The following is a 203,259-nucleotide window of genomic DNA, read 5'->3' as shown; positions in this document are numbered from 1 at the left end:
ACCAACGGCGGTGCTGTTCCTGGTTATCACATCGACCAGAACACCTTCATGACCACACCAGCGCCTTACAATGGCGGCGCAGCCACGGCAACAATCAAGAGCAACAAGCGGCAGCAGGTCTTCCGGGCCTTCAACGTCCTGAGCTCCGCCCAGAGTGGCACCAACTATCCGAACCTGGCCCCGGCCACCTTTGCCGGTCTCTGCCTCGAATGCCACAACCAGACGACCCTGACCGGCAGCGCCTCCAGGCCGACTGCAGCTTCTGCCTGGAAGAGCAAAGAGCGGGTGCACCAGTCAGTAGCCGGCTGGTCGGCAACCGCCAGCGGCACCACCAACCTCAACAACGCTGTCCACGCTTACAGCTGCGCCAAGTGCCATGCGCCGCACGTCTCGCGTCTGCCGCGGCTCGCAGTCACCAACTGCCTTGATGCACGGCACTTCGGGCAGCAACAGGCGGCAGTCATTGTTTCCACCGGGGCAACATCAGCAACGCCGGGTAACATCATCCAGAGCACCTTGACTTCCTCGGCTCTGGGGGCCGGCCGCTTCCCTGGCGGCGGATCGCGCTACTCCAATACCCCTGGTTCCGCCCAGAACTCCGGTGGCTGGTGGTTCCAGACCAACCGGGCCACAGGCACGTCCCAAGGTACCCAGCCTACGGCTGCCTCCTACGGTTCCAACTGCCACAACGCCACGAACGCCGGAGGCACGACTTACAGCCCGGTCAACCAGAGATGGAACAAGCTGACACCATGGTAGTAATTAATGTCTCATGGGGCATCTTCGGGTGCCCCATGGATAAGACCTTTACACAAATTAGCTGTGATTATTGAGAAAGGAGGTGCCGACTATGAAAAAGAGCTACGTAACTCCGAAGATTGTAGGTAGCGCAGTTGTTCATCCCTGCTGATCTGCAATGAAGCGTAAAGAAAAAAGGTGAGGTCGCTGCTGCGGCCTCACCTTTTTTGTGACTGCGAAATAAATTCAGATCTTGATCAACTCGTACTGTCTGGAACCGATGCCGATTTTTTCGGCGTGGGCCAACTGCATCTCCCAATCAATCTGGGGATAGACGCCTCTGAACTTGTCGCCACCCGGTTCATGACCGCTTTGCAAGGCAGTGTTGGCATTACCTTGCGCATTGTTTACCAGGTCGGCACATGCCTGGTCAACCGCAACCGGATCGGTCGATGCACATATGCCGATATCGTTGACTATCGGGGCATCGGCGTGACCATAGCAGTCGCAGGCGGGTGAAACCTGGGTGATGAAGTTAATGTAAACAGTCTTCTCTCTTTTTCCGTTTACCGCACCCATGGCATGTTCGGCAAGCTTCATCATCACCAGGTCTGAAGCCTCGTTCCACTGGATGCTGATCGCCTTTTGCTGGCAGGCTGTGATGCACCGGCTGCAGCCGACGCACTTTTCGGGATCGATCTGCGCTTTGCCTTCGATTATGGCGATGGCGTCGTGAGCGCACGACTTCAGGCAAGCCCCGCAGCTGTTGCAGAATTTTTCCGCAACCTTTGGCGCCACCGTTGAGTGCTGGACCATCTTGCCGCTTCTGCTTGAGCATCCCATGCCGAGATTTTTGAGGGCGCCGCCGAATCCGGTCAATTCATGGCATTTGAAGTGGGTAACTGCTACCAGGGCATCTGCTTCCGCTATCTCGGTGCCGATGCTGACCGATTTGAGGAGTTCGCCGTCAATCGGAACATTAACAGCGGTCCCCCCTTTGAGGCCGTCGCACATGATGAGCGGCGCGCCGACAACAGCGTAGGCAAAACCGTTTTCAATGGCGCAGGTAAGGGCTGAAACAGCTTCTTTGCGCTCCCCGGGGTAGAGTGTCGATGAGTCGGTAAGAAACGGCAATCCGCCGCACTTTTTGATCTCTTCAACTACTCTGCGGACAAATATCGGCCGGACAAAGGTATGGTTGCCGCGCTCCCCGAAATGAACCTTGACCGCAACCAGATCACCCTTGTGCACCCGGTTGGCAATGCCGGCCTGGACCAGCAGTCGCCCGATCTTGCCCATCAGGTTTTCCTTATGGCTGGTACGCATATCCGCGAAATAAACCGTGCTTGTCATCTCCCCACCTCCTTGTGAAATCTACCAAACGCTATCACAGCAACTGCTAATTTACAATGGTTCACCTCATGGTTAAAGTATGGTGGCAGTCGGGCGATAAATATGGTATGTATGGGCTGTTTTTATCGGTCTGGCTTGGTTTTTTCGGGTAACTGACATCTTAATTCAACAGGAGCGGGCTATGACACAGGAGAACGATCGACGAGAGCTCTGGATCATGGGGTTGGGGAAAAGGCCAGAGCGTGGAGCAATCGTCAGTGAGTACCTTGAATCCGCAGGCTATACTCCCCGGATCGCAGCACCTGGAGATCTTGTCTCGTCAAAGCCGCTGGGAATAGTGCTGGACCTCTCTCCTTCATCGGATGACGGCTGGGGGATACTGCTCAATCTGAAGTCAGACGTAGCAACCAGGGATATCCCGGTATTACCGATATTTCTCAGCGAACTCGGCAAGGTCGGCGGGGTGTTTCCGGTGGCAGGCTTTTTCACACTGCCGATAGACGAGGAGTATATCGCTTCAAAGCTGGCAGTGCTCGGCTTGACCGAAGATGTTATGGATTATGATCTGCATTCCCTTGTAGTTACGCGCAAAGGTGACGAAAAGCTGTCAAAACTGCTTGAAGGGCTTGGCTTCGGGGTGGAGAACGCCTATACCGGCAAGGAAGCGCTGGCGTTGGTGACCATCGGGCATCCGTACCTCATCATCTCCTCTTTGATGCATCCTGACATGGGGTCCTTTGAACTGCTTGAGCGGCTGCGGCTCTATCCCCAGACCCGAAATATCCCTTTTTTCATCCTGATTAAAGATGCCATGAAAGATGGCGAGCGCTGTGCCATGAGCCGCGAAATCGACCACCTGGTAAGGAAAAAGAGCCTGAGCAAGGACGAATTCCTTGCCTTTCTTCGCAAACGTTCCTGAAAACAGCATCCAATATTTGCTTTACAGGCCATTGGGGTTCCGATGGCCTTTGATTTTTGCATAAAGGTGAGCCAAACATGCTTGATATGACCAATAACAAATACGAACTTATCCAGAAGATCCTGGCCTTGGTTTTCTTCTCGGCCCTGTTTTATTCGTTGACCGTCCCGGTTTCCGACCCGGATTTCTGGTGGCACCTCGCTTCGGGAAAATGGATGTGGACCAACGGCGCCTTGATTCACGGCGACCCGTTTACCATTGATTCAAATTTAAAAGAGGTGTCGCTCAGCCGGGATTTCATCCTCAAGCAGTACTGGCTGGCCCAGCTGGTGTTTTACGGGGCCTACCTGCTTGCCGGTTTCAAGGGGATCATCCTCCTCTCTTCCCTAGTTTTCACCCTGATGTTTTACACCTGCTACCGCTTGATGATCAATGAAGGGGTCAACAGGACCCTGGCCCTGATACTGGTTTATATCTCTGTCATGGTGGTGGTCGGGGAATTCAACTATATCGGTACCAAGCCACAGATGTGGTCGAGCCTCTTTTCCGTTGTCATTATCATGCTGCTTGAGGCGCTCAAGAAAGGGAAACGCTGGTCATGCTATGCAACCCCTTTGCTGATGCTGGTCTGGGCCAACCTGCACGGTGGTTTTGTCCTCGGGGACGTCATGATCATCCTCTATTGCATTGGCAGCCTGGTGTCCCGAACCGGTTCCCGGCAGTTCTATCTCGTTTCGATTGCTGCGGTTCTGGTGAGCGGGGTGAACCCCAACGGCTTCAAGGCGGTAGTCAGCGTCCCCTTTGTGGCGACCCTGGTTTCCTACCTGAATATCGAGAGCCTGCAGAGCATCAAGAGCGTTGCCGAATCGATTAACGAACTGCAGTCGATTTTCCAGCATGCCAGCATCCCCGGCATTGTCCGGGGGCTCCCGTATTTCACCACGATTTTTGTGCTGTCACTGCTGTCATTTGCTCTGAACTTCAGCAATCTGCGCCGCTTCAAGGCGGAACACTATCTGCTGTATGTCATGGTGTTTCTGATGGGGCTGAGTTCCATTCGCTTCATCATTTTTTTCACCCTGATTGCCTCGTTCATTGCCACCTTGAACCTGAAAGGATTCTGGGAAAGGTTTGGCCGGGATAAGCTCCGCATTCCGATGCCTGCTGTCACCGCCCTGTTGCTGGTTGTCGTTGCCCTGTCGTCCGTCAAATTTGCCGCTGCCGGCATGAAAAACAGTGCCCTCGATTCCGACCAGCTGTTCCTGAGCCCGTTCGAGAAGGCCGCGGATTTCATGCTGGTCAATCACCTCAAAGGCAACCTTTTTAACGATTACAATGCCGGTGGTTATCTCATCTGGCGGGTTTCTCCGGAGATCAAGGTCTTTGTTGACGGCAGAGGGCTGTACGGTAAGCTCTTCGATTCCTACCGGGTTATTGTCGATAACCCCTTTGAGGCGAAAAACTACCTGCTGGGGCTGCACTATTTCAACATCGACATGGTCATGATCCCCGGTTGCGACAAGGTCTCCGGGACATTGATCAAGCTAGCCGCCGCCTTGCTGGAAGATGAGCAGTGGGCCTTGATCTATGAAGACCCTGAAGCGCTGATCTTTATCCGGGATATCCCGAAGAACGCCGACCTGATCAAGCGCCTGGGGATTCCCAAGTTCCGGGGATACCGGAACATCTACGCCCTTGCCACTATTTCCCGAGAAGGTCATGCGGCCAAGATGCCCAACTGGAAGCTTGCCGTTGCCGTGGCCTATGAGGGTATTGGCAATCTGGATGAGGCAGCGCGCTGGATTGACGACTACCTGAAGATGTCGCCGAATGATGATTATGCCAAAACGATCAAGGCAAGGATTGCCGGGAAGCGGCTGAAAGCGCGGTAATCGTCAAAATCTTGTCATGGCTTTTTGAGCATAACGTATTGAAATCTCGTAGTTGTCCACATATGGATAATGTGTATCATGCTGACATTTAACGATTATTTTATTGGTGATTTTGGTTTTGCACAGACGGCTGTTGAAAACTTATTGATAAAATTGTTGACGGTCAATCATTGAATCATCGTTTCAACTAGTTGTGCAAATTGCCCATAAAATGGGCCGTAAAATGAAGGCTCATTAATAGGCGGATAATTGACAACCATTTGATTTGCAGAGGATATTAGAGAAAGTGTATGCAAATTCTCCCGTCTAAAAGTAGGGGTGTCAGGGTGATATCTTTCGGGTAATTCTTGCCAGTTTCTGCGCTGCATAATTTTCGGGCAGTTTTGCTCTCGGTAAGATTTCAAAGGCCTAAAACTTTTGATTGCAAGTTGCCGAGGGACTAGCCGTCTAGCTCAAATCTTCACTGTCTTATAGAGAAAATTCTTGAATTTGAACAGTTTGCGCTTTTCTTCGTCGCTCATGGCGCTGTCACCGCTGATCGCTTTCAGGTGGCGGGCGATCTGGGGCATTTGCTTGCCGGCGATGTTGCGGCTTCGTTCGATTACCAGTCTGACGACATCGCGGGAAATCAGGCTTTTTGAGTAAGGCTCGTAGACCGCCTCCCAGAAATTCTTGCCTTTTTCGATCTCAGCCAGCAGTTCGTCCGCTACCTGCTCGTTCAGGGTTTGGCTGGCGGTGACGGTTATTTCGTGCATGCCGTCACGGATGGCGCGGCGGATGTCGTCACCGGTGACGCTGTTGCCGGTGCGGAAGAACAGCGCTCGCAGCAGGATGCTTCTCAATTCCCTGATGTTCCCCTTGTAGGTGTGCCCCATGAGCAGCTGCTTGGCCTCGGTGGAGAGGGTCGGCGGATGGAGTTCCGGGTCGCTCCGGTCGCGGTAGGTCCGGTACAGTTTGCCGAGGAAGTGAATGGACAGGTCGGGGATGTCCTCGCGTCGTTCATTGAGCGACGGCACCCTAACCGAGAGCTCTGACAGCCGATGGTACAGGTCTTCACGGAAGTTCCCCTTTTCAATCTCCTCCATCAGGTTGCGGTTGGTGGCAGCAACCAGCAGGACCCGGCTGTAGCGTTCCTGGCTTTCGCCGAGCCGGAAAAAACCGCCGTTGTCGAGGAACCGCAACAACTGCACCTGGGTTTTGGGGTCGGCGTCGCCGATTTCATCGAGAAAGACGATTCCCCCCTGGGCCTCTTCGAGGATGCCGCGCCGGTCACTGTATGCCCCGGTAAATGCCCCTTTCTTGTGACCAAACAGCTCGGAGTAGGTCAGTTCGCCGCTGTAGGCCGCGATATTGGTCTTTTTTACGACGAGTTCGCCATTGGAGTTGATCTCACGGCGGTACATCTCGTTGAGCTTGTTGTAGAGGTTGTTGAAGAAGAACTCCTTGCCGGCGCCGGTCTGGCCGGTAACCAGGATTGACGGAAGGCCGATGGTCGCTTCCTGCAGCACATTTTTGCTCCACAGGGAGATCCGGTTGAAGATCGGCTCAGACACGGTGTTGATGAAATCTACAATCTCCTGGGCCTTGCGGCTGATGCCGATGATGTTACCGAGGCGGTAGGACGATATCTGCGGGTCTTTGTAGGCAACATCGGTCTGAAGCCGCTGCACCTCACTCTGCAGCGATTCAATCCGCTGGATGTCGGCGATGTGGCGCGCCGTAAGGCGGTCGATCAACTGGAGAATTCTTTTGTGTTCTTCGGAGAAGTAGCCGGGTGACATCGAGTTGAGGCAGATTACGGCAATGACCTCGTCGTCGGTGATGATCGGCACGGCGATCTCGCTCTTGATCAGGTCGCTCATAGAGCGGTGGAAACCATCGGATTGCAGTTCGTCAGTGACATTGGCGATGATCTTCGGTTCCTTGGCCCAGGCAACATAGCCGGTAAGGCTTCTCTCTTCGGCGGCAAGCTCATGTCCTCCGATTCTGAAGGGCGGGATCTGCTTCTTCAGCCACTCCCTGCTCTTGGCACCGATAACTGCGCCGTTTCCGTCTTCCACCACCAGCCACTTTTCCCCCTCGATTTCCTTGACCATGGCGATGCTGCCGGTGTCGGCGCCGATCAGCTCGGTGGCCTTGGAGAGGACCTTGGAGAGAAACGGGTGCAGCTCTTCATTCCGCTCCTGCAGCAGTTCCGATATCTCGGCCAGGACCCGGATTTCCAGATGCTCGCCGCCGATTTCATGGATGACCCGCTCCACCATCTCGGCGTGGGTCTGCAGCAGTCCCATCTCGAACTCGGAAAAGCGGTACAGGTCCTTGGCAAAGTAGTTGACCAGGCAGATGACCTCGCGGGTCTGGAGATTGTATCTGGGGACGACATAGAGCGACCTGAGGGCCATTTCTTCGGTCAGGGCGCGTTTCTGCAGCGCCTGTCCGGCCAGGTCCGGAATGAACAGCGGATGCAGCAGGCGCTCATCGGAAATAACGGCCCGGTCATCTATGTATCTTGAAATCAGGGACTTACCCCGTTCCAGGGCTATGGCGCCTAGCTGGTCGTATTTTGACTTCAGATCGCTGTCTTCCGAGTAACTGGCAAGGACTTCGAGCATCTTGGCGCCGCCCGGCTGTTCAACCGGCACCAGCACTGATGCCAGCGTGAGGCGGTCGAGCAGCCGGACTGCGGATTTGACCATGAAGGCCGCTGCTTCGCGGCGCTTGACCTCTTCGACCTTTCGCGCCAGCAGCAGCTGTTGGTGATAAATTCGGGCATGATCGATGTTGTCGGCCACGGCAGCGATAAATTCAGAGAGCATATCCCTGGCCGCTGTGGCGACCGGGTGGCTCGGAGCGTCATGGTCGATGCAGACTACGCCGATCGATTTGTTGTTGCTGGTAATCGGCAACAGGGTGGAGGAGACGATTTCGCACTTGATTGCCAGTTCGTGGTCAAGGGGAAGATCGTTTTGTCCGCCTCGGCGAAATTCGGCTGGGTAGCGGGAAACGAATACCGATGAAACCACGGCATCTGCGGAGATGATCGGGAACGGGTTTTTCCGGATATCTTCAGCGAATGGGCCTGATGCGTGGAAGCAGGTAAGGGCGCCGCGGGTCAGGTCTTCGAGGTAGACCCTGACTCTCTGTTTGCCGGAAATAAGGCTGACCCCATCGGACAGGGCATGGAGGATCTCTTCAAGGTTCTCCTTGCCGAACCTGAGGATTTTGTCTCTGATAGCGTTAAGGCGGGTTCTACTGGAAGGCATCAGCTGCTCCTGAGTAGTTATTGTACACAGTGAGCAGTTTATGCGGGAAGGGGGGAGGTGTCAAGCAGGAAGGCTAGTTGAGGCCTTTCCTGATCTGGTACAGGTCATCCATGTCCAGTTCGTTCAGCTCAAAATATTCCCGCTCCATCTCTTCGACATAGAACCGGTCGAGGCCTGAGTTTTCCAGGAAATCCTCTCGCAAGGCAATATCTCTGTTGGTGATGATGTCGGGAAGCAGCGAGTGCAGGTAAACCGCTTCTTTCTTGATGGTGAGGATGGTTTCGATAAAGAGGTGCTCGGGGATCTCTCCGCCAAGAACTTTTTTGTGGTGCAGTTCTTGGGTGATTTCGGATTTTAACAGCTCCTGATCGGTTTTGGTCGAAAACTTGGAATAGAAGTTTCTGATCCGTTCCCGCACATGTTCCAACACGGTCAGATAGGTCCGCTCTTCTTCGTCGAGCGCAAGCAGCATCGCAAGCAGTTGGGGTGTGGTCATCTGTTTCTCTTCGATCTGCTTCAACCCTGATAACAGGGTATCGAGCTTTTTCCTGCCATATTTTCCCAGATATTTGTTGTCATTGATGCCGGTAATGAACAGCTCCTCAAACAGGCCCGGCTTCAGGCGGTCGAACTCCTGTTTGTTCCCCAGGAGGCTGCGCAGCATCTCCTCGCTTACCTTGACATTCTCCATGAAGGCGAGTTGGTTTACTATGGACGAGGTCGAGTCGTAGCGATCGAAAAAGGTTATCATGTAGGAGAAGCCGTCCAGCAGGGAGGCGTCGGCACCATCGCGGATCTTCTCGTCACAGAGCTTGCTGGCATCAAGCAGCACCTCTTCGAAGGCATGGTCCCGGTTTTCAGCCGCTTTTTTCTTGGCAAAGAGCAGCTTCAGCATGTCTTCACGATTGATGCTGTTGTCGATCTGACGTTCGGTGAGAAACAACCCCTCCATGATCTGGCGCGTTTCGGAGATATACTCGCTTTCCTCCAGGACGACGATCTTCTTGTCCTTCTTCAGCATCTCGTCTAGTGTGTAAAACAGTGCGCCTGGAATCTTGTTCCTGACTGAAAGGGTCTTCAGCCTTGTGAGACGCGCGTTTTCCAGCTTGTTGATCTCCCCTTTACGATTGCAGGAGATCAGGATGTTCTTGTATTCATCGACAATCCTTTTATTGTCGGGGTGCTTGTACATGACGTCGATCCGGATCCGTTCCTGCTGGTAACGGTCGATGCCGTGTCGGGAAGCTATTGCGGACAGTACCGCGAAGTCCTCATCAGCGATTTTTTTGCTCTTCAGGTATAAGGACTCGAATAGTTTGTGGTATTCCTGATGCTTGCGGTTAATCAGTTTAAAAAGGAACAGTTGAGCGTGCGGATCATCCAGGAGTTGCAGGATCTCGTCAATGATGACGTTGTCAAGGCCGTGCCCGACAGCTGGTGACCGTTTTATCGCCTTGCCGAGCAGTCTGAGGAGCTCCTCCTGCTGTACTTGAGAGGTGCCGCTGACCCTCGCCGAGTTGACGAAAAAGAAATAATTGCAGATGGCGTTGCCGTCGAAAAAAATCTTTTCAAAGGAAAGCGACCCTTCGGTGCGATCGCTGAAGATAAGACCGCCGCTGGTCTTGTCGTAAATTGCCCCGTACATGACGAGCCGGTTGATCACTTCGCTTTTTGCCTGGTCGGCCAGCGGCTGATCGACACCGAACATGTACTCGCAAAACGATCCGCCGTTGCCGCGGTGCTTGATCCCGTCCGGTGAGAGAACCAGTTCGTTGGCCGGGGAAAAGACCCTGATGGTGCCGTCTCCGGATTCGTCAACATTGAAAAAGAATCGACGATGAATCTCTGCGCCGGCGGCAATCAGGAAATACTCGATCTGGTTGTTGGTTACGCCGTGCAGACGTATGTCTCTGGGCATTGCAGCATTCCTCTGTGAATTCGACTCAATAATACTTCACGCAAGCCGTAATGCAAGATTGCCTGGCTGATTACAGTTCGAAAGTCAACCCGTCATAGGCGAATTCAGAGCCGGCAGGAAGTTTTGTTGAGTCGCTGTGGCTTACCTCATGGGTAAGATGGGTGAGCACAGCCCGTTTTGGGCCGATTGCCGCAATCACCTTCAAAGCTTCATCTATGTTGAAATGGTTTTCGTGCGGGGTATAGCGGAGGGCATCTATGATCAGCAGTTCCAGTCCTTCGAGGAGCTGGAGCGAGCTGTCGGGAATCTCGCTGCAGTCGGTAAGGTAGGCGGCGTTGTTGAAGCGGTAGCCGGTTGCAGACAGGTGGCCGTGTTTGAGTGGCACCGGAGTGATCCTGCAGCCGAACAGCTCGAATGGGCCATCGATGGTGTGTGCCTCCATGAGCGGGGCATAGCCTTCAACTTCAAGTCCCTTGAAGATATAGGGGAACCTGGCGACAATGGCCGATACTGTTGCATCATCACCGTAGCATGGCACAATAGTGCGGTGGATAAAATGAAAGCCGCGCAGATCATCGATGCCGTTGACGTGGTCTGAATGGGCATGGGTGAACAGTACGGCATCGATCCGCTCGATACCTTCACGCAGGGCCTGCTGGCGAAGGTCGGTGGATGTGTCCACAATGATGGTTCTGCCGCCGGTCTCGACCATGAGAGACGTCCTGCTGCGCTTGTCATGCTGATCTGAAGAGCTGCAGACCGGGCAGCGGCAGCCGACCATGGGAATCCCGGTGGATGTGCCACTCCCCAGAATTACCAGTTTCATGGACTGACTCCCGGAAAGAATACCCGGAGAATACCATGAAACTACCCAGTCAACAAGGAGATTGCCCTTTCCCGGTCTCGGCGATGCCCCTGTTACCGGCTTTGGAGGATAATTAAAATGCGGGTTGCCCTGATAACCCCATACTGGCGAGATGCGGTGCGCGGCAATGCCGTAACTGTAGTGCGCCTGGCAAAGCAGTTGCGGCAACTGGGGTGCGACCTGCACATCTTCTCGCTCGACGATATGCCCGGAGATCAGGTTGTTGCCTCTGTGCTCAACGGCAATTTTGACCTGTGTCACGCCTTTCACGGCTATCTGGGGGGGAGCGTTGCCCGGATAATCAGGGCGCAGGGCAGGGTGCCATTCATTGTTACTCTTACCGGCTCAGATATCTATGAAACCCTGGCCGATGACCGACGTGATGAAACCCTGGCAAGTCTGGAATCGGCAGCGGTGGTGGTGGCGTTTCACGAACTCGTTGCGCTTCGTCTTGGCTCAGAGGCGCGCTCACTTACGGCGCGAATCACGGTCATACCCCAAGGGGTCGAGCTTCCTGCCTTGGACAAAGGGCTCGCAACAGTGCGGCAGGGGGATGACTTTATTTTTCTTCTTCCGGCAGGGATCCGGCCGGTCAAGGATCTGATCTCGCCGTTACCGCCAGTGGCGGAACTTCACAGCCGTCACCCCACAGTTCGGTTGCAACTGGTGGGGCCGGTTCTGGATCAGTCGTATGCCGAGCGCTTGTTTGCCATGATGACGGATTTTCCGTTTGTCGAATACCTGGGGGTGGTTGAGCATCGCAACATGGGAGCGTTGTATCGCACTGCCGATGTGGTGGTGAACAGTTCCAGTTTTGAGGGGGGAATGGCCAATTCTCTTCTGGAGGGGATGGCGTGGGGAAAACCGCTGCTGGCCTCGGATGTCGAAGGGAACCGGTCGCTGGTGATCGACGGCGTTAACGGCCTGTTATACCGTGATGCTGAGGAATTTGCTGCCAAGGCGGAACTGTTGCTGGCAGACCCTGGACTCTGTTGTCACCTGGGGATGGAAGGGCGCAGGATGGCTGAAACGAGCCATTCGCCGGAACAAGAGGCTGCAGGGTATCTGCGGTTGTACGAAAAGGTCGCCGGAAGGGCTAATTCTTGCTCACCGCACCTTTGACAGGAACTCCCGGACCTGGGGGGTGAAGGTCTCATGTTCCAGGAGAAAGGCGTCATGGCCGTAGGGGGAATTGATGAGGTGGTACTCCACCGGTTTGTTCAGCGATTTCAGGGCAGTGACCATCTCTTCGGTCTGGGCCGGCGGATAGAGCCAGTCAGAGGTGAAGGCAAAAAACTGGATCGGCGCCTGCACCGGTTCAAAGGCCTCTTCCAGTGACTCGCACCCCCAGGCAACGTCGTAGAGGTCCAGCGCCTTGGCGAGATACAGAAACGAGTTGGTGTCGAATCGGTCCACAAAGCCGTAGCCGTTGTAGTTGAGGTAGCGTTCCACCTCGAACTGGCCGAAAAAGTCGAACAGGCCGTCTTTGGCCGAGAAGCGCCTGCCGAACTTGGCGGTCATCGACTCATCGGAGAGGAAAGTGATGTGGCCGATGCCGCGGGCCAGCGCCAGGCCGTCCTTGGGGTTTTTCTTGTACTCCCCCTTTTTCCAGGTAGGGTCGTTGAATATGGCCCACCGGGCCACGGCATTAAGGGAGATCGCCTGTGCCGAAGGGCGGGGGGAGGTGGCCAGCACCACGGCCGATGCTATCCGGTCCGGGTATTGGGTTGCCCATTCCAGGGCCTGCATGCCGCCCATGCTGCCGCCGAGCACGGTCACCAGGCGTTTGATCCCCAGGTGGTCGATCAACAACTGCTGGGCCCGGACCATGTCGCGCACCGTGATGACCGGGAATGACAGGTTGTACCGCTTGCCGGTCTTTGGGTTGATTGAGGTGGGGCCAGTGGAGCCGTAGCAGGAGCCGATGACATTGGAGCAGATGACGCAGTAGCGGTCGGTGTCCAGCAGGCAGCCGGGACCGACGATGGCGTCCCACCAGCCGGGTTTCGGCTCTTCATCCGAATAGCGTCCCGCCAGATGGGCGTTGCCGGTCCAGGCGTGAGCAACGAGAATGGCATTGGAGCGGTCGGCATTCAGTTCGCCGTACGTCTCATAGGCAAGCGTAATCGGCCCGAGGATTCGACCGCTTTCCAGGCGGATATCGGTGTCGAAGGTTATTGATTGTTCTGTAACGATTCCGTACGGCATAAAAAAGCCCCTGCAAGATGAGCAGGGGCTTTGAGTGTATCGTTTGTCAGCACCCGGCTCATCTCTAGGAATTAGCACCTGGCGCCCGTTTCCGGACCGGTTGCTGTGGTTTCGCAGGGCCTGTCCCTCCACCACTCTTGATAAGCTGGCAGCCAAAGTCTTATTCGTACTTTTGAATCCGACTCCGGCAAGTTATTAAATTGTCAGGGTAGAATAGGTGATGACGCTCCTTTTGTCAATGCAAAATCAGGCGGACCAGAGGCCGGAATGGGCTACTTTTTCTTGCGCTTTGCGTTGATCGCTTCCAGCACCGCTACTCCCATCTTGGTCGGACTGGTGGCAACAGTTACCCCGCACTCCTGCAAGGTGCGGATCTTGTCTTCCGCCTTGCCCTTGCCGCCGGTGATAATGGCTCCGGCGTGACCCATCCTTTTGCCCGGAGGAGCGGTGACCCCGGCGATGAAGGCCGCCACCGGCTTCTTCATATTTTCTTTGATCCAATTGGCTGCATCCTCTTCGGCGCCGCCGCCGATCTCGCCGATCATCATGACCGCTTCGGTATCCGGGTCTTCATTGAACAGTTTTAGGACATCGATGAAATTCATGCCGATGATCGGGTCGCCGCCGATACCGACACAGGTGGATTGCCCCAGGCCGGCGTCGGTGACCTGCTTCACTGCCTCGTAGGTGAGGGTGCCGCTGCGCGAGACAATACCGATCTTGCCCGGCTTGTGGATGTAGCCCGGCATGATGCCCAGTTTGCACTGGCCGGGGGTGATGATACCCGGGCAGTTCGGGCCGATGAGCCTGGTCTTGCTTTCGCGCTGGATACGGCGCGCCAGTACCATGTCACGCACCGGTATTCCTTCCGTAATGCATACTGCCAGCTCCAGCCCGGCTTCGCATGCCTCCAGGATCGCATCTGCCGCTCCCGGCGGCGGCACGAAGATCATGGAAACCGTGGCGCCGGTATAATGGACCGCTTCGGCAACGGTATTGAAGACCGGAATTCCTTCGATATGGATGCCGCCTCTCCCCGGAGTGACCCCGGCTACTATGTGCGTGCCGTAGTCGCGGCACTGCTGGGTGTGAAAGAGGCCGCTTCTGCCGGTTATCCCCTGAACAAGAACTTTTGAGTCTTTATTGATCAGAATTGCCATGTCTGATTCCTTTTATGGTGGTGTGGTTAAATTAGCCAAGCATTGACACGATCCGCTGTGCCCCGTCGCCGAGCGTGTCGGCAGTCTGGACATTGAGACCAGATTCGGCCAGGAGCTGTTTTCCCTCTTCAACCTTGCTGCCGTCCATCCGGACGACAATCGGCAGGGTGCATTTCACTTCCGAGGCGGCCTCGATAATCCCCTGGGCAATGACGTCGCAGCGCATGATGCCGCCGAAGATGTTGACGAACACCCCTTTGACGTCACTGTCTTCAAGGATGATCTTGAACGCTTCGGCAACTTTCTCGCGGGTTGACCCGCCCCCAACGTCCAGGAAGTTTGCCGGTTCGCCGCCGAACTCCTTGAGCACGTCGAGGGTGGCCATGGCAAGCCCGGCGCCATTAACCATGCAGCCGATGTTGCCGGAGAGCTTGATGTACGAAAGGTCGTACTTGCCGGCGTTTATTTCCAAGGGGTCCAGCTGTGAATAGTCCATCATATCCGGGTATTCGCGGTGACGGAACATGGCGTTGTCGTCAAAGTTGATCTTGGCGTCCATGGCGAGCAGCCAGCCGGCCTTGGTCACCGTCAACGGGTTTATCTCCACCAGGGAGCAGTCTTTTTCCAGGCAGCAGCGATAGAGGTTCTGGATCAGCTCCACGCAATCTTCACACACGGTTCCGGTGAGACCCAGTGCCAGGGCGATCTTGCGAGCCTGATAGGGGCGCAGTCCGGTGAACGGGTCGATCGGCAGCACATGAATCTTTTCTGGACTCTTTTTGGCAACTTCCTCGATTTCAACCCCGCCTTCGGCTGAGGCGATGAGGCTGTAGCGCGAGGTATTGCGGTCCAGGGTAATGGAAAGGTAGAACTCACGGGCGATCTCAACCGCCTCCTCCACCAGGATCCTGCGGACCTTCAACCCTTCCGGCCCGGTCTGCGGAGTAATGAGCCGTTTGCCGAACAGCTCTTTACCGAACTCCTGCGCCTGCTCGGGATGATGTACCAGCTTGACTCCGCCGGCCTTGCCACGTCCCCCGGCGTAGATCTGGGCCTTGATGACGCAACGGCCGCCGAACTCCTTGGCCGCACGTTCGACCTGGTCGGACGTCAACGCCACCCGGCCCCTGGGAACCGGGATGCCAAATCCGTTCAGGATCTCCTTGGCTTGGTATTCGTGAATATTCACTGAGTCCCCCTTCTTTTTAGTTTAAGTAAATTATTTTACTTATACTGTAATTTATGCGAAATACCAGAAAAAATAGCCTGAACTTGAAGCTGGCAGGCGAAAAAAGTCTATCGGACTTGACACTTCTGTCAATCGACCCAACTAATAATCTCTCTTGACAGTCGCAGGCGGACTAATTATAGTAACTGAAATTAAAGGGGAGTAGTTATCGGTCGGAGAAATGACCGACCCGGTTTCCGTCAAGACGGTCGCAAGACCCGGAACCGGGGCATACACATGCCAACAAGACCTTTATCCAGGCAATCAGCCGAGGGTAAAGGTCTTTTTTATTGCCCCCGGCAACAACCAAAATGTTGGAGGTAAAAACGATGAACCGGCTCAAGACAACCTTTCTCCTGTCACTTCTCACTGTGCTGATGGTGCTCATGGGGAGCGCTATCGGCGGCAAGACCGGAATGGTCTTTGCTTTTTTCATGGCCGCTGCCATGAACTTCTTTTCCTACTGGTTTTCCGACAAGATCGTCCTGAAAATGTACGGCGCCCAGGAAATCGGCGAGCACGAGAACCCGGCATTCTTCGGCATGGTGCGGAAATTGGCCATCCAGGCGGGACTGCCGATGCCGAAGGTGTACATCATCCCTTCCGAAAGCCCAAATGCCTTTGCCACCGGCCGCAACCCTGAGCATGCCGCTGTTGCCGCAACTGACGGGATTCTGCGCATCCTTTCTCCTGAAGAGTTGGAAGGGGTAATGGCCCATGAGCTTGCACACGTGGGGAACCGCGATATCCTCATCAGCACCATTGCCGCCACATTTGCCGGAGCCATTTCCATGCTCGGCAACATGCTCCAGTGGGGGGCGATGTTCGGCGCCGGCCGCAGCGACGACGATGACGGTGGGGGGAGCCTGGTCGGGTCCCTGGCCATGGCGATTATCGCTCCCATCGCGGCAATGCTGATCCAGATGGCGGTCTCCCGCTCGCGTGAGTACCTGGCCGACGAGGCCGGCGCCAAGATCTGCGGCCGACCGCTGGCCCTGGCCAATGCCCTGCGCAAGCTGCACAACGCCAGCCAGATGATCCCGATGCAGGAGGCGAGCCCTGCTTCGGCCCATATGTTTATCGTCAATCCGCTTGCCGGCGGCTCGCTGTTGAAGCTGTTCTCAACTCACCCTCCGATGGAGGAGCGGATCGCCCGGCTGGAAAATATGGCTTACCGCGGGGGCAACTAACGAATGGCATGGTTAACTGACCCACAGGCATGGCTGGCACTGGTCACCCTGACTGCCCTGGAGATTGTCCTCGGCATCGATAACATCATTTTTATCTCGATCCAGGCCGGTAAACTTCCGGTTGCGCAACAGGAGAAGGCCAGGCTGGTCGGCCTCGGCCTGGCAATGTTTATCCGCATTGCGCTGCTGTTCTCGCTCACCTGGCTGATGGGACTCACGTCACCGCTGTTCACGGTGCTTGGCAATGAGATCTCCGGCCGCGACCTGATCCTGTTGTCCGGCGGGCTGTTCCTGATCTGGAAAAGCACCATGGAGATCCATGAAAAGCTCGAAGGCGAGCAAGAGATTGCCTCGGCTCGGGTAGGGGCAACCTTTGGTGCGGTAATCGTGCAGATCCTGCTGCTGGATATCGTGTTTTCCCTCGACTCCATTATCACCGCGCTGGGAATGGCCAATCAACTGCTTGTCATGGTTAGCGCGGTGGTCATAGCGGTTGGCTTCATGATGCTTTTTTCGGGGAAGATCAGCGCCTTTGTCGAGAAGCATCCCACCATCAAGATGCTGGCATTGAGCTTTTTGCTGCTGATCGGCGTGGCGCTGATCGGCGATGGGCTCGACATGCATATCCCCAAGGGTTACATCTATTTTGCCATGGCTTTCTCGGTAGTGGTGGAGATGCTTAACCTGCGGATGCGCCGCGGCACGCCAGTCAAGCTCCATCAACCGCATCTGGAACATTCCACCGAAAGGTGACAACCCCGGCTCTGCCGGAGAAGCTACATTCAGGAGTAAGGAAATGAAGAGATACTTTGTTAAAGCATTCGCAGTGCTAGCCGCCGTTATGTTTCTGAGCATCACTGTGCTGGAGTTCAACGCCGAAGCCAGAGCCGGTGGCAGCCGCTCCATGGGTAGTCGTGGCTCGCGCAGTTATGCAAGGCCTGCCAGCTCTTACTCGCAACCGAACCAGCCGCGGCAGCAGTACGCGCCTGCGTCAAGCCCCTTTCAGCAGCAGGCAGGGGGCGGTTTCATGCGGAGTATGGCCGGCGGGATGATGGGAGGACTTCTGGGCGGGATGTTGTTCAGTAGCCTCGGCTTTGCCGGAACCGGCGCCATGGGCGGCGGGGGCATCGGCCTGTTTGAAATTGTTCTCCTGGCTGGGATCGGCTACCTTATTTACCGCTACATCAAGAAAAAGAGGTTGGAGAGCGTTTCAATCCCCTATGACCGGCGATGAATGGGCGAAAGTTGGAGTAGTGTGAAGCTGGTGACGCAGGGGCAGTAAATATTGAGTGGGGAGCCGGAATGGAAAGCGCGATTTTTTTCAGTACCTTTGGTTTGATTTTTCTGGCAGAGCTGGGTGACAAAACCCAGCTGGCTGCCATGGCGCTGGCGCTACGTTATCCGTGGCAACGGATTTTCGTGGGGATAGCGGCAGCCTTTGTCGTGCTGAACCTGGCTGCGGTTGTGGTCGGCAAGGTGCTGTTCCTGCTGTTGCCGATCTTCTGGGTAACGCTGGTTTCCGGGTTGCTCTTTCTCTATTTCGGTTACAGCACCTTGCGCCATGCCTGCGACAGCGAAGATGACGATGCCGGCACACCGCCAACTGCCGCCACCGCCGCTCGCACCGCCTTCATCATGATCTTTATGGCCGAACTTGGCGACAAGACCCAGCTGGTGACGGCCAGCCAGGCTGCCCAGCATTCGGGAAGTCTGGCTGGCATGAGTCTGGTCTTTGCCGGATCTACTCTGGCATTATGGCTGGTGTCACTCTTGGGGATATTTGCCGGCAAGCAGCTGGTCCGCTTTGTCCCGCTCTGCTGGATTCATCGTACCGCAGGGGCCATGTTCCTGCTGTTTGGGGTGATGGCGCTGTGGAAGCTGAAGGGGATGTAATCACGCTGCTCAGCAGATGAGACTATCGTATTTCAAAGGCTTGGTGGCGTTGTTTCGTCACGGCCCGGGGAGTGGCAGCATAATAATTTGTCCGACCTTGTCTCCCTGGTATCTCTGGCTGGATACTCCCGGCATGATGAAGCAACCATAGACATTGCCTTCGAAGGTGTTGCTCATGGAGCCACTGCCGATCATGCTTGAACTGAGGTCCTTCATGAAATTGTTGTCCCTGCAGCCGTCTCCGAAAGTGACATCTCTGACATTGCCGTGAAATTTGTTGCCATAGCAGTTTTGCCCGAATGTCACATTATCCATACCCGCATAAACTACGCCGTCTGAACAGTCTTTGATGGTAATATCGGTTACTTCGGCCGGGCTCAGGAAAATCCATGGGTCGGTACCGCCTCCCATGGTTATCTTCATTGCTTTGCCCCTGAATACCACTTTGGTGGTCATTTTGCTGGTTCCATCTCCGGCCCAGTTCTGGTCGCCGATGTGAATATGGTTGTATCCTCCTCGAGCGAGCCAGTCAGGGTGGAACATGGGAAAGTCCTGGTAGGCAAATCCTCCTCTGGGCGAGTCAAAGACTCCGGAACCTTCTGTTGTTTCCCACCACCGGGAGACCCAATTCCTCCAATCCTGGTGAGCCCAGATGTCCAGGTCGGGATTTTCCCGGTAAAAAATATGCCCTGTTTCCGAACCGTAGAGGTCTGGAATGTTTTCTATTGAATAGTAGATGATGTCGTGAGGATAGCTCTCGCTCAAAGCTTCGTAGTATAGATGGTTTATGGTGCTTGCCGTGACAATGAGCGGTTCGGTGGGGCCATAGTGGTACTCAGTGGTATCGGCAATCAAGTGTACTGTGCGAAAATCAATGATGCGGTATCTCTGCTCTGGTACGAGTCTGTTGGAGTTCGCAGCTGCCACCAGTGAAGCATAGGTGACGTCAATGACCTTGCTCATTATTTCGTTGTCTTTGGCGATCCGTGCGGCCCGCTCTGCGGGTAATCCACCTTTCATGGAGCTTGCCGCAGCATCTTTTGGCACCCCCAGGATTGCTTCAGTCCAGTACCCAACCGAGAGTATCATTAATAAAAACATTAGTGCTGTTAGAAGGTTGCGCATCAAGAACATAAAAGCACCTCCTGCACAATTAGCGAAATATTAATACTGGCTAATTTTACCTCGTGGGTTCTTCTTGTCAATCAAAGGTTGATGAAACCCCGGGAAGTGACAGCATAATAATTTGTCCGACCTTGTCTCCCTGGTATATCTGGTTGGATAACCCCGGCATGATGAAGCACCCATTGACATTGCCTTCGAAGGTGTTGCCCATGGAGCCGCTGCCAATCATGCTTGAACTAAGATCCTTCATAAAGTTATTGTCCCTGCAACCGTCTCCGAAGGTGACATCTCTGACATTGCCGTGAAATTTGTTGCCATAACAGTTTTGCCCGAATGTCACATTATCCATTCCCGCATAAACCACGCCGTCTGAACAGTCTTTGATGGTAATATTGGTTACTTCGGCCGGACTCAGGAAAATCCACGGGTCGGTACCGCCTCCCATGGTTACCTTCATTGCTTTCCCCCTGAATACCACTTTGGTGGTCATTTTGCTGGTTCCATCCCCTGCCCAGTTCTGGTCACCAATGTGAATATGGTTGTATCCTCCCCGAACGAGCCAGTCAGGGTTGAACATGGGAAAGTCCTGGTAAGCGAATCCTCCAATGGGCGAGTCAAAGACTCCGGAACCTTCTGTTGTTTCCCACCACCGGGAGACCCAATTCCTCCAATCCTGGTGAGCCCAGATGTCCAGGTCGGGATCTTCCCGGTAAAAGATATGTCCTGTTTCCGAGCCGTAGAGGTCTGGAATGTTATCAATTGAATAATGGATGATGTCGTGAGGATAGCTCTCGCTCAATGCTTCGTAGTATAGATGATTTATGGTGCTTGCCGTGACGATGAGCGGTTCGATGGGGCCACGGTGGTACTCCGTAGTATCGGCAATCAAGTGTACCGTGCGAAAATTAATGATGCGGTATCTCTGCCCCGGTACGAGTCTGTTGGAGTTCGCAGCTGCCACCAGTGAAGCATAGGTGATATCAATGACCTTGCTCTTTATTTCGTGGTCTTTTGTTGTACGTGCGGCTCGCTCTGCTGGTGATCCGTCTTTCGGTGAACTTGCCGTAGTATCTTTCACCCCCAGGATTGCTTCTGCACAGTGCCCTGCCGGGAGTATCATTAATAAAAACATTAGTGCCATTAGCGAGTTGCGCGCCGGAAGCATGAAACGTCTCCTATGTGATTAGAGTTAGGTTACGATTTAGTAATTTAACCCCACGGGCTTTTCTTGTCAACCAACGGAGAGTAAAATGTCATCGCTGTTTTTAGTTACGACCTTAAAGGTAACACTGATCTTGCCCGGCATCGACAGGCACTCTGTTAAGCGAGGACGCTCTCTGGCAGAGGTGAAGCGGACCATAATCGCAACCGTTATCACAGCTGCCAATGGCTGTATTCGTCGGGAAGCATGAGGCTCGACAAGCTGCTTAACAGCTTGTCCGCTCTTGTCTGGTAGGTTCTTCAATGATAAATCGTTTCGCTAGCACAGATGCTCGTGCATATGCTAAAAATGCAAATCAGCTTTTCATAATTTTATTTCTGCGGCCCTCGATTACAGTGCCAATAAGCTGTTGGATATAACTTCTGGTTAATATGGTAGTTTTTTGAGGAGTTCACCTTGAGGATTCTGCTAGCAAACCCCTCATGCAAACAAAGTATTGATAATAAGTACGAAAAATATTTTATTCGTGCGGGCTCCCGCTGGCCCCACTCAGGAGTTAAAAGAAAAGGAACAATACCCCATTATCTGCCGTTTCCTTTTTACCTCGCATGTAGTGCCGCGAAGTTGCAAGAGAGCGGTTTTGATGTGCATACTCTTGATGCAATTGCTTTGGATTTGTCTGAAAGATCTTTTCTCGAGATGGCGGCCAAGATCAAGCCTGATCTGCTGTTTTTTGAAGTTACCACTCCCACCATAAACTATGACCTGAAACTGCTCGTAAAAATACGTGAAGTCATTCCTGATGCAATAATTTCTATTGGCGGTGCCCATGCAACTACCTTTGCCGAGCAGATATTAGCTGATAACCCTGTGATTGATGTCATTTTTCAGGGTGAATATGAACTGGCCCTGAACGATCTGGCCCTATCGTACAGTGATTCACAGAATAGGCCGAGACGTTGCGTAATTCCACGGCGTGCGATCGGTGATAACAATGTGACGTCACTGTCCGGCGTGCCATTCCCCGCATATGATATGTTTCCAATTCGGGATAAGTCTGATCCGACAGTCTACTGGGATGGTTTCTGTCAGTTATACCCTGCAATCCAGATGCAGACTTCACGGGGATGCCCAAACCAATGCTATTTTTGCCTCTGGAATTCTGTGATCTACGACCATGGTGCCTATCGGGTTTATGATCCTGAACTCGTTGTGGCGAAGATGGCAGATCTCGTCACGGTCTATAAAGCTAAAGAGATTTATTTCGACGATGACAGCTTTACCGTCAAGAAGAGCCATGTGGTGGCAATCTGCAATGCCCTGACAAGACAGAATATTAATGTTAAATGGAGTTGTATGGCTGACGTTGCTCACCTGGATGAACAGTTACTGCAGACAATGTCTCTTGCAGGGTGTATCGGGATAAAATTCGGGGTTGAGAGTGGCAGCAACAAGGTACTGAAACACGTCGGGAAGCCGGTTGACCTAACAATGGTCCAGAATATTGTTAGGTGTTGCAGAAAATTCAACATCAAGAGCCATGCAACTTTTACAATCGGCCTTCTTGAAGAATCAGAACATGACGTGCAACAGACGCTGGCGTATGCAGCAGCGCTGGGTGCAGACTCGATACAAATAAGTATTGCTACACCGTTTCCCGGAACTCGATTTTACGATACGTTACAGAAGCAGGGTTTGGTGAGCGAAAGAGGTTGGGAAGAATTTGACGGTAAATGTTCGGCAATAAATCTCTCCCCATTGCTTGACCGAGGCCGAGTTGAAGAACTCCGGAAAAGAGCAATGCTTAGATGGCTGCTGAAAACTGTGTTTATCCCCACAAATTTGTTACGCCACCGGAGGATCATTATCCGGACAATCCAGGGTCTCGGAATCCGTAAATTCATGCACAAACTTTCGGCCACTCTCATCGATGGGTACAAAAATAAATAAAATACCATGAACATAATTGTCACAACACACGACTCCATTCACCCGATCAAGGGAGGTGGCGCACTCAGGACGTTGAAAACTGCCGAAGAGTTTAGGCGGCGGGGGCACAATGTCATTATTATTGCCCCTACCGACGGCGCGGCGGAGGTCAACGGTATTAAAATTGAGTGGCTAAGAGGCCCTAGCAAGCAACGTTCTCAGATATTAAGTTCTATAAAATTCAACGTGAGACTATTAATAAAGTACCTGAAGTTCATTAGGTGGGCTGATCTGATCTTTGTACATAACACCATTGCAGCTGCTGTGATGTTGTTTCTGAAACCGGTTTTTCGCTGCAGGTTTGCCCTTGATATCACAGATATTCATGCGGAGTATCTGTCAATAGGTAGACGCACGATTATGGAGACATTGGCAACTCCGCTGCTGCTGTTCATCGAATACCGTATTATACGGATTGCCGAGAGTATAACCGCTGCATCGCTGGCAATGAAGCGAGTGCTAGTCGAACACGGTGTCAGGCCTGATCGCATAGAGGTAGTATATGATGGTGCCGAGATTGACAGGCTGTCAGCTGAGAAATCTGATGATTTTTATTTTAATCTTATCCATCTAGGGCTTATAGACAAACAGCATGGGGTTGACGTACTTATCAAGGCTTTGCCTGAAGTACTCAAAGAGTTCCCACTGGTAAAGTGCTTTATCGTAGGTGACGGTAGAGAACTGACAAAGATCAAGTCCCTGGCACTGGAATTGGGAGTGTTCGACAACTGCGTATTTACTGGGCAGCTACCGTGTCAGGAGGCAAGGGCATATCTGCAAAAAGCTAATATCGGGATAATACCCAGACGGGACAACCTTCCGAATCGAATCGTTACAACTCTCAAGTTGCTGGAGTACTGGGCATCTGGAACCGGTGTCATTTCATCCAGGTTGGAAGCCATTACAGAAGTTGGCATGGAGGGTCTAAATATAACTTATTTTGAGCCAGGGAGTCCATCCGCTCTGGCTTTACAGATAAAGCGACTGCTTTCTGCACCTGAAAAACTTGACCTCTTAAGAGCAAATGGCATCAAAGCAGCCCACCACTATTGTTGGGATTTGCTGGCACCACAAATAGCAGACAAGGCTGTCGAATTATAAAATGAAGCTACTTGATGCGATAACAAATTTTTTTGAATCTCACCGGTACCGCAGGGTTCTTTTTTCCTGCCTTGTCGTTGCAGCTGTTTTTGCCTATCTACTGATGGCTAGCTGGCATAAGTGGGGGGATCTTATAGTTGATTCCTCAAGAGAGATGTGGGTACCGCTGCAGATTATGAGAGGTAAAGTATTATATAAGGATATTTATTATTTTCACGGTCCTTTGCCGGCATATATTATATCACTGTGTTACAAGATATTTGGTGCCAGTATAAATACATTAATAGGTTGTGGCATTGCAACAACAATAGTCATGTGCGTATTTATGTATATGTTGGCTAACACATTTATGAATTGGTTTGTGTCAGTAATATTAGTTGTAAATTATTGTCTGGTTTTTGCATTTGGTGTCGGTACCTATGATGTTATATTCAATTACATCTTCCCATACAGTTTTGCCTCGACTTTTTGTTTGTTATTCATAGCAGGATCTCTGTTATGTTTCTTGCAATATATCGAATTTGAAAAGACTGCCCATTTAATTGGTTGGAATCTGCTGCTGACCCTTGCTTTTCTCTCGCGGCCAGAAACTGCGCTGCCAGTCTGGTGCGCCTTCGTGTTTTCCGGACTACTTATTAAAAGCAAAAGACGTTATTTTAGGCTTTTGATGCTTATAACTCCTGTTTTTTTGAGTGCTATGATTTATTGCATAGGGCTTTATTGGTTGAACGCCTTTGATGGTTTCAAAGAAACGCTGTTGGGGAGTTTACTCTTCGCCTCAAAAGGAAAAGATGCTTTTGTCATTTCGACGGCAGGCTTTAAGGAAGTGACCGGGAATATACTGCTTGTTATCCAATCGTTTCTATATCACCTAATAGTTGTTGTAGTTCTCTGTGCCGGGTCAATTCTTGTTCACAAGGCTTCAGCCAATAACAAGATGAAACTACTCAAAACTATCTCCGGTTGTACTCTCATAGTAGTGGCTATTGTTTTTGCTTGTAACTATCTCGAAAATACTGATGACTTGCTCCAGTACCGATGTATTCCATTGATCTTATTATTTTCCATAATCCTATCTCTATTGAAAATGTTTCATGGAGTAGATTACAAATACAACCATAAGTTCTTTACCTTGTCATTCATTGCGCTACTTCTAACCGCAAAAATTATATTGAATGCTACGCCGATACTATCAGGGTTTTATCTCCTTACCATTGGACTTGTTGTTTATTATGTGTACTTCATAAAGCTGACAACAGGTATTTGCAAAAAAATATCACCGTTCAGTGTTGGTATCTGTCAGTCCCTTCCTATACTGATAGTCTTTGTAGCGCTTGCCATTAAGTCATGGGGAATGTCAGCGGATATATATTCAGGGAAAAATCTCAGGGTTGACTCAGGTAAGGGGATTCTTTATTGCTGGGGTGATTTAAAAACAAAATCATACTGGGATGCGGTTCACTACCTGCAAAATCATACCAGTAAGAATGATAGTCTCGTGGTTATCCCAGAGGGGGCGAGTATTAACTTTTATGCTGAGAGAAGTAATCCTTTGAAATATTTTTTGTTTCTTCCTGGAGATATCATAAAAATCGGCGAGCAAACAATTATAAACCAACTCCATGATAGTAAAATTGACTACATTGCCATAGTCCACAGACCCTCACATGAATATGAGTTTGATGCGTTTGGTGTCGACTACGGATTGCAGCTTTCATCTTGGATAGCAGGTAACTATGAAAAGGTAAATCAATTCGGGGCTAAACCATTTTCATCTGACAACTTTGGAATAGAAATTTTAAAGAGAAAATAGGTCTACGTATAGTTGGGCTATATAGGGGAGGCATCACAACCCCGAAAGTTCAAGCCAATGAGGGTTTTTTTCTGCATGATTCGCAATTTCTTCAAGAATTTGCTCCATGTTAGTTTCCGGTCTCCACCCCCAAACATCCCCGGCAAGGGTTGAATCCATAACAAGCCAGGGGACATCGAACCGGCGTATGGTTGGATTACTGCCAACCATATGGTCACCAAATCTTCTCTTGCACCAAGAACTAAGTTCCGCAAGTGACATAGCATTGTCCATGCCGCCTCCAAGGTTCACAATTTTTACGGGGGTTGATGTGCCGGGAGCTGTCTGCATTTGGAGCAACGGTATCAGGTCGCGAGGGTGCATGGCGTCGCGAACCTGACAGCCATTACCACCGAAACCGATGTAGACAAGTGGCCTGCGTCGAAGCCAGGAATTGATCCAGAAGGTGAAAATTCCCTGGTCAGGCCTACCAAACTGCCCTGCCCCTGCAAACACTCCGCACCTGTTTATCCAAACCGGAAAATCGAATGCCTCCCCGTACTCAAGAGCCAAAGCCTCAGAAGCCAGTTTTGAGCTGCCATAAAGAGATATTGGAGGGGCTGTGCTGAACAGCTCACTAACACCAGCATCGCTCAAGCCCGCAGGAAGAGCCTGGTGTGAGGCAAGCCGGAACGCTTTACCGACAGGCTCGACGATAATATCGCTAAGACGAGAGATCGAATACACCCTGCTGGTGCTTATGAGAATAAATCCGGCGTTACACCGCTTGCAGTATTCGAGTATATTTACTGTTCCAAGGAGGTTGTGCTCGACAAGTTGGCGGCTGCTGGTCTGGCCGTCAACGCCTGCCAGGACGCTCGGGTTTGCTGCCGCGTCAATCACCCAATCAACTTTTGGAAGCAATTCGAAATCTGATGCGGAGCGGATATCCCCATGTAAAAGTTTTATGCCGAGTTTCTGCAGTTCGATCCGGTTGTGTTCGCTCCCTGGACGGATAAAGTTGTCGATTCCGTATAGTTCAAGACCAGGCTCAGCCACAAGCCATGACTTTGCCAAAGTGCTACCAACAAAGCCGCAGATGCCGGTGATAAGGACTTTTTTCACAATAACCGCTCCTGCCAAGATTCGACAATCTCCTTGACCGTCTGCCTAAGTGATTTGGTTATGCACCATTTCGGGTAATGCTTTTTCATCTTGGTAAGATCGTTGTAGTAACAGATGTGGTCACCGATACGGTTCTGATCGACATATTTGTAGAGCTGCTTTCTGCCGCTGAACTCCTCGGTGATGCTGAAAGCCTCTAGAATGGAGCAGGAGTTACCCTTGCCGCCGCCGAGGTTGTATACCTCGCCACAGCGGGGAGTCTCGTAGAAGGCATGTATAAAGTGTGCGACGTCCTCGGCATGGATGTTATCGCGCACCTGCTTCCCCTTGTACCCAAAGACGCTGTACTCTTTCCTTTCGAGGTTGCATTTGACAAGATAGCTCAGGAAACCGTGCAGTTCAACTCCGGAGTGATTCGGGCCGGTGAGGCAGCCGCAGCGAAGGCAGCAAGTGGGCATGTCGAAGTAGCGGCCGTACTCTTGCACCATGATGTCAGCAGCAACCTTTGACGCGCCAAACAGGGAATGTGTGGACTGGTCGATGGAAAAACTTTCGGCAATGCCATTGGCGTAGGTGGGATCGGCAAAATCCCAGCGTGTTTCTAGTTCAGCAAGCGGAATACTGTTAGGTAAATCGCCATATACTTTGTTGGTTGACATATGAATAAATGGGGATTCGGGGCAGGCCTGGCGGGCCGCTTCGAGAAGATTTAGAGTGCCGACGGCGTTCGTTTCGAAATCGTCAAAAGGTATGGCGGCAGCCCGATCGTGTGAAGGCTGCGCAGCGGTATGGATAATGCCGGACGGTTTCAGCTCTTTTACGAGATCAAGGACTCCTTGGCGGTTGCGGATATCCAGTTCGTGATGACTAAAGTTGGGCAGATTTTCTACAAGTCGCTGCAGGCTCCAGCGGGTGTCTCCCTGAACGCCGAAAAATACTGCGCGCTGGTTGTTGTCTATGCCGTGAACCTTGAACCCGAGATTGTGAAAATAGGTAACTACTTCTGAGCCGATGAGGCCTGATGAGCCGGTGACAAGGACTGAATTCAATGCGCTGGCCTTTCTCGACAAATATTGGCGTAGTTCTAATAGCGGCAATTCAAGGTGAAATATGATTTTATTGATAAATTCTATACTGCTCTGAGCGTGTTAACGCAATACAATTTCGGAGTGGATCTTTAGCTTTTCTCTTTGGCTTGCCAATAGGGTGTCCTGGGCTAAATGGCTTACCTTTGGGTTGTGCGAATCTAGCTATGTCCGAGAACCTTGGTCACTTCGTAAATTATGCGCCCATGGTTGACCATGTTGCTTGCCATGCTGTGCCGCAGATCGTGTAAGTGGACGTCTGCAAGGGACATATATTAAATTCAGTAAGTTCGCACGTTGAACTATGGGAATTTGCACATATACTCTACCCAAATGGGTAGGGTAAAGAAAAGACTGGATACGTGATGAACCTGAACATCTCAACTAAAATTCTCTGCGTCGTTCTGGCGGTTTCCTTGCTCGTCATGTCGGGTTGGGGAGTTGTCAATTTCCTTAACGACAAAAAAGATCTTTCAATGGATCTCCAGCAGCAGACAGAAGCGGCTGCAAAACGACTTGGGCAGGCACTTGTCAATCCCGTTTGGAATCTGGATGACGATGAAATCGGCAGGATTATTAGGTATGAGGTTAAGAGTGACAACATTCGGGCGATCATACTGCGAGGCGATAATGGTCGCCTGCTTGCAGGGAGCAGCAAATCTGGAGGTTCAATTTACAACCTATCACAGGACAATAGCGGAAAGGATACAGCTGGCCTGCTGAAAAGCACTATTTCGGCAGACGCGCAGGTTCGAAAGGAGTCAGCTATCCTCGCCTCGGTAACTGTGTATGCCGAGGACACTCCGCTGAAGTCGAAGCTCCGCAAGAGGCTCTTTTTGTCAGCATTCGGGATATTACTTCTCTGCGCCGGTCTTACTACCGTACTTTACATGGCTTTGCGAAGAACCATAGTTCGCCCCCTCAAAGAACTTGAGAGAGCGGTGGATCAGATATCGATAGAAAATCTTGCCATTCCGATCCCCGTAAACGGGACTGACGAAATAGGGAAGCTTGCTGATCGTTTCCGGGAGATGACCACCGAACTTCAGGCCAGTCTTGACCTGCAGCGGCAGAAGGAGGTGCAACTGCTGCAGGCCCAGAAAATGGAGGCAGTGGGGATGCTGGTTGGCGGGATATCCCATGATTTCAACAATATCCTGTGCGCGATATCGGGATCGGCAGAGCTGTTGTCGTTTCGTCTTCAAGCTGAACATCTTGTCGAGATGGATAACATCAAGAAGCATCTCTCGAATATAAGTGACGCGACAAACCGTGCAACCGCACTGATTCGCCAACTTCTTACTCTTTCAATGAAGAAGGAGGTACTGCTAACTGCTGTTGATTTGAAGGATTCGGTCCGGCATGTTCATAAACTGCTGCAGAGCAGTTTGGACAAATCGATAACTGTGAAACTTGATTTGCCGGAGATGCAAGCAATGGTGAACTCAGATCCTATTCAGATGGAACAGCTGCTGCTGAATCTCTGTATCAACGCCAGTCATGCAATGACTATTATGAGACCGGAAGGTGATCCGTGGGGAGGAGACCTGGGTATTTCACTCAAGTTATTAAGTGGTGACGGCTCTATCCTCAAGGCAGATGATGAGGCGGATGCGGATGCGTGCTGGCTCCTGTCGGTTACTGATACGGGGGTGGGGATGGAGCCCTCGGTCATGGAAAATATTTTTACCCCCTTCTTTACCACCAAACAAAAAGGAGTGGGGAGCGGTCTGGGGCTCTCCATGGCCTACTCGATAATAACGCAACACCATGGCGATCTTACGCTACATTCGGTTCCCGGCAAAGGGAGCTCTTTCCATATTAAACTGCCGATATTGTGCCAGCCGGATGACAACCGCCAGAGTGCAAAGGATACAAAAGACACAACTCTTCCCTCTGGTTCAGGAATGATCCTGGTTGTTGATGATGATGATGCTGTCCGGGAGAACGCTTCCCAGATTCTCACCCAGTGCGGGTACCGCGTGGTTCTGGCGGTCAATGGTGCCGAAGGAGTCCGCCTTGCAATAACGCATGGCGCAGAAATCAGGCTGATATTGCTCGACATGATTATGCCGGTAATGTCAGGCATAGATGCCCTGCCGAAGATCAGGGAGTCTGCGCCAACCGCCAAACTTTTGCTTACCTCTGGTTTCAAACAGGACCCCAGAGTTCTTTCCCTTCTGGCGAAGGGCGCAGTGGACGATTTCATACTTAAACCATATCCGCTGCAACAGCTGGCTTGGAGAATACAGGCACTTCTTGCATCCGATGAGCGCGTCAGTAAGATGGTTGCTGGCCAGGCAGCAACTTTTCGCGGAGAATCAATATGAACAAAGCATTGGTGCAATACTCCCGAATTATCCTGACATTACTGACACTCGGGGGGATCTGGCTCCTTTCTGCAACTGCGCCTGCTGCGGCTGCAACCTATCGAATGGTGACCCTTGAGTACCCCCCCTATGAATACTCCGAGGACGGAGTCATCAAGGGGGCTGCCGTCGAGATAGTGAGAGAGGCATTTAAACTTATGGGGCATGAAGTCATTATTGAAATCTTGCCTTTTGCACGATCCATTGAAATGCTCAAGAATGGTGACGCTGATGGAATATTTACCTTTTTCAGGACGCCTGAAAGGGAGAGTTTTGCGTTCTTCTCACAAGAAGCGGTTGTACAGCAGCGAATTTCACTATGGGTGAGGAAAGACTCAAAAATAACCTTTGACGGCAATCTGACAAGCCTCAAGGATTACCGGTTCGGGGTGGTAAGAAAAACCAGTTACGGAGAGAGATTTGACGGTGCAGTAAAAAAGGGGACGTTGAAAATTGCGGAGTCCTACACCATTGAAGAGGCCATAAAATTACTGGTGAACGGAAGGGTTGACATCTGGGTGAGCAATCATGACGGTGCAGTATTTGAACTAAAGAAAATCGGTCAATCCAAGGAAGTGAAAGAACTGTTGCCTTCGCTTCAGAATATACCGGCCTATGTCGGTTTTTCCAGGAAGCGAAATCTCGAAGGATTGAGAAACGACTTTGATGCTGCCCTGCGCACATTGAAGAAGAGCGGCAAATACGCTATTATATTAAAAGGTTACTCTCATTGATCAGAAGGAGGGATGCCAATGGGGTTCGTTCAGCGATTCATTGGGGCCTGCCAGTCACTATGGATTGACGGCAGTAAATTGTATGCAAGGTCTTTAGCATGCGCTTCCGGCTTACTGGGTCTGGTGTCTGCCTTGCCACAAACTGTTCTGGCTGAACCTCTGAAGATGGCCTTTCGTGACAAACCACCCTATTCTTACCTGGAAAACGGTGTACAGAAGGGCTTTCTGCTGGAACGAACCCAAAGAATTCTTTCACGCGCCAAAATTGAATCAAAATTCATAATACTTCCTCCCAAGCGGATCTTCCAGGATATCCAAAACAATGTGGAGCCGGTTTGTTCCTTTGGCTGGTACAAAATTCCGGAACGTGAGAAGTATGCCCGCTTTTCCATCCCCATGCATCAGGATCGACCGCATGTCATTCTTGCGAGCCCCAACTCTGCCCAGAAGTTGCTTCGCCACAAGACCCTGAAGAATGTGATGGCTGATTCAACTCTCCTGCTTGCAGTTGCCGACGGTGTTTCTTATGGCCCTGAGCTTGATACCATGATAGCTGCATTTCCGGGCAAGGTTGACAAGGCGTTACAGTCACCGTTGCAAGTCGCAAAAAAATTGGCGATCAACCGGGCTGATCTCATGTTTATTGACCAGGATGATTACGATTACTTGATGGAAACTAACGCTGAGTTCAAGAGCACTGGCACGGTGCGTATTACATACCCTGATCTGCCTGCTGGATTAAAACGTTATATACTCTGCAGTCAGAAAGTAGACGAGGGTGTTATGCGAAAGATTAACGCAGCAATTGCTGCAGAGGGAACACGTTGATTCATCAAAGGAAACGTCCGCAAGTTTCCAGAGTAGCACCACTCACGCGTTTGATGCCTTGCTGTCCCGCAACTGTAAACGGTGATGAAAACATCCTCAGGTAATGGACTTGTTAACACAACGTATGGGCATTCGAAATTGAAGCTCACGTTTCTCACATTCCTTTTGACTTTTCTCAGGGCACTCTGCTACAAACACTCCACAACTGCTTGCCAGACGGATTGGTGCCGTGCCCCACAAAGGCGCGGATAATAGGGAAGAGGGTGGAAATCCCTCGCTGTCCCGCAACTGTAACAGGTGATGAAAGCCGTTCTATGCCACTGGGTTAAACCTGGGAAGGCGCGGCGAGTAAGATGACCCTGGAGCCAGGAGACCTGCCAAACCGATGCTTCAATGGAACTTCCGTGGAAAGAGGGGCCGAAGCCCGGTATTTCCATCTGCGGCATTTCGAGCCCCTGTACTCCAGGGGCTTTTTCGTTTTCGAAAACTCTCCATTCGGCTTAATCCTGGCCTGCGGTTTAATTACAAGGCTGAAAGGAGATTGGAATGCTTACCCAGATTGAGGCAGCACGCAAGGGGATCGTTACCCCGCAGATGGCAAATGTCGCGAGTGATGAACAACTTTCACCTGAGTACATCAGGCAGATGGTGGCTGAAGGAAAGATCGTCATCCCCTGGAACCACACGCGCAAGCCGAAGCCGGTGGGGATCGGTAAGGGGCTGCGGACCAAGGTCAATGCCTCTATCGGCACCTCGTCGGATATTATCGACTATGAGGCAGAGGTCAGGAAGGCCAGGGCTGCCGCGGAATCCGGCGCCGATACTCTGATGGAACTCTCTGTCGGCGGCGATCTGGACCGGGTTCGCCAGGAGGTGATTGCCAGCGTTGACCTGCCGGTAGGGAACGTGCCGCTCTATCAGGCCTTTTGCGAGGCAGCGCGGAAATACGGCGATCCCAACCGGCTGGACGAAGAGCTGCTGTTTGACCTGATCGAAAGACAGTGCAGCGACGGCATGGCTTTCATGGCGGTGCATTGCGGCATCAATCTCTACACCATCGAGCGGCTCAGGAAACAGGGCTATCGGTATGGCGGGCTGGTCTCCAAGGGTGGCGTAAGCATGGTCGCCTGGATGCTGGCCAATGGCCGGGAAAACCCGCTGTACGAGAAGTTCGACCGGGTAGTGGCAATCCTCAAGAAATATGACACCGTATTGTCGCTCGGTAATGGGCTACGGGCCGGGGCGATCCACGATTCCAGCGATCGGGCGCAGATCCAGGAGCTGCTCATCAACTGCGAGCTGGCCGAAATCGGCCGGGAGATGGGGTGCCAGATGCTGGTGGAAGGTCCGGGGCATGTGCCGCTGGACGAGGTGGAGGGGAATATCCAGCTGCAGAAGCGGATGAGCGGCGGCGCGCCTTACTACATGCTGGGGCCGATCTCAACCGATGTCGCCCCCGGCTTCGACCATATCACCGCGGCCATCGGCGCAGCCCAGTCGAGCCGCTATGGGGCCGACCTGATCTGTTACATCACTCCGGCGGAACACCTGGCCCTGCCCAATGAAGACGATGTGCGCCAAGGGGTGAAGGCCGCAAAAATAGCGGCCTACATCGGCGACATGAACAAATACCCGGAAAAAGGGAGGATGCGGGATAAGGAGATGTCCAAGGCGCGGCGTAACCTGGACTGGGAGAAACAGTTCGAGCTGGCCCTCTACCCTGATGACGCCAGGGCCATTCGCGCCAGTCGGGTGCCTGATGATGAGGCCACCTGCACCATGTGCGGAGATTTTTGCGCCTCTCGCGGCGCAACAAAATTATTTGCGGATGACCTAAAGGGCGATAAGATTTAAAGGCTCTGCTCTGGTCCACAGCTGCTGCTGGTGACAGGAGCCTGGGCAATGACAGCAGTTGATGGGGGATTTAGCTTGGAAAAGACCATTTATGTCATCGGTCACCGCAATCCTGACACCGATTCGGTGGCCTCGGCCATTGCCTATGCCGAACTGAAAAAGAGGCTTGGTGCGCCGCAGGTCATTGCGGCCATGGCCGGAGAGCCGAATCCCCAGACCCGTTACATTCTCGACCGGCTCGGGATCTCTGAGCCGCTCTTGCTGGCGGATGTCCACCCCAAGGTGCGGGATGTGGTCAACCGGCGGCCGGTCACTCTCAGCAAGGATGCAACGGCCTATGATGCGCTGGAGCGGTTTCATGCCAGTGGTGTCCGGGTCATGCCGGTCCTGGACGAAGCAGGGAATCCTAGCGGTTCGCTGTCACTGCTGCGTCTTTCCGAGACCTATCTGCTGCCGTGTCCAGAGCTGCAGCGTGAGATCAGAACCAGCGTTGCGGCTTTGGCCCGGACCCTTGCGGCCGATTGCATCGTGTTACCCGGGGATGAGACGGTTGAAAAATTTCATCTCTTCATCGGCGCCATGCGGGAAGAGTCTTTTTCCGGGCGCATTGCCGATTATGAGCCATCCTCATTGCTGATCATGACCGGCAACCGGCGGACAATCCAGCAGGCAGCCATTGAGAGAGGGGTCGGCCTCCTGGTCGTGACCGGCGGCCATCCTCCTGATCAGGATATCACAGCCATGGCAGAGGCAAACGGAGTCAGGATCCTGCTGACCCACCACGATACTGCAACTGCGGCCTGGCTCGCCCGGCTTTCGACGCCGGTATCCCAGGTTGCCGATCACGCCTTCACCACTATCGGCATCGGCGAGCCGCTGTCCCAGCTGCGTCAAAAGCTGCTACAGACCGGCGATGCCGCCCTGTTCGTGACCGAGGAGGATGGCTCTCTTGCCGGGGTGGCGACCAAATCGTCGTTGCTGGCAGAGATCCCCTACGGCCTGATCCTGGTGGATCACAATGAAACGGGGCAGGCGGTTCCTGGGGCCGACGCGGTGGAGGTGCTGGAGGTGATTGACCACCACAAGCTCGGCAACAGCCCGACAATTGCCCCCATTACCTTCATTACCTCTCCGGTCGGCAGCACCTGCACCCTGGTTGCTGCACGCTATCGAGAAGCGGGCCTTGCCCCAGAACAGCGGATTGCTGCGCTGCTCCTCGCCGGAATCCTCTCGGACACGGTTATTCTCAAATCCCCGACCACAACGGACGTTGATCGCTCTACCGCACAATGGCTGGCTACGATTGCCGCTATGGATGCTGAAGATTTCGGCAAAGAGATCTTTGCCGCCTGCAGCTCGCTGAAGCATTACGGATCGCCGCTCAAGGTGGTCGAGGCGGATTTCAAGCATTTTACCCAGGGAGAAAAGACCATTGGCGTCGGCCAGGTGGAGGTCGTTGGTTTCGACGAGTTTGACGGGGTCAAGGGGGAGCTGCTGGCTTGCCTGGCCCAGATAAAACAGCGGGGCAATCTCTTTATTGCCGGGCTGATGGTCACTGACATCGTTTCGGGAACGACCCTGTTCCTGGTGGAGGGGCATACACGGATCGCCCATGTCATGGGTTATCCCCAGCTGGAACCCCATCTTTATGAGATGAAGGGGGTCATGTCCCGAAAGAAGCAGTTGCTGCCGCATCTTTTGAAGATTCTGGAAAAACTGTAACCGTCCTCTATTTGTCTTTTCTCGGCACCACCACAATCCCGGACTCGGTGATTGTGTACCCCATGGCCAGGTCTGCCTCACGGTCATAGCCGATGGTCGAGTTGTCCGGGATCACGACATTCTTGTCGATGATCGCCCTTTTGATCTTGGTGTGACGGCCTACCGTAACATTCTCGAAAAGGATGGAATCCTCGACCAGGCTGTAGCTGTTGACCTTGCACAGCGGTCCCATGATGGAGCGCCTGACGATGCTGCCGCTGGTGATGCAACCGGCGCAGACATAGGAGTCGATATTGACCCCGCGGCGGTCGTCATCGTCGAATACGGTCTTGGCCGGCGGCAGGTTCCCCTGGTTGGTCAGGATCGGCCATTTGTAGTTGTACAGGTTTAGCTGCGGCGAGACATGGATCAGGTCCATGTTGGCCTCGTAGTAGGAATCCAGGGTGCCGACGTCTTTCCAGTACCCCCGTTCTTCGGTCCTCATCCCCGGGATCACATTGTCGTTGAAGTTGTAGGCAAAGATCCGGTCGCCACTTTCCAGCATCATCGGGATCACATGCTTGCCGAAATCGAGATCCTCGTGCATCTTCTTCCCTTCCTGCAGCACCTCGATCAGCTTCTTGGTGGAAAAGATGTAGTTCCCCATTGAGGCGAAACAGGTCTCCCTGCCGGGGATGGTCTCCGGATTCTCCGGTTTCTCGGTAAAACCGGTTACTTTGGAGTCGTCATCCACGGAAAAGACTCCGAAGCGGCTGGCCTCGCTCTTCGGCACTTCCAGCGCGGCAATGGTGATATCGGCCCGGTTCATCCGGTGGTAGTTGATCATCTGGGTGATATCCATCTTGTAGATATGGTCGCCGCCAAAGATCGCCACGTAGTCGGCGTCAGAGGTCTCGACGAAGCGGAGGTACTGCAGGATTGCGTCGGCAGTCCCCTTGAACCACTCCTCCCGCTCGCTCTTGGTCTCCGGAGAGATGGCGACAAAGAACTCCCCGAGCCCGGTCCATTTACCCCATGATTCGCGGATATGCTTGTTGAGCGAGAACGCCCGGTACTGGGTCAGGATATAGACCTTCTTGATCCCCGAATTGAACAGGTTGGAGAGCACAAAATCAATGATCTTGTATTTGCCGCCAAAGGCAACGCTCGGCTTGGCCCGACGCAGGGTCAACGGGCTGAGCCGTTCCCCTTTCCCTCCGGCCAGCACCATGGCGATGGTGTTTCTCCCCACATTGTCCAGTGCATACATAAAAGTCTCCCTCCCGAGAGAATATAGATTCTTGCGGCACAGCCTGCCGGTTAAAACGGTTCACTACAGGTTGAATGATTTAAAACGCCAAGGAATAAGCTCATGAAGAGTGTAGTCAAGATTTCTGATAATGCAATATCGGGGCAACGATTCTTTAACCGGTTTTTTTTCTCGGCAGGCGCTTGTCTCCGGCTCTGATGGTGAGTTTCTGCTCGTCAAAGTACTCCAGCAGGGGGATCATGTATTTACGGGACAGCCCGGTCATGTCCCGGAAATCGGCAGGGGTCATTTCACCCTTCTGCTCCAGAAGCGTGACTACTTTGTCCCGGATGGCGGCCAGCGGAGCCGGCGCATAGAAGAGGTCGCTCTTTACCTTGACTGCCTTAGCGTCACGCGCCAGTTGATTGAGGCATTCCAGCAGGGATTTTTCCGGCAGGCTAAAGGTGCTGCAGAGCTCCTTGATCGACGGCGGTTCTGAGCCATGGCTTGCAAGGTGTGCGGCGATTTTGTCATGGATGCCATGCTTGCCTGGATCGGCGGCCGCAGGACTGGCAACCGGCTTGACCAGGTCGCGTTCTGCCGTCAGCATCCCGGCCTTTTCCAGCGCGGCAATGCAGGGCGAGAAGAAGCGGGGGTCACTCCGCGCCGGGATGCGCGACTTCAGTTCCTCTTTGCTCATCCCCCCCCGGAGCGGGTTTTTGGCAGTGAATGCGGCGACCTCGTCGCTCAGCAGTTGGCACAGGGAAGCGAATCCAGCCCGGCTAAGGTAGATTTTCGGCTCCCTGACAACCTGGATAATCCCGCCTGATGTCAGAATGGGGGCAAGTGCCGATTCCAGGCGCTTTGGCGGGTAACCGGTGCGGAGTGCAAGCTCTGCAAAAGAGATCCCGGTGAGCAGGCTGCTCTCTATCATGCCGGCAACGGATTCCGTTTCCTGCCCTGCGGCAACCGTTGCCAGCAGTTGCAAGGCTTCGCCGGTTCTGCGGCGCCTCGGCGGCGGGAACGGATCCAGCACAGTGCCGCCGCCTACTGTGGTAGCCGGGGAAGACGAACGCAACACAAACGAATCGCCGCTCATCAGCAGCACCGGCCGGGACAGCCGGAGCTGGGCATAATCGGCTTCGCCGGGATTGAGCAGGTCGCGGTTGAACAGGATCACTGTTGCCGAGATTTCATAGGTGGCGGAATGGAAGCGGAGCTGCGCCCGGTGCTTCAGCTTGCCCGGCGCAGATCTGAGGTATTCCAGCCGGACATCAACCAGCCCGGTGGTGCGGAACGCGCCGCGCGGCACCACCACATCGCCGCGCCTGATCTCATCATGGTCAACCCCTTGGAGATTGATGGCCAGCCGCTCGCCCGCCGCACCCTGGTCGCATTTGACCCCATGGACCTGGAGCCCGCGAACCCTGGCCGGCAGCTCCCGAGGGAGAAGCTCAACATCGTCGTTGACCGCAACCTTGCCGGAGAGCAGGGTGCCGGTAACCACCGTGCCGAAACCGGGGACCGTGATCACCCGGTCAACCGGGAGACGGTACGGCCCGTCCGTCCTTTTCTGGTCAGTGACGTTGGCAAGCTTGCCGAGTTCGGCAAGCAGTTCATGCAGGCCGGTGCCGGTGCGGGCTGACACCGGAAGTATCGGCGCTGCTTCGAGAAAGCTCCCGGCAAGGAATTCCCGCACTTCTTCCGTTGCCAGGGAGAGCAGGTCAGCATCTACGAGATCGCACTTGGTCAGCGCCACCAGCCCGTTCTTGACCCCGAGCAGCTGGCAGATCTCCAGGTGTTCCCGGGTCTGCGGCATGACTCCTTCATCGGCTGCGATAACCAGCATCACCAGGTCAATGCCACCGACACCGGCGACCATGGTGCGGACGAACCGTTCGTGGCCAGGGACATCGATAATGCCCAGATGGTAGCCTCCGGGGATATCAAGGTCGGCAAAACCGAGCTCAATGGTGATCCCCCGTGCCTTTTCTTCCGGCAGGCGGTCGGTGTCGATGCCGGTCAGCGCCTTCACCAGGGAGGTCTTGCCGTGGTCTATATGTCCGGCTGTGCCGAGAATGAGATGTTTCATGGGATAATCAGGATACCTGAAGAAATGACGCTACTATGCCATAAGTCTATAGTTAAAGCTCCTGTTCTTTTTTGAATGGCACCGTAACGGTAAACTCGGAACCCTTGCCCAGGTGAGTTGCAAAGGTCAGGTTTCCTCCAAGTAGCTCGACAAGCTTTTGAGCCAGTGGCAGGCCGATGCCAACCCCGTCGTAGAGCCGCGTCAACGAACAGTCTCCCTGGCGGAACTCGTCGAAGATGGCAGGGAGTTTGTCATCGGGGATGCCGATGCCGGTATCCTGCACCGCAATACTGATTGCAAAGCAGTTGTCCCCTTTATCCGCACCTTGCGCCGTTACCGTAATACCTCCGAAATTGGTAAATTTGACGGCGTTATCCACAATTATTTCCAGGATCTGCCCAAAACTCAGGTCATCACCATAGAGAATATCCGGGAGCCGATCCGCATATTCAACCATGAAAGCCAGTCTTTTTTGCGTTGCCTTTCCTTCAAAGGGATGAACAATGGTCGATATGGTTTCTCTGGGGGAAAAGCTGCGGCAGATCGAGCCATGGGTATTACTCTTTACCGCCACATATGCCAGGATATTGTCCACTACCGAGTTCAACCGCCGGGCAGAGAGTTCGGCCGCGTCGAGCAGTTCGGCCTGTTCCTGGTCGTGCCGGTAATCCTTCAGCAATGAAATGCAGCCGATGATGCCGTTAAGGGGAGTGCGCAATTCATGGCTGATGGCCGACATGAATGCTGATTTGGCAACGGATGCCGAATGGGCGGCGTTGCGGGCGACCTCGAGTTCATACAAGGCATTGCGCAGTTCTGCAGTCTTGCGCAAGACCTCATCCTCAAGCTGTTTATGGTATTCCCTTTCCAGGGCTGCGCCTCTTGTCACTGCCAGGGCTTTTTTGATAGAGGCGACAAGAAGTTCGAAGTCAAGCGGCTTCACTGCAAAATCGAAGGCCCCGTTTTTTATCGCGAGCAGGGCAGTGTCAAGGTCTGCCTGTCCGGTCATGATGATAAAAGGCGTTTCCGGTGCCAGCTTTTTGGTAATGTTGAGTATTTCAACGCCGGACATTGCCGGCATCAGGTAATCGCTGATGATTACGTCATACCGGTTCAGCGAGATACTGTCGAGCGCGAGCAGGGGATCGTTGCAGCTGGTTATGTTGCAAGGCAACATCTTGTTCAGATAGAGCTGAATCAGTTCCAGCAGACTCTTGTCGTCATCAATTAGCAGTATGGCAATAGGGTGTTGCTGCATCGAATAGTCCATAGGTTCTCCTACCTAATCTCAAGTCACTACATTAAGATCGTTGGCGCTGCAGCTTTTTCCGATCAATGATTTCCCGGATCTTACTCAACAATGCCGACGGCTGAACCGGCTTCATGATAAGGTCGGCATCTTCTTCAAGATCGCCCCGACTGCGAATGAAATCGGCAGTATATCCACTGGTGTAAAGCACCTTGATGTCAGGGCGAATGCTCCTGATCTCTTCGAAGGCATCTTTTCCCGTTTTTATCGGCATGATCATATCCAGTAGAATCAGATCGATCCGGCTCTGATTGGCAATGAACTTTTCGATGCAATCCTGGCCATCGACTGCCAAGATGACATTATAGCCGTATCCTTTCAGCAGAGATTCGACAAGATTGCGGACGTTGGTGTCATCTTCGGCCACGAGAATTGTTTCGCTCCCTCTTACTGGCGGCTCTGAGACTGCTGGTTTTACCGCCTGCTGCGGGGCCTTGTCGGCAATGGGCAAATAGATCCGGAACGTCGTCCCTCTGCCCAGCTCACTGTAGACATTGATAAACCCTTTGTGCTGCTTGACGATTCCGTGGACAATGGCCATTCCCAGGCCGGTCCCTTTTCCGGTGGCCTTTGTGGTAAAGAACGGATCGAAAATTCTGTCACAGATCTCTTTGGTCATGCCGTCGCCGGTATCCGATACCGCCATGCAGGCGTAACTGCCGGCAGTGTCAATTTCATGGGGATTGGCGGCGTTCGGTTCAATTCCCTGGAGGGAGGTTTCAATGGTCAGCAGCCCCCCCTTGGGCATGGCGTCGCGGGCATTGGTGGCCAGATTCATCAGGACCTGTTCGATCTGGCTGTTGTCCGCATATATGTTTAGGGCCGCTTCATGGTGCACGAACTGCAGTTTGACATCTTCGCCGATAATCCTCTCCAGAAAGACCTGCACCTTGGTGACGATATCATTCAGATTGACTATGTCAGGAGTCATCACCTGTTTGCGACTGAAAGCAAGCAGTCCGCGGGTCACTCTTGAGGCTTTTTCCGCGGCATCAATAATCTGTTCGATCTCCTGCCTGTGTTCAGCGGCCAGTTTGTCATCCAGCAGCAACATATTGCTGTAGCCCATAATGACGGTGAGAATATTGTTGAAGTCATGGGCGATGCCACCTGCCAGCTGTCCTACAGCTTCAATCTTTTGCGACTGCCGCAACTGTTCCTCAAGGCGTCTGTGCTCGGTCTGGTCCCTGATGACACCGGCCAGTCGCATGGCCCTACCGGCATCGGCAATGGGCAGGTAGGAAATGTCAAGCGTCAGCAATCCTTTGCCGGCATATTGCTGTTGCATCTCAAAGTTTACCGGTTTTCCGGTAAAACACTCATCCAGGTAAGGCTTCAGCTTGGCAAAAAGGTCATGCCCCAATATCTCTTCTGCTGTATGACCTATTACCTGGTTGAGCTGCTTGTCTCTCAATTGCAGAAAGGCGCTATTGGCCAGGCAATAACGATAGTCACGGTCAATGACGAATATCATATCCTGTGAGTATTCGATTACTTGGCGATATTCGATCAATTGCTGTTCGGCATGTTTTCTGTCGGTGATGTCGCGGACTATCGAACAGATATACTCCCGACCATCGTAGCTGCAGAAGGTAGCGGCAACTTCGACCGGGATTTCCCGGCCATCGCATGTCTTATGCACGGTTTCATACTGCAGATTGCCATCTGCTTTTATCTTTTCCCAGTAAGAGTGCCAGTTATTTTCAGAGTAGCCGGGATTGATATCCAGTGCCGTTTTCGTTAACAACTCTTCGTTGGTATAGCCGAGCATTTTTGCGGCGCTGTTGTTGATTTCCCAGATCCTGCCATCAGGTAAAATCCAGTAAACGGCATCCCTGATGTTCTCGACCGTGAAGTTGATTATCTTCAGCACCTCCAGGTGGCTCATTGCCTCAAGCTCCTGGGAGGCACGGGTGGCGGCGATTCTGATGATCGTTTCCAGAAATGGTTTGTTGCCCAACGGTCGCCGGCTGACAACCCCAATCAGGCCGATGCCGTTCCCTTGAGAGTCCCATAATGGCGTTGCGGCATACCCTTCAGCCTGCATCTCCTGCAGCAGCAGGTCATCGGGGAACAGTTTGACCACGTTATTCTGGTAGACGCACAACTTCTTGCCAACTACATTCTCGCACGGGGTTCCCTTCAGGTCGTATTCAATGTCTGGGGCTATGCTCCCTGTGGTAAACAGTCCTCTGGTCCTTACCCGTTCCTTGCCCGGAAGCATTTGTCCGGTAAAGGCATACTCAACGTCGAGGCATTCGGCCAGATAGGCGGTTATCCTTTTGAGCAGCTCGTCGCCTCGATGCAACATGCCACTTTCATTGATGAAGAACAGTGTCTGCTCGATCTTGGCGCGCTCCGCCGCCTGGGCCGTGATCTCTTCTGTCTTGCGCCGTACCTGCACTCGCAGCAGTATGATGAAAATGGTGGCGATCCCTGTAAAGCCGACAAGGACAATCAACGAAGTGGTAATCCACTTGGGCACCTGAAAATGAAACGAGGCGGTTTCGCCATGTGACCAGCGCTCACGAGCCTGGTGAAAGGGGGAGTCACTCTTGTTGCGCCAATCAGCCAGGTATTTGTCGAGGGTGGCGATTATTTCCCGGTTCTTCCCTTTGGCAGTGGCAAAGAAAATATCAAAGGGATTGAAGATGATGCCGGAAGATTTTAGGTTATACTCGTGCTGCTTTGCCGCCCCGAAGGTGTTGTTGGCAACTCCGGCGTCAACCAGGCCTGAATTGACGGCTTTGAATACATCCTCAAAGTTGCCGAATTCGACGAATTGGTGTCTGATGCCGAACTTGTCCACCATATTCCGAAAACTGGCAGCATTGAAATCTCCCTTCATGCCGCCGATTTTTTTCCCCTGCATATCCTTGATGCTGTCGATAGTAGAGTGTTCCGGGACATACAACTCCCCCCAAACCGTCAGCAGCGGTACTTTACCGTAATCCAGATATTTGGCGCGTTCCTCGGTCCAGGCAACACTGGGGTAAAGGTCTACTTCGCCATTTTTGGTCCGGGCCAGCCCCTCTGCCCAGTTCCCGTAGACATATTCGATCTGCCACCCTTCCATTCGGGCGATTTCTGCAAGGAAATCGACATAAAAACCCTTCACGCTGCCGTCTTGCGCCTGGAAGATCCCCGGATAGTAGTTGAAAGCGCCAATCCGCACGGTCTTGGCGTTTCCAAAAGCAAAACAATGCGAGCCGGTCATGAAAATTAAGGACAGTGTCAGCAGTATGAGCAACCATCGCTGCGGCAGTTTTTTCGACAGCATTTCTTGCGATAAGGTAATCATGCCCAAACCCTCTAAAAACAAGTTACTGTTTTAGGTATCGGCGGCAATCAGTTGCGGTCAACCTGACCTCCGGATCAACCCCGACCTGAACAGCAGGTCACTCTTCAAATTTGTCTTTTGCTTCAGCAAAGCACTCCGGGCAAATCCCGTGACTGAAGAGTGCTTCGGAATGGCGGCTGATATATGCTTCCAGCTGGTGCCAGCTATCTTTATCATCACATATCTTCTTGCAGTAGCCGCAGATGGTTATGATCCCTTCCAGGCTCTTGACCCGGGCCAGTGTCGCCTCCAGTTGGGCGACTTTTTCTTCCAGCTCGACAGTCCTGGCCTGGACCTGGGCGACAAGCCCGTCCTTTTCGGCACGCAGATTATGCGACAGCTCATTGAAGGACCGGATGAGGTCGTTCACCTCTGCGGAATGAGATTCCTGTGCGATTTTTTCCCCCAGCCTGCTTTCATCGCTGATTATCGTCATCACCTGGTTGCGAATTGAGGTTATCGGCTTCAGATAGAGGCGATAGGTGACGAAATATTGGGCAGCAAAGGTGAGCCCAAGGATGGCAAGCAGGATTATCGAGAACTTTACCGAGAAGTTGTTTGCCGCCTCATAGGCTTCTGCCAGGGGAATTCTGATGGAAATCGCCGAAACCAGTTCGCCGTCGGTGCGATTGAAACTGCGCACCTTGCCATACCTGTCAACCATTTCGCTTGGCGCTGCTGCCGGAACTGAATGGCACCTCAGGCAGTTCTGCTCCATGCTTTCGCCACGACGAATAAGGACAAAATAAGGTTTGCCGTCTATTGTCCTGATAACCGAGCGCTGAGTAAGCGCCTGATCGCGTTTCAGCTCATCGAGGAATTTCTTTTCATAGGCATCGGCCTCGTTCTCCGGGCTCCGGGCATTGACCGCGCATTCTTTGTAGTAGTATTGGATGCGGGAGATTTTTCGGTGATATTTGTCAATTTCTCTGACAGCATAGGTGGATGACATCCAGGTCGGGTCGAAATAACTGCTGCTGCGCGTTGCGTCGGTGAGAGCGAAAACTTTCGGTTTGAGCTGTTTGGAGAAATAGGTGTGGATGGCGAGGTTATGTTCCAGCAGGATAAGGGTTTTTTCTTCGGCGTAGTGCAACGCGCGTTGTCGTTGATGCAGGTTGACCGTAATAATAATAATGATCGCGACAATAATGAATGTTATGGCATAGAAGGCATTGAACAGCTTTCTGGCATTGACTTCTTTCATCGCTTCCTCATGAGATATCCAATGGCATTGACATTCTCGCAGTTCGACGGGCAAACAGGCCCCGTAGCGACTGGCATGTCTATCTCTAAAGCGAAAAGTATAATTCTAAAAAAGTATTAGTCAAAGCTGGTGTGTAGATTCGGTGATACTTAATAGTTATGGACAATTATCTCAAGTGGCGCGTTCAGTGTTATGCTGATATGCTATCAGTATGAAAAACCGACAAAAATCTACAGACAGTGGCATTGAACGAGATAATTCTTCTCCCAAAGAGACCATGTCACGGCAAGAGGGACTGCTTTTTCCCATCGTCGGCATCGGCGCTTCAGCCGGAGGGCTGGAGGCGCTGGAGCAGTTCCTGCGGCATGTGCCGCAAGGAAACGGCATGGCTTTTGTCATTGTCCAGCACCTTGACCCGACCCACAAGGGGATCATGGCCGAACTGCTGCAACGCACCACCGCTATGGAGGTTTTACAGGTAAAAGACCGGATGCGGGTCAAGCCGGACTGCGTCTATGTGATCCCACCCAACAAGGACATGTCCATTCTGCACGGCGTCCTGCATCTTTTTGCGCCAACTGAGCCGCGCGGACTTCGCCTTCCCATAGATTTTTTCCTCCGTTCGCTGGCCGAGGACCGGCAAGAGGCAGCTATCGGCGTTATCCTCTCCGGCATGGGCTCTGACGGCACCATAGGTTTAAGGGCAATCAAGGAAAAGGCTGGCTTGGTGCTGGTCCAGGAGCCCTCCTCAGCCAAGTTCGACAGCATGCCGAGGAGCGCCATTGATGCCGGGTTGGCAGACCTGGTGGCCCCGGTGGAGGATCTGCCCGGCAAGATCATCGACTATCTCCGGCATACCCTCAGCATTGCCAAGGTAGATCTCTCTCTGGAGAAGGATCAGAGTGGCCTGGAGAAAGTGCTCATCCTGCTGCGGTCCAAGACCGGCCACGACTTCTCGCTGTACAAAAAAACCACTGTCTACCGCCGGATCGAGCGGCGCATGGGGATTCACCAGATCGTCCGGATCAGCTCTTATGTCCGCTATCTGCAGGAGAATCCCCAGGAAGTGGAACTCCTCTTCAAGGAGTTGCTGATCGGCGTGACCAGCTTTTTCCGCGACCCGCAAGCATGGGAACTGATCCGGGGTGAGGCGATCCCGGCGATTCTGGCAGCTCGTCCGGACGGCGGAGGGCTGCGGGCCTGGTCTGCAGGCTGCTCCACCGGTGAGGAGGCCTATTCACTGGCCATCGTCTTCAAAGAGGCATTGGAGCAGGTCAAGCCTTCGGTGACGTTCTCGCTGCAGATTTTTGCCACCGACCTGGACCAGGACGCCATCGACAAGGCCCGCCAGGGGATCTACCCGGTCAACATCGCTGCGGACGTATCTCCTGAGCGCCTGCACCGTTATTTTATCAAGGAAGAGAATGGCTATCGGGTCGGCAAGGAGATCCGGGAGATGGTGACTTTTGCCACGCAGAACGTTATCATGGATCCCCCTTTTACCAAGCTCGATATCATTATCTGCCGCAACCTGCTGATTTACCTGACGCCGGAACTGCAGAAGAAGCTGCTGCCGCTCTTTCACTATAGCCTTAAGCCCGGCGGCGTCCTGTTTTTGGGGAGTGCAGAGACTCTCAGCACCTTCACCGATCTCTTTGCTCCGCTGAACATAAAGTCGAGACTCTTCCTGCGGCGCGAATCCCTTCTTTCTGCCGAGCCGATAGCATTCCCTTCCTCATTTGTCCCTGCCATGCCGGGAGTTTCCAAGGAGTTGACGATGATGAAGCCTGCAGCCAATCTCCAATCAATTGCCGATCAGCTGCTTCTGCAGCATTTTTCACCCCCTGCCGTGCTGACCAGCGACAAGGGGGATATCCTCTATATCAGCGGCCGGACCGGTAAATACCTGGAGCCCGCGGCCGGCAAGGCTAACTGGAATATCTTTGCCATGGCTCGCGAAGGGCTCCGCTTTGATCTGGGGAACGCCTTCCAGAAGGCGATCCGCCAACAGGAGACGATCACTGTCAGGGGGCTCAAGGTCGGGGAGGGGGAAGGCGCTCAGACCGTTGATGTCACGGTGCAGGCGATCACTGAGCCGGAGGAGTTGCGGGGGATGGTGATGATTGTCTTCACCGATGTGGCGACGCCTTTGGGAAAGAAGGCACCAGGACGTGCCAGGTCTGCATCTGCCGGCAACGCCCGGGTTCTTGAACTGGAGCAGGAACTACAGCAGCTCCGCGAATCACTGCAGACCACCCGCGAGGAGATGCAATCCTCTCAGGAAGAACTCAAGTCCACCAATGAGGAGCTGCAATCGACCAACGAAGAGCTGCAGTCAACCAATGAGGAATTGACTACCTCAAGGGAAGAGATGCAATCTTTAAACGAAGAGCTGCAGACGGTCAATGCCGAGCAACAGTCAAAGATGGACGAGTTGAGCCGGACGAACAACGACATGAGGAACCTGCTCAACAGTACGGAAATAGTCACGGTGTTTCTGGACAACGACCTCCACGTCCGGCGCTTTACTACCGGGGCAAACAAGCTGTTCAAGCTGATTCCGGGCGATGTGGGGCGGCCGCTGTCCGACATTGCCAGCGACCTGCTGTATCCCGAGTTGTGTGAAGAGGCACGGGATGTCTTGCAAACCCTGGTTTTTTCCGAAAAGCAGATCACTGCTACCGATGGCCGCTGGTTCACGGTGCGCATCATGCCCTACCGCACCATGGCGGATGTCATCGGCGGAGTGGTGATCACCTTTTCCGACATCACCGGCGCCAAGAAGCTGGAAGCGGAGCTGCGCGATGAGAATGCCCGGCTCAAGGGGCTGCTTGAAACCGGGGGGTAGCAATGGGTAACGACAAAGACAAGAGGAACTCAGCCAGTGCAAAGCTGCGCCGCCGTGCTTCAGACCGGCTGATGCCACATGCTCCGGAAGAGAGAGCTCCCTTGGCAGAGCATGAGAGACAGCGTCTCGTCCATGAACTGCATATCCACCAGATCGAACTGGAGATGCAGAATGATGAACTGCGCCGAACCCAGCTGGAGCTTCAGGACCTCAACAAGATGTTGGATGCTCGCATATCTCAGGCCGTAGACGAACTGCGCCTAAAGGACCAGATGCTGATTCTGCAGGACCGTTTGGCGGTCATGGGGGATATGATCAACAATATTGCCCATCAATGGCGCCAGCCGTTGAACACCATGGCGCTCCTGGTCCAACAGTTGCCGCTCTTTCATGATTCCGGCAAACTCAGCAAGGCGCTTCTGGACGAAAATACCGCAAAGACCATGAAGCTGATCGAGCACATGTCGCAAACCATTAATGACTTCAGGGATTTTTTCAGATCAGACAAGGAAGCCGATGACTTCAGGGTTCACCAGGTGATCGATCATACCTTGTCGCTCATTGGTGAGAGCTTCAAGGAACTCAATATCAGCATAGTTGTCGAGAGGGATGGTGAGCCGGCAATTTTCGGCTATGCCAACGAATATGCCCAGGTCATCCTGAATCTGCTGATAAACGCTCGTGATGCGCTGGTTGCAAGCAAAGCAGACCCTGCCTGGATTTCGCTCCGGCTCTTTACGCAAGGCGGTAAAGCGATCGTTACTGTTACCGATAACGGCGGTGGCATTGCCGAAGAGATCATGCCCAGGCTGTTCGATCCCTATTTTACGACCAAGGGCCCGGACAAAGGGACCGGCATCGGCCTGTTCATGTCAAAAACCATCATCGAGAAAAATATGGATGGGCGGCTGACGGTGCGCAATACTGACAGTGGCGCGGAGTTCAGGATCGAGGTCTGACTGCGGTGGCAAGCTGCAGAATCTCGTCCACCCGGGCGCTATCCAGGGTCTCTTCTTCCTGAAGGGCCGCTGCCAGCACATCAAGACGATCCCTGTTATCTCTCAGTAGCTCATCGGCTGCCTCTTCTTCATGCAGGATAATGGCGGTAATCTCCTGGTCGATCCTCCAGGCCATCTCTTCAGAAAATCCCTTTTCTTCTGCCAGTTTGCGCCCGAGAAACGGGTGCTCTTCACCGCGGCTGAAGGTGACCGGCCCGACCTTTTCGCTCATGCCCCACTGGCAGACCATTTTCTCGGCCAGGTCGGTAACCATTTTCAGGTCGCTCTGGGCGCCGGTGGAGACTTCGCCGAAGACCAGCCGCTCGGCAGAGCGACCGCCAAGGGCCACGCAGATCCGTTTTTCGAGATAGCTCCGCGGGTAATGGTAGCGGTCGTCCTCCGGGAGTTGCTGGGTGATGCCCAGTGCCATGCCGTGGGGGATGATGGTGACCTTGTGGATCGGGTCGGTGCCCGGCAGCAGCCTGGCAATCAGGGTGTGTCCAGCCTCATGGTAGGCGGTGATCCGTTTCTCATTGTCGGAAATGACCATTTTCCGCTCGCCCCCCATCAGCAGCTTGTCCTTGGCCTGCTCCAGGTGGGCCATGGTGACGGTTGCGGCATTCTCCCGTGACGCCAGGATGGCTGCCTCGTTTACCAGGTTCTCCAGGTCGGCGCCGGTCATGCCGGGAGTTCCCTTGGCAATGGTTATGTAATCGATCTCTTCAGCCATGGTGATCTTACGGGTATGAACCCTTAAGATCTTTTCCCGGTCTCGCCAGTCGGGACGCTCGATCACCACATGCCGGTCGAAGCGGCCGGGGCGGAGCAGCGCCGGATCAAGCACGTCAGGGCGGTTGGTGGCTGCCAGCACAATGACCTCCTCGTGCTGGTCAAAACCGTCCATCTCCGAGAGGAGCTGGTTAAGCGTCTGCTCCCGCTCGTCATGGCCGCCGCCGAACCCTGTACCGCGGCTGCGCCCTACGGCATCGATCTCGTCGATAAAGATGATGCTTGGCGACCCTTTTTTGGCGCTGCTGAAAAGGTCTCTGACCCGGCTGGCACCGACGCCAACGAACATCTCGATAAACTGGGAGGCAGAGATGGTGAAAAAGTTGACCCCGGCCTCTCCGGCCACTGCCCGGGCCAGCAGCGTTTTGCCGGTTCCAGGAGGGCCGACCAGCAGTACCCCCTTCGGCACCTTGCCGCCAATGCGGCGAAAATGTGCCGGTTCCTTCAGATAATCGACAATCTCCTTCAGCTCCTGCTTGCTGTTCTCCATGCCAGCGACATCTTCAAAGCTAACATTGACCTTCTCCCCGGTGCCGTACATCTTGGCTCCGGATTTGGCAAAGTTGCCAAACATCCCTGCCGGCCCCTGGTTGCGGGCATTGCGCGATAAGTACCACCAGGCGCCAATGATCAGCAGCAAGGGGAGCATGGCGATCAGAATGGAAAAAAAAGGCGATGCTTCGGGAGATACGGCCGTGATCTCCACCTTTTTATCGGCCAGTTCGGCAAGCAGCCCTGGGTCTGCTATTGCCGGCATCGTTGTGGTAAAGGCGCCTACTTCCCTGGTGACCTCTTTACCTTGCACCATCCCCGGCAGCTGGACCTTTTTCAGGAATTCACCGCTGGTCGCTGTCCCCTTGAACCTGACTTTTTTCAGGTTATTGGCGGCAAGTTCACTGCGGAAGCGGCTGTAGCTGATCTCAGCACTCTGGTTGATATTGCTCTGGAAATAGCTGTAACCGAGATTAAAAAGGATCGCGATTACCATCATCAGCATAAAGGTGCGCCAGGTAGACGGGTTCATGGGTTGGTCCTTGCCTGAAAGATCGTTGCTATTTTACAAGTGTAGCATTTAACTGGTGCTTTGCTTTTTATCTTATTGTTGGGCAGCTTCTGCGGAAGATACAAGAAAGCCCTCGCAATGCTCAAAACAAGCATCGAGGGCCAGTTGAGGATTAGTCTTCTCTCTCCCGCCTTAATGAGCTATGTCACACCACCGATGATGCATGGCTTCATAACCAACGGTGAAATTAAATGCCTCATAAAGGCCACACAGCCCGACTAATGCATAGACGACCCGCGTAATTGCAGTTGCTTCACCAAAAAGCGCTCCTACCAGATTAAAGCCGAAGAACCCTACCAGCCCCCAGTTCAGAGCACCAATAATGAGTAAACTGGTAACAATGATATCCAGCACTTTCATAAACTCACCTTCTTTCCTTTTTCCGAGAGTTGTCACTCACCGGATTGCCTGCTTCTTCTGTTATTATTATACGCCTCACAGGGTAAAAGTTAAATAAATCAGTGTGTTAAATTATGTTATGGTGCTCGACCAGTGACTTCAAACTCCGGTGGGCAGCCAGGTAGCGGGTATCCTCAGCATAGGTGGCCGGATAGATTTGCGGCACCGGTTGGTGTGCCAGTGCGCTATCCACATTAGCGAATGTGAAGTAGCAGGAGTTGGAAAGCGCCTTGGTGGTACGGTCGCGGCTGGTTCGCTCGATGCTGGCCTCAACACAGATAAAGCTATCGCGGGTGTAGATCACCCGCGAGGTAAAGTGGAGCGTATCGCCGATTCGCACCGGCTGAAAGAAGTTGATCCTGGTAACAGCCGCAATTATCGAGCGATCAGGGGCCACTTGGTCGGAGCAGATGGCTGAGATCTCAAATGCTTTCCTGATAAGATAGCCGCCGAAGATGGAGCGAGGAACATTCTCCTTTTCCGGATACATCCGTTCCCAGGAATCGGTGACCAGGCGACCGGCCTTGTACCCCCTGAAGCATGCCTCATCCTGGACTCGTCGCCCAGCTGATAAATCCGGTTCATCCAAGGCCTGGTGAAGCTTGACGAGCATTTCGAACTCCTCGCGCGAGGGAGGCTCTGACAGCAATGTTTGCTGCCGCTGGTACTCTTCACGACTGGCCACGGCCTTGGCGGCCCGTTTCTGTTCCGTTGCGTCCAGATACTCCAGCGGCGGCAAGGCAACGCTGGTCGCGTTGTCGCCAGTGCCGGAGCGGGCAACCATGGTGAAATGGCAAGAGGCGATATGGTTGACCGGGTCGCCCGGTTGCTCTACCCGGATGCCGACCACGAGGGACGAGCGCCCCACATGGTTGATGCGGGCATGGAAGGCGATGTCACGGGTCAGGTCAGCCGCGTGACGGACATAAATGTCGTCGATGGCAGCCGTTACCACTCGTGCCTCGGGATGATAGCGGTTCACATAGTTAAGCGCCGTCTCTTCGGCGATTTTATCCAGTACCTCCAGCAGGAGGCCGAAGCGGAGGTTCCCCTGAATCGGCTCATCCAGCACCATGAAACGGCGGCGCAGTTCCGGAGAACTCCCAAGTGCCAGTGTCTGATGAAAGGTTGTATCGTTGGGTCTGGGCATGGTTTGGTTCCTGTGTTCCATGATGGACTTAATAAATGAGGACGTCTGAATCAAGGCAGACTTTGACAACATGCGGATCAAAGTGTGTACCTGATAGTGATCGGAGGTGTTCACGTACCTTTTCTACCGACCAGGAGGAGCGGTAGCGGCGGTCTGATCTCAGGGCATCCCAGACGTCAACCACGGCAAAGATGCGCGCAGCAAGGGGGATCTGGTCGCCTTTCAAGCCGAGCGGGTAACCGGTGCCGTCCCACTTTTCATGATGGGAGTAGGGGATGTCGAGTGCCGAGCGCAGGTAGCGGATGGGGGAGAGCATTTCAAAGGCAAAAGCGGTGTGATTCCTCATTACAACCCATTCTGCTTCGGTCAGCGAATCGTGTTTTAACAAAATCGCGTCCGGAATAGCCATCTTGCCGATGTCGTGCAGCAGTGCGCCCCAGCGGACCTGCACCAGCTCTTCATCGCTCAATCCGAACAGGCGCGCCAGTTTTACGGTCAACACCGCAACCCGCTGGGTGTGCCCTTCAGTCTCATTGTCGCGCAGTTCCAGCGCCCGCGACCAACCTTCGATGGTGGCGTTATAGGCCTGGGCCAGTTCGATGTTAGAGCGCTGCAGGTTGTCGAACAGGGTGACATTATCGATAGCAATTGCGGCCTGGGCCGCCAGTGCTTTGAGGAAATCGAGCCAGTTTTCATCGTGTGACTGGGGAGAACGATGAAAAACTTCCAGCACCCCCATGAGCTGGCCTTTCGCTATCAATGGCACACCGAAGTAACTGACAAATTCTTCACCAGCTAACAGGATTTCACCCAGAAAGCTGTCGTGTTCTTTTGTCAGATCAGGGACATGGACCATGCTCCGTTCCTGTGCTGCGCCACCGGCATACCCTTCGCCCAGCGGCTGACGTACATGTTCAATGGTTTTGGTGTTAAAACCGCGGCCAGCGACAAATTCCAGCGTCCGTGATTGGGGGTTGAACAGCAGGACGTCAGCAGCGTCAACCTCCAACTGGACAATGACATGGGTAAGGAGTGTGGTCATGCTGAGATTCAAATCAAAGCTGAAATTGATGGCGCGGTCTATTTCAACCAAAGCGGTCAGATGTTCCAGGTGCCGTTGTATCCGTTCCTCCGCACACTTGATATTGCTGATGTCCGCTAAGGTGACCACAACCTGCCGCAACTGCTCGTCACTGCCAAACTCGGGATAGGCATTCACCAGCACCCATGATTCTTCGTCAGTGCCGCGGATGATCCCCATGACAAAATTCTTAAGCAGATGTCCCGAGGCAACTACCTGATTGACCGGTAACTCCTCTTCTGTCAGCCGAGTGCCGTCCTCGTGGACGAAGTGCCAGTACGGATCGCCAGCGCCTTTGCCCAGCATCTGATCCGGTGACTTGCCGAGTAGTTGCGAGGCTTCGGGGTTACACATGACGATCCGGGTATCAGGGGCATGGACAACAACACCGATGGGAAGATGTTTGATCAGCAGCCAGTGATCTTCAAGATTTTCGATCAGCGACCAGTTCGCTTCGTCCTTCGCCCGTAAGGCGGCTTCGGCCCGCTTGCGGTCGCTGATGTCACGGATGTTGCACTGGATGACCTTTTCCTCGCCGACCAGATAGACGTTGCTGACGAATTCAACCGGCACCAGACGACCGCCTTTGGTTTTGAGCGGCAGGTTTTCGTAGCGGATATACTTGTTCTTCTGCAGTGCCAGGAAGGAATTTCTGCTGGCCTCGACATCCTTGAACGCGCCGACTTCCCAGAGTTTCTTTTCCACAAACTCTTCCCGCGAGTACCCCAGCATCTCGATCAGATAGGGGTTGACGTCACTGATCAATCCCGTCTCGGCATTGAGGATCAAAATACCGTCCTGGGCGGTTTCGAAGAGGCGGCGATAACGCAGTTCCGAATTTATGAGCGACTGATCTATCCCGGACAGGTCTGAGAAGGGCGTTCTTGCTGGTGCTTTTATCATTGTTCCATGGTGTTTCATGGGTATCGTCCCTTGATCTACGATTCCTTCTGTAACGATTTGTCCTGATACATCCGTTCATCCCCGAGTTTTAACGCCTTGGCGAGCTGTTCTTTGTTTTCTGCGGACGCAATGCCGAAGGCGATGCTAACCTGGCCATTGATGATTTCAGGGGAGTTCTTGACCCTCATGACCGCTTCTTCTGCAACCTTTTCGTCTGTTCCCGGAAGAAGCACGGCAAACTCGTCTCCGCCGATACGGGCAACGATGTCCTCCCCCCTGAAGGCATGCAGGATAATCCGCGCCGCTGAACGGATCAGATTATCCCCTGCGGCATGTCCCAAGGTATCGTTAACTGCTTTGAGGTCGTTGACATCTGCCATGACGATACTCAGGGGAAACATCCTGCCATGGGCAAGCCGCTCTAGTTCTTCATCGAAAAACGCCCGGTTATAGAGACCGGTCAAGCTATCGTGAGTGCTGACGTGACGGAGCGCCTCTTCTATTTCTTTACGGTCGGTAATATCTTCCATGGCCAGCAGGATAATATGCGAGCCGATATTTTCCCGGAAAATCTGCCGGGCGTTGAGCAGAATGATCTTGCGACCGATCCCCTGGAAATCATGCTCGACTTCATAGCCATTGAATACGGTATCGTGGGGAAGGATTTCCTCAAAGAGTATTCGCAGTTTGGGGATGTCCCATTGCCGGTTACCGAGGTCATAGATGAAATTGCCGATGGTTGCTTCCGGCGTTACCTTGAAGGTTTCATAGAAGCTTTGGTTGGCAGTGAGAATCTTCAGGTCGGCATCCAGCACTACCAGCGGCTCACGCACGGTTTCGACAATATCCTCGGCATATTCCCTGGCATCCTGGATTTCCGTTTCCAACCGTTTGCGGTCGGTAATATCTTCCATGGCCAGCAGAATTATATGGGAGCCGATATTTTCCCGGAAAATCTGCCGGGCATTGAGCAGAATGGTCTTGCGACCGATCCCCTGGAAATCATGCTCGACCTCATAGTCATTGAATACGGTATCGTGGGGGAGGATCTCCTCAAAGAGAACCCTCAGTTTGGGGATGTCCCATTGCCGGTTGCCGAGGTCATAGATGAAATTGCCAATGGTTGCTTCCGGCGTTACCTTGAAGGTGGCATAGAAGCTTTGGTTGGCGGTGAGAATCTTCAGGTCGGCATCCAGCACTACAAGCGGCTCGCGCACGGTTTCGACGATATTTTCGGCATATTCCTGGGCTTGCCGCAGCTCGGCATTCTGCCTCTCCATCTCGATCCGGTAGACCTCAAGTTCATGGATGAGCCTTTGATACTCTTCCTTTGCCCGGTGGTGGCGCTCAGTCGCAGTTTCCGTCGGCAAACACTCTTCAGCCTGGCGACGCAGTTTTGCTTCCGGCGCTCCCTTGTCCTTATCGATATCCATACCGGTCCTTTTACTTGTGTATTTCAGGCTGCTGCGTGATCGTCGTCAGCGCCGGCCACGGTCGCGGCGCCATGTTTTGATGGCAATGATGATTGCCCATAAAACCCCGGCGATAATCATCGCTTGCCCTGCATCGTGGTGCCACCCGGCGTCCTGGGGTGCGGCAATCATCAGCCCGCCGGCGATCATGAGCGCCGCAGAGATGATGGCGCCGGTGAGTCGTTCGAGATTGCGGCTGATGCGGCCTCCCAGCGCTTCCACCGCCGGAGCCTGCAACCGGCCCAGATTTCCTTCAGCGATACGTCGCAACACCCGGCGTGTGTCGCCCGGGGCATCGATTATCAGGCGCTCCATTTCACGCGCCAGCTTGCCGGTCTTTTCCTTTACCCGCTCCAGAGAGAAGTGTTGCGCCGTCAGGCGTGAGATCTCTTCTCGAAACGAAGCCAGATAGTCATGGTCCGGGTCGAGTTCCCTGATCATTGATTCCAGGATGACAAAGGTACGCGTCAGCAGGAAAAACTCGCCGGGGTTGTGGACTCCGTGACGGCTGCCGGCACGCAGCAGCGAATCGAAGGCATCACCGATGGACACATCTGCCAGGTCGTTCCGGTGGATTTCATGGAGCACAGATTTTATGTCCACCATCAGTGCCGCACGGTTGACCTTTTCGCTCCCCTGTGGTGCCATTTCAAGGTAGGCTTCGGTGGCGCCTCGCGCATCACCTTTGACGACCGCTTCAAGTAGCAGCGTCAGAGAGTTGCGCATCGGCTCGTCCAGTTCGCCGGTCATGCCGAAATCGAGCAGGGAGAGCCGGCCATCAGGAAGAACCAGCACGTTGCCGGGATGGGGATCGGCGTGAAACAACCCCTCTTCGAAGATCGTTTGCAGGGTCAGCCGCACCAGGGTATTGATCAAACGAGGCATCTCTTCCGGATGCTCACTGGCGTAGAGATCCACCCGTTCGCCGGGCGAAAACTCCATGGTTAGTATGTTTCCGGTCGAATACTTCGCTATTACGTCCGGTATCCAGAGATCGGGAATGTCTGCCAAAGCGGTGCGAAAGAGCATTATTGAACGCGCTTCGAGGCTGAAATCGGTTTCCCGGTTCAGGCTGTCGGCAAACTCTCTGACCAGAACCGGGAGATCAAGGGCAAGCAGACGCGGGAACAGTTTTTCCACCAGCGCTACCAGGTAGGTCAACGCCGCAATATCCGTGGCAATCATCGCTTCTAGGCCGGGCCGCTGCACCTTGACAGCCACGTGACGGCCGTCGATCAGTGTTGCCTCATGGACCTGGGCGATGGTAGCGGCGGCGAGCGGCGCTTCACTGAACGATGCAAACAGTTTTGCCAGCCCGGCACCCAGTTCGCTTTCTACTGTGGCGCGCACCGCTTCAATGCCCAGGGCCGGCAGTTGATCGTGCAACTGCTCCAACTCATTGATATAGGCGTCCGGTAGCAAGTCACGCCGCAATGCGAGCACTTGGCCGAATTTGAGAAAAGTTAGGCCCAACTCTTCGAAGGTTTCCCGGACCTCATGCGGTGGAGGCCAATGGTTTTTGCCGCGTAACGCCCCCAGGAACTGGTGTCGGACAAGGACCCGCACGATTTGCATCAGTCGCGGCGCTGCTCGTAGCAGGCTGCTCTTTTCCGGGTCTATCATTACCGCCATGCGTTTCTCCCTGTTACCATCTTGTGATTCACTGTTTCACTCATCTCTGGCCCAGAAAAATATGATCTGTGGGGTAGTGGAGCTGTGCTCATTGATCAGTTGCTGGGTGCTGACCAGCTCCCAGCCAGACTTGCCCATTTGGTCCAGATGGGCCTCCAGATCAAGGGCTAACAGGTCATTTACCGGATAATGCTTGATTGTGAATGAATAAGCCTTTGTCATGGTTGCCTCCGGTCAGTCTCTTTCCCAGAAGAAATGGTAATAGCCGCTCTCTTTGACGACCGTAACCATTTTCCACCCTTCCTGGGCCACCTGGTTCAGATGCTGAACCATCCCTTCACGGATGATCTGGGTGGTCGGTGGTTCGTGCAGAGTAATGGTGTACTCTTTGGCCATGTGGCTGCTCTCCTTAATAGCTGGAATGATTGTTTGCGCTACTGATTCAGCATCAATCGTGCCCTTTTGCTGATTGGGAATTAGTGTACAAATTTGAATAGTTATAAAGTATTTCCCCTGGGTTCTCCCCGGCATGCTGCGGCACTATGATCCTCAATCCTGCGCTGGCAGAGGATAACCTGCTGATATTACGTTTTTTATTCTCGGTGTTCGTGATGTGTCTACTGCAATAAATGTTGCAGGTTTGATTGTTGTTTGTTTCGTGTGTTAAATTTGTTTCCCTTGTATAATCAGGATATTGCCTGCTTGGTTTCAGTAACTGTTTACTGGCACGTTAGTTGCCGGTTAATCTGAAGATGGCGAGTGCCGTCTTGTCTTTGTCTGTCCAGAGAGTGACAGACTGTAAAGGAGATTGTTATGAGCAATAGAGACGAATACATCCGCAAGATGCAGGTCAAACTGGATGAGTGGAATCGGGAAATCGACTTGTTGACTGTCAAGGCAGGCGGTGTAGCGACAGATGTCAAGAAGGAGTACCTCCAGCAGATTGAAGCCCTTAAGGTGAAGCAGGCAGCTGCTAGGCAGAAAATCGAAGAGCTTCAGCAGGCAGGGGAAAGCGCCTGGGAAGACCTGAAGTCTGGCATAGAGCTGGCCTGGACCGCCATGGGTGAGGCCATCAACTCGGCCAGGTCCCGCTTCAAGTAACGCGACACTCTTTGTGAGGTAATGGCCTATGAAAATTCTGATGATACTGACGTCACACGATGAACTTGGAGCCACTGGCAAAAAGACCGGATTCTGGTTGGAGGAGTTTGCTGCTCCATACTATGTTTTCAAAGATTTTGGAGCTGAAATCACCATTGCAACTCCAAAAGGGGGACAACCTCCCCTTGATCCGAAAAGTGAGGAAAAGGATTTTCAGACCACGGCAACATTGCGATTCAGAGCGGATAAGGAAGCCCAGGCAGCTCTAGCCAATACCGCAATGCTGCAGGATATTTCACCGGATGACTACGATGCGCTGTTTTATCCCGGTGGTCACGGACTGTTATGGGATCTTTCCGAGGATAAGTATTCCATTGCTCTGATCGAAACCATGTACGCTCAAGGCAAACCTGTTGCTGCAGTGTGTCACGCGCCAGGGGTATTGCGCCACGCCAAGTCGCTGGATGGTTCGCCACTGGTGCAGGGGAAATCGGTAACCGGGTTTTCTAACTCGGAGGAAGCTGCCGTTGGTCTGACTGATGTTGTGCCGTTTCTTGTAGAAGATGAATTGAAGAAAAATGGCGGGAATTATTATAAAGGTGCTGACTGGCAATCATACATTGTTCGCGACGGTAATCTGTTCACTGGTCAGAATCCTGCGTCTTCAGAGGCATTGGCAAATACGGTACTGGCACAACTTTGATCACTTTCCCATCTAACTAGAGCAGGAGTGGAGACAACAATGAGCATTCTTTTTTCACCGTTGCAGCTGCAAACCATTACCTTTCGCAATCGAATCTTCGTTTCTCCCATGTGCCAGTACTCCAGCCGCGACGGATTTCCCAATGACTGGCATCTGGTTCATCTCGGCAGTCGTGCCGTGGGTGGTGCGGGATTGGTTATGGTTGAGGCAACGGCGGTGAGTCCGGAGGGGCGCATCAGTCCTGATGACAGCGGCATCTGGAGTGACGCCCATGCTGTGGCCTTTGCTCCCATCACCGACTTTATCAAGAGGCAAGGTGCCGTTCCGGGGATTCAACTCGCTCATGCCGGCCGCAAGGGGTCATGTTCTCTCCCCTGGCTGGGGGGCGGTCCCTTGGGTATGGACGCATGCGGCTGGCAGCCTGTTGCGCCAAGCGCCGTTCCTTTTGACCTGGGCCATCCTGTTCCCCGTGCCTTGTCTCTGGAGGAGATGGACGAGGTGGAAGGCCAGTTCCGCGCAGGCACCAGGCGGGCATATGCCGCAGGGTTCCAGGTGGTTGAGCTGCACATGGCTCATGGTTACCTGCTCCATGAGTTTCTCTCGCCATTGGTCAACCGTCGGGATGACAACTATGGCGGCTCTTTGGCAAACAGGCTGCGTTTTCCGCTGCGGGTGGCCCGGGCGGTGCGGGATGAGTGGCCGGCGGAGCTGCCGCTGTTTGTGCGGATTTCCGCCGCCGATTGGGTGGAGGGTGGCTGGGACATTGACCAGTCGGTGGTGCTGGCCAGAGAGCTGAAGCAGATCGGTGTGGATCTGATTGACTGTTCCTCCGGGTTTGCCGTGCCCAATGAGCCGGTGCCTTTCGGCCCCGGTTTCCAGGTTCCTTTTGCTTCGCGGGTCAGGGCTGAAGTCGGCATTGCCACTGGCGCAGTCGGCTACATTACCGAACCGGTTCAGGCGGAACAGATTGTCGCCACCGGCCAGGCTGATGCTGTTTTGCTGGCGCGACAGATGCTGCGCGATCCTTACTGGCCGCTCCATGCGGCCAAGGTGCTGCATGCCGAGGCGCCCTGGCCGAACCAGTACTTGCGGGCCAAATAGTCGGTCTCCGCTTGAAAACCATGCTGCCCCAATTTTTACATATCATTTACATTGATCGCGATGACAGCCGGGCAAACAGGTTTATAATTTACAGACAGATCTCCTCTCATTAAGCTGATGGGGGTTGTCAAATGAAGATCCTCCTGGTGTACCCTTACTATCCGGACACTTTCTGGAGTTTCCGGCATGCCTTGAAATTCATCAACAGAAAGGCCAGCTTTCCGCCTCTGGGGCTGCTGACCGTGGCTGCCATGCTCCCGATCTCCTGGGACAAGAAGCTGGTCGATATGAACGTCAGGCCGCTTGCCGACGAGGAGCTGCTCTGGGCGGATTACGTCTTTATCAGCGCCATGACCATTCAACGGGAATCGGTGCGAGAGGTGCTCTCACGTTGCCGTCACCTCGGGGTAAAGACCGTTGCCGGCGGCCCGCTTTTTACCTCCTGTTACGACGATTTCCCGGACGTGGACCATCTGGTGCTGGGCGAAGCCGAACTCACCCTCTCTCCGTTCCTGGAGGATCTGCAGAGAGGGGAGCCACGGCATCTCTACGCCGACGAACGGCGGGCCGAGATGAGGACAACCCCGATCCCGCTTTGGGAACTGGTCGATGTCCGGAAGTATGCCGCCATGAATATCCAGTATTCGCGGGGGTGCCCGTTTGATTGCGAATTCTGCGACATTACCCAGCTCTTTGGCCGCAAGCCCCGCAGTAAAACCGGCGAGCAGATCATCGCCGAGCTGGCAAGCCTCCATGCCCTGAACTGGCGCGGCGCCGTATTTTTTGTCGATGACAACTTCATCGGCGACCGGGCCAAGCTGAAAGGGGAGATCCTGCCCGCCATTACCGCCTGGATGGAAGAGCACGGGCGGCCGTTCTATTTTTACACCGAGGCCTCCATCGACCTGGCAGACGATGACCGACTTATGGCGCAGATGGTCAGGTCAGGATTCGAGGAGGTCTTTATCGGCATCGAGACACCCCATGATGACGGCCTTGCCGAGAGCGGCAAGTCGCAAAACCGGAACCGCGACCTGCTGGCGTCGGTCAAACGTATCCAGCGGGCCGGTCTGCAGGTGCATGGAGGGTTCATTGTCGGTTTCGACAGCGACCTGCCGACGATCTTTGAGCGGCAGATCCGTTTCATCCAGGAGAGCGGCATCGTCACCGCCATGGTCGGCATTCTCACCGCCCTGCGCGGCACCAGGCTCCACCAGCGTCTGCAGCGGGAGGGCCGGCTGTTGGGGACCGCCACCGGCAACAACACGGCGATCACCCTCAATTTCACCCCGCGCATGGAGCCGGAAGCTCTCATCGATGGCTACCGAACCGTCCTTGACAGCATCTACCTCCCTAAAAACTATTATCACCGGGTGATCAAGCTGCTCAGGGAGTACCGGCCGCAGCATCTGGCAAAGTTTCGCCTGCAGCAAGGATACCTGGGGGCGCTGTTCAAATCGGTGCTGTTCTTAGGGGTTATCGGCCGGGAACGTTTTCATTTCTGGAAACTCTTCTTCTGGTCGCTGGCACGGCGGCCGCGGCTCTTCCCGCTAGCCATAACCTATGCCGTCTACGGGTTCCACTTTAGAAAGGTCGCGGAAAAGATCCGGGAGAGCGGAGTGTTCGCTGCCGCGGGGTATGGGGTAGAAAGTGCCACGGTCCCTGGCAGCGTGAAGTGACATCTCCTGTTGCTCGCAATGGACAAAGGCAGGTCTAGCGTTTAATCTGCAATAGAAGCAAGGCTTACAGGACTGTCGATAAAGGGAGCGATGACAATGGAAACGCGCGCGACAAAAACCATAATTCTGCATGAAGGGGATCCGGAGCAGAAGCGGGCCGAAATCCTCGACTATTTCCACAAAACTTTCGATATCGACGAAAAACTCTACGACACCCTCAAATACGATGACACCTTTTATCTGCGGGCTGACCGGCTGCGCCACCCGCTGATCTTCTATTTCGGCCACACCGCCACCTTTTTCATCAACAAGCTGACCATTGCCCGGGTCATCGAACAGCGGATCAATCCCAAGTACGAGTCGATGTTTGCCGTGGGAGTTGACGAGATGTCTTGGGACGACCTGGACGAGCGGCACTATGACTGGCCGACCCGCCAGCAGGTGAAGGCTTACCGTGACCAGGCCCGCGAGCTGGTGGACGGGCTGATCCGGAAGCTGCCGCTCTCCCTTCCCATAAACTGGGAATCCCCCTGGTGGGGGATCATGATGGGGATCGAGCATGAACGGATCCACCTGGAGACCTCATCGGTGCTGATCCGCCAGCTCCCTATCGATCAGGTAGTGCAGCTGCCGGAGTGGGAGATCTGCCGCGAAGCCGGGGAGCCGCCGGCCAACCGGTTGTTGCCGGTGGCCGGAGGCAAGGTGGTGCTGGGCAAGCAGAGGAATCACCCGCTCTACGGCTGGGACAACGAGTACGGTCTCCACGAAGCCGAGGTTGCCGGGTTCAAGGCTGCTGAATACCTGGTGTCTAACCGGGAATTCCTGGCATTTGTCGAGGCCGGCGGCTACCTGGAAAGGCAATGGTGGACCGAGGAAGGATGGCACTGGCGGGAATTCAAGCAGGCCGAGCAGCCGCTGTTCTGGATAAGGAACGGGGCTGGTTGGCAGTTGCGCACCATGGCGTCGGTGATTGATCTGCCCTGGAACTGGCCGGTTGAGGTCAATTATCTGGAGGCCAAGGCGTTCTGCAACTGGAAATCGGCGCAAACGGGATTGCCGGTCCGGCTTCCCACCGAGGATGAGTGGAACCGGCTGCGCGATCTCTGTGCTATTCCGGATCAGCCCTACTGGCAGCAGGCGCCGGGCAATATCAACCTGGAACAGTGGGCGTCATCCTGTCCGATCGATCGTTTCAAAACCGGTGATTTTTATGACGTGCTGGGGAATGTCTGGCAGTGGACCGAAACCCCGATCTACCCGTTTCATGGCTTTGAGATCCACCCCTGGTACGATGATTTCTCCACCCCCACTTTTGACACCAGGCACAACCTGATCAAGGGGGGATCGTGGATCTCCACCGGCAACGAGGCGACCCGGGACTCGCGTTACGCCTTCCGCCGCCACTTCTTCCAGCATGCCGGATTCCGCTACGTCGAGAGCGCAGCGCCGATCGAGATCCATCAGGACCAGTACGAAACCGATACCCTGGCGGCCCAGTATTGTGACGCCCACTACGGACCGGAGCATTTCGGCGTCCCCAATTTCCCGGCAACCGTTGCCGCGATCTGCCTGGAGCTGCTGGCCGATCGTCCCAAAGCTCATGCCCTGGATCTGGGGTGCGCGGTGGGGCGGGCGTCCTTTGAACTGGCCCGGGGCGGCTTTAGCCGGGTGACAGGGCTGGATTTTTCCACCCGCTTCTTCCGGCTGGCAGCGCGGATGCAGGAAGAGGGGTATCTGCGCTATGAACTTCCTGAAGAAGGGGACGTGGTCTCATTCCACGAGATTGATCTGGCGGCGCTGGGGCTGGCAGGTATTCGCGAGCAGGTCGATTTCTATCAGGCCGATGCCTGCAACCTGCCGGAAAAATTCACCGGCTACGACCTGGTGCTGGCAGCCAACCTGATCGACCGGCTCTATTCGCCACGCAAGTTTCTGGCGACTATCCATGAGCGGTTGAACCCCGGTGGGCTGCTGGTGATCACCTCACCCTGTACCTGGCTGGAGGAGTATACCAAGAAGGAAGAGTGGCTGGGAGGCTATCGCGATAGCGGTGAGCCGGTCTGGACCCTGGATGGCCTGAAAGAGGCGTTGGCGCCACATTTTAGCCTGCTCGGAGCGCCGCGCGACGTCCCGTTTGTCATTCGGGAAACCCGGCGCAAGTTCCAGCACAGCATTGCCGAACTGACAGCGTGGCAGCTGAGATAGAACTTGAATGCAGGACCGCAGATACAATGCTATTATTGGTCCAATATGACGACACTTTCAGCGGCGTGGCACGAAACCTTAGCTCTTCCGCCATTCTGGCACCTGTGCGGCATTGTCTTCGTTTTCCTGTTGATGGTTGCCAGACGGCTCGTGCTTCGGAGCGGTGTTTTCCTGATCTTCTTTTGGTCGTTTCTGCCGACTCTGGCGCATGAGTGTTCTCATTACCTCATGGGGCGGCTCTGCCGGGCACGGCTGCAGGGCTTTACCCTGTTGCCCCGGTCAGATAATGGGAAACTGGTCCTTGGGTCGGTAAGTTTTCACAACCTGAACCCGCTGACAGCCCCGTTGGTGGCCCTCTCTCCGTTGCTGCTGCTCGGTGTTGCCTATTTCCTGTTTTGCTACTGGACGACGTTGTTCCGGGCAAGTGTATCCTCGACCATCGGCTTATATGCGATGATGTACCTGCTTGTCTATGGAGCTATTCCGTCAACGACCGACCTGAAGGTGGCGTTCAATTGGAAAAGTGTGCTGCTTTATGGTAGTGTCGGATACCTTGTCTACCTCGCCTGCCATGGGATTGCCCGTTGACCTGCAGAGGCTAGTGGATACTCTGGCAGCTATGTTGATTTGAGATATGGAGTTTGCGATGAAGAGAAAATTTTTTGGCGCTATTTTTTGTCTGCTGCTGGCGGCCCTTTCAGGGTGTGCCTTTGTTAACGTGCCTCTGGTACAAAAGCCCAGCCCATTGGAAGAGCAGGTCCTTGAAGGGGACGGCACCAAGAAAATCCTGCTGCTTGAAATCAACGGCACCATCTCCGAACAGGAAAAATCAGGAGGGCTGATCGGCAAGCCGGCGCCGTCAATGGTGTCCTATATCCGCGAATCCCTGCTCAAGGCCGAACAGGACAAGAACCTTGCCGCTATCATCCTGCGGATAAACTCACCGGGCGGGACCATCACTGCCAGCGATATCATTCACCATGACCTCACTGAGTTCAAAAAACGGAAAAAGGTCCCGGTCATCGCCTGTATCATGAGTGTTGGCGCCTCGGGCGCCTATTATATTGCCTCTGCTGCCGACGAAATCATTGCCCATCCCACAGCTATTACCGGCAGCATCGGTGTCATCCTGGTAAAGTTCAACGTTGAAGGGTTGATGGCAAAGATCGGCGTTGCAGAGCAGACCATCAAGTCGGGGGACAAGAAAGATATCATGTCCATCTTTCGCAAAGCCACTCCTGAAGAGGTTCGCCTTGGCCAGGAGATAATTGACCAGTTCTACGGGCGGTTTCTCGACGTTATCATGGCTCGTCCCGGCAATGCTCTGACTCGCGATGGACTGCGCCAGCTTGCTGATGGCAGAATTTACACCGCAGACCAGGCGCTACAAGCCAAGTTGATTGATAAAATCCGGTATCTTGACGAGGCAATAAAAGATTTGCGGGGTAAAGTTGGCGAGGAAGACGCGCGAGTTGTTACCTATTACCGTTCCGATAATTTCAAAGGGAGCATTTATTCCGGCGCAGCTGAGAAAGACGGCTTGGTAGAGTTGCTTGGAGGCAGTATGGGGGCTGTTTCGGGTGGTGGATACATGTACCTGTGGAGTCCCTGAAAATAGGCCCCGAAGGTATTGTTTGTAATTGATACGGGTTTTAAAATGAAGTTGCTTGTTGTGACACCAGCAATTCCTTTTCTGGCCGATTCATTGATTTGATCTGGGTCTCCCTCCTGGCGGCAGAAGATCGGCTGTGGCCCCTTTCCAGATAAACCACCTGAAGTGGCTGCCTGCCTCGAAAATACTTGGCTCCTCCCCCTGCCGCATGTTGCTGGAACCTTCTCTCCATGTCTGTAGTAATTCCCGTGTAAAGGGTGTCGTCAGAACAGAGGATGATATAGACCTGCCAGTTCATTGTGGCGCCATCGTGAATACTATCTTTCTGTCGCCGTGCACTCTCAAAGCCGGTCACTTTGACCCATGGCTCAGGAGGGCGTTATTTTCGATTGGGCATATCAACGGATTTATAAACTATTTCCGATACTGCCCTGATGATATCCGCCTGCTTCTCGCCATCATGCCCCTGGGTCAGGATTCCCAATATATATGGCCCTTTGGGGTGGTATACGATCCCAAACTCATGCAGTTGGTAAAGATTAGGATTTTCCTTGGTCCAATATTCGCCGAATTTCGACGCGAGTTTCACCCCTGGCGGAATCCCGGCAGCCATGCCTTGGGGAAAATCCTGAGAACTCATCATTTGCAGAGCCAATTCCGACATTTCCTTATTCAGGAAAGATGCATTATAGAGAATACGCAAAAATCCTGAATAGGTTCGGACCGTGATGGAATTGTGGTCGTAATCAGGATCGCTGGTAATGTCCATATTATCGAGGACATACTCGAACTCCTCCTGAGACATGACAGACCCGAGCAGCTTTAGCGCTTTATTGTCGGAGAACTGCATCATGTGTAGCAGCAGTTCTTCAATTGTATAGCTATGTCCCGACTGCAGTGTTTGCTCTGGTTTCAATTTCTGCGGTGGGCCGGTATAAATTTTTTCATCAAACGTAAGCTTGCTTTTGAGAACAGACGGGTCTTTCTCGGCACGCTTGAGCCAGGCAATCATGACCGGTACTTTCATCATGCTGGCCGGATGGTATTTCGCCCGTTCATTGATGCCGAACCAAGGGCCGTCCGACAAGTCCCGGTAGTAAACCGACATATTGCGGACGGCTCCGGATTTGATCTGTTGGTCTACGAACTTTGCCACCTTCTGCTTGAATGGTATCGGTTCCCGGTTCACCTCATATCCCTCGGGGAGTTCAACATCCAGTAACGGAGATATGTATTTAAAGCCGCTAAGCCTGGCGCGGCGCTCGGGCATGTTTGAGGAGCTGCGGTCATGCCAGTCGTGGGCATACCAGCCGGCGCCGAAGAGCAGAGCGGGAAAAACCAAGCAGATCACGATTCTTTTTACAGTTTGTCTAGTCATGACGACCGTAAATCCTAATGTCCCGCACTCTTTGCCGCTGCTATCAGTTTTCTCCCGAGTTCCCGTTGTTCGTCAGTCAGAGTTTCCTCCACTGCACCAGATACCGCAGCCTTGTCCTTGGCTGGGGGCGGATAGCCCTTTAGTTGTGCTAACTGTTGTGCATTGGCTTCTGCCCGTTTTTTTTGCTCCTTCAGCATTTGGTCAACAGCTTTCCGGTCCTCGTGGGCACTGTACATGATCAGCCCCTGAGCAATTGGGTAACTTATGCAGAAAAATGCTGCCAAGGCCATAAAACCTTCGACAACCACTTCGCTCGTCATGAAAAACAGTATGTAGCTCGCCGCTTCTAACAATTTTTGTACCTTGCAGTAATTTGTTGCAACAATTGTAAGCGTCTATCGGCAATATTCAACAGGATTTTTCTACGGTTTTTTTGAGCTCAAACAAAGGGGGGCTGCAAGCCATCTGTCTCAGCCGGTTGCTGATTTACTGTCCAAAGCTTCACGCACCTTGGCTGCCAGATCCGATAAGGAGAACGGTTTGGAGATAAAGTACACATGTTCATCAAGCACGCCATGGTGGGCAATGACGTCGGCTGTATATCCCGACATGAAAAGGCATTTGACCTTTGGGCAGAAAAACATCAGATTTTTGAAGAGATCCCTGCCATTCATCTCCGGCATGACCACATCGGTCATGAGCAGCTGAATTTCGTCAGCGTGTTCTTTTGCCAGCACAATTGCCTCATTCGGACTGTTTGCCGCCAATACTCGGTAGCCCTGCTTTTCGAGTAACTTCGTGGTCAACACCAGGATGCTCGGCTCGTCCTCTACCAGCAAGATGGTCTCTTGTCCCCTGGACAGCGGGCTCGCAGCATTCGCGGTACTTGCCTGCTGTTCATCGCTTTCATTACGGGGCAGATATACCCTGAATGTTGTCCCTTGACCCAGCTCGCTGTACACGGTGATAAAGCCGTTGTTTTGCCTGACAATGCCATACACCATTGCCAGGCCGAGACCGGTTCCCTCACCGACCCCTTTCGTGGTAAAGAACGGTTCAAAGATGTGTGCCATCGTTCCCTGGTCGATGCCGCGACCATTGTCGCTCACGGCAAGCAGCACATACTCTCCGGGATTGAATCCGACGTTGTTGGCACAATAGTCGGCGTCAAACGTGCAGTTTCCCGTCTCAATGGTGATTTTGCCGACATCGTCGATTGCATCGCGGGCATTGACGCATAAATTTGCCAGGATCTGGTCGATTTGCGACGGATCGACCTTGAGCTGCCACAGGTTGTTTGCCGGGAGCCAGGCAAGCCGAATGTTCTCGCCGATGAGCCGTTGCAGCATCTTGAGCATTCCCGCTACGGTTTCATTCAAGTCAAGCACTTTGGGCGCAATGGTTTGTTTGCGGGCAAAAGCCAGGAGCTGCCGCGTCAGGTCAGCAGACCGTTCGGCAGCGTTGCGGATTTCAGTAAGGTCACCGATTAACGGTGATGCCGGGTCCGTCTTCAGCAGGGCCAGTTCCGCATGCCCGAGGATGACGGTCAGCAGATTGTTGAAGTCATGGGCCACGCCGCCGGCCAGACGGCCGATTGATTCCAGCTTCTGTGCCTGCTGCAGTTGCGATTCGAGCTGTTTCTTTTCAGAAATATCGGAATGCGTGCCGGTCATGCGAAGCGGAGCGCCGGTCGGGTCCCGCTCAACTACTTTCCCTCTGGTAAGGATCCATTTCCAGCTACCTGATTTTGTCCGAAGTCGTTGTTCAACTTCAAAAATCTCGGCTTGACCTTTTATATGGGCCTGTAGTCGCTCCTCAGTAATAGGCATGTCATCGGGATGAACCAGGTCGGACCAGACTTGCAACAGATCGTCAATCTCGTCTGCTGGATACCCCAGGATCTCGCAACCGCGAGGACTTAAATATGTCCTTCCATCCTGCAACTGCACATCCCACAGCCCATCATTGGTACCTTCCAGCGCATAGCGCAGCCTGTTTTCGCTCTCCAGCAGCTCGATATTTTTCTGGTGAAGTTCCTGCGTCCGTTCCTTTACTCGGTTTTCCAGTTCCTGAGACTGTTGTTCGATCTGGGAATAGGCAAGCGAGTTCTTAAGGGCAAGGGCAATGGGCGGTGCCAGAAGAGTGATGATCTGATTGGTGTCGGCAATTCGCTCAAGCTCTGGAAGGTCAAACAACAGCAGCAGGCCGACCGGTTCGCCTCCGGCACATAACTCGAACCGGGCAACGGATTGGATGCCCACCCGGTGTAACAAGGTTCTTAAGGGATGATGGTCGGGAAGCTCATCTGGCGAATAAGGCAGCGCGCCAGGTGTCTTTTCGAGGCAAAACAGGTCGAGTTCTGCCACTGAAAAAAGATCTGCCCTGCGCAACGGGCTGACATGCAGCAATTCGTTCGGCGCCGGCTCGGGGCGGTGCGCCAGGACCATTACGGTTTTGGCGCCGCTCAATTCCCGCAGCTGTTCTGTCAGGACCTCTCCCAGTTTCTGTGGCGAGGTGGAAACCAGCAGTCCCGAGATGAGCTCAATTGCCATCAACTGCGATGCTGCATGGGATTCACGGCTGGTTTTCACAACGCTCATGCCGATTCCTCTTTAAGCGCTTCCGTCCGGGCCGACATTAATGCTGCAAGCATAGTGTCCAGGGATACTGCTTCAACGCGCCAGGGGAGTCCGGTGTATGTTGAAAACTCCTGTAGTTGCTGTTCCGGCACTGAAGCCAGGCCGGTATCCAGATAGACCAGCACTCCGCGATTCTCGCCCATCAGGTCATGTGCTGTCGCCTTGTTAAGGCCCAGTTCATCCTTCATGATCTGTTCCCAGCGGCTTGCCCATTCAGGCAGTACCAGAAAGGCTTCTTCGCGCATCAGCTGACGATAGCGTTCGCGTCCGACAAGCAACTGGGCACAGTTGATGGCGCTGACCCTACCCACATGGAAGCGGCGCACCAAATCTAGCATGTGAGCGGAACAATCACCATAGACCATTACCAGGCAGCCGTTACCAGCCTTTTGTTGTTCTAGGGTTGCCGTCAGCCTGGTTTCAAGCTGAGGGGGATCCATATGCAGCATTGAATCGAGAAAAAGCAGTTCACCGTCAATAAGCCCGCGGCGGTGCAGTTCCTCCATCTCGGCACGTACTACACCGCAACTGATCCAGATGGTATGAGGGTTCATCGGTTGCCGGAAATTTCTGCCGAATAGTCGGCAGCAGCTGAAAGCATGGCTCGCAGGTTTTCGGGTGGTGTGGTCAGTGGAATGTCTGCCCCGGCATTGGACAGGATATAGTGGCCGGATGGTGCGGCAGCATCCAGGCAAGAGCGGCTCATCTCCGAGATTTGACCGGCTGATAGCGCCGGAAGGCTCAGATTGTCCAGGTTGCCGATCAGGTTCATGTCAGGGCCAATCAGCCGCCGGGCTTCGGAAAGGTCATCCCTGGAGCCGACGGCGACACCGACCAGCCCGGCCAGGCCCGAAAACAGGTCCAGGTTATGGGTTATGCGGCCTCCGGTTTGATGCAGCACCTTGGGGCCGCTGATCTGGGTAAAAGTCGTTGTCAAATATGGAAGGAACCGCTCGGCAAACAGCGATCGTGGCGCGATTTCGGCCGCTGCCGTCCCTTCGGTAACCACCAGGCAGTCGGCTCCCGCCGCCAATAAGGCATTGGCCCATGACACAAAAAACGGCGCAGTATGGTCAAGGAGTCTTCCGGCCAGTTCTTCTTCAAACATGACGGTCTCGATCCACTGTTCCAAACCGATTATCAGCGAAGGCATGATCCCTGGGCCTGGCAACACGGCAATGATCGGCACCTGTTCCTTATAGCGGTCAGCCAGCCGCCGTGTCGCTTCCAGGACAACTGACAGGCCGGCGGTCTGTTCCGGATTCGGCAACGGATGCAACAGCGCTGCTGCGGCAGTTTTGATCCCGGGGCGTTTCATGTTGGGGGCTTGAGATTCACTCCAGGCGGTCTCCCCGCCAAAGGCTTCCGAGATAGCGGTGTAGATGAACGGTGTCATTACCAGGTCGAAGCCGAATGTCTGCAGCACCGCCTCCTGACCGGCTGAATATGCAGCTGCGTCGCTGTATAAGGTCCGCAGGTTCACGCCTGTGAGTTTTGCCCCATATGCCCCCAATACGGCAAAAACCGGCAGGCGGTCCACCGGTTGGCCCATTAATGTTGCCATTACTCTCTGATAGGAGTTCATGGTGTGCCCTGCCTGTTCATCACCTCTGCCTGTAACCGCATGAAGAGCTCATCTGCGCCGACGGCATTGTTGGCCGTACCGTCACCGCCAACTTCGCTTACCAGTTCTGGACGCCAATTGAAAACAGCGCCGCCTACCGCCAGTTTGATCCGGTCAGTCAGGCCGCGTTCATCAATGAGTTGACGCAGTTTGCGGATGTTCAACGCCGTTGTCTGCATCATGGCCGAGGCGCCAATAGCGCAGGCATTGACTTCAATGGCCTTTTCCAGAAGTTCCTCAGCAGGCACGTCATTGCCAAGATCATAAACATCCCATCCGGCGGCGGAGAGGAAAAGCCCCACGGCTTTGCGACCGAGACTGTGGAAGTCGTCCTCGATGTTGCCTAAGACTATTGCACCTTTGGTGCAGAGGCTGTCTGTTTTATCAGGAACACAGCGCAGCAGGGTATCTTCGGCTATTTTTGAGGCAACAAAGTTTTGCGCCAGCGACATGGTTTCCTTTTCCCATAAATGGCCAAGTCGGACTATGGCAGGGTCAAGGACCTCTGCAATCACTTGCTGCGGCTCGATACCGTTCGCAAGAGCATTGCCGATCAGCTCCGCAGCACCGGAGCGGTCGGCATTGATCATGGCGTCCAACAACTGTTCACTCCATTCATGAGGTTTCATGGTAAGCCCTTTTGCGCTTGGGAACTTTGCACGTTCTTATACTTTACCATTAAAAATCATGTTTTCACCTTGTCGGAAAGATGATGGCGCATGTTTTCCCCTGGCGCAAGGTTTGGTAGGCATAAGCTTTCCCCTTTGCAGGGGTGGCAAAATGTGTAGTAGAGGGAATGAGAGGTGAATTACCAGATCAACCCGTTACCATTATTTATTCAGGAAGTTGCAGAATTATTGAAAATTGTCGATATAATTGCCACATGAAAATATATCAATCATCTTAACGCCTACGAATCTGCGTTCCTGAACAGCGGACGAGGTTGAGCTTGAACGAATCTTCTAACCCTACAACGACTTCCAATAAGCCTTTGCACGCTACACTTACTTCCTCTGAGCGTAGAAATGTCCCTCTATGGGTAGGTGTTCTGGTCATTATTTTAGTTGTCGGTACTTGGACAGCTTGGAATGCGTATGTCAGCTACAGCAACGTCATGCAGCAGGAATACCGCTTACTGGAAGTGCGTGCCAGAGAGCGCGAAGCACGTATTTCTGGGGCTTTGCGTAGTGTAAACCTGATGATGGGGAGCATCATTGTTGATTTACATGACCATCCAGGCATGTCAGTCGAGGACCAGACAGATTTATTGAAGGGCTACTTACGGCAACTGCCTGAGATTCGCAGTCTGCTGATAACTGATGCCAACGGTCGAATTCGAGTTCACACAAAAGACGAGAAAGCTGTTGGTTTCGATGCTGCCGACCGGGAATACTTCACAGTTCACAAAAATGCGCCTGAGAAAGATGATTACCATATCTCAATTCCCTTTAAAACGCGCAGTGGCATTATCGCAACTACCCAATCACGGGCTATTCGTGACAGCAATGGCCGCTTTATTGGGGTAGTTGCCGCCACGCTGGAATCCTCCTTTTTCGATGATGCTCTCAAACTGAACGTGTTTGAGCCTGGAGTCCAGTCTCTGCTTATCAACCTTAACGGCGATATTCTCAATATAGTGCCTTCCTCTAGCTTGATAGGGAAGAATCTTAAGGGAGGCATAGCCTATACCGAACACATTCAATCCGGCCAGCCTACGACCCGTCATCGCAACAAGGTCAAGCTCGAACAGGTCGTCAAAATGTCCATATTCCACAACGTACCAAAATCACCACTGGCGGTAATTGTTTCCCGTGATTACGACAGTGTCATTGCCGAGTGGCGCCAGAGCATCTATGCACACATAGCCGGTTTTCTGCTGCTCACAGCAACAACAATCTTCTTCTTCAGGTTGTCAGGTCGCCGACAGAGTGCTTTAGTTCAGGTGCAACAGCAGATTGCCGAGCGTGAAGCAGAACTGCGCACTATCATCGAGACCGAACCCGAATGTGTAAAGCAGTTGGCAGAAGACGGGACCCTCCTGAATATGAACCGTGCCGGGTTGGATATGATAGAGGCAGATTCGCTGGAGCAGGTTCGGGGTCAAAATGTTAGCCAACTCATCTTGCCCGCATATCGTGACGACTTCATGGCACTCACCCGAAAAGTCTTTACCGGAGAATCAGGTAGTCTGGCATTTGAAGTACAAGGTCTTAAAGGTGGCCACTGCTGGCTGGAAACTCATGCCGTACCCCTTAGAAATTCGCAGAATCAGATTGTTTCACTGCTGAGTATAACCCGTGACATCACTGAGCATAAGAAGGCGGAAGAGAATCGCCTCAGGCTCGAAAAACAACTGCTTCATGCCCAGAAAATGGAGAGTCTTGGGGTGCTTGCTGGTGGCATAGCCCACGACTTCAACAATATCCTTACTTCGGTGCTCGGCAATACGGAACTCGCCTTGATGCGACTCGATTCCGACTCCCCTGTCACAGAGCATCTGCGCAGAATTGAAAAATCTTCCCTTCGTGCAGCCGAGCTTGCCAAACAGATGTTGGCATATTCAGGTAAAGGCAGGTTTGTCGTCGATTCGCTCGACATCAATCATCTGGTGGAGGAAACAGTTAAATCGCTGGAAGGGTCCTTATCTGGGAGTGCCATTCGGCTTAACCTTACCCGGCCACTTAAGCCTGTACTCGCCGATGCAAACCAGATTCGACAGGTTATCGTAAATCTTACCATCAATGCCGCAGAGGCAATCAGCGATACGCAAGGTGTAATTACCATAACGACCGCTCAGGCTATGTATGATTCCGGATTCTTACAGGATTTATGGATAAATACGGGATTGCCAGCAAATACCTACGTCAGCATCGAAGTCAGTGATACCGGCTGCGGTATGGACACGGAAACTCTTGCCAAGATATTCGACCCGTTCTTTACGACAAAATTCACCGGACGTGGATTGGGGATGGCTGCTGTACTAGGTATTGTTCGAGGCCATAAGGGGACTATCAATGTAAAAAGTGAGGTGGGCAAGGGAACGACGTTTACGGTACTGCTGCCAGCAAGCACTGAAACGGCCATAATTGTTGAGAGTGTAGAGGCACCGGTTGCAGCCACCAATGAAACAAAAACAGTGCTGCTGGTTGATGACGAAGAATCAGTACGGGACCTTGGCACTCAGATGCTTAAAATGCTCGGTTATGAGACTATCACTGCAAGCAACGGCCTTGAGGCGGTGGAACTCTATAAACGACATAGCAATACTATCGACTTTGTCATCCTCGACCTTACCATGCCGATAATGGGTGGCGAACAGGCGTATTCTCAGCTTCAAGCAATAAACCCCGCAGTAAAGGTCATAATCAGCAGCGGTTATAGTGAGCATGATGTTGCCAATCTCTTTACTGGCAAAGAGATAGCAGGGGTACTCCAGAAACCGTTTAGCTCGACGAATTTGAGAGCAGCCATAAAGTTGCTAACGTAACTTTTAATATTTCTTATATTGAGGCGCTTGCGGAACAAAATGTGAAAAGCCACCCCGATTCGGGGTGGCTTTTCTTTATGAAGCACCTGAAGTCTGTAAATATCTGTCCACAATTAAACTGGAAGTATAACGTGTCAAAGGGAGGTGGAAGTATAAACTGTCCAAAACGGACAGATTATGGTTCAAGTTACAGATTTGTAACTTGAACCATAAAGTGACAACAATTGGAAGCATATATTGACAACATTCATGGGATTTTTCTACGTTTTTACACCCCTCAAAGAGAGGTGTGGAAGCATTTAGTGACAGCAAGTGCAAAATGGAAGCATAAAGTGACAATTAGTGCTGTATGTTGACCTTTGTGAATCGGCATCCAACTTTGCCCCCTGATCGGCGTTGAACAACCCCTTACATCGTTAACATTCTAATTTTTGATTGAAACCAATCTTGGGCGGGTTAACCTTGGGTGCCAATGGTGGGTCGAAGTCCAAATCACCGCTTCCACATATTAAGCATCGCGACAATGGGAAGCATGGCACGAGCCCCCAAAACGACAGCTTCTAGGGGATTGTAAACTGGCGCTACTGAAATCTTCGTCTCCGACTGGATTATTCCTCGCATACCAGCTAGCAGAGCGCCTCCGCCAGTTAAATGGATTCCGTTGTCAATTATTTCACTACCGAGGGAATGCGGCACATCCTTGAAAAATGTTTTTATCATGTTGGTAATTGTCTCGACTGCCGGCCAAACAACTTGCCGCGCTTCTTCTCGGCTGATTAATGACACTACTGAAGAGGCTGTGTTTTCAGAGACAGGATGAGCCTTCCCTGCGTAATAGTTCTGATCAGCCAGCCCAATACGCAAAATTTCCTCTGCATGATGTTTGAGGATTCGGAAATTCCGCCGTCGATATACCTCTGCCTGTACTGCCTTTCGTAAGTCACTGCACCCTCCTCTAACGGCTGCGGCGCCAATAATTTTACCAGACCTGATAATAGCACAGTCGGTTACCCCTTCGCCGATATCAACAACCATCTGCGCATATGGTGACGCAATATCGACTTTACCGCCAACTGCTGCGGCAAGTGGTTCCGGTACGACAACGACTGACGCTGCGCCAGCTTTGGAAACGCTCTCGATAATAGCCTCTCGCTCGCTGATGCTGGCATCGGTTGGTGCACACACCACTGCACGTGGGCGGAGGATCCCCATTGATCTTGTTTTTGACACAATAGGCTCAAGAATCGCCACCACTGCTTCTATGTTAACAACTACACCTGAACAGAGTGCAGAGATGGCACCTGTTTCAGATGAGCAAACTATTGGCCCATGCAATTTGGAAGCAACCCTGATTGTCGCTGTGCCCAGGTCTATGGCGATATCGGGTCGCCAGACCGGGCGACCCCACAAATGTGCCATATCACTCCTCCACTTGTGTCACTAAATTCTTTCAACCAAAAGATTCGAATCTCCCTGTGCAGGGAAATATCCTTTATCAAGAACTATAAATGAAAGTCCCCAGCTGCCTCTGGCTGGTAAAGGATTTCTTCGATTTTGAACTTTTTTGCTGCTGAACGAATGTTCCATTCTATGGTGTCGCCAACCGAATAACCAAGAGTTGCTGTGCCGATAGGAGAAACCGCGGAGATCTTTCCTTCCTCAACATTTGCATCCTTGGGGAATACCAGAGTTAAGACCATCTCCTTGTCTGTATTCAAGTCGCGCAGCCTGAATTTGGAGTTCATTGTCACAATGTTCGGAGGAATTTCTTGCGAGTCAACAATCTTGGCTACTGATAACTCCTCTTCCAGTTTTTTGAGATCTTCACGGTCTCGGTAGTTGAACTCCTTCGCTAATTCCAGTAGATCTTCGAGCCTCGATACGTCGTATTCAGTTATGTATATTGTCCTTGCGTCCATAATATAAGTGTCCTTTCAATAATAATCCTGCAATCATGCTGTGCTATTGAACTAAAACATCAGCGGGCAGTCTAAAAATCCGCGCAACCGGCCCACGCCATGTGATCATTTGAGACCCGTGCGTTTAACCATTCCTCCATCAACGTCACCCAAAGGGTGAGTCAGGATAAATGCCGATTCATCTATCTCCTGGGCGACAAGCTTTACGCTGCCGATCTCAAGCCGGGTGACCACACAGTGCAAAATATCCTGCTCCGATCCTGACAAGCCGCGACGACCGGTGTAGATAGTAACGCCATGATGCAATCGGTTAACGATGGCATGCCGTATCGCATCGCTCTGCCTTGATATGATGATAACAGCGGTGTACTCCTCGATGCCGTGGATCAGAAAATCAATGGTTTTCGAAGCAGCCAGGTAAGTGAGAATCGAATAGAGCGCTGACTCGATCCCGAGGATAAATGCTGCTGCCGAAAAGATGAAAACATTCAGGATCAGTATGACATCGCCGACTTTCAACAGATGCGAACTCTTGCTGATCAGAACTGCGGCGATCTCAGTGCCATCGAGGACAGCACCACCCCTTATCGCGAGCCCGATGCCCGCCCCGATAAAGAAACCTCCAAATACGGCTGTCAATAGCTTGTCAGGGGTAATATCAGGGAACTTGACCAACGCGATACATCCGGCTAGTCCGGCTATCGCCAACGTACTTTTAAATGCGAACCTGCCACCAATCTGGCGATAGCCGAGAGCTATGAACGGGAGATTGATAAGCAGAATGAGGATCGGCAACGGGACTCCCAGCACCTTTGACAACAGCATGGAGATGCCGGTAACTCCGCCATCGATAAAGTGACTGGACATCAAAAATCCCTTCAATCCCATGCCTGCCGAAAAGATCCCGAGGACAATCAGTGTGACGTTAATTATTTCCCGCTTCAGAGATTTCATATTGAAAGTCCCTCAATAACCATAAAAAGTGTAAGTTGTTTCACAGCCTGCATGTTTATTGACTCCCAACTTCTGTCTGTTGCGTTTCCACTGGAGATTCTTTCAACCTAATGGGACTTCCCCGTCGGCTTTCTAATTCCGCCACAATCGGACTCGCGATGAATATCGATGAGTAGGTGGCAATGACTACTCCGGCAACCAGAGCCAGGGCAAAATCGTGGATGACTTCGCCACCGAACAGATACAGCGATATTGCCGCCAGAAAGGTGGTCAGTGAGGTGATCACTGTTCGTGACAGCACTTCATTGATGCTTGTATTGAACAGATGCTCCATTGGCTCGTTCAGACACTTGTTGAGGTTTTCCCGTATCCGGTCGAAGACCACCACCGTGTCGGTAAGGGAGTAGCCGGCAATCGTCAGGACAGCGGTAACGAACAGCAGGTTGATCTCCTTGTTCATGACGTAAAACAAGGCAACCATTGCCAGCACGTCATGAAGTGTGGCAACTATGGCGCCAACACCGAATTTGAAATCAAAACGCCAGGCAATATAGAAAATAATCCCAACCATGGAGAGCCCCACCGCTATCAAGGTGTCCGTCTTGAGTTTGTCGCCAATCGAAGGACCGATCTCCGTGGAACTTTCTACGACAAAGTCATTGCCGGGAAACTCTTTCTTGAAGGCATCATTGATGACCTCAGCAACATTCCCTGTCGCCATGCTGGTCTTGCCGACCTTGATCAGCAGTCGGTTACCCTCTTTGATCTCCTGCAACTGTGCCTCTTTGAGGCTGTTCCGGGCAAGAAGTGTCCTGGCCGTTTCCAGAGAAACAGGCTGGCTGAATTTGAGCTGTACCGATGTCCCCCCTGAAAAATCGATCCCCATATTGGCGGCATTTCTGGATATCTGTACAATGCCGATGATCCCCACAATGGCGATAATAGCCGAAATGACGAAGGTGATCTTTCTCATGCCTATAAAGTCGATCTTGGTATTTTTGATAAATTGCATTGTTTTCTCCTATATGCTGAGCCGCTTGACCTGAAAGCGCTTGAGTATGCTGTCAAAGACCACCTTTGTTGTGACTGTAAGATAGATAAACGATATCAGCGCGAAAATCAGAATGAGACTCACGCACCATGAATGATTGGTCATGGGTGATGTTCCTTTTGATTATGAATGCCGACGGCTACCCTGGATTCCAGCATAGGAGCAGACCGGCACACGAACCAAAGGCTGATTGAAGTCTTTGCTTTAATGCCCAACTGGGCAAAAAATAAGAATTCATCGCCTATGGCAATGCCTATGGCACCACAAAGGTTATGATAATTAACGGGTTATCAAGTTTTGAGGAAACTACAGGGTTTAAGCGGGTGGAGCTCTCGCGGGAATAGATGCAATTACAGCAGAAATAAAGGTCTGAGATTCATTCTGTGGCGGAGAAATGTGGTCAACAAGATTCTTAAAATCATACGAATTGCCGGAAAGAGCTAAAAAAGAGGCAGTTTTTACGGTCTTGTATTGGGAGTGTTTTGACTGCGTATTGACAACAGCGCTGTTGGATGTTTTGGCTTTTTGTGTACTTGATAGCTTGGGTTCCTGCGGATTGGGGAAATTAGGTACACTTATCCCTTGGGAAATAAATAGAACTGCCGCCAGCATGACGAACGGCAAAAAGTATTTCATGTTTGTGAGATAAACTCCTAACAATTTCATAGCACAAACCTATACGAAACCATTATCAGGTGCAAGCAGTATTAAGTATTAGTGTATTATCAGACGGTTGTTGACTCACTTCCCATATACCGAACAACATTGGTAATAACAACGATCCAAATCGGATTAGGCCCAAGGTAACCTAGCAAGATTGGACACACATGTCCCATGGTCGCTGAACTTATTGGCTAACAGGACTCGAACTCGATTTTCAAGGACGGAGAGCTGATTGTGTAATACAACAAACCATTTGATTTTATTAGAGAAACAAACAAGCAATATGCAGTAAAAATGGCCGTTTCTCCTGAGAAAAACGGCCATTGTCCAATTTGACTTCCTCTATTGGACCATTTGACGCAAAGCTGTGATGTCCCGTAAGGGTGGCGCTCCAAACATGCGGTTGTATTCACGGTTGAACTGGGATGGGCTCTCGTAGCCAACCTGAAATGCAGCGTTAGCCGCATCCATGCGTTCTGCTAGCATAAGGCGCCTGGCTTCTTGTAAGCGCAGCTGCTTCTGGTACTGTAACGGGCTGAGCGCAGTCAATGACCGGAAGTGATGATGAAAGGTCGACGTACTCATATTTGCCTGCGCCGCAAGTTCGTCCATGCTGATGGCCTTGGAATAGTTGCTTTTCAGCCAACCGATTGCTTTGGCGATCTGCTGGCTCTGACTCCCTGCCGTTGCTATCTGGCGCAACCGCTCCCCCTGATCGCCCACCAATAAGCGATAGATGATTTCACGCTGGATAACAGGTGCCAGGATCGGAATATCCATTTTATCATCAAGCAGATCGATTAAGCGTATGAATGCGTTGACTAACGCTAGCGTCACTTCGCCAGTTGCCATGCCACGGCTGGATTGTGATGAGCGTGGTTGGGGCAGATTACTGTCCACCATCAATTGCGAAACCTCGCGCAGATCGAATTTCAGCCTGAGCCCTAGATACGGCTTTTCAGGTGATGCCTCGATGATCTGTACAATGATCGGTAGATGTACCGACGTGAGCAGGTAATGCTGCGCATCATACACAAAGGTATCCTCACCCAGAAGAACCCGCTTTGATCCTTGAACTGCCAGACAGATACTTGGCTCATACACACCACTAATCGGCTCTGTGGGCTCATCCCGACGAAAGAGTGACAAACCCGGGACGGCCGTCGTATGCAATTCTCCATGTTCGGTCCATCGTGCAATAGATGTACGCAGTGTGTCAATTGATGCAACAGAACTACCATTCTCAATATTCCGCATATCTGCTGTATTTTCCATAACTGCCTCCTGATTAAATACTACTCAACCCCTTTCGGCGTTACAACCTATTTTCGATGTTTGGCAGGATCAGGCAATAATTCGACAGGATCAGTCTACCGGTCCTCCATCTTTCGGGAGTAGATTGAAATCATCAACAAGGCTGAATCGGACAGACGAAAGGAGACTCAAATGAAAAATGATGTTGTTGTTGTGATCGGAGCTGGAGGAATTGGGCTCGCTATTGCCCGCAGACAGGGTTTCGGAAAGACCGTCCTGCTTGCGGATTTCAACGACAAGACGCTGTCTTCCGCCGCAAAGGCTTTGGACGAAGCCAGCTATGCCGTCGCCACGCAATCCGTTGATGTATCGTCGCGGGAGTCGGTGCGGGCTCTGGTCGATGCGGCAGCGGCGCTGGGGAATGTGGTCAGCGTCGTCAACACAGCTGGCCTGTCGCCTAACATGGCACCAGTAGATCGGGTGCTGGCGGTTGATCTTTACGGCTCTGCTGTCGTGTTCGAGGAGTTCGAGCGCGTCATCGCACCTGGTGGTGCTGGCCTCATCATCTCCAGCATGGCCGGACACATGATGCCAGCGCTACCGCCCGAACAGGAGCACGCACTGGCCTTTACGCCCGCGGACGAACTACTCGCCCTGCCGTTCCTGCAACCCGATGCCGTTCCCAACTCGATGATTGGTTACATGATATCCAAACGTGCCAACAACCTTCGCGTCCAGGCCGCTGCCATCAGCTGGGGTGCACGTGGTGCCCGTGTCAACTCGATCAGTCCTGGGATCATCGCAACACCACTCGCGCAGCATGAGCTGAATTCGTCAATCGGCGACGGATACCGCGCGATGATCGCTGCCTCACCTGCCGGTCGTATGGCGCCACCGGAGGAAATCGCCATAGCGGCCAGCTATCTGTTAGGACCTGACGCAGGATTTGTAACCGGCAGCGACCTGTTGATCGACGGTGGCGTCATTGCGGCGATGCGCGCTGGCAAGCTGCCGACCCCGGCTTGATGACTGCACAGGTTCGTAACTCAAAATTGAAGGTTAAGGAACAAAGGGTAACCAATAGGAGATTAAGCATGAACAACTTTATTTTCACGATTCCAACGACTGCCTATTTCGGCAAGGGGCAAATTAATATCCTTGGCAATACCATCAAGTCACATGGCGGCAGCAAGGTTTTACTGGCCTACGGCGGAGGGAGTATCAAAGCAAATGGTATTTATGACGCAACTGTTTCACAACTGAATGGAGCAGGTATCTCGTTTGTGGAATTGAACGGTATTCAGCCAAACCCGCGAATTGAAAGCGTGGAAGAAGGTATCAGGATTTATCGTGACAACAACTGTGATTTCATTCTTGGCGTTGGTGGGGGATCAACCCTCGATGCTTGCAAAGCCATTGCCGCTGGGGTGAAATATGATGGACCGGTCACCGATCTCTTTGTCGATGAGTCAGGTATTTCGTCCAGGATTACCGCAGTTGCTCCGCTGGCAACAATTCTGACAATGGCGGGGACCGGTTCTGAGCTGGATATGGGCGGCGTTATCACCGTTGGTGAGGATCATAAGAAAAAAGTCGTTCTTCACCCCTTGCTCAATCCCAAATTCTCCATTCTTGACCCGGAGTACACCTATACGGTGCCGGAACATCATTCCATGGCCGGCGTCGCGGATATCCTTTGCCATCTCATGGAGCAGTATTTCACACCTGATGTGGCCGCCACGGTTCAGGACCGCATGAACGAGGGGGTTATGAAGGCAGTGCTGGAGGAGGCCCCGAAGATCCTGGCCGATCCGCAGGATTATGACGCCCGGGCCAACATCATGTGGGCCAGTTCCATGGCTTTGGCTGGGTTCCAGTTTGTGCTCGGCAAGCCCGGCTTTCCATTCCCGCTGCACGGCATGGGGCACGAACTCTCAAGCATGTATGACATGACCCATGGCGTCACCCTGGCGCTCCTCACACCATCCTGGATGCGTCATACCATAAGTACCGCTCCGCAACAGCTGCCTATATTTGCGCAATTCGCCCGCAATGTCATGGGGGTTTCTGAAAAGGATGATACCATTGCCGCAGAGGCAGGTATCGAGGCATTAGAGGCATTCTATGCAGCCATCAAGATGCCGGCGAACCTACGTGAGGCTGGAGTCAAAGAAGAAGACCTGGAGGTCATGGCAGAGAAAGCTGTGGAAAACGGAAACCTGGGCATCCTCACGTCCATTGGCAAGGATGAGGCGCTTCAGATCATGCGAATGGCCTTCTGATTCAACAGTTGACCAGCCGTTAAGGAGAATTACCCATGAAAGACGTAATGATTCTGGTAGGTGCCGGGCAGATCGGCATGGCCATCGCTCGCAGGGTCGGTTTCGGTATGAAGATCATTGTGGGCGACTACAAGATGGCGAACGCTGAAGCGGTGGCTCTGACCATGACCAATGCCGGGTTCGATGTGATTCCCATGGAGATGGACCTTTCGTCACGGGACTCCATCCTGAGCATGATTGCCAAGGCAAAAATACATGGCGAGATCTCCATGCTAATCAACTCGGCGGGGCTCTCCCCCAGCCAGGCTCCCATTGAAGCCATCCTGAAGGTGGATCTTTATGGCACCGCCGTCTTGCTGGAAGAGGTCGGCAAGGTCATCAAGCGGGGCGGAGTGGGCGTTACGATTTCAAGCCAGTCAGGCTACCGCATGCCAGCACTTAGCGCCGAGATCGATGAACAGCTGGCAACGACCCCCACGGAAGAGTTGTTCGCCCTCGAAGTCCTGCAACCGGAAAACATTCACAGCACCCTGCATGCCTATCAGATGGCGAAGCGCTGCAACGTGAAGCGGGTGATGGCAGAGGCTGTCAAGTGGGGAGAGAGAGGCGCCCGCATCAACTCCATCTCCCCGGGCATCGTGGTCACCCCGCTGGCCATCGATGAGTTCAACGGTCCGCGAGGTGATTTTTACAAGAACATGTTCGCGAATTGCCCAGCGGGTCGCCCCGGCACGGCGGATGAAATTGCCAATGTCGCAGAACTGCTCATGAGCCATCAGGGCGCCTTCATCACCGGCGCGGATTTTCTTATCGACGGCGGTGCCACCGCATCGTTTTTCTATGGTCCGCTGAAATCGAAAGAATAAAAGAGGTTTATGTTTTTATGTCCGGATTATCACACGCAGAAGCAGAGGGAGAGATTGACGTTTTGACGCCAGTTGCCCCCGGTTGGTATTTCCTCGCAGTGCTCAGTCTATTGATGGGATTTGCCTCCATTTCTACCGACCTGTACCTGCCGGCTATGCCGGTCATGAGTAATGCCTTGCATGCCAGTGCCGGGATGCTCGAATGGACGATCTCAGGCTATCTGATTGGTTTCAGTTCGGGTCAGTTGCTCTGGGGGCCGATCAGTGACCGCTACGGCCGCCGACTGGCTATCGGCAGCGGGCTGATCCTGTTCGTCATCGGCTCGGCCGGTTGTGCACTGTCGAGCAGTGCAATGACACTGATCGGCTGGAGGATCGTGCAGGCACTTGGTGCTTGCGCAAGTGTTGCCCTGTCGCGGGCGATGGTGCGTGACCTTTACCAAGGAACAAAGGCAGCACAGATGCTGTCGACCCTGATCACGGTCATGGCGATCATGCCATTGGCCGGGCCGCTGGTCGGTGGTCAGATCGTTACCATGTTTGGGTGGCGGGCTATCTTCTGGCTTCTGGTCGTGGTCGGGCTGGTGACCTTGGGCGCGCTTTACACCATTCCCGAAACTTTGCCTGAGCACAATCGTAATCCGGAATCTCTCGGCAAAGCTTTGCTGCGTTATCTGGAGCTTCTGAAGAATCGACGTCTGCTGGGATATCTTGGCGCCGGTGGCTTCCTGTATGCTGGTATGTTTGCCTACGTTGCTGGAACTCCCTTTGTCTATATCAGCTTCTATCATGTCCCGGCCCAACTCTACGGCTTTCTGTTCGGGCTCGGCATCATCGGCATTATGCTGGCCAACATCATGAACCGATGGTTGGTGGGCCGTTTCGGCTATGACCGGATTCTGCTGTTTGGAACCATAGCGGCCATGGCCACCGGCATCTGGGCCGGCTTCGTCGCCCATAGCGGCCTGGGTGGGCTGTGGGGGCTGGTTGTGCCGCTGTTTCTGTTTGCTTCAACTACCGGCCTCATCGTCGCCAACTCGATTACCGGGGCTATGGCCGACTTTCCGCAGCGGGCCGGAGCCGTCTCTGCCCTGACCGGGGCTGTTCAGTATGGTAGCGGCATCGTCGGTTCCGGGCTTGTCGGACTCTGGTCGAACGGAACACCCTGGCCGCTGGGACTGGTGGTTGCCATGTGTGGCATAGGCTGCCTACTTTCCATGTTGCTACTCAGGCCGGTACCCAGGCGTGCTGATGATTAACGGCATCCCGATATCCTTTGAGTTCACGGAATGAACTGATGAAGCGAGTCCTTTTCCTTACCCTGATTTTGGGAGTTCTTATCCTTATGGCAACCACGATACTCGCGAACAACAGCAGCGCCGCCCACACCCGCTCAGCGCTGTCCCTGGAGAGTGACCTGAAAAATCCCGTCAAGGTGACCAAAGGCGGGCAGCTAGAGCATGCCCGCATCCTCTGGGATTTCTTTTTTAACAAACCGGCGAATACCCGCCCCTCCGGACAGATCCCGGTCCAGCGAGTGACCCGAGAGCAGTTGCTGAATGCGCCGAACAGCACGGTCTATCGCCTTGGGCACTCGACCGTCCTTATGAAACTGGCTGATGCTTTCTGGATTACTGACCCGATGTTCTCCGAGCGGGCCTCCCCAATCCAGTTCTTCGGGCCGGAGCGGTTTCACGCTCCCCCCATCAGCATTGCCGAGCTCCCCCCGATCAAGGGCGTGATCATCTCTCACGACCATTACGACCACCTGGATCAGGATTCCATCAGGCAACTGGCCGGCAAAGCCGACTGGTTCCTGACGCCGCTGGGAGTAGGGGACATTCTGGTTGACTGGGGTGTGCCCGCGGCAAAGGTGAGACAACTCGATTGGTGGCAGGAGACGGAAGTCGCCGGCATCCGCCTGGTTGCTACCCCGGCGCAGCACTTTTCCGGTCGGGGGCTCTTCAATAAGAACCGCACCCAGTGGGCGTCATGGGTTATCCTGGCCGCCGACCGGCGCTTCTTCTTCAGCGGCGACTCCGGCTATTTTGACGGCTTCAAGAAGATCGGCGAAAAATACGGCCCCTTTGATCTGACGCTGCTCGAAACGGGTGCTTATGATGCCAACTGGCCGGGGGTGCATATGCATCCGGAAGAGAGCATCCAGGCGAATATTGACCTGAAGGGCCGAAGTATGCTGCCGATCCACAACGGCACCTTTGATCTGTCCATGCACTCCTGGCACAACCCGCTTGACCGCGCGGTCGCATTGGGTGAGGCACAGCAGATTACGGTTCTGACGCCCGAGATGGGGGAACCGGTCAGCCTGCAAAGCACCGGCCGTGGTCGACACTGGTGGGGATCGGTGGATCGGGTTAAAGAACCCGGCAGGTACAGGTCAAGAGGCAGCCAGCTGTCGAAAGAATATGAACTGAGTAAAGATTAAGATGGAAAGGAATATGAAATGGCAAAGCAAAAGTGCCTGAGTGTATATTATTCACGCAGAGGCAACAACTACGTGAGCGGCAGTATTGTCAATCTGCCGGTTGGCAATACTGAACTGATTGCTAAGAAAATCCAGGGATTGACCGGTAGCGACCTGTTTCAGATCGAGACCGTAAACCAGTATCCGGAAGACTATACGGAAACAACCGAAGTCTCAAAGGATGAACTGAGACAAAACGCCCGACCAGAACTTACGGCAACAGTTGCCGATATGGATTCGTATGAGGTCATTTATCTCGGTTATCCCAACTGGTGGGGGACGATGCCAATGGCGGTATTTACGTTTCTGGAATCATACGATTTCTCGGGAAAGACCATCGTTCCCTACTGCACCCACGAGGGGAGTGGCTTGGGCAGCAGTGAACGCGATATCAAGAAGCTTTGTCCAACGACAAAGGTCTTATCCGGTTTGGCGATAAAAGGCAGCACTGTTGGCAGGGCGGATAATGATGTGGCGAACTGGTTGAAGAAGCACGATTTAATCTAATAACAAAGTATTTCCTGCTTTGAGTAATTCCGTTTGCGGCTATGCAATTGCCGTCTTGACAGACCACGGGTAAATAAGTATCTGAACCAGGTTAAGTCAAATAATTTTGCAGAGGTGATGCTGAATGCCAGGCATTATTTCCATGAAAAGCGCGGCTGTTAACCGTGAAGCGGTGCTTGCCCGGGAGATTGAACACCTGAAGCGGCGGGTCATCTGGTGTGAACGGGCCGGAGCAGATTCATCGCGCCAGGTTTCGTTTCTGTACCGGGCAGCGGACCGGTTTGGCCGCAAGATCATCACCCATTCGTTCTGCCGGGGAGAAATCGGTTCACATGGCTGTGCGACCGGCTGTTGCTGCCGCTGCCGTCCCGATGTGTTTGCCGCCGAGAGTCAGCTGCTGGATCTATTGCCACAACGGAACGACGATTCCGGCTATTGCCCCTTTTTCAACCTGGCCAGGAAAAACTGCGGCATCTACGGCGTCCGGCCGTTTGCCTGCCGCGTCTATTTCAATCTCGGCGCCACGGCCCATTACTGCCGGAATCCGAATGACACCACTCTGCAATTGTTTGACAGCCTCAAACCGCATCTGGCGAGGGTTCTGGGGTCATATCAAGGGGGCTACGGCGTTGCGGCAGCGAATTCGGTTCAGTCAGGGATGGATACAGATGTTTGACGGAATCTTCTGGGATAATGACGGCGTGCTGATGGAAACGGGTTGATCGGAGACAATCAAAAGGTGGCCAATCGGCCGCCTTTGCTGTTTCAGCATACCCTAGACGCTCTAGCAGCCCATCTTGCAAAGACCACTGTGCTGACGTCTATTTGTCATCTCATCGGGCAATCCCTGCTTCCTAAATCCTGAGTGCAATCTTCATGCTGTAAATCCAGGATCTACCGTATAACTGCTTCATTCCCAATCTATAGATTCGCTAACATCCCAAACAGCCCTGCTACTCCTTACACGCCAATAATTTAAAACCTCGCACTATCAGGCAATAATTCAACAGGATCGGTCTATCTACCTTTGCTCATTCTTCGTTACAGTGAAATCATCAACGAGGTTATCAGCATCAGGTGAAAGGAGATGATATGAAAGCTGTAGCGATAAACGGAAGCCCGAGGCCGGGCGGTAACACGGAAATCTTGCTCAAAAAGGTGCTCGAACCTCTGGAAGCCGCCGGATGGGACACTGAGGTTTTGCGGATTGGGGGGAAAGCGGTTCGGGGTTGCATGGCCTGCATGAAGTGCGTCGAGAAGCGCAATGGTCGCTGCATTATCGAGAACGATCCTATTAACGAGTACCTGGAAAAGATGTACGCAGCGGATGCGATAATCCTTGGTTCTCCGACCTATTTTGCTGATGTGACCTCGGAATTAAAGGCTCTGATTGATCGAGCCGGCTTTGTTGCGCTGGCCAACGGCGGAGCATTCAGCGGCAAGATCGGCGCAGCAGTCGTGGCGGTCCGACGTGGCGGTGCGACCCATGTGTTCAATACCATCAACAACATGTTCCTCATATCTTCCATGATTGTTCCCGGCTCATTGTACTGGAATCTTGGAATGGGAACGGATAAAGGCGAGGTCAATGGCGACGAGGAGGCCATGCGGAATATGAGCCATCTCGGGCAGACAATTGCCTGGCTTGGAACGGCCTTGGCCGCTGTCTCCGTAACCTCCCCATTTCCTAAGTTTGCTGTAGAGTTACATTAGTTGGGATGTTGTGCACCATGCCCAGGTTAATCTGCACGAGGAAACCTATTCGGTGGAGGTAAAGATGAACAGGGAAAATAAGGAAACTGACGGCTCTCTTAGATGTACAACCTTCACCCGCCGGGAATTCATCAAGGGGGTCGGGATTGGGGGTGGCGCCGTTATTCTGCTTGGCCAATTTGGCGTCCGTGCTGCGGCCTGGGCGCTCACCGGAGGCGAAGAGCTAAAAATGGTGCTGGTGGACTACACCAAATGCACCGGCTGTCGGACCTGCGAAACGGCCTGTTCGGCACAAAACTGGCCAGTGTCCATTGCCGGGCGAAAACTACCGGGTCTCGGGAATCCACGGTTCGCCAATATCCGGGTCCACAGCTTCAACCCCGACGTGGATGTGCCGAATGTCTGCGCCATGTGTGCTGATACCCCCTGCGTGAAAGCATGTCCGGTTGAGCCGGACGCCAAGTCCGGCAGGCGCGCCCTTTATCGTGACCAGGCGACTCACACCATTCATAACGATACCGCCAGGTGCATCGGCTGCCAAAGTTGCGCCAAGGCCTGCGCAAAGGAGCGGACCGGGGTCATTACCCCGAACCCCTTAACGGGCAAGCCGGAACGGATGTGCACCCTCTGCGGCGGTGATCCGCAGTGCGTCAAGCGCTGCCCCTTTGGGGCGATCTCCTATGTCGAAGTGCGGCGTGACCGGAAATTTTACGGCTTCGGCCCGGATAAAATTGCGGCGGAACTGGCCAAAGGTTGGTACGGAACGGCTGAGTTCGGAGGGATGAAATGAGCAAGAACCCTGGATACCATGGCGTACTTCTACACATCGACCTTACCACCAGCAAAAGTGAAAAAGTGGCCATCGCCCCGGCTGATCTGGACAAATTTGTTGGCGGGCAGGGGCTCGGCATGAAGATTCTCTGGGACCGGCTGAAGAAGCCGGGAATCAATCCGCTTTCGCCCGAAAACCCGCTGATCTTCATGCCCGGTCCGTTTTCGGGACTGCCGGTCCCTTCCTCCTCCAGGACCTGTGTGGTGACGAAATCTCCCATCACCTCACCGATGAAATCCGATTATGACCATGCCTCGACCGTTTCCTACTCGAACATGGGAGGCTTTTTCGGCCCGGAGATCCGGTTTGCGGGGTATGACGGTCTTGTCATTACCGGCAAGGCGCCGGAGCTCAGCTATGTCGTCATAGATGACGACAAGGTGGAGATTCGCGAGGGGAAGAGGTTCAAGGGGATGCGCACGGATGTCTTCGACAAGGTATTCCTGGATGCGCTCGGTGACCGGCGATTCAAGACGGTCTACATCGGACCGGCCGGAGAGAATCTCGTGCCGTATGCCAGCATTCTCCATACGGCGGGGCGGGCAGCGGGCCGGGGTGGTATGGGGTGCGTCATGGGATCCAAGAACCTGAAGGCTATCGCGGTCAAGGGATCGGGACAACCAGGTGTTGCCGATCACCAGCGGTTCCTGGCCGCCCTAGATAAGGCACGGTCCGCACTCTACGGTACCGCTTATGCCAAAAATTGGGCGGAACAAGGGACGGCCCGGGCCATCGTTGCCAACAGCAATGCAGGGACCGAGGCGGTCCGGAACTATCGCGAGGGGACTTTCCCGGAGGCTGACAAAATTGGTGGTGACGCCGCCCGGCGCGATGTCTGGGTGAAAGACATCGCCTGCTACTGCTGCCCGCTGGCCTGCAAGAAGAGCGGCATCACGAAAGGCAAATATGGCGGCATTGTCCACGACGGTCCCGAGTACGAAACCGGCGTAATGCTCGGCTCGAACCTCCTGATCTCGGACATGCCCGGCTTATTGAAAGCGATCACCACCCTTGACGATCTCGGTCTCGACCAGATTTCCACCGGCAACGTCATCGGCTTTCTCATGGAGGCCTACGAAAAGGGCCTAATCAATCTGGGATTTCTGGATGGCATCGATCTCAAATGGGGCAGTGTCGACGCTACACTGGCGATGATCGAGAAGATCGCTGCGAAGGATGGCGTGGGTGCCCTGGCCGCCGAAGGAGTGCGGGCATTGTCCTGGCACATCGGCAAGGGGAGTGAAAAGTTTGCCATCCAGGTAAAAGGGCTTGAACTGGCGGCACACAACATCCAGGCAAACCAGCCCAGGGGGCTCTCCTATGTCACAGCCTCCCGCGGGGCCTGTCACATGAGCGGCGACAACATCGCCATGCAGAACCGGCGGGCCATGCTGGATTCGACAGGCATGTGTTTTTTCCCTACCTTTGAGCCGGCATTGGAAGAACCGATGCTCGCCATGCTCAGCGCCATTACCGGCCATGAATACGACAAGGCCGAGTTCGAGAAAGCCGGTGAACGGATTTTCAACCTGGAGAAGCTGTTCAATTACCGCGAGGGGTTCCGCCGGGCCGACGACCGGCTGCCTGATCGTTTTTTCGAGGACGCCTTCACCGTTGGCCCCAAGAAAGGAGCGGTGCTCGACCGGAACCAGTTCGACGCCATGCTCACCCAGTACTACAAAGATCGGGGTTGGGATCCTGAAACTACCAGGCCGGAGAAGGAAAAGTTGCATGAACTTGGGCTGGATTCTATATAAGCCATGGAGGTAATAAAATGACTGCCAAAACCTTGATACAATCATTTACGCTACTCGCCGCAGCAGGTGTTGTTACGGGCCAGGCGCTGGCCGCAGATCCCCCTCAATCAGCGCAAACCATAACCAGGGCCGGTACCCAGGCTTCCATCAAAGGATCTGTCGAATACTTTACCGGCTCTGTCCGTGTCGATCCCTTGTTTTCGGCCAACGACGTGGCCCCATTTTCTGGAGCATATGTCACCTTCGAGCCGGGGGCCAGATCGGCTTGGCATATCCATCCGACTGGACAGCGACTGTTGGTGACTGCCGGCGTGGGCCGGACCGGGGAATGGGGTGGCCCGGTCGAAGAGATCAAGGCCGGTGATGTGATATGGTGCCCGCCGAAGATAAAGCACTGGCACGGCGCCTCACCAACTACTGCCATGACGCACATCGCCATCACCGGGACACTCAACGGCAAGAACGTTGAATGGCTGGAAAAGGTTAGTGATGAGCAATACAACGGCAAACCGGGAGGCAAGCATGAATAGACTTATCACCGCTTTCCTGGCTGTCATGCTTGTCATGATGTATCTCATTGTGGCCATAGCGGAGGCGCAAACCATGAACAAAAATCAGAAACTGAGTGCAAAACAACAAGGCATTATCCCCATCGCAGCTTTTACGGCCAAGGGTGATCTGGAAAGACTGAAAGTCTCACTGAAGGAAGGGCTGGATGCCGGCCTGACTATCAACGAGATCAAGGAAGTTCTGGTGCAACTGTATGCCTACGCCGGATTCCCGCGCAGCCTGAACGCAATCGGCACCTTCATGACTGTTTTGGAAGAGCGGCAGAAGAAGGGGGTCAAGGAAGAGGCTGGCAGGGAAGCTAGCCCCTTGCCGGCAAATAAGAGCAGTATCGAACTGGGTACGGACATTCAGACGCGACTGCTCGGTAAGCCGGTCACCGGGGCAATATATTCTTTCGCCCCCGCCATTGACCAATTTTTGAAAGGCCACCTGTTCGGTGATATCTTTGGGCGAGACAACCTGGACTTTCAGAACAGGGAGATCGCTACCATTTCAGCACTTGCCAGTATGGATGGCGTTAACCCTCAACTTCAGGCCCATTTCAATGTTGGGCTGAATACCGGCCTGACTGAGGAACAATTAAAGATCCTGATTTATGCACTCAGTGCCAAGGTTGGCAAGAAAGAAGCTGATAATGCCAGTGAAGTTTTCGGCAAAGTTTTGAGCGACAGAAAACAATCTTCCGACCGGCAAACTTCCTGAAAGATGTTTGGACCAAAGCGGCAAAAGCTAGCGGCATCACTGACAAAGTTCCCTATTCCCTTCGGCATACCTCGTTAACTGTGAATCGGCTTGCAACATTGACCCTTTTCGGCGCTCTCCTTGACCCACCAGACACATTTTAACTTACAGATATAACATAAACTGGCGGGTCACATCTGGACGCCGATCCGGGTCAAACCTGGAAGCCGATTCACAATCTGGTCATTGCTGTCACGATGGAAGGAGTAAAAGAGTTTCTCGGCATGTGGGCTGCTGAAACAGAAGGGGCGGAATTTTGGCTTTCCATCTTGACCGAATTGAAGAATAGGGAGTTAAGGATATACTAATAACCTGCGTAGATGGTCTAAAAGGATTTCCCGAAGCCATCTAGGCTGTTTTCCCACAGGTGCAGGTGCAACTCTGCATCGTCCATCTGGTGCGGCCCAGCCTGAACGTATCGTGGAAGCAGCTCAAGGAAATGGCAAATGATGCCATTGAATAACTGAACATGCCACTGCGGAAAGTGACCAAGAACCTGTACAGCCGACTGGATTGCTAAAGAAGGTGCTGGAAACGCCGGACTCATAGAATTAAATTGCCGGAAATGCCATTCCAAAAATTATTGCAGGCCCTACTCAGAAGAAGGAAATATGAGTAACACCCCGAAACATCCATTTATTAAACAACTAATTACAGGAGTTATGCTCCTTAATCTTGTTGTTGCCGTGATTATTCTTTTTTCTTTGGCTCAGAGCAAGCATCGTTATGACGAAAGGGCTGCGGTCACAACACAGAACTTGACTCAAGTGCTTGATGAAGCGCTGTCCGGTATAATTGCACATGTTGATGTAGCAATATTGGCGGTTGTCGATGAAGCGGAACGACAACTGGCTTCCGGAGCCATAGATGAAATTCAGTTCAACAACTTTATAATTCGTGAAAAATCGCGCCTTCCAGAACTTATAGCATTTAGAGCTACCGATGCTTCAGGGGATGCTATCTATGGCCCAAAGGCAAGTCCCGTCAAAACGACCAGCCTTGCTCAAAGGGACTACTTTGCGTATCTTCGTGACAACCCAAAAGCTGGCCTGGTAATTTCAAAACCTTTGGTGGGGGGCATTTCCGGAAAATGGATGGTTGTATTTTCCCGCAGGGTCAATCGTCCAGACGGTGCTTTCGCAGGGTTGGTTTACGCTGGCGTTCCTCTCGATCATCTTACGAAGACATTTTCAAAATTGAATGTCGGCAAAAATGGCGTCATATCTTTGATTGACTCTGAATTCAGCTTAGTAGCGCGGTATCCAGACTTAAAGAACGTAGAACGTGGGACTGGGCAAAAAGTTGCGTCTAAACAATTCATAGAGTTGATAGAAGCAGGCAAAACGATTGGAACCTACACTGCCAAGAGCAGTATTGATTCTTTGGTACGTATATATTCTTTCCGCACCATAGCATTATCACACCCCTTTTATATCTTTGTTGGGCTTGCAACTTCAGATTATCTGGCCGAATGGCATACTGAAATTTGGGTAATGTCTCTATTCATGTCAATCTTCCTGTTCATCTCCGTCATCGCAACAAGGTTGGTCCTCCGGCAATGGAAAGCAAACAAAAAGTCCAAGGATGAGATTGCAGAACATAAGACAATGCTTGAGCAGATACTGGATACTGCGAGCGTGGCGATTTTTCTTGTAGATTTGAAAGGAAAAATCATTCACGCCAATAAGCAGATGGCAGAGATGTTTGCCTGCTCAATTACGGATTTGTATGGAATGGAATACGTCGATCTTGTCCACCCTTCTGAACGGGTAATTGGCCGAAAGAGAATGCTCGACCTGTTGGAGAGTAAAGTCCAGTCCGTTGATCTTGAGCGATATTATTTGCGTATGGATGGAAAGGAATTTTGGGGGCACCTCTCTGGCAGACGCTTTTATGACATTCAGGGCAACGAATTAGGGCTTATTGGCGTAATTGCAGACATAAATGAACGTAAAGTGGCGGAAGAGGCGTTAAAGAAAAGTGAAAATCAATTATCAATGGTTCTGCAAGGAAGCCAGTTGGGTTTCTGGGATTGGAACATCATATCCGGTGAAGTGAAGCGTAACAGTCGCTGGGCTGAAATGATTGGCTTCACCTTGGAGGAGATCGAATTTACCGTCGGAAACTGGGATACTCTTATACACGAAGACGACCGTGCACTTGCATGGCAATCTATCAATGATCATCTTGCAGGCATAACACCTATGCATGCAGTTGAATATCGTATGCGCTGTAAGGACGGCCAATGGAAATGGATCCGTGACAGAGCAATGGTGGTTGAATATAGCTTAGATGGACAACCAACTCGAATGTGCGGCACTCACGAGGACATTACTCAGCAAAAAATGGCCGAGGAGGAGCGTAACAACCTCGAAAAACAACTTCTGCATGCCCAAAAACTGGAGAGTTTGGGTGTGCTGGCCGGCGGCATTGCTCACGACTTCAACAATATCCTCATGGCTATCCTCGGCAATGCTGATCTGGCACTTATGAGAATCAACAAGGAATCACCGGCCACCGAGAACCTGCACAAGATCGAGCAGGCGGCAGCCCGCGCAGCGGACTTGGCCAAACAGATGCTGGCATACTCCGGTAAGGGTAAATTCGTTGTAGAGAACATCGATTTGAATCTCATTTTAGAAGGCATGCTGCACATGTTGGAAGTCTCAATATCAAAAAAAGCCGTACTGCGATTCAACCTGCATCATGATCTCCCCGCTGTAGAGGCAGACGCCACCCAAATACGTCAAATAGTAATGAATCTTGTCATAAACGCTTCTGAAGCTATTGGTGATAAGAGTGGTGTTATATCCATATCCACTGGCTGTATAGATTGCGACAAGGATTACCTGAAATCAGCTTGGCTTAACACCGATATCCCTGAAGGCCGATATGTCTACTTTGAGGTTTCCGACAGTGGCTGCGGTATGGATAAGGAGACACAGTCAAAGCTGTTCGATCCGTTCTTCACCACCAAATTTACCGGCAGAGGATTGGGGATGGCGGCTGTTCAGGGAATCGTCCGGGGACACAAAGGTGCTATTAAAGTCTACAGCGAACCGAACAACGGGAGCAGTTTCAAGGTGTTACTGCCTGTCTGTACAGAGGTTGCAAGGCAACAGGTTGTTGACGCTGGTACCGTTGAATTCAAGGGTGAAGGGACGATCCTGCTGGTAGATGACGAAGAGACCATCCTGGATGTCGGTTCGCAGATGATCAAGGAACTCGGTTTTTCGGCCATCACGGCCATAGACGGCCGGGATGCGATCGAAAGATTCAAGTCGCAGCAGGGGTTATTCTGCGTCATACTTGATCTGACCATGCCTCATATGGACGGAGAACAGACATTTAGGGAGTTAAGAATAATCGACCCGAGCGTGAAGGTAGTCATATCGAGCGGTTACAGTGAGTATGAGGTGACCCAGAAATTTGCCGGAAAGGGGTTAGCGGGGTTCATCCAAAAACCGTTCAAGTTGTCAACTTTAAAGGAGGTGCTCCAACGTATCTGAATCAAATCATATGACCGGAAAAACATTTACACAAAATTCTAGACACACCCATTTGAGATGGCTTCAACTGGAACCTGACGAGTATCTATTAAACTGAAGGAAGTCCAAGCCTTTTACGAGCTAAGTGTCCTACAAGCCTTCCTCTTCAAATACCCTTTCCACTATTTCCTGACGCTTTTTACTCCTACCGCCAAATCTTTTGTATATTTCGTTCTTAATAGGCAGCATTTCGAGGGATTGGCATTCTCGTAGGTACTGTCGGATTTGAGCTACAAATATTTCCTCCTCCTGTGCCTGCCGCTGGTGCTCCTGATCCTTGTAGCGGCGTGTAACCGCCTTGCAGAGGCGAGAGTCGAACTGGTAAAGAGCCGATACATGGCAGTTACAGCTCCTGGCAATATCGATAACTTTCCTGGGAGGTTCTTCTCCAGAGGCTATTCGCTGCATTGTCTGATGAATCATGGGCCAGTCGATGGGGCTTTGCGAGGTCACGTTAAGACCTGTGGATGTCTCGCAGGCAGGTTCATATGCAGTACTCTCTTCAAAAAAATCCCCATTAGCGATTTCCACCAAGGTTACGTTAAATACCTGGCATATCCACAGCAGGTTGCCGAGCATGGGGACGTAGGCACCGTTCAGCCAGTCAAGAACATACGAGTGATTGATTTTCAGCAGGCGGGCAAGCGCCCGGGCACTTTTGTCCTTCATGCGCGTCCTGATAAGGAAAGCGATGAAATCCGCTATCCGCTCACGCTTGGGTTGCTCCCGCAGAGTAGGGCCAACAGCAAGAAGATCTCCCACTAAATTGGCTACTCGTAAATATGACTCTTCTGATGGTGATACCTGCGGAGCATTGCCGGCGCCAAGCCATTCTCCGCAGGATGTGCAATACCCTGGGACGATTCGAGGCGCCAACACAGGAGATTTTGACTGGCAGCAAGGGCAACGGTCGACGAGCCAACATCCATGCCGCGGGCAGGCCTTCACCTCTGCGACATTGAAAAGCAGGGGTTCGTAAACACGATTCTGCTCACGCAACTCGTTGAGGCATACTGGGCACCATGACCGGTCCCTATTTAGCAACTTCTTGTCAGGAATAATATTTCTGAACATCAGGAAATTTGTGTGGATGAGATCCTGGCAATGCGAAAGCATCCCCAGGACTCTCACCCACTCAGCACTTGTTCCACAGCGGCCGTTCATTGCAGCAATTGCACTAAATGAACTCTCCGTTACCCTGGCAGGTGTCAGGTACTGGTGGCTGAGCAACGGTGAGATCACGTGACAGAGAACATCCTTCACTGTCAGATCGATGTGGTCTGCACACCTTGAAAGATAACTGCTTAAGCTTTCGACTAAGGGAGTGTTAAGACCTTGGACGTTCAGGTTGACAAGAGGAGTCGGCAACCGCTTTTCATGGAATTCCGGCAGCCATTCACAAGTATTTTGCTGTTTATTCGACATCCTGATCTCTCCCATTCTTGAGGCGCTGAGGTTTCCTTTCACCGGGCTTGAGCTTCTTGCCCGGTGAATTATTACGCGCAGGTTTCTGTTTTTTGGCCTTTTCTGCCGCTGAGGTTTCAATTTTGAGCAGCTCTTTCATCTTCGTAAGCGGCTGCGCCGAAGTGGTGAGCTTCTTCTCGCCCTCGACCAGTTCTTTCCAGATGGTTTTGAGCTGTTCGTCGGACATCACTGTCCTCATCAGGTGGTCATGCGTGAACATATTTCCCCCTTCGATCGCCACAAGCCTGACGGTCCTGTCGAGCCAGCTCTTGAGGATGCCGACGCAGCCCAGTGAACCTGCGTACAGATCTTCGATCATGCTGACCAGTGGGGGGGCGCAGGTGAAGGGGATCTTCTCCTGGAACGTTGCGAGCACGTTGGTGAATTCCTGGCACTCATCCAGGTTGTTGGGCATGTAGCGTGGGAAGTGGATATCAATACTCCGACGGCTCAACTGTCCACTCAGGTTCCGGAAGTTGATGAGGTCGTAGACGCCGGCAAGCACGATGATGGTCTCGGTCAGATTGGCAATGGACTTCAAATGATCCAGTTGTGCATGAATGCCGCCGGGACCGCTGCCAATACCGATATGCTGCGCCTCATCGATTATAAGCACCTTCACGTTCCTCCTGATTATCGCTTCCTGCAACGAGAAGAGGAGTTCATATCCGACGGTTTTCTGCCATTTCGGGGGCTTGTGCGTACGCAATTCCAGCGGGCACTTTTTGATCGGTAGCGGTTCCATCATTACATTCAATGTTGAGCGATACAGTTCCTTCCAGGAGAATTTTGGGCTGTCCGGAGCCCGGGCTTCGACAACCAGAACCGGCAGGTCGCCTTTGGAAGAAATGCCGGAGGAAAACATTTCATCGGTAAACTTTTCCCGGAAGCTTTCAATGAGGGTCGTTTTGCCAACCCCAGTTGGGCCGAAAAGGAAAATGAGCGTGCCTTCGACGGCATTGTTCACCTCGAAAAACAGCTTTTCACGAGCCGTCACGAGATGAGCATGGGTAATGCGGCCGTTCTGAAAAGCTTCGACATCTTGGTTGCCTGGAAAAATCTTCATGCTATGTCCTTTCTGTTTGCGGTTAGTGCGCATATACATCTCAGGTTCGAGGAACCTTGGAGGAGGTCGACCTCGCGATTGATGGCCGGATACATGTTGCTGGGTGTGAAAGTCATAAATATCCTTGTCCTGAACAGTGCATCGATTACAGATCATCCAGTATCTTAATGGCCGAAGTGTCGTACACGAGAGTTGTCTTGCCCTGCTCGCCGATAGAGCCCTCAACTGCATTTGCAGGCTCAGTATGCCCATCCTCCTCGGCATATTCGTAGGAGCGGCCTTCGGCATCCCGTTTGCGCATGACCAGAAGCACCTCCTCGTTGCTAGTCTCCCTGAGGAAGTCCCGTAACAGCTTTGGGGTCATTTGGTATTTTTGGTTCGTCAGACGGCACCTTTTCTTGATTTCTGTCGATATCCGTATCATTTCGCACTCAGTGAGCCCGTTTAGATAATGGAAAAACTCCGGGGAACGACATATCTGCCAGGTACCATTGACATACGCGTAGGCAATCCCAATATTGAACGGTTCGTAGCGAACCGGAACCCGAGTCTTTTCGATCACCCGGGAACGAAATGCGTCACACCAGTAAAAGATGTTGTTGATCTTCACCCCCTTTGACGGGACTACCAAGGCTGTCCCTTTGGGGGGTGTGGGACGGGTCATCATCATGAACGAATCATCGTAGGCAACGCAGCGGCCCGTGCGCAGACCATGCTCGATTATTCCTCGTTCAAAGGCGGCCCGGGGGGATTCGAACAGCGCCGGGTGATCAATCTGGTCGTAGATTTCATACAGGAATTCCTCGAGACGGGGTTTGAGCGCGTCAAAGGTCCAGACGGCGTTGTTGGCCGGAAGATGACTTGAACTAACCGATCGGGGGTTCTTCATCCCCTGGGTATTGCCCAGCAGTGTGTTGACAAATACCGTATTCGTGGTGCCGAAAATCCGCTCCACCACACTGCCGAACCGCGCCTGTGACGGAGGTCGGTATTTGATGTTGATCATGTAATAGGCGCACACACGTGCGAGGTAACGCGAATGGAACTCCTTACCGTTATCGAGGACGAGAGTTTGCGGTAGTCGCTGGAACCGCCTAACGCACTCCCGCAGAATCATCATCACGGGCCGGTAGCTCGGAGGCTCAAAAGAAATATAGATGGCCAAAACTCTGCGGGTGAAAGCGTCAATCATGATGGTGAGCCAAAGGTGAGTGAGTGATTTGCCGGTTTTCGAATCGAAGAGCACTATGTCGAGCCGTGTGTGATCGATGTGTACAACCTCAAATGGTCGATCGCCGTGACGGGGAGTGTCAATCTCCAGCTGCCAGTAGGATATCTCGACCTGGTAGGCGGCTTTTTTCCCCTTACGCTTTCTGGTTACCTCAACGCGACTTATTTTTGAGCTCACACCGCAAAAAGTACGTTGCGACGCAGGGGTAATGCCCTCCTCCTCACACCGCTGTACATATTCAGCGTACGCTCGCTTAAGCGTAGGTTGGCTTTTGGTCAGGTAAACTTGGTGCAGCACGTCGTTAATCAATGCTGCGGCACGTTTTGGCATCTTTGCTTGTCGGTTCCCTCTCGCCTTGCAATCGTCAAATAGGCCCAAAAAACCGCACCCATAGGTCATTTCGGCGTCACGATACCGTCTAAGCCACTTCCAGGCGGTGGAAGGGGTTTGACGGCCGGCCTTGTTAAGCCACGGCAGGACGAAATCCCGCATCCGTTGCCTGGCGCGCTCAAATTCATCGTCGCTTTTTGAGTTCAGGATTGCCTGGATATCCGCGTTTCGTGCGCTGGCATCGCCGGTTGAGGTGATTTTCCCTATCTTTATCAACTGCTCGAAAGTTTCCAGAGAAAATGTGGTGACTTTCCCGTCCTGATTTCTCAGCCAGACATCATTGCTGATCTGGATGATTTCAAACGGCCGACCGTCGAAGGAGATTATCGATCCTTCTGCCAGGCGAACCGAACCAGCTGCCGGTGACCAACCTCCCGCCAACGGTAAATCAAGAAAGCTGTCAGACATCGCCCTGTTGGTAAACACCGGTACTGACTGATGGCGGGCCAGAACATGCTGATTGAGATCCACATACAGCTCTTCGTAGGCAATCAGTTTCAGCACGTCGGAGCGCGAGTAATCCCCTTCGTGCGAGAATATTTCGCCCAGTGTGATCCCTTCGTGGGTAGCTACCAGTTGGAGGATGCTTCGCTTTGCCGATGGAGCTATGTTACCGGATTCATGCAGGAAATCGAGGATGTACTCGATATTGCGCTGAAGGATTGCGTTGAATTCTGCCGTCGAGCAAATGTGGTAGAACAGTCCGAGTCTTTCCGCAAATTCCTCGCCGCTGGGGCATGACCAGGAACCGTCATCATGTCGTAAATAACGATTCGAGTGAGCCGAAGATGTCAATAATACCGACTCAGGCTTGACCTCAACCCATCCTGCGCTGCCGTCCTGACGAAGTAAAAAGAAATCGGCCGTTGACCAGATCCCCTGGTTCAGTCCGTGCTCGTTGGTCCATGAGATTTTGATCTGTTCAGGAGGCTGATCATAAAACTCCAGCACCTCGTCCGACACCTCGCATTCTCTGATGAAGCACCACTCGCCCATGTTGCTTTCGGATTTGATCTCGCATCCCATTTTTTGGCTCTGAAACACGCCGGTCATATTGGAGTAATTCCCTCTGACATTGCGTCCAGGAGGTTTCAGCCGGATAGAGTCGATAATTGCATCGCCTGCTGGTGGGCGGGGCACCATTGCCTTCCATTCGGCATACTGATCATCGTTCATGCGCATTGACTGATCCACCTCCGGTAGTCTTAGGGTTGCTTCCGCACTTCGGGAGATTTTGTGCAGGCCAGAAAGCAGGAAAAGCTGGGTCAGAGAGTTTAGCTGGCCTCTAATCCTTTAAATGTTCGGCAATTTATTTCAGTAATTTAGGTAAAAGTGTAATGATGCCGATATGTTATGTACCAAATATGGTATAGGCAATAATAAGTATTGACTGTCTCCAGGGGTAGAGGTATTAGAATTATTTTTATGAAACTAAATGACAACTCAAGGACTGACAAATTTCCTGAGGTGATTTCTCGGCTTTACAACATCCTTTTCGAGAGACTTCAGGAGATGAAAGATGAGAACGCTCTGTCCTTGCTGGAATTGTCAAACCTCACCCCAAAAATGGTCAAAGGGGCGGATTACCTTTACTTTCAGGGGCGCTTGCTGAATGGGAGGCAGAAACAGGTTTACCTTGGGGCTCGCAAGGCATCTGTCCTGGATATTGAAGAAAAGTTCGCTAAAGCTCAGGAGGTAAAACAGAAGTATCTTGATACAATCGAGAAGTCGTTAGGCGCGCTCAGGGCACTTGGCGTGGGAGCCTTTCCCGCCAGACCGGGGAGAGTTATTGCCGCACTTGCCGAGGCGGGCATATTCGATTTGTATGGTGGGGTGCTTCTTGAAGATGCCGCTTTTTATTGTCTCGCCCAATTGCACGGGCTGATGCTGCCCAAAGCCCTTGATGATGAAACTGATATTGTCGTGGGAGTTTCTGCCAGCCCCAAAGTTCCTCAAAACCCCTTGGGCCTTCTGGATAAAGGGTATTCTCCCGTGAATCGCTTCGACCCGGTTGCGATGCCCTATTACTCACGCGAAGTAACGGGCAGTTGTGGGATCAGCTTCCTCTGTCTATGGAACGAAGCGGGGGAGAATGGGGCTTTGCTGCAATTTCTGATTAAAGAGCCAATACAAGTGATTGCCTTTTGCAAACGACCCGTCATCGTAACTGTCCCGGACCCGGTTCGATACTTCTTGTTCAAGATTATACGTTCGCAGCTTGCGGAAAATAGCTCTTCGATTGCCAACAGGGATCTGTTTCAGGCAAAAGCTTTATTCAAGGGAGTTCGTGAAAAGTTGACGTATTCTGAAATATACAGAGAAGCACGGGCATTAAATTGGGAATGGGGGCCACTCATAGCGAGGGGGCTTGAAAATCTCAAGCGGACCATGGGGTAGACACCATATGTCATGGCAGGGGCAGGAAATTTCCCACTCTTAGCCGGTTTTAATGGCTTTTTTGCACTGGTTCTGGTACATGAATGCTGTTAATCTTCTGTTAGGGATGCTCCATGCCGCCAACCCCCGAGGAAAAAGCCCGCGAAGAGATTGACCGGCTCCTGATACAGGCCGGATGGCTGGTCTGCGACCTGAAAGAGGCAAACATCCATGCCGGCCGTGGCGTCGCTATCCGCGAGTTTCCGCTCAAGCCCGGTCATGGGGAGGCCGACTACCTTCTCTACGTCGATGGCCAGGCTGCCGGAGTGGTGGAGGCGAAACCTGCCGGCTACACACTCACCGGCGTCGAGATCCAGTCAGACAAATACAAGCATGGCCTTCCCGATACCCTCCCTGCCTGGTCACGACCGCTGCCGTTCTGCTACCAGTCCACCGGCGTGGAGACCCGCTTCACCAACGAACTCGATCCCAACCCCCGGTCGCGACCGGTCTTTTCGTTCCATCGTCCCGAGACCCTTGCCGCATGGCTTACTGATGAGGGCGACAGGGAAATCGGCATCGCCTCTGAGCCTTCCTCCATTTACCGCTCAACCTATCGCGCCCGCTTGCGGCAGATGCCGACACTCCACGAAGAGGGGCTCTGGCCGGCGCAGATCACGGCCATCGCCAACCTGGAAAAGTCTCTGGCAGACAACCGGCCACGGTCTCTGGTGCAGATGGCCACTGGCTCGGGCAAGACCTTCACTGCCGTCTCCTTTATCTACCGTCAGCTGAAGTTCGCCAACGCCAAACGGGTACTGTTCCTGGTGGACCGAGCCAACCTGGGGCGCCAGACCTTCAAGGAGTTCCAGCAGTACGACTCCCCGGTCAATACCTTCAAGTTCACCGACGAGTACATCGTCCAGCACCTTCAAGGGACCACGATCGACACCACCGCCAGGGTCTGCATCTGCACCATCCAGCGCCTCTATTCCATCCTTCGGGGCGAAGAACTGCCTGAAGAGCTGGATGAGCAATCGGCAGAAGGAGTCGAATCGCTCTTCAAGGAACCGCAGCCGGTGGTCTACAATCCGGCCGTACCGCCAGAGACCTTCGACCTGATCATCACCGACGAATGCCACCGCTCCATCTACAACCTCTGGCGCCAGGTGCTCGAATACTTCGATTCGTTCCTGGTAGGCCTCACCGCCACCCCCAGCAAGCAGACATTCGGGTTCTTCAACCAGAACCTGGTCATGGAGTATCCGCACGAACAGGCGGTTGCCGACGGGGTCAACGTCAACTACGATGTCTACCGCATCCGCACGAGGATCACCCAGGGTGGTTCGACCGTCGAGGCAGGCCATTACGTGGACCGCCGGGAGCGGGAGACGCGGGCGGTACGCTGGGAGCGGCTGGATGAAGACCTCGCCTACGAGGCGAAGCAGCTCGACCGGGACGTGGTTGCCGTGGACCAGATCCGTACCGTCATCAAAACCTTCCGCGACAAGGTGCTGACCGAGATCTTCCCCCAGCGTCAGTGGGTTCCCAAGACCCTGATCTTCGCCAAGGACGATTCCCATGCCGAGGATATCGTCAAGATCGTTCGCGAGGAGTTCGGCAAGGGGAACGACTTCTGCCAGAAGATCACCTATCGCACCACCGGCGCCAAGCCGGAAGACCTGATCGCGGCCTTCCGCACCAGCCCGATGCCGCGCATCGCCGTAACCGTGGACATGATCGCCACCGGTACCGACATCAAGCCGCTGGAGATCGTCTTTTTCATGCGCACGGTCAAATCCCGCTCCTTCTTCGAGCAGATGAAAGGTCGCGGGGTGCGGGTCATCAACAAAGACGACCTGCTGGCCGTCACGCCGGATGCCATCGCTAAAGACCACTTTGTCATTGTCGATGCCGTCGGTGTCTGTGAAGAGGACAAGACCGACTCCCGGCCGCTGGAGAAGAAACCGACCGTTTCCCTGGAAAAGCTCCTTCAGGCAGTGGCGCTGGGGAATGCCGAGAGCGAGACCATCTCCTCCCTTGCCGGCCGCTTCGCCCGTCTGGAGAAGAAGCTTCCGCCCGAGGCAACAGCAGAGATCGCGAAGCTTGCCGGCAAGGGGCTGAAGGAGATCACCGCTGATCTGATCGCCGCCATCGACCCGGAGCAACAGATCGAGCAGGCACGGCGCCAGTTCGCGACAGATGATCCGACGGTGGAGCAGGTCAAACAGGCCGCCACCCAGTTGGTCCGCGAGGCGGTCAAGCCGCTCTGCAATCCCAGGGTGCGGGAGAAGATCCTGGAGCTGCATGCCCGGGCTGACCAACTCATCGACACCGTGAGTGCAGATGAGGTGATCGAGGCAGGGTTTGATGCCGAGGCGCTGGAAAAGGCCAAGGGGCTGGTGCAGAGCTTCGAGCAGTTCATCGAGGAGCACAAGGACGAGATAACCGCCCTCCAGATCCTTTACAGCCGTCCGTACCACCAGCGGCTCAGGTATGACGAGATCAAGTCCCTGGCGGAAATGATCGAGAAGCCGCCCTATCTCTGGCGCATTGATCGCCTGTGGGATGCCTACGCAGCCCTGGAGACCTCCAGGGTTAAAGGTGCGGGGACGAGACGGCTCTGGACCGACATCGTCTCGCTGGTCCGTTTTGCCCTGCATCAGGATCCGGTGCTGGAGCCTTTCGCGGAGCATGTGCACGAGCGGTTCGCGGTGTGGCTGGCCAAGCAGGAAGAGGGCGGGATGACATTTTCTGACGAGCAGCGGCGCTGGCTGGAGATGATCCGGGATCATGTCGTTGCCAACCTCTCCATCGAGCGGGATGATTTTGCTTATGTGCCGTTCAGCCAGGAAGGCGGGATCGGGAAGGTGTATCAACTGTTCGGGGAAGAGCTCTGGCCGATGCTGGAGGAGTTGAATGAGGTGCTGGCGGCGTGAGCAATTGGCAATTGGTTAAACTTGGATCAGTTACGACGAAGGTTGGGAGCGGCGCCACTCCGCGAGGTGGGAAGGTTTCATATAAATCAGCTGGTATCTCACTGATCAGGTCCCAGAATGTCCATTTTGATGGTTTCCGGGATGAAGGACTCGCGTTCTTAGATGACGATCAGGCTGAGGCGCTTAAGTCGGTGGAAGTCCGTGCTGATGATGTACTGCTCAATATTACCGGGGCCTCAATAGGGCGTGTGACGACTGCGCCGTATCGAATGTCTGGTGCGAGAGTTAATCAGCATGTGTGCATTATAAGGCCTAAGCCGGAGCTTAGTCCCTCCTATCTACGCTGGTATCTTGCCTCTCCTCATGTTCAGCACTTTATCTTCGATATTCAGACCGGAGTTACACGGCAGGCGCTTACAAAAGATCAAATTTTGGCTTTTAGTGTTCCTCTTCCACCGTTAGAAATTCAAGAGAGGGTCGTCTCCGAAATCGAAAAACAGTTCTCCCGCCTCGACGAGGCCGTGTCAGCGCTGAAGCGGATTCAGGCGAACCTCAAGCGGTACAAGGCGGCGGTGCTGAAGGCTGCTGTGGAAGGGAAGCTCACCGAGCAGTGGCGGAAGGGGCATCCCGACGTCGAGCCTGCCGATCAGCTCCTCAAACACATCCTCGCCGAGCGCCGTGCCAAGTGGGAAGCCGAAGAGCTGGCGAAGATGAAAGCGAAGGGGATCAAGCCGAAGGATGATTCGTGGAAGAAGAAATACAAGGAGCCTGCCGGGCCGGATACGGCCAATCTGCCGGAGCTGCCTGAGGGGTGGGTGTGGGTTCGTCTTGGTGCACTTCCCGTTGATGTCTTTGATGGACCTTTCGGGTCTAATCTGAAAAGCACTGACTATGTTTCGTCTGGTGTCCGAGTAATTCGCCTAGAAAATATAGGCTCGCTTGAGTTTATTGACGGGAAAGTATCATTTGTCACTGAGCAAAAATATGAGCAACTGAAGAAGCATACGGTAGGACATGGGGACATTATTTTTTCTTCCTTCGTAGCAAACGAAACACGGGTTGTCATATTGCCAGGTCATATCAAAAAGGCAATCAATAAGGCGGACTGCTTCTGTGTACGAATAAACGACGTGGCAATTAATAAGCGCTACATCGAAACCTTCCTAGCGACTCGTACTGCCTATGAACAATTGGTTGGGGACGTTCATGGCGCCACACGTCCAAGGATCAACACAACTCAACTGAAGGATTGTCACATATCCATGCCGTCTATTGCTGAACAGAATGAAATTGTCTCTGAAATCGACCGCCGCCTCTCCGTCACTGAAGAACTCGAAACCACCATCGAGACAAACCTCAAACGCGCCGAGCGCCTGCGGCAGACGATTCTTTCAAAGCAATTTCATATCACAAAATAAGATAACGGGTCGATCATGCTCCCAGATTTTGTAGTTTTAAAAAGAGAGATTAATGAAGTTCTAAACCTATTTATGAGGCGGAGATTTCAATATTACTGTACCGGCATACAAGATATTCCAAAAGAACAGTTGTTTGAAGGTACTGGTATGTCAATTCATCGTGCCTCAGGAGATGTTGACAAGAGTTCATTTATTCAAAATTCAACGGAATTCTCTATTTCTTATGACGAGGTTCCAGGTTTATCTCTTAACGATGTATTAGATAAATTAGATAAAGCCGCTAAAAACATGTCTGATCAAGTCCAAAAAACCTTCTATCTAAAAATGAACGAAGATCTTGATCGAATGGGTAGAACTGTAGATCAGAAGGGTAAACCATTTACGGCAGATACTATCTTGGAAGCACTTAAAAGCATCCACATAGACTTTGATAAAGATGGAAAACATCATGGTTTGGAGTTGCACACTGCTCCGCAATTACAGGACGCTGTCAGGAAGGCCTTTGCTGACCTTGAGGCTGATCCTGACCTTAAGAGGCGACACGAAGAATTGATGATTCAGAAGCGGGAGGAGTACCGTGCTAGAGAGGCTTCTCGAAGGCTGGTTGGATAGCGCAAGTGAAAGGAGTTATCAAGGCCCCTTCTGTCAAATATTGTCAGCAAAAGGGTACAAGATTCTCCACAGCACACGTCATAGCGCACTTGAGTTCGGAAAGGATATCATAGCAATCGGACCTGATGGCAAGACGTGTGCGTTCCAATTAAAAGGTAATCCGGGTGCCCGGTTATCCTTATCTGAATTCAGAGACATTCAAAACCAGTTAGTTCAACTTGTAACCCAGCCTGTCATTTATCCAGGCTTAGGAATAGCACCGCATAGGTCTTTTTTGGTTACAAACGGAATTGTTGAAGAGGAGGTCCATCGTGCGCTAGACGACCTAAATCGTGGTTGGGCTGCGCAATGTGCCATTGGTCATACGGTCGAACTGATTTCGCGAGGTCAGCTACTAGCTGACATTCAACTGTATGGCGCGAACTTGTGGCCTTCCGAGCTAGAGAATGTGAATAATCTGCTGAGTTTGCTAGTAAAAGACGGGAAAGAGAGTTACTCATTTGAGCTTGCGTCAGAGTTGTTAAAAGAAGTTCTTCTGCTGGAAGAAACTATCCCGAATAAAGTATCTGCCAATGAAATTAAACGTAGAATTACAAGTGCTGCTCTTCTTACCGCGGCTACTCTGCGGAACTTCTATCGAGAAAATAACCATTACAGCATAATTTGTGGATGGTGCATGTATGCAACCCATGCAGTAGCTTGTATAGAGAGACATGGTAAGTCGTATAAGCAAAATGCTAAGGAAGCTGTTGATATTGCCATGGCTTCAATCCTTGCAGCATTGTCTGACTTGTGTGATGAAATCAAGGACAAAGGCCATCTCGTAGAAGGTGATCCTTTGGCAGATGCTGTTACATATCGAGGTAGGTATACGCTTGTCGTCGCATTGATGTCAGTTTACTGGTTTTGGGGCCAAGAAGCTGGATTCTTAAAAGAAGGCCATGATGGCTTTTTACAAAAGTTTTTACCAAGAGACTTCACCCATCATTATTTGTGGGGCGAGGGGGCTGTTCCGCAATTTCTGATATATATCTGGTATCTACGAGCAACAGAGGCCGGGATTCGGCCCGACTTCATGTTAGGAGAACTTCTTAAGCAAATTGTTGGTGCCAATACGCAAAAAAACGAGGTTGGCTTAAGCAGCCCGTATTACGGGTTTGAGGACAAGATACGCTTTCTTATGAAAGAATTTCTCGGAATAAAAGAGGACCCATACCACGATACAAAATTTCAGAATTCATCGTATTTTGCAAAACCACTCCTGAATTTGCTAGTCCGGACAAATTTTAAAGTTACATCCAAATCAGTGTGGCCGAGCTATTCTAAAATGCTTCACAAGCATTTTGAGCCAGAAGAGAAATGGATGTATTGTCTTTATAAATCAGCCAAAGGCACAAATGTTGATGATCAACCCCCGCTGACAAAAGAATGGCAAGAGTTGCAGCAGGAGGCCCGAGAATGTCGATGCCTTGAAGTGCCGGAATCTCTTGTTGAAAACAAATATTTGATCATGCTTTTTTGTATAGTTTTACCCTATCGAGCTATTCCATCAGTAATAAGTAAGCTCGATAGATATTTCAACGGTTCTTGGTTTATACGTGAACCTCCTGTCGTATAAACAGTGCAAACAAAGAAATAAGGAGGATTGATATGAACACTGGAAATAATGCTAATAGATGGTGGGAAGGATATCTTGTCCGTTACCTAATGCCATCTATAGCTGGCATGGTAATAGTTAGTAACTTGTCAAACATATCTGGGCCTGAGATGAGGTCAGTTCTATTTATCCCAAGCGAGGTTCGAGACCTAGATGCTGCTAGATTGATCCTGCTCTTTTTGTATGGAAACCTGTTTTGTTACATTGCCTCGTATCCAATCCTTACTTTCCATGCAACTCGGGTTATTGATTTTGGTAAAGAAGGGAATAAATGGCCAGCAAAAATACATCTTGATGGATACTTAGCCACATTTTTTGCTGGGGCATTGGTGATTGTGTTGTCGACCTTATACTCTGATCTGCTAGCCGTAATTTCTGCCTTTGCAGTTGCTGTTGGGTTTTCATCACTTCAGATTGCTCGCATGTATACGGCTTTTACTAACAAAATTGAATGCTGGGGACTTAAAAATAAAGTTACCCCCTTATATGGGCTTGCCTATTCACTGTCACGCAGGCGTGGCATAATTACCGAAAATCAAAAAAACTGGACTAACAAAGAGCTAGTCGATACATATAGGCATTTAAGGGAGCATGGCAATACTGCATTTATATTCTTTCTTGAGCTGATATTGGCTGGGCTATGTTTTTTGATTATTTCAAATACTAGCTCTTCGCATCATCTTCTTTTGCTAGGTATATTATTTGGGATTTGGGCAATTCCCTCCGTTCTTATCCACTTGGTTGGGCAACATCTAGAACGCCGTTTTTCGCTATATGACAGGCGTCTCACAGCAGGATCGGACGAAGAAATCCGTGAGGAAGAAGCTGAGGGCTCATTATGAATCCAGACTCAATGCAAGCTCATTGTTACTTCTGCAACGGACTCTCGTTAGAAGGAATATATAAGTAAAGTGAGGTAGTCCATGCCCGTATATGAAATAACTACCGATGCAATTCATCCGCTGGAGGAGACATCCTTCATTTCCGCCGGCATCCGTGAGCGGGCTGATCTCCAGCGACTTCTGCTTGATTCTATCAGCGTCATTGACCGTGACGTTATGGTGATTACCGAAGAGTTTGGCGAATGGGAAGATAGTCGTCGCCGTATCGATCTGCTTGGGCTTGACCGGACCGGAAACCTCGTGGTTATTGAATTGAAGCGCACTGAGGACGGCGGCCACATGGAGTTGCAGGCCATCCGTTATGCCGCGATGGTATCGACAATGACGTTTGCCAAGGTCGTATCCGTGCATGCCGATTATCTAAAGGTCCACGGTAAGGATGGGGACGCCGAGGCGGCAATTCTTGATTTTCTGGGTTGGGATGAGCCGAACCAGGAGGAGTTTGCGCAGGATGTCCGCATCATTCTGGCCTCGGCTGAATTTTCAAAAGAGTTGACCACCTCGGTAATGTGGCTGAATCAACGTGACATGGATATCCGCTGCATTCGGCTAAAGCCGTACCGACTGGGGGAGCGTATCCTCCTCGACGTTCAGCAGATCGTTCCCCTGCCTGAGGCCACCGATTATCAGGTGCGAATCAGGGAAAAAGCGGTAGAACAGCGCCAGGCAAGGCAGCAGCAGACTAACCGCGATCTTACCCGCTTTAATCTTAGAATCGAAGGTGCTGAGTATCAGAACCTTCCGAAGAGGCGCATGATCTATCAAGTCGTCAAAGCGATGATAGGCAGAGGAAAGACGCCAGAGGAGTTGCTGCCGCTGCTGCCCGGCAGTGAACGCTGGCTGATTGTCGAAGGTGAGTGCTCTGAGGAGGAGTTCCATCAGAGGGCAGAAAAGGTTCGCGGCCAGCGTGGCGCACTTTATGAACCCCGACGCTATTTCAATGAGGACGGGGAACTGTTCCGCATAAACGGGAAAACCTATGCTCTGACTAAGATGTGGGGCACAGGGACAATCCCCGCGATGGAAGCGATCAAGGAGAAATACCCTGAAGTGAAGATTGAATATGTGGAAGCAGTTTAGTTGTTGAATTTAACGGATAGTGAACGGAGAGCGAATGTCAAAGGCTAAGATATTTCTCGTTGGAGAAACAGATAAAGTGCTCGTTCCAATGGAGGAGACGCCATATGCCGCGGAAGATATTCTCCAAGGTCTTTTGGAGGACTACCCCGACCTCGTTCCCGGCGATCAAATCAATCCCGATTATCCGCGCAAATGGTTACTCATAAAACGAGAGGCTGGCGTCCCATCTTGTCAGGACGGAAGCGACAACTGGAGTCTCGATCATCTGTTTGTAGATCAGGATGGGATTCCAACGTTCATAGAGTGCAAACGGGCGACTGATACCCGCATCCGCCGGGAAGTTGTCGCCCAGATGCTCGACTACGCTGCCAATGGCACTATCTATTGGTCTGTCGACCGTCTCAGGCAAGATGCTGCTGAAACGGCGCGCCTGCAACAAAAAGACCTCGACGAGTTGGTTGCAGACTTGGTCGGTTCCCGTGAAGAGGATGCGCTGGATCAATACTGGAAAACTGTCGAAAAAAATCTCAAGGAAGGCAAAATCCGCCTTGTCTTTGTTGCCGATGAAATCCCACGAGAATTGCAGCGGCTGATTGAGTTCATGAATGACAAAATGTCTGACATTGAGGTAATCGGCGTCGAGGTGAAGCAGTACCTTGGCGGCGAGAGAAGGGCCGTTGTCCCGCGATTGATCGGTTTGACCGAAAGGGCCAGGCAGAAGAAAGAAGGTGGCTCCACGACACCAACCAATCAGACCAAGTTTCTTGCCAGCCTTCCTTCGGAAAGTCGTGAGTATTTTGACAAACTATTCGGCATTGCACAGCAGCGTAACCTGATTGTTTCGTGGGGCAAGCAGGGCTTCTCGCTCCGCATCAAGTTTGCCAGCAACAGTAAAGTTACGTCGTTCGCCTATGGATGGCCTAATGGGCATTTTAACTTCTATTTCGAATATCTCGATGTTTCTCAGGAAGAGTTGGCAGCACTTCGTAAGGAGTTGATGAGCTTCGGCGTTTTTAACGAGTCTGGCAAATATACACTTGATGTGTTTATCGATCAGGCCAATCTGGACAAGGCTCTGGAGATGTTTGTGTTTATTGCCGACAGGATGGAGCAGTTGGCGGCAATTGAAGCTTAAGATTTCAATAAACGGGCTTGGAGAGCGGAATGGCAAAGATCCAAATTGACATGTTCGAAGTTCAGCTAGGCTCCAGTCTCCTGCTCCAATTTAAAGACAAGGCAGGCAAACAAATTCGCATCCTCGCCGACGCCGGCATTAGTGTAAACAAGAGCAAGGGCTATCTTCAGGACCATGTGCTCAAGAAGCTTCGGCAGATGTTCGGCGACGGGAAAATCCGGCTGGACCTGCTGATAGGCACTCATTACGACGAAGATCATCTATATGGTCTGATCCCAATAATTAAAGACCCTGGTATCGAAATCGGCGAAGCCTGGCTACCCCCGGTTGCGAATGACACGGAGTACCAGCCTGCCGGCATCAGGGTGCGAAGCGAGCAACTTTTGGCTCACCAATTTGCCAAGAAATACGGCGCGGAAACATTGGAGCGCTACTTAGGAGTCAAACTGGCAGCGTGCGAAGAGTTACGAACACTGGAAAGGGCTGCGGACGAACCACGGAAAGCATCCTTTCCGAGGCAGAATTTCAAGCGTGAATTTTCAGAGGAAGCGTTTACCTGGAATGGGGAGACGGATTCTGCTGTAGGACTGTTTCAAAGACATCTTAAAGATGCGGATTCAACAATCGGCAATTTTTTAAGTGATGAGGATCTTATGGATTTTTCATCGTTTTCATTGCACAAGGAGGCAGTTGGAAAACCAATACTCGCTCAGGAACCTCTTTTCGACCGTTATATCAGAATTAATCCTGAAAGCCGCTTTGATTATTTCAAGGGGCGTTGGAGTAGAGGATCTACCCACGCTGAGCCGGATGCCGTTCATTTTGCCCAGATCCGTAAGTCACAGGCAAAGGACGCCATTACCGCGTCCCATCTATTCAAGGTCGTAGAAGCACTGAAAGCCAAAAGCGTTCCCATTGCCTGTCAGACGATCGAGGCTGGCAAGCCGATACGTTACATATGGCAGAGCGCGCAGGCCCGTTTCATCCCGGGTGCGAACCTCGTATCGGATGGCCCAGTTCTTACCCTCCTTGGTCCTTCACAGAGGCTGGTCAAAAGCCTGCGCGACAAGCTCCCTGTCGGTGACTACCTAGCAATGTTCACCTATACACCGGTGAAGAAACGATCAATAACGCCAAGCAATCAGCTCAGCTACATCATGCGTCTTGAAGCTGAGAAACAGGGGATTCTGGTGTCCGGTGATGCGGGGTGCGTGGATTTTGCAGCCGGGAAAAGCGGGTTCTATCCTGCTCTGTTGGCACCTCTCCTGCCGTTACACGTGATCCAGATCGCCCACCATGCAGGCTACAACTGGGACTTTTACAATGTGCTGCTGGAAGCGAACTATCACAAGCAAACTGAAGGCTCTTTCCTGCTTATTTCCCACGCGACTACCGATAAAACAAGACCATCCAAAGAATTTGCCGAGTTCATCGGCCAGGTACGTAAGTCCGGCGATGATATGCAACTGCTATTCACTTCGCGTCCGTCTGCTGACAAGGTTCAAGACTACAAGACGATTATTCATAAATCCGTTGACGGGAGCGGAGATGTGGGTGATGTCCGGCTTAGCTTTGATGGAAAAGCATGGATGGTGGATTCACATGCAATATCAATTGCTGATGAAATGCCTAAGTTTACCGCAGATGCAGATAAACTAATGACTGCGTCGCCAAAGAAAGCTCGGCGCACCAGAAAGAGTATTAGATGACCCCAGCCGCAATTGTCAGCAAACTATGGAATTACTGCAACGTTCTCCGCGACGATGGCATGAGCTACGGCGACTACGTCGAGCAACTCACCTTCCTCCTCTTCCTCAAGATGGCTTACGAGAGGACGAAAAAACCTTTTGATCAGAAGAGCCCCGTTCCATCCGGCTACGACTGGCCGAGCCTCCTGAAGAAGGACGGCGACGAACTGTTCGACCACTACCGTCACACGTTGGAAAAACTCGGCCAAGAGAAGGGGCTTCTGGGGCTCATCTTTGGCCGGGCGCAGAACAAGTTCCAGGACCCAGCCAAATTGCGCCGCCTGATCGTTGACCTGATCGACAAGGAAAACTGGTCGATGCTGAGTGCCGACGTGAAGGGGGATGCCTACGAGGGGTTGCTGGAGAAAAACGCCCAAGATACCAAGAGCGGGGCAGGTCAATACTTCACCCCCCGTCCGCTGATTCAGGCGATGGTAGACGTGACCGCTCCGGGACCCGCCGATACGGTCTGCGACCCGGCCTGCGGCACCGGTGGCTTCCTGTTGGCTGCCCATGATTACATCTCCAAACACCACCGCCTCGACCGGGACCAGAAGAAGAACCTGAACGAGAAAGCCCTGCGGGGCTGGGAACTCGTGCACGCTACTGCCCGGCTCTGCGCCATGAACCTGATGCTCCACGGGATCGGCAGCGACACGCTGCCACTTACCGTCGGCGACGCGTTGGCTGCCGATCCCGGCGACCGCTTCTCACTTGTCCTTACCAATCCTCCCTTCGGCAAGAAGAGTTCCACCACCATCATCGGCGAGGACGGCAAGGCTTACAACGAGAAGGAGACCATCGAGCGGGAAGACTTCTGGGCCACCACCTCCAACAAACAGCTGAACTTCGTCCAGCACATCAAGACCCTGCTGAAGCAGCACGGGCGGGCTGCGGTAGTCGTGCCGGATAATGTGTTGTTCGAGGGCGGTGCCGGGGAGACGATCCGCAAGAAGCTCCTCCACGAGTGCGACGTCCATACCCTGCTGCGCCTCCCCACTGGGCTCTTCTACGCCCAGGGGGTAAAGGCGAATGTCATCTTCTTCGACAAGAAGCCGGCCTCCGAGACGCCATGGACAAAGAAGCTATGGATCTACGATCTGCGCACCAACATGCACTTCACCCTGAAGACGAACCCACTCCAGCGCAGGGACCTGGACGAGTTCGTCACATGCTACAACCCTGTTAACCGGCACGAACGCACCGCCACCTGGAACGAGGAAACCCCGGCTGGTCGCTGGCGCGCCTATAGCTACGACGAGATTATTGCCAGAGACAAGGCGAGCTTGGACATCTTCTGGCTGAAGGATGAAAGTCTTGAGGACTCAGCCAACCTTCCTGCACCTGATGTTATATTGAGGGATATGATTGAAGATCTCGAGGGAGCGCTGGAGCAGCTTAGGCTTATTGCTGAAGATGTAGGAGCGGACGTCACTTCTCCCTGAAATAGACAGGCTGCTCAGGATAATTTGATTAAAAAATTGCCGCCTCCATCGGAGACGGCAATTTTTTTGGGAAACGGTCAAACGGTCGCCAGTGTATTCTTGTTGCAAAAATGAAGCATAAATTGGCAACAAATATTATGAAGCATAAAGTGGCAACCGTTGCTACATTATGCTTCAAGGGACATTTAAGCACCTTATGTCTATTGGCGGAGGTACATGGGAATCGAACCCACCAGGGAAGTTTCTCACCCCCCTCAACGGTTTTGAAGACCGCGCGGCCCACCAGCGACCGTCGTACCTCCGGAAGGATTACAGCTTGATCACAGAACCGGCAGCCATTAGGGCTTCAGCGCTGTTGTACATGTTTGTGACACTTCCAACTTTGAGTTTCTCTTTTTTGTGGAAAAAGTCAAGGCAGAGGCCGCAGGAAAGGACCTCTACTCCCATGTTGGCCAGTTTCTGCAGGGGTTCGACCACTTCCGACCCTTCGGTGGTGAGGTGGACGGCAGTGTTGAGAAAGATCATCCGTGACGGGAGATCAGGGAGTTCCAGCAGGGTGATGACGAAGTTTTTCATCAGCAGTTTACCGAGTTCTTCCGGTCCGTCCCCCAATCTGTCGGATGTCAGGAGGATGACAGTCTCCCCGCTTTTGTGTGCCGCTTGGGTCCTGGGGGGGGCCGCAGCAGTCGTGTCGATCCTGAGAGCGAAGCCCTGCTCCAGCTCGGTTTCGGCAACCTGGTAACCGCGGTTTTGCAGGAAACGGGTGACGTTTTCCCGTGCCGCTCCTGCGTCAACCAGCAGTTCAAGCTTTTCGGCGCCCGATTCTTCAAGCGCTTTTTTGGTCGTCACCACCGGGGCCGGGCAGGCCATGTTTCTGCAGTCAATAGTCTTCATGCGTTCTCCAATGGCATATAAATGAAAGAATAGAGCCTCGGGCAGATGTCTGTGGTATTATTGATCCGCATTGTGCGGGTCACAGGGCCTGAAGGCGGTGTATTCTAGCACATCGGCCGGTCGTAATGGCAATTTTTTCAGGAGTGAATTATGGCAAAAGAGCTGAGCCGAATCCCCAAGGTAGACAAGCTGCTGACCTGGCCGCCGATTATTTCCCTGTTGGTGGACCATCCCCGACCACTGGTGATGCAGGCAATCAGGGGAACCCTTGATCGGCTCCGGCTGGATTCGGTAAACGGGGTATTGCCTCACAACATCAACGAAGAGCAGCTGGCCTCGCTGGTGCAGGAGGAGCTCGGCCGGCTATCGGCAAGCAGCCTCAGGCCGGTTATCAACGGCACCGGGGTGGTCATTCACACCAACCTGGGACGATCCCTGCTCAGCCGGTCTGCCTGCGAGCAGATAGCCGCTGTTGCCGGGCGTTACAGCAATCTTGAAATCGATATCGAGACCGGTGAGCGGGGGGAGCGTTACAGCCATGTGGAGTCCCTGCTGTGCGAGCTGACCGGCGCCGAGGCCGCCATCGTGGTCAATAACAACGCGGCTGCGGTGCTGCTGGCTCTTTCGGGGATGGCTGCGGGACGGGAGGTCGTTGTCTCCAGAGGCGAACTGGTTGAGATCGGCGGGGCGTTCCGGATTCCTGATGTCATGCGTCAGAGTGGCGGCATCCTGCGCGAGGTCGGCGCCACTAATCGCACTCATTTGAAAGATTACCAGGCGGCACTGTCCGCCGAGACTGCGCTGCTGCTTAAAGTCCATACCAGCAACTTCGCGGTGGTCGGTTTTACCGCAGAAGTCACTGTTGCCGGATTGGTTGATCTCGGCCGCCGACACGGCATTCCGGTCATGGCCGATATCGGCAGCGGCTCACTGCTCGACCTGGCGCCGTACGGCGTTTTAGGCGAGACCACCATCAGCGACTACGTGAGCAGCGGCGCCGACATCATTACCTGCAGCGGCGATAAGATGCTCGGCGGGCCGCAGGCAGGGATCATCCTGGGGAAGAAGCCGATTATGGACAAACTGCGCCGTCATCCGCTGCTTCGGGCAATTCGCATCGATAAGCTCACCCTGGCGGGGCTGGAGGCCACGCTCAGGCTTTATCGCGATGAACGGCAAGCGCTGGCCGAGATCCCAACCTTGCGGATGCTGACGTCTCAACCTGCTGAACTCAGGAAAAGGGGCCAAAGTTGGCTGCGTCGGCTCCGGGGGAAGATACCCTCCTCTGTTGCGCTTTCGCTGCACGAAGGTAGTTCCCAGGTCGGTGGCGGCGCGTTGCCGCTGCTCAACCTGCCGACCTGGCTGATTGCAGTGACTGCTGAGCACTTGTCCGCCCAACAGATCGATCAGTCATTGCGCAAGGGGAGGGTGCCGGTGCTGGGGCGAATCTACCGTGACCGCTACCTGCTTGATCTGCGCACCTTGCAGGACGAAGACTTTCCGCACCTGATTGAGGCATTGCAGCTGCTGGTCGAGCCTCCAAACGGTCAAAGGTGAACCGTATACCGGATTGACAGGACCGGCCATCGTGCTATGGTATTCAGGAATTTGAATATTGAAACGTTTATCCGGGGTACGGTTCTGTGCAGATTTCACCGATAACAATGAAGCGGCTCGCTTTCCTACTACTGGCAACTGCCTGTGCCTTGCCGCAGGTTGGCACTGCTGCGGCACTGCTGGCCGGGATCGCTTTCAGCCTCGCTTTTGCCAACCCCTGGCCGGCCGAGTCCTCTGCCTGGAGCCGGAAGCTGCTGCAGATTTCGGTGGTAGGGCTCGGGTTTGGCCTGAGCCTGCCGGAAATATGGCAGGTCGGCAAGAGTTCCATCGGCTATACCATCATCGGCATCCTGTTGACCATCCTGATTGGATCGCTGCTCGGCAGGGTCCTGGGAGTGAGGAATAACACCTCGCTGCTGGTCTCATTTGGCACCGCTATCTGCGGTGGCAGCGCCATAGCGGCCATGGCACCGGTTCTGAAGGCGGAGAGCGAGGACACCGCGGTTTCCCTGGCAACGGTCTTCATGCTCAACTCAGTTGCCTTGCTCGCCTTTCCTCCGGTCGGCAGTTTCTTCGGAATAAGCCAGCATGCCTTTGGGCTCTGGGCAGGGCTGGCCATCCATGATACCAGCAGCGTTGTCGGGGCTGCTGCCGCTTACGGACCGGCAGCGCTTGCAACTGCCACGACGGTCAAGCTGGCCAGGGCGCTCTGGATAACCCCTTGTGTCATGGTTGCGGCAGTGATGAAAAAGACCTCGCAGAAAGGGGTTGTGCCGCTGTTCATCATCGGCTTTCTTGTGGCTGCGACGATCCGCTCGCTGGTGCCGTCGCTGAACGCTATATGGGGAGACCTGGCGGCGATTGCCCGCCAGCTCCTGGTCGTGACTCTGTTCCTGATCGGCAGCGGCTTGAGCCGCGGAGTGTTGAGAAAAGTAGGGTTAAGACCACTGCTGCAAGGCTGTGCCCTTTGGCTGCTGGTGAGCAGTGTGACGCTGCTTGCCGTTATCCGCGGATGGATCGCCTGAAAAGACAACCACATATTTACAAGAGGAGAAAAATTATGAAGCGCATCATTGCCGTTGTCAGCACCATCATCGCCCTTGCCCTGCCGGTTATCGCCTCTGCTTCGACCTGGAACATAGACCCCGAACACTCCAATGTCGGCTTTAAGGTAAAACATCTGATGGTGTCAAATGTCAAAGGGGTATTTGAAAAGCACTCCGGCACGGTCGATATCGATGACAAGGATATCACCAAGTCCAAAGTTACAGTACGGATCGATACCAACTCGATCAACACCAACGTCCAGAAGCGTGACGAGCATCTGCGGAGCCCTGATTTTTTTGATGTCGCCAAATATCCGGCCATGACATTTGTCTCGAAAAAGGTTGCCAAGGCAGGCGAGGGTAACCTCAAGGTCACCGGCGATCTGACTATTCACGGCATAACCCGGCAGGTGGTGCTTGATGTTGAGGGGCCGACAGCAGAGAGCAAGGATCCCTGGGGCAATATTCGCAGAGGGGCCTCGGCTAGCACCAAGATCAACCGCAAGGATTTCGGCCTGACCTGGAACAAGGCGCTGGAAACCGGCGGTGTGGTTGTTGGCGAAGAGGTGGCAATCACCCTGGAGATCGAGATGATCAAGGCGCAGCCGAAGTAAGGCTGGTAGCGGGATTGTCGGCAAAGGCAAGCGGAAGGGGACCAGACGGCCCCTTCCGCTTTTTTCGTGTGCGTGCTACTTGACCGGGTACCAGAACCTGACGCTACGGGTCTTGCCGTCTTTCAGCAGAAACCTGGACATTACACCGTATTTCCCTTTTTTTGACATGACAAAGTCGGCGCCGAAATGCCCCTGCATCCCTATAAGATCCTTTGTCTGGTCACTCTTGTCAGGGCTCTGCAGTTTTATTTTTACCACCCCTTCGGTCAAAGGCGTGCCGCTCTTTACATCCTTGAGTGACACGGAAATATGGTGCGTCTCCTTGACCCCCTTGGGCATCTCCATCCCCATCCCCTTCATCGCGTCAGCCATGGTCTGGATCGTGAACGTTGCTTTCACTCCGTCCACAACCTCTTCATGGGCCGGACTATGTTCTGCGTGCATGTCGTGAGGTGAAGCTGCAAAGACGGTCATCGGCACGGCCAGGGCCAAACAGGTTGCTGCTACGACTAGTGACAGTTTTTTCATTGATGGTCTCCTTTTCATTGTTCCTTCCTAGTGCTTCATTCCGCTGTATTTCAAAGTACCTTTTTTCAACTCCCGCTTTTTCATCAACACAAAGATCACTGGGGTCATGATCAGCACATGAACTGCCGAGGAGATCATGCCGCCGATCATCGGCGCGGCGATCGGTTTCATCACGTCGGCGCCGGTACCGGTGGACCACATGATCGGCACCAGCCCCAGCAGCGCCACGGCCACGGTCATCAGCTTGGGCCGCAATCGGAGCACTGCCCCCTCGAAGGTGGCGTCATAGATGTCCTGCTCCGTGCAGGGGCCATTGATAAGTTTTTTGTCCAGCGCCTCATGCAGGTAGATGACCATCACCACCCCGGTCTCCACGGCAATGCCGTAGAGGGCGATGAAGCCGACCCAGACCGCCACCGACATGTTGTAGCCAAGCGCCGAGACCAGGTAGACCCCGCCCACCAGGGCGAACGGGACCGAGAGCATGACCATGCTCGCCTCCAGGGCCGAGTGGAAGGTGAAGTAGAGCAGGATGAAGATGATGATCATTCCGGCTGGTACCAGCAGTTGCAACCTGGCCTTGGCCCGGATCTGGTTCTCCCACTGGCCCGACCAGGCCACGTAGTAGCCGGGAGGCAGCTTGAGGTTCTTCTCCAGCACTTGCTTGGCCTCGGTGACGAAGCCTCCCATGTCGCGGCCGCGCACGTTGAGGAAGACCAGCGAGCGCAAGAGCCCCCCCTCGCTGTTGATCTCGGGCGCGCCGGTGGAGATCTTCAGCTTGGTCACCAGCGACAGCGGCACCTGGGCACCGTCCATGCCAGCGACCAGGATGCGACGGATCGCCGGGATATTGTCGCGATAGTCGCGCAGGTAGCGGATCCGGATCGGGAAGCGGTTGCGCCCCTCTACGGTGGTGGAGAGCATCTCGCCGCCAAGGGCGGTTTCGATGACATCCTGAATGTCGCCGACGCTGACCCCGTAGCGGGCAGCGGCCTCGCGGTCGATGTCAATGTCGAGGTAATTGCCGCCGGTGACCCGCTCGGCCACCACATCGGCAGCGCCGTTGATCGGTTTGAGGATTGCCTCGGCCTGGATCGCCAGATCCCGCAACACGTTCAGGTCGGAGCCGAAGATCTTGACCCCCAGGTCGGTCCGGACGCCGGTGGAGAGCATGTTGATCCGGTTGATGATCGGTTGGGTCCAGCCGTTTCTCACCCCGATCTGCTGCAGCTTGGAGTCCAGCTCAGCCACGATGTCGGCCTTCTTGAGCCCCGGCCGCCACTGCTCCTTCGGCTTCAGGATGATGATAGACTCGAACATCGAGACCGGCGCCGGGTCAGTGGAGGTCTCGGCCCGACCGACCTTGCCCAGGACGTGCTCAACCTCAGGTACACTCATTATTATTTTATCCTGCACCTGGATCAGACGCTTGGCCTCGGTGATGGAGACGTTGGGGAGGGTCACCGGCATGTAGAGCAGCGACCCCTCGTCCAGCGGCGGCATGAATTCGGAGCCGAGCTGCATAAACAGCGGCACGGCAATGGCCAGGGCCACGATGTTGAGGGCGATGGTGGTCTTCTTCCAGACCAGGACCCAGCGGATAACAGGCGAGTAGAGCCTGATAAAGAAGGTGGAGACCGGGTTGGCGCTTTCCGGCGGCATCTTGCCCCGCATGAAGAAGTACATCAGCACCGGCACCAGGGTGATGGCGATCAGGGCCGACCCCATCATGGAGAAGGTCTTGGTAAAGGCCAGCGGGTGGAACAGTTTCCCTTCCTGGCCTTCCAGCATGAACACCGGCACAAAGGAGAGTACGATGATGGCGAGTGAAAAGAAGATGGCCCGGCCGACCTGTTTGGCTGAGGTAATGACGGTTTCCAGCCTTTTCCCGGCGCGCTCCTCGGGTGGCATCTCGGAGAGGTGGCGGTAGCAGTTTTCCACCATGATGACCCCGGCATCCACCAGTACGCCAATGGCGATGGCGATGCCGCCGAGGGACATGATGTTGGAGGTGACCCCCATCAGCTTCATGGTAATAAAGGCGATCAGCACTGAGATCGGCAGGGTCAGCACGATCACCAGGGCGCTCTGGAAATGGAGCAGGAAGATCAGGATCACCAGCGAGACAACAACCGATTCCTCCAGCAGGTTCTTCTTCAGGGTGTCGATGGCCCGGCTGATCAGGTCGGAGCGATCATAGGAGACCATGACCTTCACCCCTGGCGGCAGACCCTTTTCCAGCTCCTTGATCTTCAGCTTGACCCGGTCGATGACATCCTTGGCGTTTTCGCCGTAGCGCATGACCACGATGCCGCCGACCGCCTCACCTGCGCCGTTCATGTCAAGCAGTCCTCGGCGGATAGCGCCACCCAACTGCACCGTCCCCAGGTTCTTCAGATAGATCGGGGTGCCACGCATGTCGGCACCGACCACGATGTTCTCCAGGTCGGCCTTGGATTTCACATAGCCGCTGCCCCGGATCAGGTACTCGGCATCGGCCTGCTCGATCAGCTTGCCCCCCACATCCTTGTTGGAGACCTTGACCGCGTCCATTATCTTGTTGACTTTGATGTTGTAGGCAAACAGCTTGGCCGGGTCGAGATCGATCTGGTACTCCCGCACCAGACCGCCGATGGAGGCAACCTCAGCAACCCCCTGGACAGTGTTGAGCTGATAGCGGACAAACCAGTCCTGCAGCGTCCTCAGTTGCTCCAGGTCGTATCCCTTGCCCTCGATGGTGTACCAGAAGACATGGCCGACCCCGGTGCCGTCCGGCCCAAGGGTCGGGACCACCCCCGGCGGCAGCAGCGACGCGGCATAGTTGAGCCGTTCCAGCACGCGGGTCCTGGCCCAGTAGATGTCGGCCTTGTCCTCGAAGATCACGTAGATCATGGAAAAGCCGAAGGCCGAAGAGGCGCGCACGGCGCGGACCTGCGGCAACCCCTGCAGATTGACCGCTAGCGGATAGGTGACCTGGTCCTCCACCACCTGCGGCGAGCGGCCCGGATAATCGGTAAAGACGATCACCTGGTTGTCGGAGAGGTCCGGAATGGCGTCCACCGGGGTCTTATAGACCGACCAGCCCCCCCAGGCGATGATCAGCCCGAAGAGCAGCAGCACGATGACCCGGTTGCGGGCGCTATATTCGATGATTTTTTCGATCATGTGAGACCTTTTCTTGGGACGCAGAGATTGCGGAAAAGCCGCGTCCCTGTCACATCTTCATGTCATCCATGTTCAGCGATTTCTTCGCCGGGGCCGGTGCTGTTGGTTGCTTGGTCCCTTTCGGCTCATCCATCTTCATGCCGGGCATGTTTTCGTGGCCGCTGCCACCTTTCAGCTGCGCTTCGGAGTCGATCAGGTAGCCGCCGGAGACCGCCACCTTGTCGCCAGGCTTGATCCCGGAGAGGACCTGGACCTTGTCGTCGGTCTGCTGGCCGGTCTGGACGTCACGCGGCTCAAACATGCCGGGGGAGGTCTCGATCCAGACCACCTTGCGCTTGCCGGTATCCATGACCGCAGTGACCGGCAGTACAATGGTCGAGCCGAGCGGCACTTTTATGATGGCATTGACGAACATGTCCGGCTTCAGCTTCTGGCCGGGGTTGGCCATCTCGACCCTGGCCTTCACGGTCCTGGTCTTGGGGTCGAGGAACGGGTAGATGAAGGCGATGCGACCGGTGAATGGCCGACCCGGGAACGACTGGGAACGGATCTCGACCTGCTGGCCGATATGGATGTTGGGGAATTCGTTCTCGTAGACCTCCACCTCCACCCAGACCGTTGACAGGTCGGCGATGCTGAACAGCGGGTCGCCGGTATTGACGTACTGCCCCTGCTGCACCATCTTTTCGATGACGATGCCGGAGAGCGGGGTGTAGATCGGCAGCCGGATGTTCGGCTTGCCCGCTTTTTCCAGCTCAAGGATCTGACTCTCTTTGACCCCGAACAGCATCAGCCGCTGTTTGGCCGATGCCACCAGGCCGTCGCCGTTCTGGGCGATGGCAGCCACCGGTGAGTTCTTCAGCTGGTCGCGGCTCCTGATCGCCAGGAGGTACTCCTGCTGGGTCGCCAGCAGGTCGGGCGAATAGACCTCGGCCACCGGCTTATCTTTGGAAACAAAGGCTCCGACGGTGTTGACATGGAGCTTGTCGATCCGGCCGGCGATCCAGGCGGTAACCTTTCCCTGGCGCGACTGGTCGTACTGGACAATGCCGACGGCATTGATCTCCTTGTTCAATGTGGTCTGTTTCGCCGCGATGGTAGCCACATTGGCCATGACCCGCTGGGTGGGCGACACCGAGACATGGCCGAGCATCTCGGCCTGCTGCTTCTGTTCCGGGGTCTGGTTGCCGCTGGCGGCAGTATCATCCACCTTTTTGATCAGCTCCATGCCGCAGATCGGGCAGGTGCCCGGTTTGTCCTTGACGATGAACGGGTGCATGGAGCAGGTGTAGAGCTGCTTGGCAGCGTGCTCCAGCTTGCTGTGGCCGTCTTTGTCCTTATTGAACCCACCGGTCTTGTACAGCCAGCCACCGGCGGCAACAGCCGCCAGGGCTACCAGCAGCAGGGGGATGACGATCTTTTTCTTCAGGTTCATATTCGGCCTCTTCGATTCCTGTTCAATGGTGTGGCTTATCGCTTGCCGGCGTGGGCAGTGGCTGTTGCTCGGCCGGATCGACGCCGATTACTGCTTCGAGCTGCGCCAGCTTCATCATGTACTCGGCCAGGGCGTGGCAATAACCGAGCTCGTAGTTGTAAAGACTAATCCGGCTGTCGAGCAGGGTCAGGAAATCGACCTTGTTCACCTTGTAACTGATCACTGCCGATTCCAGTGATTGCTCGGCCTGGGGGATGGTGCCGGTTTGGTACAGTTCCGCCAGCTTCTGCAGCCGCTCCATCTGCGCCAGGGTATCGCTGATCGCGTAACCGATGCTGTTTCTCAGGCCGTTCAGCTCCTCCTGCGCCATGTTCTTCTCGGACGAGGCCTCGGCCGCCATTGCCTGGCGCCGTTCTCTCTGCACCGGCAGGTTGAAGGTCACACCGACGGTAAACATGTTGTATCCCGGATCTTTGGTCATCTCATTGTTGACCGCTTCCCGGAACATGTATTCAAAGGAGAGGTTGAAGTCCGGCCACTGCTCTTTCTGCGCCAGCCGGTGCGCTGCAGACCCTTTGTTGGCCAGGCTGGACAGCTCTTTCACCCGGGGGCGCTGGGCAAAGGCGAGGTCATTGAGCTGCTGGGCCGTCATGGCAAACCTGGGGAGGCCGAAATCCGGGATTTTGGCCACCGGCGTCGTATCGGGCCGGGCAAGGAGGTAGTTGAGGTTGGCCTCCAGACTCCGGCGCTGCTGCCTGAGGGTGATCTGCATGTCGAGCATCTTGGACTTTTCCAGCCCGGCCTTGTAGATGTCCTGCTGTGCCCCCTGACCGACCGAGTATTTCGACTCGGCAATGGCCATGAAATCGGTAAGAATCTGGAGATTTTTGTCAGCCAGCGCTATTGATCGATCCACGGCATAGATCTGGTACCAGGTCTCCTTGACCATCCGGACCAGTTCCAGCTTACGTTCTTCCAGCGACCAGCGGTACGATTCCGCTTCGTACTGGGCAATTTCCTCCCTGATGGCCCGCTTTCCCCAGAAGGGGAGCTGCTGGGAGATGCCGATCACCTTGGCGGTCTGGGGATCGCTGCCGCCGAAGGAGAATGGCTCCCTGGCCACCAGGTTCTGCAGCTTGAACATAAACATCGGGTCGTCCAGAGATCCGGCTTGTCGGGCCTTGGCAATGAACATTCGCCACTTGGCCTGGGACGACTTGAGTTCCGGGCTGTTGGCCAGGGCAGTAGCGACGAGGGTGAGGAGGGTTTCTTGAGCGACGGGCTCAGCGGCATGGGAGAGCCCAGGTGTTACGGTGATAACAAGCGCTATGGCGAGCAGCACGATGCGTGAATTCATGATGGCCTCTGTGTAGCTGAGTTGACCATGATATTTCATAGGTCATGCCATCATTGTATCATACTGAAATCGCGCCGCTCTTAATGTGGGACTATAAATGGGAAGTGGGATGAATGCAGAATATTCTCCACTTTGCGGAGCATATTCTGCATCAACTTTTGCGTTCGGGGAGGGTGATGCCGAATTTTTCCAGCCGGTAGATCAGGGTATGGCGGGGAATTTTCAGGAATCGGGCCGCAGCTGCCTGGTTCCAGTGGTTGCGCTCCAGGGCATCGAGGACGATCTCCTTTTCCAGCTGCTCCAGCGAATACCCTTCGTCCGGGAGCCTGAAAACGGCTGATCCCTGCGTTTGTTCCCTTTGGGTGTTAAGGATCTTGTCCGGCAGTTCGCCAGCGGTGATTGTCTCACCGCTGCGCATTATCAGCAGCCGCTCTACGCTGTTTTCCAGCTCCCGCACGTTGCCGGGCCAGGCATAGGCGGTCATTGCAGCCAGCGCCTCCTTGTCGAACACTACCTGGCTGCTGTTGTGTTTGGCGCAGAAATGCCTGATCAGCAGTGGGATATCCTGGCGCCGCTCCCGGAGCGGCGGCAAAAGAATCGGGATGACCGACAGCCGATAATACAGGTCCTCGCGGAATGCCCCCTCTTCGATGGCCCGCTCGATATCGAGATTGGTGGCTGCCACCACCCGGACATCCAGCTTCAGCGTCCTGGTGCCGCCGACCGGCTCGATCTCCTTTTCCTGCAGCGCCCGGAGCAGTTTCGGCTGCAGTTCCACCGGCAGTTCCCCCACTTCGTCGAGAAACAGGGTGCCGCCTTCGGCCAGCTGGAACTTGCCGGTTTTGTCCCGGATGGCGCCGGTGAACGCCCCTTTGACATGGCCGAACAGCTCGCTTTCCAGCAGGTCGCGGGGGATGGCAGCGCAGTTGATGGCGATAAACGGGGCGTTATGGCGGGAGCTGTTGGCATGGATCGACCGGGCGATCAGCTCCTTGCCGGTGCCGGATTCGCCGGTGATCAGCACCGACGCCTCGGTGTCGGCCACCTTGCGCACCACGGCGAACACCTTTTCCATCTGCGGTGAGCTGCCGATAATGGCGCGGAAGTCGCTTTTGTCTGTCAGTTCGGCCTTCAGCCGTCGGTTCTCCTCCGAGATGCCGGTGAACTGCAGCGCCTTGGCCACAGTCAGCTTTAGTGCGTCGCGGTTGAACGGCTTGGTGATGTAGTCGTAGGCCCCGAACTTCATCGCCTCCACCGCCATATCCACGGCGCCGAAGGCAGTGATGATCATGACCAGGGTCTCGGGCGACTGCTCCTTGACCGCCTTCAGTACCTGCATCCCGTCCATGCCCGACATCTTCATGTCGGTAATCACCAGCGACGGCCGCTCGTCGCTGAACAGCCGCAGCCCGTCCTCGCCCGATTCCGCGGCAAAGACCTGGTATCCCTCCTCCTGGAGGTTGTATTCCAGCACCCGCCGCAAGGACGGGTCGTCATCGATGATGAGGATTTTCTGTTTCATGGTGGTCCTTACATAACGGGGATGAGGCGCAGCGGCGAAGCGTTAGCGGAGACCTGCTGCCGCCGAGTGGTTGGATGATCGTTATTCGTAATGCGTCCACATCCGAATAACTTTTATTGTTTTGATATCTTCTAGCACCTCATAAACGAGTCGATGCTGAATATTGATTCTACGGGAATATGCACATGACAGATCGCCAACAAGCTTTTCGTATGGTGGGGGATTTTTGAAGGGATCTTCTTTGATAATTTCAAGTAGTCGTTCGGCTTGCGGCTTTAACACGGAGTGCGCGATTTTTTTTGCATCTTTTTGCGCCTGCTTGATAAAAACAAGTTGCCAATTTACCATGCAAGTTCCTCACTGCACTCGGATACTGGGGTTTTGAGACCTTTCCTGATGGATTCTCGCATTCCAGGAATTGAGACAAGATACAATGTTTCCTGAATAGCACGCCAATCGTCTTCCGAGATGAGAACCGCTGAATGCCGTTTGCCAACAATCTGGATCGGGTCATGAGATATAGCGACATCATCGACAAGGTTATATAGGGATTTTCGTGCTTCTGTTGCTGATAGCGTTGTCATTTTAAATCACCTCCATTCCGTACGTTAAATCGTACGCTGATGATTACTCCAAGTCAAATCATTTTTCTTCTAACGTCTGAAGGCGCACCGGCGGAGCGCAGCGAAGACCGTGTGCCGCCCCAGGTTAGCCACCGCTTCATGGTTGCTTATCTTCAGGGGATATTGTGGCCAGAGATATTTCCTTTATTTTCATATTCTTGATTCGCACCAACGCAGCAATATATCGCGAATACGCATTTGTTACATGCCTTTCATATCTAATGACGACTAGTTTGTTTCCGCCACATCCTGCTACGCCACATTGGCTATTTAATGGGACTACGAAGAATTCCGACTTTTTGTAGATGTCCTCATCAATGGTTTTTTGTGGATCATCCAGCCTTTCTCTTCGCTCGGCAGGCAAGGTAACCTCAAGCACCCTTTGCCTCACCTTAGGATCATTTTTTACACTTTCTATTATCTCTTCATCTGTTACTGCGAAAGAAACGATAGGAAACGCCATCAGTAGTGTCAAAGCAGCTAGCAAAATTGCTAAGTTACAGCTCTTCATATTATTTCTCCGTTTTTCTGGCTAACTACGTATTGACCGGTTCACGCGCGTGCGCGCGTGAACCGGCGATCTTCCAAAATGGAATATTTAGGCTGTGCTCATTATTGCTTCAGAACAGTCCAAAAAAATATGCTGTGCATAATGCTTCTTGGAAATCAGATATCCCGCTTCTGCCTTCTCACGTCCTTTGCTTCTTTACTGATAAAGCCTCAGTGTCGAGTGCTGAACTACCGCCTCGAAATGGGTGTCACGGGTAAACAGTTGCATGTCATTCTGGATGGCAATTGCCGTAATGGTGACATCCACCGACGGCAGGGTAAAGGGGGAAGGAGGAAGCCCGGTTGAGCCGGTCTAGTGAGACGCCGGCAACCGCACCTCTACCGTCGTCCCTTTGCCGACCTCGCTCTCTACTGTCAGCGTGCCGCCATGCCCCTCGATGATCTTCCTGGTGATGGCCAGCCCCAGGCCGGTGCCGTCCGGTTTGGTGGTGAAGAACGGCTCGAAGATCTTGGTCAGGGAGTCGGCATCGATGCCGGTGCCGGTGTCGCTGACTTTGATTTCATAGCCTGATTCGACCTTGTGGAGCGCTATCTCCACCCTGCCGTTGGAAGGGGTGGCCTGGAGGGCATTGATGACGATGTTGAGGAATGCCTGGCGCAGCTTCTCGCCGTTGGCTGTGACCATCGCCGTGCCGCTGAACGGCGCCAGACGCAGGGTAACGCCGCGGTCGTGGGCATCGCGGGCAACCAGGGTGACCACGGTCTCCAGCTCTTCGACCAGGGAGCAGCGGCTCATCTCCGCCGGCTGCGGCCGCGCCATCCGCAGGAAATCCTCTACCACCCGGTTCAACCGCTCGGTCTCCTTGATCTGGATCTCGATGAATTCGTGCTTGGGGTCGCCCGGCTTGTAATCGTCCTTGAGGATCTCGGCCGTACCGCGGATCGAGCCTAAGGGATTCCTGATCTCGTGGGCCAGCACTGCTGCCATCTCCCCCAGGGTAGAGAGCTTTTCGGCCCGGCGCAGCTGCTCTTCGATGGCAATGATCCGTTCCGACTGCTGCTGCAGCTGCTGGTAAGACTCTTCCAGGCCGCGGGCGGTCTTCTGCAGTTCGACGGTGCGCTCTCGCTCCCGTTGGGACAGCAGGCCGGTCAGGGCGCCGACAACGTTGTAGAGCACGATCTCCAGGTATTTTTCCATTTCAACAGTAAGGTGACCGCCCCATTGAAACAGGATGTGCGGGGCATAGGCAATGCTGACAATGATCGAGCAGAGCAGCCCGCCGCGAAAGCCGAACCAGAGCGCTGCCAGGATGATGGGGAGATAGTAGAAGCGCTGGAAGATGTCATGCAGGTAGTGGAGGTGGAGCGGGGTGAAATAGTGGAGCAGGCTGATGGCAATAATGCAGGCCCCTAAAATAACCGGGCGGATCAAAGAAGATTTTTCCATGAAAGGTTCTCGGTTCCTTGCTTACGGCAACGCATGCCGGGGCATGCGCTTTTCCCGGGTTGTCCCTTTGGTTCACCTGGACAGATTCATCAATACCTTACGCAACTCGGACAGCTTGTACGGTTTCTGGATAAACCCGGCCAGACCTTTACCAACGAATTTCTGCGTTACTTCCTGCTCGTTGAACCCACTGGACATGATCACCCGTACTTCCGGATTGATCTGCCGCAACTCCCTGAAGCACTGCTCGCCATCCATGTGCGGCATGGTCAAATCGAGGATGACAATGCCGATGTTGTCGCGAGAGGTGAATTCATGCAGCCCCTCTCGACCGTCTCTGGCGGTAATGACCTCATACCCCAGTTCCCGCAGCATTTCGCTGCCAAGCTCCAGGATGGTTGCTTCATCATCGACCAGCAGGACCGTGCCGCTGCCCCGCCATTCTTTACTCAGGTCTTCGCTGCGGGTGCAGGGCGCAAACGGCTGTGCCCCGGCCGGGAACAGGACCTTGAAGGTGGTTCCCTTTCCCTCTTCGCTGTACACCTTGATGGCCCCTTTGTGGCCACGGACAATACCGAGCACTGCCGCCATCCCCAGGCCGCGCCCGGTAAACTTGGTGGTGAAGAACGGGTCAAAGACCTTGGCCAGGGTCTCTTTGTTCATGCCGCAGCCGGTGTCGGCAATCTCGGCAAAAACATACACCCCATCAGGCATCTGCTCATCGTGAAAAAGGTGTTTCCGGTAGTTTTCGGTCAGTTCCAGGCAACCGGTGGTGATGGCAATAATACCACTTTTATCGCCGATTGCCTCGGAGGCATTGATGACCAGGTTCATGATTATCTGGCGGATCTGGGTGGCATCGGCGGTGATCGCCGGAAGAGGGCGCTGCAGGTTATAGCGCAAGACCGCCTTTTTCGAGATTGAGACCTCAAGCATGTGCCCCATCTCTTCCAGCAGCCGGTTCAGGTCAAGCTCTTCAATGACGAATCTTCCCTTGCCTGAATAGGCGAGCATCTGCCGGGCAAGATCCGATGCCCTGGTTGCAGCTTTTTCAATGCGTTGCAGATGCTCGATAACCGGGGATTCCGGGGTGAGGCGTGCCAGCGCCAGATCGGCATTGCCGATGATGGCGGTCAGGATGTTATTGAAGTCGTGGGCAATGCCACCGGCCAGGACTCCCAGGCTTTCCAGTTTCTGGGTGTGAAGAAGCTGCTTCTCCAGCTGCAGGCGTTCTTCTTCCGACTTCTTGCGCTGGGTAATGTTCCGCGCCGACCAGACAACCGTAGTGGCGGTCAGGCGGGAGACATTCCCGGTAAACCAGCATGGTTCGTCCCCTATGGTGAGTTGATAATCAACGGAAGTCATCTGTCCGGAAACAAGAGTCCTGCGGATGGTTGCGATGAAAAATTCCGCCTGCTCAGGCGGGAACACCTCTGTCACGCCTTTCCCTAACAGTTCCTCGGTAGGGCGATAGAGCTGGTCAGTGCTGGTGGGGGCGATTTCGATGTATCTGCCGTTTTCGTCCAGAATGATAATAACGTCAGTCAAAGATGCGAAAATTGAGCGCAGCTTGTTTTCCGATGCCAGCAACTCCTCTTCCGCATGCTTTCTTTCCTTGATTTCCGTTTGCAGTTTGGCATTCGTGCTAGAGAGCTCTCCGGTCCTCTCATCAACCATCTGCTGCAGGATAATCGGCTGCCGGGTCAGCCACCGGACCGCCAGTGCCGTGAGGGAGCTGAACAGCAGGATAAAGAGCGCTTCAGCCAGGACGATGCTCAGCGAATACCAGCCGCCCAAAGGTTCCACCGCAAGGGTCCATTCGCCATTCGGGACTTTGATCTTCCGTTTGACCGGCTCTGTCAATGGCTTGCCTGAAGATGCAAACACGTCCTTCTTGCCGCTGTCCGGGTGGATGCGGGAGATTTCGTAGCTGCACCCTTTGTCGGCAATTCTTTGAATATTGGCGACCTTGAGAAACTCCTGGATGCGGATCAGGGCGATGCTGAATCCCCAGAAATAGTCAGCGCCATTCCGGTCGTGGAGAAATATCGGCAGACGGCCGATCGTGGCCTTTCCCCCCTGGATGAGCTCGAACGGCCCGGCCAGTGTGAGGGCACGGGTCTGCACCGCCTGCAAGGCTTCCTTGTTCCGTTTTGTGTCTTCCAGCAGGTTATGGCCGATGGCCTTTTCATTCCCTGCCAGTGGGACGATCTGGCTAACTATCCCTTTGGGCGCGATCTGCAGGTTGCCGATGCCGGGGTATAGGGTGAGCATTTCTGTGGCAAGTTGTGGGAAATTGGCAATGTTGCCGTTATTCTGGCGGATGACTGCTGCCAGGGCATAGGTCGAGGAAAGAGAGCGGTTGAGATTGTCGTGGAGGTCATCGGCAACCTGGTTGGTCAACTCGGCAACAGCCTGCCGGTGCTGCTGCATCCGGTTTGTTTCATACAGCCAGACTGCAGTCCCGCTCAGCAGCATTCCGGCCAGCAACGCGGCAACAGTCGCAATCCAGACCTTCAGCATCCGGGAGCGCTGCAGTTGCTCGCCATGATCGCCCTCTGCATTCTGCATTGATGAGGGCTTGTTCGTGCCACCCGTTTCTCTGGAGATCATCTGCTGCCTCAAGACGCCAAGAAAGATTTTCGGCCGGCATGGTGCCAAGTTTAACGGTATTATCGCGGCTTAATTAAGCCGCACCTATGTAGCACGGATGGGATCTCAATGCAAGTTGTTAATTTGATTGAAAGAATGGGGAGAAGGTTCGCGTCACTGAATCCTTCCGTCTTTCAGGTTGATGCTCCGGTCGGAATAGCGGCAGTTGTCCGGATTGTGCGTCACCATGACCACGGTCTGTCCGGCATCGTTCAGTTCCCGAAAAAGCGCCATCACTTCTTCGCTGGTCTTGGAGTCGAGATTGCCGGTCGGCTCGTCAGCCAGGAGGATCTTGGGGTTGTTGACTATGGCCCGGGCAATGGCGACCCGCTCCTGTTCCCCTCCGGAAAGCTGGTTCGGGAGTCGGTCTGCCTTTTTCGCAAGGCCGACCCGTTCCAGGGCGTTTTTCGCTGCCGCGCTCTTGTCAGCCCCTTTCATTTTTACAATGGCCAAAGGGAGCATGACGTTTTCGAGGGCGGTCAGATAGGGGATCAGGTGGAACGACTGAAAGACAAAGCCGAGGTTCTCTGCCCGAAAGTCTGCCAGTTTTTCGCCGGTAAGCTTGTACAGTTCGATTCCTGCCATCTCGACCTCGCCGGAGGTAGGGTGGTTCATGCCCCCCAGCACCGAAAGCAGGGTGCTTTTGCCGGAACCGGACTGCCCCATGATGGTGATGAATTCACCGGCTTCGATGCTGATGTCAACGCCGCGCAACGCTTCGACCACCTCGTCACCGCCATTGTACTGCTTTGTCACGTTTCTAATCTTAATGAGTGTCATTGCTATCCCTTTCTAAGGCGGTCAATTTTTCGCAAGATCAAGGCTGTCGAGGGATTGCGCGGAGGCTTAGCAGCGCTACGCCGCACAATTTTCCTTGCGAAATTGGACCGCTTAGGCGCCCCGTCAGGGGTCGACCGTAAGGGAGAGTCACAAGGAATCCCGAAGACTTACGCAGATATTGCGGAAAAGTGGCCGCCTCATAGAGCCCGTAATGCTTCGGTCGGGTCCATCTTGCTCGCATGCAGTGCCGGATAGAGACTGGCCACGAGTCCCAGCACCACGGCCAGGGTAATCGAGCCTGCGGCAATGGTCGCGTCCCAGGCGAGAAGGGCATTCTTGCTTTCGGCCATGAACGGCAGAGCCAGTTTCGCGCCACCCATGCCGACGGCATAGCCGAGAAAACCGGCCAGCAGGCTGACCAAGGCGGTCTCGAACAGGATGATCCGCATGATATGGGACTTTCTGAAACCGATGGCCCGGAAGACACCGATCTCGGTGGTCCGTTCGTTGACGCTTCCCATCATGGTGACGAAAACGATCAGCGAGCCGATGAAAACAACCACTGCCGCCATGGCATAGGAGAATCGCTTGAACTGGTCCAGCGCCTTCAGCCGTCCTTCGACCACCTGCTGGATGGCGGTAACCTTGGCGTCAGGCAACTGCTCGGCGATCTGGGTCACCATGTCGCCGATGGGGCAGCCTGAACAGAGCGCCGCCACCTCGGCCAGGGTGATCTTCCCCTCTTTGCCGAGCAGTTTCTGGGCCTTCGGCAATGAGGCAAACACCAGCGAGTCGTCCTGGGAGCCGGTCTGGTCGAGAATCCCCGCTACCCTGAGGCTCTCGCCGTTGATCTGGATGCTGTCGTTAGTGCTGACATTGAGAATCTTGGCGGCATCGCTCCCCAGCAGCAGGTCGCCATCGCGCTCAGGGGCGTCGCCGAAGATCTTCCACCACTGTTTCATCTTCAGCTCGCTGGCAAAATTGACCCCGACTAGCAGCACATCATGGCCGGCAACCTTGACTCCACCTAGCACCTTGGGGCTGACCGCCGAAATGTTCTTGTGATTGGCAATGGTTTTGATCTTGGCCAGATCGCTTTCCCGGATCTCTCGTTGGTCGAAGGTTACCCCCCCCAGGCTGATGCCGCCGTAATTCATGGCCAGGCCGTTGCTCTGCGGGGTGATCAGGATGTTGGCGCCGAACTCGTCCATCTTGTGCTCGATGTCGCTGGACATGGAGCGGGTGAGGGTCACCAGGGTAACGATGGTGGCGATGCCCACGGTCAGGCCAATAGTGAGAAAGGCCATCTTGGCCTTACGCCGCTTGAGGTTGTTAATGGCAATGGTATGCAGTTGCATGAAGCTAAGCTCCTTGTCTCAATGGTTCAATTCTACGCCTTGCTGCTGCCCGGGAATGAAGAATACAAAAGGCGCGCCAATGAGGAATGTGCTCTTAACTAGCTGATATGGCACATTGTTTTGTGGGGGGGGATAGACCGTGCGGCTAGCTTTCATGAGGAATATTCCACAGCAGAGTAGAATATTCTGTAACGCCTTAACTGTCAGGAGGGGCCTGACACGATGAGCAGCCCAATTGCAGGCTGGGTGCCGGGGTGGGAGGCAACCAGCCTGTTTCATCGTGGTGCATAACCGGAACCGTTTGTTTTAAGGGATCGGTGCCACCGCATGTGGCATGCCGTGGCTATGTCCCTTAACGGTACGCATCAACTGCTTTACCTCTTCCGGCATCTCTTTGCCGCCCTTCATCGCTTCTTTCATCTGACCGGCCAGATAGGAATGGTTGATCAGCAGATCCAATACCGACAGCATGAATTCTTGCTTCCACTGAGAGAGTTTGTGGAGGTTCTGGAACTTGTGCATGAAAAATTTCTGCGACGCCTTGCCCAGTTCCTGTTCCAGTTCGGCCAGGGTCATATTTTTCGGTTTTACCACCGGCTCCACCAGGTTGTATTTCCGGTAATCCTTAGTCGCCACATATGGCTCCAGTTCAGGGTAAAAATCTGAATAGGGCCAGGGCGCAATGGCCAGGAAAAAGCCCATGTCCGGGTTGTAGTGCTTGGCCAGTTCCACGGTTTCGGCAATGGACTCAGGGGTGTCGTCCGGCATTCCGAGCACAAAGGAGGTCTCGGAAACAATATCGGCATCGTTGATCAGATCGATCGCCTGCTTGGACTGCTCGACCTTGGTCTCTTTCTTGAAAAGATCGAGGGTCGCCTGTTTGCCCGCCTCGACCCCGACATAGATATGTTCGACCCCGGCAAGCCGGTATTTGTCCATGATATCGGCATCACGCAGGATGTCGTCCACCCTGGTTTCCATCAACAGCTTCACCGGCACCTGGCGTTCGATCATCAGGTCGAGGATCCTGACCCAGCGTTCCCGGTCAAAGGTCGGGATCTCGTCGGCCAGCATGGCCACTTCCACGCCATGGCGCTGGCTGAGCAGCTCCAGCTCGGCCACTACGTTCTCCGGGCTGCGGGCGCGCCAGGTCTGGGCCCAGAACAGCTGCTGAGAGCAGAACGAGCACTTCTGCTGACAGCCACGGGATGAGGAGACAATGGCCAGCCGGGCGTTGTTCTTGGCCCGATAGCTGTAAATCGGCCACTCCACCAGGTCCCAGGCGGTCGGCAGAGCATCGAGGTTCTGGATATAGGGGCGCTTGGCCGTAACCTGCACCCCGCCATCCTGCCAGAAGGCCAGTCCGGGGACCTTGGCCGGATCATCGCTGCTATTGAGGCAGGTCAGAAGCTCGGGGAGCGTTACTTCACCTTCGCCCCTGACCACGAAATCGATCTTGTCGTGATCGTGGGTGAGCATCTCGTCATAGCTGAAGGTGGCATGGACATTGCCGATGACCGTTACAATGCGGGGATCAATCTCTTTGACCAGGCCGCAGAGTTTGATGGCATGCACTATCGACGCGGTGAAGGAGGTGGTGGCAACGACATCGGGTCGAAAGGCCTCGATCCGCTTCTGAATATCCGGCCATTTATGCCAGAGCGACATGGCATCGTAATAATCGACTTCAAAACCTGCGGCCCGAAGCGCTCCGGCAATATAGACAAACCCGACGTTAAGCCAGGTGCCGGCGGATTCAACAACACCGGAGTGGTACGGCGGGGTGATAAGGGCGACACGTTTGATTTTCATGACCTGCTCCTTGTTTTGGGCTGCTCGTGCTGCCCGACTACTTGGAAGCGCAGTTACTGCCATCTTTGCGCTTTCCATGGCGATGGGAGAGAGTTGACCTTTGCCATGTCACTGGCAGCTTCATCAAGCATTCCCATCTTTTCGTAGGCTTCGGCCCTGAGGCTATAGACCTTGGCAATCCTGGTGTAGCCAATTCCGGAAAGGATCTCCAGCGACCTTGAGGCGTCTGCTGCTGCCTGCGAGTAATCTCCCTGCACAAGCCGGTACAGTCCCCGCTGATAATAGGCCCGGCCTGCCTGATGAGGGCGGACAGTGATTGCGTGTGTCCAGAGGGAGTCGGTATCATGCCAGCTCTTGATGAGTCCTTGAGTAACCACGGCATAAGCGACCAACACCGCTATGATGCTGACAACGAGAGCCGCTCTTCCTGGCCCAAAAGCTTTCTGGCGCTGGTACAGGCGGGTGCAGCCGGCAGCAATAAGGATGGACAGCCCAATTCCGGGAAGGTACATGAAGCGGTCGGCCATGGCCTGGCCACCATTCTGAGAAAAACCGAGCACTGGCAGCAGCAGCGTTACATAACAGAGCCAGATCGTGAGCCAGGATTTATCGGCGCGTGCCCGGTAGATGCAGCCAGCTGTAATCAACACGACCAGCAGGATCGGCCAGATATATTGCCAGGAGAAGAGCGCTACGCTGTTGCCGGGATGGTCGTAGAGTGCCATCAGGTCATTTGGTAAAACCATTAGCCGCAGGTATTCGATCAGTGAGCGACAGGCCACATACAGCCGTGACCAGAAGGTGATCTCGCTGAACGAGATATCGCTGATCGGCTTCAGGTAAATGGTTATCAAGGACACGATGCCGGAAGCGACAAAAAACGGGATTTTTTCCAGGAACAGCCCTTGGCGGCTCTTTTGCTGGGTGAATCTCTTCAGCGGAAACCGGTCGAGGAGAATCATAACCACCGGCAAGGTAACAGACATCGGCTTGCACAGCAGCGACAACAGGAACAGTAGCAGCGCCGCCAGATAGGAGCGGTCGGCCAGGCGTTCAGTCAAAGATGTGGGGTGTTCTGCCTGACGACCAGCAAAGCGGAGATAGGCTATCAGGCTCGGTATGGCAAAGGCGGCATTAAGCAGCCCTTTGCGGTCGGTTGCCCAGGCCACCGGTTCCGCTTTCAGCGGATGGAGGGCGAACAGCAAGCCGCCGACCAGGGCACAGAAAACAAGACTCTTATGCGACAGTGGAATATCTTTTCTGCGGAATGAAATCTTGATCACCTGCACGGTGAGCAGGGCAACGCAAAAGGTGTTGAGACCATGCAGCAACAGGCTGGTCAGATGGAAACCAAAAGGGTTCATCCCCCACAGTTGATAATCTATGGCAAAGGAAAACCAGGTGAGCGGCATCCAGAGCAGCCAGTATTGCTCTAGAAACGCCCATTTGAAAAACTCTGCATTAATTGCTGTCAGATGGCTGTTCTGGTAAATCTGCTGGGCGTCGTCCCAGTCAACAAACTGATTATTTAGAGCGGGCAGACAGACAATGCAGGCAATGACTGCTGCCAGCAGTGCTGCGTGTCTAACATGGTTCTTCATGGTGCAGGCCCCAGACCGTTACTGCTCGTAATCCCGGAGTAATTCTTTTTATCCATTGTTCCAGGCAGAAGGACCGGAGTTTTCCGACCCTTCTGCCCGTAACGTCCTCTTGAAAGGTGCATCAGTACCAGTAACAACTGCTTCCATGACTGCTGCAGCCGCTTGCCGGCGTGCCGCTGCATGTACCGGTACTAGTGGTCCGGGTCCCGGAACCGGGGGTTGGTACACTCCAGACAGTAACCTTCTGCTTCACGGCACTGTAGGCGCTGAAGCTCTTCTTTCGGTTCGACCAGCCGTGCTTGATACTGCCAGTACCCCAGGCATGGCAGGTGGTACAGGCGACATTATGCTCACTTCTGGCATGCTGGCCACGGCGATCAGGGAACGACGTGGTATTGGCCGTTGCTGGTCGGCCGATGTTGGTGCCAGTTGCTCCAGAGGCACCATGGCAGGAATAGCAGCCGGAGGTTGTGTTACCCACCGGTGCAGCCTTGGTGTGGCAGTTCTGGCAGTCTGGAGCCACGCCCACGGCCTGCGGGTAAGGATATGAGGCGTTCTTGGTGTTGGTGTGACAGCCGGTGCAGGAAGAGAAGGGGCTTGCCCCGGCAGCACTGTTGTGGGTCGAGCCGTAATAAGGAACGGTGTGACCGCCGGTCGGTTTGAAGGCATCGCTGCCGTGGCTGCTTCCCACGTGGCTGTGGCAGCTGGTGCAGCGGGTCGTTGAGTTGTGGCTGTCACCTGCTGTCTGGGTATAGTGGCTGGTGGTGGTGTGACAGACGTTGCAGACGCCGGTGAACGGTGCGGCGCTCTTGGCGTAGTCAGTACCGGTCGGTGTTGCCGAGAGCCGGAAAACGGTGGCAGTTGAGGTCAGGGTTGTCGGGGCGCTGGTGGCTAGGTTGGAGACCTGGGCCAGGTTCGAGCGGACCATGTAGTGGTTGCTGTTGCTGGTGCCGTGCGGGTCATGGCAGTCCCAGCAGAACTGGCCGCCGTTCAGGGCCGAGGTGTGCTTGGTGCCGTAATGATCGGCCTCGATCGCCTTGGAGGTGGTGCGTTTTTTGAGGGTGCCGTTAACGGTTACACCGGCGCCGCTGGCCGAGTGGCAGACGAGGCAGGGTGCATTGCGGCCATAGCTGGCGGTCGAATAGCTCAACAGCCGGAACGGATTGGACGCCAGCTTGTGGCCGACGGTCGCATCGTGACAATACTCGCACTGTTTGGCTTGGGCGATGAAGTTGGCTGCCGGATTGGCAGAGCCGGAGTAGTTGCCCAGAGCTCGGCCATGCCCCTTAGAGGCCCAGGAACCGTAACCGGTCATCTGGAATTTGGAGACTGAGCCGTTGCTCCAGAAGGTTGCGCCCAAATCGGCCAGCGAAGCAGATGCGCCGTTGCCGTGGCAGTCCTGGCAGTTAAGCGTGGCGCCCCAGGTGGCGCTGCTGCCGGCTCCACCGTGGCAGGTGACATTGTTGCAGATGCCGCTCCCCTGGTTCCAGGTAGCTGTTGCCCCGGCATTGGCGCTGTTGAAGTAGACGTTGGGCGTGCCGTTCAGATGGTAGTTAACGGCGGTATAGTCTTTGAACCGGCTGGCCGTAGTCATGCTGGCGGTCTTCTGGTGGCAGTCGCTGCAGATAGTCGTACTGGCGGCTCCTGCCACGTGCTTGGCATGGCTGTTGGCCGTGGTGGCAGGCACTGCACCGCCATTGGCGTAATCAGGAGCACCCAGGGCGGAACTGCGGCCGTGGCACCCATTGCAGCCCATATTGGCGGCGCCGGTCCAGGCTTTGCTGCCGGTCATGCTGACGAAGACAATGGCATTTGGGTTGCCGTTACTATGACAGTAGATGTTGGTGCACGATTTGGTCGTCGTGCTGTAGCGGGCACTGCCCCCAGCTCTCACGCCCGAGTAGTCGATGAATGAGTTGGCATGGTTCGCCCAGTTGCTGATGACGCTATTACTGCTCACTGTCTTGGCGTGACAATCGGCGCAACCGAAGCCGTTGCCGAGGCCGAGAGTGCTGTTGACAGCCGGATTCAGGTGGCTACTGTGCTTGCCGGAGAGGGTATTGCTGGTGGCGGTGCCGTGACAACTGTCGCAACTGGCCTTGAAGCCGACGCTATGGTCATGGCAGCTGACGCAGTCACGGCGGTTCCCGTGGGTATTGCTCTGTACCGCGATTTTGGTAGAACTGTACTGGTGGTAGCCAGTGTTGTGATGGCAGACTTCACAGATATTGGTCGAGGCGTTCTGGGCATAGGAGCGCTGGTCATCGCCGAATACCCCCTGGATAGTGGCAGACGAGGCGGTCATCCGAAGGAATACCACGTTTCTCGGCCCGGTTGGGGTCGTGACTGTTTGAGCGACCCTCTTCACATTTGAACTGCCGCGGGCATGACAGGTTGAGCAGTCGAACGTTGTTCCCCAGGTGCCGTACTTGGTGCCGAGGTTGGTGCTGTTGTGTAGCAGCGGCCCTGCAAGGCTCTGATCGGGTGTATACCAGCCCTGGTGGATAAAGACGCTGATCAGCAGGGCGAAGATCGTTACCCGGCGCAGCTTGGCCCGGTTGTTTCCCCCTCCGATCTTTCCGCTTATGATTTTCCCCATGGTGCAAACTCCTTTACCAATATAGAAATTGAAGAGTGATAAGTTTAGAAATTGTTCCTGCGCTGATAGGTGCTGCGAAGGGCAAAGATGGCCGATCGCAGACTCTTCAGGTTGCTGATGTAGGTCTTGAGCGACGCCGAATCTCCTGCGTAGAGTTGACCCATTTTGTCAGCTATCTTGCCGTGAACCTCAAAGGAAACCTTGCCTGACGGATCCTGGAGAGGAGAGTATTTGATGGTAGGATCGAAGGTCACCAGTGCTGCAAGCAGGTAGGTGTCCTCGATAATTGATGTTTCCTGGTCTTTGATCGTTATTGCGGTAAATCTTTTGCTTTGAGCATGCTTCTCAACGGGTTCAATAGTTCCCATGATGACGCCACCTTTTCTCCTGTTATATAAACAGGTTATGCTGTAAAGGACCCGCATGCCGGGCTGCTCGACAGATGGAGCTGTGCCTTGGATGTGCGGATACACGAATATTGTTACTGCTTGATTGTCAGGGGTTAAGCGGTATGGAAAAGTAGGCTAGACTGGTGATGCGCGGGAAGGGAGAGCCAGCGCAATGAATGCCAGCGGGGTGATGATGAAAATGATTACAGGGGTGAGAATGCCGTTTGCGGATTTAAACAGAGGTAATAAATTGGGGAACGACGCGAGAAAGGGTAGGAGAATCTGCTTTTTCTTGGGATCGTCCAGATCAGTGGCATAGGAGTCAGCTTGCTCGATATGGAGCGTCTGGGCACTGTGAACATCCGAACTGTCCCAGTAATTGGCAATTCGGGCGCCGCTGATAGCAAGAATCAGCAGCAGCGGGAGAAAAAATGTCCGGAACTGTTTAACTGTCATGATGCCTGTTCAAGGGTAGTGCCCTTTTGCTGATAAACTGTCAACTGTTTCTTATCTGTCTGTAATTTGGTCGTTTACGGTTCTCATTAAAGCATGAAGTGTGCCGTCATGCAACTCTTTATCTGATGGTAATATTATTTAGGCCCACTGTTTTGGTCAACAATGCGACATGGTTGAGGATTATCCGGATGCGGTCTTTCGGGGACGGCTTTTTAGCGGGAGCAATACCTGTCATTTAGCAAAGAGTAACTGTTCTGTGATCGTCATCTGACGCCATTATTGACGATCCGACCTTGAAAGTGCCTAAAAAATGAGGCGGGTGTTTGCACCCGCCTACAAAATGCTCAAGTTGCTGGGCGCCCAATAAAATAGCGACCTGTCGAGTTTCAGAAGAAGCGTGCCCCTGATTTCAGATCCGACACGTTTATGGTTATGGTGTTTCCGGCCTGACTATGGGGAAGAAAGGACGGATTGCAGCCGCCGGTGGCGTTGGGACCGAGGCGGTTGATGGCGAACTTCTGGTTGCAGTTCTTGCAGTTCATCTTGTCGCCCTGTTGCTCGTATCCCTTCTTCGACTTATAGCAGGCGTCGCAGGCGTCAAAGGCGGTCTTGAAGCTGCCGTCCGCTGCCTTGACTAGGAAAAAGGCGATTTCTTTGCCGCCGTCTTCGAACTTGTAAAAATGGGCCTTGCCGTCATCAAGCTTGGCAGTGGGAATGCTCACCACCGAGCCGGTCACCTTGACCTTTTCATACTTGCCGAACGAGAAGGCGAAGACGCTTGCCGCTCCCAGCAGTAACGCCATGATTGTTGCCAAGCCCCATACAACCCGTTTTGATCGTTGTGATACCATGTCATTCTCCTTGTGCCAGATTTTGCCGGTTATTGGTGCAACCGCCTTTATTGACGCCACAGCACCCTGTTGTCGCCGAGGCGCTGCGGCCGATCTCTCTGCCTGTAGCCTGTTTGAACTCTTCCGGGGTCAGGACCGCATAAATATTGCTGCTGAAACCGGCGTCGCTGACCTTTTGTGCCAGGGTCTCCGGTTTGGTTCTCTGGGTGTCATAGCCTACGATGACCAAGCCTCCGGCGACATCCACTTCGGTTACCGCGACCCCGCTTTCGCGTTTGAGCGCCTTGGTGATGGCGCTTGAGCAACTGCTGCAGGTCATGCCGGTGGTTTTGAGTACGGCGACAGCGTTTGCCGTGGCACCTGCTCTCACATGGAATGCGAGAACCACCAGCAAGGTTACTGCTGTAATGACGAGGGCAGTTGAAGAGATAAATTTAAGGGTCATGAGTGGGCTCCTTCGAGACACTCGCTAAGTATCAAGGGTTGTGCCAATCTTTGCTTGATTTGTAACTGTTTGATATTGTTGGGTAAAATTGGTAGAGGTTGGTGTGGTGCTGAAGTGGCGATGGAGAATATTCAGTGGTGGTGCAGAATATTCTGCAAGCATACATCCCAGTTCCCAGCACGATATTTTTTTGATTACTTGCCTGGCAGAATCCTTGGCTATTGCCGAAAATTGCAGCAGTGAGCACTTCGCTATTGCATGTCATCTGGTTTGAGTTACCTGATACCAAGGTTTTTTTATCTGTTGGACTTGGTATGTCTTATGTAGTATCGAAAAAAAGGGCTATCTATACTTGGAGGTATTGAGATGAAACATGCAGTTATCATATCCCTAGCGGCCTTGGCTGTTGTGCTCTATTTGCCATCAGCGCTCTTGGCGGCTGAGATCAACCTCTCGGTAGCTGCCAGTTTGAAGGAAGTCATGAATGAACTTTCTGATAGCTACGCCAAGACCCATCCCGGGGTAACCTTTAAAAAGAACTACGGTGGTTCGGGAGCCCTTGCCAAGCAGATCGATAACGGCGCTCCGGCTGATATCTTTATCTCCGCCAATACCGAGTGGATGGATTACCTGAAGACCAAGAAGCTCGCTGACGAGAAGAGTATCGCCACGTTGACTTACAATGTACTGGTTTTTGCCGGTAGACCGGGGCTCAAGGTGAGCAGCCTGCAGGAGCTAGTCAAACTGGAGAAGATTGCGATTGGTAGCCCGAAGAGCGTGCCTGCAGGCGAATATGCCGTGGAAGCGTTCAAGAAAGCGGGCATCGACAAGCAGTTGGGAAAAAAGCTGGTCATGGCCAGGGATGTGCGCGAATGCCTGATGTATGCTGACCGCGGCGAGGTTGACGGCGCTTTTGTTTATAAAACCGATGCCCAGCAGGTGGCAAAGACTGCCAAGATCCTCTTTACGGTGCCGCAGGAGTATTATCCGCGAGTGACCTATCCGATGGCGCTGACTGTTTCCGGTGCTGCAAACAAGGATGCTGCCGCCTTCTATGGGTTACTGAGATCGGCCGAAGCCCAGGCGGTTCTGAAAAAACACGGCTTCATCGTTAAGTAAAGGCTTGTCAATCCGTCACCACCACCTTGCGCGGTCGCACTTTGTGGAGCAGCCGGTCCATGTAATAGTAGACCACCGGCGTGATGTAGAGGGTCAACAGTTGCGAGGTAATCAGACCACCTACTACTGCCAGTCCCAGCGGCTGGCGGGACTCGCCGCCGGCGCCGTAGCCGATGGCGATCGGCAGGGTGCCCATCAGGGCCGCCATGGTGGTCATCATGATCGGCCGGAAACGGACGATCGCCCCTTCGTAAATGGCGTCAAGCGGTTGCTTGCCGCTCTCCCGCTCCGCCTCCAGGGCAAAGTCGATCATCATGATGGCGTTCTTTTTGACGATGCCGATCAGCATGATGATCCCGACAAAACCATAGATATTCAGATCGCACTTGAACAGCATCAGGGTGATCAACGCCCCGAAACCGGCGGCCGGCAGGCCGGAGAGGATGGTGATCGGGTGGATATAGCTCTCGTAAAGCACGCCTAGCACCACGTAGATGACGAAGATCGCCATGGCCAGCAGCATCCAGAGCCCGCTGAACGAGGATTTGAAGGCCTGGGCCGTCCCCTGGAAACTGGTGCTGATTGTCTGGGGCAGGGTGGCGTCGGCCAGCTTGTCCACCAGCTTCATGGCATCTCCCAAGGCGACGCCGGGGCGGAGGTTGAACGAGATCGTCACTGCCGGCAACTGCCCCAGATGGTTGACCGCCAGTGGACCGATGGTCTTGGTAATGGTGGCAATGGTTTCCAGCGGCACCAGCTGGCCGGTTTTGGCATGGATGTAAAGCATCCCGAGTGCTGCCGGATCACCCTGGTAGAGCGGGTCCAGCTCCAGGATCACCTGATACTGGTTGGTCGGGGCAAAGATCGAGGAGACCTGGCGCGATCCGTAGGCATAGGCCAGGGCATCCTCGACCTGCATCACGGAGAGCCCCAGGGCCGCCACTTTGTCCCGGTTGATCTCGACGTGCACTTGCGGATTGCTGATCTGCAGATCGCTGGTCACATCGAGCAGTTCCGGGATCTCCCGCAGTTTGGTTTCCAACTCAGTGGCGGAGCGGTACAGCTCCTCGGTATCCTGGCCTTGCAGGGTGAACTGGTACTGGCTCTTGGAACTGGTGCCGCCGATCTGGATCGAGGGAATGTTTTTCAGGAATGTGCGAATCCCTGGAACCTTGGCCAGTTTCGGGCGGAGCTCCTGAATAACCTCTTCGGCGGAGAGCGTGCGTTGATCGCGCGGTTTGAGCCGGATGAACAGGCTTCCGGCATTGCTGCCACGGTTTCCGCCGCCGATGGTCGACATGAACCCGTCGACATTAGGGTCCTTGGCGATGATGGCTGCCACTGCCTCCTGATGAAGTTTCATGTCGGCGAAAGAGGTCCCCTGAGCCGTCTCGGTGTCGGCGTTGAGCCGGCCGGTGTCCTCGGTCGGCAGGAAGCCCATGGGAACCGTCATGAAGAGCCAGACGGTCATCAGGGTGATCAGCAGTGTCACAACCATGGTCGCCCGGCGATACTGAAGTACCTGCTTGAGTGAGCTGTCGTACATATGCAGCATACCGTCGAAGAACCGTTCCATCATCATGAACAGACGGCCATGCCGCTCTGCTCCATGCGGCTTCAGAAAGCGGCTGCAGAGCATCGGGGTCAGGGTCAAGGAAACTAAACAGGAGACCAGAATCGCCGCGCTGATGGTGATGGCGAATTCGTGGAGCAGGCGGCCGAGGATTCCTCCCATGAACAGAACCGGAATAAAGACCGCTACCAGCGAGATGGTCATGGAAACGATGGTGAAGCCGATCTCCTTGGACCCCTTGAAGGCGGCCTCCATGGCGCTTTCTCCCTGTTCCATGTGCCTGACGATGTTCTCCAGCATGACAATGGCATCGTCTACCACATAACCTACCGCCAGGGTCAGGGCCATCATGGAGATGTTATTGAGGGAGAACCCGAGGAGGTGCATAACCGTAAAGGTGCCCACAATGGACATCGGCAGGGCCAGTGACGGGATCACTGTGGCGGAGAGGTTGCGCAGGAAGAGGAAGATCACCATGATGACCAGACCGATGGTCAGAATCAGGGTGAACTTGACGTCATGCATGGATTCGCGGATCAGGAGGGACCGGTCATAAAGCACGTTCAGCCCAACCGAAGCAGGTATCTGGCTGCGGAAACTGGGCAACAGCTTTTTGACGTTATCCACGACCTCGATGGTGTTGGTGCCAGGCTGGCGGTAAACAGCCAGAACAATAGCGCGGGTGCCGTTGTACCAACTGGCGACCTTGGTGTTCTCGACAGTGTCGAGAACACGTCCCAGCTCTTCCAATCGTACCGGGGAGCCGTCCCGGTAAGCCACAACCGTCTTCCGGTAATCAGCAGCCTTGAACAACTGGCCGCTGGCTTCAATGGTATAGGACTGTTTGGTCCCGTCCAGGGTGCCGGTTGGCAGGTTGGCATTGGCCGCGTCAATGGCGGTCGCCACCTCATCGATGCCGATCTGCCTGGAGGCCAGCGCCTTCGGGTCGAGTTGGGCCCGCACGGCATATTTCTGCGAACCGAACACATTGACCTGGGCTACGCCGCTGATGGTGGAGATGCGGCGGGCGATCAGAGTCTGGGCATATTCGTCAACAGAGGAGAGCGGCAGGGATGGAGAGCTGAGCGCCAGATAGAGCACCGGCTGGTCTGCCGGGTTGACCTTGCGGAACGACGGCGGGGCCGGCATGTCTTTCGGCAGGCTGCGGACCGCCAGGGAGATGGCTGCCTGGACATCCTGGGCTGCCGCATCGATATCCCGGTCCAGGTTGAATTGCAGGGTAATTCTGGTGGTGCCGACGCCGTTGGTAGAGGTCATGGAATCGACCCCGGCAATGGTGGAGAGCTGATTCTCCAGCGGGGTGGCAACCGCCGCGGCCATGGTGTCGGGGTTGGCGCCGGGGAGGTTGGCGTTGACCTGGATGGTCGGGAAATCGACATTGGGGAGATCGTTCACCGGCAGCAGGCGATAGGAAACCACCCCGAAGATGAAGATGGCGATCATGATCAGCGAGGTCATGATCGGTCGGCGGATGAAGAGGTCCGCTATGTTCACTCTTTCTTCCCTTTAGCCGCTGCCTTCTCTTTCGATTCCACTGTGGCGCCTGGGGTCAGGCGGAGCTGGCCGTCGATCACTATGGTTTCACCCGGTGCCACCCCTTTTTCGACAACCGTTTCAGCTCCCAATGCCAGTGTCGATGTCACCTGGCGCATCTCCACCTTGTTGTCCTGTTTGACCACATAGATAAACTCGCCCTGCTGGCTGGTCTGGATGGCCTGGGTCGGGACAACCACGGCATTCTGACGGGTGCCGAGCGTTATCATCACGTCGGTGAACTGGCCGGGCCAGAGCTTGCGCGATTTGTTGGCAAAAACACCCTTGAGCTTGATGGTGCCGGTGGCCGGATTTACGGCGTTGTCCAGGAAACTGATGGTGCCGGCTTCGGTGCTCCCAGGTTCATTGGGGATAACGGCCTCGACCTTCAACTGACCGGCAGCCATGGCACGCTTGATTTCCGCAAGCCGCTTTTCCGGGAGGGAGAAGGTGACATAGATCGGTGTCAGTTGGTTGACTGTTACAATCGCCAGGTCGTTGGCCTTCACCAGGTTGCCCGGTTGCAGGGTCACGGTGCCGGTGCGGCCGGCGATGGGTGAGCGGATGGAACAGTAGCCGAGCTGGATCTTGGCGTTCCTGACGGCGGCGCGATCGGCAACCACGGTGGCTGCCATTGACTCGGCGTTGGCCCGCAACTGGTCATACTGGTCATGGGTGACGATGCCGTCCTTGAGCAGCCCTTCGTAGCGCTTTGCCTGGTCTGCCGCGAATCGCGCCTGGGCCTGGTCCTTGGCCAGGGTTGCCTCGCATTGGTTCAGCGCCGCCTGGAACGGTTCCGGATCGATACTGACCAGCAAGGCTCCCTTGTCGACGTCGCTTCCTTCCGTGAAATGGACCCGTGCTATCTGGCCGCTCACCTGCGACTTGATGGCAACAGTGGTGTACGCCTCGATGTTGCCGATGGCCTTGACCTGGACCGGCACATTTTTCTGTACCGCCTGCGCCACCTTGACCGGTACAGCCGGTTTTGCCTTGGGCTTCTCTTTTTTGGCACTGCAGGCGGTACAGCAAAGAAATGCTAGGAAACAGAGCAGGATTGTTGGCGTTCGCCTCATGGAACTCTTCTTTCTGGAGACAGGTATTCAACAGAATGTAATATACACCTATTGCTGTCAAGAACCAGTTGAACTACTTACGAAAATTTTCGGGCATTCGACGGCACAGGACTCACAACCGCCGGGACAGGGCTCGATATGGACCAGGATATGGCTATGAGGCAAACAGTGCTCGATGTCAGCGGTTATCTGATGGGTCAAAGTATGGCCTGCTTCCACGGTCATCTGCTTCGGCACCACCAGATGCATATCGATATGCCTGACATGGCCTGATTTGCGGGTGCGCAGCTTGTGATACTCGATAAACCGCTCGGAGTAGCGCCCCATTACGTCATGAATCAGCGCTTCCTCGTCATCCGGGAGTTTGACGTCAAGGATATGGAAGAAGGCGGTTTTGGTGAGGTCCCAGGCTGCCTTTATTATCATCAGGGCCACGACGATGGCGATAATCGGGTCGAGCATGGCAATGCCGGTGAGTTTGATGGCCACCAGACCGCCAAGTACGCCCACTGAGGTGTAGACATCGGCTCTCAGGTGCATGGCGTCGGCTTCGAGCGCTACGGAATCGGTCTTGATCGCCACATTCAACAGATGGCGGGAAACAAGGTAGTTGGCGATAGCAGAAACGACCATGATCGCGGCACCCAGCCCCAGGCTCTCGATCTCTACTGTACCTGCCCGTAGCTTGTGGACCGCCTCCCAGATGATATAGAAGGCCGCACCAAAGATGAGGATCGCCTCTATGGTCCCGGCGACATTCTCGATCTTGCCGTGGCCGAAGCGGTGCTCGTCATCGGCCGGTTTGCCTGATTTTCTGACCGCAAACCAGGCAATAATAGCGGCTACCAGGTCAAGCCCTGAATGGACTGCCTCAGAGATAACGCTGACCGATTGCATCATGATGCCGATGATCAGCTTGATGACTGTCAGAACCGTGTTGGAAAAAATTGATAAAAGTGCGGCCCTGCTTTTCGCTGCCTGAACTTCTGGTGATTGCATCATTGTGCTACTCCGGCTGCAGTCATGATTGCTTTGACTTTGGCGCTGGCTCCGGTAAAGAGTTCCTGGGCCTGTGCGTATTTTTTGCGGTACTCAAGCAGGTCCATCGGGTTCTTGTCCGTGGCAAAGCTTTTGATGGCGTCATATGATTCTGCATACGCTTTATAAGCAGCTATCAAGCCGGTCTTGCCATCGTTTAGCAGAATCTTTATTTCCGGGGGCAAGGCTTCCGGAATTTTCTTTTTGGCCAGTTCTTCTCCTGCTAGCAGACACTCGGCTTTTGCCTTGTCGATGATAGCAGGGAGGCTGATGGAAACCTCGCCACCCTTGACGACATTCTTCAGCTCATCTCCCGCCAGTTTGACTGCCTTGTCTGCAAGGTTTTCAACACTGAGAATCTCTTTCTGGAAGGCTACCAGCTTTTCTTTGTCAGCAGCTGAGAGCGTAATAGCGGGAATGTTCTGGGCCAGTTCCGGCGCCTTTTCTTTTGTGCAGCCGGATAATGCCATAATCGTGCTGCACAGGGCAATCAATAGAACATGTTTCATTGGCGCGTATCCTCCGGTTATTGAGTACCCATAATAAAAGGGAGGAGTTGTCCTCCTCCCGCTGTTGTAAAGCTGTTTAATCAAACAGTTCCGCCAGCCAGTTCTTTTTCCTGTGATGGCCGTCATGACCATAACCGTGACTGTCATGATGCTGCTTGCCGTAATGCTGCTGATTATAGGCCGGCTGTTGATATTGTGGTTCAGGCTGTGCGTAGACAGGCGCTTGAGTGGTTGAGCGCTCGATGATCTTGTCAAGTTCGCCCCTGTCGAGCCAGACTCCGCGGCATTCGGGGCAGTAATCTATTTCTACTCCCTGGCGTTCGGCGAGTTTCAGATCTACTCCTGTGCATACCGGGCATTTCATAATGATTTCTCCTTTTGGTTTGGTTGGTTGTTGTTTTTCGAGTTTTTTAGACGCTCCCGCACAATATGGAGCAGACGACGAGCCCAGGCAAATTCAGTGGCCAGGATGGTTAATGCCACCGGGATAACGATAATGGCCGGACCGGGCAGAACTATCATGGCAATCCCGATAACCAGGATGGTCATGCCGACGACTGCTACGATCAAGCGCTTCAGTTTTTTGAGCGTCCAATCTTTCATGGGTATTCGGTTCGTGCGTCTGAGGTGCCGCTACCGGTAATAGTAGGTAACGGAATTATGGCAGTGTCTCAGCAGTGGTTCTGGGGCGGGACAAATATCCTGTCGATAAGACGTGGCAAGGCCAGGTGGGGTTCATACGGTAACTGCCTGGAGGTATGTTCGGCAGAGGCTTTAACTATGGTTGTTGACAGGGGAACGTACATGGCACAGCAGCAGGTTGTTTCGCAACTGTCGGTATCGAGGTCAACGGGGATCTCGCCAGCGTCTGACGCAAGAGCGCAGATGTGCTGAGCATGTACAGAGGGGAGCTCGCACGGGTGGCCGAAGCAGGCCGCGGGGAGCATGAGATAGACTATGAGCAGGATTATTGATACGGACTTCATGGACGCCACTTTACCACAGAAAATAGCTTTCTGGTGTGACAATTTCCAGTCGGCAGCGATGAGGTAACGGTCATGGTACGCCGGGCAGCCTATATTCGCTCTGGATTTGCCTTCTCAGCACTCTTGAGGACGGAGATCTCGGTCTTATTGTTGGTAACAGTCCAGTAAACAAAGGTAAGGGTAATAGGGTTATCGGTCCAGGGTTTTGTCCGGAAGTCATGGTGGAAACTACCGGTGAACGTCCTGATGCGACATGACTTTGGCAGCTGCAGCAGGCGGGCGATCTCAGGCATAGAGAGCCGGTCCGCTGTCGGGGAGGCCTCCGCTTCATGAATAGTGAAAAATCCGGGTAGCGTGCCTGTCGGGTAACCGGCCAGGCAGAAGTCGTAGCGCAAGGCATCATGCAGCAGCGGGAGCGTCTCCTGCGGCAGATTCCCCTCCATAAAGTCCCAGAGCGATTGATAAAGCGGTGAGAGCTGGCCGGTCAGCTGCAGGGAATCTCCCCAGTGGGCAGCAAGCTCGGCAAAGAAGCGGGACAATGGCATGGTCTCTGCCACACACCGCAGCGTAGTGGCAAACCGGCCGCTGTTATAGATCCGTTCAATCAGCTCGGCAATGGTCTCGATCCTGACGACATCGCCGAAACCGAGCCACGGGGTGTGGTGAATCCGGTAGGGGGGGGCTGCGGAATAGGCATAGCCATGTTTTTCGGCAATGCTCCGCATCGGCGATCCCTTGAGGACCTTGAGCAGTTCCACCTGGATATGGTGCGGCCATGCCTCCATCAGTGTCTGCAGCGAAGCGAGGAATCCGGACAGATCCTCTCCAGGCAGTCCTGCCACCAAGTCCAGATGCAACTCCACGGCAGTTTGCCGCCGCAATCGCCCGACATTGGCAAAAAGCTTTTTCAGGTCGGTTTTGCGGCTGACCTGGTCCAGCGTCTCTTTGCTGGTTGACTGGACACCTATTTCAAAATTGAAACAGTCGGCAGGAACCTTGGCGAGAACCGCTAGGTTGCTCTCGGTAAGCAGGTCTGCTGCGATCTCGAAGTGAAACCTGCTGCCGCGGTTGTTGGCCAGGATAAATTCCCAGATGTCATCGGCTCGTGAAGCATCGTAGTTGAAGGTGCGATCAACGAACTTGATGGTCTGCACCTGCTGCGCCATCAATAGCCCCAGGTCCTGCTTGATGCGCGGCATGGAATAGGAGCGAACCCCCTTCTCCAGCGAGGAGATGCAGAACGCGCAGCTGAACGGGCAGCCGCGGGCGGTTTCATAGTAGACGAGAGGCTTGCTCAGGTTCACCAACTGCGCCTGAAAAGGGGAGGGTAGCATATCGAGGTTGCCCGGCTGCTGACGTTCGCCGGTAGTGACTATCTCCTCCCCAAGCCGGCAGCAGAGGCCGGCAATGGCGGCGAGTTCATCTCCCGGCAGTGGCAATGGTGAACTGGCCAGCAGTGAGGCCAGCTCCCGGAATGACGCTTCCCCTTCGCCACAAACGATGCAATCCACCCCCGGATTCTGCGACAGCTGCTCAACCGGATCGAACGAAACCTCTGGCCCGCCGAGGATGATGAAGGTCCCGGGAGCTATCAATTTCAGGTCGGCAACCAGCTTGAGGGTCAGTTCGATGTTCCAGATATAGCACGAGAAGGCAACGGCTTGCGCCTCTTCGGCTACCAGGGTGCGTAGAATGGTGTCGAGCCGCTCGTTGACCGTGAATTCGCGGATGACAGGCGTCATGCCGCTAATGCCTTCGCAGGCGGCCAGCAGCGAGGGGAGTGCCAGCGAGGCATGGGCATACTTGGCGTGCAGGGTGGTAAGAAGAATTTTCATGCAGAAATTGTCGTTGCCATCAACTTCTCCCGAAGTGCGGCCAGCCGGTACGGCTTCTGGACAAATCCTGCCAGTCCCTTGCCTGCAAACTTCTGAGTCACTTCCAGTTCGCTGTAGCCGCTTGAGATGACAACTCTAACGTTGGGATTGAGGAGACGCAGCTCTCTGAAGCACTGCTCGCCATCCATGTGTGGCATGGTCAGGTCAAGGAGCACCAGGACGATATCTGGCCGTGACGCATAGATATCCAGCGCTTCCTGGCCGTCGGTGGCGGTAACCACTTTGAATCCAAGCTCTTGCAGCATTTCACTGCCGATGTCACGGACTGTTTCCTCATCGTCGACCAGCAGTACTGTGCCGCTGCCCTTCCAGGTGTCGTTAATCGCCGGATCTTGCCCGCACAACTCTGCCGGTTGTTCACTTGCCTGTAGCAGTATCTTGAAGTTGCTTCCTTTTCCTGGTTCGCTGTAGACCTTGATCGCTCCGTGGTGACCCCGGATGATCCCCAGCACTGCTGCCATCCCCAAGCCGCGTCCGGTGAACTTGGTGGTGAAGAAGGGGTCGAATATCCGCGCCAAAGTCTCCTTGTCCATGCCGCAGCCGGTATCGGCGACTTCAATGAAAACGTATTGTCCCTCCGGCAGCGGATCTGCCAACCAAACATCCTTCAGGTAGCTTTCCGTGCACTCCAGGCTGCCTGTAGAGATGGCGATGACCCCGCTCCGGTCGCCGATGGCCTCTGATGCGTTGATCACCAGGTTCATGACGATCTGGCGGACCTGGGTGGCGTCGGCCTTTACCGCCGGCAAGGAGCGGGCAAGGTTGTAGCGGAGCACCGCTTTTTTGGAGATGGAAACCTCCAGCATGTGTCCCATCTCCTCCACCAGCCGGTTCAGGTCGATGCTTTCGACGACGAACTTCCCTTTACCTGAGTAAGCCAGCATCTGTTGGGCCAGGTCGGCGGCGCGGGTTGCCGCCTTCTCGATACTGACCAGTTTTTCGCGAACAGGAGATTCGGGACTAAGATGCGCCATTGCAAGGTCGGTGTTCCCTACTATGGAGGTGAGGATGTTGTTGAAGTCGTGGGCAATGCCCCCGGCAAGCACCCCCAGGCTTTCCAGCTTCTGGGTCTGCTGCATCTTGTTTTCCAGCTTGTTCCGCTCATGCTCGGCCTGCTTGCGGGTGGTGATTTCGTGTTCGAGCTGCCGATTCTTGGCGGCCAGCTCTTCTTCCGCAGCTCTACGAGTGGCGATTTCTTCCTGTAGTAGAGCCCTCTGCTTAAGAAGGTCGTCGTTAATCGACTGCAGCTCAAAGGTGCGTTCGGCTACGCGATGTTCCAGTTCGTCGCGGATAGCGGTCAATTCGTCAATGGCACCCTGCTTTTCCTTCCAGGATGTTATGACGTAACGGGTACTGGCCAGGGTGACGAAAACGAACAGCAGCACCAGGGCCAGCTGCTTGTAAAACTCCAGATACCAAGCGTTGAGATAGTCCTTAGTCGCAAAACCGCAGTTAACATACAGCGGGTAATTGGTAACCTTCCGGAAGGAGATGACCCGGTGGATGCCGTCCACCCTGCTGGTTACCTTGTAACTGCCGGATGTTTTCCCTTCGCTGATCATCCGATTAAACTGATTTGTTATGGACAGATTCCCCGGAGTGCTCTTTTCTGTTTCCGGCTGGCGCGCGACAATGGAGAGATCGTTGCTGCGCAGGGTAATCATGCCGTTTTTGCCGAGATCATATGAGGAGAACTGCTTCTTGATCTGGTTGATCTGAAGGTTGCCATGGATGACGCCGGCAAAGGAGCCGTCCGGGTTATTGACCCGCCGGGCCAGGTTGATGTGCCATTTTTTCGAGATACGTCCGAGGAGCGGTTTGGAGATGAACAGGCCCGCGTCAGGTTTGTCGCGTAGCGCAATGAAGTAGTCGCGATCAGCAACATTGGCGGTATTACGCACCCCGGGCTTCAGACCGTAAGCGATGACATCACCGTTCGCTGTAGCCATGAGAATTTCGCCCATTTCCGGGACTCTGGTGAGAGTAGCGGCGATGTGATTATCAAAACTGCCCCGATCTATTCCCCCCCTGGCCAATTGTCGTTCGGCCTCGGTTTTCCCTTCCAAAAGTGCCAGGTCGATTTTGTCCAGGATGCCGCTGATGCTGTACTCCAGGGCGCGGGCCAGATTGTCGGTTTCAATGCGGGCCTGCTCGTCATAATGCACCCTGCTGGCGTACAGAGAATAGCCGGAGAGCCCGAACACCAGCAGGTTCATCAGAACCACGCCAACAATGATGCGAAATACAAAATGGGGATTGTTTGGCATAATCACAGCTTTATCCTGTCTTCCGGTCCAGACTCCGGTATTGGATCGCCTCTGACAGGTGTTGCTCACGGATGTTTTCGGCAGCGTCGAGGTCGGCTATGGTGCGGGCTACCTTGAGGATGCGGGTGTAGGAGCGGGCGGAGAGGCCGAGGCGGTCGGTGACCATTTCCAGCAGTTTGTGTCCGGCGGCATCGGGTTCGCAGAACTTCTTGATGAAGCGTGGCGGCATCTGGGCGTTGCAGTGGACTTTGGTCCCCTTGAAGCGTTCAAGCTGGAGGTTGCGGCAGGTTTCGACCCGGCTGGCAATGGCTGCGGACGATTCGCCGTCGGCCCGGTCGGCAAGGTCGCGGTATTTTACCGCCGGCACCTCGATATGCAGGTCGATCCGGTCGAGCAGCGGCCCGGAGATGCGCGAGCGATAGCGGTGGATCATGATTGGCGTGCAGGAGCAGGCATGTTGCGGATCGCCCAGGTAACCGCAGGGGCAGGGGTGTGTTAACCTTTCTCTACTATACTCACTTAAAACGGCACTCGTTCTCAATTCAAATTCCCCTCGAAAAACAGCAGCTTCCCGGTTATCCAGAATTCCCCATCACAGTCGGCGAACACATCCGTAAAAAACGAATGGATCTCGGTCTCCTCCAAAGAGAGGTTGCCCAGATCATCGGCGTCACCAAGTCCTCAATCTGGAACTGGGAGCATGGCACCGAACCAGAACTGCAATATAATCCAAGAATTATCAAATTTCTAGGTTATATCCCGTTCGAGTGCCCAGACGACACAGTGGGGCGGCTTGCGTGGTACAAGAGAGCGATGGGGATGAACCTAGATCAACTGGGAGAAATAATGGGCCGCGATCCCGAACAACTGTCAGACTGGTTAAGCGGAAGGCATAACCCGTTTCGGAAGAACCGGGATATGATTGAGCTATTTCTGGAAAAATCAAAATATATGATAAAATCTGACGAAACTTACCGGTTTCAGAATAATCTGAACTGAATAGAAGCCGCATCTTTCGTCGCGGCTTCTATTCACGGTGCCATCACTACTCACGCACCCAGTGGCAGGTGTATCCCCCCGGGTTCTTCTCCAGATAGTCCTGATGATTTTCCTCGGCCCGCCACCAGGGGCCTGCCGGGGTGATCTCGGTGACGATCGGGCGTTTCCATTTGCCGCTGGCATCCACCTCTGCCTTGACCTTCAGGGCGACCCGCTGCTGCTCTGCGTCATGGTAGAAGATGGCGCTCCGGTAGCTGGAGCCGGTATCGTTTCCCTGGCGGTTCAGGGTGGTTGGATCGTGCATCCGGAAGAAGAAGCGGAGCAGGGCTTCATAGCTGGTTTTGGTCGGATCAAATTCGATCCGTACCGCTTCGGCATGTCCCTCATGGTTGCGGTAGGTGGCGTTCGGGACCTTCCCGCCGGTATAGCCCACTTCCGTGGCGATTACTCCCGTCTGTTTGCGTAGCAGGTCCTGCATCCCCCAGAAACAGCCGCCGGCCAGGGTTGCAAACTGCTTCACCTGAGCGGCCGCTGCCTTCCGGCCGAAGAGCGGGAGCCACGTGCCGTAGCCGGCCTTTTCCAGCTCATCCACCGGGATGAAGCTGAGCGATGCGGAGTTGATGCAGTAGCGCAAGCCGCCTTTATCCCGCGGTCCGTCGGTAAAGATATGCCCCAGGTGGGAATCGGCCTCGGCTGAGCGGACCTCGGTCCGGGTCATGCCGAAGGTGCTGTCCTTATGCTCTTTCACGTGGTCAGGGGCGACCGGCCTGGTAAAGCTCGGCCAGCCGGTGCCGGAATCGAACTTGTCTCGTGAGGAGAAGAGCGGCTCACCGCTGACGATGTCGACGTAGAGCCCTTCGCGGTGCTCGTTCCAGTAGGCGTTGTCGAATGGGGGCTCGGTCCCTTCCTGCCGGGTGACGCGGTACTGCAGCGGCGTCAGGCGCTGTTTCAGTTCTTCGTTAGAAAATTTCCGCCCTGTCATGGTCGTCTCCTTTCCAGCAGCCTGAACCGCGAAATGTGGTCGGGCGGCCATTGCCAGCACCAATAATCCAACCAGAATTCCTGTTATCGCCAAGGCTCTCTTTTTCATCTTTGTCCTCCGGTGCAAACATGATAGGTATGTTTGACTTCATCCTACAGGCGCAGCAGCATGTTTTCTGTAAGCCGCATTACACAATTGTACCGCAGCGGCACAAATGATGGCGAGCCATATCATGTGAAGGGGAGCAGGGACATGGAGCATGAAAAACTCTGGTATCTGCGGCGACTGGACATCTTCAGCGGCCTGAGCGACGAAGAGTATGGGGTGATCGATCGGGATTCCCAGTCACTCAACCTGCGCAAACGGCAGCTGCTTCCGTTCCGAGGGACGGCGCAGCAGGCGGTCTATTTTGTCAAGAAGGGGAGCATCAAGCTGGTGCGGACCTCGGCGCAAGGGCATGATTTCATCATCGATATCCTCGGGCCGTCCACTCTCTTCGGCGAACTTGAGGGGGGACTCGATGCCGACGGCAGCGAAGTGATTGCCGAAGCGCTGGAGGAGACTCTCCTCTGCATGATGCGCCGCGAAAATTTTGACCGGCTCATGGCGCTGGTCCCGGCCTTGGGGACACGGATCACCAAGCTGAGCGGCCTGCGCCTCCGGAAGATCCAGAACCGCCTGGTAGATATGCTGTATTCCTCCGTCGAGGCGCGGCTGGCCAAGACATTTCTCGCCCTGGCGAATGAATTCGGCGTCACCGGTCGGGACGGTCTGCTCATTGATCTGCGGCTTACTCATAACGATTATGCCGGACTGATAGCCTCGACCCGGGAGACCGTTTCCACCGGGCTGAACGCGCTCTGCCGAAGAGGGGTTATCGACATCCTGGACCACCGCGTGCTGCTAAAGGACCAGGAGCAACTCACACGTCTTGCTGGGCGCGAGATCCCCGGCGAAATCCGGGGGTAGTTTGAAAGGGGTAAGGGATAGGAATTTGCTTTTTTGACTGGTTGGAAAATACATCCAGTGCCGGGTTGACGCGACCCGGAGCAACTGTCAGACTGGTTAAGTGGAAGGCTTAATCCGTTCAAGAAGAATCGGGCGAAGATCGAACTGTCCCTGGGAACCCAAAAAATCTTCCTTCCGTCAGAGAAAGAATGTCGGATATATTCTTCTGTGTAGGGAAGCTTTTGAGTATTGGGACTCCCGCTACAACCCACCATCAGAAATCATCATTAACCGTTACCACTTTACGAACCCGTTGTGGCAGCAGGGCAAGCTTATCATCAATGTGCCTCCCGTAGTTGTAGCGGTTCGTATTCTCTTCATCGCTGAAAAGCTTCACTCCGACTATATTGGCGGCCTCGAACACCAAACCTATCTCACACTTCGGATCGCCCTGCTCGATCTTCTGCAAGGTCCTTCTGGAAATCCCCGCCCGTCCGGACAGTTCTTCCGCGGTCATCTTGCGCTCTTTCCTGCCAAGCCGGATGAGCTTGCCCAGCAGTTCAACTGCATCCCGGGTCTGCCGGAGATATGTGCGGTTCACAGGAGATGCCATAAATCACAATTTGCTTATTATCGTAGTCATAAGGTTTGTTATTGATTACGATAATAGCCATATTGTGGCGATTGCGTCAACCGCATTACATCCGTGCGGTGACTTTCGCTCTGCTAACTGCCTCCCACCATGTTCGTCCACCCCAAGAGTGGATGACTAATTGTATATGCGTAAATATTTTGCCAATCGTGTTGACATTTATAGAAGGTGTAGTAACATTCCTTCTAATCAGGAATGATTATTGACTGGGGTGCTATCATCAAACGGGAACAGTTCAAAAATGCGATTGTTAAGGGGCTGAAAGAACGGGGAATGAAACTGACTCCCCAGCGGCGGACTATTGTTGAAATCCTGACCCTTGACAATTGTCATCCCTCTGCCATGACCATCTATCGGGCGGCACGGGAAAAACACCCTAAAATCAGCCTCTCTACTGTTTACTCCACCCTGTCTCTACTTAAATCTCTCAAGCTGGTCAGGGAGTTGGAGTTTGAAGCTATGGATAATCGATATGATATGGATACAAGCAATCACCTCAACCTGATCTGTACCCGTTGCGGCCGGATTGAGGATTTCACCGATACCGCCATGATCCCCCCTGAAATAGTTGAGAAACTTACTGGATTCAAGGTGCAGGATGTGCGTTTTGAATATTACGGCGTGTGCAGCAAATGTTCTCAATAGCCTCCCCATTAAAACGTATGCCAGAGCGAGAAACCATCCAGCTTACCTTTTTTTGCTCATTAAACAGGAATGATTCTTGATTGATTAAGTAACATATTGCCCCATGGTACTTGAATTCTACGCAAACACACCCGGCATGCCCGGATAGCAGAAAAAGCCAAAACTATAATAACAACAGGGGGAAGAACATGGGATCGAAGGGACGTGAAATTATCGGTATGGATGTGAATGAATTGCTTGGGCTGTTACGCAGCGCATACAGTGACGAATGGCTGGCCTATTACCAGTACTGGTTGGGAGCCAAGCTGGTAAAGGGGCCGATGAAGGATGCAGTAGGGGCAGAACTCTTACAGCATGCCACCGAGGAACTGGCACATGCTGACATGGTGGCCATGCGCATCATCCAACTGGGGGGAACGCCAGTCACCAAACCTGAAGAATGGTACAAGCACACAAACTGCGGCTACGATGCCCCTGACGACCCGTTTGTCAAGGTGCTGCTGGAGCAGAACATCAAAGGGGAACAGTGCGCCATCGGCGTATACAAACGGTTGATGGACATCACCAAGGATAAGGACCCGGTCACCTACAACATGGTACTGACCATCCTGCAGCAGGAAGTTGAACACGAAGAGGACCTCCAATCATTGCTGGAGGATTATGAATTGCTGGTCAGGGCGATGAAGGAATAGGCGGCAACGGATACTCATAAAAACGATTCATAACAGTACAAAGGAAAGGAGAACTGAGATGAGTGAAGAAAACAAGTGTCCGGTAACGGGCAAAACTGCCACACCCATGACCGGCAGAGGCACTTCGAACCGGGACTGGTGGCCGAATCAGTTAAAGCTTAATATTCTGCACCAGCATTCCACCCTGTCCAGCCCGATGGGCGAGACTTTCAACTATGCTGAGGAATTCAAAAAACTCGACATGGAGGCACTGAAGAAGGACCTCAAGGCGCTGATGACCGACTCACAGGAGTGGTGGCCGGCTGATTACGGCCACTACGGCGGGCTCTTTATCCGGATGGCGTGGCACAGCGCCGGCACCTACCGCCTGGGTGACGGCCGCGGCGGAGCCGGGTCCGGCAACCAGCGCTTTGCACCGCTCAACAGCTGGCCGGACAACGTCAACCTCGACAAAGCGCGCCGTCTTCTCTGGCCGATCAAGCAGAAATACGGCCGGCAAATCTCCTGGGCCGACCTGTTGATCCTCGCCGGCAACTGCGCCCTCGAATCAATGGGCTTCAAGACCTTCGGCTTCGGCGGCGGTCGCGAGGATATCTGGGAACCGGAAGAGGATGTCTACTGGGGAGCCGAAGAGGAATGGCTGGCTACGAGCGACAAGCCCAAAAGCCGCTACTCCGGTGATCGGGACCTGGAAAACCCCCTCGCCGCCGTGCAGATGGGCCTGATCTACGTGAACCCGGAAGGCCCGGACGGCAACCCGGACCCTGTTCTTTCTGGCATCGACGTGCGCGAGACCTTCGCCCGTATGGCCATGAACGACGAAGAGACCGTCGCGCTCGTCGCCGGCGGACACACCTTCGGCAAATGTCATGGCGCCGGCCCGGCGACCCATGTGGGGCCCGAGCCGGAGGCCGCCCCCATCGAAGAACAGGGGCTCGGTTGGAAGAACAGCTTCGGCAGCGGCAAAGGAGGCGATACGATCAGCAGCGGCATCGAGGGTGCCTGGAAGCCGAACCCGATCAAGTGGGATATGGGTTACCTGAAGGTGCTGTTCAAGTACGAGTGGGAACTGGTCAAGAGCCCGGCTGGCGCCAATCAGTGGCTGGCCAAGGATGTGGCAGAAGAGGACATGGTGGTTGACGCGCACGACCCGTCAAAGAAACACCGGCCGATGATGACTACGGCGGACCTCTCGCTCCGTTTCGACCCCATCTACGGGCCGATCGCACGGGATTACCTGCAGAATCCCGAAAAATTTGCGGATGCCTTCGCACGGGCGTGGTTCAAGCTGACCCACCGTGACATGGGACCGCGCTCGCGCTATCTCGGCGCGGAAGTCCCGGCCGAAGATCTCATCTGGCAAGACCCTGTCCCGGCCGTCAATCACAAACTGATTGATGCGCAGGACATCGCCGCCCTCAAGGACAAGATTCTCGCTTCAGGACTGTCTATCTCCCAACTGGTCTCGACGGCCTGGGCGGCGGCGTCCACGTTCCGTGGTTCCGACAAGCGCGGCGGAGCGAACGGAGCTCGCATCTGTCTTGCCCCGCAGAAGGATTGGAAAGTCAATCAGCCGGCCCAACTGAAGACCGTGCTGCAGACCCTTGAAGGAATCCAGAAAGAGTTCAACAGTGCGCAGTCGGACGCCACGAAGGTTTCGCTCGCCGACTTGATTGTCCTGGGCGGCTGCGCAGGGGTCGAGCAGGCAGCCAGGAAGGCCGGCCACGCAGTGACCGTTCCCTTTACACCGGGACGCACGGATGCAACACAGGAGCAAACCGACGTAGAGTCATTTTCGGTGCTTGAGCCGGTTGCCGACGGGTTCCGAAACTTCCTCAAAGCCAGATACTCTGTATCGGCAGAAGAGCTGCTGGTTGATCGCGCGCAATTGCTGACGCTGACTGCACCGGAGATGACGGTTCTCGTTGGCGGCATGCGTGCCTTGAATGCCAACTACGGACAGTCCCCGCACGGCGTCTTCACCAAACGGCCAGAAACGCTCACCAATGACTTCTTTGTCAACCTGCTCGACATGGGCACGGTCTGGCAGGCGGTCCAGGGAGACGACAATCTGTTCGAAGGGCGTGATCGTAAGAGCGGCGATCTCAAGTGGACCGGCACCCGTATCGACCTGGTCTTCGGCTCGAACTCCCAGCTCCGGGCCGTCGCAGAAGTCTATGGCTGCCAGGACTCCCAGGGAAAATTCCTGCACGACTTTGTTGCAGCGTGGAACAAGGTCATGAACCTCGACCGTTTCGACCTTGCCTGATTCAAGACTTGCAAATTCTAACGCTCTAATAGATGCATCATTACAAAATTCATCAAGAGATCTTTGGATCGCCACATCTAAAATCAGGAGGTAACACCCATGTCAACAAAAGAGAATCTCGCAGGAGCCTTTGCCGGTGAAAGTCAGGCCAACCGCAAATATCTTGCATTTGCCAAACAGGCCGAGGTTGACGGCTTCCCACAGGTAGCCAAACTGTTCCGGGCAGCCGCCCATGCCGAAACCATCCATGCCCATGCCCATCTGCGCGCCATGGGCGGCATCAAAAAGACCGCCGAAAACCTGGTGGAAGCGATAGAAGGCGAAGGATTCGAATTCCAGCAGATGTATCCTCCGTATCTGGAAGAAGCGCAGAAAGAGGGGGATAAGATGGCGGAGATTTCGTTCCGCAACGCTCTGGCGGTAGAGGAGATCCATCACGACCTGTATCAGAAAGCTGCCGCTGCCGTTAAGGCTGGCGGCGACCTGGCTGCACGACCTGTCTATGTCTGTGAAGTCTGCGGTAATACGGTTTATGACGGGGTCCCGGACAAATGCCAGGTCTGTGGCGTACCTAAAGAACGCTTCACCCTGATTAACTGATCCATGAATAAGCTGAATTGATGAATCATCCGGCCACTGTCAATCCGACAGTGGCCGTCTATTCAGGAGGATTTTATGGCAGACACACGCTGGTGCTGCACGGTTTGCGGTTATATCCATGAAGGGAATACCCCGCCGGACTGTTGTCCGGTCTGCGGCGCGACGCCGGACCTCTTCGAACCGTCGGCTCCTGCGCCAGCACCGGTGAGGACTGCGCCTCGCAGATGGCGATGCATCAACTGCGACTACGTCCACGATTGTGATACTCCACCTGAATGCTGCCCGGTCTGCGGCGTCGGCCCTGACCAGTTCGAGCCTGTGGTCGAGGAGGAGCGCGGTAGTTTTGCCGGAAGGATGTCGGGCGCCATTGTTATCATCGGCGGCGGTATCGCTGGGCTGTCGGCTGCCGAAGCCGCCCGCAGCGCAGCTCCCAATGCCGACATCACAATTATCTGCCAGGAGAACGACCTTCCCTATTACCGCCTGAACCTGACCCGTTATCTGGCGGGGGAGATCACAATCAGCGATCTCCCGGTCCATCCTGAGGCGTGGTACGCCGAGCAACGGATCACCATTCTGAACGGGGCCGAGGTGACCGCTGTTGATCGGGCGGCAAAAACGGTATCGCTAAAGAGACACGACAGTATGCACTACGACAAGCTTATCCTGGCCATGGGCGCCCACCCGAGCATCCCACCTATTCCGGGCGCAGACCGAAACAATGTGGTTACCCTCCGCACCTGCCGAGATGCGGAAACGATCCTGCAGCAGAGCCAGGCCAATTCCAGTTGTGTGATTATCGGTGGCGGAGTGCTTGGCTTGGAGGCAGCAGCGGCCTTGGCTCGCCGTAAGGTTCAGGTAACGCTGGTGGAAGGGTTTGACTGGCTCCTGCCGCGACAACTCAACAAGGCGGCAGGAGAGCGTCTCGCTGAAGAGGCCATTGCGCTTGGCATCACCCTGATTTGTGGTGCCCGGATAAAAGAGCTGAAAGGTGATGCACATGTGCGGAGTGTTGTGCTTGAATCAGGAGAATCAATCCCTGCGGATTTAGTGTTAGTTGCCGCCGGAGTACGAAGCAACAGCTATCTCGCCCGCATGGCCGGACTGGATGTCAACTGCGGCGTGGTGGTTGACCAGCATCTGCGCACCTCCGATCCGGACATCTACGCAGCAGGTGATCTGGCGGAACATTTGGGCACGGTTTACGGCACCTGGGCACCGTCCCAGTTCCAGGGAACGATTGCCGGCATGAACGCTGCCGGCGGAGATGCCCTCTTTGCCGGCATTCCACGCTCCAACAGCATCAAGGTTCTGGGAGTTGATCTCTTCAGTATCGGCATGGTCCACCCTGATGACGCCAGCTACCTGACCTTTGAAGAGGAAGGTGCCCATTACCAGCAGTTTATCTTCCGTGATTCTCTCCTAGTGGGGGCAATCCTTTTCGGAGACACGTCCATCGCCCCTGCACTGAAAAAACTGATTGAGAAAAATGACTCCTGCGCAGAACTGCTGGCCGGAGCCGGTGACGCCAGGGACATCCGTGCCGGAATCTTAGCCATGACCTGAATGTCCCTGATTCTGGGCAAGTTCGGTTAAAGGCTTCGGCGTTTCGTCGAATGGGATAGCAAAAGAGCTTATTGGAAAGCTTCACACTCCGTCGGAGTGTAACAGCCTGTTATTTAAGGACTACCTGGCAAATTCAGGGGTGTGTGCACCTTTCTCTACTATTCTGACTCCAAACGGCACTCGTTCTCAATTCAAATTTCCCTCGAAAAACAGCAACTTCCCGGTTATCCGGAATTTCCCATCACCGTCGGTGAACACATCCGCAAGAAACGAATGGATCTCGGTCTCCTCCAGAGAGAAGTAGCCGAGATCATCGGCGTCACCGAGTCCTCAGTCTGGAACTGGGAGCATGGCACCGAGCCAGAACTGCAATATAATCCAAAGATTATCAAATTTCTAGGCTATATTCCGTTCGACTGCTCGGATGACACTGTGGGGCGGCTTGCATGGTACAAGAGAGCTATGGGGATGAACCTGGATCTTCTGGGTGAAGTTATGGGTAGAGATCCCGAACAACTATCGGATTGGTTGAGCGGTCGGCATAATCCGTTACGGAAGAACCGAGAAAAGATAGAGCTGTTTCTGGAAAGTCAGCAAACATTCCTTTAGGCAGGGGATTATTTTTAAATTCCTGCTTTAGTTGGAGGATGAACTGTTACGTAACTCGAGATTGATTACCTTGTAGCTATTAGATATCCCGTTCGGGGCTTCTGTAATTATTTTTACTGCATCCGCACAGGGGTCGCTCTTGCTCCACCAGGTGAAACCGCAGGTGGTCAACACCAGATACAGAAAACAGAATAGGCGAAGTATCCTGAAACTTATCACGACTCCTTTGTTCCCCTGCGGCCTCGTGCCCGCTTCATCCCTTTTGCAACAACGCCCAGAAAGGATGTCCCCCGGTGGTCAATCTCAGCATGGTCGAACTCGCCAAGCGTCCTGCCTGTAGACACTTTCAGAGAGGTACTTTTCTGCATTCCCAAGACCTGGCTCGGGTAGATACTGCGGTAGCCTACGATAAGAAAACTGACCATACAGGCCACGGCCGCATGGGGGGCGATCCCGGCTCCGAACAGTTCCATGGCCATGACGGATGCCGCAATCGGCGTATTGGCCGCTCCTGCCAGTAGCGCCACCATGCCGATGGCGGAGAAAGTCGCAACCAATGGCTCGTTAAACAGGTACGCGAACAGATTGCCAGCAGCAGTACCTATAAAAAATATGGGGGTAACGACACCGCCACTGCCGCCGCAGCCCAGGGTAATGGCCGTGGCTATGGCCTTCATGAATGGAGCCCCGACCGGAAGGACAGTTCCGTTCAAGGCCGCTTCGATCGAGTCGAGCCCCAGTCCAAGATAGCGTGTTGATACCCCCTTGCCGATGACCACCAGCAATCCGCCACCCAGAAGCGCCTTTGTGAACGGCGGCCAGGGCAGGCGGGTAAATAGCCGCTGGACTAACTGCATCAGCTCGATAAAGATAAGCGCAATCAGACCGCACCATATCCCGAGCATGATCATTTCCATAAAGCTCCAGCTGGTCATAAGAGGGATAATCTTGGCAGACATGTGCGGGTAATTCACCCCGAGTTGCGAGGCTACGTGAAAACCGATGATGCCGGCAACGAACGAGGGAAACAGAACATCGTAAAACATGTGCCCCAACACCAGCACCTCGACGCCAAAAAGCGCCCCGGCTATCGGAGTGCCGAAAACCGTCGCAAACCCGGCGCTGATGCCGCATATAACCAGCTTGCGCCGGTCAACGCCTTCGAGCCTTAATAGTCCGCCAAATGCCGAAGCGAGTCCGGCGCCGATCTGGGCGCACGGTCCCTCCTTTCCGGCAGATCCACCACCGGCAAGGGTAATGACCGTGGCGACCAGCTTTACCGGAACAACCATGAGGGGGATTTTTCCCATCCGCTGGTGAACAGCCTCAATGACCTTTTCAGTCCCATGTCCGGCTGCTTCGGGAGCAAGCCAGGAGACCAAGATGCTGCACACTACGAGTGTTAGAGGCAGCAGCAGGTAGTAATCCGGTATTCTGGCAAACTGGACCGAGGTCCAGGAAAGCGTCCGGAGAAACGCTGCGGTGCCGAATCCCACCAATACGCCGACGATTGATGCGTAACATGTCCATTTGATGACACTGACAAGCAGAGTGACCTGTTCGATGATTTTTCGTTGCATACACCACCTTATTTTTGATAACAAGAAGCCCCCATACCTGCTAAATGCAACGCAAGAATGAGGGCCTGAACGTGTCTATTTCGAAGTAATCACAAATTCGTCGCGACGGTTCTTGGCCCATGCAGCTCCATCGTGGCCGGTATCAGCAGGTTTTTCTTTCCCGTAGCTGATGGTTGAAATTCTGTCTGCAGCAACTCCCATCGTTACTAGATACTTCTCTGCTGCTTTGGCTCGTTTCTCTCCCAGTGCCAGGTTGTATTCTTCTGATCCGCGTTCATCGCAATTCCCTTCAATCTGCACCTTAATGGCCTTTTCATTCTTCATAAGCTCCGCGTTTTTTGCAAGGATGTCTCTGGCCTCCTGGGAAAGATTCGCTGAATCAAAATCAAAATAGATCTTCTCCAGGGCGGCTTTTAACTCACCAGCATTCGGGATAGGCTGCAACTCATTACTCTTTTCCATAACCTTCTTGACCGCTTGCCCTTTTGCAGCTTCAGCCTTGGCTATTTGTTCCTTGGCAGATTCAGGCTTGGACGGTTGCTTGACTGCAGCGGTTGCAGCAGGAACAACAGGTTCGTCCTTCTTGACCATTTCATTTTTCGCACAACCGCTGGACACAAGTATTGCACAACCTAAAATCAGGCATAAACTTACGGCATGCTTTTTCATTGTTGTCTCCTTTTTTTGAATTTTCCGAGAATATGGATGTGGAGGATTATATTGACGAAATACTCGAACATCACTATAATTCGTGCAGCTAATTATTAGTGTCGCTAACTAAAATGTCAAGACAATTTCGGGAGCATTCGTGAGCAAAAATGCTGAAGCTGTTTCAGAGGTAATTGACAATCTGCGACGAATTTTCCAGGCGATAAATGAGTATTCTAAAAATGCCGAACGGATAACAGGCTTAACCGGGCCTCAACTCTGGGCATTGAAAATCCTGGCCATAGCAGCTCCTCTGCGACTTTCCGATCTTGCTCGTCAGATGTACCTGCGCCCGGCAACGGTTGTGGGCATCATTGACCGTCTTGAAGGCAAAGGTCTGGTAACTCGGACCCGCTCAATACAAGATCGCAGAGCGGTGGATATCGATCTCAGCGAAATGGGAAGAAAAGTAGCCTCCAAAGCGCCTGAGGTTGCCCAGGCTATGCTTTTGAACGGATTGGAAGAGTTAACAGACGATCAGTTTTCCCGTGTTGCGGACGGAATGCAACTGATGGTGTGCGTGTTAGGAGCTGAGCAGATCACACCACAACCTTTACATGGCTGAGTCAGAGACAGGCAACAAACTATCGAAAAGGAACAGCACATGAAAAGTTCTCTTGATCTCGCATTAATCGGTAACTGCCAAGTCGGAGCGCTGATAGATTCAGCTGCGGAGATAGTCTGGTACTGCATTCCACGCTTTGACGGCGACCCCGTATTCTGTTCTTTGCTGCAGGAGCACCAGGCAGGCTCCGGTCATGGCTATTGTTCGGTAGAACTGATTGATCAGATCAGTTCGGAACAGAGATATGAACCGAATTCAGCCGTGCTGGTGACGCGGCTGACTGACAGCAGGGGAGCACATGTGGAAATAGCAGATTTTGCACCCCGCTTTCGTCAATACGGGCGCATGTTCACGCCGATGATGCTGGTCAGGCAGATTCGTCGCTTGCATGGCAGCCCGAGAATCTGCATCCGTGTTCGCCCCGCATCTGACTACGGTCGAAGTTGCTGTGAATATACATACGGCAGCCATCACATCCGTTATGTGTCTGACGCTGCCACCGTTCGATTAACCACAGATGCATCCATAACGACAATTCTCCAGGAACTCCCGTTCATTCTCGATGATGAACTGACGCTTGTTTTTGGCGCCGATGAAACCATACAGGAGCCTCTGCGCGAACTGGCACGCAGGTTCAGGAATGAGACCATTGCCTATTGGCAGAACTGGGTGCGTGACCTGGGGATCCCTTTTGAATGGCAGAATGAAGTCATCCGTGCCGCCATTACCCTGAAACTGAATACTTTTGACGACACCGGCGCAATCGTTGCCGCCATGACCACCTCAATCCCTGAGTCCCCGGATTCCGGCAGGAACTGGGATTATCGCTACTGCTGGCTGCGGGACGCCTATTTTGTCGTCAACGCTCTGAACCGACTCGGTACCACTCATACCCTGGAGCGGTATCTGAGCTATCTGGTCAATGTTGTCGCCAGTGCCGAAGGGGGGCATGTGCAACCGGTATACGGGATTGACGGCAGAACACGCCTGGAGGAGCGCGAGGTGCCGACACTTGCCGGTTACGGTGGCATGGGACCGGTGCGGGTAGGGAATCAGGCATACGAGCAGATTCAGCATGACGTGTATGGTTCAGCGATTCTGGCCGTTACCCACGTTTTTTTCGACCAGCGCCTGACGCATCGGGGAGATGCCGCGCTCTTTCATCGACTGGAGCCTCTGGGAGAAACCGCCATTCAGATGCATGACCAGCCGGATGCCGGCCTGTGGGAGCTGCGCGGGAGCAAAAGAATTCACACCTTCTCCAGCATCATGTGCTGGGCCGCCTGCGACAGGCTGGCCAAAATTGCCAGCCGGATCGGGCTAACGGAACGGGTACATTACTGGGACCGCCAGGCAGCTGCCATCCATGCCACGATCTGCGCCCGAGCCTGGAATGAGCAGAAAAAAGCCTTCACCGCCGCCTTTGAAGGAGATTCCCTCGACGCCAGCCTGCTGCTGATGCACGACGTAGGTTTTCTGGCTGCCGATGACCCGCGCTTCGCTGCCACCGTGGCGGCCATTGAGCGGGAACTCCGACAGGGGGATTATATTTTCCGGTATGTGGAGCACGATGACTTCGGCGCTCCGCAAAATGCCTTTATCGTCTGCACCTACTGGTACATTTACGCCCTGGTTGCCCTGGGGCGAAGTGACGAGGCACGGCAACTGTTTGAGAACCTGCTGGCGCGGCACAATCGCCATGGGCTCATGGCTGAACACCTTGATGTCCGAAGTGGCGAGCAGTGGGGTAATTTCGTCCAAACCTACAGCATGGTTGGACTTATCAACGCCGCCATCCGGCTCAGCAAACGCTGGGACTGGGCATTCTGATTCAGGTGATGGAGTGTATCAATGAATAACGCCAGCCTTCGTTATCTGCTGAAAAAACTGAAAGACTATCTGGCCATCAAGACGGAAATGGTCAATCATCAGGCAATTATCAGGGATGTTGCCTCCGGGGTGGATCGCTCCTGGATTTATTACCTGATGCTGCTGATGGCTAGCCTGATAGCCCTTCTGGGGTTGCTCACCAACAGTGTCGCCGTGGTCATCGGCGCCATGCTCATCTCTCCCCTGATGGGCCCGATCATCTCGTCAGGCCTGGCTCTCACCATCGGTGATCTGCCGCTGGCCCGCCGGGCGTTTCAGACCATTGCCGTCAGCGTCATCCTTACGCTGCTGGTAACAGCCCTTGTTTCTCTGCTATCACCATTGAAGGATCCGACCGCGGAGATCCTCGCCCGGGTCCGCCCCAATATCTATGACCTGTTTGTGGCAGTATTGTCCGGTATTGTGGGCGCTGTGGCGCTCTGCACCAAACGCAATTATCTGATCACTGCGACCGGGGTTGCGGTGGCCACGGCGGTCATCCCGCCACTGAGCGTTGCCGGCTACGGGCTGGGTACGGGGCAGATCATGCTCGGTCTGGGTGGTTTCCTGCTCTTTTTCACCAATTTTGTCGCCATCGTATTGACGTCCGACCTGGTGTTTTTCGTCATGGGATTTCGCGCCAGTCATGCCGAGACAGTGCCGTATTCGGCCCGTGCGCGCTGGCTGGTCATTGCCGGAGTGTTGCTGCTGATCTCGATTCCGCTGGTCTATACCCTGGTAGTGGATCTGAAGAAGGTCAATACGTCAAAGCGGATTGAGCGTGTGCTGAAAAAGAATCTCAACAAGGGGGAAATCTCTCACCTGACCGGCTATACCTATGCTCCCCGGCAAGGAAGGCTGATGGTCAGGGCAACGGTCAACACCGTCAGCTTTATTGAAAAGAAAAACCAGCAGCAGATTGAAGCGGAACTGAGCGACACCCTGAAGCAGCCGGTTGATTTGCGACTCGAACAGCTCCTGGTCGCCTCGGACAAACTGCCGGAATCCGGTGCTTCCCCTCTGATTCCGGGCGGCGGCACTGCAGCGCCGCGGCTTGAAACAGCCGCTGAACTCAGCGCCAGGGTCGGAGGAGTGGCAGCGCATGCCGAAAAGGAACTGGCCGACGCCTGTGCTCCATTTCCTGTGACGGACACTCGGCTTGTCTTCAATGCGACCGGTGGCGGAGTGCAGGTGACCGCCATCCTTCACCGTGACTATACCTTGAGCGCCGATGAACAGGTCCTTTTAACACGAACCCTTGAGCGATCTCTGGAGTTACCGGTTGCTCTGAACATTGCCGTAACCCCGTTGTTCCCTGCGGTTAAGTTCGCCGATGATGGCAGCCTTTCCACCGAAACCACCCAAAAACTGGCTCTTCTCAGGCAACTCCCCGGCGGGCCTGACGGATTCAGGTTTATTGTCGAGGCGCCAAAGGGTACGCATGCCAAAGAGATTGCCACCGTGTTACGGCACCTGAAACAGAAACTGCACCTGCCCGAGGCGGCCATTACAGCCGTTAAAGCTCCGGAAAGAAGAGGTACGACAGATATAACGCTGCGCATCCTGCGCCGTGGGGAGGCTCCATGAAAAAAAGCACAAGCGGTTTCCCCTTCAGATCACTGCATCTTTCTCTCAGGTTCATCATCCCGCTGGCGCTTGCCCTTGTCCTGCTGGCGTACGGGGTTGTGCCGCTGATTGACGGCCTGACACTCCGCTGGGCGGTGCGCGATATGGATATCCGCTCGCGCCTGATCAGTTCGACCATCCAGGAACCATTGACCGAATTACTGCAAAAAGGAGATCGGGTTCGCATCAATTCATTGCTGCAGCGGGCCACGCAGGATGAGCGGCTCATGGCTTTGGGTGTCTGTGACGGAAGCGGAAAGCTGCTCTACCGTTCATCGGTATTCCCTGCGGAACTATCCTGTAAAGAGCCTGAGAAGACGGGCAACGACCCTGCTCATCTGATCCGGTTGCCCCAGGGGCCGGTGCATGTTGCCATCACGCCCCTCATGGTCGAGTCTTCCCAGGTCGGCTCTCTCGTGCTGGTTCATGATATGAGCTACATGGAGCGCCGCAGTGCCGACACCCGCAAGTATGTCATTATTCTTTTCGTAGTCTTGGGTATCGTCATTTCTCTGATTACCGTATTCGTCGCCCACCTCAGCTGGCGGGGCTGGATGGAGGGAGTACGGGCGATGCTGCGCGGCGAAGGAATCCTTAAACCATTTTCCGGAGGACGCCAGGCGTCACAGGCAGAGCTGCAGCCTCTGGTCGGCGATCTGCGGGCACTGCTGCGCAGCCTTGATGCCGAGCGGCGCTTTGCCGATGACGCCACCATCACCTGGAGCCCGGACACGCTGCGGGGCTTGCTGCACAAGCAGCTGGCAGGAGAGCGGGTCATCGTCGTCTCCAACCGTGAGCCATACTTCCATCTCCGCAAAGGCGACCGGGTAGAAGTGCACCGTCCGGCCAGCGGCCTGGTCACTGCGGTAGAGCCAGTCATGCGGGCCTGCTCCGGCACCTGGGTCGCCCACGGCAGCGGCTCGGCGGATCGTGAAACCGTGGACCGCCACGACCGGGTGCGGGTACCGCCCGACAAACCGGAGTACACCCTGCGCCGCATCTGGCTGACGGAGGAGGAGGAAAAAGGGTACTACTACGGCTTCGCCAATGAAGGACTCTGGCCGCTTTGCCATATCGCCCATGTCCGTCCGGTGTTCCGCACCAGTGACTGGGAGCAGTATGTACGCATCAACCAGCGCTTTGCCGACGCAGTGGTCAGGGAGGCTGACAGTGAGGACCCGGTAGTACTGGTTCAGGACTACCATTTCGCCCTGCTGCCGGGAATGATCCGGAAAGCGCTCCCCAAGGCAACCATCATTACCTTCTGGCATATCCCCTGGCCAAACCCTGAATCCTTCGGCATCTGCCCTTGGCGCAAGGAGTTGCTGACCGGGATGCTTGGCAGCACCATTCTCGGTTTTCACACCCCCTACCACTGCAAGAACTTTCTGGAAACGGTGGACCGCTATCTGGAAACGCGCATCGAGCATGAGTCCTCAACCGTGTTCCGGCGCGGACAATTGACCATGGTGGAGAGCTATCCGATCTCGATCCAGTGGCCACCTCCATGGCAGGGAACGCTGCCGCCGGTGGAGCAGACACGGGAAGAAATCCTGCATGAACTTGGCCTCCCCCCGGATCACCTCCTGGGTATCGGTGTTGACCGGATGGATTACACCAAAGGGATACCCGAGCGGTTTGCCGCGGTGGAGCGGATGTTTGAATTACACCCGGAAATGGCGGGACGCTTCACCTTTGTTCAGATTGCCGCGCCGAGCCGTTCGGTACTGGAGGAATACCAGACCTTTGCCAATCGCGTCCACGGAATGGCGGAACGGATCAACGCCCGCTTCGCCCGTAACGGAAGTCCGGCTATTATTCTCAAGGCCGAGCACCATGAGCCAGAGGAAGTCAACCGCTACTATCGTGCGGCACAGGTCTGCATGGTTACCAGTCTGCATGATGGCATGAATCTGGTGGCAAAGGAGTATGTGGCCGCCCGGGAGGATGAACAGGGGGTGCTGGTTTTGAGTCAGTTCACCGGGGCTGCCCACGAACTGCACGAAGCTCTGATCGTCAACCCGTATCATGTGGAACAGACGGCCGAAGCTTTGTACCAGGCACTAACCATGCCCGAGTATGAACAAAAGGAACGGATGCGAAGCATGCGCGCCCTGGTTCGTGATTTTAACGTCTATCGCTGGGCCGGTCGGATGCTGCTGGATGCCGCCAGAGTACGACAGAGGGAGAGACTGGCCATGAGAATCGGGAGAGAGCAGTAATGGCACAATCACTATTCAGTTCTGACGGGCTTGTTGCTCTTGCCCGCTACGTCGCACCTGACACCCTGTTTGCCTTCGATCTCGACGGTACTTTGGCGCCAATAGTTGACGACTACGCAGCGGCCAAAGTTGAAGAACCGATGAGGACCACGCTGGATCGACTTATTAACCTCGCGAAAGTTGCCGTAATTACCGGAAGATCCAGGAAGGATGCCTTGGGAATACTTGGGCTTGAACCGCATCTGCTGATTGGTAATCATGGCGCCGAATGGCCGTCTGGTGACACCAGTCGGGATTGGGGGCATGTCCGATGCAGCCTGAAATGGCAAGAACAACTCCATGACAAACTATTTAGTGTTCAAGGGATTGAAATCGAATTCAAGGGGGAATCCATATCGCTGCATTACCGTAAAGCAGATGATCCTGAGCAGGCAGCTGCCCAGCTTACTGCCGAGATTTCAAAACTTGATCCAAAGCCGAGGATTATCGGGGGGAAATTTGTCATCAATCTGTTGCCGGTTGAAGCATTCACCAAAGGTGAAGCCCTTGTTGCCGCTATGTATTCATTCAATGTAAAACGGGCGATTTATGTCGGCGATGATGTTACTGATGAGGAAATATTTCAGTTGAAAGGTATTGATCTTTTTGGCATCCATATCGGCAATGGGACCCAAACTGCTGCTCAATATTATGTGAGCAAACAGTCGGAACTACTTGGCGTTCTCAATTCTATGGTGGGGATTTTGGAATTGCATCAGGAAGATTTTCACTTCAGAGACATCAGCTGAAATATCAATCAGTGGCTTGGATACGCAACATTCATCACTAAACACCTAAGCACCTGATTCTGATATTGTTCATGGAGCGAAAGGGCAACGAATTGAAAATTATCAAGGACTTTTACGAGCGGGAATCTTCAGTCGGCATAATTCTCATTATGGTGACGGTACTCGCCTTGTTGCTGAAAAATTCTCCATTTGCCGAGACGTATAACCTCTTTCTGTACACTCCGGTGGAAATCAGGTTCGGAGCACTGGATATTGCCAAGCCGCTGCTGCTCTGGATTAACGATGGCCTCATGGCAGTGTTTTTTCTGCTGGTGGGTCTGGAGGTAAAACGTGAGATTCTCTACGGTAGTCTTTCTTCGTGGTCGCAGGCAGCATTGCCAGTTATCGCTGCGCTCGGCGGCATGACCGTCCCGGCACTCATATACATCGGATTCAATCGAAATCAGCCGATTGCCCTCCAGGGATGGGCAATCCCCACAGCAACGGATATTGCCTTTGCCCTGGGAGTCTTATCCCTGCTTGGCAAGCGTGTGCCAACGTCACTGAAGATATTCCTCCTGGCTCTGGCAATCATCGATGACCTTGGCGCCATCGTCATAATCGCGCTGTTTTTCACCGCCGAACTCTCGCACGTCTCCATGGCGATTGCCTCCGTAACACTGGTCCTGCTCTTTATCGTCAATCGAGTTAGTGTCACGCGCCAGGCAGCCTATATCCTGTTAGGATCTGTGCTCTGGGTCAGTGTGCTCAAATCAGGGGTCCATGCTACCCTGGCAGGAGTCGCCCTCGCGTTCATGATACCCATGGAAGCGAAAGAAATAGACGGGACCAGAGTATCGCTCGCCGAACGCCTTGAGCACGACTTGCACCCCTGGGTTTCTTTTTTGATTCTGCCACTTTTCGCCTTTGTTAATGCAGGTATTGACTTGCGGGGATTATCGATCAGGGAGATTTTCGACCCGGTGCCCATGGGGATAATGTGCGGCTTGTTCTTCGGAAAGCAGATCGGGGTATTTGTGTTCAGTTGGGTCGCAATCCGACTTAAACTTGCCGTATTGCCGCACGGCGTCACGTGGTCACAGTTCTATGGTGTTGCCATAATGACGGGGATCGGATTTACCATGAGCCTGTTCATCGATTCACTAGCGTTTGTCGATGACAAAATTTACCAGTATGCCGATAAACTGGCAGTTCTACTAGGTTCATTGGTGTCGGGTGTTATGGGATACTTGGTTCTTAGATACAACAGGCATAATCGAGCGTCTTAGAACTACAAAGATTTCCTGTCCAAACTCCGATACTGAATCGCCTCAGCCAGGTGTTGTTCCCTGACATATTCAGATCCTTCAAGATCGGCAATCGTACGAGCCACCTTCAGAATCCTGGTATATGCCCTAGCCGAAAAGCCGAGCCGTTCCGTTACCATTTCCAGCAGGCGGTGTCCAGCAGCATCGGGTTCACAGAATTTCCGTATCTGCCGGGGATTCATGTGTGCGTTGAAGTGGACCTTGGTTCCCTTGAAACGCTCAAGCTGAATACCCCGTGCCGCTTCGACACGCTTTGCGATGACTGCCGAACTCTCGCCTTCGGACTGCTCTGCCAACTCACGGTATTTTACAGCAGGAACTTCGATGTGGATGTCGATCCGATCCATGAGCGGACCGGAGATACGGGAGCGATATTGGATTAGTTCACGCATGGTGCATGTACAACTATCTGGATTTGCAGGGTTCCCTGAGCACTTGCAGGGGTGTGTGCACCTTTCTCTACTATTCTGACTCAAGACGGCACTTGTTCTCAATTCAAATTCCCCTCGAAAAACAACCTGTTCCCGGTTATCCCGAATTCCCAATCACAGTTGGTGAACACATCCGCAAGAAACGGATGGATCTCGGTCTCCTCCAGAGAGAAGTAGCAGAGATCATCGGCGTCACCGAATCCTCTATCTGGAACTGGGAGCATGGCACCGAACCAGAACTGCAATATAATCCAAGAATTATCAAATTTCTAGGTTATATTCCGTTCGACTGCCCGGATGACACTGTGGGGCGGCTTGCGTGGTATAAGAGAGCTATGGGAATGAACCTGGATCATCTGGGTGAAGCTATGGGCCGTGATCCTGAACAATTATCTGACTGGCTGAGTGGAAGACATAATCCATTTCTGAAGAACCGGGAGAAGATAGAGCAGTATCTGAAAAATCAAGAAACCTTCCTTCTGCCAGAGAAGAAATAGTTGATTGTTTCTTCCGCAAAGGGAAGCTTTTCATAATTGGAACTTCCGGTACAACCCTTCATCAAAAATCATCATTGACCTTTACCAGTCCACGAATCCGTTTGGGTAGCAGGGCCAGCTTATCATCGATGTGCCTGCCGAAGGTGTAACGAACTGAATTCTCCTCGTCGTTGAAAAGTTTCACTCCGACTATGTTGGCAACCTCAAACACCAGGCCGATTTCACATTTCGGATCGCCGCGCTCGATCTTCTGCAAGGTTCTTCTGGAAATCCCCGCCCGTCCGGACAGCTCTTCCTCGGTCATCTTGCGCTCTTTCCTTCCAAGCCGGATGAGCTTGCCCAGCAGTTCTGCTGCATCTCGGGTCTGACGGAGATATGTACGGTTCACAGGAGAGGCCATAAACCACCGTTAGGCTATTATCTTACTCATAATAATACTTATTGAGTACGATAGTAACCAAATGGTGGTAATTAAGTCAAATGCTATACATTCCACAGTTCGCTTTCGCTCTATCAACACAATTGAGGTTGCAGGACATTTTTCAGTTTTACTAACGCTCGCTCTTCAATCTGACGTACCCGCTCACGTGAAATGGAAAAGTGGTCCGCAATATCTTGAAGTGTTAGAGGATCATCATTGGTGATCCTGTGTTCAACAATATATTTCTCTTTTTCGTTCAACCCCTGCAGGGCATGGGCAATTGCTTTCTTCAGTGAATGCTCCTGCTGATACTCACCGAGCATTTCTTCCTGATTCATCCGGTCGTCAGCAATAGTCTCAAGTATCGTCAGGCCATCGCCCTCAATGATTTCCTCATTGAGAGAAACTTCTCCTTTAAGCCGCTGCTCCATTTCTACGACTTCATGATCTGGTACGTGGAGCATACTGGAAACTTCAAATGCGTCGCTATCCCTGCCGGTTAACTTAAGTAGTGCTTCCTTGGTTTTGCGCAACCCATAAAACAATTTTCTTTGTGCTTGCGTAGTACCAATTTTTACCAGGCTCCAAGCGGAAACAATGTAGTTTTGAATGTAAGCACGAATCCACCATACGGCATAAGAAATCAATCGAACCCCTCTATATGGATTGAATTTACGAACCGCCATCATGAGCCCAATATTGCCCTCCTGAATCAGATCGAGCATTTTCAGGCCGTAATGACGGTATTCGGAAGCGACTTTAACCACATAGCGAAGATTGGAAGTAATGAGGGTATGAGCAGCCTCCAGATCCTTTTCCTCAAAGAACTTGACGGCGTAGTCCCTCTCTTCATCTTCTGTAAGTAAATTGAATTTGCGGATTTCGGAAAGATAGAGGGTAAGACTGTCGGAAATGATTGGCAGATTGGTAACCATGACGCACCTCCTGAAAACTTGTATCATGATTAGCACTCTATGGTGCTGACTGCTAAAAATGTAGCAAATATTTTTAGCAGTTTCAAGTAGAAAATCAATATAAGCTACATAATATCAGCGTGTTAACCTTACTAAAAAAACATCTCTTCCCCCCTTGATTTTTTGAAAACAGGAATTATTTATTGATCAGAAAGTCACACATCGAAAGGAGGTAATCCACATGGCAACCTGGGATGTATTCAAAGAACTGGACACACTGAGAAGGGAGATCGATGAAGCTTTTCGTGGCGCTGGTTACAGCCGTCCATTTGGCCCGACATTCCTTTCGCCGGTAACAACCCGCCGCTTCCCGCTGGTTAACTTCAGCGAGGACGAAGGGCATGTCTATATTGAGGCACTGGTTCCCGGCGTAGATCCAAAGGATGTCGATCTGTCCGTACTACGGAACACTGTCACCATTAGTGGCGAGCGCAAACCGTTTGTCGAAACGGAAGGCCAGATCGTGCATCGCTCGGAACTCGGCTCCGGCAAGTTCTCCCGCACGTTGGAACTGCCGGTCGACATCGACCCTGAGAAGATTTCGGCCCAGTGCAAAGACGGTATCATGCAGATAACACTGGCCAAGGCAGAACATGCCAAGCCGAAAAAAATCGAAATCAGACTTTCGTAATCACACAGACCACTTGGAAAGGAGGTAATTATCATGGCAGCAAACAGCTTGACCGAAAGAAATGATGAACGGAATGTTCAGGCTCGTGAAGAAACACGGTCGAATGAGAAATATATCCGCCCGGCGGTGAATATCATCGAGACCGAAGAAGGACTTGTCCTTACCGCAGATATTCCCGGTGCATCCAAGGAAGCTCTCGATGTCAACGTCGAAAAAGGCATCCTGACCATCACTGCGCCGGCCCAGCATACCACGCAGGGAACCTCTGCATATCGTGAATTCGAACTGGCCAGTTACTACCGGCAGTTCACGATTCCTGAAAGCCTCGACCATGAAAAAGCAAAGGCAGAGTATGTCAACGGTATTCTGACCCTGAAGGTGCCTAAGGCGGAGGTCGCCAAACCAAAACGGATTTCCGTACAGGTCGGGTAAGGAAGGAGCATTAACGGGAGGTGATCACAATGTCTAACCTGTTGCCTGAAAGATGGAGTGAGGCGCTGGAGCGGGTTAACGACAAGATCGGCCATTTCCTGACCAAGGTGGCGCCATGGAAGAAACAGGAACAGTCACCTGAAAGGATAACAACCGATACCCTTCCAGCATTCCTGAAACTTGGTGGTCCGCTGTTGGACATGCATGAGACCCCTGAAGAACTGATTATCAGGGCAGAAGTACCGGGACTGAATAAAGATGACTTTTCAGTTGAGCTTGTCGGCAGGCGGTTAACAATACATGGTGATAAAAAAATCGTACGTGAAAAGAAAGGAGGTGATGGGTGCCTTATTTCAGAATGCAGGTACGGCAGTTTTTCGCGTAGTATCCAGTTGCCGTACGAGATAGATGAGAAGTTTATTTCGGCGGACCTCAAACACGGGGTTCTCACGATCCGGCTCCCAAAGCCGGAAAAGGCACAGCATACCCGCTATCGGGTGCCTGTCTCCTGAACCAGCAGATTGTACCGAGGGCCGCTTCAGCGGCCCTCACTATTTCAGCAGGGTAATAATGGCAGGTGAACGTTATGAACAACTACCAGGACTACTACAAGACACTCGGCGTCGAGAAAAAAGCAACTCAGGATGAAATCCAGCGGGCGTATCGCAAGCTGGCTCGTAAATACCATCCTGACATAAATAAGGAAAGCACTGCCGAGGAAAAGTTCAAACAGCTCAATGAAGCCTACGAGGTCCTGGGTGACCCGGACAAAAGAGCCAAGTATGATCAACTTGGCAGCGGTTGGAATGGGCAATTTTCCAATCAGAGCTATCAGGATGGCGAAAATGTCCGATACCATTTTTCCAATGCCGACCCGGGTCAGTTCAGTGACTTCTTCCAGAACCTGTTCGGTGGTGGCGGATGGAACTTCACGGAGGAGAGCACTTTTCCGGGTGGCGGAGTCAGGCGACGTCGAGGGCGCGACCATGAAACCGCCATCAACATATCATTGGCTGATGCCTATCATGGCGCAAAGAAGAGCATCGAACTGGAGCGGGCTGAACCGGGCGGTGACGGCAGGCCGACCAGAACCAGGCGCAGCTATGATATCACCATCCCCCAAGGAGTGACTGATGGCTCCTTGATCCGCCTGGCTAACCAAGGCGGGAGCGGGAGCGGTGGTGGAGATGCAGGAGACCTGTTTCTGCGGGTGAACATACTTCCCGATAGTCGCTTCACGCTCAACGGACACGACCTTGCCACTACCGTTGATATAGCTCCCTGGGAGGCTGCCCTGGGAGGGAAAGTCTTGGTGCCTACTGTCGATGGGCGCATTAACCTTTCCGTGCCCGCCGGCACCCAAAGCGGTCAGAGCCTGCGGGTGCGTGGAAAGGGAATGCCGGTCGCCCCGGGCAGGTTCGGCGACCTGCTGGTAAATGTCCGCATTGTTGTGCCACAGCATCTCACAGCCAGGGAGCGGCACCTCTTTGAAGAACTGGCAAAAGAATCACGATTTGAGCCGCGAAAGTAACTGAGGTACAGCCATGACAGTCCAACACTATGAAATTATTATCAGCAGAAAGCATGAACTGGTCTCCGTGCCGGGGATAACCATCCATGAGTTGAGCAGGCTGTGCGATTGTCACCTGACGGTGGCGAGACGGCTCTTCTCAATCGGCCTCATTGAACCGTTGACTGCCGGAGATACTCCGCTGTTTGATCAAAGCGCCGTGGTTCGGGCACGCAAAGCACTGCGACTGAAACGGGACCTGCGGCTCAATTTCGATGCCATTGCCCTGGTAATGGATTTACTTGACCGCATCGACGAACTGGAACGACGAATATAAGCAATACCCTGACAGGAGCTCAACCATGATACAGAAAACTGCCGATCCGTTCCTGCGCCGCCTGCGTTGGTTGACCATCGCCGTTATCACCGTACTGTTTGCCTGGCATGCCCTGTCATGGGCAGACCGGGCTTTCCAGAAAGAATCGGCAACCCCACGTGCGGTTACCGCCCGCGGCGATCTGGCTGCCGATGAGAAATCGACCATTGAACTGTTCGAGCGTTCACGAGATTCGGTCGTGTATATATCGACTTCGGAACGGGTCATGGACTTCTGGAGCCGCAACATCTTCACCATCCCCCGCGGGACCGGATCCGGGTTCATCTGGGACGACAAGGGGCATGTGGTCACCAACTACCACGTGATCGAAGGTGCCTCGGAAGCACGGGTCAGATTGTCGGACGGCAAAGAGTACAGAGCAAGCCTGGTGGGCGCAAGCCCCATGCACGATCTGGCTGTGCTGAAGATCGGCAGCAGCTTCAAAGGACATTCGCTGCCTGTAGGGACCTCGCACAATTTGAAAGTCGGCCAGAAGGTTTTCGCCATTGGCAACCCCTTCGGCCTAGACTGGACCCTGACAACCGGTGTTGTCTCGGCCCTGGACCGCTCGTTGAAGGGAGAAACGGGAAGCGTCATTGAGCATCTTATTCAAACTGATGCTGCCATCAATCCGGGCAACTCCGGAGGGCCGTTGCTTGATTCCGCCGGGCGGTTGATCGGCATTAATACCGCTATTTACAGCCCTTCAGGGGCGTCAGCAGGGGTTGGCTTTGCCGTGCCGGTGGATACGGTCAACCGGGTTGTGCCGCAATTGATCGGTCGCGGCAAGTACCTGCGTCCTTCCCTTGGCATCGAAATAGACCAGGACCTGAACGAGGTCATTACGTCACAGCTGGGTGTAAAAGGAGTGGTCGTACTCAGAGTTACCCCCGGTTCACCGGCTGCACGGGCCGGGCTCAAGGGGAGCAGGGTTGGCCGAGATGGTTCACTGACACCCGGAGACATTATATCCGCCGTGCAGGGCAAACAGGTAGAGACGATCCCCAAACTGCTGGCCCGGCTTGATGACTTCAAGGTAGGGGAAACCGTGACCATCACTATTCTCAGGGATGGTAAAAAACAGCAGCTAAGCATACAATTACAGACCGAATAACGGAACACAAGAAAGGCAACCATGCCCCAATCAATTGACGATCTCATACTGCGGATTAAAGAACTACAGGAAGAACTCGAAGTTGAGTTTAAGAAGAAACGGGACGAGTTTGAGTTCATCATCGAAAAGAAGCGGGTCCGTTTTGCCGAGGAGGTGGCGAGACAGCAGCGACGCCTGAAAATCGGCTGGTTCCGCTATCTGGTCAAGGCCAGACCGCTCAACATACTGACTGCACCGGTCATTTATGCCGGCTTCGTACCGTTCATCCTGCTGGATCTGTTTCTCTGGTTGTATCAGTCGATCTGCTTTCCGGTGTACCGAATCCCCAAGGTAAAGCGATCCGAGTATTTGGTCTTTGACCGTGAGGATCTTCCCTACCTGAATATTATTGAGAAGTTCAACTGTTTTTACTGTTCTTACGGTAACGGTCTGATGGCATACGGACGGGAAATCGCCGCCCGAACCGAGCAGTACTGGTGCCCGATCAAGCATGCCCGCCGAATCAAGGCTTCCCATGAGCACTATCCCCGGTTCTTTGAATATGGCGATGCGGAGAGTTGGCAGAAAGGGCTGGAACGGCTGCGTCGGCAATATCCGAAAGAAGATCCTGGCGTGAAAAAAGAGGTACGCTGACATGAATACTGCAAGCTACATCGTGAAATGTCCATCGTGCGGCACCGGCAACCGCATCCCGGCAGATAAAGAGGGGCTCAGGGGACATTGCGGCAGTTGCAAGACAACCCTGCCACCAATGTACTGTCATCCCCAGCAATTGACCGACCGGACGTTTGACTCATTCGTCAGTACTTATCCCGGTGCGGTACTGGCAGAGTTCTGGGCACCTACTTGACCGCATTGCCATACCTTCGCACCGGTGGTGCGAACCGTTGCTGAAAAGCTGGCTGGTCAGGCGGCTGTATTGCAGATCAATACCCAGGACAGCCCGGCGTTAGCAGCTCGCTTCGGTATCCGCGGCATACCGGCTATAGTACTGTTGAAACATGCCCGCGTTATCGATCAACTGCCTGGAGCGCAAACGCTCGATACCGTTCTGGCGTGGTTCCGACGAAAGACATAATGAATTAGATCAAGACACTTGATATGGTCCTTGACCCGGGACAACTTTCAGATTGGTTGAGTGGCCGCCACTACGCGTTCAGAAAGAACCTGGAAAAGATCGAGCTGCTTTTGGCAAGTCATAAAATGTTCTCCTCTTGAGAAAACATTACGAAATTCAGTTCTTTTGATGGATACTACACGTCCCACTCTCGCATTCATGCCGTTTCGGCAGATAAAGGCGAACGCGGGCAAACAGCCAGTAGCCAATGCGAGCTAATCGATTTACCACCGGTAACTGGATGATGCGCCCCATGATGCCATAGACTGTCGAGGCCGGGAACGCCTGCCAGATTGCCCAGAATGAGTCAACCCCTTTGAAAATCTGTCCGTCCTGATCAATCGCATGCAGTTGATGTATGAAATCGGCAATCGAGATTTGGTACGGAACCGCATCGAAATCAGGGCTGCTGATGTCTACTGCCACCAGCTTTTCACCATGATCTTTCCGCAGGTAGTGCTCAATCTCGGTAGCACAGACAATGCATGCCCCATCGTAGAATACTTTAAGAGGAAACCGTGGTGGTCTCATCAAATAAGGGGGCGCACTTCGGTAACCGTGAACCAGGCCGCGTGGGTGACAGCGGCACCGGTGCCGGGGCCGACGGTGGAGTCTGCGTTTTCCTTGATTTTTGCCAGCATGGGCCCGGACTCTTCTGTCTTTACCAGTTCCAAAGCCAGACGGACGCCACTGAAACCGGGACCTGAAGCCTTGAACAGGAATGAGGCCTGCGGATTCTCGGTAATATTCCGATAGGTCCGCCCCTCGGTCATTCCCCATACCATGGTTTGTTCATCTATGACATGCGGTCGGGCATAGATGGCCGTGTTGACACCGCCATTCTTTGATGCTGTGGCCATAATCCCCATGCCTTGCTGTTGGAACAGTTCGTTCAAGTTCATATCATCTCCTTGAAGACAATCTGGGTGTGTCATTCCGAAGCTATTGGAATCAATATCTCGTTCCGACGCAGGAACCAGAGTGTGAACGGTGGGTTGTAGCGTGCCCAGACCGGCTCGCCAATGACTTTCAGGTTGTTGGCTGTTATCCAGTTATCCAGTTCCTGCTTATATTGCAGAAATTTCTTCTCACTCCAGAATCCGGAATATCGAACAGCAGCCACCCGGCGGGCAGGAACCTGCCGCAGCTTAATATTTGGATCATCGGGAGTCGGCAGGTTTTCCATAGTATATGTAGCCGGCATCATAAAGCTCACAGCCCACTTTCCCTGTACACTCTGCTGACTGACAGGAGCGGTCATGGATATTTTCTCCCCCCTCTGTTCCTGCGAAACAGGAGCTGTCATAGCAATCTTGCCGCGTGATTTGTTATCACCGGAGATGTATCGAAAAAGCGGTCTGAAAGCCTTGCTACCGGCACTTTCCAGGTTTCCGTCAACAATGATTTCGGCGAGTACCTGAGGCGCGTACTCGCGCAGTTCGAAAATATCGTCGGTTTTAATAACCGTGTAGGGTGCTTCTTCGGTTGCCATAGCAGTAGTCGCTCCTGTGAGCAGCAGCAATAATATTGCAGTGATCAGTCCGAAAAGTCTCATTTACTGCTCCTTGCGCGGCAGTGTAAATAAGTGCAGGCGGTCTATATTTGCTGCTGGTTCAGAATGAATTTTCAATAAATACTTCTGCCAGCGGCAGCTTGCCCGTCCGGGGGAACGATTCCTGCGAGCGACTGCCCACCGCAATCATCATGCTGACGACATGGTCGTCTGGAAGATTGATCAGTTTCCCCACGGCATCGAAATCAAATCCGTCCATTGGACAGGAGTGCCACCCCTGTTCCTGCGCCAACAGCATGATGCTCATGGCGAGCAGTCCACATGAACGCATCGCTTCGTCCCGTTGTACCAGCGGTTTTTCTCGATAATATACATCAATTGCAGGTATGAGCATGTCTTGGTACATCTGCGGCGCTCCCGCCCAGTAACGTGCTGGTTCTTTTGCCCAGGCATTAAGATCAGCACAAAGGACAAACAGGAGGGATGCATCAGTGACCTTGTCCTGGTTCCAGGCAACTTCACGAATCTTCTGACGCAAAGCAGGGTCTTTGACATTAACAATACGCCAGTTCTGGATATTGAAAGCCGTTGGCGACAGCATGGCCTTTTCCAGCAGCTCAGTTACCTGCTGTTCGCTGATTGTAAATGCCGGGTCAAACATTTTCTCCGCGCGTCTTTCCTGTATTGCTGTTGATACATTCATGGTTATTCTCCTTTAAATTGTGGGTTTGATATGTTGAAGCTCTTGGAATCGTCTATGCGCCTTTATGTTGAAGAACTACATCATGCATTTCCGTAGTCAGTGTTTCTATCCGCTGACTCAACTCTTTCACGATTTCGGTCAATTGCGTATTTTGCTGGAGCAGTTCCATTATCTGCTCGGATTGCTGTGCAGCCAATGCTTGTCGCTGCTCAGCAGCCAATGCAAGGGCCTCCCGATGTTGTGCGTCGGCATCTGCATGTGCCTTATCTCGATCAGCCTGCCGTGTCTGAGCAAGCAGGATGAGAGGTGCAGCATAAGCTGCTTGGAGACTGAAGGCAAGGTTGAGCAAGATAAACGGGTAAACATCGAATTTGGTATATCCGGCAACGTTTAACCCGATCCAGATGGCTACAATAACCGTCTGCGCAACAAGGAAAACCGGTGTTCCAAAAAAACGCGCAAATCCTTCCGCCTTAAGGGCAAACCAGTCATTCCCGAAGACAGTACCAAGATGAACATGAGGGAGATGGAAGCGGAAGTAATCATTAGGTACATTTGAGACCGGGACGGGAGCCGGTATTTTTGATTCTGCTATCATATCATCTCCTCAATGGTTCAGATTCTTTTGCAAAAACTACAATGTTTCATGATGTTTTCTTCTCGCGGTCCTTGATAAGTACAAACAGCAGGTAGGATACAACACCAAGATTTATAACAAGAACAGTGATTCTCGGCCATGTAACTTTAATAGCCACCTCATAGATCTCGACTGGAATGTACATACCTCCGGTGAGGACGGCAAACCACTCGGCCCAGGTCTTTCTCAGCCAAAGTCCAGCCGCTTCAATCATGCGCACAATAAAGTACATTGCAGCAGCAAGAGCCATGCTCCAGAGTTTGGTATCGTCTATATGTTCCATCAGGTCGAGAAAGATTCGCGGATAATGGCTGGCAGGATTAAGGTGAAAGTGTTTTACCAGATGCATGGCGGCTTCATTGATGTCCTTGTGGATGTAGGTCAATAACTCGAAACCCACAAGGAGAACCAGTAGCCCCTTTGCTCCTTCAAAGAGCGCAACAACGTGCAGCCCGCGTGCGTGTGACTGTTTGCTAAGCTGTTTTGGGACTTTGGAGTGGCTCTTTTTCATTCGTATGTCTGCATAAAATCACTCCGCAGACCCAACTATTTTACAGGGTATAAGTTCATCCTCATTGAACGAGTAAACAGCACACATCCGGTGATAACCATCAGCAATAACGACTTTGCCAATGCGCTCGTCTCTCACCAGAAGTATTGGTGAGATTGATTTTCCGTTCTCGATCTTGTTTCGGTCTTTCTCCACATGGGAATTACTGACTCCAAGCAAAGACAGTCCCGATGCTCGAAAGATGTCTTTTGCTTTGAACTGAGCTAGCTGGGCACTCTTCAGGTTATTTACGATCATCTTAACTGTTGTGCCATTGTAGAGCAGCCCAAGGTAAGATTCTGCTGCCGGATAATTCTTGTCCTCAGGCTCTTGCAACCATTTGATCTTGATTTGTTTGACCATACTGATACCCCATACCTTACCCAATCCATACCCGTTTAGATGTCTGGATTATGATCGCGTTATCGCCGGTCACCGGTAAACCGTAGCAACATGAGAAAAAGGTTTATAAAATCAAGATACAGTGTCAATGCCCCGAGAATAGCAGGTTTTCTTCCTTCAGTTCCCTGAGCTGCCATTGCTTTGATTTTCCAGGTGTCATATGCAGTAAGACCTGTGAAAACAATCACGCCGATACCTGATATGACCCACGAGACCGCACTGCTGCCAACGAAGATGTTGACGACCGAGGCGATTACCACACCTATCAACCCCATGAACAGAAAACTTCCCCACGACGTGAGGTCACGTTTGGTCATAAATCCAAAGAGGCTCATTGCGCCAAACATCCCGGCAGTGGTAACAAAGGTGGATGTAATTGAGCTGGCAGTATAAGCCAGAGCCACGCTAGAAAGAGTGATTCCGTTTAGTGCGGAGTAGACAATGAATACTAAAGTCGCTGTTGATGCACTCATCTTGTTTATTGCACCTACAAGAGTGAATACCAGAGCCAGTTCTCCGATCATTATTCCGTAAAAGACAAGCCTGTTTCCCAATACGGCATTGAGTATTGCCGGTGAGGAGAGTGTGATGAGCGAAACAAAAGCTGTAATAGCCAATCCTGCTCCCATCCAGGCGTATACCTGTCGGATAAGAGAGTTTTGCCTTACAACTACCTGCGTTGCAGTACGTGGTTGCATGGTACTAAAGTCATTCATAATAAAGCTCCTCTTTTCAAGATTCTAGGGGCACGATCACGTCAGATCTCTAAAGTAAGATTGACTGTTGATCGACGCCTTGGGAAATATACTTTTCTTGGCTTGACATATAGAGTTAGTTTACCATTTCCAGCAATCCATTAGGTGATTGTTTCGGCTACTCAAATAACTGCGCCAAAGAACTTGCCAACTCCGGCGGTTAGTCCCATTGCAAGCACACCCCAAAATGCAACACGAATAGCACCCTTAGCAATGGGAGCACCACCGGCGTATGCTGCGGTAGCCCCCAAAATGGCTAGAGTAATCAGCGCGGTTGCAAATGAAACCTCGGTAACCAAGGCTTTAGGAGCGAGTATTACGGCCAGGATTGGAACAACTGCACCTACAACAAATGCAATTGCAGACGCAAGTGCTGCTTGAAGCGGTCGAGCCCGTAAAGTTTCTGTAATGCCAAGTTCGTCTCTGGCGTGAGCTCCAAGAGCATCTCCGGACATCAGTTTTTCTGCCACTTGGCGTGCCAAAGGTTGGTCGAGACCTCGGCTCACGTAAATTGAAGTGAGTTCAAGTAGTTCGTGTTCCGGCTGAAGTTCAAGTTCACGCTTTTCTCTGGCAATGTCAGCATGTTCAGTATCTGCCTGCGATTGAACCGAGACATACTCGCCTGCAGCCATTGACATTGCTCCAGCGACAAGACCGGCTATACCAGCAAGCAGAATGCTATTTTGTGATGCTCCGGAAGCTGCAACTCCAACGACAAGACTTGATACCGAAATTGTTCCGTCGTTAGCGCCAAGCACTGCTGCTCGAAGCCAACCTATTCTTTCTGACCTGTGAGATTCGCTGTGAAATTGTAGCATTAACAGAATCTCCTTGAGATCCAACTTACTACTGGACGGTCACTACAGACTGCTGATACATCCTCATCAATCACCCCATAAATCTAGACGATATCTTCATTCCTGAATCGCTTGAAAAGCAATGCTCCAAGAATAAGACAGTAAACAAGGACATTGATGAGTGGATAGATAGGTCCGAATCCATGGCTTGATTCGCTCTCGATCAACGAAGAGGCCAGCTGCTGAACTCCTAAGAGCTTCGGCCAGAAAAAATAAACTACTTTCCACCAGGTCAGGTCTGACTGTGGCTGGCCGACCGATTGCTGCACTATCGCCTGCCCTATCTGACTCTGGCTGGCAGCAGCTATGCCATCAGCTACAAAGCCGACGGCACCAACGCCAAGAACACAAAGAAAAGCGACAATGTCGGACATCATAAGCGACAAAAGAAGCACAGCAATAACCACAAAGAGCAGGTTGATCGAGCATAGCAGTGAGGCAACGAGGTATTCCGGCATGAAAACCTGCAAATTGATGGAGGTGATCAGGAAGACAATACTATGCAAGATGAGCATAAAAAGTGTCGATAAGACCCATAATCCGAGGATTTTTCCCATTACATACTGCCACCGCGCTATCGGTTTTGACAAAATGCACGCTTGCATCCCCTCATTTCGGTCACGCCTGAAGATTCGCATCGAAAGTAAGGCTGCTATGACCATCACACCAGCACCAATTACGTGGAAGGTCGCTTTCGATAATGTCCTGACTATGGTTCCGGCATCAAGAATCTGTCCGTTCACCATGTAATTACCTTGATAACAGCCACGAACAAGAAATACACAGAGTGCGCAGAATACGAACATGACGACGAAACTTCTCTGCTGCACTTCGTCGATAAGCGTATATTTTGTAATCCTTGTAATGGGGGGTAGTGATTTTGAAGTTTCCATGTCAACCTTTCACCAATCGAACAAACACATCTTCCAACGTCTCCCCGTCTTTTACAATGGAGGAAATTGTGTCTTTTACCAAGAGCTTGCCTCGGTTGATGATAGCTGCGGTATCACAGATTTTTTCAACTTCCGACAACAGGTGTGAATTTAAGAAAATAGTCATGCCTTGATCTTTAAGCGACTCCAGGAGTTGGCGTATTTCCCTGATACCAATGGGATCTAAACCAGAGGTGGGCTCATCAAGAATTAACAGTTTGGGATTTCCCATGAGTGCGGCGCCTAATCCGAACCGTTGGACCATGCCCTTGGAATATGTGCTAACCTTTGTATTCTCCCTGCCTTGCATTCCAATCAGCTCAACAATACGCCTACAGTGATCTGCAGCCTCGGACCGGTTCATATCCAATAGCTCAGCACAGCGTAGAAGGTAGTGCCACCCTGAAAGAAATGGTGGAACATGGTGGTTTTCAGCAAGATAACCGACCGATTGTCGGCATTCTGCCAGAGTACTTGGAATACCGCTTAAAGATAAGCTGCCCGATGTCGGCCGTGTAAAATCGAGCAGCATCTTAACGATGGTCGTTTTTCCGGCACCATTGGGTCCAAGCAGAGCAAAGCACTCACCTGGCTTTACCGTGAAGGAGACATCATCAACAGCCGTAAGCGATTCGTATCGTTTGGTAACATTTTTCAATTCAATCATATTATGGACTCATGAAATCTCAGAAAACTTTCCATCTGCAAGGTATTCGTGATTAATCTGGACGTTGTTCTCTATCAGTTGTTCGTACGGATCAGAAATCGCGGGAATGGTAACAGGCAATAAGTACGCTGACTATTAACCCAGTTCCTGGCATGATTCAGAGTAGACCTCCCCAACCTTTGGACACTCCACAGCACATGTTTCACACTCTCCCGGACAGGGTTCGATATGAACAAGGATATGGCTGTGAGCGAGGCAACTCTCGATATCAGCTGTAATCTGATGGGTAAGAGCGTGCCCCGCCTCCACGGTCATCTGTTTCGGAACTACCAGGTGCATGTCGATATGCCTGATATGGCCTGACTTGCGGGTGCGAAGCTTGTGGTATTCGATAATCCTGTTGGAGTATTTCTCCATCACTTCATGAATCAGGGACTCTTCATCGTCAGGCAGTTTTACGTCAAGGATATGGAAGAAGGCTGCCTTGGTTAAATCCCAGGCTGCCTTGATAATCATGAGTGCCACAACAATGGCAATAATCGGGTCGAGCATGGCGATGCCGGTAACTTTGATGGCAACTAAACCGCCAAGCACGCCAACCGACGTATAAACATCGGTCCTGAGATGCATGGCGTCAGCTTCCAGCGCAACGGAATCAGTCTTTATCGCTACATTGAGCAGATAGCGTGAGACAAAGTAGTTGGCTACTGCTGAAACAAGCATGACCAATGCGCCCAGTCCAAGGCTTTCGACCGCAATTGTTCCAGAGCGTAGTTTGTGTATCGCCTCCCAGATGATATAAAAAGCTGCACCGAAGATAAGCACCGCCTCGATCGTTCCTGCTACGTTCTCAATTTTCCCATGTCCAAAGCGGTGCTCGTCATCAGCAGGCTTTCCTGATTCCCGGACAGAAAACCAGGCGATAATTGCCGCTACGAGGTCAATTCCGGAATGAACTGCTTCGGAGATAACGCTGACCGACTGCATCATGATGCCGACAATCAGTTTGAGGATGATCAGTATGGAATTCGAGGTAATGGAGAATACGGCGGCCTTGCTTTTTGCTCGTTGTACTTCAGGTGATTGGATCATTGCTATACTCCGGCAGCGGTCATAATTTGTTTCAGTTTTTCCGTGGCTCCCTTGAGCAGTTCCTGAGCCTCGGCATTCTTCTTCCGGTACTCCAGAAGCGTCATCGGATTTTTGTCCGTGACAAAGCTTCTGATGGCATCGAACGATGCAGCGTATGTTTTGTAAGCAGCGATCAAGCCCGTTTTCGCATCATCCAGGATCTTCCTGGCTTCGGGCGGCAGGGCTTCCGGAATAGCCTTCTTTGCCAGAGATTCTCCGGCACGTAGACACTCAGACTTTGCTTTGTCGATGATGGAGGGGAGGTTGATGGATATCTCGCCCCCCTTGAGGACACTTTTCAGTTCATCTAGCGCCAGTTGAATAGCCTTGTCCGTGAGGTTTTCAATGCTCAAGACCTCTTTCTGAAATGCCATCAGCTTTTCTTTGTCGGCAGCAGATAGCGTGATAGCGGGGATCTGTTGCTGCGGCGCTGGCGCTTTTTCGGTTGAGCAGCCACATAGTGCCATAACTCCAATTACGAGAGCAACCAATACGATATTTTTCAAAATGTATCCTCCAGTAATAGTTCGTCTCAAGGGGAATTTTTCTCTTTCTTCCTACTGAACATCTTAAACAACTCGAACCAGACAATGCTCGATATGCCGGCAGACACACATATGACAACATCGAGCGGATGGATCACTGAGAACCTGAATACTTCTCGAAAAATAGGAATATTAAGCGCCATACCGAGGAAGATTACTGCACCGCCTGTTACCCACCAGAGAGCGGAATTCGGAGCCCCTAATATCCTGCCAATTGTGTTGCTCCAGGAACGGTTGGTCATCATCAGGCCAAGGTTGGCGATTATCAGGGTAGTGAATGCCAGGGTACGGGCCTCAAGTTCTCCATGCCCACGAACAAGACTGACGCCAAACACAATTAGAAGTACAACCAGGACACTCACACCTTGAAGTGTGCTTAACAACAAGACGCGCTTACTGAACAACGGTTCCTTTGGATCGCGGGGTGGCCTGTTCATCGCATCCATCTCCGCCGGTTCGACCTCGTACACTATAGAACAGGCAGGATCTATGATCAGATGGAGGAAAGCGATATGGATCGGCATGAACAACAGCGGCCACTTGAAAAGCACCGGAATGAGGGACATCCCGGCAATCGGAATATGTATGGCCAGAAGATAGGCCATAGCCTTCTTCAGGTTGTCAAAGATACGCCGCCCCATTTTTACGGCCCGGACGATGGAGGCAAAGTCATCGTCCAAGAGCACGAGATCGGACGCCTCGCGTGCTACGTCTGTCCCTCTGCCACCCATAGCGATACCGATATGAGCTGACTTAAGAGCCGGCGCATCGTTCACCCCGTCTCCAGTCATGGCAACAACCTCGCCATTGCTCTTCAATGCTTTCACCAGACGGAGCTTCTGTTCCGGTACAACTCTGGCGAAGATGTTGACTGTTCTGATCCTCTCCTGTAGATCCACTTCACTCATGTTTTCCAGTTCAGGACCGGTTATGACTTCATCCGGTTGAACAAGCCCGATCTGCCGTGCGATACTGCGCGCCGTGCCGGGATAGTCACCGGTGATCATCACCATTCTTATACCAGCACGGTAGCAATCCTGGAGTGCTGCAGCCACGGTTGGTCTGACCGGATCGGCCAATCCCACAAGCCCTAAAAACTCGAAGGTGAAGTCGTGTTGTTCACCCGGTAAACCTACTTCACGAAAGTACGATCGCGCTACTCCCAGTACCCTCAGGCCGTCATCAGCCATGCGGGTCACCGCCGTCATCATCTCCCTATGTTGGCTATCACTGAAATGGCAGAGGTCGGCAACCGCTTCCGGTGCGCCTTTGGCGGCGATAACGTACTCATTCCCCTCCGGAGCCCTCCAGACATGGGACATGGCAAGAAGTTCAGGAGATAACGGGTATTCCTTTTCAAGGCGCCAATCACCGTGGAGATGCTCGGTATGGGCGAGATACTCTTCGCCAAAATCCTTGATGGCCCGCTCCATCGGATCATAGGGATCGCGCTGGCTTGCGAGAATGCTGAATTCCACCAGATCGTGAAATGTATCAGGGGGTGGGTCATTGCGAAAGTCACCAATTTTGTACAAAGTCCCATCGGTGTTGAGCGCAGAGACTGACATCCGGTTCAACGTAAGGGTACCTGTCTTGTCCACGCACAGGACAGTCGCCGAACCGAGTGTTTCCACTACCGGTGCGCTGCGGGCAAGAACCTGAGTCCGGGAAAGTCGCCATGCCCCCAATGCCAGGAAGATTGTCAGGACCACCGGAAGCTCATTCGGCATGACCGCCATGGCCAGGGTGAGCCCCGCCAGTACCCCATCGAGCCAGGCACCGCGGGTGATCCCGTACACCAGAATAAGCAGTGCACAGAGCACGAAGACTGCCGTGGCAAGAATTTTTACCAGACGACCGGTTTCACGTTGCAGCAGGGTTTCTTCGCTGGTCACTGCTTGCAGGGCCTTGCCAATTTTGCCGATGGCGCTCTGTTGTCCGGTAGCAATCACGCGGGCAATTCCCTGTCCACGAACAACCAAAGTTCCCGAAAAAACAAATGGGAGATCATCTCCCCCTGGTTGCACTACAGGTGAAGTAGCATCGCCAGGCACCTTGCGTACCGCAATGGATTCGCCTGTCAGGAGCGATTCGTCTGTAGATAGACTCGTGCAGTCCAGCACCAGAGCATCAGCAGGAACCCTATCGCCTTCTGCTAGAACAATGATGTCACCTCGAACCACGTCTCGACCAGCAATCCGCTGCTGGGCACCATCGCGAATAACAAGGGCTCTTGGGCTGGAGAGATCACGGAGGGCCTCCAGAGCTCGTTCTGTCTTTCTTTCCTGATACAGGGTTATGCCCATGACGAAAAAGACAAATGCCAGAAGCATCATCGCTTCCTGCATATCCCCCACCAGCAGATAGATTGCGCCACAAGCCACCAACAACAGGAACATCGGCTCACGCATTACGTCGAGGGCTATTTGAAAGTTCCCACGTTGCTTTGAAGACGGAAGTTCGTTGTGGCCTTCTTCCCCAAGAATTTTGGCGGCATCCTGTAAGGTTAGACCAACATGTTCATGTATTTCAGGTTTTCGAGCCATAACTGCCACCTTTTTACGGAGAGAGGAGATATCCCCTCTCTCCGAGACTGATATCAGTCGAACAAATCTGACAGCCAGGACTTTTTCTTGTATTGGCCGTTATGACCATAGCCATGATCATCATGATGTTTTCCATACTGCTGCTGAATGTCGCCGGAGTAGTATTTTTGAGGTTCCAATTGTGTATGAGTTGGTGTTTGTGTAGTTGACCGTTCGATGATTTTATCCAGTTCTCCCCTGTCGAGCCAGACACCACGACATTCTGGGCAAAAATCAATTTCTACTCCCTGGCGTTCGGCAATTTTAAGGTCTATTCCTGTGCAAATCGGGCATTTCATAACGATTTCTCCCTATGATTTTGTTCGTTATTGGTTTTAGCGTTGCTAGTAGAGCGTTGTATGCGATCCCTTACAATGTGAAGCATTCTCCTGGCCCAGGCAAACTCGGTGGCAAGAATTCCCAATGCAAGAGGAATTACGACAACTGCCGGACCGGGCAGAACTATCATGGCAATACCAATTATAAGAATGGTAATGCCGACAACTGCCACGAGAAGACGCTTCAGCTTTTTAAGCGACCATTGCTTCATGATAAAGAATGCTCTTGTTTTTGGTAATTACAATGAATTCGATGCAGCCTGAGCCACAAGCGGTAAAGTCAGGCGTGGTTCTGCGGGGGGACAAATATCCTGTCTAATAGACGTGGCAGAGCAAGTTGAGGTTCATATAGGGATGTTCGCTCGATAATTACTTGGGAGATTATTTTCGGCACGATGTCGGCCAATATTTGACCGGCGCAACAACAGGTTGTTTCACAATCATCAGCATCATGATTTACGGGACATTCATGATCTTGGTCAGTAGTCAGATACTCACATGTATCTTTATGGGCCAGTTCGCCAATAGATGAACAAGGATGTGCCAGACATTCCACAGGAAGTATGAGATACAGAACGATCAATATGATGGATACAATCTTCATGAAGTTCACCTAGATCTCAAATTCCAATACACCAAACTATCTACGAACGTCCTATCTAAAATGTTTTATTTATATCATCAATGTACATTTTTAGATAGATATGACTATACACTATGGCGAAATCATTACGAATAATTATGTTCCAACTGCATGATGTCCCGGTATGGAACAATGCCATGAATAGTATCCTCTTCATCAAGCACCGGCAACGCTGAAAAGCCATAACGCTTGAACTTCTCCTCGGCATCGGCAATGGAGTCGTTGCAATCCAGGCTGATGACCTGGGTCGTCATTATCTCGGACAAAGGCGTACTTTGCTTGGCCATAAGAAGCTCAGGCAGGCTGACAACGCCTTTGAGCTTGTTGTCATGATCAACGACGAAGACATAGTCGAGAACATCAGACTCTTGGCTGACCGTGCGATAAGCAGCAATGACCAGGTCGGTATGAACATCAGGGAGGAACCTGATATAGGCATTGGTCGTCAGGTTAGTAATGGTATTAACCTGATTTTCCAGAAGCGCTTCGATCTTCTCTGTTTCGTCATGCTCCATCAGGTCGAGAATCTCTTCCGCTTGGTCAGTCGGCAATACCGAGAGAACATCAGCCGCCTGAGCGGGGGTCATTTCATCTATGAGGTCGGCGACCCGCTCTTTGTTCATGGAAGAAATCAGAATGCGCTGTACCCGTGGTTCCATTTCCTCCAGGGTGTCCGATGCCTGATCCGTTTCAAGTTCATTAAAAATGGCAAGGCGCTGTTCTTCAGAAAGTTCTTCCAGGATATCTGCCAAATCCACCGGATGGATGTCCGGCAGAGCCTCCTTAAGAATTTTGAGTTGCACATTCCCCTTGAAACTGCCTATTTTCTCCGGAAGACGCTGGACATAGGTCCAAGGGATGGTCTCCTTCTTGAACATCTCAGCAAGGTGATATACGAATTGGGCCACATACCGCAGGCCAAGCCGTTTCAGCAGTCCATATCGGCTGAAGTCAACATCGGTAGCGTAAAGGCGGGCATTCCGCAGTAACAGCTTTACATCGTAGACCACGTCGATTTCGTTGCCATCAAGGTCAATCACCTTCTTGTCCAGAATATGGTCCTTGAGCAGAACCTGATTATCTTCTGGTTCAGCTTCGAATGCCTCCAGGTTCTGTAGGGAGAGCTCAATTCCGTCCCGTTTCAATTCATCGATTCTAGCAAGTGGCACCATCAATGACTTGTACCCGAAGGGACGGCTCACGATAACGTGAGTCACTTCGGCAACTTTCTCGTGCTCTACGATTAGCAGGTCATCGAGCTTGCCGATTTTTTTGCCCTGATTGCATACCGGGATGCCGGTCAGATCACTCAGGAAGAATATATGATCGTTCTGAATATTTTTCATATGGTTCATGGCGCACCTCGCTTTCACAGGAGAGTAATGAACTTGTACAAAAGCAGCCCGACCAGCAGAACGAGGTACAAGCGTAAAAACAGCAAGGAGCCTTTCACCCAGCCTGACATCTCGACATTCGGTTTTGAATATTTTTGATTGATCTCACGCACCTTGGCGAAATTATGGGAAAAGAAATCTCTGATCATGGCTAATTGCCTCCTATTTTAACAAGTTCGGGAACAGCGTGCTGACCGCGTAGAGGGTCGAGAGAATAACAATCGCCACCACGATGCTACAGGTAACGATATTCTGCCACAGCGTATTGGTATATTCTCCCATTGTCTTCTTGTTGTTCAGCAGCAGGATCAGGAAGACCAGTGCAGCCGGCAGCAGGGTCACCGCGATGACCTGCACGAACAGGGTAATCAGCACCAGCGGTGCTTTGGGAATCAGTACCACCAGTCCGGCTGTGATGAGGGTCAGGAAATAGTTAGCGTAAAACCATGGCGCTTCGCGGATCTTGTTGTTAAGCGAGTGCGCCCAGCCGAAAACTTCGCCAAAAGCCCATGAACTGGCCAGTGAGATGCAGATCGCTCCCAGCAGGCCGGCGTCAAAAAGGCCGATGGCCATGAAAGTACCGGCATATTTCTGGCTCTTCATCAGCATGATCGAAGCTTGGGCGGCATCGTCGATATTGACGCCGGGCAGAATGGTACCGGTTACTATCACAATAAAGATCGCTACCACCACGGTAAGAAACGACCCGACTAGGGTATCCAGTTTGCCCCAAGGGATGTCCTTTTCCCTTGTTCCTTTATCAACCACAGCACTCTGCTGGAAGAAGAGCATCCAAGGAGCAATGGTGGTGCCGATGTTGGCCATCAGGAAGAAGAAGAGTTCATTGGTGAAGCCTCCTGGCGGTATATGGGGCACGAAGCCGGTCTGAATGATGTCATGCACAGACGGTTGGACCATGAAGGCACCGGGGATATAGATCAGGTTGACCGCGCAGAAGGCCAGGGCAATCTTCTCCCATGTCCAGTAGCGTCCATTTAGAACCATAATACCCATCAGGACGCAGACTCCAAGTACTGTTAGCCAGGGAGGGACGCCAAAGATTCTGAGCGCAGAAGTCATGCCGATAAACTCGGTGACCAGGGTCAGCCAATTGACAATCATTAGATCGATCAATGAGAACCAGCCCCAGAAGGCGCCGAAACCGGCGAAGATTGCTTCGCCGTGACCCCGCTTGGTGACTGCCCCCAGTCGGACTGTCATCTCCTGAACGTAGTAGGCGACTGGTATCAGGATAAGCAGAAACCAGATCAGGTGGTAGCCGTACTTGGCGCCGGTAGCGGCATACGTTGTTATGCCGCCGGCGTCATTATCGGCTACCATGACGACAATGCCAGGTCCGGAGATGATAAAAAAGAGCTTAATAGCCTTCCAAATACGACGGAATTCGTAGTAGAGCTTTGAAATACTGAGCACGTGAAACCTCCTTCAGCCAGAAGTTGCGCAGAATTTGTTAAACCGCGAACCAATATTGTTGATCAATTTTGAATCAATCTGCAGACGCGATTAGGCTTGGGGAGAGAGAACGATAATGAGGAAGTCTCTCCGCTGGCCGATAGATGCATGGCCCAGCGGAAAAACCTGAAGAAAGAGTCTTGAGGAAGTTACCGACTGGGTATCGATGCGATTGAATTCTTACTATGACTGTCCAATTTGGATAACCACCACCCTTCGCTTTTGACATGGGACAACAAAAAAGGCCACGGAAAACCGTGGCCTGATACATAACGTGCCATGATTCCCCTCTCGTAGGTTTTCGGCAGTGCACAACGTAGGTCGGTTGACCAGCTACCTTAAGTCAAGCCTTAATCCGGCAAGACCTGGTCTACCCATTGGCGTCTTTCGACGTTTCCGGGCAGTAGCCTGTGTTTGTGCAAACGCCTCATGCTAACGAGGAATTCAACCCTTTCCACATACGCCTTCATAAATAGTATGTCAAGAATTTTGTATCCACACCACTGACACGTTGACTCTTGCTCTCATCTCACATATATCCGTTGGTGAAATAATGAGGTGACCATGAAACGTGTCAAATTGGAACACAAAAACTCACAACTGATGTCAAAGCGTGATTTTATAATCCGTATGGGGTGGTATGGTTTTTTCGGGTGTCTGTTTTTGGTGTTTTCGTTAGGTGTCGGGACGGTTGGATATCATATAACGGCGAATCTGGGCTGGATAGATTCCTTTTTGAACGCATCGATGATCCTGACCGGTATGGGACCAGTTGATAAACTTGAAACCGATACAGCTAAGCTTTTTGCAGCTTTTTACTCAATCTTCAGCGGAGTGGCTTTCCTGACTTTTTGCGGAGTTCTATTTACCCCGGTCTATCATCGGTTTATACACAAGTTTCATCTTGATCTGGGGGATAAGAACCTTTGAATGGGAACTGACTGGATCATTGAGGAAAGTTGGAAAGCTTCACACTCAGTCGGAGTGTAACAGCCTGTTATTTAAGGACTACCCGGCAAATTCAGGGGTGTGTTAACCTTTCTCTACTATACCCACTTAAAACGGCACTCGTTCTCAATTCAAATTCCTCTCGAAAAACAGCAGCTTCCCGGTTATCCAGAATTCCCCATCACAGTCGGTGAACACATCCGCAAGAAACGCATGGATGTTGGCCTCCTCCAGAGAGAAGTCGCAGAGATCATCGGAGTCACCGAATCATCTATCTGGAACTGGGAACATGGCACCGAACCGGAACTGCAATATAATCCAAGTATTATCAAATTTCTAGGTTATATTCCGTTCGACTGTCCGGATGATACTATTGGACGGCTTGCATGGTATAGGAGAGTGCAAGGGCTTACAGTGGTAGCACTGGGAAATCAGATGAAAATTCACCCTGATCAGCTGTACGAATGGTTGAGTGCGACGAGGAAGCCGTTCAATAAGAGCCTTCAGAGGATTGAGCGGTTTCTGGAAAGTCAGTAAGTGATCGCCAAAATAATAACCTGCATGTGCTGTCAGAAATCATCATTTATCTTTACCGGCCTGCGAATCCACTTGGGCAGCAGGGCGAGCTTATCGTCAAAGTGTCTCCCGAAAGTATATCGGTTCGAATTCTCTTCGTCGCTGAAGAGCTTCACCACAACCAGGTTGGCGACTTCTATGCGTCAGACAAGCGAGTTCTCTCCAAGCCTACACGGCAAAAAGATCATTTGCTGATTAGAAAAGGAAAGCCTATCTGTTTAGCAGTTTTTTGACTACGGTCAAGCAAATGTCACTAAACGAAGTATAATGTAAGGTTACACAGTTATAAATCTATCAGTCAAATCAATTAAACAACAAACCAAAGGAGAATAAAAAAGATGAGTATGTTCTGTAATCAATGCGAGCAGGCAGCAAACGGCACCGGCTGTAACATTTCCGGTGTCTGCGGTAAGAAACCCGATGTAGCGGCCCTGCAGGATCACCTGTTGTACGGTCTCAAATCTCTGGCCCTCTACGCTGTCAAGCTCGGCCGCAATGCCGAGATCGATCGTTTCACCATCGAGGGGCTCTTCAGCACCGTCACTAACGTTGACTTTGAAGCAGCCCGCATTGGCGACCTGATCAAGCGTTGCTACGAGTTGAAAGAGAAGGCCAAAACCGCTGCCGGTGTAACTATCACTGGTCCGGTAGCTGACTGGAAGCCGGCCGATGATCTGGCTGGTATGGTTGCGCAGGGCGAAGCCCACGGCCTTAGTACCCTGCATGTCAACGAAGACATTCGTTCAGTCATCGAAATTTTGACGCTGGGTCTCAAAGGCATGGCAGCCTATATGGATCACGCCATGATCCTGGGCAAGACAGATGATGAAGTCATGGCATTTTTCCAGAAAGCATTGGCAGCAACCACCGACGCCAACCTGGGTCTAATGGATTTTGTTGGTCTTTCAATGGAGTGCGGCAAGCAGAACCTGACCGTCATGGGACTCCTGAATACCGCCCATACCGACGCCTATGGCCACCCGGTCCCGACTCAGGTACAATTGGGCACCAAGGCCGGCAAGGCAATTCTGGTATCCGGCCACGACCTGAAGATGATGGAGGAGATCCTTAAACAGACTGAAGGCAAGGGGGTCAATGTCTATACCCATGGCGAGATGCTGCCGGCTCACGGCTATCCCGGCCTGAAAAAATACAGCCATCTGGTTGGTAACTACGGCGGCGCATGGCAGGATCAGGCCAAGGAATTCGCCAATTTCCCCGGTGCCATTATTTTTAACACCAACTGCATCCAGAAACCGGCCGAATCCTACACCGACCGTCTCTACACCTGGGGCCTGGTGGCATGGCCCGGTGTCAAGCACATCGACGGCTGGGACTTTACTCCTGTCATCAACAAAGCACTGGAGTGCCCGGCCCTGCCGGAAAATCCGGGCCAAGAGATCCTGACCGGTTTCGGCCATAACGCCGTCCTGGGTGTGGCTGACAAAGTAATTGCCGCGGTCAAGTCCGGTGCCATCAAGCACTTCTTCCTGGTTGGCGGCTGCGACGGCGCCAAGTCCGGCCGCAACTACTACACCGAGTTTGCCGAGAAGGCTCCCAAGGACACCGTTATACTGACACTGGCCTGCGGTAAGTACCGCTTCAACAAACTGGAGTTCGGCGATATCGGCGGAATCCCACGCTTGTTGGATGTTGGCCAGTGCAATGACGCCTACTCCGCTATCCAGATTGCCGTAGCCCTGGCAGGTGCCTTCGAGTGCGGCGTCAACGACCTGCCGCTCTCCATGGTGTTGTCCTGGTACGAGCAGAAGGCGGTTGTCATTCTGCTGACCCTGTTCCACCTCGGCATCAAGAACATCAAGCTCGGGCCGACACTGCCGGCCTTCATCACCCCCAACGTCCTCAACTTCCTGGTTGAAAACTTCAACGTCGGACCGATCACCACGGTTGATGCCGACATGAAGGCCATGCTGGGATAACACTTTCCAAATAACACCGTTGAATAATGAGCGCCTCGCGGGTCCCCGTGGGGCGCTCATCTTTTTTTGTGTACTACACTAGTTTATGTTCTTTTATTGATGTGGGTCAAAATACAAACATAGCCATCGGTGTATCATTTAATCATTGGGACATACGACAAGTCACAAATTGGAGGAAATATGGACAGGATATTGATTCAAGCAGTTAATAATGCTCCGGATGCAATCCTCATTTCAGACCGGGAAGGAATTATCAGCTATTGGAACAGCGGAGCAGAGCAAATGTTTGGACACACGGCAGCTGAAGCTGTTGGTCAATCACTTGATCTGATTATTCCTGAAAATCTGCGGGGCCGCCACTGGGATGGCTATCACCGGGTAATGGCATCTGGAGAGACGAAATATAAGACAGGTCTCCTGTCATCACCTGGAATTCGTAAAGACGGATCCCGTGTTTCGCTAGAATTCAGCATGGTACTGCTGCACGACGAAGCAGGCCAATTGCAGGGCTGTGCATCGATCATGCGGGATGTCACCGAACGATGGAAAAAGGAGAAGGAATTGAAAGAGCGATTGACTGTTTGTGAATCAAAACTGGCAGGATCACCTGATTAGGATTCAACAAAATGAGTCAGATGGCAGACTAATACCGGCCAACACTGATTCAGAGGAGAACACACATGAAAGAATCAACTCTTCAAACGAATTACACACTAAATACAACAATCGGTGAGATAGTTGCCGCCGATTATAGAACTGCCAAGGTCTTTGAGTCTCACGGGATTGACTTTTGCTGTGGTGGTAAGGTTGCTCTATCATCAATATGTCAGGAAAAGGCTATCAACCCCGACACGTTATTGCGGGAGATCGAAGCAATCAAAAGTGAACAGATTGATCGTAGCCAAAATTACACCTCATGGGAGCTCCCCTTCCTGGTGGATTACATAGTCAATACCCATCATGCATATCTCAAAGAAAACGACGAACAAATTGCCATATACGCTCGAAAAATTGCAGAAGTCCATGGTGCTCATCATCCCGAGGTGATCGAGATCGCCACCATCTTCGGAAAGATAGCCACAGATATGGCCGCACATCTCCGGGAGGAGGAAGAAGTTTTCTTCCCCGCGATAAAGCGGGCCGATGCTGAAAGAAAAGCTGGCAATGCACCATCGAAGGAGGATTCCAATGTGGTTAAGGAATCACTTGCGAAACTCAGCCGCGAGCACGAAGAGATCGGCGATGCTATTCACATGATTCGACACCTTTCAAAGGATTATGCAATACCAAAAGACACGTGCAATACATTCATGATCACATATCAAAAGCTCAAAGAGTTTGAGGATGATCTCCACAAACACGTCCATCTGGAGAACAACATCCTTTTCCCCAAAGCGTCGCAACTTTAGAACCTTTACGATAGTTAGGTCATTCTTGAGGGTCAGAACAGATATGGATTATTTCAAAGCTAGAGCTGTAAAACTATTGGTGAATTACTTTGAAAATGATTTTCGAAGAATTTCGCATGCATTAGAAGTACTAAAACATTCCGAGATAATTATGGAAAATGCCGAGTGCTGTGATTATGAGATTCTGATCGCCTCCGCCCTTTTACACGATATTGGCATAAAACAATCTGAAGAGATCCTTGGATATAATAATGGCAAGACTCAAGAGAAATATGGTCCACCGATTGCCGAAAAGCTGCTTGCTAGCATCGGCTTCCC

179 protein-coding genes, 1 tRNA gene, 2 pseudogenes and 3 riboswitches (1 of these 185 cut by a window edge) are annotated in these 203,259 nt (G+C 53.2%); of the genes and pseudogenes, 84 read left to right on the top strand and 98 right to left on the bottom strand.

Annotated elements, in window-relative coordinates; genetic code table 11:
* Positions 1 to 759: pseudogene (locus KI809_RS05385) on the top strand (hypothetical protein); the annotation flags it as partial.
* A gap of 225 nt (positions 760 to 984) precedes the next feature.
* On the opposite strand, the gene KI809_RS05380 reads toward KI809_RS05385, so the two are convergent.
* Positions 985 to 2,091: a DUF362 domain-containing protein gene (locus tag KI809_RS05380; protein ID WP_214170452.1), complete on the bottom strand. Its 1,107-nt coding sequence runs from the start codon at positions 2,089 to 2,091 to the stop codon at positions 985 to 987.
* Positions 2,092 to 2,272: 181 nt separating this feature from the next.
* Between KI809_RS05380 and KI809_RS05375 the strand changes: the two genes are divergently transcribed.
* Together KI809_RS05375 and KI809_RS05370 are read left to right on the top strand one after the other, a co-directional pair.
* Positions 2,273 to 3,010, top strand: a complete 738-nt coding sequence (locus tag KI809_RS05375; RefSeq protein WP_214170451.1) for a response regulator — start codon at positions 2,273 to 2,275, stop codon at positions 3,008 to 3,010.
* Between the two features lie 77 nt (positions 3,011 to 3,087).
* Positions 3,088 to 4,902, top strand: coding sequence for a hypothetical protein (locus tag KI809_RS05370; protein ID WP_214170450.1), 1,815 nt, complete (start codon positions 3,088 to 3,090; stop codon positions 4,900 to 4,902).
* Between the two features lie 452 nt (positions 4,903 to 5,354).
* Here the strand turns inward: KI809_RS05370 and KI809_RS05365 are convergent, their stop codons facing one another.
* From KI809_RS05365 to KI809_RS05355, 3 genes are all read right to left on the bottom strand, one after another.
* Positions 5,355 to 8,165, bottom strand: a complete 2,811-nt coding sequence (locus tag KI809_RS05365) for a GPMC system transcriptional regulator (protein ID WP_214170449.1) — start codon at positions 8,163 to 8,165, stop codon at positions 5,355 to 5,357.
* A gap of 73 nt (positions 8,166 to 8,238) precedes the next feature.
* Positions 8,239 to 10,083, bottom strand: a complete 1,845-nt coding sequence (locus KI809_RS05360) for a TIGR04442 family protein (RefSeq protein ID WP_214170448.1) — start codon at positions 10,081 to 10,083, stop codon at positions 8,239 to 8,241.
* Positions 10,084 to 10,153: 70 nt separating this feature from the next.
* Positions 10,154 to 10,909, bottom strand: coding sequence for a GPMC system MBL fold metallohydrolase (locus tag KI809_RS05355; protein ID WP_214170447.1), 756 nt, complete (start codon positions 10,907 to 10,909; stop codon positions 10,154 to 10,156).
* A 117-nt stretch (positions 10,910 to 11,026) separates the two neighbouring features.
* Between KI809_RS05355 and KI809_RS05350 the strand changes: the two genes are divergently transcribed.
* The gene (locus KI809_RS05350; protein ID WP_214170446.1) at positions 11,027 to 12,070 is read left to right on the top strand and encodes a glycosyltransferase; all 1,044 of its coding nucleotides are present in this window, start codon (positions 11,027 to 11,029) and stop codon (positions 12,068 to 12,070) included.
* Here KI809_RS05350 and metX read toward each other — a convergent pair.
* From metX to sucC, 3 genes are all read right to left on the bottom strand, one after another.
* Positions 12,056 to 13,156 carry a homoserine O-acetyltransferase MetX gene (gene metX / locus KI809_RS05345; protein WP_214170445.1) on the bottom strand — a complete coding sequence of 367 codons (1,101 nt, stop codon included), beginning with the start codon at positions 13,154 to 13,156 and terminating at the stop codon, positions 12,056 to 12,058. The two genes, KI809_RS05350 and metX, sit on opposite strands and share 15 nt — an antisense overlap.
* Positions 13,157 to 13,211: 55 nt before the next feature.
* Positions 13,212 to 13,303, bottom strand: a riboswitch (SAM riboswitch).
* Between the two features lie 125 nt (positions 13,304 to 13,428).
* Entirely contained in the window at positions 13,429 to 14,316 is an 888-nt protein-coding gene (sucD, locus tag KI809_RS05340) for a succinate--CoA ligase subunit alpha (RefSeq protein ID WP_214170444.1), read from the bottom strand.
* A gap of 31 nt (positions 14,317 to 14,347) precedes the next feature.
* Positions 14,348 to 15,505: an ADP-forming succinate--CoA ligase subunit beta gene (gene sucC, locus KI809_RS05335; RefSeq protein ID WP_214170443.1), complete on the bottom strand. Its 1,158-nt coding sequence runs from the start codon at positions 15,503 to 15,505 to the stop codon at positions 14,348 to 14,350.
* A gap of 368 nt (positions 15,506 to 15,873) precedes the next feature.
* On the opposite strand from sucC, the gene htpX reads away from it, so the two are divergent.
* The 4 genes from htpX (at position 15,874) to KI809_RS05315 (ending at position 18,627) form a co-directional block, all read left to right on the top strand.
* The gene (gene htpX, locus KI809_RS05330; RefSeq protein ID WP_214170442.1) at positions 15,874 to 16,734 is read left to right on the top strand and encodes a zinc metalloprotease HtpX; all 861 of its coding nucleotides are present in this window, start codon (positions 15,874 to 15,876) and stop codon (positions 16,732 to 16,734) included.
* 3 nt (positions 16,735 to 16,737) lie between these two features.
* Positions 16,738 to 17,487 carry a TerC family protein gene (locus KI809_RS05325; RefSeq protein ID WP_214170441.1) on the top strand — a complete coding sequence of 250 codons (750 nt, stop codon included), beginning with the start codon at positions 16,738 to 16,740 and terminating at the stop codon, positions 17,485 to 17,487.
* A 43-nt stretch (positions 17,488 to 17,530) separates the two neighbouring features.
* Positions 17,531 to 17,968, top strand: a complete 438-nt coding sequence (locus tag KI809_RS05320) for a hypothetical protein (RefSeq protein WP_337833277.1) — start codon at positions 17,531 to 17,533, stop codon at positions 17,966 to 17,968.
* Between the two features lie 68 nt (positions 17,969 to 18,036).
* On the top strand, positions 18,037 to 18,627 hold the full coding sequence (locus tag KI809_RS05315; RefSeq protein WP_214170440.1) for a TMEM165/GDT1 family protein: 591 nt from the start codon (positions 18,037 to 18,039) through the stop codon (positions 18,625 to 18,627).
* A 57-nt stretch (positions 18,628 to 18,684) separates the two neighbouring features.
* Here KI809_RS05315 and KI809_RS05310 read toward each other — a convergent pair whose 3' ends face one another.
* Both KI809_RS05310 and KI809_RS05305 read right to left on the bottom strand, forming a co-directional pair.
* Positions 18,685 to 19,761 (bottom strand): hypothetical protein, encoded by a 1,077-nt coding sequence (locus KI809_RS05310; RefSeq protein ID WP_214170439.1) that lies wholly within the window; start codon positions 19,759 to 19,761, stop codon positions 18,685 to 18,687.
* A 67-nt stretch (positions 19,762 to 19,828) separates the two neighbouring features.
* Positions 19,829 to 20,917, bottom strand: a complete 1,089-nt coding sequence (locus KI809_RS05305) for a hypothetical protein (protein WP_214170438.1) — start codon at positions 20,915 to 20,917, stop codon at positions 19,829 to 19,831.
* Between the two features lie 85 nt (positions 20,918 to 21,002).
* Between KI809_RS05305 and KI809_RS05300 the strand changes: the two genes are divergently transcribed.
* From KI809_RS05300 to KI809_RS05285, 4 genes are all read left to right on the top strand, one after another.
* Positions 21,003 to 21,164 carry a hypothetical protein gene (locus KI809_RS05300; protein ID WP_214170437.1) on the top strand — a complete coding sequence of 54 codons (162 nt, stop codon included), beginning with the start codon at positions 21,003 to 21,005 and terminating at the stop codon, positions 21,162 to 21,164.
* Positions 21,165 to 21,370: 206 nt separating this feature from the next.
* On the top strand, positions 21,371 to 22,864 hold the full coding sequence (locus KI809_RS05295; RefSeq protein WP_214170436.1) for a B12-binding domain-containing radical SAM protein: 1,494 nt from the start codon (positions 21,371 to 21,373) through the stop codon (positions 22,862 to 22,864).
* Positions 22,865 to 22,870: 6 nt separating this feature from the next.
* On the top strand, positions 22,871 to 24,004 hold the full coding sequence (locus KI809_RS05290) for a glycosyltransferase family 4 protein (protein WP_214170435.1): 1,134 nt from the start codon (positions 22,871 to 22,873) through the stop codon (positions 24,002 to 24,004).
* Position 24,005: 1 nt separating this feature from the next.
* Positions 24,006 to 25,817: a glycosyltransferase family protein gene (locus tag KI809_RS05285; RefSeq protein WP_214170434.1), complete on the top strand. Its 1,812-nt coding sequence runs from the start codon at positions 24,006 to 24,008 to the stop codon at positions 25,815 to 25,817.
* Between the two features lie 33 nt (positions 25,818 to 25,850).
* On the opposite strand, the gene KI809_RS05280 is transcribed toward KI809_RS05285, so the two are convergent.
* The 3 genes from KI809_RS05280 to KI809_RS20920 all read right to left on the bottom strand — a co-directional run bounded on the left by KI809_RS05280 (position 25,851) and on the right by KI809_RS20920 (position 28,278).
* Complete coding sequence (locus KI809_RS05280) at positions 25,851 to 26,921, bottom strand: NAD-dependent epimerase/dehydratase family protein (RefSeq protein WP_214170433.1); 1,071 nt, start codon at positions 26,919 to 26,921, stop codon at positions 25,851 to 25,853.
* Positions 26,918 to 27,970, bottom strand: coding sequence for an NAD-dependent epimerase/dehydratase family protein (locus KI809_RS05275; protein WP_214170432.1), 1,053 nt, complete (start codon positions 27,968 to 27,970; stop codon positions 26,918 to 26,920). The genes KI809_RS05280 and KI809_RS05275 overlap by 4 nt, the downstream gene beginning before the upstream one ends.
* Before the next feature lie 197 nt (positions 27,971 to 28,167).
* The gene (locus KI809_RS20920) at positions 28,168 to 28,278 is read right to left on the bottom strand and encodes a tyrosine-type recombinase/integrase (RefSeq protein ID WP_214170431.1); all 111 of its coding nucleotides are present in this window, start codon (positions 28,276 to 28,278) and stop codon (positions 28,168 to 28,170) included.
* A gap of 93 nt (positions 28,279 to 28,371) precedes the next feature.
* Between KI809_RS20920 and KI809_RS05265 the strand changes: the two genes are divergently transcribed.
* The 5 genes from KI809_RS05265 (at position 28,372) to KI809_RS05245 (ending at position 35,513) form a co-directional block, all read left to right on the top strand.
* A complete protein-coding gene (locus KI809_RS05265) occupies positions 28,372 to 30,336 on the top strand; it encodes an ATP-binding protein (protein WP_214170430.1) in 1,965 nt (654 codons plus the stop codon).
* Between the two features lie 104 nt (positions 30,337 to 30,440).
* Positions 30,441 to 31,109, top strand: a complete 669-nt coding sequence (locus KI809_RS05260) for a substrate-binding periplasmic protein (RefSeq protein ID WP_214170429.1) — start codon at positions 30,441 to 30,443, stop codon at positions 31,107 to 31,109.
* A gap of 18 nt (positions 31,110 to 31,127) precedes the next feature.
* Positions 31,128 to 31,937 (top strand): substrate-binding periplasmic protein, encoded by an 810-nt coding sequence (locus KI809_RS05255; protein WP_214170428.1) that lies wholly within the window; start codon positions 31,128 to 31,130, stop codon positions 31,935 to 31,937.
* A gap of 205 nt (positions 31,938 to 32,142) precedes the next feature.
* Positions 32,143 to 32,333: riboswitch (cobalamin riboswitch) on the top strand.
* 150 nt (positions 32,334 to 32,483) lie between these two features.
* Positions 32,484 to 33,791: a phosphomethylpyrimidine synthase ThiC gene (gene thiC / locus KI809_RS05250; RefSeq protein WP_214170427.1), complete on the top strand. Its 1,308-nt coding sequence runs from the start codon at positions 32,484 to 32,486 to the stop codon at positions 33,789 to 33,791.
* Positions 33,792 to 33,839: 48 nt separating this feature from the next.
* On the top strand, positions 33,840 to 35,513 hold the full coding sequence (locus tag KI809_RS05245; protein ID WP_281416795.1) for a putative manganese-dependent inorganic diphosphatase: 1,674 nt from the start codon (positions 33,840 to 33,842) through the stop codon (positions 35,511 to 35,513).
* 7 nt (positions 35,514 to 35,520) lie between these two features.
* On the opposite strand, the gene glgC is transcribed toward KI809_RS05245, so the two are convergent.
* The 5 genes from glgC to KI809_RS05220 form a co-directional block, all read right to left on the bottom strand.
* Complete coding sequence (gene glgC / locus KI809_RS05240) at positions 35,521 to 36,762, bottom strand: glucose-1-phosphate adenylyltransferase (RefSeq protein ID WP_214170426.1); 1,242 nt, start codon at positions 36,760 to 36,762, stop codon at positions 35,521 to 35,523.
* Between the two features lie 154 nt (positions 36,763 to 36,916).
* On the bottom strand, positions 36,917 to 38,833 hold the full coding sequence (gene selB / locus KI809_RS05235) for a selenocysteine-specific translation elongation factor (protein WP_214170425.1): 1,917 nt from the start codon (positions 38,831 to 38,833) through the stop codon (positions 36,917 to 36,919).
* 52 nt (positions 38,834 to 38,885) lie between these two features.
* Positions 38,886 to 40,103, bottom strand: coding sequence for a hybrid sensor histidine kinase/response regulator (locus tag KI809_RS05230; RefSeq protein ID WP_214170424.1), 1,218 nt, complete (start codon positions 40,101 to 40,103; stop codon positions 38,886 to 38,888).
* Positions 40,104 to 40,134: 31 nt separating this feature from the next.
* Positions 40,135 to 43,443: a PAS domain S-box protein gene (locus tag KI809_RS05225; RefSeq protein WP_214170423.1), complete on the bottom strand. Its 3,309-nt coding sequence runs from the start codon at positions 43,441 to 43,443 to the stop codon at positions 40,135 to 40,137.
* Between the two features lie 97 nt (positions 43,444 to 43,540).
* A complete protein-coding gene (locus KI809_RS05220; protein ID WP_214170422.1) occupies positions 43,541 to 44,686 on the bottom strand; it encodes a Tll0287-like domain-containing protein in 1,146 nt (381 codons plus the stop codon).
* Between the two features lie 277 nt (positions 44,687 to 44,963).
* Between KI809_RS05220 and KI809_RS05215 the strand changes: the two genes are divergently transcribed.
* Positions 44,964 to 47,534, top strand: coding sequence for a chemotaxis protein CheB (locus tag KI809_RS05215; RefSeq protein ID WP_246559183.1), 2,571 nt, complete (start codon positions 44,964 to 44,966; stop codon positions 47,532 to 47,534).
* A 2-nt stretch (positions 47,535 to 47,536) separates the two neighbouring features.
* Complete coding sequence (locus KI809_RS05210) at positions 47,537 to 48,493, top strand: sensor histidine kinase (protein WP_214170420.1); 957 nt, start codon at positions 47,537 to 47,539, stop codon at positions 48,491 to 48,493.
* On the opposite strand, the gene ftsH is transcribed toward KI809_RS05210, so the two are convergent.
* The 8 genes from ftsH to KI809_RS05170 form a co-directional block, all read right to left on the bottom strand.
* Positions 48,477 to 50,345, bottom strand: a complete 1,869-nt coding sequence (gene ftsH, locus KI809_RS05205; RefSeq protein WP_214170419.1) for an ATP-dependent zinc metalloprotease FtsH — start codon at positions 50,343 to 50,345, stop codon at positions 48,477 to 48,479. The two genes, KI809_RS05210 and ftsH, sit on opposite strands and share 17 nt — an antisense overlap.
* Before the next feature lie 171 nt (positions 50,346 to 50,516).
* Positions 50,517 to 50,744 carry a DUF378 domain-containing protein gene (locus tag KI809_RS05200; protein WP_214170418.1) on the bottom strand — a complete coding sequence of 76 codons (228 nt, stop codon included), beginning with the start codon at positions 50,742 to 50,744 and terminating at the stop codon, positions 50,517 to 50,519.
* A 106-nt stretch (positions 50,745 to 50,850) separates the two neighbouring features.
* A complete protein-coding gene (locus KI809_RS05195) occupies positions 50,851 to 51,933 on the bottom strand; it encodes an acyl-CoA thioesterase (RefSeq protein WP_214170417.1) in 1,083 nt (360 codons plus the stop codon).
* 28 nt (positions 51,934 to 51,961) lie between these two features.
* The gene (locus KI809_RS05190) at positions 51,962 to 53,935 is read right to left on the bottom strand and encodes an HD domain-containing phosphohydrolase (RefSeq protein WP_214170416.1); all 1,974 of its coding nucleotides are present in this window, start codon (positions 53,933 to 53,935) and stop codon (positions 51,962 to 51,964) included.
* A 17-nt stretch (positions 53,936 to 53,952) separates the two neighbouring features.
* A complete protein-coding gene (locus KI809_RS05185) occupies positions 53,953 to 55,350 on the bottom strand; it encodes a sensor domain-containing diguanylate cyclase (RefSeq protein WP_214170415.1) in 1,398 nt (465 codons plus the stop codon).
* A gap of 45 nt (positions 55,351 to 55,395) precedes the next feature.
* Positions 55,396 to 57,021 carry an ABC1 kinase family protein gene (locus tag KI809_RS05180; protein WP_214170414.1) on the bottom strand — a complete coding sequence of 542 codons (1,626 nt, stop codon included), beginning with the start codon at positions 57,019 to 57,021 and terminating at the stop codon, positions 55,396 to 55,398.
* A 36-nt stretch (positions 57,022 to 57,057) separates the two neighbouring features.
* Positions 57,058 to 57,243 carry a hypothetical protein gene (locus KI809_RS05175; protein ID WP_214170413.1) on the bottom strand — a complete coding sequence of 62 codons (186 nt, stop codon included), beginning with the start codon at positions 57,241 to 57,243 and terminating at the stop codon, positions 57,058 to 57,060.
* A gap of 12 nt (positions 57,244 to 57,255) precedes the next feature.
* Entirely contained in the window at positions 57,256 to 57,417 is a 162-nt protein-coding gene (locus tag KI809_RS05170; RefSeq protein WP_214170412.1) for a hypothetical protein, read from the bottom strand.
* A gap of 417 nt (positions 57,418 to 57,834) precedes the next feature.
* On the opposite strand from KI809_RS05170, the gene KI809_RS05165 reads away from it, so the two are divergent.
* The 7 genes from KI809_RS05165 (at position 57,835) to sppA (ending at position 65,422) form a co-directional block, all read left to right on the top strand.
* Positions 57,835 to 58,122: a sll1863 family stress response protein gene (locus tag KI809_RS05165; RefSeq protein WP_214170411.1), complete on the top strand. Its 288-nt coding sequence runs from the start codon at positions 57,835 to 57,837 to the stop codon at positions 58,120 to 58,122.
* Positions 58,123 to 58,150: 28 nt separating this feature from the next.
* Complete coding sequence (locus tag KI809_RS05160) at positions 58,151 to 58,825, top strand: type 1 glutamine amidotransferase domain-containing protein (RefSeq protein WP_214170410.1); 675 nt, start codon at positions 58,151 to 58,153, stop codon at positions 58,823 to 58,825.
* Between the two features lie 39 nt (positions 58,826 to 58,864).
* Positions 58,865 to 59,926: an NADH:flavin oxidoreductase/NADH oxidase gene (locus KI809_RS05155; RefSeq protein WP_214170409.1), complete on the top strand. Its 1,062-nt coding sequence runs from the start codon at positions 58,865 to 58,867 to the stop codon at positions 59,924 to 59,926.
* A gap of 131 nt (positions 59,927 to 60,057) precedes the next feature.
* Positions 60,058 to 61,605 carry a B12-binding domain-containing radical SAM protein gene (locus KI809_RS05150; protein ID WP_214170408.1) on the top strand — a complete coding sequence of 516 codons (1,548 nt, stop codon included), beginning with the start codon at positions 60,058 to 60,060 and terminating at the stop codon, positions 61,603 to 61,605.
* A gap of 96 nt (positions 61,606 to 61,701) precedes the next feature.
* Positions 61,702 to 63,810 carry a 5-histidylcysteine sulfoxide synthase gene (gene ovoA / locus KI809_RS05145; protein WP_214170407.1) on the top strand — a complete coding sequence of 703 codons (2,109 nt, stop codon included), beginning with the start codon at positions 61,702 to 61,704 and terminating at the stop codon, positions 63,808 to 63,810.
* Positions 63,811 to 63,855: 45 nt separating this feature from the next.
* A complete protein-coding gene (locus KI809_RS05140; RefSeq protein ID WP_214170406.1) occupies positions 63,856 to 64,398 on the top strand; it encodes a hypothetical protein in 543 nt (180 codons plus the stop codon).
* A 58-nt stretch (positions 64,399 to 64,456) separates the two neighbouring features.
* Positions 64,457 to 65,422: a signal peptide peptidase SppA gene (gene sppA, locus KI809_RS05135; RefSeq protein ID WP_214170405.1), complete on the top strand. Its 966-nt coding sequence runs from the start codon at positions 64,457 to 64,459 to the stop codon at positions 65,420 to 65,422.
* Positions 65,423 to 65,462: 40 nt separating this feature from the next.
* Here sppA and KI809_RS05130 read toward each other — a convergent pair whose 3' ends face one another.
* The 7 genes from KI809_RS05130 to KI809_RS05100 form a co-directional block, all read right to left on the bottom strand.
* Entirely contained in the window at positions 65,463 to 65,777 is a 315-nt protein-coding gene (locus tag KI809_RS05130; protein ID WP_337833276.1) for a GIY-YIG nuclease family protein, read from the bottom strand.
* 24 nt (positions 65,778 to 65,801) lie between these two features.
* A complete protein-coding gene (locus KI809_RS05125; protein WP_214170404.1) occupies positions 65,802 to 66,800 on the bottom strand; it encodes a serine hydrolase in 999 nt (332 codons plus the stop codon).
* A gap of 14 nt (positions 66,801 to 66,814) precedes the next feature.
* The gene (locus KI809_RS05120; protein WP_214170403.1) at positions 66,815 to 67,153 is read right to left on the bottom strand and encodes a hypothetical protein; all 339 of its coding nucleotides are present in this window, start codon (positions 67,151 to 67,153) and stop codon (positions 66,815 to 66,817) included.
* 117 nt (positions 67,154 to 67,270) lie between these two features.
* A complete protein-coding gene (locus tag KI809_RS05115; protein WP_214170402.1) occupies positions 67,271 to 69,400 on the bottom strand; it encodes a PAS domain-containing hybrid sensor histidine kinase/response regulator in 2,130 nt (709 codons plus the stop codon).
* Complete coding sequence (locus KI809_RS05110; protein WP_214170401.1) at positions 69,397 to 69,993, bottom strand: DUF1638 domain-containing protein; 597 nt, start codon at positions 69,991 to 69,993, stop codon at positions 69,397 to 69,399. Before KI809_RS05110 ends, KI809_RS05115 begins: the two co-directional genes overlap by 4 nt.
* Positions 69,990 to 71,003: a uroporphyrinogen decarboxylase family protein gene (locus KI809_RS05105; RefSeq protein ID WP_214170400.1), complete on the bottom strand. Its 1,014-nt coding sequence runs from the start codon at positions 71,001 to 71,003 to the stop codon at positions 69,990 to 69,992. The genes KI809_RS05110 and KI809_RS05105 overlap by 4 nt, the downstream gene beginning before the upstream one ends.
* Positions 71,004 to 71,020: 17 nt before the next feature.
* Entirely contained in the window at positions 71,021 to 71,692 is a 672-nt protein-coding gene (locus KI809_RS05100) for a cobalamin B12-binding domain-containing protein (RefSeq protein ID WP_214170399.1), read from the bottom strand.
* Positions 71,693 to 72,012: 320 nt separating this feature from the next.
* Between KI809_RS05100 and KI809_RS05095 the strand changes: the two genes are divergently transcribed.
* The gene (locus KI809_RS05095) at positions 72,013 to 74,550 is read left to right on the top strand and encodes an ATP-binding protein (protein ID WP_214170398.1); all 2,538 of its coding nucleotides are present in this window, start codon (positions 72,013 to 72,015) and stop codon (positions 74,548 to 74,550) included.
* 492 nt (positions 74,551 to 75,042) lie between these two features.
* Here the strand turns inward: KI809_RS05095 and KI809_RS05090 are convergent, their stop codons facing one another.
* The 6 genes from KI809_RS05090 to KI809_RS05065 all read right to left on the bottom strand — a co-directional run bounded on the left by KI809_RS05090 (position 75,043) and on the right by KI809_RS05065 (position 80,394).
* On the bottom strand, positions 75,043 to 75,969 hold the full coding sequence (locus KI809_RS05090; protein WP_214170397.1) for a rod shape-determining protein: 927 nt from the start codon (positions 75,967 to 75,969) through the stop codon (positions 75,043 to 75,045).
* A gap of 83 nt (positions 75,970 to 76,052) precedes the next feature.
* Positions 76,053 to 76,469: a nucleoside diphosphate kinase regulator gene (rnk, locus tag KI809_RS05085; RefSeq protein WP_214170396.1), complete on the bottom strand. Its 417-nt coding sequence runs from the start codon at positions 76,467 to 76,469 to the stop codon at positions 76,053 to 76,055.
* A 105-nt stretch (positions 76,470 to 76,574) separates the two neighbouring features.
* Positions 76,575 to 77,423 carry a YitT family protein gene (locus KI809_RS05080; RefSeq protein ID WP_214170395.1) on the bottom strand — a complete coding sequence of 283 codons (849 nt, stop codon included), beginning with the start codon at positions 77,421 to 77,423 and terminating at the stop codon, positions 76,575 to 76,577.
* Positions 77,424 to 77,478: 55 nt separating this feature from the next.
* Entirely contained in the window at positions 77,479 to 78,435 is a 957-nt protein-coding gene (gene secF, locus KI809_RS05075) for a protein translocase subunit SecF (RefSeq protein WP_214170394.1), read from the bottom strand.
* A gap of 354 nt (positions 78,436 to 78,789) precedes the next feature.
* Positions 78,790 to 79,110, bottom strand: a complete 321-nt coding sequence (locus tag KI809_RS05070; protein ID WP_214170393.1) for a hypothetical protein — start codon at positions 79,108 to 79,110, stop codon at positions 78,790 to 78,792.
* Positions 79,111 to 79,479: 369 nt separating this feature from the next.
* The gene (locus KI809_RS05065) at positions 79,480 to 80,394 is read right to left on the bottom strand and encodes an AraC family transcriptional regulator (protein ID WP_435052243.1); all 915 of its coding nucleotides are present in this window, start codon (positions 80,392 to 80,394) and stop codon (positions 79,480 to 79,482) included.
* Positions 80,395 to 80,583: 189 nt separating this feature from the next.
* Here KI809_RS05065 and KI809_RS05060 point away from each other — a divergent pair, with 189 nt between their 5' ends.
* From KI809_RS05060 to KI809_RS04995, 14 genes and pseudogenes are all read left to right on the top strand, one after another.
* On the top strand, positions 80,584 to 81,417 hold the full coding sequence (locus KI809_RS05060; RefSeq protein ID WP_214170391.1) for an SDR family oxidoreductase: 834 nt from the start codon (positions 80,584 to 80,586) through the stop codon (positions 81,415 to 81,417).
* Positions 81,418 to 81,485: 68 nt separating this feature from the next.
* Positions 81,486 to 82,673 carry an iron-containing alcohol dehydrogenase gene (locus KI809_RS05055; RefSeq protein WP_214170390.1) on the top strand — a complete coding sequence of 396 codons (1,188 nt, stop codon included), beginning with the start codon at positions 81,486 to 81,488 and terminating at the stop codon, positions 82,671 to 82,673.
* Positions 82,674 to 82,708: 35 nt separating this feature from the next.
* Positions 82,709 to 83,539, top strand: a complete 831-nt coding sequence (locus KI809_RS05050) for an SDR family oxidoreductase (RefSeq protein ID WP_214170389.1) — start codon at positions 82,709 to 82,711, stop codon at positions 83,537 to 83,539.
* Positions 83,540 to 83,556: 17 nt separating this feature from the next.
* Entirely contained in the window at positions 83,557 to 84,798 is a 1,242-nt protein-coding gene (locus KI809_RS05045; RefSeq protein ID WP_214170388.1) for a multidrug effflux MFS transporter, read from the top strand.
* 38 nt (positions 84,799 to 84,836) lie between these two features.
* Positions 84,837 to 85,985: an MBL fold metallo-hydrolase gene (locus tag KI809_RS05040; RefSeq protein ID WP_214170387.1), complete on the top strand. Its 1,149-nt coding sequence runs from the start codon at positions 84,837 to 84,839 to the stop codon at positions 85,983 to 85,985.
* An 18-nt stretch (positions 85,986 to 86,003) separates the two neighbouring features.
* Positions 86,004 to 86,531 carry a flavodoxin gene (locus KI809_RS05035; protein ID WP_214170386.1) on the top strand — a complete coding sequence of 176 codons (528 nt, stop codon included), beginning with the start codon at positions 86,004 to 86,006 and terminating at the stop codon, positions 86,529 to 86,531.
* 124 nt (positions 86,532 to 86,655) lie between these two features.
* Complete coding sequence (locus KI809_RS05030) at positions 86,656 to 87,207, top strand: YkgJ family cysteine cluster protein (RefSeq protein ID WP_214170385.1); 552 nt, start codon at positions 86,656 to 86,658, stop codon at positions 87,205 to 87,207.
* Between the two features lie 416 nt (positions 87,208 to 87,623).
* A complete protein-coding gene (locus KI809_RS05025) occupies positions 87,624 to 88,244 on the top strand; it encodes a flavodoxin family protein (RefSeq protein ID WP_214170384.1) in 621 nt (206 codons plus the stop codon).
* Between the two features lie 64 nt (positions 88,245 to 88,308).
* Entirely contained in the window at positions 88,309 to 89,034 is a 726-nt protein-coding gene (locus KI809_RS05020; RefSeq protein WP_214170383.1) for a 4Fe-4S dicluster domain-containing protein, read from the top strand.
* Positions 89,031 to 90,833: an aldehyde ferredoxin oxidoreductase family protein gene (locus tag KI809_RS05015; protein WP_214170382.1), complete on the top strand. Its 1,803-nt coding sequence runs from the start codon at positions 89,031 to 89,033 to the stop codon at positions 90,831 to 90,833. Before KI809_RS05020 ends, KI809_RS05015 begins: the two co-directional genes overlap by 4 nt.
* 17 nt (positions 90,834 to 90,850) lie before the next feature.
* The gene (locus KI809_RS05010; protein ID WP_214170381.1) at positions 90,851 to 91,363 is read left to right on the top strand and encodes a (R)-mandelonitrile lyase; all 513 of its coding nucleotides are present in this window, start codon (positions 90,851 to 90,853) and stop codon (positions 91,361 to 91,363) included.
* Entirely contained in the window at positions 91,356 to 92,105 is a 750-nt protein-coding gene (locus tag KI809_RS05005; protein ID WP_214170380.1) for a carboxymuconolactone decarboxylase family protein, read from the top strand. The genes KI809_RS05010 and KI809_RS05005 overlap by 8 nt, the downstream gene beginning before the upstream one ends.
* Before the next feature lie 218 nt (positions 92,106 to 92,323).
* Positions 92,324 to 92,595 (top strand): annotated as a pseudogene (locus KI809_RS05000) (transposase); the annotation flags it as partial.
* A gap of 160 nt (positions 92,596 to 92,755) precedes the next feature.
* The gene (locus tag KI809_RS04995; RefSeq protein ID WP_214170379.1) at positions 92,756 to 95,653 is read left to right on the top strand and encodes a PAS domain S-box protein; all 2,898 of its coding nucleotides are present in this window, start codon (positions 92,756 to 92,758) and stop codon (positions 95,651 to 95,653) included.
* Between the two features lie 129 nt (positions 95,654 to 95,782).
* Here KI809_RS04995 and KI809_RS04990 read toward each other — a convergent pair whose 3' ends face one another.
* The 3 genes from KI809_RS04990 to KI809_RS04980 form a co-directional block, all read right to left on the bottom strand.
* Positions 95,783 to 97,117, bottom strand: coding sequence for a TniQ family protein (locus tag KI809_RS04990; RefSeq protein ID WP_214170378.1), 1,335 nt, complete (start codon positions 97,115 to 97,117; stop codon positions 95,783 to 95,785).
* Entirely contained in the window at positions 97,107 to 98,222 is a 1,116-nt protein-coding gene (locus KI809_RS04985; protein ID WP_214170377.1) for an ATP-binding protein, read from the bottom strand. The genes KI809_RS04990 and KI809_RS04985 overlap by 11 nt, the downstream gene beginning before the upstream one ends.
* 145 nt (positions 98,223 to 98,367) lie before the next feature.
* On the bottom strand, positions 98,368 to 101,025 hold the full coding sequence (locus KI809_RS04980; RefSeq protein WP_214170376.1) for a TnsB C-terminal domain-containing protein: 2,658 nt from the start codon (positions 101,023 to 101,025) through the stop codon (positions 98,368 to 98,370).
* Positions 101,026 to 101,268: 243 nt separating this feature from the next.
* On the opposite strand from KI809_RS04980, the gene KI809_RS04975 reads away from it, so the two are divergent.
* The 10 genes from KI809_RS04975 to KI809_RS04930 all read left to right on the top strand — a co-directional run bounded on the left by KI809_RS04975 (position 101,269) and on the right by KI809_RS04930 (position 115,155).
* Positions 101,269 to 102,240 (top strand): GSU2403 family nucleotidyltransferase fold protein, encoded by a 972-nt coding sequence (locus KI809_RS04975; protein WP_214170375.1) that lies wholly within the window; start codon positions 101,269 to 101,271, stop codon positions 102,238 to 102,240.
* Between the two features lie 113 nt (positions 102,241 to 102,353).
* Positions 102,354 to 105,158: a type I restriction endonuclease subunit R gene (locus KI809_RS04970; RefSeq protein ID WP_214170374.1), complete on the top strand. Its 2,805-nt coding sequence runs from the start codon at positions 102,354 to 102,356 to the stop codon at positions 105,156 to 105,158.
* Positions 105,155 to 106,576 (top strand): restriction endonuclease subunit S, encoded by a 1,422-nt coding sequence (locus tag KI809_RS04965; RefSeq protein WP_214170373.1) that lies wholly within the window; start codon positions 105,155 to 105,157, stop codon positions 106,574 to 106,576. Before KI809_RS04970 ends, KI809_RS04965 begins: the two co-directional genes overlap by 4 nt.
* Before the next feature lie 15 nt (positions 106,577 to 106,591).
* On the top strand, positions 106,592 to 107,188 hold the full coding sequence (locus tag KI809_RS04960; RefSeq protein WP_214170372.1) for a hypothetical protein: 597 nt from the start codon (positions 106,592 to 106,594) through the stop codon (positions 107,186 to 107,188).
* On the top strand, positions 107,154 to 108,806 hold the full coding sequence (locus KI809_RS04955; RefSeq protein ID WP_214170371.1) for a hypothetical protein: 1,653 nt from the start codon (positions 107,154 to 107,156) through the stop codon (positions 108,804 to 108,806). Before KI809_RS04960 ends, KI809_RS04955 begins: the two co-directional genes overlap by 35 nt.
* A gap of 32 nt (positions 108,807 to 108,838) precedes the next feature.
* The gene (locus KI809_RS04950) at positions 108,839 to 109,687 is read left to right on the top strand and encodes a hypothetical protein (protein ID WP_214170370.1); all 849 of its coding nucleotides are present in this window, start codon (positions 108,839 to 108,841) and stop codon (positions 109,685 to 109,687) included.
* Positions 109,688 to 109,768: 81 nt separating this feature from the next.
* Entirely contained in the window at positions 109,769 to 110,827 is a 1,059-nt protein-coding gene (locus KI809_RS04945; RefSeq protein WP_214170369.1) for a PDDEXK family nuclease, read from the top strand.
* Between the two features lie 34 nt (positions 110,828 to 110,861).
* Positions 110,862 to 111,962, top strand: coding sequence for a hypothetical protein (locus KI809_RS04940; protein ID WP_214170368.1), 1,101 nt, complete (start codon positions 110,862 to 110,864; stop codon positions 111,960 to 111,962).
* 29 nt (positions 111,963 to 111,991) lie between these two features.
* Positions 111,992 to 113,671, top strand: coding sequence for an MBL fold metallo-hydrolase (locus tag KI809_RS04935; RefSeq protein ID WP_214170367.1), 1,680 nt, complete (start codon positions 111,992 to 111,994; stop codon positions 113,669 to 113,671).
* The gene (locus KI809_RS04930) at positions 113,668 to 115,155 is read left to right on the top strand and encodes a type I restriction-modification system subunit M (protein WP_214170366.1); all 1,488 of its coding nucleotides are present in this window, start codon (positions 113,668 to 113,670) and stop codon (positions 115,153 to 115,155) included. The genes KI809_RS04935 and KI809_RS04930 overlap by 4 nt, the downstream gene beginning before the upstream one ends.
* A 204-nt stretch (positions 115,156 to 115,359) precedes the next feature.
* Here KI809_RS04930 and KI809_RS04925 read toward each other — a convergent pair.
* Together KI809_RS04925 and yedF are read right to left on the bottom strand one after the other, a co-directional pair.
* Positions 115,360 to 115,457: transfer RNA gene (locus KI809_RS04925), tRNA-Sec, on the bottom strand.
* A gap of 7 nt (positions 115,458 to 115,464) precedes the next feature.
* A complete protein-coding gene (gene yedF / locus KI809_RS04920) occupies positions 115,465 to 116,049 on the bottom strand; it encodes a sulfurtransferase-like selenium metabolism protein YedF (protein ID WP_214170365.1) in 585 nt (194 codons plus the stop codon).
* Positions 116,050 to 116,199: 150 nt separating this feature from the next.
* Between yedF and selA the strand changes: the two genes are divergently transcribed.
* The 3 genes from selA to KI809_RS04905 all read left to right on the top strand — a co-directional run bounded on the left by selA (position 116,200) and on the right by KI809_RS04905 (position 119,266).
* Complete coding sequence (selA, locus tag KI809_RS04915; RefSeq protein ID WP_214170364.1) at positions 116,200 to 117,606, top strand: L-seryl-tRNA(Sec) selenium transferase; 1,407 nt, start codon at positions 116,200 to 116,202, stop codon at positions 117,604 to 117,606.
* A gap of 86 nt (positions 117,607 to 117,692) precedes the next feature.
* Complete coding sequence (locus tag KI809_RS04910; protein ID WP_337833275.1) at positions 117,693 to 118,631, top strand: YeiH family protein; 939 nt, start codon at positions 117,693 to 117,695, stop codon at positions 118,629 to 118,631.
* Positions 118,632 to 118,666: 35 nt separating this feature from the next.
* Positions 118,667 to 119,266, top strand: a complete 600-nt coding sequence (locus tag KI809_RS04905; protein ID WP_214170363.1) for a YceI family protein — start codon at positions 118,667 to 118,669, stop codon at positions 119,264 to 119,266.
* Between the two features lie 75 nt (positions 119,267 to 119,341).
* Here the strand turns inward: KI809_RS04905 and KI809_RS04900 are convergent, their stop codons facing one another.
* The 19 genes from KI809_RS04900 to KI809_RS04810 form a co-directional block, all read right to left on the bottom strand.
* Positions 119,342 to 119,794: a hypothetical protein gene (locus KI809_RS04900; RefSeq protein ID WP_214170362.1), complete on the bottom strand. Its 453-nt coding sequence runs from the start codon at positions 119,792 to 119,794 to the stop codon at positions 119,342 to 119,344.
* 27 nt (positions 119,795 to 119,821) lie between these two features.
* Positions 119,822 to 122,959, bottom strand: a complete 3,138-nt coding sequence (locus KI809_RS04895) for an efflux RND transporter permease subunit (protein ID WP_214170361.1) — start codon at positions 122,957 to 122,959, stop codon at positions 119,822 to 119,824.
* A gap of 49 nt (positions 122,960 to 123,008) precedes the next feature.
* The gene (locus tag KI809_RS04890) at positions 123,009 to 124,394 is read right to left on the bottom strand and encodes an efflux RND transporter periplasmic adaptor subunit (protein WP_214170360.1); all 1,386 of its coding nucleotides are present in this window, start codon (positions 124,392 to 124,394) and stop codon (positions 123,009 to 123,011) included.
* A gap of 22 nt (positions 124,395 to 124,416) precedes the next feature.
* Positions 124,417 to 125,751, bottom strand: coding sequence for a TolC family protein (locus tag KI809_RS04885; protein WP_214170359.1), 1,335 nt, complete (start codon positions 125,749 to 125,751; stop codon positions 124,417 to 124,419).
* 151 nt (positions 125,752 to 125,902) lie between these two features.
* Positions 125,903 to 127,273, bottom strand: a complete 1,371-nt coding sequence (locus tag KI809_RS04880; RefSeq protein ID WP_214170358.1) for a sigma-54-dependent transcriptional regulator — start codon at positions 127,271 to 127,273, stop codon at positions 125,903 to 125,905.
* Between the two features lie 81 nt (positions 127,274 to 127,354).
* Positions 127,355 to 127,621, bottom strand: coding sequence for a Txe/YoeB family addiction module toxin (locus KI809_RS04875; protein ID WP_214170357.1), 267 nt, complete (start codon positions 127,619 to 127,621; stop codon positions 127,355 to 127,357).
* On the bottom strand, positions 127,615 to 127,857 hold the full coding sequence (locus tag KI809_RS04870; protein WP_214170356.1) for a type II toxin-antitoxin system Phd/YefM family antitoxin: 243 nt from the start codon (positions 127,855 to 127,857) through the stop codon (positions 127,615 to 127,617). The genes KI809_RS04875 and KI809_RS04870 overlap by 7 nt, the downstream gene beginning before the upstream one ends.
* A 136-nt stretch (positions 127,858 to 127,993) precedes the next feature.
* On the bottom strand, positions 127,994 to 128,407 hold the full coding sequence (locus KI809_RS04865) for a hypothetical protein (RefSeq protein ID WP_214170355.1): 414 nt from the start codon (positions 128,405 to 128,407) through the stop codon (positions 127,994 to 127,996).
* Between the two features lie 351 nt (positions 128,408 to 128,758).
* Positions 128,759 to 129,853 carry a two-component system sensor histidine kinase NtrB gene (locus KI809_RS04860; RefSeq protein ID WP_214170354.1) on the bottom strand — a complete coding sequence of 365 codons (1,095 nt, stop codon included), beginning with the start codon at positions 129,851 to 129,853 and terminating at the stop codon, positions 128,759 to 128,761.
* A 72-nt stretch (positions 129,854 to 129,925) separates the two neighbouring features.
* Entirely contained in the window at positions 129,926 to 132,466 is a 2,541-nt protein-coding gene (locus tag KI809_RS04855; protein WP_214170353.1) for a response regulator, read from the bottom strand.
* A gap of 153 nt (positions 132,467 to 132,619) precedes the next feature.
* The gene (locus KI809_RS04850) at positions 132,620 to 133,285 is read right to left on the bottom strand and encodes an ABC transporter ATP-binding protein (RefSeq protein WP_214170352.1); all 666 of its coding nucleotides are present in this window, start codon (positions 133,283 to 133,285) and stop codon (positions 132,620 to 132,622) included.
* A 197-nt stretch (positions 133,286 to 133,482) separates the two neighbouring features.
* Positions 133,483 to 134,643 carry an ABC transporter permease gene (locus KI809_RS04845; RefSeq protein ID WP_214170351.1) on the bottom strand — a complete coding sequence of 387 codons (1,161 nt, stop codon included), beginning with the start codon at positions 134,641 to 134,643 and terminating at the stop codon, positions 133,483 to 133,485.
* Positions 134,644 to 134,949: 306 nt separating this feature from the next.
* Positions 134,950 to 136,455: a B12-binding domain-containing radical SAM protein gene (locus tag KI809_RS04840; RefSeq protein WP_214170350.1), complete on the bottom strand. Its 1,506-nt coding sequence runs from the start codon at positions 136,453 to 136,455 to the stop codon at positions 134,950 to 134,952.
* Between the two features lie 53 nt (positions 136,456 to 136,508).
* Positions 136,509 to 138,056 (bottom strand): tetratricopeptide repeat protein, encoded by a 1,548-nt coding sequence (locus KI809_RS04835; protein ID WP_214170349.1) that lies wholly within the window; start codon positions 138,054 to 138,056, stop codon positions 136,509 to 136,511.
* 121 nt (positions 138,057 to 138,177) lie between these two features.
* The gene (locus KI809_RS04830) at positions 138,178 to 140,655 is read right to left on the bottom strand and encodes a CxxxxCH/CxxCH domain c-type cytochrome (protein WP_214170348.1); all 2,478 of its coding nucleotides are present in this window, start codon (positions 140,653 to 140,655) and stop codon (positions 138,178 to 138,180) included.
* Between the two features lie 44 nt (positions 140,656 to 140,699).
* Positions 140,700 to 141,023, bottom strand: a complete 324-nt coding sequence (locus tag KI809_RS04825) for a hypothetical protein (RefSeq protein WP_214170347.1) — start codon at positions 141,021 to 141,023, stop codon at positions 140,700 to 140,702.
* A 156-nt stretch (positions 141,024 to 141,179) separates the two neighbouring features.
* Entirely contained in the window at positions 141,180 to 141,500 is a 321-nt protein-coding gene (locus KI809_RS04820; protein WP_214170346.1) for a hypothetical protein, read from the bottom strand.
* A gap of 386 nt (positions 141,501 to 141,886) precedes the next feature.
* Positions 141,887 to 142,351: a DUF2318 domain-containing protein gene (locus KI809_RS04815; protein WP_214170345.1), complete on the bottom strand. Its 465-nt coding sequence runs from the start codon at positions 142,349 to 142,351 to the stop codon at positions 141,887 to 141,889.
* Between the two features lies 1 nt (position 142,352).
* Entirely contained in the window at positions 142,353 to 142,796 is a 444-nt protein-coding gene (locus tag KI809_RS04810; protein ID WP_214170344.1) for a heavy-metal-associated domain-containing protein, read from the bottom strand.
* 366 nt (positions 142,797 to 143,162) lie between these two features.
* On the opposite strand from KI809_RS04810, the gene modA reads away from it, so the two are divergent.
* Positions 143,163 to 143,915, top strand: a complete 753-nt coding sequence (gene modA / locus KI809_RS04805; protein WP_214170343.1) for a molybdate ABC transporter substrate-binding protein — start codon at positions 143,163 to 143,165, stop codon at positions 143,913 to 143,915.
* A gap of 7 nt (positions 143,916 to 143,922) precedes the next feature.
* Here modA and KI809_RS04800 read toward each other — a convergent pair whose 3' ends face one another.
* The 10 genes from KI809_RS04800 to KI809_RS04755 all read right to left on the bottom strand — a co-directional run bounded on the left by KI809_RS04800 (position 143,923) and on the right by KI809_RS04755 (position 155,246).
* On the bottom strand, positions 143,923 to 147,003 hold the full coding sequence (locus KI809_RS04800; RefSeq protein WP_214170342.1) for an efflux RND transporter permease subunit: 3,081 nt from the start codon (positions 147,001 to 147,003) through the stop codon (positions 143,923 to 143,925).
* Complete coding sequence (locus tag KI809_RS04795) at positions 147,000 to 148,118, bottom strand: efflux RND transporter periplasmic adaptor subunit (protein WP_214170341.1); 1,119 nt, start codon at positions 148,116 to 148,118, stop codon at positions 147,000 to 147,002. Before KI809_RS04795 ends, KI809_RS04800 begins: the two co-directional genes overlap by 4 nt.
* A 57-nt stretch (positions 148,119 to 148,175) precedes the next feature.
* Positions 148,176 to 149,120: a cation diffusion facilitator family transporter gene (locus KI809_RS04790; RefSeq protein WP_246559182.1), complete on the bottom strand. Its 945-nt coding sequence runs from the start codon at positions 149,118 to 149,120 to the stop codon at positions 148,176 to 148,178.
* Positions 149,117 to 149,665 (bottom strand): hypothetical protein, encoded by a 549-nt coding sequence (locus KI809_RS04785; RefSeq protein ID WP_214170340.1) that lies wholly within the window; start codon positions 149,663 to 149,665, stop codon positions 149,117 to 149,119. The genes KI809_RS04790 and KI809_RS04785 overlap by 4 nt, the downstream gene beginning before the upstream one ends.
* A 76-nt stretch (positions 149,666 to 149,741) precedes the next feature.
* Positions 149,742 to 150,029 carry a TFIIB-type zinc ribbon-containing protein gene (locus tag KI809_RS04780; protein ID WP_214170339.1) on the bottom strand — a complete coding sequence of 96 codons (288 nt, stop codon included), beginning with the start codon at positions 150,027 to 150,029 and terminating at the stop codon, positions 149,742 to 149,744.
* A complete protein-coding gene (locus tag KI809_RS04775) occupies positions 150,026 to 150,268 on the bottom strand; it encodes a PGPGW domain-containing protein (RefSeq protein ID WP_214170338.1) in 243 nt (80 codons plus the stop codon). Before KI809_RS04775 ends, KI809_RS04780 begins: the two co-directional genes overlap by 4 nt.
* A gap of 68 nt (positions 150,269 to 150,336) precedes the next feature.
* Entirely contained in the window at positions 150,337 to 150,651 is a 315-nt protein-coding gene (locus KI809_RS04770) for a hypothetical protein (RefSeq protein ID WP_214170337.1), read from the bottom strand.
* Positions 150,652 to 150,740: 89 nt separating this feature from the next.
* Entirely contained in the window at positions 150,741 to 152,486 is a 1,746-nt protein-coding gene (locus KI809_RS04765) for a B12-binding domain-containing radical SAM protein (RefSeq protein ID WP_214170336.1), read from the bottom strand.
* Positions 152,483 to 154,813: a response regulator gene (locus KI809_RS20850; RefSeq protein ID WP_214170335.1), complete on the bottom strand. Its 2,331-nt coding sequence runs from the start codon at positions 154,811 to 154,813 to the stop codon at positions 152,483 to 152,485. Before KI809_RS20850 ends, KI809_RS04765 begins: the two co-directional genes overlap by 4 nt.
* Before the next feature lie 10 nt (positions 154,814 to 154,823).
* Entirely contained in the window at positions 154,824 to 155,246 is a 423-nt protein-coding gene (locus tag KI809_RS04755) for a magnesium chelatase subunit ChlI family protein (protein ID WP_246559181.1), read from the bottom strand.
* A 59-nt stretch (positions 155,247 to 155,305) separates the two neighbouring features.
* On the opposite strand from KI809_RS04755, the gene KI809_RS04750 reads away from it, so the two are divergent.
* Complete coding sequence (locus KI809_RS04750; RefSeq protein WP_214170333.1) at positions 155,306 to 155,812, top strand: helix-turn-helix domain-containing protein; 507 nt, start codon at positions 155,306 to 155,308, stop codon at positions 155,810 to 155,812.
* 46 nt (positions 155,813 to 155,858) lie between these two features.
* Here the strand turns inward: KI809_RS04750 and KI809_RS04745 are convergent, their stop codons facing one another.
* Positions 155,859 to 156,902 carry a bifunctional methionine sulfoxide reductase B/A protein gene (locus tag KI809_RS04745; protein ID WP_246559177.1) on the bottom strand — a complete coding sequence of 348 codons (1,044 nt, stop codon included), beginning with the start codon at positions 156,900 to 156,902 and terminating at the stop codon, positions 155,859 to 155,861.
* 144 nt (positions 156,903 to 157,046) lie between these two features.
* Here KI809_RS04745 and KI809_RS04740 point away from each other — a divergent pair, with 144 nt between their 5' ends.
* The gene (locus KI809_RS04740; protein WP_214170332.1) at positions 157,047 to 157,763 is read left to right on the top strand and encodes a Crp/Fnr family transcriptional regulator; all 717 of its coding nucleotides are present in this window, start codon (positions 157,047 to 157,049) and stop codon (positions 157,761 to 157,763) included.
* A 253-nt stretch (positions 157,764 to 158,016) separates the two neighbouring features.
* Here KI809_RS04740 and KI809_RS04735 read toward each other — a convergent pair whose 3' ends face one another.
* Positions 158,017 to 158,355 carry a helix-turn-helix transcriptional regulator gene (locus KI809_RS04735; RefSeq protein WP_214170331.1) on the bottom strand — a complete coding sequence of 113 codons (339 nt, stop codon included), beginning with the start codon at positions 158,353 to 158,355 and terminating at the stop codon, positions 158,017 to 158,019.
* A 312-nt stretch (positions 158,356 to 158,667) separates the two neighbouring features.
* Between KI809_RS04735 and KI809_RS04730 the strand changes: the two genes are divergently transcribed.
* From KI809_RS04730 to KI809_RS04705, 6 genes are all read left to right on the top strand, one after another.
* Positions 158,668 to 159,039, top strand: coding sequence for a Fur family transcriptional regulator (locus KI809_RS04730; RefSeq protein WP_214170330.1), 372 nt, complete (start codon positions 158,668 to 158,670; stop codon positions 159,037 to 159,039).
* 188 nt (positions 159,040 to 159,227) lie between these two features.
* Positions 159,228 to 159,731 (top strand): ferritin-like domain-containing protein, encoded by a 504-nt coding sequence (locus KI809_RS04725; protein ID WP_214170329.1) that lies wholly within the window; start codon positions 159,228 to 159,230, stop codon positions 159,729 to 159,731.
* A 58-nt stretch (positions 159,732 to 159,789) separates the two neighbouring features.
* Positions 159,790 to 162,000, top strand: coding sequence for a catalase/peroxidase HPI (katG, locus tag KI809_RS04720; RefSeq protein ID WP_214170328.1), 2,211 nt, complete (start codon positions 159,790 to 159,792; stop codon positions 161,998 to 162,000).
* 99 nt (positions 162,001 to 162,099) lie between these two features.
* Complete coding sequence (locus KI809_RS04715; RefSeq protein WP_214170327.1) at positions 162,100 to 162,600, top strand: rubrerythrin family protein; 501 nt, start codon at positions 162,100 to 162,102, stop codon at positions 162,598 to 162,600.
* A 75-nt stretch (positions 162,601 to 162,675) separates the two neighbouring features.
* Entirely contained in the window at positions 162,676 to 164,166 is a 1,491-nt protein-coding gene (locus KI809_RS04710; RefSeq protein ID WP_214170326.1) for an FAD-dependent oxidoreductase, read from the top strand.
* Between the two features lie 141 nt (positions 164,167 to 164,307).
* A complete protein-coding gene (locus tag KI809_RS04705) occupies positions 164,308 to 164,775 on the top strand; it encodes a helix-turn-helix domain-containing protein (RefSeq protein WP_214170325.1) in 468 nt (155 codons plus the stop codon).
* 215 nt (positions 164,776 to 164,990) lie between these two features.
* Here the strand turns inward: KI809_RS04705 and KI809_RS04700 are convergent, their stop codons facing one another.
* Complete coding sequence (locus KI809_RS04700) at positions 164,991 to 166,355, bottom strand: chloride channel protein (protein ID WP_214170324.1); 1,365 nt, start codon at positions 166,353 to 166,355, stop codon at positions 164,991 to 164,993.
* A 75-nt stretch (positions 166,356 to 166,430) separates the two neighbouring features.
* Positions 166,431 to 167,024 carry a peptidoglycan-associated lipoprotein Pal gene (gene pal / locus KI809_RS04695; RefSeq protein WP_214170323.1) on the bottom strand — a complete coding sequence of 198 codons (594 nt, stop codon included), beginning with the start codon at positions 167,022 to 167,024 and terminating at the stop codon, positions 166,431 to 166,433.
* 139 nt (positions 167,025 to 167,163) lie between these two features.
* Here pal and KI809_RS04690 point away from each other — a divergent pair, with 139 nt between their 5' ends.
* The 6 genes from KI809_RS04690 to nhaA all read left to right on the top strand — a co-directional run bounded on the left by KI809_RS04690 (position 167,164) and on the right by nhaA (position 175,401).
* A complete protein-coding gene (locus KI809_RS04690; RefSeq protein WP_214170322.1) occupies positions 167,164 to 167,628 on the top strand; it encodes a MarR family winged helix-turn-helix transcriptional regulator in 465 nt (154 codons plus the stop codon).
* Between the two features lie 39 nt (positions 167,629 to 167,667).
* Positions 167,668 to 169,458, top strand: a complete 1,791-nt coding sequence (locus KI809_RS04685) for a glycoside hydrolase family 15 protein (protein ID WP_214170321.1) — start codon at positions 167,668 to 167,670, stop codon at positions 169,456 to 169,458.
* Between the two features lie 21 nt (positions 169,459 to 169,479).
* Positions 169,480 to 171,084, top strand: coding sequence for a TIGR00341 family protein (locus tag KI809_RS04680; RefSeq protein ID WP_214170320.1), 1,605 nt, complete (start codon positions 169,480 to 169,482; stop codon positions 171,082 to 171,084).
* Complete coding sequence (locus tag KI809_RS04675) at positions 171,081 to 173,345, top strand: alpha,alpha-trehalose-phosphate synthase (UDP-forming) (RefSeq protein WP_214170319.1); 2,265 nt, start codon at positions 171,081 to 171,083, stop codon at positions 173,343 to 173,345. The genes KI809_RS04680 and KI809_RS04675 overlap by 4 nt, the downstream gene beginning before the upstream one ends.
* A complete protein-coding gene (gene otsB / locus KI809_RS04670) occupies positions 173,345 to 174,133 on the top strand; it encodes a trehalose-phosphatase (RefSeq protein WP_214170318.1) in 789 nt (262 codons plus the stop codon). Before KI809_RS04675 ends, otsB begins: the two co-directional genes overlap by 1 nt.
* 92 nt (positions 174,134 to 174,225) lie before the next feature.
* Positions 174,226 to 175,401, top strand: a complete 1,176-nt coding sequence (nhaA, locus tag KI809_RS04665) for a Na+/H+ antiporter NhaA (protein WP_246559175.1) — start codon at positions 174,226 to 174,228, stop codon at positions 175,399 to 175,401.
* Between the two features lie 2 nt (positions 175,402 to 175,403).
* Here nhaA and KI809_RS04660 read toward each other — a convergent pair whose 3' ends face one another.
* Entirely contained in the window at positions 175,404 to 175,832 is a 429-nt protein-coding gene (locus tag KI809_RS04660; protein ID WP_246559174.1) for a magnesium chelatase subunit ChlI family protein, read from the bottom strand.
* Positions 175,833 to 175,924: 92 nt separating this feature from the next.
* On the opposite strand from KI809_RS04660, the gene KI809_RS04655 reads away from it, so the two are divergent.
* Positions 175,925 to 176,368: a helix-turn-helix domain-containing protein gene (locus KI809_RS04655; protein ID WP_246559173.1), complete on the top strand. Its 444-nt coding sequence runs from the start codon at positions 175,925 to 175,927 to the stop codon at positions 176,366 to 176,368.
* Between the two features lie 61 nt (positions 176,369 to 176,429).
* On the opposite strand, the gene KI809_RS04650 is transcribed toward KI809_RS04655, so the two are convergent.
* Together KI809_RS04650 and rpoH are read right to left on the bottom strand one after the other, a co-directional pair.
* Positions 176,430 to 176,768: a helix-turn-helix transcriptional regulator gene (locus tag KI809_RS04650; protein WP_012468272.1), complete on the bottom strand. Its 339-nt coding sequence runs from the start codon at positions 176,766 to 176,768 to the stop codon at positions 176,430 to 176,432.
* Between the two features lie 113 nt (positions 176,769 to 176,881).
* Positions 176,882 to 177,724 (bottom strand): RNA polymerase sigma factor RpoH, encoded by an 843-nt coding sequence (gene rpoH, locus KI809_RS04645; protein ID WP_012468273.1) that lies wholly within the window; start codon positions 177,722 to 177,724, stop codon positions 176,882 to 176,884.
* Between the two features lie 220 nt (positions 177,725 to 177,944).
* Here rpoH and KI809_RS04640 point away from each other — a divergent pair, with 220 nt between their 5' ends.
* The 8 genes from KI809_RS04640 to KI809_RS04605 all read left to right on the top strand — a co-directional run bounded on the left by KI809_RS04640 (position 177,945) and on the right by KI809_RS04605 (position 182,904).
* Positions 177,945 to 178,394: an Hsp20/alpha crystallin family protein gene (locus tag KI809_RS04640; protein ID WP_012468274.1), complete on the top strand. Its 450-nt coding sequence runs from the start codon at positions 177,945 to 177,947 to the stop codon at positions 178,392 to 178,394.
* A gap of 33 nt (positions 178,395 to 178,427) precedes the next feature.
* Positions 178,428 to 178,826 carry an Hsp20/alpha crystallin family protein gene (locus tag KI809_RS04635; protein WP_012468275.1) on the top strand — a complete coding sequence of 133 codons (399 nt, stop codon included), beginning with the start codon at positions 178,428 to 178,430 and terminating at the stop codon, positions 178,824 to 178,826.
* A gap of 29 nt (positions 178,827 to 178,855) precedes the next feature.
* Complete coding sequence (locus KI809_RS04630) at positions 178,856 to 179,338, top strand: Hsp20/alpha crystallin family protein (RefSeq protein WP_214170314.1); 483 nt, start codon at positions 178,856 to 178,858, stop codon at positions 179,336 to 179,338.
* Positions 179,339 to 179,412: 74 nt separating this feature from the next.
* Positions 179,413 to 180,357, top strand: coding sequence for a DnaJ C-terminal domain-containing protein (locus tag KI809_RS04625; protein ID WP_214170313.1), 945 nt, complete (start codon positions 179,413 to 179,415; stop codon positions 180,355 to 180,357).
* Between the two features lie 13 nt (positions 180,358 to 180,370).
* Entirely contained in the window at positions 180,371 to 180,673 is a 303-nt protein-coding gene (locus KI809_RS04620) for a chaperone modulator CbpM (RefSeq protein WP_012468278.1), read from the top strand.
* Positions 180,674 to 180,698: 25 nt separating this feature from the next.
* Positions 180,699 to 181,826, top strand: coding sequence for a S1C family serine protease (locus tag KI809_RS04615; RefSeq protein ID WP_214170312.1), 1,128 nt, complete (start codon positions 180,699 to 180,701; stop codon positions 181,824 to 181,826).
* Between the two features lie 21 nt (positions 181,827 to 181,847).
* The gene (locus KI809_RS04610; protein ID WP_214170311.1) at positions 181,848 to 182,459 is read left to right on the top strand and encodes a hypothetical protein; all 612 of its coding nucleotides are present in this window, start codon (positions 181,848 to 181,850) and stop codon (positions 182,457 to 182,459) included.
* Between the two features lies 1 nt (position 182,460).
* Complete coding sequence (locus KI809_RS04605; RefSeq protein ID WP_214170310.1) at positions 182,461 to 182,904, top strand: thioredoxin family protein; 444 nt, start codon at positions 182,461 to 182,463, stop codon at positions 182,902 to 182,904.
* A gap of 156 nt (positions 182,905 to 183,060) precedes the next feature.
* On the opposite strand, the gene KI809_RS04600 is transcribed toward KI809_RS04605, so the two are convergent.
* The 19 genes from KI809_RS04600 to KI809_RS04510 all read right to left on the bottom strand — a co-directional run bounded on the left by KI809_RS04600 (position 183,061) and on the right by KI809_RS04510 (position 198,029).
* On the bottom strand, positions 183,061 to 183,474 hold the full coding sequence (locus tag KI809_RS04600) for a thiol-disulfide oxidoreductase DCC family protein (protein WP_214170309.1): 414 nt from the start codon (positions 183,472 to 183,474) through the stop codon (positions 183,061 to 183,063).
* Positions 183,474 to 183,845 (bottom strand): pyridoxamine 5'-phosphate oxidase family protein, encoded by a 372-nt coding sequence (locus KI809_RS04595; protein WP_214170308.1) that lies wholly within the window; start codon positions 183,843 to 183,845, stop codon positions 183,474 to 183,476. The genes KI809_RS04600 and KI809_RS04595 overlap by 1 nt, the downstream gene beginning before the upstream one ends.
* A 29-nt stretch (positions 183,846 to 183,874) precedes the next feature.
* A complete protein-coding gene (locus KI809_RS04590; RefSeq protein ID WP_246559172.1) occupies positions 183,875 to 184,498 on the bottom strand; it encodes an SOUL family heme-binding protein in 624 nt (207 codons plus the stop codon).
* Between the two features lie 58 nt (positions 184,499 to 184,556).
* Positions 184,557 to 185,159: a nitroreductase family protein gene (locus tag KI809_RS04585; RefSeq protein WP_214170307.1), complete on the bottom strand. Its 603-nt coding sequence runs from the start codon at positions 185,157 to 185,159 to the stop codon at positions 184,557 to 184,559.
* Positions 185,160 to 185,211: 52 nt separating this feature from the next.
* The gene (locus tag KI809_RS04580) at positions 185,212 to 185,757 is read right to left on the bottom strand and encodes a DUF1003 domain-containing protein (protein WP_214170306.1); all 546 of its coding nucleotides are present in this window, start codon (positions 185,755 to 185,757) and stop codon (positions 185,212 to 185,214) included.
* Between the two features lie 46 nt (positions 185,758 to 185,803).
* Positions 185,804 to 186,307 carry a DUF2127 domain-containing protein gene (locus KI809_RS04575; RefSeq protein ID WP_214170305.1) on the bottom strand — a complete coding sequence of 168 codons (504 nt, stop codon included), beginning with the start codon at positions 186,305 to 186,307 and terminating at the stop codon, positions 185,804 to 185,806.
* Between the two features lie 18 nt (positions 186,308 to 186,325).
* Positions 186,326 to 186,709, bottom strand: a complete 384-nt coding sequence (locus KI809_RS04570; RefSeq protein WP_214170304.1) for a hypothetical protein — start codon at positions 186,707 to 186,709, stop codon at positions 186,326 to 186,328.
* A 59-nt stretch (positions 186,710 to 186,768) separates the two neighbouring features.
* A complete protein-coding gene (locus tag KI809_RS04565; protein WP_214170303.1) occupies positions 186,769 to 187,464 on the bottom strand; it encodes a Bax inhibitor-1/YccA family protein in 696 nt (231 codons plus the stop codon).
* A 161-nt stretch (positions 187,465 to 187,625) separates the two neighbouring features.
* Positions 187,626 to 188,321 carry a VIT1/CCC1 transporter family protein gene (locus tag KI809_RS04560; RefSeq protein WP_214170302.1) on the bottom strand — a complete coding sequence of 232 codons (696 nt, stop codon included), beginning with the start codon at positions 188,319 to 188,321 and terminating at the stop codon, positions 187,626 to 187,628.
* An 83-nt stretch (positions 188,322 to 188,404) separates the two neighbouring features.
* Positions 188,405 to 189,253 (bottom strand): ABC transporter permease, encoded by an 849-nt coding sequence (locus tag KI809_RS04555; protein WP_214170301.1) that lies wholly within the window; start codon positions 189,251 to 189,253, stop codon positions 188,405 to 188,407.
* Between the two features lies 1 nt (position 189,254).
* Complete coding sequence (locus tag KI809_RS04550) at positions 189,255 to 189,959, bottom strand: ABC transporter ATP-binding protein (protein WP_214170300.1); 705 nt, start codon at positions 189,957 to 189,959, stop codon at positions 189,255 to 189,257.
* 135 nt (positions 189,960 to 190,094) lie between these two features.
* Positions 190,095 to 191,051, bottom strand: coding sequence for a cation diffusion facilitator family transporter (locus KI809_RS04545; protein ID WP_214170299.1), 957 nt, complete (start codon positions 191,049 to 191,051; stop codon positions 190,095 to 190,097).
* Positions 191,052 to 191,053: 2 nt separating this feature from the next.
* Positions 191,054 to 191,596, bottom strand: coding sequence for a hypothetical protein (locus KI809_RS04540; RefSeq protein WP_214170298.1), 543 nt, complete (start codon positions 191,594 to 191,596; stop codon positions 191,054 to 191,056).
* Between the two features lie 26 nt (positions 191,597 to 191,622).
* Positions 191,623 to 194,181 carry a cation-translocating P-type ATPase gene (locus KI809_RS04535; RefSeq protein ID WP_214170297.1) on the bottom strand — a complete coding sequence of 853 codons (2,559 nt, stop codon included), beginning with the start codon at positions 194,179 to 194,181 and terminating at the stop codon, positions 191,623 to 191,625.
* A 53-nt stretch (positions 194,182 to 194,234) separates the two neighbouring features.
* On the bottom strand, positions 194,235 to 194,519 hold the full coding sequence (locus KI809_RS04530) for a TFIIB-type zinc ribbon-containing protein (RefSeq protein ID WP_214170296.1): 285 nt from the start codon (positions 194,517 to 194,519) through the stop codon (positions 194,235 to 194,237).
* Entirely contained in the window at positions 194,516 to 194,770 is a 255-nt protein-coding gene (locus KI809_RS04525) for a PGPGW domain-containing protein (RefSeq protein ID WP_214170295.1), read from the bottom strand. Before KI809_RS04525 ends, KI809_RS04530 begins: the two co-directional genes overlap by 4 nt.
* Positions 194,771 to 195,287: 517 nt before the next feature.
* On the bottom strand, positions 195,288 to 196,556 hold the full coding sequence (locus KI809_RS04520; protein WP_214170294.1) for a magnesium transporter MgtE N-terminal domain-containing protein: 1,269 nt from the start codon (positions 196,554 to 196,556) through the stop codon (positions 195,288 to 195,290).
* Positions 196,557 to 196,570: 14 nt separating this feature from the next.
* A complete protein-coding gene (locus KI809_RS04515) occupies positions 196,571 to 196,744 on the bottom strand; it encodes a hypothetical protein (protein ID WP_214170293.1) in 174 nt (57 codons plus the stop codon).
* A 13-nt stretch (positions 196,745 to 196,757) separates the two neighbouring features.
* Positions 196,758 to 198,029, bottom strand: coding sequence for an NRAMP family divalent metal transporter (locus KI809_RS04510; RefSeq protein ID WP_214170292.1), 1,272 nt, complete (start codon positions 198,027 to 198,029; stop codon positions 196,758 to 196,760).
* A gap of 318 nt (positions 198,030 to 198,347) precedes the next feature.
* A riboswitch (M-box (ykoK) riboswitch) is annotated at positions 198,348 to 198,515 on the bottom strand.
* Between the two features lie 117 nt (positions 198,516 to 198,632).
* Between KI809_RS04510 and KI809_RS04505 the strand changes: the two genes are divergently transcribed.
* The 6 genes from KI809_RS04505 to KI809_RS04480 all read left to right on the top strand — a co-directional run.
* The gene (locus tag KI809_RS04505; protein ID WP_214170291.1) at positions 198,633 to 198,998 is read left to right on the top strand and encodes a hypothetical protein; all 366 of its coding nucleotides are present in this window, start codon (positions 198,633 to 198,635) and stop codon (positions 198,996 to 198,998) included.
* Between the two features lie 99 nt (positions 198,999 to 199,097).
* Positions 199,098 to 199,553: a helix-turn-helix domain-containing protein gene (locus tag KI809_RS04500; RefSeq protein ID WP_214170290.1), complete on the top strand. Its 456-nt coding sequence runs from the start codon at positions 199,098 to 199,100 to the stop codon at positions 199,551 to 199,553.
* A gap of 377 nt (positions 199,554 to 199,930) precedes the next feature.
* The gene (gene hcp, locus KI809_RS04495; RefSeq protein ID WP_281416782.1) at positions 199,931 to 201,532 is read left to right on the top strand and encodes a hydroxylamine reductase; all 1,602 of its coding nucleotides are present in this window, start codon (positions 199,931 to 199,933) and stop codon (positions 201,530 to 201,532) included.
* 180 nt (positions 201,533 to 201,712) lie between these two features.
* The gene (locus tag KI809_RS04490; RefSeq protein WP_214170289.1) at positions 201,713 to 202,147 is read left to right on the top strand and encodes a PAS domain-containing protein; all 435 of its coding nucleotides are present in this window, start codon (positions 201,713 to 201,715) and stop codon (positions 202,145 to 202,147) included.
* 65 nt (positions 202,148 to 202,212) lie between these two features.
* Positions 202,213 to 202,941, top strand: a complete 729-nt coding sequence (gene ric, locus KI809_RS04485) for an iron-sulfur cluster repair di-iron protein (protein WP_214170288.1) — start codon at positions 202,213 to 202,215, stop codon at positions 202,939 to 202,941.
* A gap of 43 nt (positions 202,942 to 202,984) precedes the next feature.
* A protein-coding gene (locus KI809_RS04480; protein WP_214170287.1) for an HD domain-containing protein crosses the window boundary here: on the top strand, positions 202,985 to 203,259 show its 5' portion. 130 nt of this gene lie beyond the right edge of the window; the window shows 275 of its 405 coding nt (coding positions 1-275); it begins with the start codon at positions 202,985 to 202,987; the stop codon falls past the right edge of the window.

Origin of the sequence: Geoanaerobacter pelophilus (assembly GCF_018476885.1) — a bacterium.
Lineage (GTDB): Bacteria > Desulfobacterota > Desulfuromonadia > Geobacterales > DSM-12255 > Geoanaerobacter > Geoanaerobacter pelophilus.
The sequence above is the reverse complement of the archived record's forward strand: the minus strand, read 5'-3'. Positions and strand labels throughout refer to the sequence as shown.

Excerpts from the sequence above, each read along its gene's own strand:
- KI809_RS05380 (WP_214170452.1), bottom strand. The coding sequence starts at position 2,091 with ATGACAAGCACGGTTTATTTCGCGGATATGCGTACCAGCCATAAGGAA.
- KI809_RS05375 (WP_214170451.1), top strand. The coding sequence starts at position 2,273 with ATGACACAGGAGAACGATCGACGAGAGCTCTGGATCATGGGGTTGGGG.
- KI809_RS05370 (WP_214170450.1), top strand. The coding sequence starts at position 3,088 with ATGCTTGATATGACCAATAACAAATACGAACTTATCCAGAAGATCCTG.
- KI809_RS05365 (WP_214170449.1), bottom strand. The coding sequence starts at position 8,165 with ATGCCTTCCAGTAGAACCCGCCTTAACGCTATCAGAGACAAAATCCTC.
- KI809_RS05360 (WP_214170448.1), bottom strand. The coding sequence starts at position 10,083 with ATGCCCAGAGACATACGTCTGCACGGCGTAACCAACAACCAGATCGAG.
- KI809_RS05355 (WP_214170447.1), bottom strand. The coding sequence starts at position 10,909 with ATGAAACTGGTAATTCTGGGGAGTGGCACATCCACCGGGATTCCCATG.
- KI809_RS05350 (WP_214170446.1), top strand. The coding sequence starts at position 11,027 with ATGCGGGTTGCCCTGATAACCCCATACTGGCGAGATGCGGTGCGCGGC.
- metX (WP_214170445.1), bottom strand. The coding sequence starts at position 13,156 with ATGCCGTACGGAATCGTTACAGAACAATCAATAACCTTCGACACCGAT.
- sucD (WP_214170444.1), bottom strand. The coding sequence starts at position 14,316 with ATGGCAATTCTGATCAATAAAGACTCAAAAGTTCTTGTTCAGGGGATA.
- htpX (WP_214170442.1), top strand. The coding sequence starts at position 15,874 with ATGAACCGGCTCAAGACAACCTTTCTCCTGTCACTTCTCACTGTGCTG.
- KI809_RS05325 (WP_214170441.1), top strand. The coding sequence starts at position 16,738 with ATGGCATGGTTAACTGACCCACAGGCATGGCTGGCACTGGTCACCCTG.
- KI809_RS05320 (WP_337833277.1), top strand. The coding sequence starts at position 17,531 with ATGAAGAGATACTTTGTTAAAGCATTCGCAGTGCTAGCCGCCGTTATG.
- KI809_RS05315 (WP_214170440.1), top strand. The coding sequence starts at position 18,037 with ATGGAAAGCGCGATTTTTTTCAGTACCTTTGGTTTGATTTTTCTGGCA.
- KI809_RS05310 (WP_214170439.1), bottom strand. The coding sequence starts at position 19,761 with ATGTTCTTGATGCGCAACCTTCTAACAGCACTAATGTTTTTATTAATG.
- KI809_RS05305 (WP_214170438.1), bottom strand. The coding sequence starts at position 20,917 with ATGCTTCCGGCGCGCAACTCGCTAATGGCACTAATGTTTTTATTAATG.
- KI809_RS05300 (WP_214170437.1), top strand. The coding sequence starts at position 21,003 with ATGTCATCGCTGTTTTTAGTTACGACCTTAAAGGTAACACTGATCTTG.
- KI809_RS05290 (WP_214170435.1), top strand. The coding sequence starts at position 22,871 with ATGAACATAATTGTCACAACACACGACTCCATTCACCCGATCAAGGGA.
- KI809_RS05285 (WP_214170434.1), top strand. The coding sequence starts at position 24,006 with ATGAAGCTACTTGATGCGATAACAAATTTTTTTGAATCTCACCGGTAC.
- KI809_RS20920 (WP_214170431.1), bottom strand. The coding sequence starts at position 28,278 with ATGTCCCTTGCAGACGTCCACTTACACGATCTGCGGCACAGCATGGCA.
- KI809_RS05265 (WP_214170430.1), top strand. The coding sequence starts at position 28,372 with ATGAACCTGAACATCTCAACTAAAATTCTCTGCGTCGTTCTGGCGGTT.
- KI809_RS05260 (WP_214170429.1), top strand. The coding sequence starts at position 30,441 with ATGGTGACCCTTGAGTACCCCCCCTATGAATACTCCGAGGACGGAGTC.
- KI809_RS05255 (WP_214170428.1), top strand. The coding sequence starts at position 31,128 with ATGGGGTTCGTTCAGCGATTCATTGGGGCCTGCCAGTCACTATGGATT.
- thiC (WP_214170427.1), top strand. The coding sequence starts at position 32,484 with ATGCTTACCCAGATTGAGGCAGCACGCAAGGGGATCGTTACCCCGCAG.
- KI809_RS05245 (WP_281416795.1), top strand. The coding sequence starts at position 33,840 with ATGACAGCAGTTGATGGGGGATTTAGCTTGGAAAAGACCATTTATGTC.
- glgC (WP_214170426.1), bottom strand. The coding sequence starts at position 36,762 with ATGTATGCACTGGACAATGTGGGGAGAAACACCATCGCCATGGTGCTG.
- selB (WP_214170425.1), bottom strand. The coding sequence starts at position 38,833 with ATGAAACATCTCATTCTCGGCACAGCCGGACATATAGACCACGGCAAG.
- KI809_RS05230 (WP_214170424.1), bottom strand. The coding sequence starts at position 40,103 with ATGGACTATTCGATGCAGCAACACCCTATTGCCATACTGCTAATTGAT.
- KI809_RS05225 (WP_214170423.1), bottom strand. The coding sequence starts at position 43,443 with ATGATTACCTTATCGCAAGAAATGCTGTCGAAAAAACTGCCGCAGCGA.
- KI809_RS05220 (WP_214170422.1), bottom strand. The coding sequence starts at position 44,686 with ATGAAAGAAGTCAATGCCAGAAAGCTGTTCAATGCCTTCTATGCCATA.
- KI809_RS05215 (WP_246559183.1), top strand. The coding sequence starts at position 44,964 with ATGTCACGGCAAGAGGGACTGCTTTTTCCCATCGTCGGCATCGGCGCT.
- KI809_RS05210 (WP_214170420.1), top strand. The coding sequence starts at position 47,537 with ATGGGTAACGACAAAGACAAGAGGAACTCAGCCAGTGCAAAGCTGCGC.
- ftsH (WP_214170419.1), bottom strand. The coding sequence starts at position 50,345 with ATGAACCCGTCTACCTGGCGCACCTTTATGCTGATGATGGTAATCGCG.
- KI809_RS05200 (WP_214170418.1), bottom strand. The coding sequence starts at position 50,744 with ATGAAAGTGCTGGATATCATTGTTACCAGTTTACTCATTATTGGTGCT.
- KI809_RS05195 (WP_214170417.1), bottom strand. The coding sequence starts at position 51,933 with ATGCCCAGACCCAACGATACAACCTTTCATCAGACACTGGCACTTGGG.
- KI809_RS05190 (WP_214170416.1), bottom strand. The coding sequence starts at position 53,935 with ATGAAACACCATGGAACAATGATAAAAGCACCAGCAAGAACGCCCTTC.
- KI809_RS05185 (WP_214170415.1), bottom strand. The coding sequence starts at position 55,350 with ATGGATATCGATAAGGACAAGGGAGCGCCGGAAGCAAAACTGCGTCGC.
- KI809_RS05180 (WP_214170414.1), bottom strand. The coding sequence starts at position 57,021 with ATGGCGGTAATGATAGACCCGGAAAAGAGCAGCCTGCTACGAGCAGCG.
- KI809_RS05175 (WP_214170413.1), bottom strand. The coding sequence starts at position 57,243 with ATGACAAAGGCTTATTCATTCACAATCAAGCATTATCCGGTAAATGAC.
- KI809_RS05170 (WP_214170412.1), bottom strand. The coding sequence starts at position 57,417 with ATGGCCAAAGAGTACACCATTACTCTGCACGAACCACCGACCACCCAG.
- KI809_RS05165 (WP_214170411.1), top strand. The coding sequence starts at position 57,835 with ATGAGCAATAGAGACGAATACATCCGCAAGATGCAGGTCAAACTGGAT.
- KI809_RS05160 (WP_214170410.1), top strand. The coding sequence starts at position 58,151 with ATGAAAATTCTGATGATACTGACGTCACACGATGAACTTGGAGCCACT.
- KI809_RS05155 (WP_214170409.1), top strand. The coding sequence starts at position 58,865 with ATGAGCATTCTTTTTTCACCGTTGCAGCTGCAAACCATTACCTTTCGC.
- KI809_RS05150 (WP_214170408.1), top strand. The coding sequence starts at position 60,058 with ATGAAGATCCTCCTGGTGTACCCTTACTATCCGGACACTTTCTGGAGT.
- ovoA (WP_214170407.1), top strand. The coding sequence starts at position 61,702 with ATGGAAACGCGCGCGACAAAAACCATAATTCTGCATGAAGGGGATCCG.
- KI809_RS05140 (WP_214170406.1), top strand. The coding sequence starts at position 63,856 with ATGACGACACTTTCAGCGGCGTGGCACGAAACCTTAGCTCTTCCGCCA.
- sppA (WP_214170405.1), top strand. The coding sequence starts at position 64,457 with ATGAAGAGAAAATTTTTTGGCGCTATTTTTTGTCTGCTGCTGGCGGCC.
- KI809_RS05125 (WP_214170404.1), bottom strand. The coding sequence starts at position 66,800 with ATGACTAGACAAACTGTAAAAAGAATCGTGATCTGCTTGGTTTTTCCC.
- KI809_RS05115 (WP_214170402.1), bottom strand. The coding sequence starts at position 69,400 with ATGAGCGTTGTGAAAACCAGCCGTGAATCCCATGCAGCATCGCAGTTG.
- KI809_RS05110 (WP_214170401.1), bottom strand. The coding sequence starts at position 69,993 with ATGAACCCTCATACCATCTGGATCAGTTGCGGTGTAGTACGTGCCGAG.
- KI809_RS05105 (WP_214170400.1), bottom strand. The coding sequence starts at position 71,003 with ATGGCAACATTAATGGGCCAACCGGTGGACCGCCTGCCGGTTTTTGCC.
- KI809_RS05100 (WP_214170399.1), bottom strand. The coding sequence starts at position 71,692 with ATGAAACCTCATGAATGGAGTGAACAGTTGTTGGACGCCATGATCAAT.
- KI809_RS05090 (WP_214170397.1), bottom strand. The coding sequence starts at position 75,969 with ATGGCACATTTGTGGGGTCGCCCGGTCTGGCGACCCGATATCGCCATA.
- rnk (WP_214170396.1), bottom strand. The coding sequence starts at position 76,469 with ATGGACGCAAGGACAATATACATAACTGAATACGACGTATCGAGGCTC.
- KI809_RS05080 (WP_214170395.1), bottom strand. The coding sequence starts at position 77,423 with ATGAAATCTCTGAAGCGGGAAATAATTAACGTCACACTGATTGTCCTC.
- secF (WP_214170394.1), bottom strand. The coding sequence starts at position 78,435 with ATGCAATTTATCAAAAATACCAAGATCGACTTTATAGGCATGAGAAAG.
- KI809_RS05070 (WP_214170393.1), bottom strand. The coding sequence starts at position 79,110 with ATGAAATACTTTTTGCCGTTCGTCATGCTGGCGGCAGTTCTATTTATT.
- KI809_RS05065 (WP_435052243.1), bottom strand. The coding sequence starts at position 80,394 with ATGCGGAATATTGAGAATGGTAGTTCTGTTGCATCAATTGACACACTG.
- KI809_RS05060 (WP_214170391.1), top strand. The coding sequence starts at position 80,584 with ATGAAAAATGATGTTGTTGTTGTGATCGGAGCTGGAGGAATTGGGCTC.
- KI809_RS05055 (WP_214170390.1), top strand. The coding sequence starts at position 81,486 with ATGAACAACTTTATTTTCACGATTCCAACGACTGCCTATTTCGGCAAG.
- KI809_RS05050 (WP_214170389.1), top strand. The coding sequence starts at position 82,709 with ATGAAAGACGTAATGATTCTGGTAGGTGCCGGGCAGATCGGCATGGCC.
- KI809_RS05045 (WP_214170388.1), top strand. The coding sequence starts at position 83,557 with ATGTCCGGATTATCACACGCAGAAGCAGAGGGAGAGATTGACGTTTTG.
- KI809_RS05040 (WP_214170387.1), top strand. The coding sequence starts at position 84,837 with ATGAAGCGAGTCCTTTTCCTTACCCTGATTTTGGGAGTTCTTATCCTT.
- KI809_RS05035 (WP_214170386.1), top strand. The coding sequence starts at position 86,004 with ATGGCAAAGCAAAAGTGCCTGAGTGTATATTATTCACGCAGAGGCAAC.
- KI809_RS05030 (WP_214170385.1), top strand. The coding sequence starts at position 86,656 with ATGCCAGGCATTATTTCCATGAAAAGCGCGGCTGTTAACCGTGAAGCG.
- KI809_RS05025 (WP_214170384.1), top strand. The coding sequence starts at position 87,624 with ATGAAAGCTGTAGCGATAAACGGAAGCCCGAGGCCGGGCGGTAACACG.
- KI809_RS05020 (WP_214170383.1), top strand. The coding sequence starts at position 88,309 with ATGAACAGGGAAAATAAGGAAACTGACGGCTCTCTTAGATGTACAACC.
- KI809_RS05015 (WP_214170382.1), top strand. The coding sequence starts at position 89,031 with ATGAGCAAGAACCCTGGATACCATGGCGTACTTCTACACATCGACCTT.
- KI809_RS05010 (WP_214170381.1), top strand. The coding sequence starts at position 90,851 with ATGACTGCCAAAACCTTGATACAATCATTTACGCTACTCGCCGCAGCA.
- KI809_RS05005 (WP_214170380.1), top strand. The coding sequence starts at position 91,356 with ATGAATAGACTTATCACCGCTTTCCTGGCTGTCATGCTTGTCATGATG.
- KI809_RS04995 (WP_214170379.1), top strand. The coding sequence starts at position 92,756 with ATGAGTAACACCCCGAAACATCCATTTATTAAACAACTAATTACAGGA.
- KI809_RS04990 (WP_214170378.1), bottom strand. The coding sequence starts at position 97,117 with ATGTCGAATAAACAGCAAAATACTTGTGAATGGCTGCCGGAATTCCAT.
- KI809_RS04985 (WP_214170377.1), bottom strand. The coding sequence starts at position 98,222 with ATGAAGATTTTTCCAGGCAACCAAGATGTCGAAGCTTTTCAGAACGGC.
- KI809_RS04980 (WP_214170376.1), bottom strand. The coding sequence starts at position 101,025 with ATGCGCATGAACGATGATCAGTATGCCGAATGGAAGGCAATGGTGCCC.
- KI809_RS04975 (WP_214170375.1), top strand. The coding sequence starts at position 101,269 with ATGAAACTAAATGACAACTCAAGGACTGACAAATTTCCTGAGGTGATT.
- KI809_RS04970 (WP_214170374.1), top strand. The coding sequence starts at position 102,354 with ATGCCGCCAACCCCCGAGGAAAAAGCCCGCGAAGAGATTGACCGGCTC.
- KI809_RS04960 (WP_214170372.1), top strand. The coding sequence starts at position 106,592 with ATGCTCCCAGATTTTGTAGTTTTAAAAAGAGAGATTAATGAAGTTCTA.
- KI809_RS04950 (WP_214170370.1), top strand. The coding sequence starts at position 108,839 with ATGAACACTGGAAATAATGCTAATAGATGGTGGGAAGGATATCTTGTC.
- KI809_RS04945 (WP_214170369.1), top strand. The coding sequence starts at position 109,769 with ATGCCCGTATATGAAATAACTACCGATGCAATTCATCCGCTGGAGGAG.
- KI809_RS04940 (WP_214170368.1), top strand. The coding sequence starts at position 110,862 with ATGTCAAAGGCTAAGATATTTCTCGTTGGAGAAACAGATAAAGTGCTC.
- KI809_RS04935 (WP_214170367.1), top strand. The coding sequence starts at position 111,992 with ATGGCAAAGATCCAAATTGACATGTTCGAAGTTCAGCTAGGCTCCAGT.
- KI809_RS04930 (WP_214170366.1), top strand. The coding sequence starts at position 113,668 with ATGACCCCAGCCGCAATTGTCAGCAAACTATGGAATTACTGCAACGTT.
- yedF (WP_214170365.1), bottom strand. The coding sequence starts at position 116,049 with ATGAAGACTATTGACTGCAGAAACATGGCCTGCCCGGCCCCGGTGGTG.
- selA (WP_214170364.1), top strand. The coding sequence starts at position 116,200 with ATGGCAAAAGAGCTGAGCCGAATCCCCAAGGTAGACAAGCTGCTGACC.
- KI809_RS04905 (WP_214170363.1), top strand. The coding sequence starts at position 118,667 with ATGAAGCGCATCATTGCCGTTGTCAGCACCATCATCGCCCTTGCCCTG.
- KI809_RS04900 (WP_214170362.1), bottom strand. The coding sequence starts at position 119,794 with ATGAAAAAACTGTCACTAGTCGTAGCAGCAACCTGTTTGGCCCTGGCC.
- KI809_RS04895 (WP_214170361.1), bottom strand. The coding sequence starts at position 122,959 with ATGATCGAAAAAATCATCGAATATAGCGCCCGCAACCGGGTCATCGTG.
- KI809_RS04890 (WP_214170360.1), bottom strand. The coding sequence starts at position 124,394 with ATGAACCTGAAGAAAAAGATCGTCATCCCCCTGCTGCTGGTAGCCCTG.
- KI809_RS04885 (WP_214170359.1), bottom strand. The coding sequence starts at position 125,751 with ATGAATTCACGCATCGTGCTGCTCGCCATAGCGCTTGTTATCACCGTA.
- KI809_RS04880 (WP_214170358.1), bottom strand. The coding sequence starts at position 127,273 with ATGAAACAGAAAATCCTCATCATCGATGACGACCCGTCCTTGCGGCGG.
- KI809_RS04875 (WP_214170357.1), bottom strand. The coding sequence starts at position 127,621 with ATGGTAAATTGGCAACTTGTTTTTATCAAGCAGGCGCAAAAAGATGCA.
- KI809_RS04870 (WP_214170356.1), bottom strand. The coding sequence starts at position 127,857 with ATGACAACGCTATCAGCAACAGAAGCACGAAAATCCCTATATAACCTT.
- KI809_RS04865 (WP_214170355.1), bottom strand. The coding sequence starts at position 128,407 with ATGAAGAGCTGTAACTTAGCAATTTTGCTAGCTGCTTTGACACTACTG.
- KI809_RS04860 (WP_214170354.1), bottom strand. The coding sequence starts at position 129,853 with ATGGAAAAATCTTCTTTGATCCGCCCGGTTATTTTAGGGGCCTGCATT.
- KI809_RS04855 (WP_214170353.1), bottom strand. The coding sequence starts at position 132,466 with ATGATCTCCAGAGAAACGGGTGGCACGAACAAGCCCTCATCAATGCAG.
- KI809_RS04850 (WP_214170352.1), bottom strand. The coding sequence starts at position 133,285 with ATGACACTCATTAAGATTAGAAACGTGACAAAGCAGTACAATGGCGGT.
- KI809_RS04845 (WP_214170351.1), bottom strand. The coding sequence starts at position 134,643 with ATGCAACTGCATACCATTGCCATTAACAACCTCAAGCGGCGTAAGGCC.
- KI809_RS04840 (WP_214170350.1), bottom strand. The coding sequence starts at position 136,455 with ATGAAAATCAAACGTGTCGCCCTTATCACCCCGCCGTACCACTCCGGT.
- KI809_RS04835 (WP_214170349.1), bottom strand. The coding sequence starts at position 138,056 with ATGAAGAACCATGTTAGACACGCAGCACTGCTGGCAGCAGTCATTGCC.
- KI809_RS04830 (WP_214170348.1), bottom strand. The coding sequence starts at position 140,655 with ATGGGGAAAATCATAAGCGGAAAGATCGGAGGGGGAAACAACCGGGCC.
- KI809_RS04825 (WP_214170347.1), bottom strand. The coding sequence starts at position 141,023 with ATGGGAACTATTGAACCCGTTGAGAAGCATGCTCAAAGCAAAAGATTT.
- KI809_RS04820 (WP_214170346.1), bottom strand. The coding sequence starts at position 141,500 with ATGACAGTTAAACAGTTCCGGACATTTTTTCTCCCGCTGCTGCTGATT.
- KI809_RS04815 (WP_214170345.1), bottom strand. The coding sequence starts at position 142,351 with ATGGTATCACAACGATCAAAACGGGTTGTATGGGGCTTGGCAACAATC.
- KI809_RS04810 (WP_214170344.1), bottom strand. The coding sequence starts at position 142,796 with ATGACCCTTAAATTTATCTCTTCAACTGCCCTCGTCATTACAGCAGTA.
- modA (WP_214170343.1), top strand. The coding sequence starts at position 143,163 with ATGAAACATGCAGTTATCATATCCCTAGCGGCCTTGGCTGTTGTGCTC.
- KI809_RS04795 (WP_214170341.1), bottom strand. The coding sequence starts at position 148,118 with ATGAGGCGAACGCCAACAATCCTGCTCTGTTTCCTAGCATTTCTTTGC.
- KI809_RS04790 (WP_246559182.1), bottom strand. The coding sequence starts at position 149,120 with ATGATGCAATCACCAGAAGTTCAGGCAGCGAAAAGCAGGGCCGCACTT.
- KI809_RS04785 (WP_214170340.1), bottom strand. The coding sequence starts at position 149,665 with ATGAAACATGTTCTATTGATTGCCCTGTGCAGCACGATTATGGCATTA.
- KI809_RS04780 (WP_214170339.1), bottom strand. The coding sequence starts at position 150,029 with ATGAAATGCCCGGTATGCACAGGAGTAGATCTGAAACTCGCCGAACGC.
- KI809_RS04775 (WP_214170338.1), bottom strand. The coding sequence starts at position 150,268 with ATGAAAGATTGGACGCTCAAAAAACTGAAGCGCTTGATCGTAGCAGTC.
- KI809_RS04770 (WP_214170337.1), bottom strand. The coding sequence starts at position 150,651 with ATGAAGTCCGTATCAATAATCCTGCTCATAGTCTATCTCATGCTCCCC.
- KI809_RS04765 (WP_214170336.1), bottom strand. The coding sequence starts at position 152,486 with ATGAAAATTCTTCTTACCACCCTGCACGCCAAGTATGCCCATGCCTCG.
- KI809_RS20850 (WP_214170335.1), bottom strand. The coding sequence starts at position 154,813 with ATGCCAAACAATCCCCATTTTGTATTTCGCATCATTGTTGGCGTGGTT.
- KI809_RS04755 (WP_246559181.1), bottom strand. The coding sequence starts at position 155,246 with ATGATCCACCGCTATCGCTCGCGCATCTCCGGGCCGCTGCTCGACCGG.
- KI809_RS04745 (WP_246559177.1), bottom strand. The coding sequence starts at position 156,902 with ATGAAAAAGAGAGCCTTGGCGATAACAGGAATTCTGGTTGGATTATTG.
- KI809_RS04740 (WP_214170332.1), top strand. The coding sequence starts at position 157,047 with ATGGAGCATGAAAAACTCTGGTATCTGCGGCGACTGGACATCTTCAGC.
- KI809_RS04735 (WP_214170331.1), bottom strand. The coding sequence starts at position 158,355 with ATGGCATCTCCTGTGAACCGCACATATCTCCGGCAGACCCGGGATGCA.
- KI809_RS04730 (WP_214170330.1), top strand. The coding sequence starts at position 158,668 with ATGAAACTGACTCCCCAGCGGCGGACTATTGTTGAAATCCTGACCCTT.
- KI809_RS04725 (WP_214170329.1), top strand. The coding sequence starts at position 159,228 with ATGGGATCGAAGGGACGTGAAATTATCGGTATGGATGTGAATGAATTG.
- katG (WP_214170328.1), top strand. The coding sequence starts at position 159,790 with ATGAGTGAAGAAAACAAGTGTCCGGTAACGGGCAAAACTGCCACACCC.
- KI809_RS04715 (WP_214170327.1), top strand. The coding sequence starts at position 162,100 with ATGTCAACAAAAGAGAATCTCGCAGGAGCCTTTGCCGGTGAAAGTCAG.
- KI809_RS04710 (WP_214170326.1), top strand. The coding sequence starts at position 162,676 with ATGGCAGACACACGCTGGTGCTGCACGGTTTGCGGTTATATCCATGAA.
- KI809_RS04700 (WP_214170324.1), bottom strand. The coding sequence starts at position 166,355 with ATGCAACGAAAAATCATCGAACAGGTCACTCTGCTTGTCAGTGTCATC.
- pal (WP_214170323.1), bottom strand. The coding sequence starts at position 167,024 with ATGAAAAAGCATGCCGTAAGTTTATGCCTGATTTTAGGTTGTGCAATA.
- KI809_RS04685 (WP_214170321.1), top strand. The coding sequence starts at position 167,668 with ATGAAAAGTTCTCTTGATCTCGCATTAATCGGTAACTGCCAAGTCGGA.
- KI809_RS04680 (WP_214170320.1), top strand. The coding sequence starts at position 169,480 with ATGAATAACGCCAGCCTTCGTTATCTGCTGAAAAAACTGAAAGACTAT.
- KI809_RS04675 (WP_214170319.1), top strand. The coding sequence starts at position 171,081 with ATGAAAAAAAGCACAAGCGGTTTCCCCTTCAGATCACTGCATCTTTCT.
- otsB (WP_214170318.1), top strand. The coding sequence starts at position 173,345 with ATGGCACAATCACTATTCAGTTCTGACGGGCTTGTTGCTCTTGCCCGC.
- KI809_RS04660 (WP_246559174.1), bottom strand. The coding sequence starts at position 175,832 with ATGCGTGAACTAATCCAATATCGCTCCCGTATCTCCGGTCCGCTCATG.
- KI809_RS04650 (WP_012468272.1), bottom strand. The coding sequence starts at position 176,768 with ATGGCCTCTCCTGTGAACCGTACATATCTCCGTCAGACCCGAGATGCA.
- rpoH (WP_012468273.1), bottom strand. The coding sequence starts at position 177,724 with ATGGTTACCAATCTGCCAATCATTTCCGACAGTCTTACCCTCTATCTT.
- KI809_RS04640 (WP_012468274.1), top strand. The coding sequence starts at position 177,945 with ATGGCAACCTGGGATGTATTCAAAGAACTGGACACACTGAGAAGGGAG.
- KI809_RS04635 (WP_012468275.1), top strand. The coding sequence starts at position 178,428 with ATGGCAGCAAACAGCTTGACCGAAAGAAATGATGAACGGAATGTTCAG.
- KI809_RS04630 (WP_214170314.1), top strand. The coding sequence starts at position 178,856 with ATGTCTAACCTGTTGCCTGAAAGATGGAGTGAGGCGCTGGAGCGGGTT.
- KI809_RS04625 (WP_214170313.1), top strand. The coding sequence starts at position 179,413 with ATGAACAACTACCAGGACTACTACAAGACACTCGGCGTCGAGAAAAAA.
- KI809_RS04620 (WP_012468278.1), top strand. The coding sequence starts at position 180,371 with ATGACAGTCCAACACTATGAAATTATTATCAGCAGAAAGCATGAACTG.
- KI809_RS04615 (WP_214170312.1), top strand. The coding sequence starts at position 180,699 with ATGATACAGAAAACTGCCGATCCGTTCCTGCGCCGCCTGCGTTGGTTG.
- KI809_RS04610 (WP_214170311.1), top strand. The coding sequence starts at position 181,848 with ATGCCCCAATCAATTGACGATCTCATACTGCGGATTAAAGAACTACAG.
- KI809_RS04600 (WP_214170309.1), bottom strand. The coding sequence starts at position 183,474 with ATGAGACCACCACGGTTTCCTCTTAAAGTATTCTACGATGGGGCATGC.
- KI809_RS04595 (WP_214170308.1), bottom strand. The coding sequence starts at position 183,845 with ATGAACTTGAACGAACTGTTCCAACAGCAAGGCATGGGGATTATGGCC.
- KI809_RS04590 (WP_246559172.1), bottom strand. The coding sequence starts at position 184,498 with ATGAGACTTTTCGGACTGATCACTGCAATATTATTGCTGCTGCTCACA.
- KI809_RS04585 (WP_214170307.1), bottom strand. The coding sequence starts at position 185,159 with ATGAATGTATCAACAGCAATACAGGAAAGACGCGCGGAGAAAATGTTT.
- KI809_RS04580 (WP_214170306.1), bottom strand. The coding sequence starts at position 185,757 with ATGATAGCAGAATCAAAAATACCGGCTCCCGTCCCGGTCTCAAATGTA.
- KI809_RS04575 (WP_214170305.1), bottom strand. The coding sequence starts at position 186,307 with ATGAAAAAGAGCCACTCCAAAGTCCCAAAACAGCTTAGCAAACAGTCA.
- KI809_RS04570 (WP_214170304.1), bottom strand. The coding sequence starts at position 186,709 with ATGGTCAAACAAATCAAGATCAAATGGTTGCAAGAGCCTGAGGACAAG.
- KI809_RS04565 (WP_214170303.1), bottom strand. The coding sequence starts at position 187,464 with ATGAATGACTTTAGTACCATGCAACCACGTACTGCAACGCAGGTAGTT.
- KI809_RS04560 (WP_214170302.1), bottom strand. The coding sequence starts at position 188,321 with ATGCTACAATTTCACAGCGAATCTCACAGGTCAGAAAGAATAGGTTGG.
- KI809_RS04555 (WP_214170301.1), bottom strand. The coding sequence starts at position 189,253 with ATGGAAACTTCAAAATCACTACCCCCCATTACAAGGATTACAAAATAT.
- KI809_RS04550 (WP_214170300.1), bottom strand. The coding sequence starts at position 189,959 with ATGATTGAATTGAAAAATGTTACCAAACGATACGAATCGCTTACGGCT.
- KI809_RS04545 (WP_214170299.1), bottom strand. The coding sequence starts at position 191,051 with ATGATCCAATCACCTGAAGTACAACGAGCAAAAAGCAAGGCCGCCGTA.
- KI809_RS04535 (WP_214170297.1), bottom strand. The coding sequence starts at position 194,181 with ATGGCTCGAAAACCTGAAATACATGAACATGTTGGTCTAACCTTACAG.
- KI809_RS04530 (WP_214170296.1), bottom strand. The coding sequence starts at position 194,519 with ATGAAATGCCCGATTTGCACAGGAATAGACCTTAAAATTGCCGAACGC.
- KI809_RS04525 (WP_214170295.1), bottom strand. The coding sequence starts at position 194,770 with ATGAAGCAATGGTCGCTTAAAAAGCTGAAGCGTCTTCTCGTGGCAGTT.
- KI809_RS04520 (WP_214170294.1), bottom strand. The coding sequence starts at position 196,556 with ATGAACCATATGAAAAATATTCAGAACGATCATATATTCTTCCTGAGT.
- KI809_RS04515 (WP_214170293.1), bottom strand. The coding sequence starts at position 196,744 with ATGATCAGAGATTTCTTTTCCCATAATTTCGCCAAGGTGCGTGAGATC.
- KI809_RS04505 (WP_214170291.1), top strand. The coding sequence starts at position 198,633 with ATGAAACGTGTCAAATTGGAACACAAAAACTCACAACTGATGTCAAAG.
- hcp (WP_281416782.1), top strand. The coding sequence starts at position 199,931 with ATGAGTATGTTCTGTAATCAATGCGAGCAGGCAGCAAACGGCACCGGC.
- KI809_RS04490 (WP_214170289.1), top strand. The coding sequence starts at position 201,713 with ATGGACAGGATATTGATTCAAGCAGTTAATAATGCTCCGGATGCAATC.
- ric (WP_214170288.1), top strand. The coding sequence starts at position 202,213 with ATGAAAGAATCAACTCTTCAAACGAATTACACACTAAATACAACAATC.